This window comes from Geodermatophilus amargosae (genome assembly GCF_900116515.1).
Classification (GTDB): domain Bacteria; phylum Actinomycetota; class Actinomycetes; order Mycobacteriales; family Geodermatophilaceae; genus Geodermatophilus; species Geodermatophilus amargosae.
This window is the reverse complement of record NZ_FPBA01000003.1, coordinates 224,854-422,141: the sequence shown is the minus strand read 5'-3', so window position 1 is coordinate 422,141 and position 197,288 is coordinate 224,854. Positions and strand designations below refer to the sequence as shown.

The following is a 197,288-nucleotide window of genomic DNA, read 5'->3' as shown; positions in this document are numbered from 1 at the left end:
GCCAGTAGCTGTTCGTGCAGCGCCGGCCAGACACCGGCCTCGGTCCAGTCCCGCAGCCGCCGCCAGCAGGTCACCCCCGAGCAGCCGACCAGCGAGGTGGGCAGCTGGTTCCAGGTGATCCCGGTCTTGAGCACGAAGACGATGCCGGCCAACGCGGCGCGGTCATCGATCGGCCGGCGGCCGGGATGGCGATAGCGGCGTGGCCTTGGCGGTGGGAGCAGTGGTGCGATCCGCTTCCACAGCTCATCCGGCACGAGCTCCTCGATCACCCACCACAGCCTCGGCAGGTCGGGCAGATCACCGCGGGAGGCACGCCGAGCTCATCTTGAAACGATCTCTTAGGACCTGTCCTGGCGATCTTCATCGGTGTGGTCCAGGCTTGGTTGATGGTCGGCCGGCATGAGCTCACCGATGCGGCTTGGGCGCGGATCGAGCCGCTGCTGCCTGCAACGGGACGCCGGGGTGGGCGGTGGCGGGATACCGGCAGGTGATCAACGCGATCCTGTGGCAGGCCGAGACCGGCGTGCCGTGGCGGGATCTGCCCGAGCGCTACGGGCCGTGGAAGACCGCGCACGAGCGGCTGCGGAAGTGGACCGCCGATGGCACCTGGGACCGGATCCTGACCGAGGTCGTGGTCAAAGACGACGCGGTCGGCGCGGTGGAGTGGACCCTCAGCGTCGACTCCAGCTCCGTGCGGGCTCATCAGCACGCCGCCGGGGCGCGGAAAAGGGGGGCTGCGGTGGGCCGGTCGAGGACCTCGCCGTCGACGGTGAGGCGCTCGGCCGTTCCCGCGGGGGACTGACCACCCAGCTGCACCTGGCCGTGGACGGGCGCGGCCTGCCGATCGCGGTGCTGCTCACCGCGGGGCAGGCTGGGGACAACCCGCAACTGCTGCCCCTCCTCGATCAGGTGGCGGTGGCCCGCTCCAGGCCGCGCCGCCGACCGCAGCGGGTGATCGCCGACCGGGCCTACTCCCATCCCTGCACCCGGGTGGCGCTGCGCGCCCGACACATCCGGTTCACCTGCCCCGAGCGCATCGACCAGGTCGCTCGCCGCCGGGCCAAGGGCTCCGCCGGCGGCCGCCCACCCGCCTTCGACCACGAGGTCTACGCCCGGCGCAACGTCATCGAACGCTGCTTCGCCCGGCTCAAGCAGTTCCGCGCCCTGGCCACCCGCTACGCCAAACGAGCCGCCTACTACCGCTCCCTGCTCGTCCTCGCCGCCGTCGTCCTCTGGCTCCGCGAAGATCCGCAGGACAGGCCCTAGCCCGGAGGACGCATGGCTGACTACATCGCAACCGCGATCAGCGAAGGTGACCACTGGGTGATCGACGTCGACGGTGTCGGTACCGCCCAGGCCGACACCTTCGACGCCATCGAGGCGACTGCGGTGGATCTTGTCACCGCGGTAACCCACACCGCCCCGGCGGATGTGCACGTTCGAGTGCGCATCGTCTGAGAGCCGCGACAGGTCCACCGTCAGCTGATCTTCACCCCGCATGTGTTGTGGGCCGTGCCGCGGTGTCCTGACGCGGCCGGACGTCCCGGCGGCTCGAGCCTGGCCTCGCGACCGGTGGGCCAGTACCACCCCGGCGTCGATGTAGCCCTGAATGGGTTCCCTCCCTGAACGAGAACAGGAGAAGTTCTGGAGGCTGTCGAGCAGGCTCACCGACGCCTGCACCGGGCATCGACGTCGTCGCCGCCGTCCACAGGCCCGCCGACTGTTCACAGATTCCGGAACGACGCCTCGTGGCCAGTTCTCTCGTGCTAGACGGCTGGGTACCTGCTTTTCCGCAGGTCCAAGGCTGTCAGGGGAGGGGGATCGCGATGTCGGCCAAGCCACGACGGCGGCAGGCGGGGGAGGGCGGAATCAGCGAATACCTGACCCAGGCCGACCCGCGGTTCCTCATCAAGTACTCAGTTCTCCTCGAGGACGGCACCAGACGCGCCGTTCTCAAGCGTGGGTTCCGGAGCCGGCGTGACGCGGCCGCACGGCTCCGCATCGAGATCAACAAAGCCGAGACCGGCGCCTGGGTCGAGCCCTCGAAGCAGCGACTCGATGCCTACCTGACCGAGTGGGTCTTGGGGCAGCGACTGAGCGCCTCTACGCTCGCCTCCTACCGCAAGAACATCCGCCTGCACATCGACCCCTACCTCGGCGAGACCCCTCTGGCGCGGCTTACCGGTGCGGCGGTCGACGCTTGGATGCGCAAGCTCGAGACGTCGGGCCGCGCTACGTGTACACGATCCTGCGATCGGCGCTCAGCGACGCTGTCCGGCACGGTCGGTTGTCGGTGAACCCGACCGATCGGTCGACCCCGCCGAGCCCGTCGGAAGCCCGACCTCCGGAGATGCAGGCATGGACCGCTGCCGAGCTTCGTCGATTCCTGCGCTGGGCCGACGCGCGTGATCCGGACCTGGCGATGGGGTGGCGTCTGCTGGCCGCAACGGGGATGCGGCGGGGCGAGGCGCTGGCTCTCCGCTGGCGAGATGTGGACCTCGACGGGAGCCGGCTTCAGGTCCGGCGCAGCCTCGGTGTCGTCAAGGCCAAAGGAGCCGGCGAGCAGCTCGTTGAGGGCCCGACGAAAACCGGGCAGGCAGGCGGGGTGCACATCGACCCGGACACGGTCGCTGCCTTACGCACCTACCGGGCGACCCGGGGTTCGCTGTCTCCCGAACTCGTGCGCGACGCCGCGCTGGTCCTTGGCAACCTCGACGGCAGCCACCGGCACCCCGAGCGGTACTCCCGCCGCTTCCTGGAGCAGGTCGTGCAAGCAGGCAGAGCGCTCGGAGAGGACCAGCTGCCGAGGATCCGGCTGCACGACCTGCGCCACACCCACGCGACGCTGCTGCTGGCCGCCGGCGAGCCGGTGAAAGTCGTCTCGGAGCGGCTCGGCCACGCCAGCGCGACCATCACGCTCACCGTCTACCAGCACGTCCACCCCGGCATGGGTCGTCAGGCCGCCGACCGGTTCGCCGCGCTGCTGAGGGGCTAACCGCGGGCACCAAGTATCACCGCGGTATCACAGGGCTGTTCCGACCCCTGACACGAAACGCCCCAGGCTCCTGACCTGCAGAAACACCGGGACGGGGCTGTGTCCGAGGGGGGACTTGAACGACGATCTCGCGCGCGAGCTGCATCGGCCAGTCCCGGCCTGAGCGCACAGCGATCCGGACTGCTGCCTGGCGCTGTCCATGAGAGGTGCTTGACCACCGTTGTTCCCTCTGCGTGGCCGTCCGCTGCTGCGCGTGCTCGTCCCGTATGCCATTTGAGCTGCGCAGATGTACATACCCGAACTGTGGCGGACCCTCTGCGCAGGCCTGGGGACAAGCGCGGTGGCGGCAAGCACCAGCGGAGTCGCCTGCGACAGCGCCGAGGACTCGTTCAGGAGCCGGTGTCGGGCCTCTGAGGGACGCGGCTAGATGCGATGAAGGCATCCAAGGCCGACCGCTGTAGTCGGACGTGGCGACCGAGCTTGAGGTAGGGGATACGGCGCTCGGCGATCAGGCGGCGGATGAAGCGCTCGCTGGTGTGCAGGTAGTCGCCGGCTTGGCTGGCGGTCAACAGCTCGTCGGCGTCGCTGGGTGAGCCACCGGCGGGGACAGCCGGAGCCAGGGTGGGGGAGTTCATATGCAGAGGATGGGGAGGCTTCTCCAGCGCGCCTCCGGTCGGTTGAGTGGAGCTGTAGGTGTCGCGGTCGTCGACCTGACACCCCCGACAGTGCGCGCCGGAGGCGTACTGGAGGACTACTGCGGGTCGTGACCTGCCGGTCGCAGCGCTTCGAGCGCGGCGGCCGCTCCGGTGGAGGCCACCTGTCGGCCTAGGTAGACGTCTTGAGTCAGGCTCGGGTTCGCGTGGCCTAGTTGGTCGGCGATGGCGCGGGTGGACAGGCCGGCGTGGTCGAGCATCGTGGCCGTCGTCTTGCGGATCACGTGGCTGGTGATGTGGCCGAAGCCGGCATGGGTGAAGGCAGCCCGGAGGTCGGCCTGCGTGTTCGAGGGGTCCCGCCATCCGCCGTGGGGGGCCGGGAACACCGGCAGTTCCTGCCGTGCGGCCTTCTCCATCGAGCCGACGCGGGAGGTCCTGCCCCGCAGCATCTCCGTGCACCAGGACGGGAGGAGCAGGGTGCGAGCGCCCGAGGCTGTCTTGGTGCTCTTGCGAACCAGGCCGTGGCCCTTCACGCGGACGACCGTCGACCTGATCTCGACGGTGCCGGCCTGCAGGTCGAGGACGTCCCAGGTGACGGCGATGGCTTCGCCGATGCGACAGCCGGTGGCGAGCATGAAGGCCACGAGGTCGGGCACCTCGTTCCTCGTGGCTTGTTCATCGGCGTCCAGTGCGGTGAGGAGCCGCCGGGCTTGATCCGCGGTCAGCGCTGTGGGTGCCTTACGGGCTGCGGTCTCGATGCTGCCGGTGTCCCGCACGGGGTTGCGGTCGAGCGCGTCATGACGGGCCGCCAGACCGCAGATGCCGCTCAGGACGCTCTTGGTCATCTTGGCCATGGCGGGGCCGTGCTGGTCCGCGATGCGGCGGAGGTGTCGCTCGATCGTGCCGACGCTGAGCTCCCTGACCCGGAGGTTGCCCAGGCCCGGGAGGATTTGCTGGTCGACACGGTTGCGGTAGGCCTGCAGCGTGGTCGGGCTCAGGTTCTTCAGGCCGGTGAACCACGCCTCGGTCAGCACGCTCATGCGCGTGTCCGGGGTGATGTCGCCGCCGGTGTCGAAGCGGGCGCGGTCGCGCAGCGCGAGGCGCAGCGCCGCTTCGGCGGCAGCTTTGGTCTTGGCGCTGCGTTCGACCTGACGGCACCTGCCGTCGTAGTCCCGGTACCAGGCCACGGCGCGGTGCCCGGAGGGCGTGGCGTGGAAGCGGATCTTGCCTGCCGTCCCGAGTGCCAGTCCCGGCCTGCCCATGAATTACCCCTGAAATATGACGGATATCGGAGGGTGGTGACGGTACGGGTCGGGACGTCGGACCGACATATATTCGCAGCTCAATGGCTGTATAGGTGCGTGACGGACAACCTCGGTACGACGCGATAGGGAAATCGCAGGATAATGTGGTTTCTGCGCAATCGTGATGCCGCCCACCTCGGTCCGGCGTTGAGGCGGACCTCTGTTTATGGGCTCAAAGTCGGTCTCCCAGACCGAGACGCCGGTGGGCGTCGTGGGCGCGTTCGACCGCGGTCGAGGCGGCGTAGCGAGACAGCATGTCGTCGCTGCGCCAGCCGGCCAGCATCATCAGGTCGCGCTCCTGTCCTCCTCCAGCGAGCCACCGGTGGGCGAAGGTGTGCCGGAACCGGTGCGGATGGACGTCGGCGACGCCCGCCTGCGCGGCGCGGATGTGCAGCACGTCCCGGGCGCCGTCGGGCGTCATCGGGCCGCGTTGCCCGAGCAGCAGCCGCGGCGACCGGGCGTGGGGGTGCAGGGCGCGCACCCGCAGATAGCGATCCACCGCCTGGGCGGTCCTGGCGCCGAACGGCACCACCCGCGGGCGGGAGCCCTTGCCGGTGACGTAGGCTAGCTCGCGGTCCAGATCGACGTCAGTGATCTCCAGTCCGCACAGCTCCGACACCCGCACGCCGGTGTCGAGCAGCAGCCGCAGCACCACCTCGTCCCGGCGGCCCAGGAACACCGCGCGGTCGAAGACCCCGGGCCGGCCGCGGCCGATCGCGCACGCCTTGAGGAGCGCGGCGATCTCGGTGTCGGTGAGGATGGGGACCGGCTTGTCGGGTGGGCTGGGGATCTCGATGCCGTCGGTGGGGGCCTTCTCCAGTTCTCCTTCAGTGACCAGCCAGCGGCAGAACCGGCGCATCCCGCGCAGCCGGGTGCCGACCGTGGAGGGCTCGCACGTCTCGGCCAGCTCGGCCAGCCAGGCGCTGATCGCGTGCCGGGTCAGCTCGCCCAGCGTCGCCGGCCGGCCGCGGTCGGCCAGCCACCGGCTGAAGTACTCGACGCTTTGGCTGTACAGCTCGATCGTCCGGGGCGCCTTCGCCGCGGCCCGCAGGTGCCGCCGGAAGGACGCCAGCAGGTCCTCCAGCCGGATCGCCACGGCGGCAGGTTATCGGGCGAGTCAGCGCTGTGCTAGACCTTCGAGGACCTCAGGATGGCGCATCTTCGCTGGTCGGACGCCTGGCGCGGCTCGGCTGGACCCGCATCGGCTCGCCCGGCATCTTCGGGTAGTCCGGCGGATAGGGCAGGTCGCCGAGACCGTCGTCCTTGGCCTGGCGCTCGGCGAGCTCCAGCAGCGGCTCGATGCCGAAGGCGTGCCCTGCCAGTCCCGCGTGCTTGTCACCGACCGCCTTGAAGCGGGCCGGCATCGTCAGCACGTCGAAGTCGAACGGCGAGACGTCGGGCAGCTCGTCCCAGTCCAGCGGCGCGGAGACGGGGGCGTGGGCCTTGGGCCGGATGGAGTAGGCCGAGGCGATCGTGCGGTCCCGGGCCATCTGGTTGTAGTCGATGAAGATCTTCTCGCCGCGTTCCTCCTTCCACCACGACATCGTCACGCGGTCGGGGATCCGCCGTTCCAGCTCGCGGCCGAAGGCGATCACCGCCCGGCGCACCTCGGGGAAGGTCCACCGCGGCTGGATGGGCACGTAGACGTGCACGCCGCGTCCGCCGGAGGTCTTCGGCCAGCCCTCCATGCCGAGCTCGTGCAGCAGCTCGCGCACGTGCGGGGCCACCCAGACCGCGTCGGAGAAGTCGGTGCCCGGCTGCGGGTCGAGGTCGATGCGGATCTGGTCGGGCTGCTCGACGTCGCCCTTGGACACCGGCCACGGGTGGAAGGTGAGCGTGCCCAGGTTGGCGCACCACGCGACGACGGCGACGGAGTCCGGCGCGATCTCGTCGGCGGTCCGGCCGCTGGGGAAGGTGATGTGCGCCGTCTGCACCCAGTCGGGCGCGTTCTTGGGCACCCGCTTCTGGTAGAACGCGTCGCCGGTGTTGTCCATCCGGGTGGACAACCGGGCGCCCTCGAAGACCCCGCCGGGCCAGCGCTCCAGCGTCGTCGGCCGGTCGCGGAGGGCGAACAGGATCCCCTCGCCCACGGCGACGAAGTACTCGACGACGTCGATCTTGCGGATCCCCCGCTCGGCGAAGTACGGCTTCTCCGGGTTCGAGACGCGCACCTCGTGCCCGTCGACGGTCAGGACGACGGCGTCCTTGCTGCTGGCCACCCGTCAGCTCCCCGGGTCGGGGCGGCTCAGGCCGGGCACGTCAGCCCGTCCTGGGGCGCCGTGAGGTCGATGAGGTAGGCGTTGACCGCCGCGGTGACGCAGTCGGTCTTGGGGTACGAGGTGTGTCCCTGGCCCTGCCAGACGAGCAGCGTGCCGGCGGTGAGGTCCCCGGCCAGTTCCTCGGCACCGGGCAGCGGCGTCACCGGGTCCCCGGTGTTGCCGACGACGAGGATCGGTGCGCTGCCCTCGGCGTCGCGCTCGGGCAGCGGTGTGCGGGGGGCGTCCCACACCCCGCAGGTGTAGAGGCTGGAGGCGGCACCGGCGCCGAACAACGGGTAGCGCTGGTTCCAGTCCTGGGCCAGTTGCAGCACCTGCTCCTCCGAGTACGTCTGGTCCTCGGGGGTGTCGGCGCAGTTGATCGTGGTGTTGGCGTCGAGCTGGTTGGTGTACGTGCCGTCGTCGAGCCGGCCGGTGAAGGCGTCGGCGAGGGCGAACAGGCCCGCGGCATCACCGGTGCTCGCGGCGGCCAGCGACTGCGAGAGCCGTGGCCACGAGGACGTGTCGTACAGGGCCGCGGCGACGGCGGTGAGGATGACGCCCGGCGTCGCGGTGCGGGTCTCCCCGGGCGTGCTGCTGGCGATCGGCGCGGCGGAGGCCGCCCCCATGAGGTCCTGCACGAACCTCCGGGGGTCCCCGCCGATCGGGCAGCCCGACACCAGGCTCGTGCAGTTGGCGGCGAAGGCGTCGAAGCCGGCCTCCAGGCCCGCCGCCTGCGCCTCCGCGTCGGCCTGCCGGTCGGCGTCGGGGTCGACCGCCGCGTCGAGCACCATCGCGCGCACGTTCTCCGGGAACAGCTCGGCGTAGGTGGAGCCCAGCGTGGTGCCGTAGGAGTAGCCGAGGAAGCTGAGCTGCTCGTCGCCCAGGGACTCGCGCAGCAGGTCCATGTCCCGCGCGGTGTCGACGGTGTTGAAGGTGCCGAGCGCGTCGCCGTACTCCTCGGCGCAGGCCTCGGCGATCTCGTCGGTCAGCCCCAGGACCTCGTCCATCTGCTCCTGCGTGGTCGGCCGCGGCTCGGCGGCGACCAGGCGGTCCTTGAGGTCGGCGGGGACGCACTCGACCGGTGTCGACAGGCCCACACCGCGCGGGTCGAAGCCCACCAGGTCGAAGCGGCGCAGCACGTCCTCCGGCATCGAGAGCGCCAGGCTCAGCGCCATGTCGGCGCCCGAGTTGCCGGGACCTCCCGGGTTGACCAGCAGCGAGCCGATCCGGTCGGTCTGCCCGGCGAACTTCGCGCGGATGAGGAACAGCGGCAGCGTGGCGCCGTCGGTCTCGTCGTGGTCGATCGGCACCTCGGTGCGACCGCACTCGAAGGCGAGGTCGCGCTCGCTGCCGGGGGTGCCGGCGATGAGCTCGGTGATCTCCGCGTCGCAGTCGGTCCAGGTGATCGGGGCGGCCTCGGGCTGGACCGGCGTCGTGGTGGCGGCCGACGACGACGAGGAGTCCGCCGACGACGACCCGTCGGTGAACGAGCTACAGCCGGTGACCGCCAGGAGCAGTCCGGTCGAGGCGGCGAGCAGGCCGCGGCGCAGACGCATGATCACCACCGTAGGAGGCCGGTGCCACCGGTGCAGACGCTCACCCGGCGAGCACCTCGGCCAGGTCGTAGCGCACCGGGACCTCGAGCTGGTCGTAGGTGCAGCTCGTCGCCTCGCGGTCGGGCCGCCAGCGGAGGAACTGGCCGGTGTGCCGCAGCCGCCGGCCCTCGAGCTGGTCGTACTTGACCTCCACCACGAGCTCGGGCCGCAGCGGCACCCAGGACAGGTCCTTCTTGGCGTTCCACCGGCTCTGCGCACCCGGCATCCGGTGCTCGCCGTCCTCCTGCACCTGCGCGTTGGCCCAGTCCTGCCACGGGTGCCCGTCGAGGGCGTCGGCGCGGTAGGGCGCCAGCTCCTCGACCAGCTCCGCGCGCCGGGCCATCGGGAAGGACGCCGCGACGCCGATGTGCTGCAGGCCGCCGTCGTCGTAGAGGCCCAGCAGCAGCGACCCGACGATCGGCCCGCTCTTGTGCCAGCGGAACCCGGCGACCACGCAGTCGGCGGTGCGCACGTGCTTGACCTTGGTCATCAGCCGCTGGTCGGGGCCGTAGGGCAGGTCGGGCGCCTTGGCGACGACGCCGTCGAGCCCGGCGCCCTCGAACTCCTCGAACCAGCGCTGCGCGGTGCCGGCGTCCCGCGTGACCGCCGTGACGTGCACCCGATCGTGCCGGTGGCCCAGGGCCTCGCGCAGCCGCGCCCGGCGCTGCTCGAACGGCGTCTCCAGCAGCGACTCGTCGCCGAGGGCCAGCAGGTCGAACGCGACGAAGTGTGCCGGCGTCTGCTCGGCGAGCAGGTCCACGCGTGACTGCGCGGGGTGGATGCGCTGCAGCAGCGACTCGAAGTGCAGCCGGTCGCCCTGCGGGACCACGATCTCGCCGTCGACGACGCAGCGCTCCGGCAGCGCCTCCTTGACCGCGGCCACGACCTCGGGGAAGTAGCGGGTCAGCGGGCGCTCGTTGCGGCTGCCCAGCTCCACCTCGTCGCCGTCGCGGAAGACGATGCAGCGGAAGCCGTCCCACTTGGGCTCGTAGAACAGGCCGTCGCCGGTGGGCAGCTTCGTGGCGGCCTTGGCCAGCATCGGCTTGACCGGCGGGAGCACGGGCAGGTCCATGCTGGTCAGTCAAGCAGCCCCCGGCGGCACGCAACGGCCGAACCCGCCCCTGGCGCGACGCCCGCCCGGATCGGGTGACCGGATGCCGCGGTCGGAGCCGAGGGTGTGCGCTCCGGCCGCATCCCGAGGCCCGGGACGCGGCGCCGGCGCACACGCTCACCGCCGGCGATCTGTGTGCGTGCCGACCGGGTGGCGTGGTCGACTGCGGGATGGCCGGCGAACGCACCGTCCCCCTGCTGCCCTGCGGCGCGATCGACGAGGTCCAGGACTTCGCCGTCGCCCTCGGCTTCACCACCACGTACCGGCAGCGGCGGCCCAACCCGTACCTCGCCGTGCGCCGCGAGGACCTCGACCTGCACTGGTTCGAGCAGCCGGGTCACCGCCCCGAGGACTCCTACGGCAGCTGCCTGGTCGTGGTCGACGACCCCGCGGAGCTGTTCGAGGCCTTCGCCGCCGGCCTGCGTGCCCGCCACGGCCGGCTGCCGCTCACCGGCTTCCCGCGGATCACCCGGCCCCGGCCGCGCCGCAACGCCGACGGCCTGACCGGGTTCAGCCTCGTCGACCCGGGCGGCAACTGGATCCGCGTCGTCCGCGGAGGGGCGGCCGGGCCGGAGCCGTCGTCCCGGCTCGCCCGCAGCCTCGCCGACGCCGTGGTCGCGGCCGACTCGCGCGGCGACGTCGACCAGGCCGCGAGGCTGCTCGCCGGGGCGCTGCGCCGGGCTCCGGACGCCGACCCGGTCGAGCGGGTCGAGGCGCTGGCCTTCCTCGCCGAGCTGTCCGTGCGGCGCGGCGATCCCGGGGCGGCCCGCACCGCGCTGGCCGAGCTGGACGCCGTGCCCGGGGCGGAGGAGGCGGCCGCGGCCCGTCGGCAGGCCGCCGAGCTCGCCGCTCAGCTCGGCCCGACCGCGTAGCGGGTGAAGAGGACGCCGTCCTCCTCGAGCACCTGCAGCAGCCGCGGCCGGACGACGTCGCGCAGCCCCCGGTCCAGCAGCCGCGCCTGCCCGCCGACGAGGGCGGGGGAGACGGTGAGGTCGAGCTCGTCGACGACGCCCGCGTCCAGCGCCGCGCCCAGCAGCGACGGGCCGCCCTCGCAGAGCACCTGCTCGAGCCCGCGGCCGGCGAGGGCGTCCACCGCCGTCGGCAGGTCCACGTCGGCGTCCCCGCACACGAGCACGTCGACGCCCGCCTCGGCCAGCGCGGCACGGCGGCCGGGGTCGGCGGCGGCGCAGGTCACCAGCAGGGTCGGCGCCTGCGCCAGCCGGTCGCCCGGTGCCATCGAGGCCCGCCGCGACACCACCGCGACCGGCAGCTCCGCCGGCCGGCCCAGCGCCGCGCGCCGCCGCCCGACGGCGGAGGCAGCGGTCACCGGGCCGTAGCGCTCGCCGGCCGCCGTCCCGTGCCCGACCAGGACGACGTCGGCCAGCGCGCGCAGCGTCGAGAACACCCGCCGGTCACCCGGCGAGCCGAGCCCGGCGCTGGCGCCGTCCACCGTGACCGCGCCGTCGAGCGAGGCGACGAAGTCGACGCGGAACGAGCGGCCCGGCGGCAGCGCGTAGGCCGCCGCCAGGTCGTCGTCGGTCAGGTCGTCGTCGGTCGGTTCGTCGCCGGTCGGCCCGGTGGGGGAGGGGTGCAGGCGGCGCATCAGGTGGTGAGGACGGCCGCGCTCTCGGCCGGCACCGTCACCGACGTCCCGGACGACGCAGGCTCGTCCGCCGTCGCGAACAGCACCCCGGTGGCCGGCCGGTCCAGCTCGATCTCCTGCTCCTCGTCGGACAGGTTGGCCACCACCCGCAGCGAGCCGCGGTGCACCACGAGCACGCGGTCCTCGTCGTCCCAGCCGACCTCCATGGCGGCGAGGTCGGCGTCGACCAGCTCCGGGTGCTCCCGACGCAGCGCCAGCAGCCGCCGGTGGACGGCGAGCACGGTCGCGTGCGGCTCCCGGTCGAGCTCCGACCAGTCGAGCTTCGAGCGGGTGAAGGTCTCCGGGTCCTGCGGGTCGGGCACCTCGTCGGCGTCCCAGCCGTGCTCGGCGAACTCGGCCTTGCGGCCCACCGCCGTCGCGCGGCCGATCTCGGGGTCGGTGTGGCTGGTGAAGAACTGCCACGGCGTCGAGGCGCCCCACTCCTCGCCCATGAACAGCATCGGCGTGAACGGGCTGGTCAGCACGATCGTCGCGCCGACGGCGAGCAGGCCCGGGGACAGGGTCGCCGAGACGCGGTCACCGACCGCCCGGTTGCCGATCTGGTCGTGGTCCTGCAGGTAGCCGAGGAACTTCCAGCCCGGCAGCCGCGAGGTGTCGACGGGCCGCCCGTGGTGCCGGCGGCGGAAGCTCGACCACGACCCGTCGTGGAAGAAGGCCCCGGTGAGGGTCTTGGCCACGCCCGACAGCCCGGCCTCGGCGAAGTCGGCGTAGTAGCCCGAGGCCTCCCCGGTGAGCGTCGCGAAGACCGCGTGGTGGAAGTCGTCGCTCCACTGCGCGTGGATGCCCTTCCCGTTGGCCGCGCGGGGGGTCACCAGGTGCGGGTCGTTGAGGTCGCTCTCCGCGATCAGCGTCAGCGGCCGGCCCTCGGCGACCGACAGCCGGTCGACCTCCTGGGCCATCTCCTCGAGCACGTGCGTGGCCCGCTCGTCGACCAGCGCGTGCACGGCGTCCAGGCGCAGCCCGTCGACGTGCATGTCGCGCAGCCACATCAGCGCGTTGTCCAGGACGTAGCGGCGCACCTCGTCGGAGTCCGGCCCGGACAGGTTGACCGAGGAGCCCCACGGGTTGGGCCCGCCCTCGCTGAAGACCGGCATGAACAGCGGGAGGTAGTTCCCCGACGGGCCCAGGTGGTTGTAGACGACGTCCTGGATCACGCCGAGGCCACGCTGGTGGCAGGCGTCGACGAAGCGCTGGTAGGCGGCCGGCCCGCCGTAGCTCTCCTGGACGGCGTACCAGAGGACGCCGTCGTAGCCCCAGTTGTGCGTGCCGTCGAACCCGTTGACCGGCAGCAGCTCGACGAAGTCGACGCCGAGGTCGACGAGGTGGTCCAGCCGGTCGATCGCGGCGTCGAGGGTGCCCTCGGGGGTAAACGTGCCGACGTGCATCTCGTAGACGACGCCGCCGGCCAGCGGGCGCCCGGTCCACGCGCCGTCGCCCCAGGAGTGGGCCGCGGGGTCGAACCGGCGGGAGAGGCCGTGCACGCCGTCGGGCTGCCGCCGCGAGCGCGGGTCCGGCCGCGGGGTGTCGTCGTCGCCGAGCAGGAAGCCGTAGTCCGCCTCCGGGCCGGCCTCGACCTCGGCCCGCCACCAGCCGTCGTCGCCGCGGCGCATGTCGTGCACCGCGCCGTCGACCTGTAGGCGCACGCGCTCGGGCACGGGCGCCCAGACGGCGAACTCGACGGGTGCGGACATGCGGGGGCCTCCAGGGGTCGAGCGGGGTGACCCGACCGTCTTGCCCGCGGCGGGCCCGGTCAACCGCGACGGTCGTCCCGCGACGGTCGTGCCGCGGGGTCGACCGCGGCGGTGGCCGGGGAGCGCGTGCTCCCCGGCCACCGTGCGGGTCACGGCAGCTGCAGGACCTGACCGACGTGGATCCGGTTCGGGTTGCGGACCTCGTCGCGGTTGGCGGCCCAGAGCGCACGCCAGCCGCCCCGGACGCCCTCGGCCCGGGCGATCTTGCGGAGGGTCTCGCCGCGCCGGACCGTGTGGGTGTCACCGGAGGCCTCGGCAGCCGCCGGAGCGGCGGCCGGAGCGGCCGCAGGGGCCGGAGCCGGTGCGGGCGCCGGGGCCGGAGCCGGGGCGGGTGCCGGTGCGGGTGCCGCCGCGGCCGGGGAGCCGGCCTCCGGCGCGGACGGGTCGAGGGCCTTGCCGCACGACGGCCAGGCGCCCGGGCCCTGGACGTCGAGCGTGCGCTCGGCGACCGCGATCTGCTGCGCCTTGGTGGCGAGGTCGGCATGCGGGGCGTGGGCGAGCCCGCCGAAGGCCGCCCAGGTGCTCTGGCTGAACTGCAGGCCGCCGTAGTAGCCGTTGCCGGTGTTGATCGACCAGTTGCCGCTGGACTCGCACTGGGCGACGGCGTCCCAGTCGTTGGGTGCCGCGGCCGAGGCGGGTCCGGCCAGGACGCCGAGGGAGACGGCGGCCGCGCCGGCGGTGACGAGGGCCCGGCGGGCGAGCGAGGAGGACGTGCGCATGGGGATGCTCCGATCCGCCGCCTGCGGGGTGAGCTGTCGGGTTCGGAGCGATCGGTGCCCCGGCCGCACGTCGTGCGGCTTCACCCCGAGACGGTGCTGCGTGGCCCCCGTGCCACGGCTGCGCGCCGTCGAAGTGGTTCCCCCACCCCCGTCCTGGAGGTGCAGGAGGAACGGACGCCGACGGACGGGGTTGGGCGGATCGGCTCCGGCGCCCGGCTCTCGGTCGGCCGGCGCGCGGGGCAAAGGTAACGGCCGGGTCTCGGGACGTCGCATCGAGCCCCGGGAGTCGACTCCCGCCCCACCGGGCGCGCGGGACCGGTCCCGGAGGAACGCCTGGTCACATCGCCGCGGAGGAGCGCCCCCCGCGGCGATGTGACCCGCGCCTCACTCCTGGACGAGCAACGCCACGGGCAACCGGGACAGCAGCTCGCCCACGGTCACGCCCCCGGCATCGGAGACCACCCGGGTGCCGGTGAGCACGTCGCGCCAGGCGCCGGTGGACAGGGCGAGGGCGGTGTCGCCCCACCCGGCCGCGGCCAGCCCGACCGGCAACCGGGTCGCGACCGTCACCGCACCGCCCCGGTCGAAGGCGACGACGTGGTCGGCGGCCGACCCGGTGACCTCCACCGGCGCGTACCCGGTGAACAGCTCCGGGGAGTCCCGGCGCAGCCGCAGTGCCCGCGAGACCACGCGCAGCTTCGCCGCGCCGGTGTCGTCGACCCCGGGCACCTCGCCGCCGTCGAGGCGGGCCAGCAGCCGCCGGCGCTCGTCGTAGTCGACCGGACGGCGGTTGTCCGGGTCGACCAGCGAGCGGTCCTCCAGCTCGGTGCCCTGGTAGACGTCGGGGACGCCGGGCATCGTCAGCTGCACGAGCTTCTGCGCCAGCGCGTTGGACCGCCCGGCCGGGCCGATCCGCGCGACGAACTCCTCGATCTCGCCGTTCGTCGCCGGGTCGTCGTAGGCGGCGTCGACCATCGCGTGCAGGGAGGCCTCGAACGCCTCGTCGACGTCGGTCCACGTCGTCGACAGGCCGGCCTCGCGGGCGGCCTTCTCGGCGTAGGCGTGCGCCCGCTCGCGCGACAGCGGCCAGGCGCCCACCAGGTTCTGCCACACCAGGTGCGCCAGAGGCCGGTCGGACAGCGGGTGGCGCGATAGCCAGCGGCGGACCAGCTCGGCCCACTCGGTCGGCACCTCGGCGAGGACGGCCAGCCGCGCCCGGGTGTCCTCGCTGCGCTTGGTGTCGTGCGTGGTGAGCGTCGTCATCGACGCCGGCTTGCGCTCCAGCCGCCGCTCCTGCGCGGCGTGCCACTCCTCGACCGTGGAGCCGAACCGCGCCGGGTCGCCGCCGACCTCGTTGAGCACCACGAACCGCGCCCACCGGTAGTAGGCGCTGTCCTCGACGCCCTTGGCCATCACCGGGCCGCTGGTCTGCTCGAAGCGGGTGGCCGCCTCGGTGCCGGCCTGGGCGAGCACCGGGTGCAGCGCGTCGACGGCGGCGACCAGGTCGGGCCGGCGGTCGCGCACGGCCGACACCGCGGCGTCGAGGTGCTCGCGCCCGTCGGGCAGGTAGCTGCGGTAGACGTCGAAGGTGGCCAGCAGCTCGGCCAGCGCCTCGGTCTGCTGCTCGCGGTCGACGCCGGCCAGCTCGCCGACCACCCGCACCAGCCGGGCGACCTCCGAGCCGAGGCTCCCGTCGGTGACCTCGCGCTTGCAGTGGTGCACCAGCTGCGCGTAGTCGACCGGCCGCCCCGACAGCTCGGTGTCCAGCGCGGTCAGCGCCGCCTCACCGGCCGGGTCGACCAGGACGTCGTCGACCTCGGCCAGCGCGTCGTAACCGGTGGTGCCGGCGCAGCGCCAGCTGCCGGGCAGGTCCTCACCGGGCTCGAGGATCTTCTCGACGACGGTCCACCGGCCACCGGAGGCCTCCGCCAGCCGGTCCAGGTAGCCCTTCGGGTCGGCGAGGCCGTCGGGGTGGTCGATCCGCAGGCCGTCGACGGCGCCCTGCTCGACCAGTCGCAGCACCAGCTCGTGGGTGGCGTCGAAGACCTCGGGGTCCTCCACCCGCAGCCCGGCGAGGGTGTTGATCGCGAAGAACCGCCGGTAGTTCAGGTCGGAGTCCGCGCGCCGCCAGTCGACCAGCTCGTAGTGCTGCCGGTCGTGCACCTCCTGCGGCGTGCCCTCCCCGGTGCCGGGCGCGAGCGGGAAGCGGTTGTCGTAGTACCGCAGCTCGCCGTCCACGACCTCGAGCTCCTCGACGTCGTCGCCCGACCCCAGCACGGGGATGCGGATCCGCCCGTCGCCGAAGTCCCAGTCGACGTCGAACGCCGAGGCGTGCGCGCTGTCGCGGCCGTGCTGCAGCACGTCCCACCACCACGGCGCCTCGGCCGGGTCGGCCACGCCCATGTGGTTGGGCACCAGGTCGAGGACCAGGCCCAGCGCGTGCTCGTGCAGCCGGGCCACGAACCGGTCGAAGCCCTCCTGCCCGCCGCGCGACTCGTCGACGTGCGCGTGGTCGACGGTGTCGTAGCCGTGCGTGCTGCCCGCAGCGGAACGCAGCAGGGGAGAGGTGTACGCGTGGCTGACACCGAGGTCGGCGAGGTAGCCGGCCACGGCCGCGGCGTCGTCGAGGGTGAAGTCGGCCGTCACCTGCAGCCGGTAGGTGGCCGACGGCGTCGCCCGCCGCCGCTCCCGGCTGTCGCGGGGCCCGCTCACGACCGGCGGTGCGCGCTGAGCACGACCATCGAGCGGTCCTGCAGCGTCAGCGTCTCGCCGGGCTTGAGCTCCTGCGCCTCGACCTCGCCCATCTCCGCGGTGTCGAGGACGACGGTCCAGGCCCCGGCGTACTCCTCGGAGGGCAGGGTGAACTCCATCTTCTCGTGGGAGGCGTTGAACGCCAGGTAGAAGTGGTCGTCGACGACGTCCTCGCCGCGCTCGTCGGTGCTCCGGATGCCGTGGCCGTTGAGGTACATGGCCAGCGACTTGGCGAACCCGGCGTCCCAGTCGTCCTCGGTCATCAGGTCGCCGGCCGGCGTCAGCCAGGCGACGTCCTGCACCGGGTCGCCCTCGCCGCGGCGCACCGGGCGGCCGTGGAAGAACCGGCGACGGCGGAACGTCGGGTGCTCGGTGCGGAGCCGGGTGACCAGCTTGGTGAAGGCCAGCAGCCCCTCGTCCACCTGCTCCCAGTCGATCCAGGTCAGCGGCGAGTCCTGGCAGTAGCCGTTGTTGTTGCCGCCCTGCGTGCGGCCCAGCTCGTCGCCGTGCAGCAGCATCGGCACGCCCTGGGACAGCATCAGCGTGGCCAGGAAGTTGCGCCGCTGCCGGGCGCGCAGCGTGGTGACCCGCTTGTCCACGGTCGGGCCCTCGACGCCGCAGTTCCAGCTGCGGTTGTGGCTCTCGCCGTCGTTGTTGCCCTCGCCGTTGGCCTCGTTGTGCTTCTCGTTGTAGGAGACCAGGTCGTTGAGGGTGAACCCGTCGTGCGCGGTGACGAAGTTGATGCTCGCCACCGGTCGCCGGCCGGAGTGCTGGTAGAGGTCGGCCGAGCCGGTGAGCCGGCTGGCGAACTCGCCGATGGTGGAGGGCTCGCCGCGCCAGAAGTCGCGCACGGTGTCGCGGTACTTCCCGTTCCACTCGGTCCACAGGGCCGGGAAGTTGCCGACCTGGTAACCGCCCTCGCCGACGTCCCAGGGCTCGGCGATCAGCTTCACCTGGCTGACGATCGGGTCCTGGTGCACCAGGTCGAAGAACGCCGAGAGCCGGTCCACCTCGTGGAACTGACGGGCCAGGGTGGAGGCCAGGTCGAAGCGGAAGCCGTCGACGTGCATCTCGGTGATCCAGTAACGCAGCGAGTCCATGATCAGCTGCAGCGACTGCGGGTTGCGGACGTTGAGCGAGTTCCCGGTGCCCGTGGTGTCCATGTAGTACTGCTCGTCGCCCTCGACCAGCCGGTAGTACGCGCGGTTGTCGATGCCCTTGAACGACAGCGTGGGGCCGAGGTGGTTGCCCTCGGCGGTGTGGTTGTAGACCACGTCGAGGATGACCTCGATGCCCGCCTCGTGCAGCGTGCGGACCATGCCCTTGAACTCGGCGACCTGCATGCCGTTGCTGGTGTTGCTGGCGTACTCGTCGTGCGGCGCGAAGAAGCCGATGGTGTTGTAGCCCCAGTAGTTGCGCAGGCCCTTCTGCTGCAGGGTGTCGTCCTGCACGAACTGGTGCACCGGCATGAGCTCGATCGCGGTGACGCCGAGGTCGTGCAGGTAGGAGATGACGGCCGGGTGGGCGAGGCCGGCGTAGGTGCCGCGCAGGTCCTCCGGGACGTCGGGGTGGGTCATCGTCAGCCCCTTGACGTGGGCCTCGTAGATGACGGTCTTGTGATACGGCGTCCTCGGCGGGCGGTCCACGCCCCAGTCGAAGTAGGGGTTGACGACGACGGACTTCGGCATGTGCGGCGCCGAGTCCTCGTCGTTGCGCTCACCGCTGGTGAAGTCGTAGCCGAAGACCGACGGGTCCCAGTCGATCTGCCCGTCGAGGGCCTTGGCGTAGGGGTCGAGCAGCAGCTTGTTGGGGTTGCAGCGCAGGCCCTGGGACGGGTCGTAGGGGCCGTGCACGCGGTAGCCGTAGCGCTGTCCGGGCTGGATGCCGGGCAGGAAGGCGTGCCAGACGTAGCCGTCCATCTCGGGGAGCCGGATGCGCTCCTCGTTGCCCTGGTCGTCGAACAGGCAGAGCTCCACCTTCTCCGCGACCTCGCTGAACAGGGCGAAGTTCGTCCCGGTGCCGTCGTACGTGGCACCCAGGGGGTAGGCGGTTCCGGGCCACACCAGGGTCATTCGAGTCTTTCCTCCTGCAGTGGCGCCCCGGCGGGGTCGCGGGGCGCGTCGGCCCCCCGCCGCGGCCGTCGGCAGGGGGTCTGGGCACACGGTGCCCGCCGGTCCCTTGCCCGATCCGGGCGGCTCCACACCTGACGCGGCGCACGTCACGGGACCGCCTGCGGAGACGACGACGCCCTCCACGGCGGGGCCGGGAGGGCGTCGTGCGCAGGTCCGCTGCGGCCGGGCGCGGGCGCCGGTCACACCTGGTACCGAGTCGCGGGGCGCCGGGGTCCGACCTCGTCCGGGCATCCCGGGTGGCACTGGTCCCCGGCGCGGCACCGCGCCTGCGAGGGGCACGCTATCGGGTCGCGGGCGCACGCAGGAGCACGACGCCGGAGGCGACCGCAAGCGACCCGTCCCGTGCGTCCCTGGGTGCCCGCCCGTCACACGCGCCGTTCTGTCACCGGACGGTCGTACCGTCGACCCGTGCGCGCGACCACCGACATCCGGCCCACGCAGGGGCGCTTCCGCGTCGTCAGCGACTTCCAGCCCTCGGGCGACCAGCCGACGGCGATCAAGGCCCTCGCGGAGCGGGTGAACGCGGGGGAGACGGACTCGGTGCTCCTGGGCGCCACCGGCACCGGCAAGTCGGCCACCACCGCCTGGCTCATCGAGCAGGTGCAGCGGCCCACGCTGGTGATGGCGCCGAACAAGACGCTGGCCGCCCAGCTGGCCAACGAGTTCCGCGAGCTGCTGCCCGACAACGCCGTCGAGTACTTCGTCTCGTACTACGACTACTACCAGCCCGAGGCCTACGTCCCGCAGACCGACACCTACATCGAGAAGGACTCCTCGGTGAACGACGAGGTCGAGCGGCTGCGGCACTCGGCCACCCAGGCGCTGCTGACCCGGCGCGACGTCGTGGTGGTCGCCACCGTCTCCTGCATCTACGGCCTGGGCACCCCGCAGGAGTACGTCGACCGGGCGCTGAAGATCTCGGTGGGGGAGGAGCGCGACCGCGACGACCTGCTGCGGACCCTGGTCACCGAGCAGTACACCCGCAACGACCTGTCCTTCACCCGCGGCACGTTCCGGGTGCGGGGCGACACGATCGAGGTCTTCCCGGTCTACGAGGAGCTCGCCGTCCGGATCGAGATGTTCGGCGACGAGGTGGAGCGGCTGTACTACCTGCACCCGCTGACCGGTGAGGTGGTCCGCGAGGTCGAGGAGCTGTTCGTCTTCCCGGCCACCCACTACGTCGCCGGCCCGGAGCGGATGGAGCGGGCGATCGGCTCCATCGAGGCCGAACTCGAGCAGCGGCTGGCCGAGCTGGAGCGGCAGGGCAAGCTCCTGGAGGCCCAGCGGCTGCGCATGCGCACCACCTACGACATCGAGATGATGCGCCAGGTCGGCTTCTGCTCCGGCATCGAGAACTACTCGCGGCACATCGACGGCCGCGCCCCCGGCTCGGCCGGTGCATGTCTCATCGACTACTTCCCCGACGACTTCCTGCTCGTCATCGACGAGTCGCACGTGACCGTCCCGCAGGTCGGCGGCATGTACGAGGGCGACATGAGCCGCAAGCGGACGCTGGTCGAGCACGGCTTCCGGCTGCCGTCGGCGATGGACAACCGCCCGCTGAAGTGGGAGGAGTTCACCGACCGGATCGGCCAGACCGTCTACCTGTCCGCGACCCCGGGCCCCTACGAGCTGGGCCGGGTGCAGGGCGACGTCGTCGAGCAGGTCATCCGCCCCACGGGCCTGGTCGACCCGGAGGTCGTGGTCAAGCCGACCAAGGGCCAGATCGACGACCTGGTGCACGAGATCCGCGTCCGGGTCGAGAAGGACGAGCGGATCCTGGTCACCACGCTGACCAAGAAGATGGCCGAGGACCTCACCGACTACCTGCTCGAGCTCGGCATCAAGGTCCGCTACCTGCACTCCGAGGTCGACACCCTGCGCCGGGTGGAGCTGCTGCGCGAGCTGCGGCAGGGCGAGTACGACGTGCTGGTCGGCATCAACCTGCTGCGCGAGGGCCTCGACCTGCCCGAGGTGTCGCTCGTGGCGATCCTCGACGCCGACAAGGAGGGCTTCCTCCGCTCCGGCACCTCGCTGATCCAGACGATCGGCCGTGCGGCGCGCAACGTGTCGGGCCAGGTGCACATGTACGCCGACACGGTCACGCCCTCGATGGCGCACGCCATCGAGGAGACCAACCGGCGCCGCGAGAAGCAGGTCGCCTACAACCGCGAGCGCGGCATCGACCCGCAGCCGCTGCGCAAGAAGATCGTCGACATCCTCGACGGCATCTACCGCGAGGCGGAGGACACCGGGAGCGCCGAGCTGCTCGGCGGCTCGGGGCGGCAGCAGTCCCGCGGCAAGGCGCCGGTGCCAGGGCTGTCGTCGAAGAAGGCCGCGGGCACCAAGGGCAAGGCCGGCGCCATCGACGTGCAGGGCCTGCCGCGCGCGGAGCTCGCCGACCTCATCACGCAGATGAACGACCAGATGCTGGCCGCGGCCCGGGAGCTGCAGTTCGAGGTCGCCGCCCGGCTGCGCGACGAGCTCACCGAGCTCAAGAAGGAGCTGCGCCAGCTCGACGCCGCGCACGCCTGAGTTCCACGGCCGGGGACCCACCCCGGCCGTGTGACACACGTCGCACGAGCGTTACGTTCGAGACCTTCCCGTCCCGGACGAAGGAGTCCTGCGCGTGTCCTTCTTGCGCTTTCCCGGGCTGCGCCGCGGCCCGCTCGCCGTGACAGTGGTCGCGACGACGCTCGCCGCCCTGTCGCTCAGCACCGCGGGGCCGGCGCTCGCCACCCCCGGCGGCCACGGGCACCCCGCCCCGCTCGCCTCGGCGATCACCGCCGTCACCGCCACCAGCACCCCGATCACCGTCGGCGGCGAGTCCTGGACCCGCACCACCGGCAGCGTGTCCGGCGTCGTCGACCCGCGCGAGCAGGTCGCCGGGATCTCCGGGCTGGCGCGGGACGCCCGCGGCCTGGTGCCCTACAGCAGCGAGTTCGAGCTGATAGCGCCCGCCGACCCGCGCGGCAGCGACGTCGTCCTCGTCGAGGCGGAGAACCGCGGCCGCCCCGCGGTGCTGCCCTCGCTGCAGGGCTTCCTGACCACCGGTGACACCAGCCCCGCCGACGCGGTCTACCCGCCGGGCATCGGCAACGGCTGGCTCGCCGGGCAGGACCTGTCCTACGCACGCGTGCAGTGGGAGACCGGCATCTCGCCGGGGGTGCCGGCCGCGGCCCAGGGCATCGGCGAGGTCGTCGTCCGCGACTTCGGCCGGCTCCTCCGGGGCACCGCGCCGCGGCCGTCGGGTCCGGCCCTGCCGGTCTACCGGGCATCGGTGCTGGCCGGCATCAGCCAGAGTGCCTGGTTCGTGGACACCCTAGTCGCCGAGGGCTTCAACGTCGACGACCGCACCGGCCGCGGTGTCTTCGACGCCGCCATCGCGGTCTCCGGCGCCGGCAACTGGCTGGCGGTCAACCAGCTCGCCGGCGGTGCACCGCAGCGGCCCTACGTCCTCGAGGACGGCGTGCCGCTGACCTACGACCAGATCCTCACCCGCCGGAAGAGCGACCCGCTGTTCGTCGACGTCGCCACCTACACCGACTACCACCGGCTGCGGGCCAGCGTCACCGTCGAGGCGGACCGCCCGCGCGGCGTCGTCCGCTACGACTGGCCGGCCCCGCACGCCGGCATCGCCGCGTACCCGGACTCCGTCGTCTTCGGCCAGCTCCGGTGCAACGGCGGGATCGCGATCGCGCGGAACCCGATCTCCTACAACCCGTACCTGCGCACGCTGGTGTCCGACGTCGTCCGGGTGGTCCGGCACCCGGGCCTGGGCGACCGGCGGCAGCTCCCGCCGTCGGCGACCTTCGCCCTGCAGCCGGCCCCGGCCGGGGACCCGGCGTCGTTCAACGACCTGCCCGGCGTCGCGCTGCAGGTCCCGCGGACCGACCCGGTCACCCTGCAGCCGCTCGGCGGCGTGCGCTTCCCCGACGCCGTCGTCCCGCTCGGCCGGCCGGTGCCGGTGGCGCTCTCCCCGGTCGGCACGTCGTCGATCACCGACGTCTGCGGCAACTGGGGCGGCTGGCAGCCGTTCACCGCGGCGGAGCTGGCGGAGCGCTACGGCTCGGTCGACGGGTACCTCGCCCAGTACGCCGCCGCGGTCGACGCCCAGGTCCGGGACGGTCGTCTCGACGCGTCGGAGGCGCCGGGGATGCTGGCCGCCGCCCGCGCCGCCTACCTGGCCGCGGGGTAGCCGCCGCGGTCGTCGCGGCACACAGGAGGGGCGCCCGGGAACCCCGGGCGCCCCTCCGCCGTTGTGCCCTGTGACTCCGCCGGAACGGCTCTGCCGTGCCCGCGGAACCGTGGAGGGGAGTATCCCGCTAGCGGTGACGTCGTCAACACGGGTGGAGACACCCCGGCGTCATCGACCGGTCGCTGCAGCGACCGGTGGGAGAGACCTCCGGTGCTGACAGCTGCCAGTCGACCGGAGGTACTCGCATGGACGTCCCGATCTGGGTGTGGGCGATCACCGTCGCCGCGATCGTGGGGATGATCGTCTTCGACTTCGTCGGGCACGTTCGCACGCCGCACGCACCGACGCTGCGCGAGGCGGGGACCTGGTCGGCGGTCTACGTCGCCCTCGCCGTCCTCTTCGGCGTCGGCGTGTGGGTCTTCGCCGGTGGCCAGTACGGCGGGGAGTACTTCGCCGGCTACATCACCGAGAAGAGCCTGTCGGTCGACAACCTCTTCGTGTTCGTGCTGATCATGGCCAGCTTCGCCGTGCCGCGGGAGCTGCAGCAGAAGGTGCTGCTCTTCGGCATCGCCTTCGCGCTCGCCCTGCGGACGATCTTCATCTTCCTCGGCGCCGCGGCCATCGAGAACTTCAGCTGGGTCTTCTACCTCTTCGGCGCCTTCCTCATCTACACCGCGATCGCGCAGGCCCGCGCCGGTGGGGGTGAAGAGGAGGAGTTCACCGAGAACGGCTTCCTCCGGCTGACCCGCCGGATCATCCCGACGACCGACGAGTACCACGGCGACCGGATGACCACGAAGCTCGCCGGCAAGCGGTACATCACCCCGCTGGCCATCGCGCTGGTCGCGATCGGCAGCGCCGACCTCCTCTTCGCCGTCGACTCGATCCCGGCCATCTTCGGGCTGACCGAGGAGACCTTCCTCGTCTTCGCCGCCAACGCCTTCTCCCTGCTGGGCCTGCGTCAGCTGTTCTTCCTCATCGACGGCCTCCTCGACCGGCTGGTCTACCTGCACTACGGCCTCGCCGTGATCCTCGGCTTCATCGGCATCAAGCTGCTGATCCACGCGCTGCACGAGAACGAGCTGCCGTTCATCAACGGCGGCGAGCACGTCACCTTCATCCCGGAGATCCCGACCTGGCTGTCGCTGTCGGTCATCGTCGTCACCCTGTTCGTCACCACGGTGGCGAGCCTGGCCCGCAGCCGGCGCGACGCCCGCGAGGCGGCCGCGGCAGGTGCCGTCGGCGGTCCGGCCGGGCGGGGCGCGGCCGAGGTCGCCGGGGAGACCGGCGTGCCGACGGCCGGGCCGGCCGCCGAGGCCCAGCCGGACCGCGGCGCCCCCGCCGCGGCGCCGGCCGAGCGGCCCGACGGCGGCAATCGGTGACGCGCAGGTGACCAGCAGGCGGACGCCGGGCCTCTCGCGCCGGTCAGCCTGTTGCTCCCGGTGATCGTGCGGCACGATCCACGACACGTCCGCTCCGCGGGGTACCCGACGGGCACCCCGCGCAGCGGTGCCGGGGGAACCGCGCCGGGCGCTCGTGCCCGCGCCGTCCCCCGGGCGGCGCCGGCACCGTCCGGTGTCCAGCGCAGCGGCGACCGCCGCTGCGCCCACGACAGTGACATGGGAGTCCAACTGATGGGTGTCAGCCTCTCCAAGGGCGGGAACGTCTCGCTGACCAAGGAGGCGCCGGGCCTGACCGCGGTGAACGTCGGCCTCGGCTGGGACGTGAACACGTTCGCCGGCGGCGAGTTCGACCTCGACGCGTCGGCGATCATGCTCGGCGCCGACGGCCGGGTCACCCCCGACGACTCGGGCTTCATCTTCTTCAACAACCTGCGCAGCCCCGACGGCTCCGTGGTCCACGTCGGTGACAACCTCACCGGCGAGGGCGAGGGCGACGACGAGGTCGTCCAGGTGAACCTGGCCGGCGTCCCGCCGACCGTCGAGAAGATCGTCTTCCCGGTGTCGATCTACGACGCGGACAACCGCAAGCAGAACTTCGGCGCGGTGCGCAACGCGTTCATCCGCATCGTCAACCAGGCCAACGGCCAGGAGGTCGCCCGCTACGACCTCACCGAGGACGCCTCGGTCGAGACCGCCATGGTCTTCGGCGAGCTCTACCGCAACGGCGCGGACTGGAAGTTCCGTGCCGTCGGCCAGGGCTACGCCTCCGGCCTGCGCGGCATCGCCCAGGACTTCGGCGTCAACGTCGGCTGATCCCCGCCGGCCCGGACGCCTCGCCGCGTCCGGGCCCGGCACCCCGGCGGGCGGCCACCCCCGTCCGCCGGGTCCCGCCTGCCTGCACCAGCCCCCGAGACGCGGAGGTCCCGTCATGGTCGACTACACCCGCCCGAGTCCTCCGCCGTCCGGCGGCGGCCCGGTCGACATGAGCAAGGTGACGCTCACCAAGAGCGCGCCGTCGGTCTCGCTCACCAAGGGCCGCGGCGCCGGTGGGCAGATGCGGGTGAACCTCAACTGGGAGTCCGGCCGGCGCGGCCTGTTCTCCAAGGGCTCGGCCGTCGACCTGGACCTGGGCTGCCTGTGGGAGACCGCCGACGGCGCCAAGGGCGTCGTGCAGGCGCTCGGCAACGCCTTCGGTGCGCTGGACCGCCCGCCCTACGTGCTCCTCGACGGCGACGATCGCTCGGGCGCCAAGTCCGGCGGTGAGAACCTGGTGGTCAACCTCGACCACCTCGACCAGATCCGCCGGGTGCTGGTCTTCGCCTACATCTACGAGGGCGCGCCGAACTGGGCCGCGGCCAACGGCGTCGTGACCCTGTACCCGCAGGGTGCCGCGCCCATCGAGGTCCGCCTCGACGAGCACGCCCAGGGCGCCCGCTCCTGCGCCATCGCGCTGCTGACCAACCAGGGCGGTTCCCTGACCGTGCAGCGCGAGATCCGCTACCTCCCCGGCGTCCAGCGTGACCTCGACGGCGCGTACGGCTGGGGCCTCAACTGGACGAGCGGGCGCAAGTGACCGCCGCCGCGACCCCCGCCTGACCGGCGCCGCAGTGGTCCACGTCCTCACGCGGGGCGGCAACGTCGGCCTCGCGCAGGCCGGCCTGACCGGCCCCGTCGTCGTCACCCTCACCTGGACGCCGGCTCCCGGCGTCGACGCCGACCTGTCGGCGTTCCTCACCACCGCCGCGGGGAAGGTCCGCAGCGACGCCGACTTCGTCTTCTACAACCAGCCCAGCGGCGCCGGCGGCGCGGTGCGCCACCTCGGCAAGACCGCCCGCGGCAGCGCCACCGTCGACCAGGTCCGCATCGACCCCGCCGCGCTGCCCGCCGACGTCGAGAAGGTCGTCATCGGTGCCTCCCTCGACGGCGCCGGCTCCTTCGGCGCGCTGTCCGGGCTCGCCGTCGAGGTGGCCGCCGAGGGCGCCGCCGCCCCCGCCGTCCGCTGCGAGCTGGTCGCCGGGCCGGAGACCGCGCTGGTCTTCGCCGAGGTCTACCGCCGCGGTGCGGAGTGGAAGGTGCGCGCCGTCGGGCAGGGCTTCACCGACGGCCTGGCCGGCATGGCCACCGACGTCGGCGTCAGCGTCGACGACGAGCCCGCGCCCCAGCCCGTCGCCGCGCCGGCGCCGCCGGCTCCCGCGGCCGCGCCGGTCAGCATGGAGAAGCGCCGCCTCGTCGACCTCGAGAAGAAGCTCGCGACCACGGCGCCGCAGATGCTCAGCCTGGTCAAGACCGCCGGCGTCAGCCTGGAGAAGCGCGGCCTGGACGAGCACACCGCCCGCGTCGCGCTGGTCCTCGACATCTCCGGGTCGATGGCCGCGCTCTACCGCGCCGGCGCCGTGCAGCGGCTGGCCGAGCGCGTCCTCGCGCTGGGGCTGCGCTTCGACGACGACGGCGTCGTCGACGTGTTCCTCTTCGGCAAGGACGTGCACCGCCCCGAGCCGGGGCTGCGCCTGGAGGGCCACCAGCAGTACATCGCCGACCTGTCGCGGCGGTACCCGCTGGAGTACGACACCCGCTACGGCGCGGCGATGGCCGCCGTCCGGCAGGCGTACTTCGGCGACAGCCGCGAGCGGGTGGAGCCGCAGCCGGCGCAGGTGCCGGTCTACGTCATGTTCCTGACCGACGGCGCCCCGAGCGACAAGTCCGTGGCGACGAAGCAGATCAAGTCGGCGTCCTTCGAGCCGGTGTTCTGGCAGTTCATGGGCATCGGCCCGGAGCGGCAGTTCAGCTACCTGCAGCGGCTCGACGACCTCGAGGGCCGCTACACCGACAACGCCGACTTCTTCGCCGTCTCCCAGGACGACCTCATGGGTCGCCGGCCCATCAGCGACGACGCGCTGTTCGACCGGCTCATGACCGAGTACCCCGACTGGCTCCGGCGGGCGCGCGCCCAGGGCCTCCTCGTCCGGTGAGTCCCCAGCAGGAGGGAACGACCGTGCGCCACTTCTCGTACCTGACCGACGACGAGCGCGAACGGCTGTTCGCCGTCCCGCCGGGGGAGGTCGGGCCGGCGACGCCGCGCGGCATGCTGGCGCTGGCCCTCGGCGCGACGCTCTACAGCCCCGGTACCCGCCCGGCGCTGGACGCCGACGCCGCCCGGGCGGCCACCGTCGGGACCACCAGCGTGGTCTGGTGCCTCGAGGACGCCATCCCGCACGCCGCCGTGACCGACGCCGAGGTCAACGTCGTCACCGCGCTGCGGCGCATCGACCGCCGCGCGGCCGCCGGCGAGCAGCCGCCGCTGCCCCTGCTGTTCGTGCGGGTGCGCTCGGCCGAGCAGATCCGCTCGATCGCGCTGGCCGCCGGGCCGGCGCTGACCTGGCTCACCGGCTTCAGCCTGCCCAAGGCCACCGGCACCACGCTGGCGCCGATGCTGGCGGCGATCGCCGAGGTCGCGTCCGCGACCGGGCAGCCGCTGTACGGCATGCCGATCCTGGAGACGGCCGACCTCGCCTGGCGGGAGACCCGCGCCGACGCGCTGGCCGCCCTGTCCGCGGTGGTCGACGAGCACCGGGAGTCGGTGCTGTGCCTGCGGGTCGGCGGCACCGACCTGTCGGGGCTGTTCGGCCTGCGGCGGGACCGCGACACCACGATCTGGGACGTCGCCGTCGTGCGGGACTGCCTGGCCGACGTGGTCAACCGGTTCACCCGCGGCGGCGACCAGGTGGTCACCGGCGCCGTGTGGGAGCACATCCCCGGGCCCCGGCTGTTCAAGCCGCAGCTGCGCTCGACGCCGTTCAGCGACCAGCACGAGGGCGGGCTGCGCCAGCGGATGATCGCCGGCGACCTCGACGGGCTGATCCGCGAGGTGACGCTGGACAAGGCCAACGGCGTGCTGGGCAAGACCGTCATCCACCCGGCGCACGTCTCGGTGGTCAACGCGCTGCTCACCGTCTCGCGCTCGGAGTACGACGACGCCCTCGAGATCCTCACGGCCCGCGGCCGGGGCGGCATCGCGGTGTCCACGAACGGCCGGATGAACGAGATCGGGCCGCACGCGCTGTGGGCGGAGCTGATCAGCCGCCGCGCCGCCGTCTACGGCGTCGTCGCCGACGAGGCCGCGCTGGTCGACCTGCTCTCCACCGGGCAGCGCCGGCTGGCCGAGGTCTTCGCCGGCGGGCAGGCGCAGCGCGCGTGACCGCCACCCTCCGTGCCGCAGGACCCGGCGGGGACGTCCTCCGTGCCGCAGGACCCGGCGGGGACGTCCTCCGTGCCGCAGGACCCGGCGGGGACGTCCTCCGCGCCGCCGACCTCGGCGGCACCGTCTCCGGCCTGCTCGACGTCGACGTCGCATCGCGCGGCCGGTTCGCGCAGCTGTGCGGGCTCGGGCTGCGGGACAACCCGCGCCGCGCCCACCTCGTCGTCTCCCGCGTCCTGGGCAAGCACGTGCCGGTCGTGCCGGACGCCGTCCTCGGTGCCGGGGCGGCGGTGGGCGACGCCGTCGCCGCGGTCCTCGGCAACGAGGTGCCGGGCCTGGTCATCGGCTACTGCGAGACGGCGACCGGCCTCGGCCACGCCGCCGCCGACCGGCTCGGCGCCGCCTACCTGCACACCACCCGGCGGCTGCACCCCGGCGTGCCGGTGGCCGCGGCGTTCGAGGAGGAGCACTCGCACGCCGTCGCGCACGCGCTGCAGCCGGTCGGGCCGGTGGCGCTGGACGTGCCCGGAGCGCTGGTGCTGGTCGACGACGAGCTCACCAGCGGCCGCACCGCCCTCAACACGATCGCCGAGCTGGACCTCTGCTGGCCCCGGGAGCGCTACGTCGTCGCCACGCTGCTCGACGCGCGCACCCCTGCGGCCCGGGCGGCGTTCGCCGGGCGCGCGGAGGCGCTGGGCGTGCGGGTCGACGTCGCCGCCGTCCTCGCCACGGAGCTGACGCTGCCGGCCGACGTCCTCGGCCGGGCTGCGGCTGCCCGCGCCGCACTGCCCGCCGCGGCGCCGCCGCCGTCGGGCGCGCCGGGGTCCGTGGTCGTGCACGAGGGGCTGTGGCCTGCCGGCGTCCCCACCGGCGCCCGGCACGGCCTGACCCCCGCCGGCAGCGCACGCCTCGCCGACGCCGCCGACGCCGTCGCCGCCGCCCTCGTGCCCGTCCTCGCCGGCAGCCGCGGCGTCCTCGTCCTCGGCACCGAGGAGCTCATGCACGCGCCCACCGTGATCGGGGCGCGGCTGTCCGGGCGGCTGCCCGGCGTCCCCGTCACCACCCAGTCGACCACCCGGAGCCCCGTGCACGCCGCCGACGACCCCGGCTACGCCCTGCGCCGCAGCCTGGCCTTCCCCGCGCCCGACGACCCCGCCCGCGTCTCCCGCGTGCACAACCTCGCCGACCCGGCCGCGGTCCCCGCCGCCGGGCCGTGGTCGGACCAGCGCGCCGACGACGTCGTGGTGGTCGTGGACGCGCCCGCCGCCGACTGCGCGGCGATGGGCGAGGCGCTGCGGCCCTTCGCCGCCCGCGCCGTGCACCTGGTGACCGTGCCGATCGCGGAGCCCGGAGCGTGACGGCGCTCGGCGCCCGTCTCGCGCCCGCCGTCCCCGGCCGGTTCGGCTCGTACCCGCCGGAGGAGGTGACCTGGCTGCTCACCGACCTGTCGTCGGTCGCGCTCGAGCGCGGCACCGAGGACCGCGAGGAGGCCATCCAGTCGGGCACCCACTACTCGGAGATGCTGCCGGTCGAGTACCAGCCCGACGACGACTACCTGGCGCTGTTCACCGCCGCGCTCGAGCAGTCCGCCGGCCGGCTCGCCGACGCCGTCGCCCGGGTCGGCGAGCTCGTCTGGGACGCCGCGGCCGTGCACGGGCAGACGCCGGTGCTGGTGTCGCTGGCCCGCGCCGGGACGCCGATCGGCGTGCTGCTGCGCCGCTGGTACCGCGCCTCGCGCGGCGTGGACGTGCCGCACTACACGATCTCGATCATCCGCGGCCGCGGCATCGACGAGGTGGCGCTCGCGCACGTGCTGGCCCGGCACCCGGCTGCGGCGCTGCGCTTCGTGGACGGGTGGACCGGCAAGGGCGCCATCCAGCGACAGCTCACCGAGGCCGTCGCCGCCTGGACCGCCGCCCACCCCGGGGACGCCGCCCTCGACGACCGGCTGGCCGTCCTCGCCGACCCCGGCGTCTGCACCGACCTGTACGGCACCCGCGACGACTTCCTCGTCCCCAGCGCCTGCCTCAACAGCACGGTGTCGGGGCTGGTGAGCCGCACGGTCCTGCGTGAGGACCTCATCGGCCCGGGCATGTTCCACGGCGCGAAGTACTACGCCGAGCTCACCGGCGGCGACGTCTCCGCGCTGTTCGTCGACACCGTCGCCGCCGCGTTCCCCGCCGTCGCGCCGTCCGACGACGTCCCCGTCAGCGAGCGGCGCCCGACCTGGGAGGGCTGGGCGGCGGTCGAGCGGATCGCCGCGGAGTTCGGCATCGCCGACGTCAACCTGGTCAAGCCCGGTGTGGGGGAGACGACGCGGGTGCTGCTGCGCCGGGTGCCCTGGCAGGTGCTGGTGCGGCCCGACCGTGCCGAGGACCTGCGCCACGTCGCCGCGCTCGCCCGGTCCCGCGGCGTGCCGCTGGTCGAGGTCCCCGACCTGCCGTACTCCTGCGTCGGGCTGATCCGGCCGGTGGGCCGGTGACCGCGGTCCTGCCCCTGGCCGGTGGCCGGGGAACGACGCTGGCCGCCGTCGACCTCGACCGCACGCTCATCTACTCCGCCGCCGCGGCCGGGAGCGCCGAGGGCCTGACGGAGGGACTCGAGGTCGTCGAGCACCTCGACGGCGCGCCGCTGTCGCACGCCACCCCGGCGTCGTGGCGGCTGCTGACCGAGCTGGCCGGCCGGGCGCTGGTCGTGCCGGTGACCACCCGCACCGTGGCGCAGTACGAGCGGGTCCGGCTGCCCGTGGTCCCGCGGTACGCCCTGTGCGCCAACGGCGGCGTGCTGCTCGCCGACGGCGTCCGCGACCCGGCCTGGGACGACTGGGCGGCGGAGACGGCAGCGCAGGCCGCTCCGCTGCCGGAGCTGCTCGGGCTGCTCGAGGCGGTGGCGGGCGAGCCGTGGGTGCGCACCGTCCGCGCCGCCGAGGGGCTGTTCTGCTACCTCGTCGCGCACGCACGGGAGGACATCCCGGCCGGCTGGCTCGCCGACACCGGCGCCGCCGTCACCGCCGCCGGGGCGACGCTGTCGGTGCAGGGCCGCAAGGTCTACGTCGTCCCCGCCGGGCTGTCCAAGGCCGCGGGGCTGCTGCGGCTGCGCCGGCTGCTCGCGGGGGAGGGGACCGCGCCGCGGCTGCTGTGCGCCGGCGACAGCCTGCTCGACGCGCCGATGCTGCTCGCCGCCGACGCCGCCGTCCGCCCCGCGCACGGTGAGCTGCACGAGCAGGACTGGACCGGGGCGCGGGTCGCGGTCACCGCGGCCAGCGGCGCGGCCGCCGGGGAGGAGATCGTGCGCTGGCTGCTCGACCGCGTGACCTAGTCGGCCCGCGCGGTCCGCACGAGCCGGTCCAGCGCGTCCTCGATCGCCTGCGCCTCGCGCAGCACCGCTCCCCAGTCGGGGCGGCGGCCCCGCGCTGCCTCCTCCAGCGCGGGCAGCCGGCGGGCGAGGTCCTCGAACGTGCGGCGGAAACGGCGCGCCCGGTCCTCGGGCAGCCCGGCCAGGAACCGCCGGGCGTCCACGACGGCGCGCTGCACCTCGGTGAGCAGCGACCCGGGGTCCGCGGCGACGGCGTCGAGCCGCTGGAGCCGACCGGTCGTGGAGCGCACCTCGTCGTCGACCCGGCCGGCGGCCGCCCGCACCCGGGCCAGCAGCGCAGCGGCGGCGGGGACGTCGAGGACCGGCGCGTCCAACGCCGCCTGCAGCGCGCTCAGTGCCTCGTCGGCCTCGGCCAGCGCCGCGGACGCCCGCTGGGGCGCGCGCTCCACGTCGGCCCACGCCGACAGGGGGTAGCGGCGCCGCAACTCGCTCATCACCGGCGTCAGCCGCTCGTGCCGGGTGCCCAGGGCCTCCCGGCGGGTGCGCACCGAGGCCGCGCCCCGGCGCACCTCGGCGGCCCGCTCCGGCAGCGCCCGCGCCCGCTCGGCCGCCGCCTCCGCGGCGGAGCGAGCCTGCTCTGCGGCGGCCAGCGCGGGCGCGGCGCGGCGGGCGGCCAGTTCGGCGGCGGCGCCCGCGGCCAGGCGGTCGGCGTCGGCCAGGGCGGCGTCGAGCCCGGGGTCGGCCAGCCCGGCGGCCCCAGCGGCGTCCAGGGCGGCGCGGGCGGCGGCGGTCGTCTCCCGCGCGGCGGACACCGTGCGGGCCGCCGCGGCCCGTGCCCGCGCGGCGGCCGCGAGCACCTCGCCGTACTGCTCGCGGAAGCGCAGCACCTGGCCGTGCACCTCGCGCAGCGCGGCCGCGGCGGCGCCCAGCGCGGTGGCGGCCGTCCGCGCCCGGCCGGGGTCGGCGTCCGCGGCCGCGTCGTGGTCGGCGAGGGCCTGCAGGTAGTGTCCGATCACCGTGTCGGCGTGGGTCGAGAGGTCCCGCCAGTCACGGGCCAACGAGTCGGGAGCGGAGATGCGGTGATGAGCCCGTCGCCCGCGGTCCCGTCCGCCGGAGCTGCCGCCGGCCTCCTCGGCCGCGGCCACAGCGTCCGGCAGGTCGGCCAGCGCGGTGTCCAACTCCAGCATCGCCGCGGCCGCGGCCTCCCGGGCCGCGGTGGCCTCCCGCCGGGGCGCCTCACGGTCGCGGCGCCACCACGGGGTGCCGACCGGTCCGCTCACGGTCGCCTCCCGTCGCGGTGGCCCGCGTCCGGCGGGGCGGTCCGGTGCCCGCGCGGCCCGGCGGCCTGTGGATACCACGCCGCAGCCGCACACGCGGGAACGGGCGGCCGGCACCGCCCCGTCCGCTGAGCCCGCACCGCCCGTCGCCCGGCCGGGGCGCGGCGGGAACGTCTGCCCTCCCGGATCCGTTGGACGCTGGGCCCGCCTCCCGGCCGATCCGGCTCGGTCCTGTGTGCCGTATTCGTCGCCGCCTCGCCCGTCAGGCGTCGGAAAGGAAATGTTGATGCTCCGCTACTTCGGCTTCTCCGTCGGTCTGACGGTGGCCGCGCTCGTCACCGCCGTGTTCTTCGGCGGACCGGCGGCCCTGCTGGCCGTCGCCGTCCTCGGCGTGCTCGAGGTCTGCCTCTCGTTCGACAACGCCGTGGTCAACGCCAAGGTGCTGCGCCGGATGAGCCCGCTCTGGCGGAAGCTGTTCCTCTACGTCGGCATCTTCATCGCCGTGTTCGGCATGCGCCTGCTGCTGCCGATCGTGCTGGTGTCGGTGACCGCCTCGCTGTCGATCCCCGAGGTGTGGGACCTCGCCCTGACCGACCAGGAGGCCTACGGCGAGAACGTCGAGTCCGCGGCCGAGGCGATCTACACCTTCGGCGGCATCTTCCTGCTGATGATCTTCCTCAACTTCCTCTTCGACGAGGACCGGGAGATCCACTGGCTCTCCTGGATCGAGCGGCCGCTCGCCAAGGCCGGCAAGCTGCCCTACCTGGCGATCGTGATCGCCCTGGCGGTCATCTACGTCGGCTCGCAGATCGCCGACCCCGAGAAGTACTCCACGGTGCTCGTCTCGGGCCTGGCCGGTCTGTTCACCTACCTGCTCATCGGCGGTCTCAACGAGCTCATGGAGGCCCCGGAGACCGACGACGACGACGGCGACGACGTGAACGCGACCGGTCAGTCGACCTCGGGCGGCAACGCGGGCGGGACGGCGACCAAGGCCGTCGCCGGCGCCGGTGCGGCGGCGTTCCTCTACCTCGAGGTGCTCGACGCGTCGTTCTCCTTCGACGGCGTCATCGGCGCGTTCGCCATCAGCAGCGACATCTTCATCATCGCGCTGGGCCTGGGCATCGGCGCCTTCTGGGTGCGTTCGCTGACCATCTACATGGTCGACAAGGGCACGCTCGACGAGTACCGCTACCTGGAGCACGGCGCGATGTGGGCCATCGGCTTCCTGGCCGCGATCATGATCCTGGAGCTGCGCTTCCACATCAGCGAGTACGTCACCGGCCTCACCGGCCTGCTCTTCATCGTCGCCGCGGTGATCAGCAGCGTCCTCGCCACCCGGCGCGAGAAGTCGCACCAGCCGGCGCAGGTCGAGGACGAGCGCGACGAGGTCACCGCCGGCCGGCGCTGACCTCCACCCGGCACCAGCGGCCCCGGGGCACCCGCCCCGGGGCCGCTGGTGCGTCCGGGGGAGGCGACCGGGAAGCGACGGCGGGGGACCTACCGCGCGCACGGGCCGCCGGATACGGTCCGGCCGGTCCCGTCCCCTGCACCGAGAGGCATCCGTGGCACAGCTCACCGCCCAGAAACGCGTCCTGCACGCCGACCTGCACGGGGACCGCATCCGGGCCGCCAGCGGCTCGATGGTCGCCTACGAGGGCAACGTCGACTTCAAGAGCTCCGGGATGGGCGGGGGCGGCGGCATGCGGGCCGCCCTCAAGCGGGCCGTCGCCGGCGAGAGCATCTCGCTGATGGACTGCGCCGGGCACGGCCGCGTGTACCTGGCCAAGGACGCGATGGACGTCCTCGTCGTCGACCTCGGCGGGGACACCCTCACCGTGGAGAGCGAGCACATCCTCGCCCACACCGAGCACCTGCGCCTCGACGTCCAGTTCTCCGGGCTGCGCGGCGTCACCAGCGGTCAGGGGCTGGCCACCACCACCGTCACCGGCCAGGGCCAGGTCGCCCTCGTGTCCGAGGGGCCGGTCATGGCGTTGGAGGTCGCGCCGGGACAGGACCTGGTGGTCGACCCCGACGCCTACGTGGGGTCCCGCGGCCAGCTGTCGATGAACCTGGTCAGCGGCGTCTCCTGGAAGTCCCTCGTGGGCGAGGGCTCCGGCGAGCCCTTCTCCCTCCGCTTCACCGGGCACGGCCTGGTGCTCGTCCAGTCCTCGGAGCGCTGAGCGGTGTCGTTCGAGACGGTCAACAGCAAGGTCGTGCGCGCGCACGTCGGCCCGGCCAGCCCGGTGCTGGCCCGCCGCGGGGCGATGCTCGGCTACTCCGGCCAGGTCACCTTCCGCCCCGTGCACGGGCAGGGCCGCGGCGTCGGCGGGATGGTCGGCGCCGCGATGTCCGGCGAGTCCAACCCGATGATGGCCACCGAGGGCACCGGCGAGGTGCTCTACGGCTACAAGGGCCTGCACGTCACCGTCCTGGAGCTCGACGGGAACGCCCCGCTCGTCTGCGAGGCCGACCGGCTGCTGGTCCACGACGCGAACCTGCAGACCAGCGTGCAGTTCCTCGGCTCCGGCGGGGTCAAGTCGGCGATCTCCGGCGCCATGACCGGGCAGGGGTTGTTCACCACCAACGTGCACGGCCGCGGCTCGGTCGCGCTGCTCTCGCACGGCGGCGCCTTCCCGCTGCAGCTCAACGGCACGCAGATCGGCGTCGATCCGCAGGCCTACGTCGGGCACGTCGGCCAGCTCTCGGTCGACCTGGCGGCGAAGGTCGGCTTCCGTGACGTGGTCGGCCGGGGTTCCGGCGAGGCCTTCCAGTTGAAGATCAGCGGCTCCGGCACGGTGTACGTGCAGGCCAGCGAGCAGAAGTTCTGAGGACGGCGACGATGACGTACCCGCCCAGCAACCCCTACGGCGGCGGCAATCCCTACGGCGGGCAGCCCCAGCCCGGGTACGGCCAGCCGCAGCCGGGATACGGCCAGCCGCAGCCGGGATACGGCCAGCCCCAGCCGGGATACGGCCAGCCCCAGCCGGGGTACGGCCACCCGCAGCCGGGATACGGCCAGCCCCAGCCCGGCTACGGCGGCCAGCCCCCGTACGGCGGGCAGCCGCAGCCGCCCTACGGCGGCGCCCCGCAGCCGTCCGGCCCGCCGGCCGGCGTGCCGAAGACGCTGAACGTGCAGTCGCTGCCCGACGACGACAACGTCAACCCCTACGTCTTCTGCATCACGCTCAACGGCGAGTGGTTCATGAGCAAGGGCGCGATGCTCGCCTACTACGGCAACGTCCAGTTCGACGCCGTCACCGAGTACTCCTCGGTGCAGGGGTGGGTGGCCGCGAAGTTCTCCAGCCCCATCTACGTGCAGGACTGGGTGGTCGCCCAGGGGCACGGCAAGGTGCTCATCGGCGACCGCGGGTTCGACCTCAACGCCTACGACCTCGACGCCGGCAACCTGACGATCAAGGCGAGCAACCTCTGCGCGTTCTCCCCGGCGCTGGAGCTCAAGCAGTCGATCGTGCCCGGGTTCGTCACCCTCATCGGCACGGGCAAGTTCATCGCCTCGTCCAACGGGCCGGTGATCTTCGTCGAGCCGCCGTTCCGGGCCGACCCCGACGCGCTGCTCGGCTGGGCCGACTGCCCCTCGCCGTCGGTGCACCACGACGCGCAGTGGATGACGCAGAACATCCGCGGGATGATCTCCGGCGCGCTGGGCCGGGCCTCCGGCGAGGAGCGGCAGTACGACTTCACCGGTCAGGGCACGATCCTGCTGCAGTCCTCCGAGGTGGCCCGCGAGGACCCGGCGGTGCTGCGGCTGGTGGAGTCGCAGACGCAGCTGCTCACCAACGCCCAGGCCGGCAGCCTGGGCCAGCGGCTGGTCGCGCGGGCGCAGCAGCAGTGAGCGCCACACCCCGGCCGGGTCCGCAGGGGACCCGGCCGGGGTGACGACTGCACTACGCTCGGTGCGCCATGCGGCCCGCCGACCTCGCCCTGCTGCGCACGCCGGGGACGCCGACGGTCTCGCCGGACGGGCGGATGGCGGTGGTCGCCGTCGGCCGGCCCGACCTCGACGCCGACACCTACCGCGCGCAGCTGTGGGCCGTGCCCACCGACGGCTCGGCGCCGGCCCGCCCGCTGACCTCCGGCGCCCGCGACTCCGCGCCGGCGTTCTCTCCGGACGGCCGCTGGCTGGCCTACCTCTCGACCCCTGACCGCGGGCACCCGCAGGTGCACCTGCTGCCCACCGCGGGCGGCGCGCCGCGCCGGCTCACCGACGCCCCGCTGGGTGCCGGCGCGCCGGTGTGGTCACCGGACTCCCGCCGGCTGGCCTGGGTGGCCCGCGTCCCGGAGGCGGGCCGCTACGGCACGGCCGAGGACGTGCCGCCGGAGGCCGAGCCGCCGCGGCTGGTCACCCGGCTGCGGCACCGCGTCGACGATGTCGGGTACACCGCCGACCGGCCCAGCTGCGTGTTCGTGCTCGACCTGCCGGACGACCCGTTCGACGACACCGCCGAGCTCCCGGGGCCCCGGCAGGTCACCGACGGGCGCGGCGAGGACACCGACGTCGCCTGGTCGCCCGACGGCCGGACGCTGGCCTTCGTCTCCGCCCGGCACGCCCGCGCCGACCGCGACCTGGTGCGCGACGTGTGGCTGGTCCCGGTGACCGGCGGCGACCCCCGGCGGGTCACCCGCGGCCGGGGCGAGTGCCGGCTGCCGGCGTTCGACCCGACCGGCGCGTCGATCTACGTGACCGCCCGGCCCGACCTCGGCCCCGACGGCCTCGACGTCGCCGCGCGGGGCCTCACCCTCTGCCGGGTGCCGGCCGCCGGCGGCCCGCTCCGGCCGGTGCTCGACCCGCGGGACACCCACCGCGGCGACGACACCCCGGCGACGGTGCTGGCCGGGGGAGCGGCGCTGGTCGGGGTCGAGCGGCGCGGCTCGGTGGCGCTGCTGCGGGTGCCCCTCGACGGCGGGACGCCCGAGACGCTGGTCGACGGGCCGTTCACCGTGCGCGGGTTCGGCGCCGGCGGCGGGGTCGTCGTCGCCACCGTCGGGCACGACCGGTCGGCGGGGGAGCTGGTGGCCCTCACGCCCGGCCGCCGGCGGCTGCTCACCGGCTTCGGGTCCGCCCTCGGCGCCACCGGCCGGCTGCACCGGAGCACCGAGCGCACCGTGGTCACCGCCGACGGCACGCAGGTGCACGGCTGGGTCACCGTGCCCGAGGGCCCCGGCCCGCACCCGGTGCTGCTGACCGTGCACGGCGGGCCGTTCACCCAGTACGGCTGGTCGCTGCTGGACGAGACGCAGGTCTACGTGTCGGCCGGCTACGCGGTGGTGCAGTGCAACCCGCGCGGGTCGTCGGGCTACGGGGAGGAGCACGCGCGCGCCGTCGTCGGGGCGTGGGGGGACCGGGACGGCGACGACGTCCTGGCCTTCCTCGACGCCGCGCTCGCCGACCCCGCGCTCGACGCCGACCGGGTGGGCGTCCACGGCGGGTCCTACGGCGGCTTCCTCGCCGCGCTGCTGCTCACCCGCACCCACCGGTTCGCCGCCGCGGTCGTGGAGCGGGCGGTGACCGACCCCGTGTCGTTCGTCGGCTCCAGCGACATCGGCTGGTGGTACGCCGCCGCCTACATGGGGACCGACCCGGTGAGCCCCCTGGCGGAGGCGGCCTCGATCCGCACGCCCACCCTCGTCGTCCACTCCGAGCAGGACGAGCGCTGCCCCGTGGAGCAGGGCCGGCGGCTGTTCGTCGCGCTGCAGCAGCGGGGCGTGCCGAGCGCGCTGCTGCTGTTCCCCGGCGAGGGCCATGAGCTGTCCCGCTCCGGCCGCCCCCGGCACCGGCTGGCCCGCTTCGAGCACCTGCTCGCGTGGTGGGACCGCTGGCTGCCGGCAGCCGCCGGCGGAGCTCACGCCAGCCGCAGCCGCGCCTCCTCCGGCGCCTCGCCGGACACCACCAGCCGGCCGCCCACCCGGGTGCACGGGAAGACCGCCACGTGGCCGACGTCGCCGGCGGGGACCGGCAGGCCGCCGTCGATGTCGTAGCGGGAGTTGGTCACCTTGCGGCGGGTGGCGGCCGGGTCGTCGGGACCCTCGGGCGGGGCGTCGGGCCGCAGCAGGACGACCACCTCGGTGCAGCCCTCGGGCCAGTCCCAGCGCAGCCGGTCGCCGTCGAGGGCCGCGCCGGTCACCGGCGGGAGGGACACGTGGACGGCGCTCGCCCCGGCGACCGCGGACCCCCCGGCCCGCACCAGCACGACGTACCCGGTGACCGGCGCGGACGGCCGGGCGTCGACGGCGAGCCCCGGCCCCATCGCCGGCACCAGCGCGCCGAGGGCCTCGGGATCGGCCACCACGCTGCCCATCGGAGGCGGCGGGGTCCCGGCCGGCAGGCGGCGCACCTCCGCCGTCCCGGCGGCCGGGATCGGGTGCACCAGCCGCAGCCGCCGCCCGGAGAGGACGGCCGTGAGGGACCCGACCGCCTCCGGTGGTGCGGGTGCCACCGGGTCCCCGCTGCGGGCCTCGGGGGAGGCGAGGCCGCTGTGCGCCTCCGGCGCGGGGACGCCCAGTCGCGAGGCGACGACGACGTAGCCGGCGACCTGTCCGTAGCCGCCGTCCTCCAGCGCCGTCGTGGCGGTCGTCCCGACCACCTGGCGGGTGCCGTCCGGCCGCACCCGCAGCACCCGGTACTCCACCGGGCCGGCGGAGGCCGACGCCGTCCAGCGCACCTCGCGGGCGCCGCCGGGCGCCGGGACGGCGACGACGCCGGTGGCCGGTGCGACGCCCAGCGCCGCGAGCTCCCCGTGCGCCGCCGGGTGGTCGGCCACGGCGCCGAGGGCGGCGAGCAGCGCCACCTCCCGCTCGCGTCCGGACGCCGGCGCGGCGGCCAGGGCGGCGTCGGCGGCGGCCAGCGCGGCGCGGGAGGCCGCCAGCAGCTCGGCGGCGTCCTCCCCGGCCGGCCCGGGCACGTCCGCGGCCTCGGCGGCCAGCCGCTCCAGCGTGGCGGCGGCCGCGGCGTGCCGGCGCGCGGCCAGCGCGGTCCCGACGGTCCGCCAGGACCCCTCGGCGCGGACGACGGCCTCGGCGGCCTCGTCCTGCACGGCGCGGATCGGCGGGTGCATGCCCCCGGCCGCGGCGAGCGCGGCAGCGGCGTGCCGGGCGGCGGCGCGCGGCCGCCCGGCTCGCAGCGCGGCGCGGGCGGCGGACACCTCGGCGGACCAGTCCGGCGTCCTGCCCGGGCGCACGGCCGGCGGGGGAGGGGGCGGGGCGACCGGGGCGACCGGGGTGCCGGTCGCCCCGGCCAGCCCGGTGACGACGGCGGAGGCCCGCTGCGGGTCGAGGCCGGCCGCCATCGCCTCCTGCACGAGGACGGAGGCGTCGGCGGGGGTGAGCCGGTCCTCGACGAGCACCGCGGCGGCCACCCGCGGGCGCAGCGCCTCGCGGACGTCGTCGGCCAGCGCGTCGAGGTAGCGGCCGGGGTCGCCGTCGACCAGCAGCGCGCCGACGGCGGCCAGCAGGTCGTCGACCAGCGCCCGCCGCCGGTCGGGGCGCCGCTGCCGGTTGAGGACGAGCAGCGCGTCGCGCCGGCGGCGCACGGTCTGCGGGTCCGCCGTCGGCGGCAGCTCGAGGAAGGCGTGCAGGCTCGGCACGCGGACGCCCTCGATCCGGCCGAGCTCCTCGAGGCCGTCGCGGACCTGCCGCAGCACGGCGGCGTCGGTACCGGGTGCGTCGGTACCGGGTGCGCCGGTGCCGGGTGCGTCGTCGCCGAGGACGGGGTGCCGGCGCAGGCGGGCGCCGAACGCGTCGTCGTCGATGCCCGCGGCGGCGGCCAGGCCGCGCAGTCCCTCGACCTTGTCGGCCGGCACCCCGCCGAAGCGCTCGACCAGCCGCTCCAGCGCGGCGTCGAGCTCGGCGTACCGGGCGGCGTCCCGCCGAGCCCGCCCGGCGCGGGTCTGCTCGGCCAGCCGGGAGCGCCCGTCGGCGGTGCGCAGCTGGGCGGCCAGCGCGTCGTGCGTCTGCAGCAGCGCGGTCACCAGGCCGCGGTACTTGGGGTGGTCGCGCTGCTTCTGCCAGAACGCCCAGACGTCGTCGACGCGGCGGGCGACCTCGTCGTCGGAGAGCGTGCCCGCGGTCTCCACGGGGAGGTCGTAGACCTCGAACGGGTCGGACGCGTCGGGACCGCCGCGGGCCTCGACGGCGGCGAGGACCCGTTTGCGGTAGCCGTTGCCGTCGAACGGGAGGAGCACGGCTCAGTCCTGCCGGCGGCGGACGCGGCCGACCTGCGCGCGCTCCCGCGCGACGTCGGCCTGGCTGAGCGCCGCGCTGGTCTCGACGCGCACGGTGAGCGGCCGGTCGGCCAGCCCCTCGTGCAGCGCGGTGAGCTCGAGGATGCCGTCGAAGCCCATCCGCAGGACCACCTGGATCTCCGTCCCGGCGGGGTACCCCGGCGGGATGTCCTCGATGGAGGCCTCGGCGAGCAGCTTGGCGTCCTCGGGCCGGGTGGACTCCGTCCCGCCGCCCTGCTCGACGACGCGGATGGTCACCCGCTGCTGGTCGTCGTACACCGTGCCGAAGGAGCGGCGCACGGCCACCGGCAGCCGGTCGTTGCGGTGCACGAGGAAGACCGTGGCCGGCTCGCCGAACCGGTCCAGCGCCAGGACGCCGAAGCCGCGCGAGACCGTGTTGAGGACCTGGATCTCCACCGTCCGCCGGACCTGCGCGGCCGACAGCCCGAAGGCGTCGCCCAGGCGGGCGCAGGCGGTGTCGACGTCGACCGGGGCGGCGTACTCCAGCGGCAGGCCGGCGCGCAGCTGCCCGCGGGTGACCAGGTCGGCGGTGAGCAGCCGCTCGAGCTGCTTCTTGCGGCCGTAGACCGCGACACCCTTGGCGACGGCGAGGTCGGGGTCGTGCACCTCGGCGGGCACGCCCAGCTCGGCGGTCAGGCGCTGCGCGACGGCGGGCATGCGGGTCGAGCCGCCGACGAGCAGCACCCGGTCGATGCGGTCGACGCCGCGGGCGCGGGCCGCGGCCACCGCCGCCCGGGTCAGCGCCATCGTGCGGTCGAGCAGGCCCGCGGTGAGCCGCTCGAACTCCGCGCGGGTCACCGGCACGTCGACCCGGCGGCCGTCGTGCTCGACCGGCACGACCACGGACTCGCGGACGCTGAGCTCGCGCTTGGCCCGCTCGGCGGCGAGCACCAGGGCCTGGCCGCCGGCGCTGTCGTCGAGCGGGTCCTCGGCGTCGGGGTGGGCGGCGAGGAAGGCGCGCGAGAGGTGGACGGCCAGCTTCTCGTCCCAGTCGGCCCCGCCGAGCTCGTGGTCGCCGTCGGTGGCGACGACGGCCAGCCGCCGGTCGGCCAGCTCCACGACCGCGACGTCGACGGTGCCGCCGCCGAGGTCGTAGACCAGCGCGACCTCCTCGAGGTGGTCCGAGGGGCCGCCGCCGTCGAGGCGGGCGAAGCCGTAGGACAGCGCGGCCGCCGTCGGCTCGTTGATGACGTCGAGGACGGTGAGGCCGGCGTACTCGCCGGCCAGCCGGGTGGCCCGCCGCTCCTCGTCGCCGAAGTAGGCGGGCACCGTGATGACGACGTCCTGCACCGCGCTCGCGGTGGAGAAGCTCGTCTCGCTGACCAGCGCGCTGAGGACCAGGCTGCTCACCGCGGGCGCCGACCAGGACCGGCCGTGGCTGACGAACCGCCAGGTGCTGTCGCCCATGCGCCGCTTGACCAGCGTGCAGACGTCGTCGGGCTGCGCCCTGGCCAGGACGCGGGCGCGCTCGCCGGTGACGTAGTCGTCGGGGCCGACGAAGAGCACCACGCTCGGCAGCGTGGGTGCGCCGTCGAGGAGGGGGACGACCCGGGGGGTGCCGTCGTCGTCGACCTGCGCCAGGCAGCTGTAGGTGGTGCCGAGGTCGATCCCGTAGACGGTGGGGGAAGGCGAGGGGGCACCGGCCGGCATGGGCCGGAGATTAGCGGCGACCCCCTAGGGTCGGGGGGACGTGTCCGCCGCTCAGAGCGCAGGTCCGCCCACGCGGGTGACCTGCGGGGAGGCCCCCCTTGGTCGACTACACGAAGCGCCCGAAGTCCCCGCCGCCGCAGCCGGAGACCCCTCCGGCGCCGCCGCAGCCGCCGCCGTACCAGCCGCCGCCGCACCCGTCGCCACCGACGCAGCCGTACGGGCAGTCGCCGTACCCCCCGCCGGGCCAGTACCCGCCGCCCGGGCAGTACCCGCCGCCGGGCCAGCCCCCCTACCCGCCGCCGGGTCAGCCGTACGGCCAGCCGCCCCCGCCGCCGCAGGACCCCTACGGGCAGCAGCAGTACGGGCAGCAGCCCCCGCCTCCGCCCCAGCGGGGCGGCGTGAACATGGACAAGGTGTCGCTGACCAAGGCGGCGCCCTCGGTCTCGCTGACCAAGACGGCCGGCACCACCGGCGTCCTGCGGGTCAACCTCAACTGGAACGCGAGGCCCGGCGGCGGCGGGGGAGGCGGTGGCTTCCTCAAGCGGCTCGCCTCCGCCGCCGGCTCCGGTGCGATCGACCTGGACCTCGGCTGCCTCTACGAGTACGCCGACGGGTCGAAGGGCGTCATCCAGGCCCTGGGCAACGCCTTCCGCGGTCAGCACACGCTGGGCAACGGCCAGTCGATCGTGTGGCTGGACGGTGACGACCGGTCGGGCGCCAACAGCGGTGGCGAGAACCTCATGGTCGACCTGCAGCACACCGCGCTGATCCGCCGGATCCTCGTGTTCGCGCTCATCTATGAGGGCGTGCCGAACTGGGGGCAGGCCGACGCCGTCGTCACGATGTTCCCGGCGAACGGGCCGCAGATCGAGGTGCGCCTCGACGAGCACGACCCCCGGGCGCGCATCTGCGCGATCGCGATGATCGAGAACCAGGGCGGCCAGCTCCTCGTCAACCGCGAGGTGCGCTACGTGCACGGCGGCCAGGACGTCCTGGACCGCCAGTACGGCTGGGGCATGGACTGGACGCCCGGCCGCAAGTGAGCCGCTGACCCCGGTGTCGCGGCGGCTCCGCGGCACCGGGGTCCCACTGGCTGCGCCGGTACGGGGTGGCCAGCCGGCTGTTCTCCCGTGGCTGCGCCGTCGGTGGTCTGTTTCGCTGACCCCATGGCTGTCGTCGGGCGAAACGGTCGTTGGGGCACGGCGCCTCGTCGTGTCCCGTCCCGGATCACCCTCGATCACTGCCGGAGCGGGGGGCAGTGGGACCGGTTGATCGAGCGCACGGCAGGCTCGACCGCGTTCCACGCCTGGGACTGGCTGGAGCTCCAGGCCCAGGCGCACGGCTGGCGGTTCGAGCCGCTGCTGGCGAGCGTGGACGGGGAAGCGGTCGGGGTCGCGCCGCTCCTGCTGGGGCGGCGCCACCTGTCCATGGAGGCGCGCGTCCCCTTTCCCTACGTCGGACCAGTGGTCCCGCCGGAACACCTGACCGGAACGCTCCTCGCCCTGGATGGGTGGGCTCGGGAGAACCGGATCGTGTCTTCACGCGCGGAGTTCGCACCGGGGGTGAGCTACCCGGCGGAGGCAGCTCCGCGAGCCCGGTGGGACGTGCACGAGGACCTCACCTGGGTCGTCGACCTCTCCCACGGGTCGGTCGACCAGTTCTGGCGCGGCACCCGCCGATCCGTGCGGCGCACCCTCCGCAGCGCCGAGCAGCGCGGGGTCGTCGTCCGGCCCAGCACGAAGACGGAGGTCTGCCAGTGGCTCCCCCCCTTCTTCGACGAGGCGTACGGCGCACGGGGCCTGCCCTCCCCGTATCCCCGCGACGTCGGTGAGGCGATCTGGGAGCGGTACGGGGAGCGGGAAGGGGTCTGCATGCTCTCGGCGTGGGTCGGCGACCAGCCAGGCGGACTGTCCCTGGCCTTCGGGCACGGGGAGACGCTCTACTCCTGGGCGGGTGGCGGGTTCCGGTCGCGTCGGGGCGACAACACGGGGACAGCCCTCTACGTCCACGAGATCCTCTGGGCACTCGAGCACGGATTTCGCTTCCTGGACGAGGTCGGTGCCGTCGACGAGGGTGTCAGCCGGTTCAAGCGCGCGTTCGGAGCCCAGGAGGTGCCGTATCTCGTGGCCACGCGAACGCACTCGCCGGTCTGGCGCCAGGTCCGTCGGGCCTACCGACTCGCCAAGCGGGGGCGGGAGCGGCTGAGTGCGTCCCCCTACGACGCGGCAGGTCGGGCTGAGCACGCGCCGCCCCGCGGACGGTAGTGGCCGTCACTCCTGCCAGGCGTCACGCCTCCGCGCGCGGCAACTCCCGGGCCAGGACGGCCGACTCGCCGGGCAAGTTCACTCGGGAGGTACGTCGAGGGATGACACGCACCAGTCGGTAGCCCACCGAGCGCTGGAACTGACGGAGCCCTTCGGGAATCCCACCCGGGTGCCAGGTGTCGACGAGGTACCGGACCCCGTGTCCGGCCAGTGCCTCGACGAGAGCCACACACATCAGGTAGCGGCTGTCGCTGTACTCGGGGCCGTGACCGAGGGTGCGGAAGTAGCGGAGCAGCCCCCACTCCCCATCGGTCGGGGTCACCGAGAGCAGAAGTGGGCGGCCCTGTGGGGCGCAGGCCACCAGCCAGAGGCCGTGCTCCAACAGGTCGGTGTTGTCGGGACTGTCGATGCGGTAACGGGGATCGGGATGGGACTTCTCGGCCTCGTCGGCCAGTCGGACGAGTGCGCGTCGCTCGGCCGGATCATCGACAGGTCGGCAGGTGATCCCTCGTCGCTCCGCGGAACGGAACCTCCGACGGAGGGTCTGCCTGGCCCGCCCCTGCAAGTACTCCTGCGGGTCCGCGGGGACCGCGAGGACGGACACCCCGGTGACGCCGAGGCCGGCACCGAGGACGACCGGGCGGCACAGCGCCTCGTACAGGGCCGCGCCGCCAGGGCCGGCCGACAGACGGGCCTGGACGGACGGCAGCCGGGCCGTGGCGACGAGGGCCAGCAGGGTCGCCACCGGGTGCCGTACGGCGAAGGCCACGGAGGTCCGCCCGGAGCGCCGGAAGGCCGAGTAGTACCGGGAGAGGGCGGGCTCGTCCGTTCGGATCCACCAGCGGTGACCCAGCCCCCGCCAGACACTTCCAGGGGTCCACGTCATCCTGCCTGCCTCTGCCCGAGGGACGGCCGCGAGACGGCGCCGCGTCACTTCCCCTCCCAGCCCACGGACACGTGACCCAACGTGGTCGACTCCCGCGGTACTCGCGGGACCGCAGTCTCATCCTGGGTCATCAACTGGGGATACTCACCCCGGACCGTCGAGGCGGCCACTCGGACGCATGACGTGACGATGACGCGGTGTTACTCCGTCCGCGGGACGGAGACCGCGCGACGGGGGTCTCCGCGACGGCTCGCGGCGACATTCCCGGACTGGAGGGAGTGGGCCCGTGACAACGGTGCAGGGGGTGCTCGCCGCACTGAGGAAGACCCGGCTGGCGGTCGCTCGGAGGCGGCAGGGGACGGGTGCCGAGGGGTTCTTCCTCGCGCTCCAGGAGATGGGGGGTGCCGCCACGAGGAGGGCACGGATGTACGTGTCGGACCTCGTCCTCGACCTTCGCCTGGGGGTCCGCACCCGTGGCCTCGCCGACAACGAGGCGGCCCTGACGCCGCGGACGCTGGGAGGGGATCCCCACGCGTACGAGCCGGTGCACGCGGACTGGTGGCGTCGCGCCATGTCGGCGCTGCCGCCCGTCCCGCCCGACGCCGCCTTCGTGGACCTCGGCACCGGTCGTGGGAGACCGATGGTCCTGGCGGCGCAGATGGGGTTCCGCCGGATCGTCGGGGTGGAACTGGACCCCGCGCTCGTGGAGGCCGCGGAGCGGAACGTCCGGAGGTGGAGCCGCCGGAACTCCGGCGCGGTCATGACGGTGGTGCACGCGGACGCCGCCACCTATCCGCTCCCCGACGGCCCCCTGGTCGTCTTCCTGGCGAACCCCTTCGGCGCCGAGACGCTGCGCCGCGTCCTCGACCGGGTTGTCGCGCGCCGCGGGCAGGGAGACGTCGTCGTCGTGTACTTCAACCCCGTCCACGCCGACGTCTTCGACGACTATCCGGCGCTGCCGGTCCACGAGCGGGGGACCGACTGGGTGGTCTACCGGCTGGCTGCTCCGGAGGTCACGGCGTAGGCCCTGTACGGCCGGCCAGGCCTCCGGGATGTGTCCGACGCCTTGCTCGAGCACGGCGGCTGGCCCTCTCCGTCAAGACCGAGAGCACGCCCCAGACCTTGGCGAGGTCCTTCGCCACGATCACCGCCGGTGCGAGGACGGCGGTGACCAGTGGTCGTTCCTCGTGGCGAGCGCGGGCGAGGGGCACCCACACGTAGGCGACGCCCCCGACGGCGAGCGCGGCGCGCATCCGCGGACCGCCGGCGCCGAGCCCCACGATCCCGACGAGGTAGGCGACGGCCCTGCCGAGGTCCCGTGCCAGCGCCTGGCGGTCGGCGGCCTCGGCGTCGCCGCGTCCGTACCGGACGTACATCCGGGCAGTACCGCGCACACCCGCCTGGTCCCACACCAGGTCGGCGTCGGTCGTGAGCACGCACCGGAGTCCGCGCTCGGCGATCGACCGGCTCAGGTCCAGGTCCTCGTGCACGCGGATGTGCTCAGGCCAGCCACCGACGGCTTCGAGGGCGGAGCGCCGGACAGCGACGGACCGCCCGGCGGGACGCGTCGGGTCGAAGCGGCGTCCGAACAGGACCGACCAGGCGGTGGTCACCGGACCGGCCCGGCGGACCTCCGCGACGTCGGGGTAGCACCCCACGGCGGAGGCGGCCTCGAACACCGAGCGCCGGCTCACCCGGTAGGCACCTGCGACGAGGTCCGGCGGAAGGGCCTCGGCGAACGGCGTCCGCATCCCGTCCAGATAGCCCACGCCCCAGTGACAGCCTGCGTCGGTGAAGGCGATGTGGGCGTGGCGGGACACCGCCACACCGGCGTTGCGGGCCGCGCCCGCGCCGGCGTTCTGCGGGCGGCGCACCGCGCGGACACGGGGATCGCGTGCCGCCGCCTGCTCGGCCCGCTCGCCGGTGTCGTCGGGACTGCCGTCGTCGACGACGACCAGTTCGTCGTCCTCCCGCAACTGGGGCAGCAGGGCCTGGACGAGGTCGTCGACGAGCGCCCCCTCGCGGTAGACCGGGACGACGACGCTCATGGGAGGGGCGGTCGCCGGGTCGATGCCCGCCCCGGGCCGCCCGACCACCTCGGCCAGCACGCCCGCGAGACGGTGGGCGACCTCGTGCACCTGGGGTCCGGTGTCGCCCCTCGGGATCCGCAGCCGGTCCGAGTCGTCGTCGGACCCTGCCAGCGGGGATGACGTCAGCACGGCCGCGGCCCGACGGGAGAGCCGCGCCGGCAGGGCGGGATCGTCGGCATCGCGGACGACGACCACCCGGTGACCGGTGATGGTCCCCGCGCCGACGGCGACGGCGGCCGCTGTCGCGCCCTCGGCCAGCAGCACGTCCGGGTCGAGGGAGCGCAGCACGGACACCAGCCGTGCGGCGTCGGCCAGGCGCCGTCCCGGCCCGCCACGCAGCCGGTGCACGGAAGGCCGGAGCCGGTCGGTGACGGCGACCAGTCGGAGGACCCGGTCGGCCTCCGGCTCGGGGTGCCCGTCCACCGGCGCGGGGGAGGCCGGGATGACCAGCACTCGGAGCGGTGCGCCCGGCCGGGAACTCCCCGGCGCCGTCCGGGTTCGGAACGAGGACACGGATCTCATCTGTGGGAGCTTCCCGACACCCGGGCTCCTCCGCACGCCGGGACGGCCCGCCGCCCGGCGCTGCGGGACCACGGGCGAGCGGCCGGAGGCTCGAGGTCCGAGGATGGGAGGCGTCCGGCCCGGCCGACGCTCGCGGTCCGGACGGCCCCTCCAGCGTGGCCATGGCGGAGCGGACACGGGGGACCACGAGAGGAGTGGGCATGCCCGACGGGGGGACCTCGCGTGTCCTGCACGTGGCTCAGCCGACCACCGAGGGCGTCGCGCGCTGCGTCGTCGACCTGGTCCGCCACCAGGCGGCCCAGGGCTGGGACGTCACCGTGGCCTGCCCTCCGGACGGCGACCTGCCGGCGCAGGCCTCGGCGGCGGGAGCCGAGGTCCTGTCCTGGCCGGCTTCGCGTGCGCCGGGGCCCACGGTGCCGTCCGAGGCGGTCCGGCTCGGACGGCTGATCCGCACGGTGGATCCCGACCTCGTGCACCTGCACAGCGCCAAGGCCGGGCTGGCGGGGCGGCTGGCCCTTCGCGGCCGCGTCCCCACGGTGTACCAGCCGCACGCCTGGTCCTTCCTGGCCGTCCGGGGTCTGGTGCGGCGGGCCTCGCTGCAGTGGGAGCGCCGCGCGCTGCGCTGGACCGACCGCGTCGTCTGCGTCAGCCGGGCGGAGTGCGAGGACGGACTCCGTGCGGGGCTGCGACTGGAGGGCAGGACCGTCGTGGTCCCCAACGGCGTCGACACGGAGCGCTTCACGCCCGGGGATCGCGAGGCGGCGCGTGCCCGGCTGGGCGTCGGACCGGGCCCTCTCGCCGTCTGCGTCGGCCGGCTGAGCCGCCAGAAGGGCCAGGACGTCCTGCTCGAGGCGTGGCCGGACGTCCGGGACGCCGTTGCCGGGGTCACCCTGGCCCTCGTCGGTGACGGCCCCGACCGGGAGGAGCTGTCGGGGCGGGCCCCGGAGGACGTCCGGTTCGTCGGGCGGGCCGACCCGCTGGACTGGTACGTGGCCGCCGACGTCGTCGTGCTCCCCTCCCGGTGGGAGGGGATGGCGCTCGTCCCGCTGGAGGCGGCCGCCTGCGGCAGGAGCGTGGTCGTCACCGACGTCGCGGGGGCGCGGGAGACGATCCCCGACGACGCCGGCTCGGCCGTCGTCCCGCCCGAGGACGTGACGGCGCTCGCGGCCGCGCTCGTCCCCCGGCTCGCGAACCGGGAGGCGGCCGACCGCGAGGGGGAGCGCGCCCGGCAGCACGTGCTCCGGCAGCACGACGTCCGGCGGACCACGGGCTCGGTCCTGGACGTCTACCGGGACGTGCTCGGTGCCCGCTCCCGTCGCCGGGCGTCGCGGACCGGTGGTCGTGGCTCCGCCGGCTGACCACCCACCTGGCCCGGGCGGCCGCCCGCCGCGACGTCGTGCCCCATGGGTCCTCGTCGCAGTCGCCGCGGTCCTGCTCGCCGGTGCCCTGGTCCTCCGTCCGACCGAGGACCCGGAGGAGGACCCGGCTCCTGGGGGGCGGGTGTTGGAGACGGGGGTGGAGGTGTTCTCGTTGTGGCGGGACTGGCCGGTGAACGAGTTGGTGCTGGATCGGGTGGTGGAGTCGGGGTCGGGGTGGGTGCGGGTCGGGGTGGGGTGGTGTTCGTTGGAGGAGGCCGGGGCGGGGGTGGTGTCGGCGTGGTATCTGTCCCGGTTGGACGCGACGGTGGCCGCGGCCGGGGCGCGGGGGTTGCAGGTGCTGGCCACGGTGGGGTGCACGCCGGGGTGGCTGAGTGGGTCGCAGAGCTTGACGGTGTTGCCGCCGGCGGAGCGGGTGGGGGAGTTCGAGCGGGTGGTGGCGTGGCTGGCGGGGCGGTACGCGGGTCGGGTGGCGGCGTGGGAGATCTGGAACGAGCCGGACTGCTCGGCCGGCACGGGGTGTGGTGTGACCGAGCCGGCCGCCTACGTGCCGGTGCTGGCCGCCGGTTACCGGGGGGTGCGGGCCGGGGATCCGGGTGCGGTGGTGGTCTCGGGGGGGATCAGCGGGGTGAACACCGCCTGGATCGAGGGCCTGTACGCGGCCGGGGGTGGGGGGTGGTTCGACGCGTTGGGGGTGCATCCCTATCAGGGGCCGGCGGCCGAGCCGCCGGAGGCGCCGGCGGCCGAGCATCCCTACCGGATGCGCAACGTGGAGCGGTTGCGGGCGGTGATGGTGGCCGCCGGGGACGGGCAGGTGCCGGTGTGGTTCACCGAGTTCGGCTGGACGACCGGGGCGGGGGAGGGCTGGTCGGCCGGGGTGGATGAGGCGACGCAGGCCGATTACCTGGCGCGGGCGGTCGCGATGGTGCAGGCCGAGTACTCCTATGTCACGCACGCGTTCGTGTTCACCATCCGTGACCGGGATGACTGGAACGCGTATGAGAACAACTTCGGGTTGACCCGGCTGGACGGCACACCGAAACCGGCCCTGGCCGCTCTGCGCACCGCCAACGACCACCTCGCCGCGCTCCGGCGTTCCAGCACCAGGGTCGTCAGCCTGACCCCGGTTGCCGACGCCACGGTCTGGCAGGAGTCCGCCGGGAGGTCCGCGGGGACCTCCCCGACATTGGAGGTGGACAGCCGAACCGCCGGAGGCGCGTCACGGGCCACCTCCTACCTGCGCTTTGCCGTGCCGGCGCTGGCCCCCGGTGAGGTGGTCGTCTCGGCGGAACTGACAGTGCAGGTGGCCGACGGCACGCTCGACGGGCCGGTGATCTGGCCCACGGCGACGGAGTGGAGCGAGGGCACGCTGTCCTGGAAGCGGCAGCCGGCCCGCACGGCCACCGTCCCGCTCGGGGACCTCGGCGCGATGGGGCCTGGTCCGGTGACCGTCCCGCTGGCGGTGGCGGACCCGTCCCGTGAGCTCTCCGTACAGCTGTACGCCCAGACCGACGACGATCTCCGCCTGGCCTCCCGCGAGGATCCGGTGATCGACCGGCGTCCGCGGCTGACGCTCGTGATCACCTCCTGACCGCCGGAGCTGGGACGGCCGTCCCGGCTGCCGCGCGTGGGGCCCGGGCTACAGTAGGTTCGTTCCATCCCCGGTTCGAAGGGACCCCCGTGCTGTCTCCCTGCCCGGTGGCTCCCTGGCGTCCGTGGGCGCCCACGGCCGAGGCCGTCCGGTGCGAGGCCGTCCGGTGACGGCTCTCTCCGAGCGGCCGGCCGTCTCCGCCCGGCGGCTGTCGGGTGTGGTGGGCGCCTATGTCGCGCTGACCAAGCCCAAGCTCGTCGAGCTGCTGCTGGTGACGACGCTGCCGGCGATGATGATGGCCGCCGACGGGTGGCCCTCCTGGCGCCTCGTGGGCGCCACGATGGTCGGGGGGATGTTCGCCGCCGGTGCGGCCAACACCTTCAACTGCTGGTACGACCGGGACATCGACCGCCTGATGTCGCGCACGCGCAACCGGCCGATCCCGTCCGGGGCGGTGTCGCCGCGGGCGGCCCTGGTCTTCGGGGTGGTCCTCGCCGCGGCGTCGCTGACGCTCCTGTGGCTGGCCACCACGCCCCTGGCCACGGCGCTGGCCGCGGTCGCGATCCTGGCCTACTCCGTCGTCTACACGATGGTGCTCAAGCGCCGGACCCGGCACAACACGGTCTTCGGGGCCTTCCCCGGGGCGGCGCCGGTGCTCATCGGGTGGGCCGCGGTGACCGGCTCGCTCGACTGGCCGGCGGTCGCCTTCTTCGCCGTCGTCTTCTGCTGGCAGATGCCGCACTTCTGGGCCCTGGCCAGCCGGTACCGCGAGGACTACGCCCGCGCGGGCGTCCCCATGCTGTCCGTGGTCGCGGGCCCCGCCAGCGTCGGCCGGCAGTCCGTCGCGTGGGCGTGGGCCACGCTGGGCGCCACCCTGCTGATGGGATCGATCACCCCCGTCCTGGGCTGGGCCTTCGCCATCGGAGGGGGGCTCCTCGGCGCCTGGTACGTGGCCGAGTCCCACCAGTGGCTCGACCGCATCCGGAACGGCGTGCCCGACCGGCCGATGCGGCTCTTCTCGGTGTCCATCACGCACATGACCCTGCTGTCGATCGCGATCGCCATCGACGTCCTCGTCTGACCCCGCCGTCCCCGGGGCGGTGAGCGGGTCACCCGTCGTGGTCACCTGGCCCGCGACAGCACGGCAGCCGACCGGTCGGCGCGCACCGGTCGCGAGAGCGCCGGCTGTCGACCTGCGGTCGTGCCGACCTGCCCGGGACATCCGCAGGTCGACGACGGGCGTCCCACGGACGTCCCGGAGGTCAGCGGGTGGCGGGCACCTGGGTGGCGGGGGCGTCGAGGGGCTGCTCGGTCGCCGGGCCGCGGACCGACCACACCAGCCGCGCGGTGTAGACGGTCACCAGCACCGCGCCGAGCATGTGCAGCAGCACCAGCACGACCGGCAGGTGCGTGAAGTACTGCACGAAGCCGATCACGCCCTGCAGCAGCTGGACGACCAGCAGGTCGCGGGCGGCGCGGCGGACGCGGCCTGGGGCGTCGGTGGCATGGAGGGCCACGAGCAGCGCGACGGTGAGCCCGACGAGCAGGAAGACGACGTCGGCGTGCAGCTGGCTGACCGTCTCGGGGTCGAAGCCCATGCGCCCGCCGGAGGGCCGGCCGCTCTCGTCGAGGTCGCCGCTGTGCGGGCCGCTGCCGGTGACGACGGTGCCGAGCGCCAGCACCACCGCGGTCACCGCCGCAATCCCGCCCGTCAGCAGGACCAGCGGGCGCCGCAGCAGCGGCTGGCCGACGCCCGGCTCGCGCGAGCGCAGCCACAGCACGGTGGAGACGGCGACGAGGACGGTCGAGACGAGGAAGTGGACGGCGACCGTCCACGGGTTGAGCCCGGTGAGCACGGTGACGCCGCCGATCGCGGCCTGGACGGGGATGCCCAGGAAGGTCAGCACCGCCAGCGGCCGCAGGTCCCGCCGCGCCGAGCGCCAGACCGCCACCAGCACCGCGATGGCCACCGCGGTCAGCACGAAGGTCAGCAGCCGGTTGCCGAACTCGATGAGGCCGTGGCCGGCCATCTCCGGCGTGGTGACGAAGCTGTCGTCGGTGCACCGTGGCCAGGTGGGGCAGCCCAGGCCCGAGCCGGTCAGCCGGACGACGCCGCCGGTGACCACGATCGCGCCGTTGGCGACCACGTTGGCCAGCGCCAGGCGGGTGATGGCGGCGGGGGAGAACCTGGACAGGACCGGCACGTCCCGATGCTAGCCGCGGCCGGGGCCCTCCCCGGTTCGCTCAGGGCAGATCACAGCGCGGAAGGAGCCCGTGGCGTCCCGCGCTGTAGGGAGCGCAGGCGGCCGACGCGCCGTCCTGGTGCCGGGCGGCCCTCCGGGAGCCCCCGGCGCCCCGACTCCCCTGGATCGTGAGGAATGACGAGCCCCTTCTTCCCCGGCTCCCACGGGAGCCCCTTCGACGACTTCCTCGCCCGCTACCTGGCCGGCGAGCAGAGCGCGCCGCGGCAGCGCGTGGACATCACCCGGCTGCTGAGCCGGCCGGCCCGCGCGCTGGTCGACGCCGCGGCCGGGCAGGCCGTGGGCACCGGCAGGGCCGACCTCGACACCGGGCACCTGCTCTGGGCGATGACCGCCGACGAGAGCACCCGCACCCTGCTGTCGCGCGCCGGCACCGACCCCGACCGGCTGCGTTCGGCCCTCGAGGGCGGGTCGCGGCGAGGCGAGCCGTTCGACGAGGCGCCGTCGCTGACCCCGGACGCCACGCGGGCACTGCTCGACGCCCACCGGGTGTCGCGGGCCTCCGGCTCTGCTTCCATCGGCCCGGAGCACCTGCTGTTCGCGCTGGCGCTCGCCCCCGACTCACCCGGCGGCCGCGCCCTGCGTGCGCGGGGCGTCACCCCCGAGACCCTGCAGCAGGCGGCGGCCGGCGGCGGGGCGCCCGGTGGCGGCCGTCCCGGCGGCGCGGGCCGGCCGTCCGGCACCCCGATGCTCGACGAGTTCGGCCGGGACCTCACCGCGATGGCCCGCGAGGGCCGGATCGACCCGGTGATCGGGCGCGAGGAGGAGATCGAGCAGACCGTCGAGGTCCTCTCGCGCCGCCGGAAGAACAACCCGGTGCTCATCGGCGAGGCCGGCGTCGGCAAGACCGCGATCGTCGAGGGCATCGCCGCGCAGATCGTCGAGGGCGACGTCCCGGAGACGCTGCGTGGCCGGCGCCTGATCGAGCTCGACCTCACCGGCATGGTGGCCGGCACCCGCTACCGCGGTGACTTCGAGGAGCGGCTCACCAAGGTGATGGACGAGATCCGCGAGCACTCCGACGAGGTGATCGTCTTCATCGACGAGCTGCACACCGTCGTCGGCGCGGGCGCGTCCGAGGGCTCCGGCGGCGCGGGCAACATGCTCAAGCCAGCCCTGGCCCGCGGCGAGTTGCACGTCATCGGCGCGACGACGCTGGACGAGTACCGCCGCGACATCGAGAAGGACGCGGCGCTGGAGCGCCGGTTCCAGCCTGTCCTGGTGACCGAGCCCGGCGTCGAGGACGCCGTGCTCGTCCTCCACGGCCTGCGGGACCGCTACGAGGCCCACCACGGGGTGCGCTTCACCGACGACGCCCTCCGCGCCGCCGTCGAGCTGTCCGACCGCTACGTGACCGACCGGCACCTGCCGGACAAGGCCATCGACCTGATCGACCAGGCCGGTGCCCGCGTCCGCCGCCGGGTGGGGACCCCGCCGACCGACCTGCGCGGCCTGGAGGACGAGGTCGACCGGCTGCAGCGGGAGAAGGACGAGGCGGTCGCCGGCGAGCAGTACGAGCGCGCCTCCGAGCTGCGCGACCGGCTCGCCGCGGCGCAGCAGCGGCTCGAGGAGGCCCGCGGTGCAGGAGGCCGGCCCGGCGTCCCGGAGGTCGGCGTCGAGGACGTCGCCGAGGTGGTGTCCCGGCAGACTGGCGTCCCGGTGTCCCAGCTGACGCAGGAGGAGGTGCACCGGCTGCTACAGCTCGAGGAGCGCCTGCACCAGCGGGTGGTCGGGCAGGACGACGCCGTCCGCGTGGTCTCCGAGGCCGTCCGCCGGTCCCGCGTGGGCCTCGGCGACCCCGGCCGGCCGATCGGCAGCTTCCTGTTCCTCGGCCCCACCGGCGTCGGCAAGACCGAGCTGGCCCGCGCGCTGGCCGGGGCGCTCTTCGGCGACCCCGACCGGATGATCCGGCTGGACATGAGCGAGTTCCAGGAGCGGCACACCGTCAGCCGCCTGGTCGGCTCCCCGCCCGGGTACGTCGGCTACGAGGACGCCGGCCAGCTCACCGAGGCGGTCCGCCGCCGGCCCTACTCGGTCGTGCTGCTCGACGAGATCGAGAAGGCCCACCCCGACGTCTTCAACACGCTGCTGCAGGTGCTCGACGACGGCCGGCTCACCGACTCCCAGGGCCGCACGGTCGACTTCACCAACACTGTGCTGGTCATGACCAGCAACCTGGGGTCGGAGCTGATCCAGGGCCGCAACACCCCGCTCGGCTTCGGCACCGGGGACGGCGCCGCGGCCGACGCCGGCCTGCGCGACCGGCTCATGCGGCGGCTGCGCGACTCGTTCCGGCCGGAGTTCCTCAACCGGATCGACGAGATCGTGGTCTTCCGGCAGCTGGAGAGCGAGCAGTTGCAGCAGATCACCCGGCTGCTGCTCGACGAGACCCGCCGGCGGCTCGCGGCCCGGGACGTCGCCGTGACCTTCACCGACGACGCCGTCGCCTGGATCGCCGAGCGCGGGTTCGAGCCGCAGTTCGGCGCCCGCCCGCTGCGCCGGGCGATCCAGCGGGAGGTCGACAACCCGCTGGCCAGGCTGCTGCTCGACGGCCGCGTCGGGGCCGGCCGGCACGTCGTCGTCGACGTCCGGGACGGCGCGCTCGACCTCACCGTCGACGACGCCGCGGAGGCGCTGGCCGGACAGGCCTGACCTCCTCTCGTGATCCCCGTCACCCGGCCCCTGACCTGCGCGGTCGGGGGCCGGGTGACTTAGGGCGGCCTTGCTTGCAGGCCTCCCGAAATAGGACACAATCGTGTTGTGGAAAGCGGCGCAGGGCAGGTGGGAACGGTGCGGGCCGACGACGTCCGCACCCGTGACCGCGTGACCGCGCTGCTCCTCGAGCACGGCCCGCAGACCGCCAGCGAGCTCGCCGGCCGGCTGGGTGTCAGCCCGGCCGCCGTCCGCCGCCACCTCGACGCGCTCGAGGCGCAGGGGCGGGTCGAGGAGCGCACGGCCGCGGGCGCCCAGCGGGGGAGGGGCCGGCCCGCCCGGCACTTCCATCTCACCGACGCCGGCCGCTCCGGCTTCGCCCACGCCTACGACGACCTGGCGCTCACCGCGCTGCGGTACGTCGCGGCGTCCGGCGGTCCCGACGCCGTCCGCGCCGTCGCCCGGGCGCAGCTGGCCGGCCTCGAGCAGCGGGCGTCGGACGCGGTGGCCCGGACGTCCGGTGCGCCCGTCGAGCGGGCCCAGGCGCTGGCCGAGGCGCTGACGGCCGAGGGCTACGCTGCCTCGGCCTCCGCGATCGCCAGTGGCGGGCAGCTGTGCCAGCACCACTGCCCCGTCGCGCACGTGGCAGCGGAGTTCCCGCAGCTGTGCGAGGTCGAGACGGCGGTGATCGGTCGGCTGGTGGGTACGCACGTACAGCGCCTCGCCACGATCGCCCACGGCGACGGCGTCTGCACCACCCACATCCCCGGCCCCCGCGGGCCCGGGACGGCTCCGGCCGGAGGCGGCCGGGACCACATCCGTGCGGGGAACAGAAGCACCCCCGCACGCCCTGTACCAGGTGAGCGAGCAGCGCGGTTCCCGCGCCCCGCACCGTCCACCAGCACCACCCCCACGAACGACCGGGAGAGGACGCCCGCATGACCAGCACCCAGCAGCCGGTGACCGGCACGCCGCTGACGCAGGACGAGCAGATCGAGCAGCTCGGCCGCTACCAGTACGGCTGGGCCGACGCCGACGTGGCCGGGTCCTCCGCCCGCCGCGGTCTGTCCGAGGACGTCGTCCGCGACATCTCGGCGCGCAAGGACGAGCCCGAGTGGATGCTCGAGCGCCGTCTCAAGGCCCTCAAGCTCTTCGAGCGCAAGCCCATGCCCGACTGGGGCTCGGACCTCTCCGGCATCGACTTCCAGAACATCAAGTACTTCGTGCGGTCCACCGAGGCGCAGGCCGCCACGTGGGAGGACCTGCCCGACGACATCAAGAACACCTACGACAAGCTCGGGATCCCCGAGGCGGAGAAGCAGCGCCTCGTCTCCGGTGTTGCCGCGCAGTACGAGTCCGAGGTCGTCTACCACCAGATCCAGAAGGAGCTGGAGGACCAGGGCGTCGTCTTCCTCGACACCGACTCCGCCCTCAAGGAGCACCCGGACCTGTTCCGCGAGTACTTCGGGTCGGTCATCCCGTCCGGCGACAACAAGTTCGCCGCGCTGAACACCTCGGTGTGGTCGGGTGGCTCGTTCATCTATGTGCCGAAGGGCGTGCACGTCGACATCCCGCTGCAGGCCTACTTCCGGATCAACACCGAGAACATGGGCCAGTTCGAGCGGACGCTGATCATCGTCGACGAGGGCGCCTACGTGCACTACGTCGAGGGCTGCACCGCGCCGATCTACAAGTCGGACTCGCTGCACTCCGCGGTCGTCGAGATCATCGTCAAGAAGAACGCCCGCTGCCGGTACACGACCATTCAGAACTGGTCGAACAACGTCTACAACCTGGTCACCAAGCGGGCGATCGCCCACGAGGGCGCCACCATGGAGTGGGTCGACGGCAACCTCGGCTCCAAGGTCACCATGAAGTACCCGGCGGTCTGGATGACCGGCGAGCACGCCAAGGGTGAGGTCCTGTCCATCGCCTTCGCGGGCGAGGGCCAGCACCAGGACGCCGGCGCCAAGATGGTGCACGCGGCGCCCAACACCTCCTCGACGATCGTCTCGAAGTCGGTGGCGCGCGGCGGTGGCCGGACCTCCTACCGCGGCCTCGTGCAGATCGACGAGGGCGCGCACGGCTCGAAGTCGACGGTCAAGTGCGACGCCCTGCTGGTCGACGCGATCAGCCGGTCGGACACCTACCCCTACGTCGACGTCCGCGAGGACGACGTCGCCATGGGTCACGAGGCGACCGTCTCCCGGGTCAGCGAGGACCAGCTCTTCTACCTGATGAGCCGCGGCCTGTCCGAGGACGAGGCCATGGCCATGGTGGTCCGCGGGTTCGTCGAGCCGATCGCCCGCGAGCTGCCCATGGAGTACGCCCTCGAGCTCAACCGGCTCATCGAGCTGCAGATGGAAGGTGCCGTCGGCTGATGTCGGCAGAGAACACCCCCAGCACCACCGGTCTCACCACCGAGTCGGCCGTCCTCGCCGGCGAGCTGTTCGGCGAGGGCGTGGGCACCCAGGCCGGCCCGCCGTCGGTCCCCGCGGCCGGCACGGGCACGGCCGGGGAGGCCACCCCGGGTTCGCACTCGCACGGTGGCCCGACCCCGACCGGCTCGCCGGCCGAGCGGCTCACCTCGACCGACCCGGACGCCTTCGGCGTGCCCACCGGCCGCGAGGAGACCTGGCGCTTCACCCCGATGCGCCGGATCCGCCCGCTGCTCGACGGCGCGGCGCCCTCGGGGACAGGGTCCGACGCACACCTGGCGTGGACGACCGACCTGCCCGAGGGCGTCGAGCTCGTCTCCGTCGACGCCGACGACCCGCTGCTCAAGGGCCTGCCCGAGCCGGTCGACCGGCTGGCGGCCCTCGCGCGGCAGCGCAGCGGCGGTGCCGCCGTCGTCCGCGTCGCCCCCGAGGCGCAGCTCGACCGCCCGGTCACCCTGGGCCTGGCCGGCACCGGGTCCGAGGACGTCGTCTGGGGCCAGCTGGTCGTCGAGGTCGGGCAGTTCGCGAAGGCGACCGTCGTGCTCGACCACACCGGCCTGGCCCGCTACGCCGGGGGCGTCGCCGTCCTCGTGGGTGACGGCGCGCAGGTGACCGTCGTGTCCGTCCAGGACTGGGCGCCGGGCGCGGTGCACGGCGGCCAGTTCGACGCCGTCGTCGGCCGTGACGCGAGCTACAAGCAGGTCGTGGTCACCCTCGGCGGCGACCTCGTCCGCCTGGTGAGCAACGTGCAGTACGCCGGGCCCGGCGGGTCGGCGGAGCTGTTCGGCGTCTACTTCTCCGACGAGACGCAGCACCAGGAGCACCGCCTGTGGGTCGACCATGCGGTGCCCAACTGCTCCAGCAACGTGCTCTACAAGGGCGCGCTGCAGGGCGAGGGCGCGCGCACGGTGTGGATCGGCGACGTCCGCATCCGCCCGGAGGCCACCGGCACCGACACCTACGAGCTCAACCGCAACCTGGTGCTCACCGACGGCGCCCGCGCCGACTCGGTTCCCAACCTGGAGATCGAGACCGGCGAGATCGTCGGCGCCGGCCACGCCAGCGCCACCGGCCGGTTCGACGACGAGCAGCTGTTCTACCTCTGCTCGCGCGGCATCGACGCCGAGACCGCCCGCCGACTGGTGGTGCGCGGCTTCTTCGCCGACGTCGTCCAGCTCATCGGGATCGACGCGCTGCAGGACCGCCTGATGCACGCCATCGAGGTGCGGCTCGGCGCGCTGCCCGGTCTGGACGAGCAGCCGGTCGAGGCGTCGGCCGGGGGAGCCTGACCATGGCCTACGAGCGGGTCTGCGCCCTGTCCGAGGTCCCCGAGGGCGGCGCCCTGCGCGTCGAGCTCGCCGACGTCGACGTCGCCGTCATCCGCTACGAGGGTGAGGTCTACGCCCTCCAGGACCTCTGCTCGCACGCCGAGGTCCCGCTGTCGGAGGGCGACGTCGAGACCTTCGGCGGCGCCCCCACCATCGAGTGCTGGCTGCACGGGTCCTGCTTCGACCTGCGCACCGGCGAGCCCACCAACCTGCCGGCCACCGAGCCGGTCGACGTCTACCCCGTGCGCGTGGAGGGGGAGGCCGTGCTCGTCGACACCGAGTCCGACGGCCGCCTGCCCCTGGCGTCCGGCAACTGAGGAGCGAGAAGAGAAGTGTCCGTTCTGGAGATCCGCGACCTGCACGTCAGCGTGGGCGAGGGCGACGACGCCAAGGAGATCCTCCGCGGCGTCGACCTGACCGTCCGGTCGGGTGAGACGCACGCGATCATGGGGCCGAACGGGTCGGGCAAGTCCACCCTGGCCTACTCGATCGCCGGCCACCCGAAGTACACGATCACCGGCGGCACGGTGACCCTCGACGGCGAGGACGTCCTCGCGATGACCGTCGACGAGCGCGCCCGTGCCGGCCTGTTCCTGGCCATGCAGTACCCGGTCGAGGTCCCCGGCGTCTCGGTGTCGAACTTCCTGCGCACCGCGGCGACCGCGATCAAGGGCGAGGCCCCGAAGCTGCGCACCTGGGTCAAGGACGTCAAGATCGAGATGGCGGGCCTGGAGATGGACTCGGCGTTCGCCGAGCGCAACGTCAACGAGGGCTTCTCCGGCGGTGAGAAGAAGCGCCACGAGATCCTGCAGATGCGGCTGCTCAAGCCGAAGGTCGCGATCCTCGACGAGACCGACTCCGGCCTCGACGTCGACGCGCTGCGGGTCGTCTCCGAGGGCGTCAACCGCACGCGCGCGGAGGGTGACGTCGGCGTCCTGCTGATCACCCACTACACGCGGATCCTGCGCTACATCCAGCCGGACTTCGTGCACGTGTTCGTCGCCGGCCGGGTCGTCGACGAGGGCGGCCCGGAGCTCGCCGCCAAGCTCGAGGACGAGGGCTACGCCGCCTACGTCAAGGACTCCAACGAGCAGGCGAGCATCGAGAAGGCGGCCTCGGAGGTCGTTCAGGCATGACCCAGACCGTCTCGCGTCCCGCTGCCGGGGCGCAGAAGCCGCCCCTGCCGCTGGACGTCGAGGCGATCCGGGCGGACTTCCCGATCCTGACGCGCACCGTGCGTGACGGGAAGCGGCTGGTCTACCTCGACTCCGGCGCCACCTCGCAGAAGCCGCGCAGCGTCCTCGACGCCGAGCGCGACTTCTACGAGAACCACAACGCCGCTCCGCACCGTGGCGCCCACCAGCTGGCCGAGGAGGCCACCGGGCTCTACGAGGGTGCCCGTGCCCGCATCGCGGAGTTCATCAGCGCCGCCGTCGAGGAGGTGGTGTTCACCCGCAACACCACCGACGCGATCAACACCGTGGCCTACGCACTGTCCAACGCCGCGACGGCGAAGGAGCCGTCCTTCCGCCGGTACGCCGTCGGCCAGGGCGACGAGATCGTCGTGACCGAGATGGAGCACCACGCCAACCTGGTGCCCTGGCAGCAGCTGTGCGAGCGCACCGGCGCCACGCTGCGCTGGCTGGGCCTCACCGACGACGGCCGGCTGGACCTCTCCGACCTCGGCACCGTGGTCAACGAGCGGACCAGGCTGGTCGCGGTCACCCAGCAGTCGAACATCCTCGGCACGATCAACCCGCTGGAGCCGATCGTCGCGCGGGCGCGCGAGGTCGGTGCCCTGGTGCTGGTCGACGGCGCCCAGTCGGTGCCGCACCAGCCGGTCGACGTCGCCACCCTCGGCGCGGACTTCCTGGTGTTCTCCGGGCACAAGATGCTCGGGCCCACCGGCGTCGGCGTGCTCTGGGGCCGCTACGAGGTCCTCGACGCGCTGCCGCCGTTCATGACCGGCGGCTCGATGATCGAGGTCGTGCGGATGGAGGGCAGCACCTTCATGCCCCCGCCGCAGCGCTTCGAGGCCGGCGTGCCGATGACCGCCCAGGTGGTCGGGCTCGGTGCCGCCGTCGACTACCTGCAGGCCCTCGGCATGGACAGGGTGCAGGCGCACGAGGAGGCCCTCACCGGCTACGCCCTCGAGCAGCTGCAGGCGATCCCGGGGGTCACGGTGATCGGCCCGCCCGACACCGTCGCCCGCGGGGGAGCGATCAGCTTCACCGTCGAGGGCATCCACCCGCACGACGTCGGCCAGGTCCTCGACGACCTCGGCATCGCCGTGCGCGTGGGGCACCACTGCGCCTGGCCGGTGGTCCGGCGCTACGGCGTCCCGGCGACCACGCGGGCCACGTTCTACGTGCACACCGGCTACGACGACGTCGACACGCTGGTGGAAGGTGTGCGGGCCGCGCAGCGTTTCTTCGGAGTGACGCCGGAGGAGGCAACCGCCTGATGCAGCTGCAGTCGATGTACCAGGACATCATCCTGGACCACTACCGCAACCCCCACGGCCGCGGACTGCGCGACCCGTACGAGGCCGAGGTGCACCACGTGAACCCGACCTGCGGGGACGAGGTCACCCTGCGGGTGCACCTGGACGGCGACACGATCGCCGACGTGTCCTACGAGGGCATGGGCTGCTCGATCAGCCAGGCGTCGGTGTCGGCGATGTACGACCTCGTCATCGGCAGGTCGGTGACCGACGCGCTGGGCACCGGCGAGCACTTCGTGACGCTCATGCAGAGCAAGGGCGACGCGTCGGTGGCCGAGAAGCTCGAGGACGAACTGGAGGACGCCGTCGCCTTCGCCGGGGTGTCGAAGTACCCCGCCCGCATCAAGTGCGCGCTGATGAGCTGGATGGCACTCAAGGACGCCTCCGCCCGCGCCCTGGCAGCCACACCGACCGGAGGACAGGCATGAGCGAGACCACCGAGAACGCCACCCCCGAGCTCCCGGCCTACAAGTCGGCGCTGCTCGAGGACCTCGAGGAGGCCATGCGCGACGTCGTCGACCCCGAGCTCGGCGTCAACGTCGTCGACCTCGGCCTCGTCTACGGCATCGACGTCGACGAGCAGAACGTCGCCGTCCTGGACATGACGCTGACCTCGGCGGCCTGCCCGCTGACCGACGTCATCGAGGACCAGGCGCGCCAGGCGCTCACCGGCGGCCCCGGCCCGGGTCTGGTCGACGACATCCGGATCAACTGGGTCTGGATGCCGCCGTGGGGCCCGGACAAGATCACCGACGACGGGCGCGAGCAGCTGCGCGCGCTCGGCTTCCGCGTCTAGACCTCCGCCCTCTTCGGGAGAGGTCCCTCGACTGCCCGCGCCCTCCGGGGCGCGGGCAGTCGACGTCGGGGGCACCGCCCGGCCCGTCGTGCCGACGTCGACTGCGTCCCGGGTGGCGCGGAGGTCGTGCACGACCCGCTGGGGCCTCGCTGCGAGCGTTCCGACACCACCGACCGCCCGGTCCGTGCTCAGGTGCTGTCCGGGCCGTGACCGACGATCCGCGCTGCCGCCCGAGGAGCACGCATGAACGAGACCTTCCGCCTGGGCCGCATCGCCGGCATCCGGGTCGGCATCAACGCCAGTGTCCTGGTGATCGTGGTGATCATCGCCGCTGGTCTGGCGATGGGCAGGTTCCCGCTGGTCCTGCCCGGGCGCAGCGGCCTCGCCTACACGGCTGCCGCCCTGGTGGCCGCACTGGCCTTCCTCGCCTCGCTGCTGGCCCACGAGCTGGCCCACGCGCTGGTCGCCCGGCGCAACGGGGTCGAGGTGGAGGGCATCACCCTGTGGCTGCTCGGCGGGGTGGCCCGGCTGCGCGGCGGCGCGCGGACCCCCGGGGCGGAGTTCCGCATCGCCGGCGTCGGCCCCCTGACCAGCCTCGTCCTCGGCGGGCTGTCCATGGCCGCCGCCCTCCTGGCGCGGCTGGCCGGCGCCGACGGGCTGCCCGTGGCCGTCCTGGACTACCTCGCGGTCATCAACGTCTCGCTGGCGGTCTTCAACCTCGTCCCGGCGGCCCCGCTCGACGGCGGGCGGCTGCTGCGGGCGCTGCTGTGGTGGCGGCGCGGCGACCCGTGGTCCTCGGCGGTGACGGCATCCCGCGCCGGGCGGTTCTTCGGGTTCACGCTCATCGCCCTCGGCGCCCTGCAGCTGGTCACCGGCCGGGGGCTGAACGGGCTGTGGCTGGGCCTGGTCGGTCTGTTCCTGGTGAACGCCGCCACCGCCGAGGAACAGCAGGCCCACGTGTCCGCGCGGCTCGGCGGGCTGACGGTCGGCGGGGTGGTGGGCGGCCCGGTGCTCACCGCCGATCCCGACCAGCCGGTCGAGCGGTTCCTGCACGAGGTGGCCCTCGTGCACCGCTTCAGCACCTACCCGCTGGTCGACCACGGCGGCGCGCTGGTCGGCCTGGTCACCCTCAACCGGCTGCGCTCGGTGCCGGTGGACGCCCGGGCGACGACGCGGCTGCGCGACGTCGCGTGCCCGCTGCCGGAGATCCCGACCGCCCGCCCGGAGGAGCCGCTGCTCGACCTGCTGGGCCGGATGCAGGGCTGCACCGACGGGCGGGCGGTCGTCCTCGACGGCGGCCGCGTGGTGGGGGTGGTGTCCCCGAGCGACGTCACGCGGACCCTGCAGCTGGCCGACCTCGCCGCCGCCGGCCGGCACCCCTCCGCCGGTGGCGGCGCCGATGTCGCCCGGATGCACCACCCCGGGCCGCGCTGACCGTCCGCGTCGACGTCAGCGCCGACCGACCGCTCGCGAGCCGGCGGTCAGCGCATCTCGGCGAGGCGGGCACCGAACCCGGCGATCGGCCGCAGCTCGTGTCGGGCGCCGAGCGCCAGCAGGCCCGTGCCGACGACCAGCGCACCGGCCAGCGGCAGCGGCAGCGCCTCGACCACCAGCCCGGCCGTGAGCGTGACCGCGGTGACCGCGCCGGTGAGCAGCGGCGCCCGGACCGACGTGCGGGCGCCGAGCGCCATGACCGCGGCCGCGGCGAGCAGCACGAGCACCGGGCGCAGTGCACCCGGCTGCAGCACCGCGGCGACCGTCGACGGCGCCGCGGCAGCCACCAGGCCCGGGCCCCACGCCGGCCAGGACGGCCCGTCGAGCAGCCGCGGTCCGGCGGCGACCAGCAGCGCGGCGGCGGCCGGCAGGCTCCACGCCTCGACCAGCGTCGTCCCGGCCAGCGCGGCCGCCGTCCAGCCCGCCGCGCCGAGCTCCGCCGCGCCGGTGCGCCAGGCGGCAGCCGTCTCGGGGGAGTCGTCCCGGCCGCGGGCGAGCACCGCGCCCCAGCCGCAGGACAGCAGGCCCTGGACGGCGAGGTGCAGCGTCAGCTGACCCCAGGCGGCGTCCAGCGCCAGCACGACGAGGGCCGCGCCGGCGCACACGGCCCCGACCGTGCCGGTGGGGGCGCGGAGGTCGGCGGCCATCCCGCGGCGGGCGGCCAGCGTGACGGCGAACAGCCCGGTGAGCACCGCCGCGGACGCGCCGGGCGAGAGCAGCCCTGCCGGGACCGACAGCAGCGCCGCCGCGGCGAGACAGCCGCCCGCCGCGGGCACCGCGTCGGGCCGCTCGTCGCGCCGGACCGCCGCCACCCCGGCCGCGGGCAGCGCCGAGAGCACCAGCAGCGTCACCAGCGCCGGCCAGCGTGCCGCGGCGACCAGCTGGGCGACCGCCAGGACCACCAGGACGATCCCGGCGGCCGACGCGGCCGGCAGCAGCAGCCCCCGCCGCCAGCCGGTCAGCAGGGCCGCGGCGGTGCTCGCCAGCAGCACGCCGAGCCAGCCGGCGAGGGGCAGGGAGACCGGACCGCCGGTGGACAGCGCAGCACCGACCGCGCTCCCGGCGACGACACCGGCGACCACCGGAACCAGCCGCGGCGGCCCGAGCAGCGGCTCGACCGCGCGGTCCAGGCGCACCGGCAGCAGTGCCGCCGCGGTGGCGACGGTGAGCCCGGCCGACAGCCAGCGGGCCGGCCCCTCGGCGGTGGCGGCGGTCAGCAGCCCCCCGACGACGCCGGCCAGGAGCCAGGGCGCGGTGGTGAGCAGCACGACGCGGGCCAGCGCGCGGCGCGTGAGGAGGGTGACGGCCAGCCCGGTCAGCGCGACGGTGAGCAGCAGGACCGTGCGCGGTACCCCGGCCGACACCAGCTCCAGCGACCGGAGCGCGGCGACCTGCAGCGCTGCCCACGTTCCCAGCGGCCAGCTCAGCGGGCAGGGCAGGAGGACCCGGAGGCTGACCAGGACCCCGGCCAGCACCAGCGCCGGCAGCGGACCGCCGCCGAGCGGAGGGTCGCCGGTGGCGGCGCTGGTCAGCGCGAGCGCCGCGGCGGCCGCCGCGCACGCCTCCTCGGTGTCGCGCAGCCCCGCCCGCGCCGCCCACGCCGACGCGCACCCGGCGACTCCGGCGACCAGCAGCACGCCGATCCGGGCGACGTCCCCGGCCAGGGAGGGCCCGGCCAGCGCCACGGCGACGAGGAGCACGACCCCGACGGACAGCAGCACCTGTGGCGGCCGGATGCGCGCGGGCAGCGAGGGCAGCGGAGCCGGGTCGACGGCGGGGACCGCTGGGCCCGGGTAGGGGAGCGGGGGCACCGGCGCGCTCGTCATCGCCGTCCCCCTCCACCCGCCCGTCGGGGCCACGCTAGGGGCGGTCAGCGCATCTGCGCGACCCACGCGACGGCCTCCCGGGCCTGCTGGCGGCGGCGCTCGTAGGTGGCGCCGACGACGAGCAGCACCAGGCCGGCGGTGGCCAGCGTGACCCAGCGCGGGACCAGCGGTGCGTAGGGCGCCAGCCGGCCCAGCACGACCAGCAGCAGCGCGCCGGCCCCGACGACGAAGGGCGCCTGCCGGTGGGTCAGCGTGCCGGCCACGGTGAGGGCCACGGCCGCGGCGACCACGACGACCAGCCGCGCCGCCGTCGGCTCGGCGACCACGACGACGGCCGACGGCAGCAGCGCGACCGCCAGCCCGGGACCCTCCGCGGCCCAGGACGCGGCGCCCGCGCGCAGTGCCGGGACGGCCAGCAGGAGCAGCCCCGCGGCCGCCGGGAGCGTGTACACCTCCGGCGTGCGGATGTCCGCCCCCGCCGCCGCGATCCACCCGGCGAGCACGAGGTCGGCCACCGCGAGCACCGCGACCGGCCGCCGCCGGGCGACCAGGGCGTAGCAGCCGGCGGCGGCGCCGACGACCGCCAGGCCGATGGCCGTCTGACCCCACGCGCCGGCGTCCGCGGCGACACTGCCGGCGACGAGTCCGGCGAGCGTGCCGGGAGCCGCCGCGGCGAGCTCCTCCGGCGCCCCGGCGCGCAGCGCGGCCACCGCGAACGCCGCCGCGCCCGCGAGCGCGAGCAGCAGGGCGGCGGGCACCGGGTCGAGCAGCCGGCCCTCCAGCGCCACCAGCACCGCCAGACCGGGCGCGCACAGCGCGGCCGCCGTGGCGGCGGGGCGGACCTGCGGGCGCAGCACCGCGGCGAGGACCGCGGGAACGGCCGCGGCGACCACCAGCACCGCCAGCGGGCCGTTGCGCCCGGTGGTGTCGAGCACCGTCGCGCCCGCGCCGGCCAGGACGGCGCCGGCGGCGAGCACCGCGAACAGGGCCGGCCCGGTCACCCGGGGCGCCGCCGCCGCGGTCAGCAGCAGCAGGCCCAGCCCGGTCGCCCCGACCGTCCCCGCGACGCCGAGGTCCGCCATCGACCCGGCCAGTGCCAGGGCGACGACGCCCGCGACGACGGCCGAGGTGCTGCGTCGCTGCGGCAGGCGGGGTGCCAGCCGCGGCTCGCGCAGCAGCACCGCCGCGCCGGCCCCTGCCGCGGCGAGGACAGCGGTCGCGCCCCAGCTGTCGACCGCGCCGCCCAGCCAGGCCAGCGGCACGCCCAGCAGCACGCCGGCCGCCCCGGTCAGGCCGCCCAGCACGAGGGCCACCGGGTGCAGGGGCCGGCGCAGCGCGAGGAGGACGAGGACGTCGAGCAGGGCGGTGCCGAGGAGCACGGCGACACCGGTGACGCCGTCGGCCAGGCCGGCGGGCAGCAGCAGCCAGCCGGCGGGCTGGGCGGCGAGCAGGGCGACCAACGGCCAGGTGACCGTGCTGCGGGTGAGCCGTCCCAGCCCCAGCGCGGCGCCCACGGTGACCGCGCAGGACAGGCCGGCCCACAGCCGGCCGGGGACGGCGTCGGCGCCCCACAGGCCGAGCGCGTGGGCGGCGACGAGGTCGACGGCCAGCAGCGCGGCACCGGCGGCGGCCAGGGCCTCCTCGGTGGCCCGCAGGCCGCGCCGGGCGCTCCACGCGGAGGTGGCGCAGGCCGCGGCGGTGACGGTGGCCATGACCGCGGCCTGGAAGGTCACGCCCAGCCGGGTCCACGCGACCGCCACGAAGGCGACGGCCGCGGCGACGACGAGCAGCGCACCCAGGCCCAGGAGCACCTGCTGCGGGCTGAGCCGCCGGCGCGACGCGGGCGGGGCCGCCGGCGGAGCCGCAGGGGGTACCGCCGGGGGGAACGGCGTCGGGGACCACGCGGGCGCGGGCCGAGGCGGGGGAGCGGAGGCGGGAGCCGGGGGTCGAGCGAGAGCCGGGGCCGGGGCGGAGGCAGGAGCCGGTGCGGGACCCGTGGCCGCGGCACGCAGCGTGGCCACCAGGGCGTCCCGCTCGCGGGAGAACTCGTCGATCGTCGCCCCGATCCGGGCCACCACCGTGGCGGCCTGCGCGACGGCGGGCAGCCCGCAGGTGGCGCAGGGTGCGGGCGCCGGTGCGGCCGGCGTCCCGCAGACGGGGCAGGGCAGCCCCCAGGTCGGCGTGCTCATGGGCCGGATGGTGGCGTGCGGCGAGCGGCAGCGGAACGGATCTCGTCCGGACTGGGGATGCAGTGGGCTGCTGTGGACGTCACCCCTCGACCCACTCGGGTTCCGGCCGCCGAGCGCCTACCCTGGGATCAGTGATCACGACGACCGGCCTCGAGCTGCGCGCCGGCGCCCGCATCCTCCTCAGCGACGTCACCCTGCGCGTGCAGGCGGGCGACCGCATCGGTCTGGTCGGGCGCAACGGCGCCGGCAAGACCACCACGCTCACCACGCTCGCCGGTGAGCGCCTGCCACACGCGGGCAAGGTGGAGGTGACCGGGGAGATCGGCTACCTCCCGCAGGACCCGCGCAGCGGCGACCTCGACGTCTCCGCCAGCGACCGCGTGCTCTCCGGCCGCGGCCTCGACGTCCTCAAGGCCCAGCTGGTCAAGGCGCAGGTGGCCATGGCCGAGCCCGCCGACGACGCCGAGCGCGACCGCGCCGTCCGCCGCTACGGGCGGCTCGAGGACCAGTTCGCCGCGCTCGGCGGGTACGCCGCGGAGAGCGACGCCGCCCGCATCTGCACCGCCCTCGGCCTGCCCGACCGGGTCATGGGCCAGCCGCTGCGGACGCTGTCGGGTGGCCAGCGGCGCCGGGTCGAGCTCGCACGCATCCTGTTCTCCGACGCCGAGACGCTGCTGCTCGACGAGCCCACCAACCACCTCGACGCCGACTCGATCTCCTGGCTGAAGAGCTTCCTGGCCTCGCACAAGGGCGGCCTGATCGTCATCAGCCACGACGTCGAGCTGCTCGGCGCCGTCGTGAACAAGGTGTGGCACCTCGACGCCAACCGCGCCGTCGTCGACGTGTACAACCTCGGCTGGAAGGCCTACCTGCAGCAGCGCGAGACCGACGAGCGCCGCCGCCGGCAGGAGCGGGCCAACACCGAGCGCAAGATCGACGCGCTGACCTCGCAGGCGGACAAGATGCGCGCCAAGGCCACCAAGGCCAAGGCCGCGCAGAGCATGGACAAGCGCGCGGCGCGGCTGGCCGCCGGCCTGGACGACGTGCGCGTGCAGGACCGGGTCGCCAAGCTGCGGTTCCCCACGCCGGCGCCGTGCGGGCGGACCCCGCTCACCGCCGAGGGCCTGTCGAAGAGCTATGGCTCCCTCGAGGTGTTCACCGACGTCGACCTCGCCGTCGACCGGGGCGCGCGGGTCGTCGTCCTCGGTCTCAACGGGGCCGGGAAGACGACGCTGCTGCGGATGCTGGCCGGCACCGAGGTGCCCGACACCGGCGAGGTGCTGCCGGGCCACGGGCTGCGGATCGGCTACTACGCGCAGGAACACGAGACGCTCGACCACGACCGCTCGCTGCTGGAGAACATGCGGGCGGCCGCGCCGCAGAGCACCGACACCGAGCTGCGCCGCATCCTCGGCGCCTTCCTGTTCTCCGGCGACGCCACCGACCAGCGCGCCGGCACCCTCTCCGGCGGTGAGAAGACGCGGCTGGCGATGGCCACGCTGGTCGTCTCCGGCGCCAACGTGCTGCTGCTCGACGAGCCGACCAACAACCTCGACCCGGCCAGCCGCGAGCAGGTGCTCGACGCGCTGCGCACCTACGGCGGCGCCATCGTGCTGGTCACCCACGACGAGGGCGCCGTCCGCGCGCTCGACCCGGACAAGGTGATCCTGCTGCCCGACGGCACCGAGGACGCCTGGAGCGAGGACCTCGCCGACCTCGTCGAGCTGGCGTAGCGATGACATCGCGGTCCTCCCGGACCGCACCGCGGCCAGGTGCCGTCCCCCTGCTGCGCTGAGCCCGGCCACGTCGTCCCGGTCGGGAGCCTGCGGCCCCGGCGGCCGGTCCGCCGTCCCCGCGGGGCGGCTCCCGTCAGCACCGCGGCCGGGTGCCGTCCCCCTGCTGCGCTGAGCCCTGCCACGCCGTCCCGGTCGGGAGCCTGCGGCCCCGGCGACCGGTCCGCCGTCCCCGCAGGGCGGCTCACCTGGCATCTCTTCCTTCGCGTGGCCGGGTTGCCCGGGCTGGGTGATCATCGACGCGGGAGGCAGTCGTCACGGGGACGGCGGCACCACGCGAGCCAGCACCCGATGGGCCGGCGACCCTCGCCGGCGCCGAGGGCTGCGACGGAGGGGAGTCATGGCCGACTCGAGCACGGACCTCGGCAAGGGCAAGCGCATCACCGGAGGGGACCGCACGTCCCTGGCCGACGAGCTGAAGAAGCGCTACGACGGCGGGGAGAGCATCCGGTCGCTGGCCACCTCGACCAACCGCTCCTACGGGTTCGTCCACCGGCTCCTGTCGGAGTCCGGTGCCACGCTCCGCAGTCGTGGGGGCGCCAACCGGAACAGCAAGAAGAGCGCGTGACGGCGGTCGACACCGACGGCTGGGTCCGGACCAGCCGCGACGGCGCCGTCCTGACCGTCACGCTCGACCGTCCCGACCAGCTCAACGCGCAGACGCCGGCGACCTGGACGGCGCTGAAGGCGGTCGGCGACTCGCTCGACGACGACGTCCGCGTGGTCGTGGTGCGGGGCAACGGCCGCTCGTTCTCCGCGGGCCTGGACCGCAGCCTGTTCAGCGCCGACCCCTCGACGGCGGGCGGCCTCGGCCAGCTGGGGTCGATGCCGGCCGAGTCGGCCCAGGAGCGCATCCGCGAGTACCAGGCCGGGTTCCGCTGGCTGCGCTCGCCGGGGATCGTGTCGGTGGCCGCGGTGCAGGGCCACGCGATCGGCGCCGGCGCGCAGCTGGCGCTGGCCTGCGACCTGCGGGTGATGACCGAGGACGCCTCCCTGCGGCTGCCCGAGGCGACGCTCGGGCTCGTCCCCGACCTCACCGGCACGAGCAACCTGGCGGAGCTGGTCGGCTACGCGCGGGCGATGGAGGTCTGCGTGACCGGCCGTCCGGTGACCGCGGCGGAGGCCCTGACGTGGGGCGTGGCCAACGCCGTCGTCCCGGCCGGGGACCTTGACGGGGCGGTGGCCACGCTGGTCGCCGCCCTCACCGCCCCACCGGCCGGCGCGGTGCGGGAGACCGCGGCTCTGGTCCGCTCCGCCGTCCGCAACACCCCGGAGGCGCAGGACGCCGCGGAGCGGGCCGCGCAGGCCCGGCGGCTGGCCGAGCTGGCGGCCCGCTGAGGCGACCGGAACAGCGGGGGACCGGTGGCTGTTCTGGTTGCCGCCGGTCCCCGTCTCCGGTCGAGGAGGTCACCGCATGAGCAGTCCCATGACCTCCATGGCGGCGATGCGCTCGTTCCGCCGCGATCCGTCGGTCACCTCCCGTGAGCTGCCGAAGGGCACGGTGCGCCGGATCCTCGGCATCGCCCGGCCCTACCGCCGCGAGCTGACGTCGTTCCTGGCGCTGGTCGTCGCGTCCTCGGTCATCGGCGTGATCACCCCGCTGCTGGCCGGCGACATCATCAACCGGATCGCCCGCCTGGAGGGCACCGCCGGCGGCATCGTCCGGATCGCGCTGTTCATCGCCGGCCTCGCTGTCGTCGACGCCGGCATCTCGGTGGCCAACCGCTGGTACTCCGCGCGCATCGGCGAGGGCGTCATCTACGACCTCCGCGCCCGCGTGTTCGAGCACGTCCAGCGGATGCCGGTCGCCTTCTTCACCCGCACGCAGACCGGCGCGCTGGTCAGCCGCCTGAACAACGACGTCGTCGGCGCGCAGCAGGCGTTCACCTCGACCCTGTCCGGCGTCGTCTCCAACGTCATCGGCCTGGTGCTCACCGCCGGCGTCATGTTCTCGCTGTCGTGGCAGATCACCCTGCTCTCGCTGGTGATGGTGCCGCTGTTCGTGCTGCCCGCCCGCCGCATTGGCAAGCGGCTGCAGGAGATCACCCGGGAGTCCTACGGCCTCAACGCGTCGATGAACGCGACGATGACCGAGCGGTTCAACGTCGCCGGCGCGCTGCTGGTCAAGCTGTTCGGCCGCCCCGACGCCGAGGCCGAGAGCTTCCGCGGCCGTGCGGCGCGGGTCCGCGACATCGGCGTCCTGTCGGCCATGTACGGCCGCACCTTCTTCACCGCGCTCACGCTGGTGGCGGCGTTGGCCACCGCGCTGGTCTACGGCCTCGGCGGCTTCCTGGCCTTCGACGGGTCGCTGTCGCCCGGCGACGTCGTCGCGCTGGCCCTGCTCCTGTCGCGGCTGTACGGCCCCCTGACGGCGCTGTCCAACGTCCGGGTCGACGTCATGAGCGCCATGGTCAGCTTCGACCGGGTCTTCGAGGTGCTCGACCTGCCGCCGATGATCGCCGAGGCGCCCGACGCGGTGCCGCTCCCGGCCGACGACCGGTCCATCGAGTTCGATTCCGTCTCCTTCAGCTACCCGGCGGCCGCGGACGTCTCGGTCGCCTCGCTGGAGGACGTGTCGCTGCCCGAGCACGGCGGGCCGACCGCGGTGCTGCACGACGTGTCGTTCCGGGTCGAGCCCGGGCACCTCGTCGCGCTCGTCGGGCACTCCGGCGCCGGCAAGTCGACGATCGTCAACCTCGTGCCGCGGCTCTACGACGTGACCGCCGGAGCGGTGCGCATCGGCGGGGTCGACGTCCGGCAGGCGACGCTGGCCTCGCTGCGCGACACGATCGGCGTCGTCAGCCAGGACGCCCACATGTTCCACGACACCATCCGCGCCAACCTGCTCTACGCCCGCCCCGAGGCCACCGAGGAGCAGCTGTGGGCGGCACTGACCGGCGCGCGGATCGCAGCGCTCATCGCCTCCCTGCCCGACGGCCTCGACACCGTGGTCGGCGACCGCGGCTACCGGCTCTCCGGCGGGGAGAAGCAGCGGCTGGCCATCGCGCGGGTGCTGCTCAAGGCGCCGGGTGTCGTCATCCTCGACGAGGCGACCGCGCACCTCGACAGCGAGTCCGAGGTGGCCGTGCAGCACGCGCTGGACACCGCGCTCGCCGGGCGGACGTCGCTGGTCATCGCGCACCGGCTGTCCACGATCCGCGCCGCCGACCAGATCCTCGTCGTCGACGACGGTCGCATCGTGGAGTCGGGCACTCACGAGCAGTTGCTGGCGCTCGGGCGGCGCTACGCCGACCTCTACCGGACCCAGTTCGCCGACGGCGAGCGTCGGACGGTCGGTGCGGCGTAGCAACTAGCGTTCCTCCTGCCCCAGCAGCACCAGGAGGAGCTCCGTGACGTCCGCGCACCCGTACGACGCCCAGATCCGCGCTCTCTACGCCGCCTTCGTCGACGGCTGGAACCGGCGTAGCGGCGCAGCGGTGGCCGCGGTGTTCGCCGACGACGGCGACATGGTCGGCTACGACGGCACGACGGTGAGCGGCCGGCTGTCCATCGCCTCGGACCTGCGGCGGGTCTTCGGCAGCCACCCGACGGCGACCTACGTGGCCCTCGTCCGGTCCGTGCGGGCGATCAGCGACGGCGTGGCCGTGCTGCACGCGCACGCCGGGATGATCCCGCCGGGGGAGGACGACATCGACCCGGGGCTGCACAGCATCCACACGCTGGTCGCCGTCGACGAGGGCGGCGGGCGGTGGAAGACCACGCTGTTCCAGGCGACGCCGGCCGCGTGGCTGGGCCGCCGCGACTCCCGCGACGCGCTGACGAAGGAGCTGCGCGAGCTGCTCGCCACCACCCGGTGACGGTCCTCGTCAGCGCCGCGGAGCTGCTGACGGCGGCTCCCCGGCCGGTGCTGCTCGACGTCCGGTGGGCGCTCGGCGACCCGCACGGCCGCGAGCGGTACCTGGCCGGGCACCTGCCGGGGGCGGTGTTCGCCGACCTGGAGACCGAGCTCGCCGCGCCGCCGACACCCGCCGGCGGCCGGCACCCGCTGCCGCCGGTCGAGGGGCTGCAGGCCGCGGCCCGGCGGTGGGGGATCCGCGCGGACTCCGCGGTGGTCGCCTACGACGCCACCGGCGGGCTGGCCGCCGCGCGGGCGTGGTGGCTGCTGCGCTGGGGCGGGCTCACCGAGGTGCGCCTGCTCGACGGCGGCCTCGACGCCTGGGTCGCCGCGGGCGGCGACCTGGAGACCGGCGACGTCGTCCCGGAGCCCGGCGACGTGGTGCTGACCTGCGGGGGGATGCCCACGCTCACCGCCGACGAGGCCGCGGCGCTGCCCGCCAGCGGCGGCGTGCTGCTCGACGCGCGGGCCGGCGAGCGCTACCGCGGCGAGGTCGAGCCGGTCGACCCGCGGGCCGGCCACGTACCCGGCGCCGTCAGCGCGCCCACGACGGAGAACCTGACCGCCGGCGGGACGTTCCGCGACGACCTGGCCGACCGCTTCGCCGCGCTCGGCGTGCGGCCGGGGACGGCGGTCGGCGTCTACTGCGGCTCGGGCGTCACCGCGGCGCACGAGGTGGCCGCGCTCGCGCAGGCCGGCATCGAGGCGGCGCTGTGGCCCGGGTCGTGGTCGCAGTGGTCGGCCGACCCGTCCCGCCCGGCAGCGACGGGCCACTGAGCAGCCTTCGTAGCGCTATCGGCTGCTCAGGGCGGCGTCGTAGCGGTCGAGCAGGACGGCGGCGATCCGCTCGTCGGGCAGCAGGGGAGCGGTGACGACGTCGGCACCGGCCTCGGCCAGCTTGCCGTGGAAGTGTCCGGGCGCCAGCAGGTAGGACGCGACCACCACCCGCTCGGCGCCCCCGCGACGTGCCGCGGCGACGGCGTCGGCCACCGGGGGCTGCGCGGCCGAGCCGTAGCCGGTGGTCACCGGCCCGGCCCACGAGCGCTGCAGCAGGTCGGCGGTGTCCTCGACGTCGGCCACCGAACGGGGGTCGGAGGACCCCGCGGCGGCCAGCACGACGGCGGTGAGCGGGTCGCGCGGGTCGGCGCCGGCCCCGACCAACCGGTCGGACAGCACCGCGGCCAGCCGCGGGTCCGGGCCCAGCGGCCGGGCGGCGACGGCGGAGTCGTGGGCGGCCACGGCGCCGGCGATGTCGACGTGCACGTGGTAGCCGCCCGACAGCAGCAGCGGCACGACGACGGCCGGCTGCCCGTCGGTGGCGAGCCCCGCCACGACGTCGACCACCGTCGGGGGCTGCACGTCGACGAACGCCGCCGTCGTCACCAGGCCCGGGCGCAGCCGGCGAGCGGCCAGCGCGAGCTCGGCGACCAGCCGCCGTCCGGTGGGGTTGCGCGTGCCGTGGGCGCACGCGACGAGGACGGGAGCCGTCACGGGGTGCGCAGGACGCCGCCGTCGACGGCGACCATCGTGCCGGTGACGTAGGACGCGGCGGGGGAGAGCAGGAACGCGGCCACGCGGCCGAACTCGTCTGGCTCGCCGACGCGCCGCAGCGGGATGCCGGCCTCGGTGCGCGACCGCATGGCGGCCGGGTCGCCGGAGGCGGCCTCGATGTCGGTGATCCGGTCGGTGGCGATCGTGCCGGGCATCAGCCCGACCACCCGGATCCCCTGCGGGCCGAGCTCGTCGGCCAGCGCCTTGAGCGTCATGGCCAGACCGGGACGCAGCGCGTTGGAGATCGCCAGGTGCCCGATCGGCTGGCGCACCGACGTCGACAGCACCATGCCGATCGCCGCGCCCGCCGACAGGTGCGGCACCAGCGCCCGCAGCAGCCGCAGCGGGCCGAGCAGCACGCTGTCGACGGCGGCCCGCCAGTCGTCCTCCGCCGTCGCGAGCACCGAGCCCGGCGCCGGCCCGCCCACGGAGACGAGCACGCCGTCGACCCGGCCGAGCCGCTCGAGCGCCGCCGTCACCAGGGTGTCGGCGGCGCCGGGGTCGGCGAGGTCGGCCGCCACCCCGGACGCCCCCTCACCGAGCCCGGCGACCGCGCGGTCGACCGAGTCCGGCGAGCGGGAGCTGACGAGGACGCGCGCCCCGTCGGCGACGAGGGCCCGGGCGGTCGCGAGACCCAGCCCCCGGCTCGCACCGGTGAGCAGGTAGCCGCGACCACCCAGGCCCAGGTCCATCAGGCGGCCGTGCCCCGCAGCGAGCGGAGGACGTACTGCATGATCCCGCCGTTGCGGTAGTAGTTCGCCTCACCGGGGGTGTCGATCCGCACGCGGGCGTCAAACTCCACGTCCCCGGCCTTCACCTTCACCGTGCGCGGCGTCTCACCGTCGTTCAGCGCGGTGATCCCGGTGATCGTGAACTCCTCGTCGCCGGTCAGGCCGAGCGACTCCCGGTCCTGGCCCTCGGGGAACTGCAGCGGCAGCACGCCCATGCCGATGAGGTTGGAGCGGTGGATCCGCTCGTAGCTCTCGGCGATGACCGCCTTGACGCCCAGCAGCGCCGTCCCCTTGGCCGCCCAGTCGCGCGACGAGCCCGAGCCGTACTCCTTGCCGGCCAGCACGACCAGCGGGATGCCGGCGTCCTGGTAGGCGACCGAGGCGTCGTAGATCGTCGTCGTCTCGCCGGTCAGGTGGTTCTTGGTGACGCCACCCTCGGTGCCGGGCACCAGCTGGTTGCGCAGCCGGATGTTGGCGAAGGTGCCGCGGATCATGACCTCGTGGTTCCCGCGGCGCGAGCCGTAGGAGTTGAAGTCGCGGCGGTCCACACCGTGCTCGCGCAGGTACTTCCCGGCCGGGCTGTCGGCCTTGATCGAACCGGCGGGCGAGATGTGGTCGGTGGTCACCGAGTCCCCGAGCACCGCCAGCGTGCGGGCGCCGGTGATGTCCTGGACCGGGGCCGGCTCGGCCGGCATGCCCTCGAAGTACGGCGGACGGCGCACGTAGGTGCTCTGCGGGTCCCACTCGAAGGTGTCGCCGGTCGGCGTCGGCAGTGCCTGCCACTGCTCGGTGCCGGCGAAGACGTCGGCGTAGTCCTTGCTGAACATCTCCGCGGAGACGGCGTGGTCGATGACCCGCTGGACCTCCTGCGGGGACGGCCAGATGTCACGCAGGAAGACGTCGTTGCCGTCCTCGTCCTGGCCCAGCGGGTCGTCGTTCAGGTCGACGTCCATGGACCCCGCCAGCGCGTAGGCGATGACCAGCGGCGGGGAGGCCAGGTAGTTCATCTTGACGTCGGGGTTGATCCGGCCCTCGAAGTTGCGGTTGCCCGACAGCACCGAGACGACGGCGAGGTCGGCCTCGTTGACCGCCGCGCTCACCGGCTCGGGGAGCGGGCCGGAGTTGCCGATGCAGGTCGTGCAGCCGTAGCCGACCAGGTAGAAGCCGAGCTTCTCCAGGTACGGGGTGAGCTCGGCCTTCTCGTAGTAGTCCATGACGACCTTGGACCCGGGGGCCAGCGTCGTCTTCACCCAGGGCTTGCTGGAGAGGCCGCGCTCGACGGCGTTCTTGGCCAGCAGCGCCGCGCCGATCATCACCTGCGGGTTGGACGTGTTGGTGCACGAGGTGATCGCCGCGATCACGACCGATCCGTGGTCGACCGACGTCTCGGTGCCGTCCTCCATGACCACGCGGGTCCGCTTCGAGGGCCGCCCGGAGACCGCGTCGTCCTCGTAGTGGTGCGGCTGACCGGCCGTGCCGTTCCCGCCCTCGCTGCCCGGTGCGGAGCTGGCCGGGTCGGAGGCCGGGAAGGACTCGGCCGAGGCCTCGTCGACGGAGGACTCGACGCCGTAGGGCTGCTCGTCCTGCGGCACGCCCGGCTTGCGGTCGTCGCCGCCGACCTCGTCGTCCTGCACGTAGTCGGCCAGGGCGGCGCGGAAGGCGTGCTTGGCGTCGGTGATCGCCACGCGGTCCTGCGGCCGCTTCGGGCCGGCGATCGAGGGGACGACCGTGGACAGGTCGAGCTCGAGGTACTCGGAGAAGGCCGGCTCGCGCGACGGGTCGTGCCAGAGGCCCTGCTCCTTGGCGTAGGCCTCGACCAGCGCCACCTGCTCGGCCGAGCGGCCGGTGAGCTGCAGGTAGGTGATGGTCTCCTCGTCGATCGGGAACATGGCCGCCGTGGAGCCGAACTCCGGGCTCATGTTGCCGATCGTGGCGCGGTTGGCCAGCGGGACGGCGGAGACGCCGGCGCCGTAGAACTCGACGAACTTCCCGACCACGCCGTGCTGGCGCAGCATCTCGGTGATCGTGAGGACGAGGTCGGTCGCCGTCGCGCCGTCGGGCAGCTGGCCGGTGAGCTTGAAGCCGACCACGCGCGGGATGAGCATCGACACCGGCTGGCCGAGCATGGCGGCCTCGGCCTCGATGCCGCCGACGCCCCACCCGAGCACGCCCAGGCCGTTGACCATCGTGGTGTGCGAGTCGGTGCCGACGCAGGTGTCGGGGTAGGCGACGACGCGGTCGCCCTCCGGGCGCGGGAAGACCACGCGGGCCAGGTGCTCGATGTTGACCTGGTGGACGATGCCGGTGCCGGGCGGGACGACCTTGAAGTCGTCGAACGCGCCCTGGCCCCAGCGCAGGAACTGGTAGCGCTCGCCGTTGCGCTCGTACTCGATCTCGACGTTGCGCTCGAAGCTCTGCGGGGTGCCGAACACGTCGGCGATGACGGAGTGGTCGATGACCAGCTCGGCCGGCGCGAGCGGGTTGATCTTGTTCGGGTCGCCGCCGAGGTCGGCCATGGCCTCGCGCATGGTGGCCAGGTCGACGATGCAGGGGACGCCGGTGAAGTCCTGCATGACCACGCGGGCCGGGGTGAACTGGATCTCCTGGTCGGGCTCGGCCGCCGGGTCCCAGTTCGCGATCGCGCGGATGTGGTCGGCGGTGATGTCCGCGCCGTCCTCGGTGCGCAGCAGGTTCTCGAGCAGGACCTTCAGGCTGAAGGGGAGCTTGTCGGAGCCCTCGACCGCGTCGAGCCGGTAGATGTCGTAGTCGGTGCCGTCGACGCTGAGCGTCGACCGGGCTCCGAAGCTGTCCTTGCTGGCTGCCACTGCTTGCGCCTCACCCTCGAGTGTCCATCGGGCTTGAATGCCACCCCCCATCATCCCAGCCCGGAACCCGGAGGTCCTGGTGAGGCGACCCTTCCCTTGCTCCGTGGCCTCGGTCTCGGCGCGGGGCGGCGACCGGCGGGCCCCGTGCCTACGGTGGAGCGCGTGACCGGTGCCGTCCCCGACCCGCTGCCCGGCTGGCTTGCCGAGGCGCGGCGGATCACCGTCCTCAGCGGCGCCGGCGTCTCCACCGACAGCGGCATCCCGGACTACCGCGGCCCGAACGGCGTCTGGACCCGGGACCCCGACGCCGAGAAGCTCGTGACGCTGTCCTACTACGTGGCCGACCCGGAGATCCGGCGCAAGGCGTGGCGGATGCGCGCCGACCTGCGGGCCGGCGACGTCCGTCCCAACGCCGGGCACCGCGCGCTGGCCGACCTCGAGGCGCAGGGCCGGCTGCTCGCGCTGCTCACCCAGAACGTCGACGGGCTGCACCAGGCCGCGGGCTCCTCGCCGGAGCTGGTGCTGGAGCTGCACGGCACCGTGCACGCCGTCGAGTGCCTGTCCTGCGGCGACCGGACGTCGATGGACAGCGCCCTGGCCCGCCTCGACGCCGGCGAGGACGACCCGGCGTGCGCCGTCTGCGGCGGCATCCTCAAGTCGGCGACGGTGAGCTTCGGGCAGGCGCTCGACGAGCGGGTCCTCGTCGCGGCGGCCGAGGCGGCCGCCGACTGCGACGTCTTCCTCGCCGTCGGCACCTCGCTGGTCGTGTACCCGGTGGCCGGACTGGTCGAGATCGCCGCCGCGCACGGCGCCCGCGTCGTCATCGTCAACGCCGAGCCGACCCCGTACGACGGGCTGGCCGACCTCGTCGTCCGCGAGCCGATCTCGGCCGCGCTGCCGCGGTTGCTGGGGACGGCGTGACCCGCGCGGAGCCGGTGGGCGGGGCACGTCGGGAGGCCCTCCTCGGTCGCTACCGCGAGCTGGTGCTGCGCGAGCTGCCGCGGCGGGCGCGCGAAGGCCGCTGGGTGGTCACGAACGACCACTGCTTCGGCCGGATCGTGCTCGACCACGCCGTGGCGGGGCGCTGGTACGACGTCCTCGACCGCCGACGCTCCCCGGCCTTCGCCCAGCTGTCGGACGAGCAGCTGGCCGGTGCGGTCGCGCTGGCCGAGCGGGTGCTGGCCGAGGGCGACCCGCTGCTGCGCGAGCTGGACGCGCAGAGCCTCGCCTGGCGCGGCAAGCCGTCCAAGCCGGTGACGACGCAGCGGTGACGCTGCTCGTCGTCCACCTGGTGCTGACGGCGGCCTACGCCGGCTTCCAGTGGACCGTGCGGGGCGTCGTCTACCCGCAGTTCACCCAGGTGCCGGCCGCGGCGTTCCCCGCCTACGAGCGGGCGCACCAGCGGCGGATCACCCCCGTGGTCGGGCCGCTGTTCGCCGGGCAGGGCGTCACCACGCTGTGGCTGCTGGCCGCCCGGCCCGAAGGGGTCCCGCTTGTGCCGGTGCTCGTGGGCGGCGCGTGCCTGGCCGTCGTCCTCGGCCTCACCGGACTGCTGGCCGTGCCGCTGCACCGGCGCCTGGGGGAGGGGTTCGACGACGGCGCGTTCGCCCGGCTGCTGCGGGTGGACACCGTCCGCGCGCTCGCGGCGAGCGCCGGCACGGTCGCGGCCGCGTGGCTGCTGCTCGTCAGCGGCTAGCGTGACCCCGACCACGTCGAGCGGCTGACCGGGGCGCCGGCAGCCCTGCCACCGGGAGCCCGGCATGCGCGTGCCCTTGACCACCCGCGACTTCCTCGACCGCGCCGAGCTGGTCTACGGCGACCGGGTCGGCATCGTCGACGAACCCGCCCAGCCGGCGCCGTCGCTCGGCGAGGTGACCTACCGCGAGGTGGCCCGCCGCGGCCGCGCGCTGCAGGCCGGGCTCGACGCGCTCGGGGTGGGGGAGGGCGAGCGGATCGCGATCGTCAGCCACAACGCCGCGCGGCTGCTGGAGGTGCTGCTGGCCGTCCCGTCGTCGGGGCGGGTGGCGGTGCCGGTCAACTTCCGGCTCAACCCCGAGGAGGTCTCCTACATCGTCGGGCACTGCGGCGCGAAGGTGCTGCTGGTCGACCCGGAGCTGGAGACCTCGCTCAAGGGCGTGCGGGCCGAGCACCGGTTCGGCACCGGCGAGGAGTACGAGCAGCTGCTCGCCTTCGACGCCGAGCCGCGCGCGTGGAGCGAGCCCGACGAGGACGCCACCGCCACGATCAACTACACCAGCGGGACGACGGCGCGGCCCAAGGGCGTGCAGATGACCCACCGCAACATCTGGGTCAACGCGGTCACCTTCGGCATGCACATGCAGGTCAGCGACCGCGACGTCTACCTGCACACGCTGCCGATGTTCCACTGCAACGGCTGGGGCCTGCCGTACACGATGGCCGGTCTGGGCGCCCGCCAGGTGGTGCTGCGCAAGGTCGACGGCGCCGAGATCCTGCGCCGCGTCGAGCAGCACGGCGTCACGATGATGTCCGGGGCGCCGGCCGTCTGGAACGCCGTCCTCGAGGCCGCCGCCGACTGGGACGGCGAGGTCCCCGGCCGCGACCGGGTGCGCATCGTCGTCGCCGGGGCACCCCCGCCCTCGCGCACCATCGCCCGCGTCGAGGCCGAGCTGGGCTGGGAGTTCAACCAGATCTACGGCCTCACCGAGACCGCGCCGCTGCTCACGGTCAACCGCCCGCGCGCCGAGTTCGATGACCTCGACCCCGAGGAGCGGGCGAAGCGGCTCTCCCGCGCCGGTGTGCCGGCGCTGGGCACCCGCATCCGGGTCAGCGAGACCGGCGAGGTGCTCGCGCAGGGCAACACCGTGCTCGCCGGTTACTGGGAGAACCCCGACGCCTCGGCCGAGGCGCTCGAGGACGGCTGGTTCCACACCGGCGACGGCGGCAGCGTCGACGACGGCGGCTACCTGACCATCTCCGACCGCAAGAAGGACGTGATCATCACCGGCGGCGAGAACGTCTCCTCCATCGAGGTCGAGGACGCCGTGTTCAGCCACCCCGCCGTCGCCGAGGTCGCCGTCATCGGCATCCCCGACGAGAAGTGGGGCGAGCTGGTGACCGCGCTCGTGGTGCTCGCCGAGGGCGAGACCGCCACCGAGGAGGAGATCATCGCCCACTGCCGGTCGCGGCTGGCCGGCTACAAGGCGCCCAAGCGGGTCGAGTTCCGCGACGAGCTGGCCCGCACCGCCACCGGCAAGATCCAGAAGTTCAAGCTGCGCGAGTCGTTCTGGCAGCCCGGGGAGCGCCAGGTCCACTAGCAGTGAGCTGAGTCACCCGTCGACCCGCAGGGGTGGGGATCCCTCACCCCTGCGGGGGAGGGCCGTTCAAGGCCCTGCCCGACGGTCCCGATGCCCGGTCCGGATGGCGTCCGCACGGGCGCCCGAGGACGAGCGCCCGGCCTGTGCCGGCGCATCGGGAGGCATCGGCACGTGGGTACGGGAACGCGCACGCGACACCACCGCTGGGCGGTCCGGGCGGCCGGCACCGCGGTCGCCGGGCTGGTCGTCCTCGGGCTGACGGCGGGCACCGCCTCGGCAGCGCCCAGCGACGCCGAGATCGCCGCGGCGGAGGCCGCCCGCGACGAGGCCGCCGCCCAGGTGGGCGTGCTCAGCGCCCAGCTGGCCGAGGCGGAGGCCGCCGCCGCCGCGGCGCACCAGGGCGCGCAGATCGCCCTGCAGGACTACGAGCAGACCCAGGCCGCCTACGAGGCCGCCCGCGCCGCCGCCGACGCCGCCGTGGCCGCCGCCGCGCAGGCCGAGGCCGACGTAGCGGTGGGCGTCGCGCAGGTCGCCGGCTACGCCCGGACCACCTACATCCAGGGCAGCACCGCGCCCGCCGCCACGGCGCTGCTGTCCGCCGACGGCCCCGCGCAGCTGATCGAGCGCGCCGCGCTGCTCGAGGCGGCCGGGACCCACCGCGTCGACGTCGTCACCGAGCTGACCGTGCTGCAGGAGCAGGCCGAGCAGGCCGAGCAGCAGTCGCAGGCCGCGTCCGCCGAGGCCGAGGTGCTGCAGGAGCAGGCCGCCGTCGCGCTGGCCGACGCCCAGGCCCAGGAGAGCTCCGCCCGCGCGCAGACCGCCGCCCTCGCCGAGCAGCGCGACGCCGTCGCCGCGCAGGCCGAGGCCGCCGGCCAGGAGGTCGCCGGCATGCAGGCCGAGCAGGACGCCGCCGAGGCCGCCGCCGCCCAGGCCGCCGCCCGGGCCGCTGCCCGGGCCGCCGCGGCCGCGCAGACCGCCGCCCGGCCCGCCGCCCCCGCCCCGTCGACCGCCGCGGCTCCGTCGCGCAGCAGCTCGTCGAGCAGCTCCCCGTCGTCGTCCCCGTCCCCGTCCTCGTCGTCCCCGTCGTCCTCCGGTGGCTCGACGTCGTCGACCGGCGGGTCCTCGACCGGCAACCCGACGCCGCCGCCGACCACCACGGCCGGCGCTCCGTCGGCCTCGGCGGTGCAGACCGCGATCGCCGCGGCGCTCTCGCAGCGCGGCCTGCCCTACAGCTGGGGTGGCGGTGGCGCCAACGGCCCGAGCTACGGGATCGCTCCGGACACCCGCGTCTACGGCTTCGACTGCTCGGGTCTGATGGAGTACGCCTACGCGCAGGCCGGCATCCGGATCGGCGGCACCAGCCGCGACCAGTGGTGGAACAACCGCGACGCCACCGTCGCGCGGGGGGACCTGCGCCCCGGCGACCTGGTCTTCTGGGGCTCGGGCAGCTCGTACCTGTCGATCTACCACGTGGCGCTGTACCTGGGCGACGACAAGGTGGTCCAGGCGCCGCAGAGCGGGGACGTCGTCAGGGTGTCGACGATGTGGTTCGGCAGCGACTACTTCGGCGCCGTGCGGCCGACCGCTTGAGTCGGCAGCCGCACCGGGGAGTTGGGGCGTCGGGCAGCCACGGGGGGAGCTGCCCGACGCACCGACCACGCTAGCAGCCGCGCGCGCAGCGGTGCAGTGGATGCGCGCGCCACGTTCGCGCGTCCGCGGACGCCCGGCGCGTCGCCCGGCGCGTCGCGCCACCGGGCAGGGCCGGGGCCTCCGGCGTGCCCGCGCGCACGACGGACGGACTGCCAGCTCCGTGTAGGACACTGGCGGACGGGACGGGCGAGGAGCCCCGTCGCCGGCCCCCCGTGTCGCTGCCGTGACGCGGCCGGGGGCCGAGGACCGGCACGACAGGGAGCCCTGTGACCACCGCCGCCAGCACCCCGCTCGAGAAGCCCGCCGGCGCCAGCGCCGTGGGCGCCGGCGCGCCGGTCCCGCCCTCGGTGGACGCCGCGCGGCTGGAACGCGCACTGTTCGAGATCAAGCGGGTCATCGTCGGCCAGGACCGGCTCGTCGAGCGGATGCTGGTCGCCCTGCTGGCCCGCGGCCACGTCCTGCTCGAGGGCGTGCCCGGCGTCGCGAAGACGCTGGCGGTCGAGACCCTGGCCAGGGTCGTGGGCGGCAAGTTCGCCCGCCTGCAGTTCACCCCCGACCTCGTGCCCGCCGACATCCTCGGCACCCGCATCTACAAGGCCGGGCAGGACGCCTTCGACACCGAGCTCGGCCCGGTGTTCGCCAACTTCGTCCTCACCGACGAGATCAACCGCGCGCCGGCGAAGGTGCAGTCGGCGCTGCTGGAGGTCATGGCCGAGCGGCAGGTGTCGATCGGCGGCGTCACCCACAAGCTGCCCGACCCGTTCCTCGTGCTGGCCACGCAGAACCCGATCGAGTCCGAGGGCGTCTACCCGCTGCCGGAGGCCCAGCGCGACCGCTTCCTCATGAAGGTGCTCGTGGACTACCCGACGCCGGAGGAGGAGCGCGAGATCATCTACCGGATGGGCGCCAACCCCCCGGTGGCCGAGACGATCCTCGGGCCCGACGACCTGCGCCGCATGCAGCGCACCGCCTCGCAGGTGTTCGTGCACCACGCGCTCGTCGACTACGTGGTCCGGCTGGTCGTCGCCACCCGGCAGCCGCGCGAGCACGGCATGGACGACGTCGCCTCGTGGGTGTCCTACGGCGCGAGCCCCCGCGCCTCGCTCGGCCTCATCGCGGCCGGCCGTGCGCTGGCGCTGGTGCGCGGCCGCGACTACGTGCTGCCGCAGGACGTCCTCGACGTCACCACCGACGTCCTCCGGCACCGCCTCGTGCTCTCCTACGACGCGCTGGCCGACGGCGTGCCGGCCGACCACGTCGTCAAGCGGATCCTGCAGACCGTGCCGCTGCCCCAGGTCACCCCGCGGCAGCGCTCCGGCGGCTTCGGCCCGGCCGGCCCGGGCGGCCCGCAGGTCCCGCCGCCGGGGGTGCCGCAGTTCGGCCCGCCGCAGGGCGGCCCGCAGGGTCCCTACGGCCAGGGCTTCCCGCCCGTTCCGCAGCCTCCCGCCGGCCAGCCGGGCAACGGGCAGCTCCCCAACGGCCGGGCTCCCCACGGCCAGGCTCCCCACGGCCAGGCTCCCCACGGCCAGGCTCCCCACGGACAGGTCCCGAACGGACAGGTCCCGAACGGCCAGGTCCCCAGCGGCCAGGCTCCGCAGGGCCAGATCGGTCCCGGCGGCAACGGGCACGGCCCGGGGAACCCGCAGGCGTGATCCTGCGGCGCGGCCGGGCACGGGCGGGGGCGGACCCGGCCCCGCCCGCGGACGAGCCGGACGCCGGCGCACCGGCGGCTCCGGCACTCCCCACTCCGACGGTCGGGGACGCCGACGCGGATCCGCCGCACTTCGGCGAGGGGCCGGCCGACGTCCTGCTGCAGCGGCTCGAGCTCACCGTCCGGCGGCGGCTCGACGGGCTGCTGCAGGGCGACCACCTCGGCCTGGTGCCCGGCTCGGGCAGCGAGGCCGGCGACTCCCGGACCTACCACCCCGGCGACGACGTCCGGCGCATGGACTGGCCGGTGACCGCGCGCACCCAGGTGCCGCACGTCCGCGAGACGATCGCCGACCGCGAGCTGGAGACCTGGGCGGTGGTCGACCTGTCAGCGAGCCTCGACTTCGGCACCGGCCTGTGCGACAAGCGCGACCTCGCGATCGCCGGGCTGGCCGCCGTCAGCCACCTCACCGTGCGCGGCGGCAACCGGCTCGGCGCCGTCGTCACCACCGGCGAGCGTGTCGACCGCTACCCGGCGAAGCCCGGGCGGCTGGCCGCCGACCGGCTGCTGCGCGCCGTCGTCGCCACGCCGCGGGCCGCGACCGGGCGCCGCGGCGACCTCGCCGCCGCGCTGGAGACGCTGCGCCGCCCGCCGCGCCGCCGCGGGCTGGTCGTCGTCGTGTCGGACTTCCTCGGCGACACCGACTGGGAGCGGCCGCTGCGCGGCCTGGGCGCCCGCCACGAGCTGCTCGGCATCGAGGTGGTCGACCCGCGCGAGCTGGACCTGCCCGACGTCGGCCCGCTGACCGTCGTCGACCCGGAGTCGGGTCAGACCCTCGAGGTGCCCACCGGTGACCCGCGGTTCCGCGCCCGCTTCGCCGAGGCCGCGGCCGAGCAGCGGCAGGCCATCGCCGCCGGCCTGCGCCGCGCCGGCGCCGGGCACCTGCAGCTGCGCACCGACCGGGACTGGGTGATGGACGTCGTCCGGTTCGTCGCCGACCGCCGGCGCGCCGGCAGCGGCGGGGCGTCCCGGTGAGCACCCCCCGCAGTACGAGAGAGGCCCGCCCGTGAGTTTCCAGTCACCGCTGTGGCTGATCGCGCTCGTCCCCGTCGTCGCGCTGGCGGTCCTCTACGTGGTCCGCCAGATGCGCCGCCGGGTCTACGCGGCGCGGTTCTCCCAGACCGGGCTGGCGCAGAGCCTGCTGCCCAAGCGGGCCGGCTGGGTGCGGCACGTCGCGTTCGGCCTGACGCTGGCCGCGCTGCTGGGGCTGGTGCTGTCGCTGGCGCAGCCGAGCACGGAGGTCCGGGTGCCGCGGGAGACCGCCACCGTCGTCCTCGCGCTGGACGTCTCGCTGTCGATGCAGGCCGAGGACATCGAGCCCAGCCGGTTCGAGGCGATGAAGGACGCCGCCGCCGACTTCGTCGACATCCTCCCGGAGCGGATCAACCTGGGGCTGGTGTCGTTCTCGGGCACCGCCGCGACGCTCGTGGCACCGACCACCGACCGCGAGCAGGTGCGCGGCGCGATCCAGAACCTGGAGCTGTCGGAGGCGACAGCGATCGGCGAGGCGATCTTCACCTCGTTGACCACCATCACCACGTTCCAGTCCACGCTCGACGTGGAGGACGAGGAGCAGCTGCCGCCGGCGCGGATCCTGCTGCTCTCCGACGGCTACAACACCGTGGGCCGGGAGAACACCCAGGCCATCGCCGCGGCGCAGGGGGCCGGGGTGCCGGTGTCGACGATCGCGTTCGGCACCGACTACGGCTCGATCGAGATCGGCGGCGAGGTGACGCCGGTGCCGATCGACCGCGACGCGCTGCGGCAGATCGCCGACGAGACCGGCGGCCAGTACAACGAGGCCCGCACCCGCGCCGAGCTCGAGGCCGTCTACGACGACCTGGGCAGCCAGATCGGCTACACGACCGAGCCGCAGGACGTCTCCTACTGGTTCGTCCGGGTGGCCACGCTGCTGCTGGCGCTCGGGCTCGGACTCGCCGCCTGGCGACTGCAACGCCTGTTCTGAACGACGCGGTGGGCCCGGGACCGGCACGGTCCCGGGCCCACCGCGTCCGGCTCAGACCGTGAAGCCGCGCTGGCGGCGCACCAGCTTCTTCAGCATGAAGACCGTCTGCAGCACGGTGAGCAGGTAGAGCACCGGCCAGCCGATCGACAGGATGGCCGACTGGACGCCGATGCTCTGTTGGCTCCAGGCGAAGATCAGGACGACGAAGGTCGCCGCCGCGCACACCGCCGGCATCACGTACGCCGATCCGCGACCCCGCTCGGCCGCGGCCTGGGCCGCCCAGTTGTCCTTCTCGACACGGGCGAAGAACTGCACCCATGCGGTGACGAAGTGACCCATCCGGACCCACATGTAGAGCTCCGCCGGCGCCACGAGCGTGGCGTAGACGATGTCGACGGCGCTCTTGTCGTGCATCGACAGGGCGATGCGCAGGTTGAGCAGCGTGGCCACGGCCGGCGGGATGAGCCAGACCGGGTTGAACACGAACGCGTCGATCGACAGCGCCGCCGCGAGCAGCAGCAGGAAGCCCATGCGCGCGCCGATGTTGAAGACCATCGAGATGTTCTCGTACCAGCGCAGCCGCAGGTTCGGGTGCAGCGGCTGGCCCTTGCTGTCACCGCGCTGGCCCGGCCACAGCAGGTCGATGCCGCCGAAGTTCCACTTCACCTGCTGGCCGTGCAGCGCGCGCAGCGTGGTCATGGGGCCGACGAAGGCCCGGGCCCGTGCGCTGATCTTGGTGCTGAATCCGGCGTCCTTGATCTGCAGCGAGAGCTTGGAGTCCTCGACCTCCGAGTCGCGCACCCACGGCGCGGACTGGTGGTGGCGGTACATGACCGACTCGAGCGCGCGGACGCTGAACAGGCTGCACTGGCCGCCGAGCACGGCCATGTTCCGGCCGCGAACCAGGTTGTCCATGTTGAAGCCGGCGAACTGTGCACGCTGGCCGGCGACGAGGAACTTGGCCATGGCGCCGTGGACCTTCGACTTGTCGAACGTGTAGATCGCCGACAGCCCGCCGATGCGCGGGTCGGTGACCATCTCCTTCTCCAGCCACTCGACGCAGCGCCGGTCGAGGGTGGTGTCGCCGTCGACACCCAGGATGTAGTCGTGGCCGCGGCTGACGAAGTAGCCGTAGTTGAGCGCGCCGACCTTCTTGTCGGGGTTCTCGCCGATGTCGTGGACGTGGACGACGGTGCGGTACGTCTCGCCCTTGACGACACGGGTGTGCTCACCGACGAACTGCCCGGCGATCTCCGGGGTGTCGTCGTCGGTGTTGTTGATGACGACGTGCACGACGTCCGGGGGCCGGGTCTGCGAGAGCAGCGAGACGAGGACGTCGGCGATCGTCGACTCCTCGTTGTACGCCGGGATGACGCAGCTGATGGTGGCGTGACGCTGCTGCTCCTGCGCCTCCGTGCCGCCGAACTCGGCGGGCACCAGCGAGCTGATGTCGGGGACCTGCTGGCCACCGCGGGCCAACAGGTGCGCGCGGTCGGACGACCGTCGGTTGCCGTGCACGACGAGCTGGGTCATGAGGGGTCCTCCTGCAGGAGCGGCAGCTCGAGGGCGTCGAGCACGGTCTGGCGGAAGTAGCGCTCCGAGCCCGGCTCGGTCTCGACGAGCAGGTCGAACTGCACCGAGACGGTGAGCGACGTGGCCGTGGACGCCGTCCCCGGCAGACTGAGGGCGGTGGTGTAGCTGAACGGCGGGGTGAGCGCGAACTCCCCGCGGTCCTCGGCAGCGAGGGTGCGGGTGGTCCCGTCGTCGGTCGTGGCGGCGAACCGGGTGACCAGCACCTCGGTGTCGGCGTCGCCGCCCTCGACGTGTGCGGCGAGCTGGATCGTCTTGTCGTCGGCAGCGGTCCAGGCGGACGCCCGGTCGGCGGTCCAGTAGTCGATGACGACGGTGCGGTCGCCGGCCGCCAGGGTGCGGGTGAGCGAGCCGCTGTCCAGGTCGCCCGCCGGGCGGGTCGCCTCGGTCGTGGCCGCGGCAGCCTCCGTGGCCGTGCTCCCGTCGGTCGCGGTCTCGGCCGCCGGCGTCTCGTCGGTGACGGCGCTCTCGGCGGCGCTCTCCGCTGCTGCGGCGGACACGCCGGGGCTCATGCTCACGTCAGGCCAGTCGCAGCCGGTCAGGCCGGCGAGCAGCGCAGCGCCGACGGCGATCGTGGCCGCGCGGGATCGGGGTGTGGGTCGGGGCACGGTCCCCCCAGGGAGCGATCGGTGATCGCCGGGACCGGGCGCCGTTGCACACCCCCAGCAGTGGTCACGGATGACGCTACGAGCGGGGCGCGGGGAGCAGTAGGGGTCGTGACCCCTCGGGGGGACAGGCGCCACCGCCCGGAGAGAGCGAACCGTCCGGGCGGAGACGCCCGCTGACTAGCGGGTGGGATCGAGGACGAGCTTGCCGGTGGTGCGGCGGGACAGGATGTCCTGGTGCGCCTCGCGGACGGCGCTCAGCGGGTAGCGGCCGCCGCCGACCGGCTTCAGCGCGCCGTCGGCCACGAGCGGCAGCAGCTCGGTCATGGCGTCGTCCATCATCGACGGGCGGCCCATGCAGTGGGCCAGCCAGAACCCGATGACCGCGCGGCTGGTGCCCATGAGCGCCGGCGCCTGCACCGGCTTCGGCGGGCGGCGGCCGGCCATGCCGTAGGCCACCAGCCGGCCGAAGGGCGCCAGGGCGGAGAACGACCCGTCGAAGACGTTGCCGCCGGTCATCTCCAGGACGACGTCGACCCGCTTGCCGCCGTTGGCCTCCCGCAGCGCCGCGGCGAACGTCTTCGGGTCGTCGTCGGCCACAGCGGGGTCGACGGTGGCGTCGGCGCCGAGCTCCTCGGCCAGCGTCCGCTTCTCCGCGCTGGAGGCGGTGGCGATGACCCGCCCGGCGCCCCACCGCTTGGCCAGCTGGACGGCGAGCGAGCCGACCCCGCCGGCGCCGGCGATGACGACGACCGACTCGCCCGCGGCGAGGTGCGCGCTGGTGCGCAGCAGGTGCCAGGCGGTCGCCCCCTGCAGGACGACGGCGAGGGCCTGCTCGTCGGTGACGGCGTCGGGCACCGGCCAGGTCAGCCGCGGGTTGCCGGCGACCTTCTCGGCGTAGCCACCGCCCTCGACCAGGCCGACGACGCGCTCGCCACCGCCGGCGGGGCGACCGACGAACTCCGCGCCCGGGACCAGCGGCAGCTGCTGAGGCGCCAGGTAGCTGTCCTCGGTCTGGTGGGTGTCGGCGAAGTTGACGCCGGCAGCGCTCACCTCGTAGAGCTGCTGGCCGTCGCCGGGGACGGGGTCGGGGAGGTCGACGACGTCGAGGACCTCGGGGCCGCCGAAGCGGGTGATCTGCACGGCTCGCATGCCCGTCAGGCTAGGTCCCGGGGGAGGTGAGGACCCCGGCGGCGCCCGGCTTCGCCGTGCCGGCGACGTGCGCGGTGCGACGCACGTCGGTACGCCTTCATCCGGGTGACCGGCGCCGGCAGGCCGGAGCCCGTGTCGTGGCGAATGGTCACCGATCGGCGACGCGGACGTATCTGCGACCGCACGTCGAGCCTCCCTTGGGACGAAGGCCCGATCGTGCGCGGTCGTCGACCGTCGTCGGGACGAACACGGGCGGCTTCCGAGCGGTCGCCCGTGCTCAACGGGGTCATGACTGGAGCCTGATGGCGATGACGTCCTCGTCCGGAACAGGAACTCTCCCTCGTCGGGATCACCTCGTCGGCGCCGACCTGCACGTCCCGGTCGCCGGCGAGCCACGTCGCTACGTGGACCTCGACGCCGCGGCCACCACGTCGGCGTCGGAGGCGGTCGTCCGTGCCGTGGAGGAGTTCCTGCCGTGGTACTCCAGCGTCCACCGGGGAGCCGGGGCGAAGTCGCAGGTCTCCAGCGCCCGCTACGAGCAGGCTCGCGAGACCCTCGTCCGGTTCGTCGGAGCCGATCCTGCGACGCACGTCGCCCTGTTCCCGAGGAACACCACCGAAGGCCTCAACCTGATCGCCTTCCGGTTGGGTCTGACCCGGGACGACGTCGTCGTCACCACCGCGGTCGAGCACCATGCCAACCTGCTTCCCTGGCGGCGTCACGCACGGTTGCGGGTCGTCGACGTCGATCAGTCGGGGACCTTCGACGTCGCCGCGGTGGTCGCCGCCCTCGACGAGCGACCCACGCCACGCGTGTTGGCGGTGTCCGGGGCGTCCAACGTCACCGGCTGGCTGCCCGACCTCGCCGCACTCGCAGCGGCGGCCCGTGACCGCGGTGTGCTGGTGGTGGTCGACGGGGCGCAGCTGGTGCCGCACCGGCAGGTGGAGATGGCGGCGCTCGGGATCGACGTGCTCGCCTGGTCCGGTCACAAGATGTTCGCGCCCTTCGGCGCGGGAGGCCTGGTACTGGGACGACGGCTGCTCGCCGACGGTGAACCCTTCCTCGTCGGGGGTGGGTCGGTGAAGGCGGTCTCGTACGAGGAGGTCGTCTGGGCCGACACGCCCGACCGGGACGATGCGGGCTCGCCCAACGTCGTCGGCGTCGTGGCGCTCGCCGCGGCCGCCGAGGAGCTGCGCGCCGGTCGCGAGCGGAACCGGATCCAGGAGGAGGCACTCGTCCGTGCGTTGGACGACGAACTCGCCACCGTTCCCGGGCTGCGTCGCCTGGGGCCCACGTCCGGCGACCGGCTTCCCGTGGCCGCCTTCGTCATCGACGGTGTGCACCACGGGGAGGTCGCTGCCAGGTTGGCCCGGGAGCACGGCATCGGAGTACGCAGTGGGTGTTTCTGCGCGCACCCCTACATCGGCCGTCTGCTCGCACTCACCCGGAGCGAGGTGGAGCAGTTCCACGAGGACGCCCGGGCGGACCTCCACGACAGGCTCCCGGGAGCAGTGCGCGTCAGCTGCAGCTCGGCCACCCCGCTGGCCGACGTCGCCGTGCTCGGAGAAGCCCTGCGCGGCATCGCCGGTCCCCTGCCGGGACGACGCCCGAGCCCGGCGTGCTCCGATGACCGATCAGCGCCCGTCGTGACCTGACTGCGCGGACCGGCGGTGGTGCGTGTCGGGAGAGTCGACGCCGGCCGCGCTCACCTCGTGCAGCTGCTGGCCGTCACCCGGGACGGGATCGGGCAGGTCGACGACGTCGAGGACCTCGGGGGCCGCCGACGAGGGCGATCCGCACGGCTCGCACGCGCCCGAGGCTTGCGCGCCACCGGCACGCAAGGGCTCCACGGGCCGACAGCGGACGGCGCACGAGGCAGTCCTGTACGGGCAGGCCCCCGAGACCAGGTGGTGAGGGTCGCCGGAGGGCTCACTCCCGCCTCGAGCCGACGGTCCCCCCGAGCAGGGGAGGGCCGGCCCCGCCGGCGGGGTACTCCAGCAGCGGCACGGCGTCCTGCGCCCACGCCTGCAGGACCGGATCGACGATCCGCCAGGCCTGCTCGGCCTCCTCGCCGCTCACCGAGAGCCGGGTCCCGCCGGACAGGAGGTCGGTCAGGACCTGGCCGTAGGCGGTGCGCTCGCCCGGGGCTGCCACCTGCGCACCGGGCGGCCGGCCCTCCTCCGGCGCGTCCAGCTCGATCCACGACCGGTCGGCCGCTCCCCGCTCGGCGTCGCACGGGTCGCACGCCGGCGCGGCGGTGCGGAAGTGGAGGGCGATTCCCTTGCGGGGCGTTCCGAGTGCCTTCCCGGTGCGCAGCACGAACCGGGTGCCGGTCCACCGCGGGGTGTCCAGCTCCAGGAGCACCTCGGCGTAGGTCTCGGTGCCGCGAGCGGGGTCGACGCCGTCCTCGTCGGTGTACCCGGGCACGGTCCGACCGCCGGTGGCGCCCGTCCCGCTCAGCGTCCCGGCGGTGTAGCGCGCCCGTCGGCTCCGGGCGGGGATCTCCGCGGCGGAGAGCACGCGGACCGACCGCAACAGCTCCAGCTTGGCCGCGTGCAGGTCGCCCTCGGTCTGCCGAGCCGGCAGCTCCATCGCGACGAGGGTCAGGACCTGGAGCATGTGGTTCTGCATCACGTCCCTGACGGCACCGGTCCGGTCGTAGAAGTCCGCCCGGCCCTCGAGCCCCAGCGTCTCCTCCCACAGCACCTCGACCTCCGCGATGGCGGCGCTGTCCCAGACGGGTGCCAGTGGGCGGCCGGGCGCGCGCAGGTCCAGCAGCGCCTGCACCGTGGGCATCCCGAGGAAGTGGTCGACGCGGAACGCAGCCTCCTCGACGCCGCCGGTCACGCGGGTGAGCAGGCCGTTCAGGGCCGCCGCGCTAGCCAGGTCGGTGCCGAACGGCTTCTCCACCGCGATGCGGCTGCCGGCCGGCAGGTCCGCGTCGCCCAGAGCGCCCAGCATCGCGGGGAACACCGCCGGGGGCAGGGCCAGGTAGACGGCCACCGCCGCGCGGTCAGCGGCATCGTCGTCGTCGAATGCCCGTGCCGCGGCGGCGACGGTGCCGGCCGCTGCGGGGTCGACCGCCCGGTACCGCAGGCGGCCGACCAGGGCGTCCCGCACCGTGGCCGGAACGTCCCCGGCGTGCTCGCGCAACCGGGTGGCCACGTGCGAGCGGAACGTCCGGTCGTCCCAGTCCTGCGCGGCGCCGCCCACGACCTGCAGGCCGTCGGGCATCCGGCCGTCGGCCGACAGCCGGGCGAGCGCCGGCAGCAGGAACCGCCCGGCGAGGTCGCCCGTGGCACCGAGCAGGAGCAACCGGTCGATCACCGGTGCTCCCGGGGGACGGGAACGGCGGGGAGTCGGCTGCGTCCGGGCCACGGGTCCGGTCGCGGGGACGGCGGGGCGGTGACCATGGCCCGACCATCCTCCCCGAGCCCCGCGACGGGCGCCCACGCGGCAGGGGAGCCCTCTGCGCGGGGCGGCCGGAGCGCGGTGGACCGCCCGCCGGCGGCTGCCCCGTGTGGTTGGGACCGTTCCCGGCTGGGGAACGTGCCGGCAGACCGGGAGCGGTCGCGGTCGCCCGTGCGGGCCCCGGCAGCCCGGACAGGACCACCCTCGGAGAGGAACAGCATGCCCACCTGGCTCATCACCGGCTGCTCGACCGGGCTCGGTCGAGCCCTCGCCGAGGCGGTCATCGGGGCCGGCCACCACGCCGTGGTCACGGCGCGCGACGAAGGCACGGTCGCCGACCTCGTGGAGCTGGCGCCGGACCGCGTGCTGGGCGCGGCGCTGGACGTCACCGACCCGGCGCGGGCGGCAGCCGTCTCCCGACAGGCCGAGGAACGCTTCGACGCCGTCGACGTCCTGGTCAACAACGCGGGGTATGGCTACCGCGCCGCGGTCGAGGAAGGCGAGGACGCCGACGTCCGTGCGTTGTTCGAGACCCACTTCTCCGGGTCGGTGACCATGATCAAGGCGGTCCTGCCCGGGATGCGGGCGCGCCGGGCGGGGGCGATCGTCAACGTCTCGTCGATCGGGGCGCACGTCACCCCGCCGGGATCGGGCTACTACGCGGCGGCGAAGGCGGCACTCGAGGGGATGTCCGGCTCCCTGCGCAGCGAGCTGCGTCCGCTGGGCATCTCGGTGACGGTCGTCGTGCCCGGCGGGTTCCGCACGGACTTCTCCGGTCGCTCGCTGACCCAGTCCCGGAACGCGATCGACGACTACGCCGAGACGGCGGGCAGGCGCCGCAAGGAACACGACGCCACGCACGGGACCCAGCCGGGCGACCCGGCGCGGGCCGGCCGGGCCGTCCTCACCGCCGTGGAGTCCGCCGATCCGCCGGCGGTGCTGCTGCTGGGCAGCGACGCCCTGACCAGCTACCGGCAGGTGCTCCGCACGGCCCTCGCCGAGGCCGACGAGTGGGAACAGCTGAGCGTCAGCACCGACTTCCAGGACTGATCCCCGGGGCTCGAGCGTCTGGGCGTGGTCGCGGCGGCCCCTTGGCCGTGGCCGGAGACGTCGCCGGCGAGTGGTCGAGCGCCGGCCCTGCTCCCTCTGCCTACCTCCCCTCGGTACGGGTAGGTGTCCGGCGTGTCCGACTTCGAGATCACCGTCCTCGTCCTGGCCGAGCACGAGGTCTTCCGGCGGGAGTTCGCGGCGCTCGAGGACCTGTCCGGCCAGGAGCTCGCCGCTGCGTGGGAGGCGCTGCACGCCAGGCTGGAGGTGCACGCCGTCGCCGAGGAGCAGCTGTTCTACCCGCTGCTCGCCCAGGAGGCGGACGGCGAGGAGGAGACGGCGGAGGGCGTGCACGACCACAACGAGATCCGGCACGCCGCGGCCGCCGTCGAGGAGCACGAGGTCGGCAGCGAGGACTGGTGGGAGGCGGTGCGCACCGTGCGGCAGGTCAACGCCGACCACATGAGCGAGGAGGAGACGGACTTCTTCCCTCCGTTCAAGGAGGCCGTCGACGACGAGCAGCGCGAAGCCCTCGGGATGCGCTGGCTGGCGTTCCACGACGAGCACGAGCAGGCCGACGGGCTGTCCGGCGAGGACGCCGAGGTGGCCGAGGTGGTCGCGACCGAGGTGCCGGAGGGCGACCCGTCCCTGTGAGCTCGCCGCTCCTCTCCCAGGCGACCAGGTGTTCGGCCGGACACGTGGTCGTCAACGCTCAGGAGTTCGCGGTGGTGCGCCGGGGGTCCGGGCACGTCCCGGGCGACCGGCGCACGTGTCGCCGGGCGGACGCCGGGTAGTCGCCGGTGCCAGCGGCGGCAGGACGGGAGTCCTGGGGCCGGACGACAGTGACCCGGTGCTCGCGCCCGGTGCTCGGACCGTTCGAGGATACCGTGTGCCCCGTACCCGGCTCCGTGCGGTCGCGGCGGGGACGTCGTGAGCCTGCTGCCGCGCGCACCGTCCGAGATCGAGGTCGTGGCCCACCGCGGCGTCTCGGCGGAGGCCCCCGAGCACACTCTCGCGGCCTACCAGCAGGCGCTGACCCTGGGGGCGGACGCCGTGGAGTGCGACGTCCGCATGACCCGCGACGGCGTCCTCGTGTGCGTGCACGACCGCCGCATCAACCGGACGTCCACGGGCCGCGGTGTGGTGTCGGCGCTGGACCTCGCCGAGCTGGAGCAGCACCGCGTCGTCCGCCGGCGACCACGGGGCGCCGGGATCCGGGGTCGGCCGCCGCGACCCGCGGTCGAGGAGGACGACGACGAGCCCGACGAGGACGCCGGGCGGGTGCTCACCCTGGACCGGTTGCTGGAGTACGTGACGGCCTCGCCCGGGCGCGTGCGGCTGGCGATCGAGACCAAGCACCCGACCCGCCACGCCGGTCAGGTCGAGGCGGCCCTGATCACGAGCCTCAGGCGGTTCGGGCTGCTCGCCGGTGGGCGTCCGCTCGAGTGGTCCGGGCGTCCGGCGGTCCGGGTCATGAGCTTCTCCCCGACGGCACTGCGGCGGGTCCGAGTCCTGGCGCCGGATCTCCCCACGGTGCACCTCGTCCGCCAGATCCTGCCGCGGACGCGGACACGGACCGTCCCCCCGGCCGGCACCGCCGTCGGTCCGTCGCTCGCGTTGTTGCGCCAGGACCCGGGCCTGGTCGGACGGCTGCACCGGGCCGGCCTGCAGGTCCACGTGTGGGTGGTCAACCGCCCACGCGACATGCACTTCGCGCTGTCCCTGGGGGTCGACGCGATCATCACGGACGAGGCCGCGGTGCTGATGCACCTCCTGGGACGGGACGGACCGCGGCCCTCGACGCGCACGGGCTGACAGTCGTCGGCGACGGGTGCACGACGGCTGCAGGAGCCCGGCCGGGCCCGGGCACCACGAGAGGGGAACCCGGCCGGGTCGTGCCGTGTCCCTACCAGGGCACGATGCCGGCGTCCTCGAAGGACCCGCCCGTGGGTCCGCCGTCGGGCAGGGTGGCCAGGCGGATGGGGGTCGCAGCGCCCTCGGCCGGGGTGCGCACGCCGCGAAAGCCGTTCAGGTCGGTCGCGACGTAGCCCGGACAGGCGCAGTTGACAAGGACGCGGTCCCGGTGAGCAGGAACGGCTGCTGCGCACCGGCCGCGCCGACGTGGCGATCCTCCACCGGCCGTACGACGAGACGCGCGGACTCGACGTCGAGGAGCTCGTCACCGAGGGGCAGGTGGCGGTGCTGCCGGCCGGCCACCCGCTGGGCACCCGCGGGGAGCTGTCCGTGCACGACCTGGCCGACGTACCGGATCTGCCCGCACCCCGCTGGCCCGGCCCCGACGGCGCCTACCCGGCCGGCCCCGGCCCCGAGGTGCACAGCTCCACGCAGCTCCTGCAGCTGGTCTCCCTCGGCAGGACCATCATGGTGGCGCCCGACTCGGTCCGGGCGCAGCTGCACGACGACGTGGTCGCCGTCCCCGTCGCGGACGCGCCGCCGGTCACCACCGTGATCGCCTGGCCGCCGCACAGCCGTTCCCGGGCGGTCGCCGACCTCGTGCGGACGGCGCTCCGCCTCTGACCCCGTCCCGGACGATCAGGGCCGGTCGCCGCCGGCCGGCTCGGGCCAGCCGGCCAGGGAGCCGATCCAGGCGAGCGCGAGCCAGGCGCCGGTGAGCGACCCGGTGCCGGTGCCGTCGGTGACCTCCAGCTGCCACGGCGCAGCTGCCTGGCGCGGCCGCCGCGAGCCGGTGCCCGGCACGGCGCGGACCACCCGCCAGGACCGGACCGGCAGCGCCCGGGGCGGGCGTCCCGCCGCGACCGCCCAGACGCCCTCCCGTGAGGCCGCCACCACCTCGCCCGGGGCGGATGCCGGCCAGTGCAGCCGGACGACACCCAGGTCCAGGTAGGCGGCCGGGTCCGCGGGCACCGTCCAGCTCGGGCGGCGGGCACCACCGGCAGCGTCCGCGCCCAGGGTGACCACGGCGGAGACGGCGTGCAGCACGACGCCGAGCACCCGTCCCGCGCGGGCCCCGGACGTGGCGTCCTGCACGCGCCATCCGACCAGGCCGCGCAGCTCCGCCTCGCTCACCCGGCCAGCCTGCCGCACGACCTGCGACAGCACGCGCTGGACGACGGGAGGTCGAGACGCCGAGGACCTCCGGGCCGCCGGAGCGGGTGAGCTGTCGCGCGATCGTGGGGGCCGTCGACACGGAGCGGTCCCGGCTGACACGATCGTCCCGGAGCCCACCCCCGTGCCGCCGGCAGCGACCCCGAGTACCGGCGGCGCGAGCCGGTCCTCCCCGACGAGGTGGACCGACGAGGTGGACATGGCTGGCCCGCTGCTCGAGACCAAGTTCCACGTCCCCGCGGGACGACGCGGCCTCCTGCCCCGTCCGAGGCTGAGCGAACGCCTGAGTCGTGGAGCCGAGTCGGCGCTGACGCTGGTGTCGGCCCCGGCTGGGTTCGGGAAGACGACGCTGCTGGCGGAGTGGCTGTCCACCGTCCCGGCCGAGGGACGGTCGGTGGCGTGGCTCTCGGTCGACCGGCGCGACAGCGACCCGGCGCTGTTCTGGACGTACGTCGTGACCGCGCTGCAGGCCGCGGAGCCCGCGGTGGGGGCCGGCGCGCTGGCTCTCCTGCAGTCGGCGCAGTCGTCGACGGAAGCGGTCCTGTCCAGCCTGCTCAACGACCTCGCCGGCCTCGCGCACGACGTCGTCCTGGTGCTCGACGACTACCACCTCCTCGAGGCGCGCGACGTCCAGGACGGGATGGCGTTCCTGCTCGAGCACCTGCCCCCACGGGTCCACCTGGTGATCGCCACCAGGGCCGACCCCTCGCTCCCGCTGGCCCGGTTACGGGCCCGCGGGGACCTCGTCGAGGTGCGGGTCGCCGATCTGCGCTTCACCCGCGACGAGGTCGCGGCGTACCTGGAGCACGGGATGGGGCTGGAGCTGACGTCCGAGGACGTCGCCACGCTGGAGCAACGCACCGAGGGATGGATCGCGGCGCTCCAGCTGGCGGCTCTCTCCCTGCAGGGCCGGCACGACGCTGCCGGCTTCATCGAGGGCTTCGCCGGAGACGACCGCTACATCGTCGACTACCTGGCGGAGGAGGTCCTGCAGCGGCAGTCCGAGCAGGTCCGGACCTTCCTGCTGCGGACGTCCGTCCTGAGCCGACTCAGCGGCGGACTGTGCGAGGCCGTCACCGGCCAGGACGGCGGCAGGGCCACCCTCGAGGCCCTCGACCGGGCCAATCTCTTCCTCGTCCGGCTGGACGACCGCCGCCAGTGGTACCGCTACCACCACCTGTTCGCCGACGTGCTGCGTGCGCGCCTGGTGGACGAGGAACCCGAGCGCCTCCACGAGCTGCACCGCCGGGCGAGCGAGTGGTGGGAGCACAACAGCGAGCCCGCCGAGGCGGTCCAGCACGCGCTGGACGCCGAGGACTTCGAGCGGGCGGCTTCACTCGTCGAGCTCGCCCTCCCGGCCATGCGCCGAGCGCGACAGGAGGCCACGCTGCGGCGCTGGCTCGAGGCCCTGCCCGAGGAACTCCTCCGGTGCAGGCCGGTGCTCACCATCGGGTACGTCGGGTCCCTGATGGCCAGGGGTGAGCTCGAGGGCGTACAGCAGCGCCTGGACGCCGCGGAGCGGTGGCTGGACGCCGCCCGGGACGCCGGGGAACCGTCCGCCGACATGGTCGTCGTCGACCAGGCCGGCTACCGCGCGCTGCCGGGTTCGATCGCCGTGTACCGCGCCGGACGAGCCCTGGTCCTCGGCGACGTGGCCGCCACCATGACGCACGCCCGGCGGGCACTGGACCTCGCCGTCGAGGACGACCACCTCGCGCGAGGCGCGCCGGCGGCGCTCCTGGGACTGGCGTACTGGACCGGTGGTCACCTCGACACCGCACGCCGGTGGTACGCCGATGCCACGGCGAGTCTGGTGAAGGCCGGACACCACTCCGACGCGCTCGGGGGCGCCCTGGTGCTGGCCGACATCGCGATCGCACAGGGCCGTCTGCGAGCGGCCACGAGCGCTCTCGAGGAGGGACTGGAGCTCGCCGGGCGTGTCGATCCTCCGCTCAGGGGCGCGGCGGACATGCACGTGGGCCTGAGCGCGGTGCTGTACGAGAGGAACGACCTCGACGGCGCCCTCCGGCACCTCCTGGTCAGCCGGGAACTGGGCGAGCACGCCGGGCTGCCGCAGAACCGCTACCGCTGGCGGGTCGCGATGGCACGGATCCGCGCGGCCGAAGGCGATCGGGACGCGGCTGTCGGTCTGCTCGACGAGGCCGAGCGCCTGTACGTCGGGGACTTCTCCCCGGACGTCCGCCCGGTGGCGGCACTGCGGGCCCGCGTCCGGATCCGGCAGGGACGGTGGGCCGAAGCGCTCGGGTGGACCCGGGACCGAGGGCTCTCCTCCGACGACGAGCTCAGCTACCTGCACGAGTTCGAGCACCTCACCCTGGCTCGGGCGCTGGTGGGCAGGTACACGGACGAGCGGGACGAGCGCACGATCGACCAGGCGACCGGCCTCCTGGGGCGCCTCCTCGCAGCGGCGGACGACGGGTCGAGGACCGGCAGTCTCATCGACGGCCTGGCCGTCCAGGCACTGGCGTCGCAGGTCCGCGGCGACCTGCCCGCCGCGATCGCCTCGCTCCACCGCGCACTGGCGCTCGCCGAGCCCGAGGGCCACGTCCGGGTCTTCGTGGACGAGGGCCCACCCATGGCTGCCCTGCTGAGGGCGGCCCTGGAGCGGGGACCCGGTGGAGACCGTGTCCGGCGCCTGTTGGCCGCCTTCGACGGTGCCGACGGCCGTGTGCGCCTCCAGCGAGGCCTGGTCGACCCGCTGAGCACCCGCGAACTGGACGTCCTCCGGCTGCTCGCCACCGATCTGGCCGGGCCCGACATCGCCCGCGAGCTCGTGGTGTCGCTGAACACCGTGCGCACGCACACCAAGAACATCTACGCGAAGCTCGCCGTGAACAACCGGCGGGCAGCGGTGCGCCGAGCCGAGGAGCTCGACCTCACGTCCTCGGTCCGCGGCCGCGGGCACCGGGGCCGCGGCGTCCCCGAGCGCTAGGACCTCGCCCGGTCGCGCGCCGGGCCCGACCCCGTCGAGATCACCACGTCGCTCACCACACGTGGTGATCCGGGCTCACCACGTCCGCTCCTACGGTCGCTCGCATCAGCCGAGAGGGGCGCGAGCGACATGTCGACCGGCCAGGACCACGAGCCCGGGCTCTACGAGATCCGCGTCAGAGGACACCTCGAGTCCCGCTGGGCCGCCTGGTTCGACGGGATGACCCTGACGCACGGGAGCGACGGCACCACGGACATCCGGGGTCCGGTCGTCGACCAGACCGCGTTGCACGGCCTGCTGCACACGGTGCGGGACACGGGCCTGCCGCTGGTGTCGGTCACCCAGGTCGAGCGCCCTCGAGCCGCAGCCCCACCGAGCGAACCGCGATCCGCACGAGGAGAAGCCAGATGACGATGACCGACCGCACCCCGGCAACCGGGGGAGTGGCGATGGACCCGCTGCGGAGGACGGCGATGCTCGCGGGCGGGCTGTACCTGCTCACGTTCGCCTCCTCGATCCCTGCCCGGTTCTACTTCCTGGACCCCGTCCTGAGCGACCCCGGCTACGTCGTCGGCCCGGGCGCCGACACGCGCGTCCTTGTCGGCGGCCTGCTCGACGTGGTCAACGCCCTCGCCTGCATCGCCACCGCGGTCGTGCTGTTCCGGGTGGTGAAGCGGCAGAGCGAGACCCTGGCGCTCGGCTTCGTCACCTCCCGACTGCTGGAAGCCGCCATCATCTCCGTCGGCGTCGTGAGCCTCTTCGCGGTCGTGACCCTGCGACAGGACACGGCCCGAGCCGCCGGCGCGGACGAGGCCTCGCTGATCGCCGTCGGGTCGTCACTCGTCGCCGTCTACGAGTGGACGTTCGTCCTCGGCCCCAACGTCATGGCCGCCGTGAACGCGCTGTTGCTGGGCACCCTGCTGTACCGGTCCGGCCTGGTCGCACGTGCCATCCCGCTCACCGGGCTCGTCGCGGGCCCCCTCCTGCTGGCATCCGTGACCGGAGTGGTCTTCGGCACCCACGACCTCAGCTCCGGTGTCCACGTCATCGCCGCGCTCCCGATCGCTGCCTGGGAGTTGTCGCTCGGCGTCTACCTGGTGGTCCGGGGCTTCAGGCCCGCACCGATCACCGCCCACTGGACCGTCCCCACCCGCGGTGGCCTCGAGGGAGCAGCGCGATGAAGGCGATCGTCCAGGACCGGTTCGGCCCCCCGGACGTCCTGCAGTTCCTGGACGTCGACCGACCCCGCATCGGCCCCGACGACGTGCTGGTCCGCGTGCACGCCGCTGCGGTCAACCCGTACGACTGGCACGTGCTCCGCGGTGACCCGTACGTCGCGCGGCTGATGGGCGGAGTGGGCCTGACCAGGCCCAGGACACGGGTGGCCGGGGCCGACGGGGCCGGCGTCGTGGAGGCGGTCGGGGAGGGCGTCCGCGGCCTCCGGCCCGGCGACGAGGTGCTCGGCTGGTTCGAGGGTTCCTTCGCCGAGTACGCGCGAGCCACGGCGGACAGGGTGGTGCCCAAGCCGGCGCGCCTCACCTTCGAGCAGGCGGCCGCCGTCCCGATGGCGGGGGAGACCGCGCTGCGCGCCGTCCGCGACGTCGGCCGGGTCCGGGCCGGGCACCGGGTGCTGGTCAACGGGGCGGCGGGCGGCGTGGGCAGCTTCGCCGTCCAGATCGGGGCCGCCCTGGGCGCCGAGGTCACCGGGGTGTGCAGCACCCTCAACGTCGACCTGGTGCGGTCGCTCGGCGCGACGCACGTCGTCGACCACCGCACCGACGACTTCACCGATGCGGGGACGCGCTACGACGTCGTCCTGGACAACGTGGGCAACCAGCCGCTGCACCGGCTGCGTCGAGTGCTGACGCCGGTCGGGACGCTCGTCGCCAACGCCGGTGGCTCGCCCGGCCACCTGTTCGGTCCCATCGGGGCGATCCTGCGCGTCGTCGCCGTCAACGCCCTCGTCCGCCAGCGGCTCGTGCCGCTGCCGAGCACCTGGGAGAGGGACGACCTGCTCGCCGTCACGGAACTGATCGAGGCCGGGGAGGTCGCTCCGGTCATCGACCGGACCTTCCCGTTGGCCGACACCGCCGCTGCTCTGCGCCACGTCGAGGCCGGACACGCCCGCGGGAAGGTCGTGATCACCGTCGCGTGAGCCGTCCGCCCCTCCGCTCGACCCCAGCTACCGGCTCGGAGCCGCTCCGATGATCACGGTCACAGCACTCACCGAGCAGTACGGCGACCGCCTCGCCGTCGACGACATGAGCTTCGAGGTGGCCGCGGGCCGTGTCACGGGCTTCGTCGGTCCGGCGACGGAGACGCTCGCCCCGGCGACGGGACGGCAGCTCCGCTATGACGCGATCTCGAGCGAGGCGTTCACCGCCGGCATGTCCGCTGCCGGCCTGCCGGGGGCCCCGGTGGCGGTGCTGGACGAGGTGTTCGCCGAGCTCCGTGACGGCCGGGACGCCGGCCCGGCCGACGGTGTCCAACGGGCCCTGGGCCGGCCGCCCCGGGACTTCGTGGAGTTCGCGCGCACGACTGCGCGACCGGGGCTCGGAGTGACCTCCTGATCGGACCCGGCCCGGCCGGTCGGTGACGCGCCGGCCGGCTCGCCCCGCGTCGTCACCCGGTGGACGACGTCGATCCGGCTCGCACGACCCTGCCGGGTGTGGGATGACGCGATGACGCCCGAAGAGACCGTGCTGGCCTTCCACCGGGCCCTGGACCTGCGAGACGGCTCCGCCTTCGGTCTCGTCGCCGAGGACCTCGTCCAGCACGCCGCAGGGCCGCAGGGCCGCGAGGGCCTGCGAGACACGCTCGCGATGCTCGACCACGCCCTCGACTCCCCGACGGCGACGATCCACCGCGTGGTGGCCCAGGACGACCTCGTCGTCGTGCACCTCACGCTGCACGGGCGCCACGTGGCCTCCACGATGCCGCTGCTCGCCGGGCTGACCCCGACCGGGAACGACGTCGCGTGGGACTTCATCCACATCTGGCGGGTGGCGGACGGCGCGATCGTCGAGCACTGGGCCTGCCGCGACGACGTCGGACTCCTCGCGCAGGTCGGCGGCTGGCCGTCGTCCCGCTAGTCCGGGACCAGCGTGCCGCTCCGGTCGACGGCGATCAGTTCTCGCCGCGGCCCCGGTCTCCACCACGGGTACCGAGCGCTCCGGAGGAGGACGAGATGACCGCGACCTACACGTTCGACGTCTTCTCCAGCCTCGACGGCTACGGCGCCGCCAGCGCCGACTGGGCCGGCTACTGGGGCAAGCAGGGCCCCGAGCTGCTCGACCACCGTCTCGACCTGTTCGCCGGCGAGCAGCGGATGGTCTTCGGGGCCACCACGTTCCGGCAGTTCGTGCGGATGCTGTCCTCGAGCACCGAGGAGTCCGAGGTACGTGACCCGTGGGTCACCCGGATGACGCGCATGCCCGCGACGGTGGTGTCGACGACGCTGCACGAGCCGCTCGACTGGCCGGACGCGACCGTCGTGAGCGGCGACGCCGTCGACGTCGTCGCCCGGCTCAAGGAGGAGTCCGACGTTCCCCTGCGCTCGCACGGCAGCCTGTCGATGAACCGGGCGCTGATGGCCGCCGGCCTGGTCGACCGGGTCCAGGTGACGGTCTTCCCCGTCGTCACCGGCCGGACCGGCACGGACCCGGTCTTCGGCGGTGCGGCCGACTTCGACCTCGAGCTGCTCGAGAGCCGGACGCTCGACGGGCGCACCCTGGAGCTCGTCTACCGGCCCACCCTGCACTGACCCCCACGGATCCGGCTCGTCCGGGGCGATCAGGAGGAGTGGCGCCAGCGCCGGCCGTCGCGGGCGACCAGCGAGCCGGCCTCCGGCGGTCCCCACGTGGCTGCCTGGTACAGCGGGATGGGCCGTTCGTCGTCCGCCCAGTACCGCATCACCGGGTCGACGATGCGCCAGGACCGCCCGACCTCGTCGGCGCGGATGAACAGGGTGGGGTCGCCGATCAGGGCGTCGAGGATGACCCGCTCGTAGGCGTCGGGGGACTGCTCGTCGAAGCTCTCGTAGGAGAAGTCCATGGACGCCTTCTGCACGCGGAAGGCGTGCCCGGGCACCTTGGCGCCGAACCGCAGGCTCAGTCCCTCGTCGGGCTGCACGCGCACGATCAGGGCGTCGGGCTCCAGCCCCTGCTCCTGTCCGGGGAACAGCGGGAGCTGCGGAGGGCGGCGGAACTCCATGGCCACCTCGGTGAGCCGTGCGGGGAGCCGCTTGCCGGTGCGCACGTAGACCGGCACGCCGGTCCACCGCCAGTTCTGCACCTCCAGTCGCATCGCCACGAAGGTCTCGGTCGCGCTCAGGGGGTCGACCCCGGGCTCGTCGCGGTAGCCGGGCATCAGGTCCTCACGCGTGCCGCCACGGGTGTACTGCCCGCGCACGGCGTTCGCCGCGATCTCCGCCTCCTCGTCCAGCGGCTGGATCGCGCGCAACAGCTTCACCTTCTCGTCGCGGATCGCCTCGGGGTGGAAGGACGTGGGCGGCTCCATGAGGAAGAGGGAGAGGACCTGCAGGACGTGGTTCTGGACGATGTCCCGCATGGCGCCGGTGGTCTCGTAGAACCCACCCCGCTCGCCGACGCCGAGGGTCTCGGCCACGGTGATCTGCACGTTGTCGACCCAGGTGCGGTTCCAGATGGGCTCGAAGATCGAGTTGGCGAACCTCAGCGCGAGCAGGTTCTGCACGGTCTCCTTGGCCAGGTAGTGGTCGATCCGGAAGATCTGCTCCTCGGCGAACGCCGACGACAGTTCCGCGTAGAGCTCCCGGGCGCTGACCTCGTCCCAGCCGAACGGCTTCTCGACCACCGCGCGGACGAAGCCCTCGCCGGCGGGCACGGACAGTCCCGCCTTGCCGAGGCTGATCGCGATCGGCCCGAACAGGCGGGGCGGCGTGGCGAGGTAGTGGACGCGGTTGCCGGCGGTCCCGTGCCGGTGGTCGCACTCGGCCAGCACGTCGGCCAGGCGCTGGTAGGTGGCCGGGTCGTCGTAGTCGCCGTGGACGTAGCGGGCTGCCGCCGTGAGGTCCTTCCAGCGCGGGTGGCCCTCCCCGGACACGCTGCGACGGCAGAGGTCCCCGAACTCGGCGTCGGTCATGGGCGTGCGGGCGACGCCGACCAGCGCGACCTCGGCAGGCAGGGCCCCGTAGCCGGCCAGCCGCTCGAGTGCCGGCAGCAGCTTGCGGGCGGTGAGGTCACCGGAGGCGCCGAAGATCACCAGGACACACGGCGGGGAGCGGCGATCCGCATCGACGTTCATGCGCTGCGAGCATGCCCGGAGCGGACGGCCACCGACAGGCCCCCGACGCGGTGGCCCGAGCCGACGTCCGTCCGCGCGCATGCCGGGTTCGACGGGCGCTGCTCCGGCAGGTGCCACGGGTGAGGACCAGCTTGCCGGGCAGCTGCTGGTTTGGTACCTCGGCCGGCGCCGAGCGCGATGCCGCCCGGGCCCGAGCTCGGCAAGCGGCCCGGGGCGGAGCCGGCGCGCCCGGTCGCGACGGAGAGCGGACCGTGGCCCCCGCGTGGCGAGAGCGCGGTGGCTCCGTTCGACGTCTTGTCTCGCAGGCGAGGCGCGGGCACGCTGTCGGCCACCCCGACAGCAGCGGCGTCGGCCCGGGCGCCGCCCGGACCTCCGGAGCGCCCTGATGCTGTTCCACGTCAGCTTCCGCGTCGAGCACACCCGGCTCGACCGCGACGAGTTCTGGGACGAGTGGGAGCAGGAGACCGAGGCGGCGCTCGGCGCGCTCGAGACCGGGGTCATCAAGAGCCTCTACAAGGTCGCCGGACAACGCCGGGTCATCGGCATCGTGGAGGTCGAGTCGCACGATCAGCTCGACCAGATCGTCATGGGCGCCCTGCCGATGAGCCATCACCTGACCCTCGAGGAGGTCCTCCCGGTCCGGGAGTACACGGCCTTCGCCGAGGACGTGCGCAGGCGCTGGCAGCCCTGACCCCGGGACCCCCGGCCCGTCGGGTCCGGGCCTCCGCACCGACAGCTCCAGGCGACGACGCTGCTGGCGAAGGCGCGGGGGACGACCCCGCCGAAGCGACAGGTGACGCCAGGGGCGAACACCGAGGAGGTGCCGCCGCCGAGCAGCACCGGGTGCAGCCCGTCGCGACGTGCTCGGCCATCTCGTCCACGCGGTCGCTGGACTCGTCGACGCTGCGCTGGGGCCAGGCCCCGGCGGACCCCTGGTCGGTCAGGGGCCCACGACGAGCGCGCCGCTGGGTCCAGGACGAGCCCCCCGTCGTCGACGCGGCCGGAGGCGGACCGAGGCGCGTCGGCCGGTGTCCCAGCGGCGGTGTGCCCGCCTCAGGTGTGGCGGGAGAACACCCCCAGGGCGGTCCTCCAGGTCTGGTCGAGGTCGGCGCCCGGGGGAAAGCGGTGGGCGAGTTCCAGGTCGACCAGGCCGTGGGCCAGCGCCCACACGGCCCGGGCGAGGTGCTCGTCGCCGCCCGCGGCGGCCACGACCGGCGCGGCCGCGGCGGTCTCCACGCCCGGCTCCAACGCCTCGCGCCGCAGGGGACGCCGGGTGGCGAGCTCGTAGAGGCGCGGATGGGCCATCGCCCAGGCCCGGTACGCCGCGGCCAGCTCGAGCAGTCCGGTGCCGGCCGAGGCGAGCGCCTCGCCCATGGAGCGCAGCGCGCGCTCCTGCAGGCCGGCCTCGATGTCCTCCTTGCTGCGCACGTGCTTGTACAGCGACGGCGCCTGGATGCCCAGTTCGTCCGCCAGCCGGCGCATCGTCAGGCCCTCGGGCCCCTCGGCCTCGAGCACGGCCTCGGCGACGGCGAGGATCTCGTCGCGGCGGGTCACGGGCGCACGGACCCCGACCGGTCGCGCAGGCCGGAGCCACGCTGCAGGTCGCGGCCACCGCCGGCCCCCGGCGGGAGGTGGCGCGGGCGTACCCCGGCAGCCGTGGTCACCGCGTCGCGTCCACTCGCCCGTCCCGACCGGCGAGGCCCTCGGCCCGGTGCTTCAAGGCCTCGTTCATCGCCGCGAACCCGGCCTCCGTCCGGCGCAGCATGCTCGCTCCGAGGGGTACCAGGAGCCCCCGGAAGACCTCCCGCTGTGTCAGCTCGGTGCCCCCGTCCGTGCGTGGCGTCAGGGTGAACGAGTGGGTGCCGTCGAACAGGCCCGGCAGCCCCAGCCGGCCCAGCCAGGCCAGCTCCCGCGCCTCCTCGGCGGCGGTGACCGTGGGGCGGAAGGTCATCCCGCGGCTCCCGGGCGGGACGATGCGCACCTCCAGCCGCCGGCCCTCCCGCAGCTCGCCGGCCAGCACGGGCATGAACGGGTTCCAGGCTCCGTAGGCGGACGTGTCGGTCAGCACCTGCCACACCAGGGCGGGCGGCGCGTCGATGGTCGTGCTCACGCTGATCTCTCGCACGGTGCGCTCCAGGTGAGTCGTCGGCTAACGGCGTTAGCCATGATGGCTAACATCGTTAGCCGCGTCAAGACCGATGGAGGTGGCCGCCCGTCAGGTGTCCGCCAGCCACGACAGCAGACGGCCCCGCGACCAGCAGCGGCCGACCGCCTCCGCACTCGGAGCCGACCCGTCGAGGACCGCCAGGCCGACGATGCTGTGGCCGGAGGCGCGGCGGTCGCCGAGGGTCGGAACCGACGGCGCGACCCCCACCCCCTCGGCCGACACCCACGCCACCGTCCGGCCGTCCGCCGCCTCGACGAGGCGCTGCAGGAACCGCAGCCGGCTCCCGGGTGGGAACCGCGACAGCGCCCACGTCGTGGTGACGACGGGCAGGGCGTCCGCGGGCACCCGGTCGAGGGCGTCGGGCAGCAGGTCGACGGGGTCGCCCCGCAGCAGCAGCGGAGGGGCGGTCGCCACCAGCGCCATCTCCGCCTCGAGCCTCGCGAGCCGCTCCGGCCGGTCCGGCGCCAGGCAGGCGCGCAGCCACCGGGCGTCGTCCGGGTCGGTCACGTCGAGCGGATCGACGTCGACGCCGATCCGGGCGACGACCTCTGGCACCGCCCGTGTCGGGACCGGCCGGTCGCCCACGGTCGAGCACGACTGCTGCACGGGGGAGGACGGGTCGCCCAGCCGTCGCCCGTCGCCGTAGGTGATGCCCACGCGGTCGACGGTGAGGTTGAGCCCGGCCGAGCGGCCTACGTCGACCAGCCCGACCGCGTCCGCGCCTGCCCGTCGCGCCGCCTCGGCGACGGCCGGGTACAGCACGGCGCAGCGGCCGGTCTCGTCGGGGTGCGTCCGCCGGTGCACGGCGATCGCCACGACCGCGTCGGTCATCCGGACGAGTGCGTCGACCGCCGCGTCGGCGGCAGCCTCGCCGTCCCCCGCGGCGTAGGCCGCGGCGAGCGCCGGGGCGCGTCCGGCGAGGGCGAGGTCGTGCAGCGCGGCGAGGACCACGGTGGGGTGCCGCTTGCGCGCCGGTACCGCCTCGAGGGCGCGCAGGGCCTCGCCGGACCCGCTCAGGGCGACGGCGACGCGCTCGTACAGCGGCGAGGTCCCTGCGGCGTCGACCTCGCCGAAACGCCGGTACACCTCGGCGAGCGTGCGGGTCCTGCCTCCGGTCACGGCGCCTCCTGCTGTCGGTCCGGGCTCCCCGACGATGCCAACCGGGGCGGCTCACCCCTGCGGGACGGCCCGGAGCCCGAGCAGGTCCCGCGGGACCACCGGCATCCAGATCCCCGGGGCCCGAGCGGCGGTGCTACCGCAGGGCGGGCGTCCGGTTGGCCAGCTCGAGGAGCACGTCGGCGTGACACGGCTCGTCGACGGGGCACCAGCACGCCAGGTCGCGGCCGGCGAGCAGCTGCCGGGCCTGCTCGGCGTGGGCGCTGTCGGCCCACCGGCGGTACCACTCGACGGCGGTGGCCCGGTCGGGGCAGCGGACGACGCGGACGCCGTCCTCGTGGTCGCCCGGCTCGCGGTGGGTGGGGAGGGGCCAGCCGGTCCCGTCCTCCCCGGCCGGCCACATGTACGTCTCGCCGACCCGGAACGGGTTGCCCCAGCGGGACGGGCGGGCGACGACGACGGTGCCCGGCGGCTTGCGCCACCCGCGGGCCCGGGAGAGCTGCACGCGCCTCGGGGTCCTCATGCACCGATGCTGCTCCCGGGGTGTGACAGGACCCGCCGGCGCCCCCGTCACACTGGGGGCGCTCGGCCGGCGTGCGCCGGCGACGACCGAGGAGGCCCCCATCCCGACCGACCAGATCCTGGCCGAGGCGACGCAGGTCGCCGACCTGCTGCTCGAGGTCCAGACCCGGGTGAACGCGCAGATCGACGCCGCGCTGTCGGACCTGCTGCCCGGTGTCCGGCAGCAGCTCGGCGTCGCGCCGGACGGCGACGTCGACCTGTCCGGCCTGGTCAACGCCCGGATCACCGGCCTGAGCGTCGTCGTCACCCCGGCGGCGGTCGCGACGGTGGTGCCGCTGTCGGCGGAGTCGGCTGCCACGACCGGAGCCGCCCGCCGCGCCGTCACGCGCATCCTCACCGGCGACGACGACCGCCTCGCCGTCATCGCCGGCCCCTGCTCGATCCACGACCCGGCCGCCGCTATCGAGTACGCCGCCTTCCTCGCCCGCATGCGGGAGCGGCACGGTGCCGACCTCGAGATCCTCATGCGGACCTACACCGAGAAGCCGCGGACCGAGGTCGACTGGAAGGGGTTCGCCTACGACCCCTTCCTCGACGGGTCCAGCCGGATCAGCGTCGGGCTCGTGGCCACCCGCATCCTCATGGCCCGCATCACCGACCTGGGCGTGCCGGTGGCGGCCGAGCCGCTCAACGCGCTCACGCCGCAGTACGTCAACGGCCTGGTCACCTACAACGGCGTCGGCGCGCGCAACGTCACCGACCAGACGGCGCGGGAGCGGGTGTCGGGCTTCTCGTCCGTGGTCGGCTTCAAGAACTCGCCCGAGGGCAGCATCGACGCCGCGATCTCGGCCGTGCTGACCGCGCGGGCGCCGCACGAGTTCCTCGGCGTCGACGCCCACGGGGTGTCCGCCCAGCTGTCGACCACCGGCAACGACACCGGCCACGTCATCCTCCGCGGCGCCAAGGACGGCCCCAACCACTCCGCCGCGCACGTGGCGGAGACGAAGCGCAAGCTCGCGGTGCGCGGGCTGCCCGAGGTGGTCGTCGTCGACGCCTCGCACGGCAACAGCCTCAAGGACCACCGCCGCCAGCCCGGCGTCGTCCGGGACCTCGCCGGGCAGGTCGCCGGCGGGGAGCAGGCCATCCGCGGGGTGATGATCGAGAGCAACCTCGTCGCGGGCCGGCAGGACCTCGACCAGCGGCACCCCGAGCGGCTGGAGTACGGCCTGAGCGTCACCGACTCCTGCGTCGACCCGGCCACCACCGAGGAGATGCTGGCCGAACTGGCCGGGGCGGTGCGCGCCCGCCGCGGATAGGCCCTTGACGCCACGGATCGGACCGCTGTTCGCTCCGGGACGTGGGTCGCACCCCGGGCGCGACCGCGGCCGGCACGCACGAGCGGCTGCCGCGGGCGGCCCGCAGGAGGGGTGCGCCCGGGGAACGGAGAGCCGCCCGTGAGGATCTCGATCGACCCGTCGCTGTGCCAGGGGCACGGCCGCTGCTACGACCTCGCGCCGGACCTCTTCGGCGCCGACGACGAGGGCTACGCCACCCTCCTCGTCCCGGACGGCCGGGTCCCGGCCGACCTGGAGGACGGCGCGCGGCTCGCCGCCGCCAACTGCCCCGAGTCAGCCGTGCTCGTGCTCCGGGACGCCGTGACCGAGGAGGTGACGCGGTGAGCGTCGACGACCGTTTCACCTCCGACGCGAGCACGCTGCGGTCGGACCCGGCCCTGGGCACGTTCAGCGAGATCGTCAGCGGCCCGGTCCGCGACTGGGCCACCGACTTCTCGCACACCGGCGAGGAGTGGGCCCGGGGCGCGATCGGCATCTGGGACGACCTGCGGCAGCGCTGCCCGATCGCGCACACCGAGCGCTTCGGCGGGGCGTGGCTGCCCACCCGCTACGAGGACGTCGCCGCGGTCGCCTACGACACCGAGCACTTCTCCTCCCGCGGGATCATCGCGGGCAACTTCCGGCCTCCGCGTGCCCTGGCGCCGGTCGGCGGCACCCCGCCGATCTCCTCGGACCCGCCGTTCCACCACGACGCCCGCAAGCTGCTCCTGCCGGCGTTCACCAAGAACGCGGTCGGCCGGCAGGAGGAGAGCACGCGTGCGTTCTGCGCCTCCCTGGTCGACGGCCTCGCCGGTCGGGACGTCGTCGATGCCGCCGCCGACTACGCCCAGCACATCCCGGTGCGGGTGATCGCCGACATGCTCGGCTTCCCGCCCGAGGACGGGCCGCGGTTCCGGCGGTTCGTCGAGAACGCGCTCGAGGGCATCGACCTGCCGCCCGAGGAGCGCCTCGCGCGCAGCAGCCGCCTGTTCGAGTACCTGCTCGTCCAGATCCGCGACCACCTCGAGCACCCGCGCGAGGACCTGACCAGCTACCTGCTCGAGGCCGAGCTCCACGGCCGCAAGCTGGAGCCCGCGCACGTCGCCGGCACGATGGCGCTGCTGCTGATCGCCGGCATCGACACCACGTGGAGCGCCATCGGCGCCTCGCTGTGGCACCTCGCCGGCCACCCGGAGGACCGGCGCCGGCTGGTCGCCGAGCCCGGGCTCCGGCCGAGGGCGGTCGAGGAGTTCCTGCGCGCCTACGCCCCGGTGACCATGGCGCGGCTGGTGAAGGACGACGTCACCTGGCGCGGCGTGGAGATGAAGGCCGAGGACTGGGTGCTGCTGTCCTTCCCGGCGGCCAACCGGGACCCCGCGCAGTTCGAGCGGGCCGGCGAGGTGCTCATCGACCGGCAGGTGAACCGGCACGCCGCCTTCGGCCTGGGCATCCACCGCTGCGTCGGGTCGCACCTGGCGCGCATGGAGCTGCGGGTGGCGCTCGACGTCTGGCTCGACCGGGTGCCGGAGTTCTCCCTCGCCGACCCCGCGGCGGTGCGGTGGTCGACCGGCCAGATCCGCGGCCCCCGCGCGCTCCCGCTGCGCATCGGCTGAGGCGACGGGTCCCGTCCGGCGCGCCCGTCGTCGCTCAGCGGGACAGCAGTGACCGCAGCACCTCGACGACGACGTCGGGGCGCTCCTCGGCCATGGAGTGACCGGCGTCGACGGTGCGGTGGTCGAGGTCGGCGGCCCACGCCCCCCACAGCGCGGCGGCGTCGAAGCCGAGCGCGGCACCCCAGTCCTGCTGCAGCACGGTGACCGGCATGGGCAGCCGCCGGCCGGCCGCGCGGTCGGCGGCGTCGTGCTCGAGGTCGACGCCGGCACCGGCCCGGTAGTCGGCGACGATCGAGGGCACCCGCTCGCGGGAGGCCCGCAGGTACCCGGCGCGCACCTGGGCGGGGAACCGCCCCTCGCGGCCCCAGGCGTCGAGGAACGACCCGAAGAACTCGTCGGCGGTGGCCGCGACCATCGCCTCGGGCAGACCCGGCGGCTGGGCCATGAGGGACAGGTGCCAGGCCACCGCCGCCCGCACCCCGTGCAGATGTCCCAGGAGTCGAGGGTGGGCAGCACGTCCAGGGAGCACAGGTGGGTGACGACGTCGGGGGAGTACAGGCCGGCGCGGATCGCCACCAGGGCACCGCGGTCGTGGCCGGCCAGCGCGAACCGGTCGTGGCCGAGCGCCTGTGCCGCAGCGACGACGTCGGCGGCCATCGTGCGCTTGGGTAGGTGTCCGGGCCGGTCACGGCGGGGGCGTTGCTGGCGCCGTAGCCGCGCAGGTCGGGGCAGACGACGGTGTGGTCGGTGGCGAGCTGCGGCGCCACGTGCCGCCACATCAGCGACGTCTGCGGGAAGCCGTGCAGCAGGACGAGGGCGGGGCCGCTGCCGCCCACCGCGGCGGACAGCTGCACGCCGTCGACGCCGGGGAGCCGGACGCGGTCGAAGCCGGGGATGTCGGGGGTCATGCCGACCACCCTCGGCGCGGCCGATGAGCGCTCGATGAGCGTCTCGTTCGGGGTGCTCGGACCGGTGACGGCCTGGGACGCCGACGGGCGGCCGCTGCCACTGGGCGGCCCGCGGCACCGCGAGCTCCTGGCCCGGCTGCTCGTGGCCCGCGGCCGCGTCGTCCCGGTGCCGGTCCTGGTCGACGACCTGTGGGACGTCCCGGGCGGCGGCGCCGTCGCCGCCGTGCGGACCTTCGTCGCCGCGCTTCGCCGGGCACTCGAGCCGGACCGGCCGCCCCGGACCCCCGCCCGGCTGCTGGTCACCGAGGGGCCCGGCTACGCGCTGCGGCCCGGTGCGGACGCCGTGGACGCCTGGCGGGTGGAACACACGCTGGCGGTCCCCGCGGATCTGCCCGCGCTGGAGGAGGTGCTGGCCACCTGGCGCGGGCCGGCGCTGGCCGACGTCGGCGACCGGCCGTGGGCGGCGCCGGACCGGGCACGTTGGGCGGAGCTGCACGACACCGCGGTAGAGCAGGCGGCAGCGGCGCTGCTCGACCTCGACCGCCCCCGGGGACGCCGTCCCGCGGCTGGACGCGCACGTCACCGGGCACCCGTGGCGCGAGGAGGGCTGGCGGCTGCTCGCGCTGGCGCTCTACCGCAGCGGGCGGGCGCCGGACGCCCTGGCGGTGCTGCGGCGGGCGCGTGCCCGGCGGGCCGGAGACTGGGGCTGGACCCGGGGGAGCGGCTGGTCGAGCTGGAGGGGCAGGTGCTCCGCCGCGACCCGGCGCTCGACCGGCGCCGGCCCGCGGGTGCCGAGGCGGTGTGGGCGCGGGCGGCGGGGAGCTGGGAGCGCTCGGTCGGGACGCGGGCCCGGCTGGAGTCGTCGGTGACGCTGCTGGGGCGCACTGGCCGTCAGCGGCGCGGCCGGGCTCACCGCCGCCCGCGAGCAGCGCCTGGCCACGGTCGCCGCAGCCGAGGAGCTCGGCGACCCGCTGCTCACCGCCCGCGTCGTCGGCAGCTTCGACGTCACGTCGGTGTGGACCCGCTCCGACGACCCGGCGGGCTCCGCCGCGCTGGTGGCCGCGGCCGGACGGGCGCTCGATCGGCTCCCGCCGGACGCGCCCGTCCCGCTGCGCGCCCGGCTGCTCACCACCGTGGCGGTCGAGTCGCGCGGGCTGCCCGGCCTCCGCGGGCCGGCCGCGGCGCGGGCGGCCGAGGAGCTCGCCCGCGCGAGCGGCGACCCGGCCCTGCTCGCCTCCGCGCTCGGCGCCGTCTACCTGCACACCTGCGGCCGCACCGGGCTCGCCGCGGAACGCGACGCGATCGGCGCCGAGCTGGTGGAGCTGGCCGGCCGGGCGGGCCTGGACACGCACCTGGTGCTCGGGCACCTCGTTCGGCTGCAGGCCCGCAGCGCGCTGGGCGACCTCGCCGGCGCCGCCGGGCACGCCGACGTCCTCGACCGGCTCGCCGTCCGGTCCGAGCGGCCGCTGGCCACGGTGTTCACCACCGGCTGGCGGGCGCTGCGCCGCGTGCTGGAGGGCGCCCCCGACGCGGAGGACGTGCTGACCACGGCGCTGCGGCCCCTCGGCGACGCCGGCATGCCCGGCGTCGCCGAGGGCCCGCTGCCGCTGGCGCTCACCTGCCTGCGCGTGGAGCGCGGCCGGCCGGCCGGCCCGGTCGGCGACCCCGGCCCGTACGCCCCGTGGGTGCGTCCGCACCTGCTGCTCGTGCAGGACCGGGCCGCCGCGGCCGCCGCCCTGCGGGACCTGCCCGACCCGCCGCCCGGGCTGCTGCTGGAGGCGCTGTAGGTGCTGGCCGGCCGCGCCGCGCTGGCGGTGGGGGACCGGGAGCTGGTGCGCCGGGCGGCTGACGCCCTGCGGCCGGCCGCGGAGGAGGTCGCGGGCGCCGGCAGCGGCCTGCTCACCGCGGGCCCGGTGGCGGCGACCCTCGCCCTGCTGCGGGACTGAGCGTCAGACCTCGACGGCGGTGCCGCAGACGCCGCAGACCTCCAGCCGGTGCCGTCCCCACCGCGCGACCGGGACGAAGAACACCGTGAACTGGCGATACTGCCGCACCCGCGACCACCGGGTGGTGTTGCCGCACCGCGGGCAGGTGCGGACCTCCCCGGGGCCCAGGTCCTGCACCTTGGTGCCGAAGCCGAAGAGGAAGAACACCAGGCGAGCGTAGGCGCCGCATCCGGTTCGGGCCGGGCGTGGCAGGCTCGGGCCGTGGTCCGGGTGGGTCTGGTGCTGGGTGGGGGCGGCGTCGTCGGGCAGGCGTACCACGCCGGCGTCCTGGCGGTGCTGCAGCACGACACCGGCTTCGACGCCCGGTCCGCCGACGTCGTCGTCGGCACGTCGGCCGGGTCGATCACCGGCACCCTGCTGCGGGCCGGCGTCTCCCCGGAGGACCTGGCGGCCTGGACGGTCAAGGCGCCGCTGTCCGGCGAGGACGACGTGCTGCGGACCATGGCCGCCACCGACGTCCCCGAGCTCGCGCCGTTCAACCCGCTGTCGGTGTTCCGCCGGCCGATGCGGCTGCCCGGCCCGCCGCTGGTCGCCCGCGCGCTGGCCCGGCCGTGGCGGTTCCGCCCGCTGGCCGCCGGCATGACGCTGCTGGCCCCCGGCCGGCACGACATCGTGTCCCAGCTCGGCGCCCTCCGCGAGGTCGAGGGACCCACCTGGCCCGAGCGCGACCTGTGGATCACCGCCGTGCGCCGCCGCGACGGGCGCCGCGTCGTCTTCGGCCGCCCCGGCGCGCCGCCGGCCCCGGTCCACCTCGCCGTCGCCGCCTCGTGCGCGGTGCCGGGGTACTTCGCGCCGGTCCGCATCGGGAAGCACTCCTACGTGGACGGCGGCGTGCACTCGGCCACGAACGCCGCCGTGCTGCGCAGCGCGGGCGTCGGCCTCGCCGTCGTCGTCGCGCCGATGAGCGGGTCGCCGGGCTGGCGCCAGGACCTCACCGCGGCCATGCGCCGCTTCGCGCAGCGGCACCTGGACCGGGAGGTCCGCGCGCTGCGGGCGGCCGGGATCCGGACCGTCACCTTCACCCCCGGCGCCGCCGAGCAGCAGGTCATGGGCGCGGACATGATGTCGCGCGACCGCGTCGAGGAGGTCCTGCAGCAGTCGTTCCTGCAGGCCGGTGTCCACGCCGCGACCCCCGAGGTGGCCGCCGTGCTGCGGGAGGCGGCCGACCGCGGCCAGGTGTGACCGGCGTCCACCGACTAGGTTCGGTCCCTGACAACGTCGCCGGTGGCCAGGGGGTCGAGCGTGGGCAGGTCGGTGCTGGTGACCGGCGGCAACCGGGGGATCGGGCTGGCCATCGCCCGCTCCTTCGTCGAGCAGGGTGACTCGGTGGCCGTCACCCACCGTGGCAGCGGCGCCCCCGAGGGGTTGTTCGGCGTGCAGTGCGACGTCACCGACGCCGCGGCCGTCGACCGCGCGTTCACCGAGGTCGAGGAGCACCAGGGCCCGGTCGAGGTGCTGGTGAGCAACGCCGGCATCACCCGCGACGGGCTGCTCATGCGGATGAAGGAGGACGACTTCACCGACGTCCTCGACGCCAACCTCACCGCCGCCTACCGGGTGTCCAAGCGCGCCGCCGCGAAGATGGTCCGCGCGCGGACGGGCCGCATCGTCTTCGTCAGCTCGGTCGTCGGGCTGCTCGGCTCGGCCGGCCAGACCAACTACGCGGCCAGCAAGGCCGGCCTGGTCGGGCTCGCCCGCTCGATCGCCCGCGAACTCGGCAGCCGCAACGTCACCGCGAACGTCGTCGCGCCGGGGTTCGTGCGCACCGACATGACCGCGGAGCTGCCGGAGAAGCGGCAGCAGGAGATCCTCGGGCAGGTGCCGCTGGGCCGGTACGCCGAGGCAGACGAGATCGCCGCCGTCGTCCGCTTCCTGGCGAGCGACGCGGCCGGCTACGTCACCGGGGCGGTCGTCCCGGTCGACGGCGGACTGGGGATGGGGCACTGATGGGCATTCTCGAGGGCAAGAAGATCCTCGTCACCGGCGTGCTGACCGAGGCGTCGATCGCCTACGCCACCGCGCGGATCGCCCAGGAGCAGGGCGCCACGGTGGTCCTGTCCAACTTCGGCCGCGCGCTGTCGCTGTGCCAGCGGATCGCCAAGCGGCTGCCGCAGGAGGCGCCGGTCGTCGAGCTCGACGTGACGAACGCCGAGCACCTGGCCACCCTGGCCGACCGGCTGCGCGAGCACGTGGGCGACTCGATCGACGGCGTCGTCCACTCGATCGGCTTCGCCCCGCAGGAGGCGATGGGGGAGGGCTTCCCCGAGGTCGCCTGGGAGCACGCCGCCACGGCGTTCCAGGTGTCGTCCTGGTCCTACGCCTCGCTCGTGCAGGCCTGCCGGCCGCTGCTGGCCAACCCGTCCTCGGTCGTCGGGCTCACCTTCGACGCCACCGTGGCCTGGCCGGTCTACGGCTGGATGGGCGCGGCGAAGGCGGCGCTGGAGTCGGTCAGCCGCTACGTGGCCCGCGAGCTCGGGCCGCAGGGCGTGCGGTCCAACATCGTCGCCGCCGGCCCGCTGCGCAGCATGGCGATGAAGTCCATCCCGGGCAGCGCCCAGTTCGAGGAGGCTTGGGAGGGCCGCGCTCCGCTGGGCTGGTCGGTCACCGACACCGAGCCCGCCGGCAAGGCCGTCGTCGCGCTGCTGTCGGACTGGTTCCCCGCCACCACCGGGGAGATCGTCCACGTCGACGGGGGCTTCCACGCCGTCGGTGTGTAGAGCCGCCGGCGTGTGACCACCGCCACCCGCCGATCCGCATCCGCGCCTCCCGGCGCACAGGAAGAGAGCACGTGCCCCGCGCCACCGTCGACCTGAACCCCGGCCAGCGACCCGACGAGGACCCGTCGCTGGCCGTCCGCAACAACGGGGGGATGCCGCCGGCGGCGGCCCCCGCCCCGGCCGGCCGCCGCGAGGCGCTGTTGGTCCTCTCCTTCGGCGGCCCGCGAGGGCACGACGACGTCATGCCGTTCCTCGAGAACGTCACGCGCGGCCGCGGCGTCCCGCGCGAGCGGCTGCTCGACGTCGCCGAGCACTACCACCACTTCGGCGGCGTCAGCCCGATCAACGCGCAGAACCAGGCCCTGGTCGCCGCGATCGAGGCCGACCTCGCCGCAGCCGGCGTCGACCTGCCGGTCTACTGGGGCAACCGCAACTGGGACCCCTACGTCGAGGACGTCTGGCAGCAGATGACCGACGACGGCATCGAGCACGCCTACGTCCTGGCCACCTCCGCCTACGCCTCCTACTCCGGCTGCCGGCAGTACCACGAGGACGTCGCGCGGGCCCGGATCGCCACCGGCGGGGGCCCGACGGCGGAGAAGCTGCCGCACTACTTCGACACCCCCGGCTTCGTGCGGGCCAACGCCGACGCCCTGGCCGCCGCGCTCGCCCAGCTGCCCGAGGAGCACCGCGCCACCGCCCGCCTGGTGGCCACGGCGCACTCGATCCCCGACGCGATGGCCGCCGTCGCCGGGCCCGAGGGGCACGCCTACGAGAACGAGCTGACGGCCGCCGCGCGGGCCGTCGTCGACGCGGTCGACCCGGGGCGGGAGTTCGACCTGGTCTGGCAGAGCCGCAGCGGCCCGCCGTCGGTGCCGTGGCTGGAGCCCGACGTCAACGACCACCTGCGCGCCCTGCACGAGAACGGCGAGACGGCGGTCGTGGTGTTCCCCGTCGGCTTCGTCAGCGACCACCTCGAGGTGATCTGGGACCTCGACAACGAGGCCGAGGAGACCGCGGGGGAGCTCGGGCTGGTGTTCGTCCGCGCCGGGACGGCGGGCACCCACCCGGCGTTCGTGGCGATGGTCCGCGAGCTGCTGCAGGAGCGGCGCTCGGGCGCCGAGCCGCGCCTGGGCACCAACTGCCCGGCGGCCTGTTGCTTCGTCCAGCGCCCGGCATCCCGCCCGGCCGTTGACGGGGCCGCCGCGCGGGAGTAGACCGTCGGGCCATCGGGGGCCGGACGAGGACGGTGCACCGTGGGCGCTTCCCGGACTGTCGACGTCGATCCCGGCAACGCCGGGCAGCTGGGCGCCTGGGACGGCGCGCAGGGCGCCTTCTGGGCCGCGCAGGCCGACCGGTTCGACCGGGCGGTGGCCCGCTACGACGCCGCGTTCCTCGCCGCCGCGCGGCTGCGCCCGGGCGACCGGGTCCTCGACGTCGGCTGCGGCACCGGCGCCACCACCCGCGCGGCCGGCCGGGTCACCGGGTCGGCGCTCGGGGTGGACCTGTCCTCGGCGATGCTCGAGGTGGCCCGGCAGCGCGCCGCCGCGGAGGGCCTCGACGGCGTCCGCTTCGAGCAGGCCGACGCGCAGGTCGCGCCCTTCCCGGCGGAGGGGTTCGACGTCGCCGTCAGCCGCACCGGCGCGATGTTCTTCGCCGACCCCGTCGCCGCGCTGGCCAACGTCGGCCGCGCGCTGGTGCCCGGCGGCCGGCTGGTCCTGCTCGTGTGGCGGGCGCTGGAGGAGAACGAGTGGATGTCCGAGGTCCTCGGGGCCCTGTCCGCCGGGCGGCCGCTGCCCGTCCCGCCGCCCGGGGCACCCGGCCCGTTCTCCCTCGCCGACCCCGGCCGCGTGCGGGAGGTGCTGACCGCGGCAGGTCACCGTCAGGTGGAGGTCGAGGGTCTGGCCGAGCCGGAGTGGTTCGGCGCCGACCCCGACGACGCCCTGACCTTCGTGCTCGGCTTCGCCGGCTGGCTGCTCGACGGGCTCGACGACGACGCCCGGGCCTCCGCCGTGGCCGACCTGAGGCGGCGGATCGAGGCGCACGCCGGTCCCGGCGGCGTCGAGTTCGGCTCCGCCGCCTGGCTGGTCACCGCCCGCCGCTGATCCCGTCGGTCGAGCGCGTGCGCGCGACGCCGGGGCGCGACTACCGCGGGACGGCGTTGTACGCGGCGACGGTCGCCTCGCGGACGGCGGTGGCCAGTGGACGCAGCGCCTCGTCGCGGGCGGCGGCCTGGGAGTGGGTGACCGCACCGCCGGGGGCGTCGGTGAGCGCCAGGTCGAGGACCCTCGCCAGCCGCTGCGCCCGGGCCAGCACCGAGAGCGCCAGCGGTTCGGTGTCCGGCGGCAGGCCCGGTGCACGGGCGGTCCCGAGCCCGGCCAGCAACGCCGGCACCTCGGGGTTCCAGCGGGCCAGGTCCAGCGCCGCGAGCGTGCGCGCGGCGTCGCCGACGGCGAGGTCCAGCGCTCCGGACACCTGGCGCAGCGAGTCCTCGACCGGCGGCGGCGCCGGCGGCAGGCCGGTGAGGTCGACCGCCGTCCACGCGGTGACCTCGGGGCCGAGGTCCTCGGGCACCAGGGCGACGGCGTCGCCGACCGCGGCCTGGCCCGCCTCGAGCGCCAGCGCGGCCAGGCCCGGCGCGCGCGGCAGCCCCCGGACGTCGCCCGGCGCCGGCAGCACCAGCCGCAGCCGCTGCTCACCCAGGCCGCGCAGCGCGGTCAGCGCCCAGCCGAGCGGAACGGCGTCGGAGGTGCCGGGCAGGCCCGTGACGCGGTGCGCGCGGTCGTCGCTGAGCGCGTCGAGCGCGGCGTCGTAGGAGGTGCGGCCGGACAGCCACGCGGTGGCCCAGACGGCGAACCGGCCGGCGGGGAGGTCGTGGAGCACCCAGCGAGGCTACGTCGGCCCCCGCGGCGGCGCCGGTGTCTGGGAGACTGCGGGGCATGGCTGCGTGGGTGTTCTGGCTCGTCGCCTCCGGCCTCTTCGTCGCCGGTGAGATCGCCAGCCTCGACCTCGTCCTGCTGATGTTCGCCGGTGGTGCGCTGGGCGGGGCGGTGGTGGCGCTCGCCGGGGGCTCGTTCGCCTTCCAGATCGTGGCCTTCATCGCCGTCTCGGTGTTCCTCGTGGCCAGCGTCCGGCCGGCGGCGAAGGCGCACCTGGAGAACCGGACGCCGCGGCACCTCGACGGCGTCCAGGCGCTGATCGGCCGCACCGCCACCGTGACCCGCGAGGTCGGTCGTTCCAATGGCCGCATCCGGGTCGGCGCCGACGAGTGGAGCGCGCGCACCGAGTACGGCGACGACAGCTTCGCCGTCGGCAGCACCGTGCGCATCCTCCAGGTCGACGGCGCCACGGCCGTCGTCGGCGAGGCGCTCGAGCTCTGATCTCCCCGCGTCTCGGGGCGTGGCCCGGGGTGCCGTCCGGGTGGAAGATCACAGCGGGACCCGAGCCGAGGAGCACCACCGTGACACCTGCCCTGATCGCGCTGATCGTCGTCGCCCTGCTGGTGGTGGTCGTCGTCGCGAGGAGCGTGACGATCGTGCCGCAGGCCCAGGCCAAGGTGGTGGAGCGGCTCGGTCGTTACAGCCGCACACTCTCCCCGGGCCTGTCGCTGCTGGTGCCTTTCGTCGACCGGGTGCGGGCGACGGTCGACCTCCGCGAGCAGGTCATCTCGTTCCCGCCGCAGCCGGTGATCACCGCCGACAACCTGCAGGTCGGCATCGACACCGTGGTCTACTTCCAGGTCACCGACCCGCGGCTGGCGGTGTACGGCATCGCCAACTACATCACCGGCATGGAGCAGCTGACCACGACGACGCTGCGCAACGTCGTCGGCGGGCTCAACCTCGAGCAGTCGCTGACCGGCCGCGACGGCATCAACAGCCAACTGCGCGAGGTGCTCGACGGCACCACCGGGCCGTGGGGCCTGCGCGTGGCGCGGGTGGAGATCAAGGCGATCGAGCCGCCGCCGTCGATCCGCGACTCGATGGAGAAGCAGCTGCGCGCCGACCGCGACAAGCGCGCCACCATCCTCACCGCCGAGGGCCAGCGGCAGGCCGCGATCACCTCGGCGGAGGGCGAGAAGGCCTCGGCGATCCTGTCGGCGGAGGGCCGTAAGCAGGCGGCCATCCTCGAGGCGGAGGCCGAGCGGCAGAGCCGCATCCTGCGCGCCGAGGGTGAGCGGGCGGCGCTGTTCCTCCAGGCGCAGGGGCAGGCCAAGTCGATCGAGACGGTCTTCCAGGCCATCCACGACGGTCGGCCCGACCAGGGGCTGCTGGCCTACCAGTACCTGCAGACGCTGCCGAAGATCGCGCAGGGCGACGCCAACAAGATGTGGATCGTCCCGAGCGAGTTCAGCAAGGCCCTCGAGGGGCTCGGCCGGCTCGGCGGCGCCGACGGCGAGCGGTCCTTCCTCGACGTCCCGACGCCGGCCGACGGCGCTGCGCCGGCGCGGCCGATCGACACCAGCGACTGGTTCGAGTCGCAGCTGCCGCCGGCGGCCGCGCAGCCCGAGGCGAAGATCGAGCTGCGCAGCATCACCGACGACGAGCCGCCGCTGCCGATCGCCCCGCCCCTGTCCCAGGTGGCCGCCGAGCTGCAGCAGCAGAACGGGCTCACGCCATGACGTCGCGGTCCTACCGGACCGCACCGCGGCCAGGTGCCGTCCCCGGTCCGCGCTGAGCCGCTGCGTGCCCCGCGTCGGGAGGCCTCCGGCCCCCGCGCCGCGGACCACACCGGACCGCGTCAGACCCGCCCGCGGTGCCCGCCGGCAGTCCGACGGGATGCTCAGTCCTTGAGCAGGCCCTCGCGGAGCTTGGCCAGCGTCTGGCTGAGGAGCCGGGACACGTGCATCTGGGAGATGCCGATGTCGGCGGCGATCTGCGACTGGGTCATGTTCCCGAAGAACCGCAGGATGAGGATGCGGCGCTCGCGGGCCGGGATCGTGGCCAGCAGCGGCTGCAGCGACTCGCGGTACTCCACGCCCTCCAGCGCGGCGTCCTCCTCGCCGAGGGTGGCCGCCAGCGTGGGGGAGTCGTCCTCGCCGGAGAGCCGCTCGTCCAGCGAGCTGCTGCGGTAGGCGTTGGCCACCGCCAGGCCCTCGAGGACCTCCTCGCGCGGGATGCCCAGGTGCTCGGCCAGCTCCGACGGCGTCGGCGCGCGGCCGTTCTTCTGCGCCAGCTCGCCGACGGCAGAGTTCAGCGACAGGTGCAGCTCCTGCAGCCGCCGCGGCACCCGCACCGACCAGCCCTGGTCGCGGAAGTGCCGCTTGATCTCCCCGGTGATCGTGGGGACGGCGAAGGAGAGGAACTCGACGCCGCGGTTGGGGTCGAACCGGTCGATCGCGGCGATCAGCCCGAGCGTGCCGACCTGCAGCAGGTCGTCGAAGGGCTCACCGCGGTTGCTGAACCGGCGGGCGAAGTGCCGGACGAGGGGCAGGTGCTCCTCGACGAGGATCTCGCGCAGCCGCTCGCGCCGCGGGTCGTCCTTCTCCAGCGTCGCGAGCTCGGCGAACAGCGGAGCCGTCCGCTCGGCGCGGCGCCGGTTGTCCGAGATCGGCGGGCTGTCGGCCGCGGGGGCCGGGGTCTCCCCGACCTCGGACTCCGCGACCTCGGGCTCCGCGTCCTCCGACTCGGTGTCCTCGGCGGGGGTGTCCTCGGCCTCCTCGACGTCGGCGTCCACCGCGTCGTCGGCGCTCGCCTCGGCCGGGTCCGGGGTGGTGGGCGAGGGTTCGTCGTGCAGGGCGTCCTCCTCGACGGCCCGGGAGCCGGCTGCCGCCGGCGTCACTTGGCCACCGAGAGATCGCTGCCCGCCGAACCGACGAGCTGCTCCGGCCGCTGGCCGGGCAGGTACTTGTCCATGGAGATGACGGCGACCGCGCTGTCACCGCCGTCGCCGGCGGGGACGTCGCGCTGGGTGGCGGGCCGGCCGTCGACGTTGTCGGCGAGGGTCGCCAGCACCGCCCAGCCGAAGCCGTCGCGGGGGACCTCGGTGCCGTCGGCGGTGGGCACCCACGCGTCGATGTGCAGCCCCGTCCGGGTGGTCTCGAAGACGACGGTCAGCGGCGCGTCGCCGAGGGCGATCGCGGCGAGCGTCGCGCAGGCCTCGTCCACGGCCAGGCGCAGGTCCTCGACCGAGTCGAGGTCGTAGTCCATGCGGATGGCCAGGTCACCGGCCATGGCCCGCACCGCGGGGAGCTGGGTCGGCGTGGTGGGCACGCGCAGTTCCAGTCGTTCGGCGCGCCGCCCGTCCTGGGCGAGGGCACCCCTCGTGTCCGCCATCCGTCGTCCGCTCCTCATCCGTCCGGCCGCGGCGCGATCCCTTCGGGGACCGGACCGCAGCGCCCGACGACCCATCCTGCCCGTCGTCCGGCCCGCGCCGCGCGCGGGGGCGGGCGACGGGACGGGCGAGGGGGGCGAGCCGTGCACCAGCCCCCTCCGGTACCCGACCGGCCGGACTCGTCAAACACCAGGTCACCGTGGCGTTCCCCGCGGTTGCCGGGGTCCGGGCCCTGTGGTCTGTTGGTCCCGCATGAACGCCAGCCAGGGCAGCCTGCCGCCGGGGCCCCGTCCCGCCGAGGACGAGGGCCCGGCTGCGCTGGTCGCCGCCCTCGAGGACGCTCCGTCCGCCCTGTGGTTCGTCGCCGGTCCGGCCCCGCGCACCCTCTGGGCCAACGCCCGCGCCCGCGCGCTCGGTGCCACCCCGGACGACCTGCCCGTCGTCGGCGGCCGGTCGGTCGCCGACGTCGTCGCGGAGGTGCTGCGCACCGGCCGGCCGGAGGTCCTCTCCGGTGTCGTGACCGCGGACGGCCCGCCGGTCACCGTCGCCGTGCGGCCGCTGGCCGCCGGCAGCGCCCCGGGCGCCGTCCTGGTCCTCGAGAGCGGCGAGGACGACTACGCCGCGAGGGGGCCCGGCGGCGCCGGGGACCTCGTGGCGGAGGCGCAGCACTCGCTGCTGCCGCCGTCCCTGCCGCTGCTGCCCGACGTGCGGCTCTCGGGCAGCTACCACCCGGCCACCTCCGGCGACGCCGCCGGCGGTGACTGGTACGACGCCGTCCCGCTCGGGCACGGCCGGCTCGCGCTGGTGATCGCCGACGCCGTCGGCCACGGCGTGCCGGCCGCCGGGGCCATGAGCCGGCTGCGCGGGGCGATGCGCTCGAGCGCGCTGCGCGACCCCGCGCCCGCCGCGGTGATGGCCGCCCTGGACGACTTCGCCGTCCAGATGGAGGACGTCCAGGGCGCCTCCGTCTTCTACGCGGTCCTCGACGCGGCCACCGGCGGCCTGACGTACGCCGCGGCCGGGCACCCGCCGCCGCTGCTGGTGCAGGCCGACGGGGGGACGGCCTACCTCCCGGTCACCGCGCGGCCGCCGCTCGGGACGGTGCGCGGCGCGGCGACGCCGGTGGCCACCGCCCAGCTCGAGCCGGGCGCCACCCTGGTCCTGTTCTCCGACGGCGCGGTCACCGCCTCCGGCCCGCCGCCGTCGGCCGGCCTGAGCCGGCTCACCGCCGTCGCCCGCGCGGCCCTGGTCGACCTCGATGCGCTCGACGGCGAGGCCGCGGCCGGACTGGCCGCCCTGATCGCCGACGGCATGCTCACCGGCGGCGCCCGCCCCGACGACGTCGCCGTCCTCGTCGCGCACCGCCGCGCGCGGTCGGTGGAGCCGCTGCGGCTGGATCTGATCGCGGTGCCGTCCTCGCTGCCGGCGGTCCGCCGCAGGCTCAGCGCCTGGCTCACCGCGCTGGGGATGGGCGAGCAGGACCGCGTGGGCGTGGTGGTCGCGGTGGGGGAGGCGTGCGCGAACGCCGCGGAGCACGCCTACCGCGACACCGAGCCCGGGCCGATGCAGGTGGCCGCCGCGGTCGACGTCGACGGCGTCCTCACCGTCACCGTGCACGACGAGGGCACCTGGCGCCCGCCGGACCGTGACCCCGGCGACCGCGGCCGCGGGCTGCTGATCATGCGCCAGCTCGTCGACGGGATGGTCGTGCGCGGCGAGCACGGCACCACGGTCACGCTGCGCACGCGGCTGCGGCAGACCCCCGACGAGGAGCCCGCGCACCCGGTGGGCGGCTCCGGCGCGACCGTCGTCGTCGACCGCGAGGGCGGCAGCCCGGTGGTGCGCGCCGGCGGGGACGTCGACATGGTCAGCGCCGAGCAGCTGCGCATCCGCCTGCTCGAGGCCAGCCACGGCGGCACCGTCCGCGTGGAGCTCGACCTCACCGAGGTCACGCTGTTCAGCAGCGCGGCGGTCCGGGTCGTGCTGGCCGTCGCCGCGATCGCCGAGGCCGAGGGGTGGCGGCTGGTGGTGCACGCACCCGCCGGTGGCGTCACCCGGCACATCCTCGAGGTCAGCGGCCTGCAGCGGCTGGTCGAGCTGCGCTGAGCCCCGGCGTGCTGAGGAGCGGGGCACCCGCCCGGGCACTTTCCCCGCCGGTCGGGGGCGCCTCCGTTTACCGGACCCGTCCGGTGCACATCCACGGAGCGTGAGACTCCGGCGCAGCAACGTGCACGGGCCCGGCTGGACCCGGCGCCGGGTCGGTCGCGGCTTCTCCTACCGCGACGAGACCGGGCAGCTGATCAAGGACGCCGAGCGGCTGGACCGGATCCGGTCGATCGCGATCCCGCCGGCCTGGAAGGACGTCTGGATCTGCCCGTGGCCCAACGGCCACATCCAGGCCACCGGGCTCGACGCCGCCGGCCGCCGCCAGTACCGCTACCACGACGCCTGGCGTGCCCGGCGCGACGCGGAGAAGCACGAGCGGGTGCTCGCCATCGCCTCCGAGCTGCCCGACGTCCGCGACCAGGTGGCCGCGGCACTGCGCACCCGTGGGCCCAACCGCGAACGGGTGCTCGCCTGCGCTCTGCGGCTGCTGGACCTGGGCACCTTCCGGATCGGCAGCGAGGAGTACGCCGAGGAGAACGGCACCTACGGCCTGGCCACCCTGCGCCGGGAGCACGTCACGGTGCGCGGCGAGCGGACGTTCTTCCGGTACACCGCCAAGGGCGGCATCGAGCGGGAGGTGGAGATCACCGACCGGCCGACGGCGACCGTCGTCCGGCAGCTGCTCGAGCGGCCCGACGACGCCGGCGACGAGCTGCTGGCCTACCGGCTCGAGGACGGCACCTGGCACGACGTGACCAGCGACGAGATCAACGCCTACCTCAAGGAGGTCAGCGGCGCGGAGATCACCGCGAAGGACTTCCGGACCTGGAACGCCACCGTGATGATGGCCGCCACCCTCGCCGAGCAGCCGCCGCCGCGGAGCCGGACGGCGCGGAACAAGACGATCCGGGCGGCCTACGTGCGGGTGTCCGAGCAGCTCGGCAACACCCCGGCGGTCTGCAAGGCCAGCTACGTGGACCCGCGGGTGGTCGACCGCTACGAGCACGGCGAGACCGTCGCCGACGCGCTCGGCGAGGCGGCCGGCGCCGAGGACGACCGCGAGGCGCAGAAGGTGCTCGAGCAGGCGGTCTGCCGGCTACTGTCGGTCTAGCGCGATTCACCCGGTCCCGAGGGGCCGGGAGACGACGCCGAGAGACGACGCCGAGAGACGACGCCGAGAGACGACGCCGAGAGACGACGCCGAGAGACGACGCCGAGAGACGACGCCGAGAGACGACGCCGAAGAGACGCCGCCGAGAGACGACGCCGAAGAGACGCCGCCGAGAGACGACGAGGCCCCGCCGGAGCGGGGCCTCGTCTCGGTGGTGCAGGGGTCAGCGCGCGCTGCTGTCCACGATGGTGAACAGGTCGATCAGACCGGTGACCTCCAGCGGGCGGGTGACCGCCCGGGTGGTGGCGACCAGACGCAGCTCGACGTCGCGGGACTTCGCCGACTTCTGGGTCTCGACCAGCACGGCGAGGCCGGCGGAGCCGAGGAACTGGACGCCGGACAGGTCGATGACCAGCTCGCGGGGCTGCTGCTCGAGCTGGGTGTCCAGCGAGGAGCGCAGCACCGGGGCGGTGAAGGTGTCGACCTCGCCGACGACCGTCACCGTGACCACGCCGTCCTCACCGGTGGAGGTCGAGAGCGTGATCACGTCGTCGAAGGGTGCCTCCGTGCCCTCGGTGGACACGTCGTGCTGCCCCCCGGCGGGCAGGTCGGATGCGGTCACGGACGCAGCTCCTCTCAGTGGCCACGAGTGGTGCGGCCACCGGTCAATCTACCGCCGTGCGCGCCGGGGGTGTCTCGGCCCCCGGATGAGCCGGCTGTGCTGGGAGCACGCCGGAGGCGGTCAGCCGCCCGGCGCGCGCGGCTGCCTGCTCAACCGCATTTACAACGTAGACAACCCGGTCGCTGGACGCCAACCAGCCCGGTCGGTACTCGGCGGGCGGCCACCCGGGCGGGGGAGGTCAGGAGCTGCGGAGCGGCCCGGACCGGGTCAGGTCCCCTCGACGACGTGCATGGCGCTCTCCTCGGGCCCCTCACCGGCGACCGGGGCGTCGGCGAACGCCTCGACGTCGTCGCCGGTGCGGTTGGTGCCCGAGTCGCTGAGCAGGTCGGTGTCCTGGTCCTGGTCGAGCTGGGCGAACGCGCGCGACGGGTCCTCGGCGGGGCGCACGCCGGGGTCGTCGTCGGGGATCTCCTCCTCCAGGCGCTGCGTCAGCGACTCGCCCTCCTGCTGCTCGCGCGCCGTCGTCCCGAACGCGACGGTCTCGTGGGTCTCCCGGTCACCCGGCTCGGGGGCGAACTGCGGGTCCTCGGAGCGCTGCATGGTCGGGAAGTCGTCCTGCGAGGTGTCCGGGATGCCGTCGTCCTCGGGGAACACGTCGCGGGCGGTCTGGCCCTGCGAGCCCGGTGCCCCGCCCTCGCGGACGCCGGTCAGGCCGCGCTCGTCGTCGGGGAACTCGCTGTCGTTCTGCGCGGAGTGGATCGCCCCGCTGTCGTTCGGGCCCGGCTCGGTCATGGGGTTCCTCTCTCTCGGGCCACCGGGCGGGTGCCCCCGGCGGCGGACTGCTCCTCCGCCTACCCGGGCTCCGGCGTCCCATGCGGGAGCCCGGTGTGCCCGAAGGCGCACGGGTCGCGGCATGGCCGGACGTCCCGACGGGTAGCGCAGCGGCATGGCGATCGCAGACGAGGTGCAGCGGATCGGGGCTCCGGTCCGCCGATGGGCGCAGACCCAGCGACACGAGTACTCGCAGGGCGAGCCCCGTCCCCTCGCCGGTGACCTCGGTGCGATGGGCGTGTACCTCGGTCTGGTGTCGGCCGGCGCCGCGGCGGTGCGCGCATCGGGCCGGGAGCTGCCCGACCGGATCCCGGCCGGGGACGCCGTGCTGCTGGCCGTCGCCACCTTCCGGCTGGCCCGCCGGATCGCCAAGGACCCCGTCACCGCGCCGCTGCGCGCGCCCTTCACGGCCTTCCAGGGCCCCTCCGGGCACGCCGAGGTGGCCGAGGAGGTCCGCGAGCACGGCGGCGTCAAGCACGCGATCGGGGAGCTGCTGACCTGCCCGTTCTGTCTCGCCCAGTGGGTGGCCACCGGACTGGTCTTCGGCTACGCGACGGCGCCGCGGGCGACCCGGTTGGCCGCGTTCACGATGACGCTGGTCGCAGGCAGCGACGTGCTGCAGTTCGTCTACGACGCGATCCAGAACGGCGCGCTGGACCCGTCGCAGGCGGCGGGCGTGGACGCCGCCGGCGAGGACGACGACCAGTCCGGTCGGCACGCCGGGCAGGACTGACAGCAGGACGCCCGCTTCCCCCGGGCGGAGGAGACCGGCAGCCACCGTGCTGCTCAGGGGTCCGGCCCGCACCTATCCTGCGGGCCGGCCGCCCCACGGTCGCGGATCCCGGGGAAGGGGAGTGGACATGCGCTCGATCTGGCGCGGCGCGGTCTCGTTCGGCCTGGTCAGCATCGGGGTGAAGCTCCACACCGCGACCGAGGACAAAGACGTCCGCTTCCACCAGGTGCACGCCGTCGACGGCGGGCGGGTGAAGTACAAGCGGGTCTGCTCGATCGACGGCGAGGAGATCGAGTACGGCGACATCGCCAAGGGCTTCGAGCTGCCCGACGGCCAGCTGGTGATCCTCACCGACGACGACCTCGCCGAGCTGCCGCTGGCCACCCGGCGCGAGATCGAGGTCCTGCAGTTCGTCGACCAGGCCGACATCGACCCCATCCAGTTCGAGAAGACCTACTACCTGGAGCCCGACGGCCCGGCCACGCGCCCGTACGTGCTGCTGCGCGACGCGCTGGAGAACACCGGCCGGGTCGCGATCACCAAGATCGCGCTGCGGCAGCGGGAGTCGCTGGCCGCGATGCGCGTCCGCGACGGCGTCCTGGTGCTGCACACGATGCGCTGGCCCGACGAGATCCGCCGTCCCGACTTCGGCTTCCTCGACGAGGACGTGTCGGTGCGGCCGCAGGAGCTGCAGATGGCCGAGGCGCTGATCACCTCGATGGCCGCCGACTTCGACCCCTCGGAGTTCAGCGACGACTACCGCGAGGCGATGACCTCGCTGCTCGAGGCCAAGCAGACCGGCGGCGAGGTGCAGCCGGTGCCCGAGACCGCCGACCCGGGCGCGTCCGTGGTCGACCTGATGAGCGCGCTGCGGCGCAGCGTGGAGCGGGCCCGCGGCGGCGGCGCCGCACAGGACGACGCCGAGGACGACGCCGGAGAGGACGAGGCGCCCGCGCGCCGCGCGCCGGCGAAGAAGGCCGCCCCGGTCAAGAAGGCGGCTGCGAAGAAGCCGGCGAAGAAGGCCGCGGCCGCCGAGGAGGAGGTGCCGGCCCGCACCACCCGCGCGCGCAAGGTCACGGCGGCCCGGAAGGAGCCGGCCGAGAAGGAGCCGGCCAAGCGCACGTCCCGCCGCAGCGCCTGACCGGTGCCGCGCGCCTCGCTCCCCGAGCCGCCGGTGCCGGCGCCGATGCTCGCCGTCGCCGGCGAGCTGCCGACGGCCGAGGACGACGACACGTGGGGCTACGAGTTCAAGTGGGACGGCGTCCGCGCGCTCGCCGCGGTGCGGGACGGCCGGCTCGGGCTGTGGGCGCGCAGCGGCACCGACCTCACCGACCGTTATCCCGAACTCAACCGCCTGCCGGGGGTCCTGCAGCGTGCCGACGCCGTCCTCGACGGCGAGGTGGTCGCCCTCGACCGGCTGGGCCGTCCGGACTTCGGGCTGCTGCAGAACCGCATGCACCGCACCGGCGGCGCCGACGTGGCCCGGCTCGCGGCCGCCGCGCCGGTGACCTTCCTCGTCTTCGACCTGCTGGTCGACGGCGACCGGGGCCTGCTCGACCTGCCCTACGAGGAGCGGCGCGAGCGGCTCGACGCGCTCGGTCCGGAGGGGCACCGCTGGGTCGCCACCCCCTGGTTCCGCGGCGGCGGTGCCGGCGTCCACGCCGCCAGCCGGGTCAACGGGCTCGAGGGCGTCGTCGCCAAGCGGCTGGACTCGGCGTACCGGCCCGGCGTGCGCTCGCCGGAGTGGCGCAAGGTCAAGCACCTGCGGATGCAGAGCGTCGTCGTCGGCGGGTGGCGTCCGGGCAAGGGGCGGCGGGCCGGGGGAGTGGGTTCGCTGCTGGTCGGCGTCCACGACGACGACGGGCGGCTGGTCTACGCCGGGCACGTGGGCACCGGGTTCACCGACGCCGCGCTGCGCGAGCTCGGCGCCCTGCTCACGCCCCGCCGCGGGACGCCGTTCGCCGGCGACCTCCCGCGTGACGTCGCCCGGGACGCGCGGTGGGCCGAGCCGGACCTCGTCGGCGAGGTCGCCTTCGCCGCGTGGACGGCGGACGGGCGGATGCGCCACCCTGCGTGGCGGGGGCTGCGCGAGGACGTCGACGTCGACGACGTCGTCGTGGAGTGGTCCCCGTGAGGGGGGTGCTGTGAGGTGGGGGACGTGAGCCGCCAGCGCGTGCGCGTCGAGGGCCGGCAGCTGTCGGTGTCCAACCTCGAGAAGGTGCTCTTCCCCGAGGTCTCGTTCACCAAGGCCGCGGTCATCGACTACTACGTGCGGATCGCGCCGGTGCTCCTGCAGCACCTGTCGGGCCGGCCGGTCACCTTCACCCGCTGGCCCGACGGCGTCGAGGGGCAGGCGTTCTACGAGAAGAACAGCGCCCGCCACGCGCCGGACTGGGTGCGGAAGGTGACCGTGCCGAGCCCCGGCAGCTCCAAGGACCGCGAGGTGCTGGAGATGGTCATCCTGGAGACCGTCGCCGACCTCGCGTGGGCGGCCAACCTCGCCGCGCTGGAGCTGCACGTGCCGCAGTGGCAGGTGGGCAGCAAGCTGCAGCCGGCGCTGCCCGACCTGCTCGTCCTGGACCTCGACCCCGGTCCGGACGCCGGCATCCGCGAGTGCTGCGACGTCGCCGAGCGGCTGCGCGTGCGGCTGGCCGAGGACGGACTGGACCCGGTGGTGAAGACGTCGGGATCCAAGGGCATGCAGGTCTACGCGCCGATCCGGGTCACCGACCGCGAGCACCCCAGCCGCTACGCCAAGGTGCTGGCGCAGGAGCTGTCGGCCGAGACGCCCGACCGCGTCGTCTGGCGGATGGAGAAGGTGCTGCGGCCGGGCAAGGTGCTCATCGACTGGAGCCAGAACAACCCGGCCAAGACGACGGTCGCGCCGTACTCGCTGCGCGCCCGCCCCGACGCCCCGGTCTCGACGCCGATCGGGTGGGACGAGGTGGACGCCGTCCGTGGCGGAGCCGACCCGGGCGAGCTGCGCTTCCGCACCGAGGAGGTGCTGGCCCGGGTGGAGGAGTACGGCGACCTGTTCGACGTCGCCGACCGCACCCGCGCCCGCCTGCCCTCCCTCTGACTGGGGAGCCCCGGACGGCGGAGACGGCCGTCCCTGCCACCATGCGAGCGTGTCCGCCGCCCCGCTCGCGCACGACCCCGCCTCCTCCGACCTCGGGCGGCTGGTGGTCCGCTGCCCCGACCGGCCGGGGATCGTCGCGGTGCTCTCCCGGCTGCTGGCCGACGTCGGCGCGAACATCACCGAGTCCCAGCAGCACTCCTCGGACCCGACCGGCGGCGTCTTCACCCTCCGCCTGGAGTTCGTCCTGCCCGGCCTGGCCACCCGCCGCCGTCAGCTCGAGGGCGCGCTGGAGCTGCTCGCGACGCAGTGGGGCCTGACCTGGCGGCTCACCGAGGCCGCGCGCCGGCCCCGGCTGGCGGTGTTCGTGTCGAAGACCGACCACGTGCTGCAGGAGCTGCTCTACCGCGTGCGCGCCGGTGACCTGCGCGCCGACATCACCGCCGTCGTCTCCAACCACCCCGACCTCGAGCCGGTGGCCGCCGCCGCGGGCGTGCCGTTCCACCACGTGCCGGTGACGCCGGAGACCAAGGCGGAGGCCGAGGCGCGGGCCCTGGAGCTGGTCGGTGACGCCGACCTGGTGGTGCTCGCCCGGTACATGCAGATCGTGTCGGCGGACTTCTGCCGCCGCTTCCCCGAGCGGCTGATCAACATCCACCACAGCTTCCTGCCGGCCTTCGTCGGGGCCAACCCCTACCGGGCCGCGCACGACCGCGGCGTCAAGCTGATCGGGGCCACGGCGCACTACGTGACCGCCGACCTCGACGCCGGCCCGATCATCGAGCAGGAGGTGGCCCGGGTGGACCACCGCGCCACCGTGGAGGACATGCGCCGCATCGGCCGCTACGTCGAGCGGCAGGTGCTCGCCCAGGCCGTGACCTGGCACGTGGAGGAGCGGGTCGTCGTCGAGGGCGACCGCACGATCGTCTTCGCCTGACGGGCTCGCCCGGGAATCCGCCGTCTTGATTTGACTCAGTCAAGACAAGCGGGTTGAGTGGGAGCCGATGGAGACGACGTGGGCGCCGCGGCTGCGCGACGCCGGGCTGCGGGTCACGCGTCCCCGGCTCGCCGTCCTCGACGCCCTGGCCGACCATCCGCACGCCGACGCGGACACGCTGGTCATGGTGGCCCGTCAGGCGCACCCCACGATCTCGCCGCAGGCCGTCTACGGCGTGCTCAAGGCGCTGGTCGCCGTCGGCCTGGCCCGCAGGGTCGAGCCCGCCGGCGCACCGGCGCTCTACGAGGTCCGCGTGGGGGACAACCACCACCACCTGGTCTGCCGCTCGTGCGGTGTGGTCGCGGACGTCGACTGCACCGTCGGGGCGGCTCCGTGCCTGACCCCCTCCGACACGGCGGGTTTCGTCGTGGACGAGGCGGAGGTCGTCTTCTGGGGGCTGTGCCGCGAGTGTCGGGCACGGACGCCGGAGCGCGCCGCTCAGGTCCTTCAGCACCGCAATCGAGGAGGAGCACACGCATGACCGACGTCGCATCGCAGGGCCCGGCCGCCAGTGAGGCCGACCGCGCCGTCCTGACCAACCGTCAGGGCCACCCGGTCTACGACAACCAGAACCAGCGGACGGTGGGCGCACGCGGCCCGGCGACGCTGGAGAACTACCAGTTCCTCGAGAAGATCAGCCACTTCGACCGGGAGCGGATCCCCGAGCGCGTGGTCCACGCCCGCGGCGCCACCGCGTTCGGCGTCTTCGTGGCCGACGGCACCGTCGGCGACGAGCCGGTCGCCAAGTACACCCGCGCCAAGCTGTTCCAGGAGAAGGGCAAGGAGACCGAGGTCGCCGTCCGCTTCTCCACCGTCGCCGGCGGCCGGGACTCCTCCGAGGCGGCGCGCGACCCGCGCGGCTTCGCTGTGAAGTTCTACACCGAGGACGGCAACTGGGACCTCGTCGGCAACAACCTGGGCGTCTTCTTCATCCGCGACGCCATCAAGTTCCCCGACTTCATCCACTCGCAGAAGCCCGACCCGGTCACCTTCGAGCGGCAGGTCGCCAACCGGGTGTTCGACTTCGCGTCCCAGACGCCGGAGTCCATCCACATGTTCACGCTGGTCTTCAGCCCCCGCGGGCTGCCGGCGAACTACCGCACGCAGCAGGGCTTCGGCGTCAACACCTACAAGTGGGTCAACGCCGAGGGCGAGACCAAGCTGGTCAAGTACCACTGGCTTCCCCAGCAGGGCGTCAAGTCGATGACGGCGAAGGACGCCGCGGCGGTGCAGGCCAACGAGCTCGGTGCGCACACCAAGGACCTCTACGACGCCATCGGGCGCGGGGACTTCCCGTCCTGGGACCTGCACGTGCAGCTGATGGACGACCACGAGCACCCCGAGCTGGACTTCGACCCGCTCGACGACACCAAGGTGTGGCCGGAGAACGACTTCCCGCTGCGCAAGGTCGGCACCATGACGCTGAACCGGGCGCCGGAGAACTTCTTCCTGGAGAACGAGCAGATCGCCTTCGGCACCGGCGTGCTGGTCGACGGGCTGGACTTCTCCGACGACAAGATGCTGGTCGGCCGGACGTTCTCCTACTCCGACACCCAGCGCTACCGGGTCGGCCCGAACTACCTGCAGCTGCCGGTCAACCAGGCCAAGAACGCGCGGGTCTCCACCAACCAGCGGGACGGCCAGATGGCCTACGCGGTGGACCTGGGCCCGGGGCAGAACCCGCACGTCAACTACGAGCCGTCGATCCTCGGCGGCCTGCGTGAGGCGCAGTACCCCACGCACGACGACCAGGGCCCGGAGATCACCGGCCGGCTGACCCGCAAGCGGATCCCGCGGACCAACGACTACGCGCAGGCCGGCGAGCGCTACCTGCTGTCGGAGCAGTGGGAGAAGGACGACGTGGTCGCCAACTTCGTCGACGCGCTCTCCCAGTGCGACCGCCCGATCCAGGAGCGGATGGTCTGGCACCTGTTCATGGCCGAGGACGAGTTCGGCCAGCGGGTCGGCGAGGGTCTGGGCATCACCGCCGACGACGTCCGGCACCTGCAGCCGCTGCAGACCCAGACGCTCACCGAGGAGGAGCTGCAGCGCGCGGCCGACCTCGGCAAGAACGGCCCGCGGGACGTCACCGGCCTGGTGATGACGCACTGCGTGCCCAACGAGCACGTCGAGGTCACCCTCTGACCGGGGACTGACCTCCAGCACGACGCGGCGGGCCGCGACCGGGATCCCCGGTCGCGGCCCGTCGCCGTGTGCCGGGGTCGCCCCTTCCGCTGGTCGGGAGCCGAGTGGGCGACGGTGCCGGGTCCTCCTACCGTCGGACGACCCCGCACCTGCCTCACCGTGGAGGACCGCGATGAGCACCACGCCCGTGCGCCCCACCCCGTCCGGGACGGCGGCCCGCGCCGCCGGCTGGGTGGCCCCGCTCTGCTGGGTCGCCGTGCTGCTCGACGGCTTCGACCTCGTCGTCGTCGGCACCGTGGTGCCCACGCTGACCCAGCCGGAGGAGTTCGGGCTCACCGGCACCGGCGCCACCGCGGTCATCACCATCGGCCTGGTCGGGATGATGATCGGCGCGCTGACCATCGGCACGCTCACCGACGTCGTCGGCCGGCGCAAGGCGCTCATCGGCGCGGTGGTCTCGTTCTCGCTGTTCACCCTGCTGTGCGCGTTCGCGCCGAACGCGGTCGTCTTCGGCCTGCTGCGCTTCCTCGCCGGGCTGGGCCTCGGCGGCTGTCTGCCCACCGCGATCGCGATGGTCAACGAGTTCAGCCGGTCCGGGCGCAGCGGCCGCGCGACGACGACGATCATGACCGGCTACCACGTGGGCGCCGTGGCCACCGCGGCCCTCGCCATCGTCGTCATCCCGTCGCTGGGCTGGCGGTGGATGTTCGTCATCGGCGCCGCGCCTGCGCTCGTGCTCGTGCCGCTGATGGTCGCGAAGCTGCCGGAGTCGGCGTCCTACCTGCTGGCCGCCGGCCGCCGCGCGGAGGCGGAGGAGGTGGCCCGGCGGCACGGTCTCCAACTCGAGGACCCGGCCGCCCCCGGGACGCCGCAGGCCGCCGGGGCGGGAGCGGGCGCCGCGGCGACGGTGCGCTCGCTGTTCACCGGCGGGTACGCCCGCAACACCCTGGCCATCGGCGCCACGTCGTTCATGGGCCTGCTGCTGGTGTACGGCCTGAACAACTGGCTGCCGACGATCATGCGCGAGGCCGGGTACGACCTCGGGAACGCGCTGGCCTTCCTGCTGGTGCTCAACGTCGGCGCGATCGTCGGCCTGCTCGTCGCCGGCACCGTCGCCGACCGCGTCGGTGCCCGCACCGCGGGGATGATCTGGTTCGCCAGCGGAGCGGTGTTCCTGGCCCTGCTGTCCCTGCGGCTGCCCACCGCGGGCCTCTACGTCATGTGCTTCCTGACCGGCTGCTTCGTGTTCTCGGCGCAGGTGCTCGTCTACGCGTTCACCAGTGCCAACCACCCGCCGCAGGTGCGCGCGACGGCGCTCGGCTGGTCGGCCGGCGCCGGCCGGATCGGCGCCATCGTCGGGCCGGTCATCACCGGTGCCCTGGTGACGGCGGGCATCGCCTTCCCGTGGGGCTTCTACGTGTTCGCCGTCGTCGGTGCCTTGGGCGCGGTCGCCCTGAGCGTCACACGGGCCGTCCGCACCGTGCGGTGACAACGCGGTCTGCGACATCGCGGTCCTCCGGACCGCACCGCGGCCAGGTGCCGTCCCCCTGATCGCGGAGTCCGCGCCGTCGTCCCTGCGCGGACCCCTCCGGGGCAAGCCCGGGACGCCGTCACTCCCGGCGGCGGTCCTGCTCGGCGAGGAACCGCTCGAACTCCGCGCCGAGCTCGTCGCCGCTGGGGACCTCACCGACGTCGCCGAGCAGGTCGCTGCCCTCGCGCGCGGCGGTGAACTGGTCGTACTGCTGCTCCAGCGCGGCGACCACGGCGGTGTTGTCGGCGGACCGGGCGATCTGCTCGTCGACCTCGGTGCGGTGCTGCTGCGCGGCCTCCCGCAGCGTCTCGGTGGGCAGCAGCAGCCCGGTGAGCCGGCTGAGGTGCTCGAGCAGGGTGAGCGTCGCGGCCGGGTAGGTGGCCTGGCCCAGGTAGTGCGGCACGTGCGCGGCGACGCCGAGGGCGTCGACGCCGGCCTCGCCGAGCCGCAGCTCCAGCAGCGCCGGCGCGCTGCCCGGGATGCGCAGCTCGCCCCAGTACACGGGGTAGGACTCGATCAGCTGCCGGCGTGTGGCGTGCGCGGTGACGGTGACCGGCCGGGTGTGCGGCACCGGCATCGGGATGGCCTGCAGCGCCACGACCGAGGTCACGCCGAGCCGCTCGACCAGCCCGGCGACGGCGGCGACGAAGGCCTCCCACCGGTAGTCCGGCTCGGGGCCACTCAGCACCAGGAACGGCTCGCCGGCATCGTCCTCGAGCGCGGACAGCACGATCTCGGGCGCGGCGAAGTCCTCGTAGCGGTCGCCGTTGAACGACATCCGGGGACGGCGGGCGCGGTAGTCGACCAGCTGGTCGGCGTCGAAGCGGGCGACCGTGCGGTGCGGGAGCGAGGCCAGCAGGTGGGCGGCGCCCAGGGCGGCGGAGGAGGCGGCGTCGAAGTCACCCGAGAGGGCGTGCACGAGCACCAGGCCGCGCCGCTCGGCGCCTCCGGACACCGCCTGCTCGGCGGCGAGGAAGGGATCGGCCTCGGGGGTGAGCTCGACGAGCTCCTCCGGTCGCTGCGCCACGGTGGGCCTCCTGCTGCTCAGACGTCACCGTGAGCAGCGACGGGAGGCCCGCCGGCATTCCCGCCGGGTCAGCCGGGCGTGCCCGGTGCGCGGGTGAGGACGGCGCCCTCGTCGTCCCCGGTGACCTGGGTGTGCGTGCCGTCGCCGGCCACCTCGGGATGCCGGCCGTCGAAGACGTCGCGCCCGTACCGGTAGATGACGGCGATCAGGGCGGCGACGGGGACGCTGAGGAAGGCGCCGACGATCCCGGCCAGGCTGCTGCCCGCCGTGACGGCGAGGATGACCACCGCGGCGTGCAGGTTGAACCCGCGGCCCTGGATGATCGGCTGCAGGACGTTGCCCTCGATCTGCTGCACCAGCAGCACGATGCCGAAGATGATCAGCGCGACGGTGAAGCCCTCGTCGACCAGCGCGATCAGCACGGCGAAGGCGCCGGCCACGAACGCGCCGATGATCGGGATGAACGCGCCGAAGAAGGTCAGCACGGCCAGCGGGATGACCAGGGGAACGTCGAAGATCCACAGCCCGACGCCGATGAACAGGGCGTCGACGAAGCCGACCAGCGCCTGCTGCTTGATGAACTCCGACAGCGTGCTCCACGTCTTCTGCGACAGCGCGGCCACGTGCGGCGCGGCCTCCGGGCCGGTCTGCGCGGCCAGCCACGGCACCCAGCGGGGCCCGTCCTTGATGAAGAAGAAGGCCAGCAGCAGCGCCAGCACCAGGTTGAGCAGGCCGTTGCCGACGGCGGTGGCGCCGGTCGCGGCGTAGCTCGCGATGTTGGACGCGTTGGACTGCACCGAGTCGATGGCCTGGTCGACGTACTGGCCGATCTGCTCCTCGTCGATGTTGAACGGCGGGCCCTGCAGCCACTGCTGGACCTGCTCCAGACCGTCGGCAGCCTGGTCGGCCAGCTCGGTCACCTGGTCGGCCACCTGGGGTGCGATGACCGCGATCAGGCCGCCGATGAGGCCGAGGAACGCCAGCAGCACGACCGCGGCGGCCAGGGCCGGCGGCCAGCCGTGCCGGCGGAGGAACCGGGTCGGCGGCCACAGCACGGTGGCGAACAGCAGGCCGAGGATGACCGGCAGCAGGACGACCCAGAGCTTCCCGAACACCCAGCCGATCACGACCAGGGCAGCGCTGATGAGCAGCAGCTGGGCGGAGGCGATGGCCAGCGTGCGGGCGGCCGAGCGGGCCCGCTCGCCGCGCCGCCAGCCCGGGGCCGGGGCGACGGTGGCGTCGTGGTCGGCGGCGCGGGGGTCGCCGGCACCCCCCTCGCCGGTGAGCGTGGGAGCCGGTGCGCCGTCGGTGGCCGGCGGCGGTCCGGTGCCGGCGTGCGCCGCCGGGCGGGGGCCGGCCGCGGCGCTGCTGCCGGCCGGGACACGGGGGGCGGCGGGTGCGCCGCCGCCCGCCGGGACGTCGTCCCGGCGTCCGGGCAGGCGGAACCTCATGCCGCCATCGCACCACGGATCACGGCTCTCCACCGTCCGGAGGCGAGAACGTCCGGGTCAGACGCCCGTCGGCGGGGTAGGGCGCCGGAGCCGGGGACCCCGCCCCGGCCCGACCAGGAGGTCCCGACATGCCCGAGGTCCCGCAGCCGGTCACCGACAACAGCGTCAAGGTGCGTCAGCTGTCGCACTACCAGTTCAGCTGGGTCGCCGGCGAGCCCGGCAAGCCCGGCACGTACACCCTGCAGCTCGTGCTCGACCAGGGGGCGTGGGAGGAGGTCCTCACACTCGACCCGGACGACGCCGACAACCTGCAGGACCTGCTCACCAACACCGAGACGGTGCACTACGACGTCGAGCGCCGGGTGTTGATGTTCGGCGTGATGAAGACCGGCTCCTGACCGTCGGTACGGCCCCGGCGCCCGGTGCACGGGGGCGCCGCTAGCGTCGGGGCCGTGCCCAGGACCGCCAGAGCCGACCGGGTCGAGCGCGCCGAGCTGCTCGACTTCCTCCGCCCCCGTCACCGCGCGGTGCTGCTCACCCGCCGCCGCGAGGGCGGGGCACAGCTGTCGCCGGTGACCTACGGCGTCGACGCCGAGGGACGGGTCGTCGTCTCCACCTATCCGCAGCGCGCCAAGGTGCGCAACGCCCGCCGCGACCCCGCCGTCTCGCTGTGCGTCCTGTCCGACGAGTTCGACGACGCGTGGGTGCAGGTGGACGGCCGCGCCGAGGTGCTCGACCTCCCCGAGGCGCTGGAGCCGCTGGTGGAGTACTACCGGTCGATCAGCGGCGAGCACCCCGACTGGGACGAGTACCGCGCCGCGATGGCCCGGCAGGGCAAGTCGCTGCTGAGGATCACGATCGACGGCTGGGGCCCGGTGGCCACCGGCGGCTTCCCGCCGGAGCCGACACAGGCCTGAGCGGCACGCCGGGCAAGCCCAGGAGCTTGCACCCGGCCCGGCCGGCGGCCACGCTGCGCGCGTGTCCCTGGCCGTCGCCTGCGCTCCGCTGGCCGCGGGCGCACCCGCGGGAGGCCCGCCGGCGGCGCTCGGGTCCCTGGCGCGGCCGGTCGGAGAGGCCTGGGTGGCCGTCGTCGACGACGCGGCCGTGGACGCCGTCGTCGCGCTGGTGCGGGAGGGCGGCCGGCGGATCGGGGTGGGCGCGGCCCCGCCCGGTCCCGGCGACGGGCCGGTGACGCTGGCGGCGCGCCGTGCGCTGGAGGCCGCCCGGCGCCGTCCGGCCCGGCTGGCGGTGCGTGGGACCGACCCCGTGGCCGCCGCCGACGCCCAGGCCGTGCTCACCGCCCTCGCCCTCCTGCTCGCCCGGCGCAGCGCCGCGGCGTGGGCGGCCGTCGACCTGCTCGCCGGCGGCGCCACGCGGGCGGCTGCCGCGGCCGCGCTCGGCGTCTCGCGGCAGGCGGTCGCCCAGCGGCTGGCCGCGGCGTCCTGGGACCTCGAGTTCGAGCTGCGGCCCACGGCGGCCCGGCTGCTCGACCGCGCCGCCGGCCGGCCGCCCGGTTAGGGGACACCGCCGCGCGCCGTGATCACCTCGCGGGGGAGGATGCGGGGGTCCCGCTCCCCAGGAGGTCTCCTGTGTCCGAACCCGTGCAGCCGCAGCGCAACGCCGAGCTCCTCGGCGTCTACCTCAACGACCACCTGGCCTCGGCCACCGGGGGCATCGAGCTGGTCTGCAGGATGATCGGCGTGCACCGCGGCTCGCGCTGGGAGGGCCCGCTCCAGCAGTTGCTGGACGAGCTGCGCGACGAGAAGACCTCGTTGCTCGCGACGGCCCGGGCGCTGGGCGTCCCGGTGCGCCAGTACAAGCAGCTCGGCGTGTGGCTGGCCGAGAAGGTCACCCGGGTCAAGCTCAACGGGCGGCTGCTCTCGCGCTCGCCGCTGTCGGACCTCGTCGAGTTCGAGTTCCTGGCCTCCGGGGTGCGCGCCAAGCGCAGCGGGTTCGAGACGCTGAGGATCGTGGCGGAGGTCGACGACCGCCTGGACAAGGCCGAGCTGGACCGGCTCATCGACCAGGCGCACCGCCAGTACGAGTGGCTCACCGACGCGCGCCGCGACGTCGCCGCCGACGTCTTCGGCGGCCGTGCGCAGGCCGCGGAGCGCACCGGGGGTCACTGAGCAGCGCCGCGGGCGGACTGGTAGCACTGCCGGCATGTGTCACGACCCCGCCAGCCGCCCACCCGCCCCGCCGCGCACCGGCGCAGTGGGGGACACCGGGCAGACCGTCCTCACCGCCGACGGCACGCGGTTCTCCGCCGCCTACGCGCTGCCCGCCGACGTCGGGGCCGCGACCGCGGGGGTGGTCGTGCTGCCCGACATCCGCGGCCTGCACCCCTACTACGTCGCGCTGGCCGAGCGGTTCGCCGAGGCCGGCGTGCCCGCCGTCGCACTCGACTGGTTCGGGCGTACCGCCGGCACCGCCGAGGGCGGCACCCGCGACGCCGACTTCGACTGGCAGACCCACGTCCCGCAGACCACTCCCGAGGGCGTCGACGCCGACCTGGCCGCCGCCATCGCCGAGCTGCGCCGGCGCACCCGTCCGGGGCTGCCGGTGGTCACCGTCGGCTTCTGCTTCGGCGGCAGCCACTCCTGGCGGCAGTCCGGCGGCGACCTCGACGTGGCCGCCTGCGCCGGGTTCTACGGCCGGCCGGCGATGGTCGGCGACGCCGCGTCCCGCGCCTCCCGCCCGACGCTCCTGCTCGTCGCCGGTGCCGACGCCGCCACGCCCGTCGAGGACCAGCTCGCCCTCGCCGAGACCATGCGCGGCGCCGGGGCCGACGTCACCACCGCGGTCTACGACGGCGCACCGCACTCCTTCTTCGACCGGGCCGCCCCCGAGTGGGAGGACGCCTGCCAGGACGCGTGGCGGCGCCTGCTCGACCTGGTCGACCGGGCGGGCAGCGGGCCGTCGTCGTGAGCGAGCCGATCGAGCCCGGTGTCCTCGAGCTGGCCCGGCGGGTCTTCGGCCTGGCGCGCTCCGGCGCCACCGAGGAGCTCGCGGCCTACGTCGACGCCGGGGTGCCCGTCGACCTGACCAACGAGAAGGGCGACACGCTGCTCATCCTCGCCGCCTACCACGACCACCCGGAGACGGTCGCCGCGCTGCTCGCCCTCGGCGCCGACTCCGGGCGGGCCAACGACCGGGGGCAGACGGCGCTGGCCGCGGCGGTGTTCCGCCGGTCGGAGGCCGGGGTGCGGACGCTGCTGGACGCCGGTGCCGACCCCGACGCCGGCGGTCCCAGCGCCCGCGAGACCGCGGCCTTCTTCGACCTGCCGGAGATGACCGCGCTGCTCGACCGCCGCGTGGACTGAGGTCCACCCGACAGCAGTGCCGGCGTGACACATTGGTGTGCCGCGTCACCGAACCGGGGGGAGGGACGTTCATGGCCGCGCAGACACACCTGCCCGGCCCGGGTGCGGACAGGCCGCAGTCCGGAGCCACCCGGATGGTCCCGCCGCCGGAGGCCACCGACCTGCCTGCCGGCCTGCAGCTCGACGGCGTCGCCGGACCCCTCCGCTCCGGCGGCCAGGCGGGAGACGGCCAGGCGGTGGACGGCCAGGCGGTGGACGGGCAGGCGGTGAACGGGCAGGCGGTGGACGGGCAGGCGGTGGACGGCGGGGCGACGCCCGGGGACGCGGGGTCGGAACCGTCCGCCCTGGCCGGGAGCAGCGTGCTGCCGCGCTGGCTGCTGCTGCTCGTCGGCGCCGCGGCCGCGACGATCGCCGTCGCCGGGGTGCGCGAGATCGCCTGGCTGATCGCGCCGGTGATGCTGGCCCTCGTCGTCGTCGTGGCGCTCATGCCGGTGCAGCGCTGGCTGCTGCGCCACCACGTGCCGCGCTGGGCCGCGGCCACCGTCCTGCTGGTGCTCGTCTGGGGCGTGCTGCTCGGCCTGGGCTCGCTGCTGGTGATCGCGATCGCCCAGTTCGCCGTCCTGCTGCCCGACTACGCGCCGGAGTTCGCCGTGCTGCTCGACGACACGGTCCGGCGGCTCGACGAGGCGGGGCTGTCGTCGACGCAGGTCTCCGAGCTCGTCGACCGGTTCGACTACGGCCAGCTCGTCGGCGTGGCCACCGGCCTGCTCGCCCGGGTCACCGACACCGCGACCACGCTGGTGCTGCTGCTCTCGGCGATGGTCTTCCTCGCCATCGAGTCCGGCGGCTTCGGCAGGCGGCTGGCGCTCGTGGCCGAGGAGCGGCCGCACCTGCCGATCGCGCTGGGCCTGTTCGCCCGGGGCACTCGCAGCTACCTGCTGGTGAGCACGGTCTTCGGCGCGATCGTGGCGGTGGGGGACACCATCGCGCTGGCGTTCCTCGACGTGCCGATGCCGGTGCTGTGGGGGCTGCTGTCGTTCATCACCAACTACGTGCCGAACATCGGCTTCGTGCTCGGCGTCATCCCGCCGGCGCTGCTCGGCCTCCTCGGCGGTGGCTGGCCGGAGTTCTGGGCGATCCTCGTCGTCTACGCGCTGCTCAACTTCGTCGTCCAGACGCTCATCCAGCCGCGCTTCGTGGGCGACTCGGTGGGCCTGTCGATGACGGTCACCTTCCTCGCGCTGCTGTTCTGGGGCTGGGTCCTCGGCGCGCTCGGCGCACTGCTGGCCATCCCGCTCACACTGCTGGTCAAGGCCCTCCTGGTCGACGTCGACCCGCGCGGGCACTGGCTCGACGCCCTGCTGCGCGAGGAGCCGCGGCCCCCGCGGACCAGCCGCGCCCGCAAGCGCGCGCACGACCGACGGGCGGCGCTCGCCTCGGTGCGGTCCCTGCACCCGCACTGGCCCTCGCGGCGCGGATCCCCCGACTGACCTGCGCGGACGCGCTCGTGGCACGGAATGTCGGACCCCAGGAGGACGTTGTTCCGTAGTCGGGCAGCGTGCCCGGCAGCACTCCTGAGGAGGACCCGTGAAGGGCGATCGCATCGAGGTCGTGATCGACGCCGGCGGCACGACCCGCACGTACGAGATCGAGGCCACCCGGGCCGGGCGGCGCGTCGACGTGAACCACGGCCGCGGGGTCGTGGAGGTCGTCGAGAGCACGCGCGGCGGCACCCCCGTGCGCACCGCGCGGTTCATGTCCGGCCGCGTGCTCGCGCTGGTCGAGCACCCCGCGTCCCGCGTGACCATGGACGACGACGAGCCGGTGACGGCGCTGCGCCGCACGGCATGAGTGAGGACCTCCCTGCCCCCCGCCACGCGCACGCTCGCGGCGGGCCCCTGCAGGGAGGCCGAGACAGTCGGATCGAGGCGGCCGGCGCCCCCGAGCTGGTGGTCGTGGTCGGGTTGCAGGGCGCGGGCAAGTCGACGTGGGTGCAGCGGCACCTGGCCGCCACGCACGCCGTGGTGAGCAAGGACCACTGGCCCCGCGCCCGACGTCGGGAGGCCCGGCAGCAGCGGGTGGTCGCCGAGCTGCTCGCGGCCGGGCGCAGCGTCGTCGTCGACAACACCAACCCCTCGCCGGAGGAGCGCGCGCCCCTGGTGGCCGCGGCCCGCGCCGCCGGCCTGCCGGTGCGCGCCGTCTGGGTGGACACCCCGCTGGCGGAGTGCCTGGTCCGGGTGGAGGCCCGCAACGCCACACGCGAGGAGCGAGGCCGCGTGCCCCTGGTCGGCGTCCTGTCCGCGCGCCGGCGGTTCCGCCCGCCGTCGGAGGTCGAGGGGTTCGACCGGGTCGACGTCGTCCGCCCCGGGAGCTGACCGGCGGAGCGCCGTGTGCGGCCGGGTGGACCGGTGCGGTAGACCTTGCACGCCCGTCCGCCCCCGCCCCTCCCGGAGGTCCCCCCGTGCTGGCCAGCATCGGTTACGCCGTCGCCTACACCGCCGTCGGCCTCGTGCTGCTGGCCCTCGGCTACCTCGCCCTCGACCTGCTGACGCCCGGCCACCTGGGCCGGCACATCTACGAGGACCGGTCGGTGAGCGCGGCGATCGTGCTGTCGGCGGGGTTCCTCGCCCAGGGCGCGATCATCTTCACCACCATCTGGACCAACGCCACCGCCGGGTTCGGCCAGGCGCTGCTCTACACCGTGGTGTTCGGCGTGCTGGGCGTGCTCCTGCAGGCGGTCGCGTTCCTCGTGCTCGACCTGCTCACGCCGGGGAAGATGGGCTCCCTCGTCACCGAGGTCGCCTTCCACCCCGCGAGCCTGGTGAGTGCCGCGGCCCAGCTCTCGGTGGCCGCGATCATCGTCGCCTCGATCTGGCCCTGATCCCGCGCCGGCGGGCCCGCCGGAGGAACGCCCGGGGCCCGACGTAACGTGTCCGGCGCAGCGTGGGCTACCCGCCGGTAATTCCCGGCGGGCGACCCCGGACCGGACGGCTGGCGACGACGCCGCCCCCACCAGCGAGAGGAACTGCTAATGAGCGAGGCAACCCCCCGCGTCGCCATCGTGACCGGTGCCGCGCGCGGCATCGGCGCCGCGACGGCGCAGCGGCTGGCCGCCGATGGTCACGCCGTGGCGGTGCTCGACCTCGACGAGGCGAACACCAAGGAGACCGTGCAGGCCATCGAGGCCGCCGGCGGCACGGCGCTCGGCGTGGGTGCCGACGTCAGCGACGCCGAGCAGGTGCAGGCCGCCGTCGACCGGGTCGCCGCCGAGCTCGGCCCGCCCGTCGTACTGATCAACAACGCGGGCGTCACCCGCGACAACATGCTGTTCAAGATGACCGAGGTCGACTGGGACGTCGTCATGAACGTGCACCTGCGCGGTGCCTTCCTCATGGCGCGGGCCTGCCAGAAGTACATGGTCGACGCCACGTTCGGCCGGATCGTCAACCTGTCGAGCGTCTCGGCGCTCGGTAACCGGGGCCAGGCCAACTACTCGACGGCCAAGGCCGGGCTGCAGGGCTTCACCAAGACCCTCGCCATCGAGCTGGGCAAGTTCGGCGTCACCGCCAACGCCATCGCCCCGGGCTTCATCCAGACCGAGATGACCAAGGCCACCGCCGAGCGCCTGGGCATCGCCTTCGACGACTTCATCAAGGGCGCCGCGTCGCAGATCCCGGTGGCCCGCGTCGGCCAGCCCGAGGACATCGCCCACCTGGTGTCGTTCTTCGTCAGCGAGGGCGCCGGCTTCGTCTCCGGCCAGGTCGTCTACGCCGCGGGCGGCCCCCGCGCCTGACGCGCACAGCGCCTGAGACGTACGGAACGCCGGCCGGCGGGCACAGCGCCCCGCCGGCCGGCGTTGCACCAGCCGTGAGCGAACCGTTCCGCCTCGTCGTCCTCGGTGACTCGATCGCGTACGGCACCGGCGCCACGCGGGTCGAGGACGGCCTCGGCCCGCGGCTGGCGCAGGTCCTGCGCAGCGAGGGCATCGACACCGATCTCACCGTGCTGGCCGTGCCCGGCGCGGTCTCCCGCGACCTCGGCGCCCAGGTGCGCCGGGCCGCGCCGCTGGACGCCGACCTCGCCGTCGTGGTGATCGGCGCCAACGACCTGGCCCGCTCGGCCATGGCCTTGCTGCAGGGGCCCGTCGCGAGCGCGCGAGCGACGGGGGGCAACGAGATCCTCACTGCCGCCACCGCCGCGCTCGGCGCCGCCGTCAGCGGCCTGCGCGCCGCCGGCACCGACGTCGTCGTGGTCCCCGCGCCGGACATGTCCAGCGTGCCGTTCGTGCCGCCGGCGCTGCGGCCGGTCGTGCGCGGCGCGTGCGCGGTGCTGCAGCAGCGCCAGGCCGAGGTCGCGTGGGCGCACGGTGCGACCGTCGCCGCGGTGTCGGCCGAGCTGGGCGGCGCGTTCGGCAGCGACCCGTCGCTGTTCTCCGCCGACCGCTTCCACCCCTCGTCGGCCGGCTACGCGCGGATCGCCGCCGCGCTGGCCCCGACGGTGCTCACCGCGGCCCGCGATCGCCGGGACCGCCGGGCCGCCTGAGCGCCCCGGCGGCCCCGTCGCTCACACGTCGCGGTAGCGCTTCGCCGCGGCCACGGCCTCGCTCAGCCGGCCGGCGTCGAGGTCGGGGCCGTAGCCGGGGGTGTCGCGCTGGATGCGCCACCCCTCGGCGAGCGGACCGAGGTCGACGACGTCGAAGCCGATCTCGTCGATGAACGAGGCCACCGTCTCCTTGGCCGAGGCGTCGTCGCCGGCGATCGCCAGCGCCCGCCGGTTCGGCGTCCCCGGCGGCGTCCGGCGGGCGGTGATGTCGGCGGCGTAGATGTGGTTGAACGCCTTGACCACGCGCGAGCGCGGCAGGTGCTCCTGCAGCAGCTCCGAGGTGGTCGTCGTCTCCTCGTCCAGCGCCGCGACGTGCCCGTCGCGCTCCGGGTAGTAGTTGTTCGTGTCGATCACGACCTTGCCGGCCAGCGGCTCGACGGGGACGTCCTCGACCGCCTTCAGCGGCACGGTGACGACGACCAGGTCGCCCGCGGCCCCGGTCTCGGCCGGGGTGGCCGCGCGGACGGTGCCCTTCCGTGAGGGTCGGTCGCCGAGGGCGTCGACGAGGCCGGCGAGCGTCTCGGGGCCGCGGGAGTTGGAGAGCACGACGTCGTAGCCGATGTCGGTGGCTGCCTGCGCGAGCGCCGTGCCGATGTGGCCGGCGCCGATGATGCCGAGGGTGGTCATGCCTCGCGCCAACGCGCAGGTCGGCGGCTCATTCCCCGTGGGGCACAGGAAGCTCTCCGCACGTCTCGGGCCCCGATGCGTGCGGAGAGCTTCCTATGCCCCCTCCCGGTCCAGCGCGTCCCGGTCCAGCGCGTCGGCCAGGAGTTCGGCGAGGTGCCGGCCGGACCGGTCGGACAGCTGGTCGAGCTGCGTGCGGCAGGAGAACCCGTCGGCCAGGACCACGGCGTCCGGGCCGGCCTCGCGGACGGCGGGCAGCAGCTGCTGCTCGGCGATCGTCACCGACACGTCGTGGTGGCCGCGCTCGACGCCCCAGTTGCCCGCCAGCCCGCAGCAGCCGCCGAGCCGGGTGACCGTCGCGCCGGCGCTGCGCAGCAGCCGCTCGTCGGCCGCCCAGCCCATCACCGCGTGGTGGTGGCAGTGCGGCTGCGCGACCACCTCGACGCCGGCCAGCGACGGCGGCGTCCACCCCTCGGTGGCGGTGAGCAGCTCGGCCAGCGTCCGGGTGCCCGCGGCGACCCGCGCGGCCGTGTCCCGCCCGCCCGCCTCGTCCAGCAGCTCGACGGCGTCGCTGCGCAGCGACGCGGTGCACGAGGGCTCCACGCCCACGATCGGGACCCCGGCGTCGGCCAGCGGCGCGAGCTTGCGCACGGTGTCGCCGAGGATGCGCCGCGCGGTGTCGAGCTGGCCGGTGGTGGTCCACGTCAGGCCGCAGCAGGTGTCGTCGCCGGGCACCTGCACGGAGTAGCCCGCCGCCTCGAGCACCCGAGCCGCGGCCAGGGCGACCTCCGGGGCGAAGTGGTCGGTGAACGAGTCGACCCACAGTGCCACCGGGGCGCCGTCGCCGGCGCGCGGCGTCCACTGCTGCCGGAAGGTGCGCGGGGCGAAGGACGGCAGGTCGCGCCGCCGGTCCACACCGGCGCCCCACTTCGCCAGCCGGCCGCCGAGCCGCGAGCGCATGACCGCGTTGACCAGCCGCGGCGCGCGGGCGGCCAGGTCCGACCACATCGGCAGCTTGCCCAGCGTGTAGTGCGACAGCGGGCGGATCCGGCGGCGGTAGCTCTGGTGCAGCACCTCGGACTTGTAGCTGGCCATGTCCACGCCGGTCGGGCAGTCGCGCGAGCAGCCCTTGCACGACAGGCACAGGTCCAGCGCGTCGTGCACCTCCGGCGAGCGCCAGTCCCGCACGGGGCCGCCGGGCGCGAGCATCTCCTGCAGCACCCGGGCCCGGCCGCGGGTGGAGTCCTTCTCCTCGCGGGTGGCGGGATAGGACGGGCACATCACCGCGACGCCCGACGGCTCGGCCCGGCACTTGCCGACGCCGGTGCAGCGGTGCACCGCGTTGGAGAAGTCGCCCTCGTCGTGCCGGTAGGCCAGGGCGAGCCCGGTGCGCAGCCGCGGCGCAGCGGCCACCCGGACGTCGTCGTCTAGGCGGGCCGGGCGCACCAGCACGCCGGGGTTGAGCACGTCGTCGGGGTCGAACAGGCCCTTGACCCGCGCGAAGAGGTCGAGCGTGGCGGGGGAGTACATGGTGCCGAGCAGCTCGCTGCGGGCGCGGCCGTCGCCGTGCTCGCCCGACACCGACCCGCCGTAGCGGGCCACGAGCCGGGCGGCGTCCTCCACGAAGGCGCGGTAGGCGGCCCGGCCGCGGTCGGGCTCGCGGCCGAACGGGAAGTCGATGCGCACGTGCACGCAGCCGTCGCCGAAGTGCCCGTACGGCACGCCCTGCAGCCCGTGCCCGTCGAGCAGCGCGTCGAACTCGCGCAGGTAGGCGCCCAGCGAGGTCACCGGGACCGCGGCGTCCTCCCAGCCGGCGTGCGCGGGACGGCCGTCGGACGTGCGCGCGGCCAGCCCGGCGCCGTCCTCGCGGATCCGCCAGATCGCCGCGGCGTGCGCGACGTCGGTGACCACCAGGCTGTCCAGCGCCCCGCCGTCGGCCACCACGGCCGCGCCCTTGGCCTGGACCTCGGCGACGGTGTCGCCGGTCAGTTCGACGATCAGCCAGCCGGCGCCCTTCGGCAGGTCCGGGACGACGGCGGCCGGCACGTCGCGCAGCCGCTGCACGATCCGCTCGTCGAGGCCCTCGACCGCGGTCGGCCCGTGGCGCAGCAGCCCCGGCGTGGCGTCGGCGGCGTCGGCCATCGAGGGGTAGCCGAGCACGACCAGGCCGCGGTACGGCGCGTCGGCGACCAGCCGCACGGTGGCGCCGAGGACGACCGCCAGCGTCCCCTCGCTGCCCACCAGCGCGCGGGCGACGTCGAAGCCGTGCTCGGGCAGCAGGTGCTCCAGGGAGTAGCCCGACACCTGCCGGCCGAAGGTGCCGAGCTCGGTCCGGATGGTGGCCAGCTCACCGGCCACCAGGGTGCGCAGGTCCTCGAGCCCGGGGGTGGCCGACCCGGACGCCAGCCGCAGCCGCTGCCCGGAGCCGGTGACCACGTCGAGGCCCACGACGTTGTCCGAGGTGCGGCCGTAGCCCAGCGCCCGCGAGCCGCAGGCGTTGTTGCCGATCATCCCGCCGATCGTGCAGCGGTTGGACGTGCTCGGGTCGGGCCCGAAGCGCAGCCCGGCGGGACGGGCCGCGGTCTGCAGCGCCGCCTGCACCACGCCGGGGTCGACGACGGCGGTGCGCGACTCGGCGTCGACCGCGTGCACCCGGTGGAGGTACCGGCTGGTGTCGACGACGACGCCGGTGCCCACGGCGTTCCCGGCGATCGAGGTGCCCGCGCCGCGCATGGTCAGCGGCACGCCGAGCTCCCGGCAGACCTCCAGGGCGGCCACCACCTCGTCGGCGGCCCGCGGCCGGACGACGGCGCGCGGCAGCACCCGGTAGAGCGAGCCGTCGGAGGAGTACAGCGCGCGGGCGAGGCCCGAGTCGTCGACGTCACCGATCCCGGCCCGGCGCAGGGCGGCGGTGACCTCGGTCGTGGCGGCGTCGGGACCGGCGGCGGTGGTGCTCACCGGTCCAGTGTCCCCGGTGCCGTCCCCCTGGGCGGACGGCACCGGGTGGACGGCACCGGGGGAGGGGTCAGCTCTCGGTGGGCGGCTCGTCCTTCCCGGACTCCTCCGCCTCGTCGGCCTCCTCCTTGGTGTGGTGCACCGCGCCGTCGGCGTGCTCCGGCGGGCCGTAGACCGTGTAGAGGACCAGCGGGTTCGGCCCGGTGTTGAGGAAGTTGTGCTTCGTCCCGGCCGGGACGACGACCAGGTCGCCCTGGGCGACCTTCTTCGTGGCCCCGCCGACCTTCGCCTCACCGACGCCGCTGACGAAGGTGAGGATCTGGTCGATGTCCTCGTGGACCTCCTCGCCGATCTCGCCACCCGCCGGGATGGTCATGACGACGAGCTGGGTGTTCTTGCCGGTCCACAGGACGCGGCGGAAGTCGGGGCTCTCCTCGGCGACGGTCGCGATGGTGAAGTGGATCACGGACGCCATGGGCGGCGCTCCTCCCTGTCTCGTGGCACCTGGACGGTGCTCCTCGGACGGGCCTTGCCCCCGAGCCGCGCCGACCATGCCTGCCGCCCCGTCGGGGTGGTGCGCCGGCACCCGGTCCTGCTAACGTCGGCCCACCTCGGTTGGACTGTCCAACTGACCTGCTGCTGGGGGCGCGGATGTCCCGCTCGGTCCGGTCCGGTCCCGACGCCGCCGACGCCGTGGGCGGCCCGCCCGTCGCCGTCCTGCAGCGGCGGACGCTCGCCGTGGTCGCGGCCAGCACGCTCGTCGTCCTCGCCGCGTTCGTCACCCCGCTGGCCACCACGGTGGCCACCGCCGCCGACCTGGGCGCCGGCGCCGGCGGGCAGGCGTGGCTGCTTTCGGCGATGAGCCTCGGCCTGGCCGCGGCGCTGCTGGTCACCGGCGCGGCCGCCGACGACCTCGGCCGCCGCCGGGTGTTCACCGCGGGCCTGGTCCTGCTGGCCGCCGGCGCTGCGGTGACGGCCACCGCGGGCGCCACCGGGGTCTTCGTCGCCGGCCGGGTGGTCGAGGGCGTCGGCGGTGCGGCCGTCCTCGCCTGCTCGCTGGGCCTCGTCGCGCAGGTCTTCCCGCTCGGGCCCGCGCGCGCCCGGGCGGCGGCGGTCTGGGGCGCCAGCCTCGGGGCGGGGACCGGCGTCGGCGGGCTGGCCGCGGTGCTGCTCGACGGCGAGACCGGCTGGCGGGCCACGCACGCCGCGGCCGCCGTCGTCGCGCTGCTGCTGGCGGTCGCCGCGCGGCTGCTGCTGCCGGAGGCCGCACCCGGCCGCCGCCCGCGGGTCGACGTCCCCGGGCCGGTGCTGCTCGTGGCCGCGGTGTGCTGCCTGCTCGTCGGCCTCGTGGCCACCCGCACCGGCGCGGGGACCGGCGCCGTGGTCGCGCTCATCGCCGGCGGTGCGGTGCTGGCCGTCGCGTTTGTCCTCGCCGAGAACCGCGTGCGCACGCCGATGGTCGACCTCGGGCTGTTCCGCGTCCGCGGGTTCGTGGCGGCGACGCTCGGCGCGCTGGTCACCGGCGTGGCCACCGTCGGGCTGATGTCGTTCCTGGTCACCGTGCTGCAGCGCGCCCTGGGCGAGAGCCTGCTGGCGACCACGCTGCTCGTGCTCGTCTGGTCGGCGGTGGCGACGGCGACGTCGTGGGGGCTGCGCTGGCTGCCCGGGGTCGACGGGCGGGTGCTGCTGGCCGGCGGGCTCGCGGTGTCGGCGGCGGGGCTGGCCGCGCTCGCCGTGCTGGACACCGGCAGCCGGGCCGTCGCGCTGCTGCCGGGCCTGGTCGTCCTCGGTGTCGGCTACGGCGCGGCCAACGCGGCACTCGGCCGGGAGGCGGTGGCGCACGTGCCGCCGGAGCGGGCCGGCATGGGCAGCGGGGCGAACAACACCGCCCGCTACCTCGGCGCGGCCGTCGGCGTCACGCTCGTCGTCCTGCTGGTGACCGCGGGCGCGCCCGCCGGCACCGCGGCCGGGCTGCTCGCCGGGTGGGACGCCGCCGCGCTGGCCGGTGCCGGGCTCAGCGCGGCCGGGGCGCTGGCGGTGCTGGCACTGCGACCGGCCCGCCGCTGACCGTCGCAGCACCCAGCCGGTGACAGCAGCCCGGCCGCGACGGCGGGCCCGCCGACGACCGCGGGCGCGGCCGTGCGGGTGCGGCCGTGCGGGTGCGGCCGTGCGGGTGCGCAGCGCGCGGAGGTGGCCGGTGAGCGGTGCGCTCGGCCCGGGACGCGGACCTCGCTCTAGTACACGGCCGAGCCTGCCGATGACGACGTGGACGCGCACCCCCGCGACCACGCCGACACGAACGAGGCCGACCAGTGATCACCACCGCTCTCACCGCCGCGGCCATCACCCTCGCCGTCCTCGCCCCGCTCGCGATCCTCGCCAGCGTCGCCGTCCTCACCGTCTCCGCCGGCCGCGGTCTCAGCCACCGCGCCGGCACCCGTCGCTCCGGCCGCGACGCTGCCCCCGTCGTCCAGGACGGCCGCAGCCACCTCAGGCTGCTGGACGGGGGCCATCCGGTGACCGCGCCGCGGCCGGGGGCGCGGCGGACTCAGGGGCGGCGGGCGACCAGCTGGACGAGCACCTCGGTGGCCACGTCGGTGTCCTCGTCGAGGGCCGTGGCCTCGCCGCGCTCGACGCGGGCCAGCATCAGCTCGTTGAGCCCGCCGACGGCGGCGAGCACCAGGGCACGGTCCACCGGGCGCACCTCGCCGGGGTGCTGCTCGGCCAGGTCGGAGGCGACGCCGCAGATCAGCTCGACGTAGCGGTCGATCACCTGGCGGCGCAGCGCGAGGGCGGGCCGGCCGGCCGCCTGCTCCTCCACCAGCGCGGCCCAGGCCACGTCGGGGTCGGCGGCGAGCACCTCGAGGTGGGCGCGCACGGCGGTGCGCAGCCGGTGCGGCCAGGACAGACCCTCCGCGGCCGCCCGCTGCTGGGCGGCGTGCACGGTCTCCAGCATCTTGTCGGTGGCGCGGGTGTAGAGCTCGAGGAGGCAGTGCTCCGTGTCGCGGAAGTGCGCGTAGACGACGGTCTTGGACACCCGGCCCTCGCGGGCGGTGTCGGAGGCGGTGGTCGCGCGGTAGCCCTTGGTGGCCATGCAGGTGGCCAGCGCGAGGAGGATGCGCACGCGGCGGTGGGCGTCCTCCTCGGTCAGGTCGTCGGGTGAGACCATTGCTGCGACCACGGGCCGATCGTAGGGCCGGGGATCCCGGGGGAACGGAACGACCTGCTCCCGTACGGACGGGCGCGTGAGGCGGCTCACCCGGGCAGCGGGAACAACCGGCGGACGGTTGCTGTCGTCCACCAGGTGACGCCTCCGACCGACGCCCGCACGCCGCTGCGCGCCTACGCCGTCTGGCTCACCGCACTCGCCGCCTACGTCGTCGCCGTCTTCCACCGGGCCTCGCTCGGCGTGGCCGGGGTGGAGGCCCAGGAGCGCTTCTCCGCCGGGGCCTCGGCGGTCTCGCTGTTCCTCGTGCTGCAGCTGGCCGTCTACGCCGGCCTGCAGGTCCCCGTCGGCGTGATGCTGGACCGCTTCGGGTCCCGGCGGCTCGTCCTCGCCGGCGGTCTCACCATGGCGGCCGGCCAGCTGGTCCTCGCGCTGGCCACCGACGTGCCCACCGCCGTGGCCGCCCGCGTGCTCGTGGGCGCCGGCGACGCGATGACCTTCATCAGCGTCCTGCGGGTCGTCGCCTTCTGGTTCCCCGGCCGCACCGTCCCGCTCGTCACCCAGCTCACCGGCATCCTCGGCCAGGTCGGGCAGATCCTGGCGGCCTATCCGCTCGTCGCGCTGCTGCACGCCGCCGGCTGGCGGAACACGTTCCTCGGCGCCGCCGCGGTGGGCGTGCTCGTCGTCGTCCTCGTGATCACCACGCTGCGCGACGCCCCGCCCGGTGTGCCCACCGCTCCCCCCGCGGGGATGGCCGAGGTCCGTCGCAACCTGCTGCTGACCTGGCGGGAGTCCGGCACCCGGATCGGCCTCTACACGCACCTGGTCACCCAGTTCTCCGGCACGGTGTTCGCGCTGCTGTGGGGTTATCCCTTCCTCGTCGTCGGCCAGGGCCTGTCCCCGGCGACGGCGGCCGGGTTGCTCAGCCTGCTGGTGGTCGTCGGGATGGGCGTCGGGCCGGCGCTGGGCCGGCTGTGCGGGCGCTGGCCGCTGCGCCGCTCGGTGCTGGTCCTGTCGATCCTGGCGCTCACCGCGGGCACCTGGACCGTCGTCCTGCTGTGGCCCGGGCGGGCGCCGCTGTGGCTGCTCGTGTGGCTGGTGGTCGTCCTCGGCACCAACGGGCCGGGCTCGATGATCGGCTTCGACTACGCCCGCACGTGGAACCCCGCCGAGCGGCAGGGCAGTGCCAGCGGCCTGGTCAACGTCGGCGGGTTCGTCGCCTCGCTGCTGACCATCCTCGCGATCGGCGCGGTGCTCGACGTCCTCACGCCGGGCGCCTCGACCGCCTACGACCTGGGCGCCTTCCGCGTCGCGTTCGCCGTCCAGTACGTGTTCTGGGCGATCGGCCTGGTCGGCGTGCTGCGGCACCGCCGGGCGCTGCGCGAGCGGCTGGCCGGTGACGGCGTCGTCCTCGCCCCGCTGTACGCCGCGGTCAGCGCCCGGCTGCGCGGCGGCAGTGCTTACCGCTAGGCGCGGGGCCGTCGCCCACCGCTGACCCCTCGCGCCGGTCTCCCCGCTACCGGCAAGATCGCCGCCATGGACGTCGTGGTCGGGCTGGACAGCGGGACGACGGCGACCAAGGCGGTCACCGCCGGCACCGACGGGCGGGTCCGCGACCTGGTCAGCGTCGGCTACCCGCTGTCGGTGCCGGCCCCGGGACGCGCGGAGCTCGACGCGCAGCGCCTGGCCGACGCCGCCGTGGAGGCCCTGGCCGCGGTCGCCACGGCCGCCCGCGAGCGCGGCGACCGGGTCGTCGGCGTCTGCCTGTCGGCCGCCATGCACGGCCTGGTCCCCATGGACGACGACGGCCGGCCGCTGGGCCCGGTGGTGACCTGGGCCGACGACCGCGCCGCGGGCTTCGCCGAGGCCCTGCGCGCCGACGGCCGGGCCGGGGGCCTGCACACCCGCACCGGGACGCCGGTGCACCCGATGTCGCCGCTGCTCAAGCTCGCCGCGCTGCGCGCCGAGGACCCCGACCGGCTGGCGGCGGTGCCGCGCTGGGGCGGCGTCAAGGAGCTCGTGGTGTCCGCCCTGCGCGCCGGGCCTCAGGTGCTCGACCGCTCCTGCGCCTCGGCCACCGGCCTGTACGGCATCCGCACCGGGGCCTGGGACGCCGAGGCGCTGCACCTGGCCGGCGTCCGCCCGGAGCAGCTGGGGGAGGTCCTGCCGACGACGACGGTGCTCGAGGGCCTGCGCCCCGACGTCGCCGCGGCCACCGGGCTGCCCGCGGACACCCCGCTCGTCCTCGGTGCCTCCGACGGCGTGCTGGCCAACCTCGGCATCGGCGCGGTCCGTCCCGAGGTCGCCGCGGTGTCGCTGGGCACCAGCGGCGCCATGCGGGTCGTCGTCCCGGCGCCGACCGTCGACCCCGCGAACCGGCTGTTCTGCTACGCCCTCACCGACGACCACTGGGTGGTCGGCGGCGCGGTCAACAACGGCGGCTCGGTGGTGCGGTGGGCCGCGCAGGCCCTCGCCGGCGGGGAGGGACTGACGGGCGAGGACGCCGACGACCTCGACGCCCGGCTGCTCGAGGAGGCCGCGGGCGTGCCCGCCGGGAGCGCGGGGCTGCTCTGCCTGCCCTACCTGCTGGGGGAGCGGGCGCCGTGGTGGCGCTCCGGGCTGCGGGGCGCCTACGTCGGGCTGCGCCGCGAGCACCGCCGCGGACACCTGGTGCGCGCCGCCGTCGAGGGCGTCTGCCAGCAGCTGGCGCTGGTCCGCGACGCGTTCTCCGCCACCGGGCTGCCCGTGCGCGAGGTCCGGGCCACCGGCGGTGCGGTCGCCTCCTCGCTGTGGGTGCAGACGCTGGCCGCGGCGCTGGATCTGCCCGTGCGGGTGGCCGACTCGCCGGAGGGCACCGGCCTCGGCGCCTGCCTGCTCGGCCTGCACGCCCTCGGCGCGCTGCCCGACCTCGACGCGGCCACCGCGCTGGTCGGCGTCTCCGATCCGGTCGAGCCCGACCCCGCCACCGCCGACCTCTACCGCCGCACGCGCCCGCTGGTCGAGAAGTCGACCCGCGCGCTGGCCGACGTCCTCGCCACGCTCGACGCACTCGACGACACCCCGTCGCAGAACCCCGCCTGAACCGAGGAGGAACCGCCGTGCCCGAGGTCGAGCCCGCGCTGGGCGCCGGACCGCTGCTGCTCATCGCCGCCGCCGCGGTGGGCGTCCTGCTGTTCCTCATCATGAAGCTGAAGCTGCACGCGTTCCTGGCGCTGATCCTGGTCAGCCTGCTGGTGGCGCTGGCCACGCAGATCCCGCTCGAGGACGTGGTCACCACCCTCACCGGCGGGTTCGGCAGCACCCTCGCCAACGTCGCGCTGCTGGTCGGCCTCGGGGCGATGCTGGGCCGGCTGCTCGAGCACAGCGGCGGGGCGCAGGTGCTGGCCGACAGCCTCATCGGCCGGTTCGGGGAGAAGCGGGCGCCGCTGGCGCTGGGCGTGGCCGCGCTGCTGTTCGGCTTCCCGATCTTCTTCGACGCCGGCCTCGTCGTCTTCCTGCCCATCGTGTTCACCATCGCCCGCCGGCTGGGCGGTTCGCTGCTCACCTACGGCCTGCCCACCGCCGGCGCCTTCGCCGTGATGCACGCCTTCGTGCCGCCGCACCCCGGACCGGTCGCGGCCGCCGAGCTCGTCGGTGCCGACATCGGCCTGGTCCTCGTCTTCGGCCTGCTCATCGGCCTGCCCACCTGGTACCTGGGCGGCTACCTCTTCGGCCTGTGGGCCGGCCGCCGCTACGACGTCGCGGTCCCGCCCTCGGAGGAGGACGGGACGCCGCCCGTCCCGGAGGCGCCGGAGGGCACCGTGGCCGGCACGGCACCGGGGACGGCGGGGGCCTCCGGAGGCCGCCGCACCGGGACGGTCACCCGGCCGGCGCCCCCGCGCTTCGGCACCGTGCTCGGCATCCTGCTGCTGCCCCTGGTGCTGATCTTCCTCAACACCGGGCTGACCACGCTGGCCACCGCCGGCGCGGTGGAGGAGTCCTCGTTCGTGGTGCGGGTCGGCCAGCTGCTCGGCGCCACCCCGGTGGCGCTGCTGATCACCGTGCTCGTGGCGATGGTCGTGCTCGGCCGCCGCCGCGGGGAGAGCGGCGCGGAGGTCGAGTCCATCGTCAACAGCGCCCTGGGCCCGGTCTGCGCGATCATCCTGATCACCGGGGCCGGCGGCATGTTCGGCGGCGTGCTGCGCGCCAGCGGCATCGGCGAGGCGCTGGCCGACGTCCTCGGCGACATCGGCCTGCCGGTCATCGTCGCCGCGTTCGTCGTCTCCGTGCTGCTGCGCGTCGCCCAGGGCTCGGCGACGGTCGCCCTCACCACCACCGCCGGGCTCATGGCACCGGTCGTGGAGGCCTCCGACGGGCTGTCCTCGATCGACCTGGCGCTGATCGTCATCGCGATCGCCGGCGGCGCCACCGTGCTGTCCCACGTCAACGACTCCGGCTTCTGGCTGGTCAGCCGGTTCTTCCAGATGGACGAGAAGACGACGCTGAAGACCTGGACGGTCATGGAGACGCTGCTCGGGACGATCGGGTTCGCGCTGGCCTTCGTGCTCAGCCTCTTCCTGTAGCCGTAGGGGACGCGGCCGGGGCCGTTCCGCGCCAGGATGGCCACCCGGGGATCACCCGGACCGCAACGGAGCGGGGAGGGGTCGTCATGAGGGGTGTGTCACGGGCCGCGGTGGCCGGGCTGGGTGCGGTGGCCGCGGTGGCCGTCCGGGACATCGTGCAGCGGGAGCACACCCTGCTGCGCAACTTCCCGGTGCTGGGCCACGCCCGCTACCTGCTGGAGTCGATCGGCCCGGAGCTGCGGCAGTACCTGGTCGCCGGCGACAACGAGGAGCGGCCCTTCACGCGCGACCAGCGCCGGTGGGTCTACGCCTCGGCCAAGGGCGAGAACAACTACTTCGGGTTCGGTACCGACAACGACCTCGAGTACACCGCCGGCTACGCGGTCATCAACCACCGCACCTTCGGCCGTGCCGTCCCGCCGTCGCACCCCGCCTCGGCCGCCGACGTCTCCTTGCCCGCGGCCAAGGTGCTCGGCGGCCCGCGCGGGCGGGCGCAGGCGTTCCGGCCGGCGTCGGTGGTCAACGTGTCGGCGATGAGCTTCGGGTCGCTGTCGGGGGCGGCGGTCGAGGCGCTCAACCGCGGCGTGGCGCTGGCCGGGTGCCTGCACAACACCGGGGAGGGCGGCCTGTCGGTGCACCACCGGCACGGCGGCGAGCTGGTGTTCCAGCTGGGCACCGCCTACTTCGGCTGCCGCGACGAGCAGGGCCGGTTCGACCTGGACCGGCTCAAGGACCTCGTCGCCGGCGCGCCGGTGCGGGCGCTGGAGATCAAGCTCAGCCAGGGCGCCAAGCCCGGGCTCGGCGGAGTGCTGCCGGCGGCCAAGGTGTCCGCGGAGATCGCCGCGGCCCGCGGGGTGCCCGAGGGCGTGGACTGCGTCAGCCCGTCGCGGCACGCGGAGTTCAGCGACGTCGACAGCCTGCTCGACTGGGTGGAGCTGCTCGCCGCCGAGACCGGGCTGCCGGTGGGCATCAAGTCCGCCGTCGGCGACCTGGCGTTCTGGGACGAGCTCACCGAGCGGATGGCCACCACCGGCCGGGGTGTGGACTTCGTGACCGTCGACGGCGGGGAGGGCGGCACGGGCGCCGCGCCGCTGATCTTCACCGACTCGGTGTCGCTGCCCTTCCAGCTCGGCTTCGCCCGGGTGTACTCCGCCTTCGCCCGCCGCGGCCTGGCCGAGCAGGTCACCTTCATCGGCGGCGGCAAGCTCGGCCTGCCCGACAACGCGGTCGTGGCCTTCGCGCTCGGCTGCGACATGGTCAACATCGCCCGCGAGGCGATGCTCGCCATCGGCTGCATCCAGGCGCAGAAGTGCCACACCGACACCTGCCCGACCGGCGTCGCCACGCAGAACGCCTGGCTGGCGCACGGCCTGGACCCGGCGCTGAAGTCCGTCCGGCTGGCCAACTACGTCGCCACGCTGCGCCGCGACCTGCTCAAGGTGTCCGAGGCGTGCGGCGTCGAGCACCCGGGGCTCATCGACACCGGTTCGGTCGAGGTGCTCACCGGCCGGACGGCGTCGACCCCGCTCGGGGAGGTCTACGGCTACGAGCCGGGCTGGGGACTGCCCTCGGCCGCCGACCGGGCGGAGATCGCCCGCATCATGACCGCCGACGCGCCCCAGGGCGGGACGGCACCCCCGTCGGAGGACGCCGTCGGCTGACCCGGTCGGGCGGGTCACCCGGGGTGACCCCTCCGGCGCAGGCCCGCCCCTAGCGTCGCCGGTCTCTGGACGTCCCGACGACGGCGGAGGCCTCGATGGCGGCCTACCTGTACCGGTGCACGACCTGCGGCCCGTGGGAGGTCCAGCGCCCCATGGGCACCGCCGGGACCACCGACCGGTGTCCCGCCTGCGGGGTTCCCGGCCGCCGGGTCTGGACCGCGCCGCTGCTGGCCCGCACCCCCGCGCCCGTGGCCGCGGTGCGGTTGCGCGAGGAGGCCAGCGCCGACCGGCCCGCCGTGACGACGGCGGTACCGCCCGCGGCCCGCCGCCCGGCGCCGCGCGACCCACGGTGGAGCGCGCTGCCCCGTCCCTGACCAGCCCGCGTGGTGGTCCCCCGGACGGGGCCGCCGTCGTCCTCGCCGGCTCCGACACCGAGCCGCCACGAACGGCCCGTCCCCGCGGGCCGGCTCCTCCCGTCAACGCAGATCGGAGTGTGGGGGACATGCCAGACGTCGTCTTCACCGTCGACCAGGCCAAGTCCATGCGGGACCAGGCCGTGCCGGGCCACAACCGGTGGCACCCGGACGTGCCCGTCGCCACCACGGTGCGCCCCGGGCAGAGCATCCGGGTCGAGTGCCGGGAGTGGACCGACGGCCAGATCGGCAACAACGACTCCGCCAACGACGTCCGGGACGTCGACCTGACCCACGCGCACATGCTCAGCGGCCCGATCGGTGTGGAGGGCGCCGAGCCCGGCGACCTGCTCGTCGTCGACATCCTCGACCTCGGCCCGGTGCAGGCGCCGCAGGAGCACGGCGAGGCGCCCGGCCAGGGCTGGGGTTACACGGGCATCTTCGCCAAGGCCAACGGCGGCGGCTTCCTGACCGACTACTTCCCCGACGCCTACAAGGCGATCTGGGACTTCCAGGGCCAGGTGGCGACCTCCCGGCACATACCGGGCGTCCGCTACACCGGCCTGACCCACCCCGGCCTGTTCGGCACCGCCCCGTCGGCCGACCTGCTGGCCCGGTGGAACGCCCGCGAGCGGGCACTGATCGCCACCGACCCCGACCGCGTACCGCCCCTGGCACTGCCGCCCCTGGCGGAGAACACGCTGGCCGGGACGGCCGACGGCGGCGTGGCCGACGGCATCGCGCGGGACGGCGCCCGGACCGTGCCGGCCCGGGAGAACGGCGGGAACCACGACATCAAGAACTTCTCCCGCGGGTCCCGGGTCTTCTACCCGGTGCACGTCCCCGGGGCGAAGCTGTCCGGAGGCGACCTGCACTCAGCCAGGGCGACGGCGAGATCACCTTCTGCGGCGCCATCGAGATGGGCGGGTTCATCGACTTCCACATCGACCTGATCAAGGGCGGCATGGAGACCTACGGCGTGAGCACCAACCCGGTGTTCATGCCGGGCAACGTCGAGCCGCGGTACTCCGAGTTCCTGACGTTCATCGGGATCTCGGTCGACCACGACACCGACACGAACGCCTACCTCGACGCGACGCTGGCCTACAAGCGGGCCTGCCTGAACGCCGTCCGGTACCTGGAGAAGTTCGGGTACTCCGGCGAGCAGGCGTACCTGCTGCTGGGCTCGGCACCGATCGAGGGACGGGTCAGCGGGGTCGTCGACATCCCGAACGCCTGCTGCTCGCTGTACCTGCCGACGGCGATCTTCGACTTCGACATCACGCCGTCGGCAGCGGGGCCGGTGCGTGCCGACCGCGGGCAGTGCGCCGTGACGTCGTGAGCGCCTGCCCGGTCCGCGCGCCGGACGGGTGAGCGCGCTCCCGGCCGGGCGCCGTCCTGGGTGCGCGCGCTCAGGCGGCGTCCGGTTCGGGGACGTGACCGCCGACAGCCCAGCGGACGGTGGGCCGGGCGGTCACGACCACCGGCCCACCGCAGTTCCAGCAGGTCGGGTCGTCGTTCCCGCCCCCCAGCGCGTCCTGACCGCCGACCTCGCACGGCCCGCACGTCCAGGCGACCTCGACACGGTGCTCCACGGACGGCCCCTCCTCGTTCCCGCCGCGTCCCCCGGTTGCCCGAGGCCGCCGTGACCGATACCCCGCGCGCCGTCCCCGAACCGGGGGCCGGCGTCACCGACCGTGCCGGAGGGGAGGAGAGATGACCGAGGAGCTCCCGCGGATCGAGCGCCACGAGGCCGCCGACCGCGCCGGCAAGGCCGCCCTGCGGGCCGCGCACGACCTGACCGGGGCCCTGTCCGAGGACGGGGACGACGTGCCCGAGCCGGTGGTCCTCCGCCGGGGCGGCCCGCACCGCAGCCTCGAGGGCCTGTCCGCACTGATCGACGAGGCGCTGGCGGAGAACGAGGCGCTGGCGGAGGACGCGACCCCGCGCGAGGACGAGGCCCTGCGGGAGAACGAGGCCCTGCGGGAGAACGAGGCCCTGCGGGAGGACGAGGCCCTGCGGGAGAACGAGGCCCTGCGGGAGAACGAGGCCCTGCGGGAGAACGAGGCCCTGCGGGAGAGCGCGGCCCTCGAGGAGAACGGGGGCACCGCCGGCGGGAGCGTCGCCGGCACCTGACACGGGGGACGTCCGCACCGTCGCGGGACCCGAGGAGATGAACGCACATGGGAGCCGTCGGACTGCTGTACGTGGGAGCCGTCCTCGTGGTGAACGGCCTGATGCTGCTGGGGCGGGTGGACGCGCGGGCCGCCGCCCCGCTCAACCTGTTCGTCGGTGCGCTGCAGGTGGTGACGCCGACCTACCTGATCATCGCCTCCGACGGGGACCCCGCCACGATCCTGGCGGCCTCGGGTCTCTACCTCTTCGGCTTCACGTACCTGTACGTGGGGATCAACCTGCTCGGGAACCTCGACGGCACGGGGCTCGGCTGGTTCTCGGCGTTCGTGGCGGCCTGCGCGCTGGTCTACGCCGGGCTGCAGTTCTTCTACGTCGAGCCGCGGGACCCGGGGTTCGGCGTGATCTGGCTGTACTGGGCCGTGCTCTGGGGGCTGTTCTTCCTGGTGCTGGGCCTCCGGCGCGACGAGCTCACCCGGTTCACCGGACTGGTCGCCGTCGTCGCGGGGCTGGTCACCGCCGCCGCCCCCGCGTTCCTGCTGCTGACCGGCGTCTGGGCCGAGTACACCGGCGTGTCGGCGGTCGTCCTCGCCGTGGTCCTGACCGCCAGCCTGGTGCTGCCCTACCCCCGTCTGCGGGGTCGTCCCGCGCCGGCCGTGCCCCCGGCGGCACCGGTGCCCGACAGCGCGCCGGAGGCGCCGCAGGGGGTGCCGGTCGCCCGGGAGTCCTCCGAGCACGAGACCGTGCGGCGCACCGACACGCGCAACAGCGGATGACCACGCCCGCACCGCCGTGCCCACGCAGCGGCGGGTACGGCGGTGCGGGCCGGGGCTGCTACGCCTCGCCGCGGAGGAGCTGCTCGAAGGAGGGGACGTCGGCGAACGGGTCGGCCGGGCGGGCCGATGCCGGCCGGCCGGTGACCACGTCGGCCAGCTCGCCGGCGGCGCGGGTGATCCGGCGGCTCAGCTCCGCGCTCGTGCCGTCGCCGCCGGCCCAGTCCTCGCTCGCCGCGAAGACGGCCGTCGGCACGGTCACCGCGCGCAGGTGGGCGAACAGCGGACGCATGGCGTGCTCCAGCACCAGCGAGTGCCGGGCGGTGCCCGCGGTCGCGGCGAGCAGCACCGGCGTGCCGGTCAGCGCGTCCTCCTCCAGCACGTCGACGAAGGACTTGAACAGCCCGCTGTAGGACGCGGTGAACACCGGCGTGACGGCGATGACCGCGTCCGCGCCGGTCACCGTCTCCACCGCCGCGCGCAGCGCCGCGTCGGGGAAGCCGGTGACGAAGGCGTCGGCGACGTCGCGCGCGTGCTCGCGCAGCTCGACGACCTCGACGGTGGCGTCCTCGCCCCGCTCGCGCAGCGCGGCGACGGTCGCCGTCGTCAGCCGGTCGGCCAGCAGCCGGGTCGACGACGGGACCGACAGGCCCGCGCTGACGACGGCCAGGGTGCGGGTGCTCATGCCGAGACCTCCTCCGGGGTGTGCTGCGCCTGGGACTGCCGGCGGGCGGCGACGCGCGAGGCGTGGGTGGGGGCGTCGGGGACGTGCGCCGGCTTCAGCGCGGCGAACTCCTTCCGCAGCACCGGCACGACCTCCTCGCCGAGGACGTCCAGCTGCTCGAGCACGGTCTTGAGCGGCAGGCCGGCGTGGTCGACGAGGAACAGCTGCCGCTGGTAGTCGCCGACGTAGTCGCGGAAGCCGAGCGTGCGCTCGATGACCTGCTGCGGGCTGCCGACGGTCAGCGGCGTCTCGCGGGAGAAGTCCTCCAGCGAGGGCCCGTGTCCGTACACCGGCGCCTCGTCGAAGTAGGGCCGGAACTCCTCGACGGCGTCCTGGCTGTTCTTCCGCACGAACACCTGCCCGCCCAGGCCGACGATCGCCTGGTCGGCGCTGCCGTGGCCGTGGTGCTCGAAGCGCGAGCGGTAGAACTCGACCATCCGCTGGGTGTGCTCCTTCGGCCAGAAGATGTGGTTGGAGAAGAAGCCGTCGCCGTAGTAGGCGGCCTGCTCGGCGATCTGCGGCGAGCGGATCGAGCCGTGCCACACGAACGGCGCGACGCCGTCCAGCGGCCGCGGCGTCGAGGTGAAGCCCTGCAGCGGCGTGCGGTACCGGCCGGACCAGTCGACGACCTCCTCGTCCCACAGCCGGCGCAGCAGCGCGTAGTTCTCCACCGCCAGCGGGATCCCGTTGCGGATGTCCTGGCCGAACCACGGGTAGACCGGGCCGGTGTTGCCGCGGCCCAGCATCAGGTCGACGCGCCCGCCGGCCAGGTGCTGCAGCATCGCGTAGTCCTCGGCGATCTTCACCGGGTCGTTGGTGGTGATCAGCGTCGTCGACGTCGACAGCTGCAGCCTCGAGGTCCGCGCCGCGACGTATGCCAGCGTGGTGGTGGGGGAGGACGAGAAGAACGGCGGGTTGTGGTGCTCGCCCAGGGCGAAGACGTCGAGCCCGACCTCCTCGGCCTTCTCGGCGATGGTGAGGACGGCCTGGATCCGCTCCGCCTCGCTCGGCGTGCGGCCGGTCGTCGGGTCGGTCGTGATGTCGCTGACCGTGAAGATCCCGAACTGCATCTCGTCTCCAAGTGGTTGAGAGCGCAACTACTGTCCGGCTCAACTCCTCGGGTCCGCGTCTTGTTCCCCGCCCGTCGTGACCTCCCCGAGACCGGGCGACTGCGTTCGGTAGCCGGACCTGCACGGCCGGGTCGTCCCACTCCGGACGCGCCGCGGCGCGCCGTCGCAGCGGGGCGGAGCAGGGGGGCGGGTGGGAGATTGTGATCACTCCCGCCGGCCCGGACCGGGCCGGCGGGGGTCCGGATCGGACGGCGCACCGAGGGGGAACCGGGATGTCGCAGCGAGCAGGAGTCCCGACGGGGGACGACGGGACGGCGGGGACGGGCTCTGCGCCCGCGCCGAACCGTCCGAGCGGGCTCGACGGCCTGCTGGGCACCGGGCCGGTGTTCAGCGGCGCCGTCCGGGGCTACGACCGGACGCAGGTCGACGACTACGTGTCCTGGGCCGAGACCGAGGTGCTCGTCCTCCGCCGCGAGAACGACCACCTGCTCAGCCGCTACGCGGCCTGCTCGGCCGAGCTGCAGAACGCCCGCCGCCGGCTGGCCCAGCTGGTCCGTGAGCGGCAGTCCCTGCCGGGCCCGGAGGATGCGCTCGCCATGGTGCGCCGGGCGGAGGAGGAGGCCACCGCGATCACCGCCGCGGCCGAGGAGGAGGCCGAGCGCGTGCGCGCCGACGCCCTCACGGAGGCCGCGGCCCGGCTGTCGGGGGTGGCCGAGATGCGCGAGGCGGTCACCGCGCTCCGCGACCAGACCCGCAGCGAGGCGGCCGCGGTGCTCGAGGCGGCCCGCCGCGAGGCCGCGGAGCTGGGTCGCGCGGCCGCCGCGGAGCGCGAGCGGCTGGACCGGGAGGCCGCCGAGGCGCGCGCCCGGGCCGACGCGGAGGCGCTGGAGCGCCGGCGCGCCGCGGAGGCCGAGCTCCAGCCGCTGCGCGACGAGCGCGACGAGGCGCGCGACTGGCTGCGCCGGCTGACCGGGCAGCTCGACGAGGCGCTCGCGGTGGTCGCGGGGGTGCTGCCCGACGACGTCTCCGTCCTGGCCGACAAGCGCGGGGCCGTCTGCGCCGAGGAGGGGGCCGCCGGCGCGTCCCGGGGCGGCGACGTGTCCGAGGTGACACCGCTGCACGGGGCCGGCCGGCCCGAGGTGGCCGCGGCGTCCTGAGCAGTGCCGACGGCGGCCGGGCATCCGGCCGGAGCGGGTCCGCACCCGCCGTCCCCGGGGTCCCGCAGGCCCCGGGAGTTGTCACGAACCGGTAACGCCCGTACGGTGACCGGCGTCCGGCTGGTCGTCTCGTCCCCGTCCCGGGGAGCCCGGCCGGACGCCGCCGAGTCGTGTCCGCACCCACGGGCGCGAGCCGGGGACCCACCGCAGTCCTGGGGTGAATCGCGCCCGCCGAGCCCGCTCGGTACCGCGTAGGGCTTCTTCCCGCCCGAACCCGTCAGCTAACTCGGTAGGCGGCCGACGGAAGAACGGAGAGCCTCCGCATGCCCCGCCTCCGGGCCTCAGCGGCCCGCAGGTGCAGCCGCTCGCGCGCACAGCGCACCTCTGCGTCCTCCTGACGCCGGCTCCACCCTGCCCGCCGCCTCCTGCGCCGCCGAACGCACCGCCGATCGCGCCGCCGGGGACCCGTAGACCGCGACACCCGTAGACCGCGCCACGTGCGCACGCCCGGACCCGGGCTGCCGCCGAGCGAACTCTCCCACGGAGCACCCACCCCCTCATGTCCCGCCGCACTGCCAGCGCGCCCGCGACCACCGAGCTCGCCGCCACCCCCGACACCGCCACTGCCGACACCGCCACCGCCGAGACCCGCGAGCTGCCTGCCGTGGACGCCACCACCGGCACCGCCGAGGTCCCCGCGCCGCGCGCCCGCCGCCGGCTGCGCCGCGGCACCTCGCCGCTCGGCCCGCGCCGCCCGGCCCTGCTGCTCGGTGCCGCCGCCGCCGGCGCCCTGATCGTGGGCGTCGTCTCGACCACCGGCCCGGCCGCCTCCGCCGGCACCGACACCGTCAGCGCCTCGGTCGGCGTCGCCGAGCAGCTCGGCATCCCGCAGCAGCCGGCCGCCGAGCAGACCCCGCAGCCGGCCGACCTCGCGCCGCTGGAGGACCTGGCCGCCTCCCGCAGCGAGCGCAGCGCCGAGGAGGCCAGCGCCGCCTCGGCCCAGGCCGCCGCCGACCAGGCCGAGCTCGATCGCCGGGCCGCCGAGGAGGCCGCCCGCGTCGCCGCCGAGCAGGAGGCCGCCCGGGTCGCCGCCGAGCAGGAGGCCGCCCGGGTGGCCGCCGAGCAGGAGGCCGCGCGCCAGGCCGCCGAGGCCGAGGCCGCGGCCGCCGCCGAGGCCGCGGCCGCCGAGCGGGCCGCGAGCCAGGCCGCGGCGCCGCCCGCCGCCAGCAGCTCCACGAGCTCCGGTTCCGCCTCCCGCGGCTCGTTCAAGGACTACGCGATGAGCAAGGTCGGGAGCGCCGCGCAGTTCACCTGCCTGGAGAACCTGTGGGGCAAGGAGAGCGGCTGGAACCCCAACGCGCAGAACCCGACGAGCACCGCGTACGGCATCGCGCAGTTCCTCGACTCCACCTGGGCCGGCACCGGGATCGCCAAGACCTCCGACGGCTACCGCCAGATCGACGCCGGCCTGATCTACATCGAGGAGCGCTACGGCTCGCCGTGCGACGCCTGGGCGCACTCGCAGGCCAACAACTGGTACTGATCGACCCGTGATCCACGGAGGGCCGGCCACCCGGGTGGTGCCCGCGGGCTTCGTCCGCGCGTACACCCAGGTGCGCCGGCCCTCGCTCGTCCCCGAGGTCCGGCTGCACGTGGCCGACGACGTCGTCGGCCTGTGGGAGGCGATGGAGACCGCGGCCGGCGGAGCGGGGGAGGAGCCGCCGTTCTGGGCGGCCGCCTGGCCCGGCGGGCAGGCCCTGGCCCGCTGCCTGCTCGACGGGCCCGCCACGGTCGTCGACCGCACCGTGCTCGACCTCGGCTCGGGCAGCGGCCTGGTGGCGATCGCCGCCGTCCTCGCCGGTGCGCGCCGGGTGCTGGCCAGCGACGTCGACCCCTTCTCGCGGACGGCGGTGGGCGTCAACGCCGGCCTCAACGGCGTCCGGGGCATCAGCGTCACCGGCGACGTGCTCGACCGCGAGCCGCCCGCCGTCGACCTCGTCGTCGCCGGGGACGTCTGCTACGACCGCGAGATGACCGGGCGGGTGCTGCCCTTCCTCGACCGGGCCCGGGCGCGCGGGTGCGAGGTGCTGATCGGCGACCCCGGCCGCCCCTACCTGCCGCACGAGCGCCTGGGGGCGGCGGCCGTGTACGAGGTGCCGGAGACCGAGGGGCCGGGCGTGCGCCGCACCACGGTGTGGCGGATGCCCTGATCCGGGGCGGACCTGCTGGGTAGGGTCGCCGCCGTGGCCGCACCGCTCCCTGCTGCCCCCGGCGGCAGCCGCGGGCGCCGACCGCGCCGGCCCTCGGGCGACGACCGCGAGCGCGCGATCCTGACCACCGCCGAGGACCTGCTCGGGCGGCGGCCGCTGGCCGACATCTCCGTCGACGACCTCGCCCGCGGTGCCGGCATCTCCCGGCCCACCTTCTACTTCTACTTCCCGTCCAAGGACGCCGTCGTTCTGGCGCTGCTCGACCGGGTGGTCGGCGAGGCGCGCGAGTCGCGCTCGGCGGCGCTGCGCCGGGCCGGCGACGACGTCCGCGCGAGCTGGCGGGGCGCCCTCGAGGCGGTCCGCAGCACCTTCGCCGCGCACCGGGCCCTGACCTCGGCAGCCGCCTCGCTGCTGGCCACCAGCGCCGAGGTGCGGGCGCTGTGGGCGGCGATCATGGACGGGTTCGTCGAGGAGACCGCGGCGGCCATCGAGGCCGAGCGCGCCCGCGGTGCCGCACCGGCCGGGCCGCCCGCCCGCGACCTCGCCGTCGCGCTCAACTGGATGAACGAGCGGGTCATCCACGTCACCTACGCCGGGCAGACGCCGGCGCTCGCCGAGGACGACCTGATCGACGTCCTGCTCACCGTCTGGCTGCGCACCGTCTACGGGAGTGACATCCCGGGCACCGCACCCGCTTGATCGACTGGTCGTCGAGCGACTCGACACGGTGTCGATTAGTCTCGTGGGGTCACCCCGGCCGCGACAGGGAGAACCATGACGCAGTCCGTCCCCACGGAGACCACCACCCGGCACGTCGACGTGCTGATCGTCGGTGCGGGCCTGTCCGGGATCGGCGCCGCCTGCCACCTGCAGCGCGAGCTGCCGGGCAGGACCTACGCCGTCCTCGAGGCCCGCGAGGCCATCGGTGGCACCTGGGACCTGTTCCGCTACCCGGGCGTGCGCTCGGACTCGGACATGTTCACCCTCGGCTACTCCTTCCGGCCGTGGTCGGAGCCGCAGGCCATCGCCGACGGCGCCTCGATCCGTGAGTACGTCCGCGACACCGCGCGCGAGTACGGCGTCGAGGAGCACATCCGCTTCTCCACCCGCGTGGTCTCCGCCGAGTGGTCCACCGCTGACTCTCTGTGGACGGTCACCGCCGAGCGCACGGGCACCGGCGAGACCGAGACGTGGACCTGCTTGTGGCTGTCGGTCTGCTCCGGCTACTACCGCTACGACCAGGGACACCGCCCCGACTTCCCGGGCGAGGAGCGCTTCGGCGGGCAGGTCGTGCACCCGCAGCACTGGCCCGAGGACCTCGACTACGCCGGCAGGCGCGTCGTCGTCATCGGCAGCGGCGCCACCGCGGTCACGCTGGTGCCGAGCATGGCCGGGCAGGCCGCGCACGTGACCATGCTGCAGCGCACGCCCACCTACGTCGTCAGCCTGCCCGGCCGCGACGCGCTGGCCGAGAAGCTGCGCCGCCGGCTGCCCGACCGGCTCGTCTACCCGGTCGTGCGGTGGAAGAACGTGCTGGTGTCGATGGCCTCCTACCAGCTCAGCCGCCGCAGGCCGGAGGTCATGAAGCGCGTCCTCGCCAAGGCCACGGCCAAGCAGGTGCCCGCCGACGTCGACGTCGCCACCCACTTCGCGCCGCCCTACGACCCGTGGGACCAGCGGCTGTGCGTCGTCCCCGACGGCGACCTGTTCCGCGAGCTGCGCCGGGGGACGGCGTCGATCGTCACCGACCGGATCGCGACCTTCGACGAGACCGGCATCCTGCTCGAGTCCGGCCGGCACCTCGACGCCGACGTGATCGTCACCGCCACCGGGCTCGAACTGCTGCCGATCGGCGGGATGACGCTGACCGTCGACGGCGAGGCCGTGGACCTGTCGAAGACGGTCTCCTACAAGGGCTTCATGGTCTCCGGCGTGCCGAACTTCGCGATGACCATCGGGTACACCAACGCCTCCTGGACGCTGAAGGCCGACCTGGTCGCCCGCTACGTCTGCCGGCTGCTGGCCCACCTGGACCGCAACGGCTACGCGGCGGCCACCCCGCTCGCCCCGGCCGACGGCGGGGTCGAGCCGTTCATCGGGCTGTCGGCGGGTTACGTGCAGCGCAGCCTGACCGCGCTGCCGCAGCAGGGCGCGCGGGCGCCGTGGAAGCTGTACCAGAACTACATCCGCGACGTGCTGCTCATGCGGCGCGGCCCGGTCGAGGACGAGGGCATCCGGTTCACGCGCCCGGTCCGCGAGCGCGCCACGGCGAGCGCCGGGGAGAGGGCGGCCTGATGCGGCCGTTCGACTTCACCGGCACCGCCGTCGTCACCGGGGCGGCCAGCGGCATCGGCGCCGCGCTGGCCCCGTTGCTGGCCGCGCGCGGGACGGACCTGGTGCTGCTCGACCGCGACGCCGAGCGGCTCGACGGCGTCGCCGCGTCCGTGCGCTCGGCCTCCCCGGGCCGGTCGGTGGACACCGTCCTCGCCGACCTCGCCGACGCCGGGCAGCTGCGCGAGGCGGCCGACCGGATCGTCGTCGACCACCCCGGGACGACGCTGCTGGTGAACAACGCCGGCGTGGCGCTCGGCGGGCGGTTCGACCAGGTGACCCTCGAGGAGTTCGAGTGGGTCATGGACGTCAACTTCCGCGCCGCCGTCCGGCTCACCCACGCCGTGCTGCCCGTGCTCAAGGCGCACCCCGGCGCGCACCTGGTCAACGTCTCGAGCCTGTTCGGGCTCATGGCGCCGGCCGGGCAGGCGGCCTACTCGTCGAGCAAGTTCGCCATCCGCGGGTTCACCGAGGCGCTGCGGCACGAGCTGGCCGAGGACGGCATCGGCGTGACCAGCGTGCACCCCGGCGGCATCGCCACCCGGATCGCCGAGACCGCCCGCGTGGCCAGCGGGGTCGACGCCGCGGGGGCCGAGCAGGGCAAGCGGGAGTTCGCCCGGCTGCTGCGCTACCCGGCCGACCGCGCCGCGCAGCGGATCGTCGCGGCGGTCGAGCGGCGCCGGCCGCGGCTGCTCATCGGCGCCAGCGCCGTCGTCCCGGACGTCCTCGTGCGCCTGGCGCCCGGCTCGTACGGGACGGTGCTCGCCGCCGCCACCCGGCTCGCCGGCCTGCGCCGCGGGGCCTGACCCCAGGGGGGCGACCGTGGCCGTCCACGTCGGCACGTCCGGCTGGAGCTACGACCACTGGGACGGCGTCCTCTACCCACCGGGGACACCGTCCCGGGACCGGCTGGCGCACTACGTGCGCCGGTTCGGCACCGTGGAGCTCAACGCGAGCTTCTACCGCTGGCCGCGCACCGCGACCTTCGCCGGGTGGCGGCAGCGCCTGCCCGAGGGGTTCCAGCTCTCGGTCAAGGCCCCGCGCGGCCTGACCCACGCCAAGCGGCTGTACGCGCCCGAGGCCTGGGTCGAGCGGATCGCCGCCGCCTGGCACGAGCTCGGGCCGAAGCGGGCGGTGCTGCTCGTGCAGCTGCACCCGGCCGCCGCCCGCGACGACGCCCGGCTGGACCACTTCCTCACCGTCCTGCCCGACTGGGTGCGGGTGGCCGTCGAGTTCCGCCATCCCAGCTGGCACGACGAGGCGGTCTTCGCCCTGCTGGAGCGGCACGGCGCCGCCTACTGCGTCATGAGCGGCGCCGGCCTGCCGTGCGTGCTGCGCGCGACGGCACCGTTCGTCTACGTCCGGCTGCACGGGCCCGACCCCACGCACCTGTACGCCGGCTCCTACGCGGACGCCGACCTGCGCTGGTGGGCCGACCGGATCGCGGAGTGGACGGCGCAGGGGCGCGACGTCCACGCGTACTTCAACAACGACGGCCACGGCCACGCCGTCCGGAACGCCGAGACCCTCCGGAGCCTGGTCGGCGGCTGAGCGCGGGCGGCCCGGGAACGCCAGACTGGGCCGGAGCCCGCCGACCGCGGCGGGGAGATGCCGGGGGAGGCGCGCGTGAGCGAGTCGGAGGACAGGCCCCGCGACGGCGGGCTGGTCGCACGGTCGGTCGAGGAGTTCGTCGCGCAGCTGCGCGGGTTCACCGACCGGGCCACCCGGCTGGCCGCCGGCGCCGTTCCGTCGGGGCTGTCGCTGCCGCGCCTGCCGTCCCCGCCGGGCGCGATGTCGGCGGCGCAGGTCCGCTCGATCGCCGCGTCGGTGAAGGCCCAGCGGCAGCTCATCGAGGGCCTGGTCGGCCAGCTGCAGGCCTTCGACGAGCAGCTCGCCGTCTTCGAGCGGATCCTCGACCCGCTGGTCGAGTGGAGCTCGACCTGGGCGCGGCTCGAGGAGTCCTTCGCCGACGTCGTGCGCCGCGCCCCGACCGACCCGCCGCCTCAGCCTGAGTAGCAGGCGGTCAGCGCGGCCACCATCAGCGGGACGTCGAGCGCCGAGGCGAGCTCCCGGCAGGAGTGCATCGCGAGCATCGGCGCGCCGACGTCGACGGTCGCCAGCCCGAGCCGGGTGGCGGTCAGCGGGCCGATCGTCGAGCCGCAGGGCAGGTCGGCGCGGGAGACGAAGTACTGGAACGGCACCCCGGCCTCGGCGCACCGCTCGGTGAACCAGCCGCCGCTGGCCGCGTCGGTGGCGTAGGCCTGGTTGGCGTTCACCTTCACCACCGGGCCGCCGCCGAGCTGCGGGGCGTGGGCGGGCTCGTGCCGGTCGTAGCGGGTCGGGTGGACGGCGTGCGCCATGTCCACCGACACCAGCCGGGACCGCGCGATCGTCCGGGACAGCGCCTGCGGGTCGTCCGGGTCGGTGACCGCGACCAGCCGGCGGACGACGTCCTCGAGGAAGCTGCCCCGCGCCCCCGACATGGAGCCGCTGCCCACCTCCTCGTGGTCGTTGGCGACCAGCACCTGCGTGCGCTCGCCGGGCGCCGCGCCGGTCAGCGCGGTCACCCCGGCGTGGCAGCCGGCCAGGTCGTCCAGCCGTGGCGCGGCGATCCACGTGCCGTCGGCGCCGGTGGCGCCCGCCGGCTGGGTGTCGGCCAGCACCAGGTCGGCACCGACCACCTCGTCGGCCCGCACCCCGGCGGCATCGGCCAGCGCCTCGGTCAGCCCGGGCTCGGTGTCCAGGTCCCGCGACCACACCGGGACCAGGTGCCGCTGCGGGTCGAGGGTCAGCCCCTCGCGCACGCCGCGGTCGAGGTGGATCGCCAGCGACGGCAGCCGCAGCGGGGCGCCGTCGAGGCGCACCAGCGCGGTGCGGCCGCCGCGCAGCACCACCCGCCCGGCCACGGTCAGCTCCCGGTCCAGCCAGGTGTGCCACAGCCCGCCGCCGTAGGGCTCGACGCCGACCAGTCGGTAGCCGGCCTGCCGGACGTCCGACCGCGGCCGGACCCGGAAGGTGGGGGAGTCGGTGTGCGCGCCCACCAGCCGCATCCCGGCCTCGGCGAGCGGGGCGCTGCCCAGCCGGAACGCGAGCAGGCTGCCGTGCCGCACGACGAAGTGCGCCGCGCCGGGGGAGAGCGACCAGGCATCGGCCTCGGCCAGTTCGGTGAAGCCGGCGGCGGTCAGCCGGCGGGCGAGCTCCGCCACGGCGTGGGACGGCGAGGGTGAGGCGTCGACGAACGCGCGCAGGTCGGCACCGGGTGGGAGGCCGGGGGAGAGGTCGGGCACCGGCCGATCCTCCCCCGGAGGCGCCACTGGTCCGCGGACCCCACCGGTGAATGGTCATGCGTTGTCGTGCATAATCTCTCTCGTGTCCAAGGTGCTCACGTCCCTGCCCGCCGGCGAACGCGTCGGGATCGCCTTCTCCGGTGGTCTCGACACCTCCGTGGCGGTCGCCTGGATGCGCGACAAGGGCGCGGTGCCCTGCACCTACACGGCCGACATCGGCCAGTACGACGAGCCCGACATCGACTCGGTGCCCGGCCGGGCCGCCGCCTACGGCGCCGAGATCGCCCGGCTGGTCGACTGCCGGGAGGCCTTGGTCGAGGAGGGCCTGGCGGCCCTGACCTGCGGCGCCTTCCACATCCGCTCCGGCGGACGCAGCTACTTCAACACGACGCCGCTGGGCCGTGCGGTCACCGGCACGCTGCTGGTGCGCGCGATGCTCGAGGACGACGTCCAGATCTGGGGCGACGGCTCGACGTTCAAGGGCAACGACATCGAACGCTTCTACCGGTACGGCCTGCTGGCCAACCCGTCGCTGCGGATCTACAAGCCGTGGCTGGACGCGCAGTTCGTCGAGGAGCTCGGCGGACGCCGGGAGATGTCGGAGTGGCTGACCGCCCACGGCCTGCCCTACCGGGACAGCGCGGAGAAGGCCTACTCCACCGACGCCAACATCTGGGGCGCCACCCACGAGGCCAAGCGCCTGGAGCACCTCGACGCGAGCATCGAGATCGTCGAGCCGATCATGGGCGTCCGGTTCTGGGACCCCGCCGTCGAGATCGAGACCGAGGACGTGACCATCGGCTTCGCCAACGGGCGGCCGGTATCGGTGAACGGCAAGGAGTACGCCTCCGCCGTCGACCTGGTGCTCGAGGTGAACGCCATCGGCGGCCGCCACGGCCTGGGCATGTCCGACCAGATCGAGAACCGGGTCATCGAGGCCAAGAGCCGCGGCATCTACGAGGCGCCGGGCATGGCCCTGCTGCACGCGGCCTACGAGCGGCTGGTCAACGCCATCCACAACGAGGACACCCTCGCGACCTACCACGCCGAGGGCCGGCGGCTGGGCCGCCTCATGTACGAGGGCCGGTGGCTGGACCCCCAGGCGCTGATGCTGCGGGAGTCCCTGCAGCGGTGGGTCGGCATGGCGGTCACCGGCGAGGTCACGCTGCGGCTGCGCCGCGGCGAGGACTGGTCGCTGCTCGACACCACCGGCCCGGCCTTCAGCTACCACCCGGACAAGCTGTCGATGGAGCGCACCGACGACCCCGCCTTCGGTCCCACGGACCGGATCGGCCAGCTGACCATGCGCAACCTCGACATCGCCGACTCCCGCGCCAAGCTCGAGCAGTACGCCGCACTCGGCATGGTCGGCGGCGGGGGCGAGGTCGCGGTGATCGGCGCCGCGCAGGCCGCGGCCACCGGGCTGATCGACGGGATGACCGAGGGCGGCGCCGAGGCGATCGCCGGCCGCGCCACCGCGGGCGTCGACGACGAGGCGCTGGACCGCGCCGCCATGGAGTCCGGCAACGACTAGCGGCCGGCCTGCGGGTCGTGCGCGGCGCCACTGCCGACGGTGTCCCTGAGCGGCCTCCCTCAGGGACACCGTCCCGCCGTCGGGCCGGAGTGCGGTCCCCGCACCCCCGTCCTGTCAGCGGCGCGGCAGCCCGACCAGGAGTTCGTCCTCCTCGTCCGACCCGCGGGCCGGGTCGGGGCCCACGCCACCGACCTGCCGCACCGTCCGCCACTGGCCCGGTGCCCAGGCGCGCGTCAGCAGGCCGTCCTCCGTCAGTGCGACCAGGGCTCCGCTCTCCGTCGCGAGCAGTCCGGCCTCGATCTCCTCGTCCCCGCCATCGGTGACCTGCACCGTCCAGATCGGCATCCCGCGCTCCCCCTCTCCGGGCGCCGCTCCTCGGTGCCCGATCCGGGAAGACAACGGGGCCCGGCGGGCGGTGGCAAGGGTGCCTGGGCGCGCCATCGCTGAGCGTCAGCGGAACGACATGGGGCGGAATTTTGCGGGTGGGCTCCCGGCGGGGTCGTGGGAGACCGGCGTCGCCGACCCCAGCGGCGCCGCGGCGGCCGCCCGGCGGGCGATCCGCAGCCCCTCCGCGGCGGTGAGGTCGTCAGCCGGGCGGGCGCAGGTCGGTGCGCAGCGGGTGGCCGGCGGGGACCTCGACGAGCACGATCGGGAGGCCGTCGGGGTCCTCGACCGTGGCCTCCAGCAGCCCCCACGGCTGCAGCACCGGCGCCGCGACGACGGGAACGCCGGCGTCGGCGAGCCGGGCGACCTCCGCGGCGACGTCGCGCACCTGCACCCACAGCGCCAGGCCGTGCGGGGGCCGGTCGGCGTGGCCGGAGACCTCGAGCAGGCCGTTGCCGAGGAAGAACACCACGCCGCGGTGCTCCGGCGGCCCGAACTCCCGGTACACGGCCAGCCCGAGCGCGTCGCGGTAGAAGGCCTGGGAGCGGTCGGGATCGGCCGGCCGCAGCAGGAGCCGGCTGCTCAGGACGTCCACGCCGCCCACATACCCTCGATCGGTGACCCCTCCCGTCCCGGCGGCGGTCCCCGCCGACCGGCGACGGGACCTGGCCGCCGACTGCTCGTCGTGCGCCGGCCTGTGCTGCGTGCTGCCGGCGTTCTCCGCGTCGGCCGACTTCGCCATCGACAAGCCCGCGGGGCGGGCCTGCGTGCACCTGACCGGGGACGCCCGCTGCGGCATCCACGCCGACCTGCGGCAGCGCGGGTTCCCCGGGTGCACGGTGTTCGACTGCTTCGGCGCCGGCCAGCGGCTGGTGGCGGTCGCGGCGGTCGAGCGGCCGGCCGCCGACCCCGGCGTCGCCGCGGCCTTCCCCGTCCTGCGGCAGTTGCACGAGCTGCTCTGGTACCTCACCGAGGCCGCCGCCCTGCCGCTGCCCGCGGGGCTGCGGGGCGAGGTCGCCGCGGCGCTGGACCGCACGGAGCGGCTGGCCGCCGGGTCGCCGGCCGACCTGGCCGCCGTCGACGCCGCCGCCGTCCGGGCGGCGGCGGGGGAGTTGCTGGGCCGGGTCAGCGAGACCGCCCGCCGGGGCCGGCGCGGCCGCGGGCGGGACCGCCGTGGAGCCGACCTGGTGGGCGCGGACCTGCGCCGGGCCGACCTGCGCGGGGTGAGCCTGCGCGGCGCCTACCTGATCGGCGCTGACCTGCGCGGCGCCGACCTCACCGCCACCGACCTGCTCGGCGCGGACCTGCGCGCGGCCGACCTGCGCGGCGCCGACCTCACCGGCGCGCTGTTCCTCACCCGCCCGCAGGTGGCCGCGGCCCGCGGCGACGGCGGCACCCGGCTGCCCGCCGCGCTCGAACGCCCGGCGCACTGGCCGGCCGGTGCGCCGGTCAGTACAGGTCGTCCCCGTCCTCGGGGCGGCCGCGGCGGCGCAGCAGGCCGGTGACCCCGGCGACCCGCGACTGCGCCTGACGGATCGTCGCGATCATCGGCATGAGGTCCTCGTTGATGGTGCGCAGCGTGTCGGGGATGGTGTCCACCGCGGGGTCGTCGAGCACCCGGCCCATCCGCTCCAGCCCCGGCTTGAGCGCCCGCACCGGCTCCTCCAGCTCGCCGACCAGGTCCTCCAGCCGCTCGGCGGTCCGCTGCGCCGACGCGATGGCCGACGTCGCCGTCGACGTCGCCGCGATCAGCTCCCGGACGGCGGAGTTGAGCTCGGTCAGCGTGCGGGGCAGCTGGGCCAGCGCCTCGGTCTGCGCCTGCAGGGTGGTCAGCAGCTCGGTGAGGCCGGGGATGCGGGGCATGCCGAGCCGGAAGGGGTCCACGACCGCAACCGTCGCTCCCCGGCCGTCCCGACCGCAACCGCAGCCATCCGGACGGTTCAGCCGGGGAGCACCTCGCGCCACCGCTTGCCGGCCGCCCGCCCGCTGCGGACGTCGGCGAGCCCGCGCAGCGCGTCCATGTCCTGCCAGGTGCCGCTGAGCAGCCCGAAGACGCCCACGCCGGTGGCCAGCATCGACGGGTGCGGCGCCGGCATCCCGTTCGGCCGGACGAAGGTCACCCTCCACCGCTGCCCGGCCGCGGTCAGCTTCAGGCCGCCCCCGAACCACCACCACGGCCACGAGACGTCGGTGACCTGCGCCAGCGGGACGTCGAACACCGGGGTGTCGCTGACAAAGGTCAGCCCGCCCTGCGCGGTGGCCAGGTAGCCCGGCACGTTGCGCAGCCCGCCGATCAGCCAGGCCGGGCTGACCAGGGCGTCGCCGCCGTTCACGGTGCCCCTCTCACAGTGCCTCTCTCACCGTGCCCCTCTCACAGTGCCCGCAGGATGTCCTCGACCCGCTCGCGCGCGTCGCCGAAGAGCATCCGGGTGTTGTCGCGGAAGAACAGCGGGTTCTGCACGCCGGCGTAGCCGGTGCTCATCGACCGCTTGAAGACGACGACGTGCTCGGCGTCCCACACGTGCAGCACCGGCATCCCGGCGATGGGCGAGCCCGGGTCCTCCATGGCGGCCGGGTTGACCGTGTCGTTGGCGCCGATGACCAGCACGACCGACGTCTTGGCGAAGTCGTCGTTGATCTCGTCCATCTCCAGGACGACGTCGTAGGGCACCTTCGCCTCGGCCAGCAGCACGTTCATGTGCCCGGGCAGCCGGCCGGCCACCGGGTGGATGCCGAAGCGCACCTCGACGCCCTTGTCGGTGAGCGTGCGGGTGAGGTCGGCGACGGCGGACTGCGCGTGCGCCACCGCCATGCCGTAGCCGGGGGTGATGACGACGCTGTCGGCGTCGCGCAGCAGCTGCGCGACCTCCTCGGCGGTGATCTCGGTGTGCTCGCCCTCGACGGCGGCCGACGCGGTGCTGCCCTCGTTGCCGAACCCGCCGGCGATCACCGAGACGAACGAGCGGTTCATCGCCTGGCACATGATGTAGCTGAGGTAGGCACCCGAGGAGCCGACCAGCGCACCGGTGATGATCAGCAGGTCGTTGTCGAGCAGGAAGCCCGACGCCGCGGCCGCCCAGCCCGAGTAGCTGTTGAGCATCGAGACGACGACGGGCATGTCGCCGCCGCCGATCGAGGCGACCAGGTGCCAGCCCAGTGCCAGCGCCAGCACCGTCAGCCCGGAGAGCACCGCGAGGCCCGGCGAGACGACGAAGACGACGGTCAGCACGGCGAACGCCGCGAGCGCGCCGAGGTTGAACGCGTTCTTGCCCGGCAGCACCAGCGGGTTGCTCCTGATCCGCCCGGACAGCTTGAGGAAGGCGACGATCGAGCCGGTGAAGGTGACCGCGCCGATGAAGACGCCGATCGCGACCTCGGCGGAGTGGATGCCCACCGGGAGGCCCAGCTGCTCGGCCTCCCCGGCGGGGGCGCCCTCCACCGACAGGTAGCCGTTCCAGCCGACCAGCACCGCGGCCAGGCCGACGAAGCTGTGCAGCAGCGCGATGAGCTCGGGCATGCCGGTCATCTCGACGATGCGCGCCCGCCAGAGGCCGATGGCGGCACCGAGCACCATCGCGACGACGATCAGCCCGACCGACAGCGGGTCGCCGTTGCGCCAGGCCAGCCCGATGGTGGCGACCAGCGCGACGGCCATGCCGGCCATGCCGTACGCGTTCCCGGTCTTGGCGGTCTCGTGCCTCGACAGCCCGGCCAGGCTCAGGACGAACAGCAGGCCGGCGACGATGTAGGCCGCGGATGCGGCGGTGGTGGCGGTCATGGCTCAGGCCCTCCGGAACATGCCGAGCATGCGGCGGGTCACGGCGAAGCCGCCGAAGACGTTGATGCTGGCCAGCAGCACGGCGAGGAACGCGAGCACCGTCACGACCGTGCTCACGTGCCCGAGCTGCAGCAGCGCGCCGACCACGATGATCCCCGAGATCGCGTTGGTGACGCTCATCAGCGGGGTGTGCAGCGCGTGGTGCACGTGCCCGATGACGTAGAAGCCGACGACGACGGCCAGGGCGAACACCGTCAGGTTGCCGATGAGCTGGTCGGGCGAGAACGCCGCCAGCAGGAACAGCACGGCGGCGGCGAGGCCGACCAGCGCGGCCCGCCGTCCGGGCGCCGGCGCCTTCTTCGCAGGAGGTGGCAGCGGCGCCGGCGGGGGAGCGGCGGCCACCGGGGCGGCCGAGACGGCCACCGGCGGCGGGGGCCACAGCACCTCGCCGTCGCGGGTGACGGTCATCGCCCGCTGGACGACGTCGTCCATGTCGAGGACCAGCCGGCCGTCCTTGCCCGGGGTGAGCAGCTTGAGCAGGTTCACCAGGTTGGTGGCGAACAGCTGCGAGGCCTGCGCCGGCAGCCGGGCGGGCAGATCGGTGTAGCCGATGATCGTGACGCCGTTCGGGGTCACCACCACCTCGTCGGCCACCGAGCCCGCGACGTTGCCGCCCTGCGCGGCGGCCATGTCCACGACCACCGAGCCCGGCGACATGCTCGCCACCATCTCCTCGGTAAGCAGCCGCGGCGCCGGGCGGCCGGGGATGAGCGCGGTGGTGACGACGACGTCGACGTCGCGGGCCTGCTCGGCGTACATGACCGCGGCGCGGGCGTTGAAGTCCTCGCTGGTCACCGAGGCGTAGCCGGTGCCGCTGCTCGCGGCCTCGGCCTCGTCGGCCGGGACGCCGACGTACTCCCCGCCCAGCGAGCGGACCTGCTCGGCGACCTCGGGCCGGACGTCGGTGGCGCGCACGATCGCGCCGAGGCTGCTGGCGGCGCCGATGGCGGCGAGCCCCGCCACGCCGGCGCCGGCGACGAAGACCTTGGCCGGCGGCACCTTGCCGGCGGCGGTGACCTGCCCGGTGAAGAACCGGCCGAAGGCGTGCGCCGCCTCCACGATCGCCCGGTAGCCGGCGATGTTGGCCATCGACGACAGCACGTCCAGCGACTGCGCGCGGGAGATGCGGGGGACGGCGTCCATGGCCAGCGCGGTCACGCCGCGGGCGGCCAGCGCCTGCACCAGGTCCGGCGAGAGCGCCGGCGCCAGCAGGCTCACCAGGACCGCCCCGGGGCGCAGGCGGCCGATCTCGTCGCCGGTCGGGGCGTTGACGTGCAGGACGACGTCGGCGCCCCAGGCGTCGGCCGCCGACCCCATCCGGGCGCCCGCGGCGACGTAGGCCTCGTCAGGGAAGCTGGCCGCCTCCCCGGCGCCGGACTGGACGAGGACCTCGTGGCCGAGGGCGCACACCGCGCCGACGCTCGTGGGGGTCGCGGCGACCCGCGTCTCGTTCCGCCGGGTCTCTGCGGGCACACCGATGAGCACGCGCACTCCAAGGACAGCTCGGGCCGGCGACGTTGCCGGCGGGGCCTGGGTGGTGCAGCGGGGACGCGGGCGGCGCCACCCCGGGGCTGCATCGTGACAGGCGCACCGGCATCCCTCGCCTCCCGGGACCCGATCGTGACGCGGATCGCACGGTGATCGCACGAGGAGTGCACGGGAAGTGCACGGTGCCGACCCCACCCGGGCGGGTGAGCGCCGGGCGCCGTCGTCGAGTGACCGGACACGACAGCGGCCAGCGCCCCCGGATCGGGGACGCCGGCCGCTGTCGTGGTGCCGGGGACTCAGGCGCCGGTGTAGGGGGCGCCCAGCGGGTCGACCGTCGGGTAGCTGTCGACCGTGGCCGCGAGCCGGTCGGCGGCCCAGTCGCCGTCGCCGAGCAGGTGGTCGATCGCGGTCAGCCGGCTGGTGTAGTGGCCGACCGAGTACTCCGCGGTGACGCCGATGCCACCGTGCAGCTGGATCGCCTCCTTGCCGATGTGCCGGCCGGCGCGGCTGGTCTGCAGCCGGGCGCGGACGGCGGCGGCGACCACGTCGCCACCGGCGTCGGCGACCATGCTCGCCCACAGCGCGGTGCTGCGGGCCAGCTCCAGGGACACGTACATGTCCGCCGCGCGGAAGGTCAGCGCCTGGAAGCGGTTCAGCGTGACGCCGAACTGCTTGCGGGTCTTCAGGTACTCCGCGGTGGTCTTGAGCGCGGTGTCCATCGCCCCGATGGCCTCGGCGCTGTAGGCGATGCGGGCGAGGGCCTGGGCCCGCTCGACGTCGGCGCTGCGGTCCGCGGTGCCCTCGCCGAGCAGCTCGGCGGGAGTGCCGTCGAGTGTCACGTTCGCCGCCCGGCCGCCGTCGTGGGTGCGGTAGCCGGTGCGGGCCAGGCCCTCGGCGTCGCCCCGGACGAGGAACAGCGCGGTGCCGCCGTCGGTGACCGCGCTGACCACGAGGACGTCGGCGCGGGCGCCGTTCGGCACCGGCTCCTTGACGCCCGTCAGCCGCCAGGCGCCGCCGTCCTGCGTGGCGGTGACGGCGGCCGCCGAGGGGCTCCACCGGGTGGCCGGCTCCGCGTGCGCCAAGGCGAGGACGCTGCTGCCCTCGGCCAGCGGCCCGAGGACCGCCGCCCGCTGCGCGGCGGTGCCCACCGCGGCGACGAGGCCGCCGGCGAGGACCACGGCCTCGACGAACGGCTCGGGCGCGAGGACCCGGCCGATCTCCTCGGCGACGACGGCCACCTCGATCGGGCCGGCGCCCATGCCGCCGTCCTCCTCGGGGAAGGGCAGGCCGAGCACACCCATCTCGGCCAGCCGGGCCCAGGTCTTCTCGTCGAAGCCGGGGTCGGTGGCGGTGACCCGGCGGCGCTGCTCGCTGTCGGAGTAGGCGCGGCCCAGGAGACCGGCGACGGCCTCGCGCAGGTCGTTCTGCTCGCTGTCGTAGGTGAAGTCCACTGCTAGCTCACAGCCCCAGGATCGTGCCGGCGATGATGGTCCGCTGGACCTCGTTGCTGCCCCCGTAGATGGAGACCTTGCGGTAGTTCAGGTACTGCGGCGTGGCCACCCGGGCCCAGTCGGGCACCTGCGAGCCGCCGTCGGCGAAGGACGCCACCGACAGCGGGCCGGCGATGTCGACCAGCAGCTCCGTGGCGGCCTGCTGCAGCTCCGAGCCGCGCAGCTTGAGCACCGACGAGGCCGGGTGCGGCTTGCCGTCGGCGGAGTTGGCGACCACGCGCAGCGCGGTCAGCTCCAGCGCCAGCAGCTCGTTCTCCAGCTCGGCGATCCGCGCGGTCAGGCGGGGGTCCTCCGACAGCGGGCGGCCGCCGACGACGACCTCGCGGGCGTGCGCCTTGGCCTGGGAGATCAGCTTCTTGGTGGCGCCCACGCGGGCGATGCCCACGCGCTCGTTGCCGAGGAGGAACTTGGCGTAGTCCCAGCCGCGGTTCTCCTCGCCGATCAGGTTGTCGGCCGGGACGCGGACGTCCTCGAAGAAGACCTCGTTGACCTCGTGGCCGCCGTCGATCAGCTCGATCGGCCGCAGCGTGACGCCCGGGGTGTCCATCGGGAAGACCAGCATCGAGATGCCGCGCTGCTTCTTCTCGGCGGTCGGGTCGGTGCGGACCAGGCAGAAGATCCAGTCGGCGTACTGGCCGAGGGTGGTCCACGTCTTCTGGCCGTTGACCACCCAGTCGTCGCCGTCGCGGACGGCGGTGGTGCGCAGCGAGGCGAGGTCGGAGCCGGCGTCGGGTTCGGAGAAGCCCTGGCACCACCAGATGTCGAGGTTCGCCGTCTTGGCCAGGAAGCGCTCCTTCTGCTCCTGGTTGCCGAAGGCCGCGATGACCGGGCCGATCATGCTGGCGTTGAAGGCCAGCGGCTCGGGCACGCTGGCCAGCTGCATCTCCTCGCGCCAGATGTGGCGCTGCAGCGGCGTCCAGTCCTTGCCACCCCACTCGACCGGCCAGTGCGGCACGGCCAGCCCGGCGGCGTTGAGCACCTGCTGGGCCTGCGCGTACTGCTCGCGGGTCAGGTGCCGGTGGGCCGCGACCTTGTCGCGGATCTCCTGCGGCACCTGGGTGGTGAAGAAGGTGCGCATCTCATCCCGGAAGGCCTCCATCTCCGGGGAAAGCTGCAACCGCATGGGACCTCTCTCCTGACGGCGGTGTGACGCCGTCTCGACGTGTTCCCCGACGATCCCACATCTGTTACCGGGCAGTAGATCCGGCACGTGCAACAGGCAGGGCGGACGTGCCCGGACCCCGGGCGGCGGCACGAGGTCGTGCCGCCGCCCGGGGCCCGGGGTGCTGCTCAGGCGGCCGGGAAGGTGTCCCAGAACGCGCAGTTGGCCTCCGCGGCGACGTCGACCGGCCCGATCCCGCCGGCCGAGGCGACGTCCAGGCCCTGGACGTCCGACGGGTCGGAGTAGCGGTGCCAGGCCGGCACCCCGCGCCCGTTCGGGTTGCCGGTGGCGGCGAAGGTGGTCCAGTACCGCACCATCGTCGTCGCCAGTGCCTGCTGCTCGGCGTCCAGCCCGTTGCCGAACAGGCCGGGGAACAGGTAGGGCAGCTCGCCGGCGTGCTGGGCGCCCTCCTCGTACAGGCCCGCCGGGAAGGAGAACGGCGGCCGCGAGAAGTCCAGCAGCGGGTCGGCCCCCTGGTCGCGGAACTGGTAGGCCCAGACCCCGTCGCGGCGGGGCCGCTGGTCGAGCGCCTCGTAGGCGTCCACGTGTTCGCAGGTCGACAGCGCGCTGCCGGTGTCGCTGGCGATGGCGGCCAGCACCCGCAGCGGCGAGCCGTACTCCGCCAGCGGGTACAGCGCCGCGACCTCACCGGCCCGGGCCCCGAACCGCTGGGCGAGGACCGCGTGGTAGTTCGCCGGGTCCAGCAGCGTCGGCAGCTGGGCGGCCGGGAGGCTCAGCGGGGTGAACAGCGTGTTCTCGTCCTGCAGGTTGCCGTGGACCACCGGCACGCGGTTCCAGTTGCCTGACGCGATCGCGTCGGCCGGCTGGACCGGCAGGGACGAGCCGCCGACGACGAACGAGCCCCCGCCGGCCGGCCATGCGGCCAGCAGGTCCGCGACGGGCCTGGCCTGCAGGCACTCGACGACGGCCGGGCCGTCGCCGGTGCACCCCACCGTGGTCGCCACGGTCTCGCCGACCGCCTCGGCCTCGTCGAGCGTCGCGTACTCGGTCGTGCAGCTGTAGCTCTGGGCGATGGCCTTGTCGAACAGGCCGCGTGCGGTGGGGGAGGCCAGCTGCGCGCACACCGAGGACGCGCCGGCGGACTCACCGAAGATCGTCACGTTGCGCTCGTCGCCGCCGAAGGCCTCGATGTTGCGCTCCACCCAGCGCAGTGCGGCCTGCTGGTCGAGCAGACCCGCGCTGCCGGACCCCTCGGGGCCGACGGCGGCCGAGAGGTCGTCCTGGGCGAGGAAGCCGAACGGGCCGAGGCGGTAGTTGATCGTCACGACGACGACGTCGCCCTCGAGTGCCAGCTTGCTGGCGTCGTAGCGGTCACCGCTGCCGGTCCGCCAGGAGCCGCCGTGGATCCACACCATGACCGGCAGGTCCCGGCGGTGGGTGTCCAGCCCCGCGGGGGTCGTGACGTTGAGGTACAGGCAGTCCTCGTCGGTCGAGGAGGTCGGGTTGGTCAGGCTCGACGCCTGCGGGCAGGGGCTGCCCGGCTCGGTCGCGTCGAGCGTGCCGGGCCAGCTCGGTGCGGGCTGGGGCGGGCGGAAGCGCAGGTCGCCGACCGGCGCGGCGGCGAACGGGATGCCCTGGAAGAGGCGGTGGTCGCCGGGCCTCGAGCCCTGCACGGCGCCGCCGTCGGTCTGGACGACCAGCGGCGCGCGGTCGCGCGGGCCGCCGCCGGAGCCGGGGTGGGCCGCGGCCGGCGCGGCCGTGGCGAGGGCGCCCGCGGTGAGCGCGACGCCGGTGAGGACGGCGAGCAGTGACCTGCGCAGCCGCCGGGGGACGGAGTGGGGCACGAGACCTCCAGGTTTCCGGCCCGGCACGACGGTGTGACCCGGGCCACGGACGGCTGGGACAGTAACCCGTCGTGTTTCACGATCGCCAACCGCCCTCCGGCCCCGCGGTGGGGCGGCAGCGCAGGGGCGGAGCAGGATGTGCCCGTGCCGGCCGCGATGCCCGGTGGCCGGCTGCTGCTGGCCGCCGTCCTGCTGACCGCGCTCAACCTCCGCGCCGCGATCGCCGCCGTCGGCCCCGTGCTCGACGACGTCCGGGCCGACCTGGGTCTCTCGGCGGCCGCCGCCGGGCTGCTGACCACCCTGCCGGTGCTGTGCTTCGCGCTGCTCGCGCCGGCCAGCGCCGCCCTCGGCCGCCGGATCGGTCCCGGGGCCGCCGTCCTCGGGTCGATGGTCCTGCTCGCGGGGGCACAGGGGCTGCGGGTCCTCGGCGGCTCCCCGGTGCTGCTGGCCGGCACCTTCCTCGTCGGTGCCGCGATGACGGTGGGCAACGTGCTGCTGCCGGCCGTCGCCAAGGGGTTCGGGCACCGGGCGGGCACGGTGACCGGCCTCTACACCGCCGCGCTGGTGGCCGGTGCCGCCGCCGGCGCCGCGTTCACCGCGCCGCTGGCGGCCGTGCTCGGCTGGCGGGGCGCGCTCGCCGCGGAGGGGCTGCTGGCCCTCGTCGCCGCGGTCGTGTGGGCGGGGGCCGCGCGGGGTGCCGCCGCTGCGGGCCCCGCCCCGGCGACCGCGCCGTCCGACGGCTCGCTGTGGCGGTCGCCGGTCGCCTGGGCCGTGACCGCGGTGCAGGCGCTGCAGTCGACGCTGTACTTCACGCTCACGGCGTGGTTGCCCACGCTGCTGGCCGACCGCGCCGGCACCGACGCGGCCACCGGCTCGCTGGCCGCGTCGGTGTTCCAGGTGTTCGGCATCGCCGGGAGCCTGCTGGTGCCCGCCGTCCTCGCCCGCCGGCGGGGGCAGGCCGGGCTGGCGCTCGGCGTCGCGGCGCTGTGGTCCGTGCCGGTCGCCGGGCTGCTCGTGCTGCCCGGCTCGTGGCCGGCCTGGGCGGCCGTCGGCGGGCTGGCGCAGGGCGCGGGGATCGCGTTCGCGGTCACCCTCGTGGTGCTGCGCGCCGCCGACGGGGCGGTGGCCGCCCGGCTCTCGGGCATGAGCCAACTGGTGGGCTACGGCGTCGGCGCCCTCGGCCCGGTCGTCGTCGGCGCGCTGTCGGAGGTCACCGGCGGCTGGACGGCGCCGCTGCTGCTCCTGCTGGCCCTCGGCCTCGGCCTGGCGGCGGCCGGGCTGGTCGCCGCCCGGCCGGTCGAGGTGCGCTGAGTCAGGGCAGCCGGACGACGTCGGCGAGCACGCCGCCGTCGTCGGTGAGCCGCTCGGGTGCCGGGCTGTCGTAGACGACCATCAGCCGGCCGTCCTCCGCCGGGCCGAGCAGGCCGATGCCCTCGGCGTGGTCGTCGCCGTCGCCGAAGGGCAGGGACAGCTCGCGGGTGAGCAGGTCGCCGCGGACGACGGTCGGCTCCTCCGCTCCGCACGCACCGTGCCAGCGGTAGACGTACACCGGCCCGTCGAGGTCCATCGTCGGCCCGGCGAGCACGAGCAGGTCCTCGCCCTGCGGGCACAGGTCGCGGACGCCGAGGCCGGCCAGCCGCAGCACGTGCTTGCGGTAGCGGCGGCCGTCGGGGAACCTCCTCAGTCGCAGCCGCGCGGGGTCGTGCCGGTCGACCTCGGGCCGGAGCTCCAGCACCACGGCCCAGCCACGCAGCACCGGCCCGCGCAGGCCGAGGTAGACGCGTTCCCCGGAGACGGCGATGCCCTCGACGTCGAGGCCGTTGTCCTTGCCGGGGATCGGCAGGAACGGCGCCAGGTGCTCGTCGTCGGCCAGCAGGTCACGCAGGTCCTTGCCGCGGGCGCCGAAGACGGCGGCGCAGCGGGTGCCGTCGTCCTTCACCAGGGTGGGCAGCCCGTCGACGTCGACGACCGGGATGCGCACCAGCACCTGCCGGCGCGGCTGGCCGGTCACCTTCGCCAGGCGGCGCAACGCCCGGTCCCCGTCGTGCTCGTCGCGGATGCGACGCCGCCGCAGGCTGTGCGACCCGACCGCCCACAGCGCGTGGCCGGTGCGGGCGAGGCCCTCGATGTCGGCCTCCTCCTCGACCCCCGGGCCGCTGCCGCCGGGCAGGGGCACCAGGTCGGCGAGGGAGAAGCTGGTCTGGTCGCCGTAGCAGGTGGGGTCGGCGGGGTCGTCGGCCACCAGCCGCTCGATGGTCGCGGTCTCGTCGCCGGCGACCCAGAGCACCGGCCCGTCACTGCGGATCGCGGAGAGGTTGGTGTGGGTGGCGCTCTCCCGGGCGGCCGTGCCGAACCGGAGGATCACCGTGCGCTCTGTCGTCACGGGCGCGCACCTTGGCACGCGATCGCGGTCTCCGGGTGGATCCGGAGCGTCGTACCGTGCGGCATGGATCTCGTCTGTCCCAAGTGCCAGGGCGCGATGCGCACCTACGAGCGCAACGGCGTCCACGTCGACCAGTGCACCGAGTGCCGGGGGATCTTCCTCGACCGCGGGGAGCTCGAGCGGCTGATCGACGCCGAGAACTCCTGGCACGGCGCCCCGGCAGCCGCGCACTCCGGTGGCCAGTACGCCGGTGGCCAGCACTCCGGGGACCAGCACGCCCAGCAGCCGGCACAGCAGTACGGCGCACCGCAGCAGCACGGGGCCCAGTACCCGGCCGCCGGCGGTGCGGGACTGGGCGCCGTCGTCAACGAGGTGCTCGGCGCGGTGCGCGGCTCGTCGCACTCGTCGTCGTCCCACGGGTCGTACGGCTCGCACGGCAAGAAGCGCAAGGAGTCCTTCCTGTCTGACCTCTTCGGCTGAGCGGCCTCGCGTCCTGCCGGCGCTCGTGCTCTGCCCACGGGTGTGGGCAGAGCACGAGCGCTCGCGGAGGGACCCGGGCGCCGCGCCGGTAGCGTCGCCGGTGTGGCGGCGCGGGAGCTGGTCGTGCTCGGCACCGCCAGCCAGGCGCCCACCCGCACCCGCAACCACAACGGCTACCTGCTGCGGTGGGACGGCCGCGGCTTCCTGTTCGACCCCGGCGAGGGCACCCAGCGGCAGATGCTGCTGGCCGGTGTCCCGAGCAGCGCCGTGCACCGGGTCCTGCTCAGCCACTTCCACGGCGACCACTGCCTGGGACTGCCCGGGGTGGTGCAGCGGATGTCGCTCGACGGCGTCGCGCACCCGGTGGCGGCGCACTACCCGGCGTCGGGGCAGGTCTTCTTCGACCGGCTGCGGCACGCCACGCCGTTCGCCGACCTCGCCGAGATTCGCGAGGAGCCGGTGACCGGCCCGGGTCGGCTGGCCGAGGACCCGGCCGGGGTCCTGGAGGTGCGTCGGCTCGAGCACCCGATCGAGACCTACGGCTACCGGCTCGTTGAGCCCGACGGCCGGCGGATGCTGCCCGACCGGCTCGCCGCGGCCGGGGTCACCGGGCCCGACGTCGGCCGGTTGCAGCGCGAGGGCGCGCTGCGCGTCGGGGAGACGACGGTGCGCCTCGACGACGTCAGTGAGCACCGCCGCGGGCAGCGGTTCGCCTTCGTCATGGACACCCGCATGTGCGACGGCGTCGCGGCGCTCGCCGACGGCGCCGACCTGCTGGTCATCGAGTCGACCTTCCTCGCCGAGGACGCGGTGCTGGCGCACCGGTACGGCCACCTGACCGCGCGCCAGGCGGCGCGGGTGGCCGCGCAGGCGGGGGTGCGCCGGCTGGTGCTCACCCACTTCTCGCAGCGGTACCCCGACCCCCGCGCCTTCGAGGAGGAGGCGCGGGCGGAGTTCGACGGCGACCTCGTCGTCGCCGCCGACCTGCAGCGGGTCCCGGTGCCCCCGCGGGCGGACGCCCCCGGCGGGTGACCGCGGCCGGGACGGGTAGCCCCGGGGACCGCACCCGAGGAGGACCGCCGATGCCCCGGCTCGACGCGACGACGCTGCCCACGCTGGGCCCGTCGGTGTGGACGCCGCGCTACGACCGGTCGGCGGTGGGCGTCGGCATCGTGCACCTGGGTGTCGGGGGCTTCCACCGGTCGCACGAGGCGATGTACGTCGACCGGCTGCTGGAGTCGGGGCAGGCGCAGGACTGGGGCATCTGCGGCGTCGGCGTGCTGCCCTCGGACCGCCGGATGGCGGAGGTCATGGCGGCGCAGGACTGCCTGTACACCCTCGTCGTCAAGCACGCCGACGGGTTCCTCGACGCCCGCGTGGTCGGCTCGGTGGTGGAGTACCTCCTCGCGCCCGACGACCCCGAGGCGGTGGTCGAGAAGATGGCCGCGCCGGGCACCCGCATCGTCTCGCTGACGGTGACCGAGGGCGGCTACAACACCTCACCCGACACCGGCGCCTTCGACACCGCCGCACCCGATGTCGTCGCCGACCTGCAGCCCGGCGCCCTCCCGCGGACGACGTTCGGGCTGGTCACCGAGGCCCTCGTCCGGCGGCGCGAGCGCGGGCTGGCGCCCTTCGCCGTCGTCTCCTGCGACAACATCCCCGGCAACGGCCACCTCGCCCGGGCCGCGTTCGGCGCGTTCGCCACGCTGCGCGACCCGGAGCTGGGGGAGTGGGTGGCGGCCGAGGTGCCCTTCCCGAACTCCATGGTCGACCGGATCACCCCCGTCACCACCGACGACGACCGCGCCGACCTGGCCCGCCGCTTCGGCGTCGAGGACGCGTGGCCGGTGGTCTGCGAGCCGTACACGCAGTGGGTGCTCGAGGACGCGTTCCCCGGCGGCCGGCCGCCGCTGGAGGACGTCGGCGTGCAGCTCGTCGACGACGTCGCGCCCTACGAGCTGATGAAGCTGCGGCTGCTCAACGCCGGCCACCAGGTGCTCGGCCACCTCGGCCGGCTGGCCGGCCACGCGTACGTGCACGAGGCCAGCCAGGACCCGCTGTTCCGCGAGTTCCTCCTCGGCTACCTCGACGAGGAGGCGACGCCGACCCTCCCGCCGGTGCCCGGCATCGACCTGCGCCGCTACCGCGCAGACCTGGTGGGCCGGTTCGCCAACCCCGCCGTCCGCGACACCCTGGCCCGGTTGTGTGAGAACGCCTCCGACCGCATCCCGCAGTTCCTGCTGCCCGTGCTGCGCGCCGACCTCGCCGCCGGGCGCGAGATCCGCCGGTCGGTCGCCGTCCTCGCCGGGTGGGCGCGCACCGCCGAGGGCACCGACGACACCGGGCGCCCGGTCGAGCTCTCCGACCCCCGGCGCGACGCGCTGCTCGCCCGGGCCCGGGACGCCGACCCGTTGGCCTTCCTCCGGGAGCGCGACGTCTTCGGCGACCTGGCCGAGGACCCCCGGGTGGCCGCCGCCTTCACCGAGACGCTGACCTCCCTGCGCCGGCGGGGGACCCGGGCCACCGTCGAGGACCTCGTCCGCGGCCGGCGGGTGCGCTGAGGACGGTCCGTGCTGAGGGCGGTGCGCGCCGGGTAGAACGGTTGCCGTGTTCGGAGGCACGGGGTTCGGGAGCACGGGCTTCGAGGCCGACTGGTTCGGTCTGCTGGGCCGTGAGCTGCTGCGCGAGCGCCGCGCGGCGCTGATCGCCGAGGCCTGCGCGTGGAGCGTGGGCCTGTCCGACCGGCCGCACCACCTGCGGCTGCGCGGCCGGCTGGTGTCCACCGGCTCCACGATGGGGGACCGCGCCGCCACCGGGCAGGCCCTGTCGGGCGAGGAGGACGGCCGCATCGAGCTCGGTGACGCCAGCCCGGGCAGCTTCCAGGACGCGCTCAACGCCGTCGACGCCGACGGCACCGTCTTCGCCGACCGGTTCGACCGCGAGGTCGTCGAGCCGTTCGTCCACGAGACCTGCCTGCTGGCCGCCGACCGCGCCCGCCGCACCCGCCCCGGGCAGTGGGCCGAGCTGCTCGACGACCTGGGCGAGGACCCCGTCGACGCCGAGCCGGCCGACGTCGTCCGCGCCGGCGAGTGGGAGGAGCCGCTGCGCCTGGAGGCCGAGCACCTCGTGCTCGCGGCGCTGGGGCGCACCCCGCTGCTGGAGGTCGAGTCCGAGGGGCTGCCGCTGTCGCTGGTCCGCGCCGCCGAGGCCGCCACCCGCGCCGCCGCCGCACCGGCGCCCGTGCAGCCCGAGTCGGACGAGGGGCTGGCCGGCGCGCTGTTCCTCGCGCTGGCCGCCGTCCGGGAGGCCGGCCTGCCCTCCCCGGTGCCGCCGGCCGACGCCCGGGCGCTGGTGGCCGCCCTGCTCGGTCAGGGCCTGGAGCCCGAGGAGGTGGGCGGCGTGCTGCCGCACCTGCCCCTGGCGCCCGGCACCGCCGACCGGGTGGCCGCCCTGCTCACGTGAACGGCAGGGCTCGGTTGAACGGCAGGGCTCGGCTGACCGGCAGGGCTCAGCCGAACGGCAGGCCGGTGTAGTTCTCCGCCAGCTCGCGGGCGGCGGCCTCGGAGCTGCACACCCGGCGCAGCTGCGACAGCTGCAGCTCGGCGTCGAAGGGGTCGCCGGTGGTGTGCAGCATCGAGGTCATCCACCAGGAGAAGTGGGTGGCCCGCCAGACCCGCTGCAGCGCCGTGTCGGAGTAGGCGTCGACGAGGTCGGTCTCCTTCTCCTGCAGCAGCCGCACCAGCGCCCGGGAGAGCAGGACGACGTCGGCGACGGCGAGGTTGAGGCCCTTGGCGCCGGTGGGCGGCACGATGTGCGCGGCGTCGCCGGCGAGGAACAGCCGGCCGCGGCGCATCGGGGCGCTGACGAACGACCGCATCGGCAGGACCGACTTCTCGATCACCGGGCCGGTGCTGATCTCCCACCCCTCGTGCGCGAACCGGGTGGCCAGGCCCTCCCAGATGCGGTCGTCGGACCAGTCCTCGATCTTCTCCGCCGGGTCGACCTGCAGGTAGAGCCGCGACACGCTCGGCGAGCGCATCGAGTAGAGCGCGAAGCCGTCGGGGTGCCAGGCGTAGATGAGCTCGTCGGTGGCCGGAGCGGCCTCGGCGAGGATGCCGAGCCACGCGTAGGGGTAGGTGCGCTCCCACAGCTGCTGGTGGGTGCCCTCGGCGACGACGGCCCGCGACGGGCCGTGGAAGCCGTCGGTGCCGGCCACGACGTCGCACTCGAGCACCTGCGGCGTGCCCAGGGCGTCGGTGAACCGGATGCGCGGGCTGTCGGTGTCGACGTCCTCGATCGCGACGTCGGAGACGTCGAAGTGCAGCGGCGGGCCGCCGGCCAGCTGCGCGGCGACGAGGTCCTTGACCACCTCGGTCTGGCCGTACACCCACACCCGGCGGCCGCACAGCTCGGGGAAGTCCAGCTGGTGGCGCACGCCCGGGTACTGCAGGTACACGCCGCGGTGCTCCAGGCCCTCGCGGTGCAGCCGCTCGCCCATGCCGGCCTCGGTGAGCACGTCGACGGTGCCCTGCTCGAGGATGCCGGCGCGGATGCGTGCCTCGACGTACTCCCGCGAGCGGTTCTCCACCACCACCGAGTCGATGCCCTGCAGGGCCAGCAGCCGTGACAGCAGCAGGCCGGCCGGGCCGGCGCCGATGATCCCCACCTGGGTGCGCATGCGGCCGAGTGTGACCCCGGCTACGCGCCCGGCGACACCGCGGCCTCCCGCTCAGCGGAAGTGCGCCGCGCGCGCCAGCGCCCGCCCGATCCCGCGGGCGGCGACCTCCAGGACCGGCACGAGGCGGGGGAGGTCGCGCCGGTGGCTGGGGACGACGATCCCCAGCGCCGCGGCGACGACGACGCCGCTGCCGCGCTCCACCCGCACCGGGACCGCGACCGACAGCGTGCCCAGCGACATCTCCTCCGCGGTGCGCGCCCAGCCGCGGCGGTGCACCTCGGACAGCTCGCGGCGCAACCGGGCGGGGTCGACGACGGTGTGCCGCGTGGCGCGGGCGGGCGCGGCGAGGGCCTCGGCGACGACGTCGTCGGGCGCCGCGGCCAGCAGTACCTTGCCGACGCCGGTGGCGTGCAGCGGCAGCCGGCTGCCGACCTGGCTGACCACCGCCACCGACTCGCGGCCGGAGATGCGCTCGACGTAGAGCGCCGACAGGCCGTCGCGGACGGCGAGGTGGACGGTGTCGCGCGTGGCCGTGTGCACGTCGAGCAGGAACGGCGCGGCCACCTGGCGCAGCTCCAGCGAGACGGGGGCCAGCAGGCCGAGGTCCCAGAGCCGGCGGCCGATCTCGTAGCGGCCGTCGGCACGGCGGGCCAGCGCTCCCCAGTCGGTGAGCTCGGCCAGCAGCCGGTGGGCGGTGGTGAGCGGCGTGCCCGACCGCTCGGCGATCTCGGTGAGGGTCAGCCGGGGCGTGCTCGCGTCGAAGGCGTCGAGGACGGCGAGCGCGCGCGAGG

The 197,288-nt window shown here is 74.7% G+C and carries 180 protein-coding genes, 6 pseudogenes and 2 riboswitches (1 of these 188 running past the window's edge); of the genes and pseudogenes, 124 read left to right on the top strand and 62 right to left on the bottom strand.

The annotated features are described in order from the left end of the window. A partial coding sequence (locus BM414_RS07205; RefSeq protein ID WP_139245732.1) for a transposase occupies positions 1–269 on the bottom strand: 269 nt, incomplete at its 3' end. Positions 270–386: 117 nt separating this feature from the next. Between BM414_RS07205 and BM414_RS07200 the strand changes: the two are divergent. From BM414_RS07200 to BM414_RS07185, 4 genes and pseudogenes are all read left to right on the top strand, one after another. Continuing rightward, a pseudogene (locus tag BM414_RS07200) lies at positions 387–1,266 on the top strand (IS5 family transposase). Between the two features lie 12 nt (positions 1,267–1,278). Beyond that, positions 1,279–1,458 carry a hypothetical protein gene (locus BM414_RS07195; protein WP_093578720.1) on the top strand — a complete coding sequence of 60 codons (180 nt, stop codon included), beginning with the start codon at positions 1,279–1,281 and terminating at the stop codon, positions 1,456–1,458. Between the two features lie 368 nt (positions 1,459–1,826). Next, entirely contained in the window at positions 1,827–2,297 is a 471-nt protein-coding gene (locus tag BM414_RS07190; RefSeq protein ID WP_093578719.1) for a tyrosine-type recombinase/integrase, read from the top strand. Beyond that, positions 2,237–2,995, top strand: a complete 759-nt coding sequence (locus tag BM414_RS07185; protein WP_175551465.1) for a tyrosine-type recombinase/integrase — start codon at positions 2,237–2,239, stop codon at positions 2,993–2,995. Before BM414_RS07190 ends, BM414_RS07185 begins: the two co-directional genes overlap by 61 nt. 389 nt (positions 2,996–3,384) lie before the next feature. Here BM414_RS07185 and BM414_RS07180 read toward each other — a convergent pair whose 3' ends face one another. The 6 genes from BM414_RS07180 to BM414_RS07155 all read right to left on the bottom strand — a co-directional run bounded on the left by BM414_RS07180 (position 3,385) and on the right by BM414_RS07155 (position 9,877). Then, positions 3,385–3,630, bottom strand: a complete 246-nt coding sequence (locus tag BM414_RS07180; protein WP_093578717.1) for a helix-turn-helix domain-containing protein — start codon at positions 3,628–3,630, stop codon at positions 3,385–3,387. 116 nt (positions 3,631–3,746) lie between these two features. Continuing rightward, positions 3,747–4,835, bottom strand: coding sequence for a site-specific integrase (locus BM414_RS07175; protein WP_245784544.1), 1,089 nt, complete (start codon positions 4,833–4,835; stop codon positions 3,747–3,749). A 289-nt stretch (positions 4,836–5,124) separates the two neighbouring features. After that, positions 5,125–6,048: a tyrosine-type recombinase/integrase gene (locus tag BM414_RS07170; protein WP_093578715.1), complete on the bottom strand. Its 924-nt coding sequence runs from the start codon at positions 6,046–6,048 to the stop codon at positions 5,125–5,127. A gap of 49 nt (positions 6,049–6,097) precedes the next feature. Then, positions 6,098–7,171 (bottom strand): non-homologous end-joining DNA ligase, encoded by a 1,074-nt coding sequence (gene ligD, locus BM414_RS07165; protein ID WP_093578714.1) that lies wholly within the window; start codon positions 7,169–7,171, stop codon positions 6,098–6,100. A 26-nt stretch (positions 7,172–7,197) separates the two neighbouring features. Then, positions 7,198–8,766, bottom strand: coding sequence for an alpha/beta hydrolase (locus BM414_RS07160; protein WP_093578787.1), 1,569 nt, complete (start codon positions 8,764–8,766; stop codon positions 7,198–7,200). 40 nt (positions 8,767–8,806) lie between these two features. Continuing rightward, on the bottom strand, positions 8,807–9,877 hold the full coding sequence (locus BM414_RS07155) for an ATP-dependent DNA ligase (RefSeq protein ID WP_093578713.1): 1,071 nt from the start codon (positions 9,875–9,877) through the stop codon (positions 8,807–8,809). A gap of 209 nt (positions 9,878–10,086) precedes the next feature. On the opposite strand from BM414_RS07155, the gene BM414_RS07150 reads away from it, so the two are divergent. Next, the gene (locus BM414_RS07150; protein ID WP_093578786.1) at positions 10,087–10,788 is read left to right on the top strand and encodes a VOC family protein; all 702 of its coding nucleotides are present in this window, start codon (positions 10,087–10,089) and stop codon (positions 10,786–10,788) included. Here BM414_RS07150 and BM414_RS07145 read toward each other — a convergent pair. The 5 genes from BM414_RS07145 to glgX form a co-directional block, all read right to left on the bottom strand. After that, positions 10,767–11,519: a dihydrofolate reductase family protein gene (locus BM414_RS07145; protein ID WP_093578712.1), complete on the bottom strand. Its 753-nt coding sequence runs from the start codon at positions 11,517–11,519 to the stop codon at positions 10,767–10,769. The genes BM414_RS07150 and BM414_RS07145 overlap by 22 nt on opposite strands. Beyond that, complete coding sequence (treZ, locus tag BM414_RS07140) at positions 11,519–13,270, bottom strand: malto-oligosyltrehalose trehalohydrolase (protein ID WP_093578711.1); 1,752 nt, start codon at positions 13,268–13,270, stop codon at positions 11,519–11,521. Before treZ ends, BM414_RS07145 begins: the two co-directional genes overlap by 1 nt. A 149-nt stretch (positions 13,271–13,419) precedes the next feature. After that, the gene (locus tag BM414_RS31305; protein ID WP_093578710.1) at positions 13,420–14,049 is read right to left on the bottom strand and encodes a LysM peptidoglycan-binding domain-containing protein; all 630 of its coding nucleotides are present in this window, start codon (positions 14,047–14,049) and stop codon (positions 13,420–13,422) included. Positions 14,050–14,052: 3 nt separating this feature from the next. Next, a riboswitch (cyclic di-AMP (ydaO/yuaA leader) is annotated at positions 14,053–14,221 on the bottom strand. Between the two features lie 212 nt (positions 14,222–14,433). Continuing rightward, positions 14,434–16,761, bottom strand: coding sequence for a malto-oligosyltrehalose synthase (gene treY / locus BM414_RS07130; protein WP_093578709.1), 2,328 nt, complete (start codon positions 16,759–16,761; stop codon positions 14,434–14,436). Continuing rightward, on the bottom strand, positions 16,758–18,872 hold the full coding sequence (gene glgX, locus BM414_RS07125; protein ID WP_093578708.1) for a glycogen debranching protein GlgX: 2,115 nt from the start codon (positions 18,870–18,872) through the stop codon (positions 16,758–16,760). Before glgX ends, treY begins: the two co-directional genes overlap by 4 nt. Positions 18,873–19,340: 468 nt before the next feature. On the opposite strand from glgX, the gene uvrB reads away from it, so the two are divergent. The 10 genes from uvrB (at position 19,341) to BM414_RS07075 (ending at position 32,046) form a co-directional block, all read left to right on the top strand. Continuing rightward, the gene (uvrB, locus tag BM414_RS07120; RefSeq protein WP_093578707.1) at positions 19,341–21,467 is read left to right on the top strand and encodes an excinuclease ABC subunit UvrB; all 2,127 of its coding nucleotides are present in this window, start codon (positions 19,341–19,343) and stop codon (positions 21,465–21,467) included. A gap of 94 nt (positions 21,468–21,561) precedes the next feature. Next, the gene (locus tag BM414_RS07115; RefSeq protein WP_093578706.1) at positions 21,562–23,130 is read left to right on the top strand and encodes an alpha/beta hydrolase domain-containing protein; all 1,569 of its coding nucleotides are present in this window, start codon (positions 21,562–21,564) and stop codon (positions 23,128–23,130) included. A gap of 245 nt (positions 23,131–23,375) precedes the next feature. Then, a complete protein-coding gene (locus BM414_RS07110) occupies positions 23,376–24,512 on the top strand; it encodes a TerC family protein (protein ID WP_093578705.1) in 1,137 nt (378 codons plus the stop codon). A 237-nt stretch (positions 24,513–24,749) separates the two neighbouring features. Next, positions 24,750–25,346: a TerD family protein gene (locus BM414_RS07105; protein ID WP_281246715.1), complete on the top strand. Its 597-nt coding sequence runs from the start codon at positions 24,750–24,752 to the stop codon at positions 25,344–25,346. Positions 25,347–25,461: 115 nt separating this feature from the next. Continuing rightward, positions 25,462–26,106 carry a TerD family protein gene (locus BM414_RS07100; RefSeq protein ID WP_093578703.1) on the top strand — a complete coding sequence of 215 codons (645 nt, stop codon included), beginning with the start codon at positions 25,462–25,464 and terminating at the stop codon, positions 26,104–26,106. 34 nt (positions 26,107–26,140) lie between these two features. Beyond that, positions 26,141–27,502 (top strand): VWA domain-containing protein, encoded by a 1,362-nt coding sequence (locus BM414_RS07095; protein ID WP_175551464.1) that lies wholly within the window; start codon positions 26,141–26,143, stop codon positions 27,500–27,502. Between the two features lie 23 nt (positions 27,503–27,525). Then, on the top strand, positions 27,526–28,728 hold the full coding sequence (locus BM414_RS07090; protein ID WP_093578701.1) for an HpcH/HpaI aldolase/citrate lyase family protein: 1,203 nt from the start codon (positions 27,526–27,528) through the stop codon (positions 28,726–28,728). Beyond that, the gene (locus BM414_RS30080; RefSeq protein WP_093578700.1) at positions 28,725–30,086 is read left to right on the top strand and encodes a phosphoribosyltransferase domain-containing protein; all 1,362 of its coding nucleotides are present in this window, start codon (positions 28,725–28,727) and stop codon (positions 30,084–30,086) included. The genes BM414_RS07090 and BM414_RS30080 overlap by 4 nt, the downstream gene beginning before the upstream one ends. Continuing rightward, complete coding sequence (locus BM414_RS30075) at positions 30,083–31,210, top strand: cysteine protease StiP family protein (RefSeq protein ID WP_093578699.1); 1,128 nt, start codon at positions 30,083–30,085, stop codon at positions 31,208–31,210. Before BM414_RS30080 ends, BM414_RS30075 begins: the two co-directional genes overlap by 4 nt. Beyond that, a complete protein-coding gene (locus tag BM414_RS07075; protein ID WP_217644585.1) occupies positions 31,207–32,046 on the top strand; it encodes an HAD family hydrolase in 840 nt (279 codons plus the stop codon). The genes BM414_RS30075 and BM414_RS07075 overlap by 4 nt, the downstream gene beginning before the upstream one ends. Here the strand turns inward: BM414_RS07075 and BM414_RS07070 are convergent. Then, a complete protein-coding gene (locus BM414_RS07070; protein ID WP_093578698.1) occupies positions 32,043–33,323 on the bottom strand; it encodes a hypothetical protein in 1,281 nt (426 codons plus the stop codon). The genes BM414_RS07075 and BM414_RS07070 overlap by 4 nt on opposite strands. A 283-nt stretch (positions 33,324–33,606) precedes the next feature. Here BM414_RS07070 and BM414_RS07065 point away from each other — a divergent pair, with 283 nt between their 5' ends. The 5 genes from BM414_RS07065 to BM414_RS07045 all read left to right on the top strand — a co-directional run bounded on the left by BM414_RS07065 (position 33,607) and on the right by BM414_RS07045 (position 39,320). Continuing rightward, on the top strand, positions 33,607–34,731 hold the full coding sequence (locus tag BM414_RS07065) for a DUF475 domain-containing protein (protein ID WP_217644584.1): 1,125 nt from the start codon (positions 33,607–33,609) through the stop codon (positions 34,729–34,731). A 154-nt stretch (positions 34,732–34,885) separates the two neighbouring features. Continuing rightward, entirely contained in the window at positions 34,886–35,503 is a 618-nt protein-coding gene (locus BM414_RS07060) for an AIM24 family protein (protein WP_093578697.1), read from the top strand. Between the two features lie 3 nt (positions 35,504–35,506). After that, positions 35,507–36,151 (top strand): AIM24 family protein, encoded by a 645-nt coding sequence (locus BM414_RS07055; RefSeq protein ID WP_093578696.1) that lies wholly within the window; start codon positions 35,507–35,509, stop codon positions 36,149–36,151. Positions 36,152–36,162: 11 nt separating this feature from the next. Next, the gene (locus BM414_RS30070) at positions 36,163–37,176 is read left to right on the top strand and encodes an AIM24 family protein (protein ID WP_217644583.1); all 1,014 of its coding nucleotides are present in this window, start codon (positions 36,163–36,165) and stop codon (positions 37,174–37,176) included. A 68-nt stretch (positions 37,177–37,244) separates the two neighbouring features. After that, on the top strand, positions 37,245–39,320 hold the full coding sequence (locus BM414_RS07045) for a S9 family peptidase (RefSeq protein ID WP_093578695.1): 2,076 nt from the start codon (positions 37,245–37,247) through the stop codon (positions 39,318–39,320). Positions 39,321–41,524: 2,204 nt separating this feature from the next. Here the strand turns inward: BM414_RS07045 and BM414_RS07040 are convergent. Beyond that, positions 41,525–43,231, bottom strand: a complete 1,707-nt coding sequence (locus tag BM414_RS07040) for an Hsp70 family protein (protein WP_093578694.1) — start codon at positions 43,229–43,231, stop codon at positions 41,525–41,527. 98 nt (positions 43,232–43,329) lie between these two features. Between BM414_RS07040 and BM414_RS07035 the strand changes: the two genes are divergently transcribed. Next, on the top strand, positions 43,330–44,274 hold the full coding sequence (locus BM414_RS07035) for a TerD family protein (protein WP_175551463.1): 945 nt from the start codon (positions 43,330–43,332) through the stop codon (positions 44,272–44,274). A 225-nt stretch (positions 44,275–44,499) separates the two neighbouring features. Next, positions 44,500–45,495, top strand: coding sequence for a GNAT family N-acetyltransferase (locus BM414_RS07030; protein ID WP_175551462.1), 996 nt, complete (start codon positions 44,500–44,502; stop codon positions 45,493–45,495). A 22-nt stretch (positions 45,496–45,517) separates the two neighbouring features. On the opposite strand, the gene BM414_RS07025 is transcribed toward BM414_RS07030, so the two are convergent. Beyond that, positions 45,518–46,264: a hypothetical protein gene (locus tag BM414_RS07025; RefSeq protein WP_093578692.1), complete on the bottom strand. Its 747-nt coding sequence runs from the start codon at positions 46,262–46,264 to the stop codon at positions 45,518–45,520. 403 nt (positions 46,265–46,667) lie between these two features. On the opposite strand from BM414_RS07025, the gene BM414_RS07020 reads away from it, so the two are divergent. After that, positions 46,668–47,405, top strand: coding sequence for a methyltransferase domain-containing protein (locus BM414_RS07020; RefSeq protein ID WP_139245729.1), 738 nt, complete (start codon positions 46,668–46,670; stop codon positions 47,403–47,405). On the opposite strand, the gene BM414_RS07015 is transcribed toward BM414_RS07020, so the two are convergent. Continuing rightward, positions 47,395–48,984, bottom strand: a complete 1,590-nt coding sequence (locus BM414_RS07015) for a glycosyltransferase family 2 protein (RefSeq protein WP_175551460.1) — start codon at positions 48,982–48,984, stop codon at positions 47,395–47,397. The genes BM414_RS07020 and BM414_RS07015 overlap by 11 nt on opposite strands. Positions 48,985–49,193: 209 nt before the next feature. Between BM414_RS07015 and BM414_RS07010 the strand changes: the two genes are divergently transcribed. The 3 genes from BM414_RS07010 (at position 49,194) to BM414_RS07000 (ending at position 53,041) form a co-directional block, all read left to right on the top strand. Continuing rightward, positions 49,194–50,351 carry a glycosyltransferase gene (locus BM414_RS07010; RefSeq protein WP_093578689.1) on the top strand — a complete coding sequence of 386 codons (1,158 nt, stop codon included), beginning with the start codon at positions 49,194–49,196 and terminating at the stop codon, positions 50,349–50,351. A gap of 157 nt (positions 50,352–50,508) precedes the next feature. Then, positions 50,509–51,960 carry a DNRLRE domain-containing protein gene (locus BM414_RS07005; protein ID WP_175551459.1) on the top strand — a complete coding sequence of 484 codons (1,452 nt, stop codon included), beginning with the start codon at positions 50,509–50,511 and terminating at the stop codon, positions 51,958–51,960. A 166-nt stretch (positions 51,961–52,126) separates the two neighbouring features. Then, the gene (locus BM414_RS07000) at positions 52,127–53,041 is read left to right on the top strand and encodes a heme o synthase (RefSeq protein WP_093578687.1); all 915 of its coding nucleotides are present in this window, start codon (positions 52,127–52,129) and stop codon (positions 53,039–53,041) included. Positions 53,042–53,222: 181 nt separating this feature from the next. Here the strand turns inward: BM414_RS07000 and BM414_RS06995 are convergent, their stop codons facing one another. After that, a complete protein-coding gene (locus BM414_RS06995) occupies positions 53,223–54,164 on the bottom strand; it encodes a COX15/CtaA family protein (RefSeq protein ID WP_175551458.1) in 942 nt (313 codons plus the stop codon). Between the two features lie 174 nt (positions 54,165–54,338). Between BM414_RS06995 and BM414_RS06990 the strand changes: the two genes are divergently transcribed. The 10 genes from BM414_RS06990 to BM414_RS06945 all read left to right on the top strand — a co-directional run bounded on the left by BM414_RS06990 (position 54,339) and on the right by BM414_RS06945 (position 65,372). Next, positions 54,339–56,873: an ATP-dependent Clp protease ATP-binding subunit gene (locus BM414_RS06990; protein ID WP_093578686.1), complete on the top strand. Its 2,535-nt coding sequence runs from the start codon at positions 54,339–54,341 to the stop codon at positions 56,871–56,873. Positions 56,874–56,981: 108 nt separating this feature from the next. Beyond that, positions 56,982–57,815 (top strand): helix-turn-helix transcriptional regulator, encoded by an 834-nt coding sequence (locus BM414_RS06985; RefSeq protein WP_175551457.1) that lies wholly within the window; start codon positions 56,982–56,984, stop codon positions 57,813–57,815. Further along, positions 57,812–59,254 (top strand): Fe-S cluster assembly protein SufB, encoded by a 1,443-nt coding sequence (gene sufB / locus BM414_RS06980; protein WP_093578684.1) that lies wholly within the window; start codon positions 57,812–57,814, stop codon positions 59,252–59,254. Before BM414_RS06985 ends, sufB begins: the two co-directional genes overlap by 4 nt. Beyond that, positions 59,254–60,600 (top strand): Fe-S cluster assembly protein SufD, encoded by a 1,347-nt coding sequence (gene sufD, locus BM414_RS06975; protein WP_093578683.1) that lies wholly within the window; start codon positions 59,254–59,256, stop codon positions 60,598–60,600. The genes sufB and sufD overlap by 1 nt, the downstream gene beginning before the upstream one ends. A 2-nt stretch (positions 60,601–60,602) precedes the next feature. Then, positions 60,603–60,956: a non-heme iron oxygenase ferredoxin subunit gene (locus BM414_RS06970; RefSeq protein WP_093578682.1), complete on the top strand. Its 354-nt coding sequence runs from the start codon at positions 60,603–60,605 to the stop codon at positions 60,954–60,956. Between the two features lie 15 nt (positions 60,957–60,971). Next, complete coding sequence (sufC, locus tag BM414_RS06965; protein ID WP_093578681.1) at positions 60,972–61,775, top strand: Fe-S cluster assembly ATPase SufC; 804 nt, start codon at positions 60,972–60,974, stop codon at positions 61,773–61,775. Further along, a complete protein-coding gene (locus tag BM414_RS06960; protein ID WP_093578680.1) occupies positions 61,772–63,103 on the top strand; it encodes a cysteine desulfurase in 1,332 nt (443 codons plus the stop codon). The genes sufC and BM414_RS06960 overlap by 4 nt, the downstream gene beginning before the upstream one ends. Beyond that, on the top strand, positions 63,103–63,570 hold the full coding sequence (gene sufU, locus BM414_RS06955) for a Fe-S cluster assembly sulfur transfer protein SufU (RefSeq protein WP_093578679.1): 468 nt from the start codon (positions 63,103–63,105) through the stop codon (positions 63,568–63,570). Before BM414_RS06960 ends, sufU begins: the two co-directional genes overlap by 1 nt. Next, positions 63,567–63,938, top strand: a complete 372-nt coding sequence (locus tag BM414_RS06950; RefSeq protein ID WP_093578678.1) for a metal-sulfur cluster assembly factor — start codon at positions 63,567–63,569, stop codon at positions 63,936–63,938. The genes sufU and BM414_RS06950 overlap by 4 nt, the downstream gene beginning before the upstream one ends. Positions 63,939–64,181: 243 nt before the next feature. Further along, on the top strand, positions 64,182–65,372 hold the full coding sequence (locus tag BM414_RS06945) for a site-2 protease family protein (protein WP_093578677.1): 1,191 nt from the start codon (positions 64,182–64,184) through the stop codon (positions 65,370–65,372). 47 nt (positions 65,373–65,419) lie between these two features. On the opposite strand, the gene BM414_RS06940 is transcribed toward BM414_RS06945, so the two are convergent. Together BM414_RS06940 and BM414_RS06935 are read right to left on the bottom strand one after the other, a co-directional pair. Next, positions 65,420–67,258, bottom strand: coding sequence for an SCO7613 C-terminal domain-containing membrane protein (locus BM414_RS06940; protein ID WP_093578676.1), 1,839 nt, complete (start codon positions 67,256–67,258; stop codon positions 65,420–65,422). Between the two features lie 44 nt (positions 67,259–67,302). Next, a complete protein-coding gene (locus BM414_RS06935; RefSeq protein WP_245784548.1) occupies positions 67,303–69,447 on the bottom strand; it encodes an SCO7613 C-terminal domain-containing membrane protein in 2,145 nt (714 codons plus the stop codon). Between the two features lie 131 nt (positions 69,448–69,578). Here BM414_RS06935 and BM414_RS06930 point away from each other — a divergent pair, with 131 nt between their 5' ends. The 6 genes from BM414_RS06930 to BM414_RS06905 all read left to right on the top strand — a co-directional run bounded on the left by BM414_RS06930 (position 69,579) and on the right by BM414_RS06905 (position 75,873). After that, positions 69,579–71,180, top strand: a complete 1,602-nt coding sequence (locus tag BM414_RS06930; RefSeq protein WP_093578675.1) for an ABC-F family ATP-binding cassette domain-containing protein — start codon at positions 69,579–69,581, stop codon at positions 71,178–71,180. 400 nt (positions 71,181–71,580) lie between these two features. Further along, a complete protein-coding gene (locus BM414_RS06925) occupies positions 71,581–71,808 on the top strand; it encodes a helix-turn-helix domain-containing protein (protein WP_093578674.1) in 228 nt (75 codons plus the stop codon). After that, positions 71,805–72,578 carry an enoyl-CoA hydratase/isomerase family protein gene (locus BM414_RS06920; RefSeq protein WP_093578673.1) on the top strand — a complete coding sequence of 258 codons (774 nt, stop codon included), beginning with the start codon at positions 71,805–71,807 and terminating at the stop codon, positions 72,576–72,578. Before BM414_RS06925 ends, BM414_RS06920 begins: the two co-directional genes overlap by 4 nt. Positions 72,579–72,654: 76 nt before the next feature. Then, a complete protein-coding gene (locus tag BM414_RS06915; RefSeq protein WP_093578672.1) occupies positions 72,655–74,547 on the top strand; it encodes an ABC transporter ATP-binding protein in 1,893 nt (630 codons plus the stop codon). Between the two features lie 43 nt (positions 74,548–74,590). After that, positions 74,591–75,058 carry an SgcJ/EcaC family oxidoreductase gene (locus BM414_RS06910; RefSeq protein ID WP_093578671.1) on the top strand — a complete coding sequence of 156 codons (468 nt, stop codon included), beginning with the start codon at positions 74,591–74,593 and terminating at the stop codon, positions 75,056–75,058. Next, complete coding sequence (locus BM414_RS06905; protein ID WP_093578670.1) at positions 75,055–75,873, top strand: sulfurtransferase; 819 nt, start codon at positions 75,055–75,057, stop codon at positions 75,871–75,873. Before BM414_RS06910 ends, BM414_RS06905 begins: the two co-directional genes overlap by 4 nt. A 15-nt stretch (positions 75,874–75,888) precedes the next feature. On the opposite strand, the gene BM414_RS06900 is transcribed toward BM414_RS06905, so the two are convergent. From BM414_RS06900 to BM414_RS06890, 3 genes are read right to left on the bottom strand one after another with little or no spacing between them, the layout of a single operon-like run. Beyond that, positions 75,889–76,587: a sirohydrochlorin chelatase gene (locus BM414_RS06900; RefSeq protein WP_093578669.1), complete on the bottom strand. Its 699-nt coding sequence runs from the start codon at positions 76,585–76,587 to the stop codon at positions 75,889–75,891. Next, complete coding sequence (locus BM414_RS06895; protein WP_093578668.1) at positions 76,584–77,339, bottom strand: SDR family oxidoreductase; 756 nt, start codon at positions 77,337–77,339, stop codon at positions 76,584–76,586. Before BM414_RS06895 ends, BM414_RS06900 begins: the two co-directional genes overlap by 4 nt. Further along, a complete protein-coding gene (locus BM414_RS06890) occupies positions 77,339–80,203 on the bottom strand; it encodes an aconitate hydratase (RefSeq protein ID WP_217644582.1) in 2,865 nt (954 codons plus the stop codon). Before BM414_RS06890 ends, BM414_RS06895 begins: the two co-directional genes overlap by 1 nt. 162 nt (positions 80,204–80,365) lie before the next feature. Here BM414_RS06890 and BM414_RS06885 point away from each other — a divergent pair, with 162 nt between their 5' ends. From BM414_RS06885 to BM414_RS06850, 8 genes are all read left to right on the top strand, one after another. Continuing rightward, on the top strand, positions 80,366–81,124 hold the full coding sequence (locus BM414_RS06885) for an SIR2 family NAD-dependent protein deacylase (RefSeq protein ID WP_093578667.1): 759 nt from the start codon (positions 80,366–80,368) through the stop codon (positions 81,122–81,124). Further along, positions 81,121–81,474 (top strand): hypothetical protein, encoded by a 354-nt coding sequence (locus tag BM414_RS06880; RefSeq protein WP_245784542.1) that lies wholly within the window; start codon positions 81,121–81,123, stop codon positions 81,472–81,474. The genes BM414_RS06885 and BM414_RS06880 overlap by 4 nt, the downstream gene beginning before the upstream one ends. Next, the gene (locus BM414_RS06875) at positions 81,471–81,899 is read left to right on the top strand and encodes a DUF1772 domain-containing protein (protein ID WP_093578666.1); all 429 of its coding nucleotides are present in this window, start codon (positions 81,471–81,473) and stop codon (positions 81,897–81,899) included. The genes BM414_RS06880 and BM414_RS06875 overlap by 4 nt, the downstream gene beginning before the upstream one ends. Positions 81,900–81,963: 64 nt before the next feature. Beyond that, complete coding sequence (locus tag BM414_RS06870) at positions 81,964–83,499, top strand: AMP-binding protein (protein WP_093578665.1); 1,536 nt, start codon at positions 81,964–81,966, stop codon at positions 83,497–83,499. A gap of 171 nt (positions 83,500–83,670) precedes the next feature. Continuing rightward, positions 83,671–85,089, top strand: a complete 1,419-nt coding sequence (locus tag BM414_RS06865) for a C40 family peptidase (protein ID WP_245784541.1) — start codon at positions 83,671–83,673, stop codon at positions 85,087–85,089. A gap of 326 nt (positions 85,090–85,415) precedes the next feature. Then, positions 85,416–86,801, top strand: a complete 1,386-nt coding sequence (locus BM414_RS06860) for an AAA family ATPase (RefSeq protein WP_245784540.1) — start codon at positions 85,416–85,418, stop codon at positions 86,799–86,801. Next, on the top strand, positions 86,798–87,835 hold the full coding sequence (locus BM414_RS06855; protein WP_245784539.1) for a DUF58 domain-containing protein: 1,038 nt from the start codon (positions 86,798–86,800) through the stop codon (positions 87,833–87,835). The genes BM414_RS06860 and BM414_RS06855 overlap by 4 nt, the downstream gene beginning before the upstream one ends. A gap of 31 nt (positions 87,836–87,866) precedes the next feature. Beyond that, positions 87,867–88,826, top strand: coding sequence for a VWA domain-containing protein (locus BM414_RS06850; RefSeq protein WP_139245728.1), 960 nt, complete (start codon positions 87,867–87,869; stop codon positions 88,824–88,826). Between the two features lie 51 nt (positions 88,827–88,877). Here BM414_RS06850 and BM414_RS06845 read toward each other — a convergent pair whose 3' ends face one another. From BM414_RS06845 to BM414_RS06835, 3 genes are all read right to left on the bottom strand, one after another. Next, positions 88,878–90,359 (bottom strand): glycosyltransferase family 2 protein, encoded by a 1,482-nt coding sequence (locus BM414_RS06845; RefSeq protein ID WP_093578663.1) that lies wholly within the window; start codon positions 90,357–90,359, stop codon positions 88,878–88,880. Further along, positions 90,356–91,024 (bottom strand): hypothetical protein, encoded by a 669-nt coding sequence (locus BM414_RS06840; RefSeq protein ID WP_093578662.1) that lies wholly within the window; start codon positions 91,022–91,024, stop codon positions 90,356–90,358. The genes BM414_RS06845 and BM414_RS06840 overlap by 4 nt, the downstream gene beginning before the upstream one ends. A 177-nt stretch (positions 91,025–91,201) precedes the next feature. Then, a complete protein-coding gene (locus tag BM414_RS06835; RefSeq protein ID WP_093578661.1) occupies positions 91,202–92,173 on the bottom strand; it encodes a quinone oxidoreductase family protein in 972 nt (323 codons plus the stop codon). Positions 92,174–92,481: 308 nt separating this feature from the next. On the opposite strand from BM414_RS06835, the gene BM414_RS06830 reads away from it, so the two are divergent. Further along, positions 92,482–93,828 (top strand): aminotransferase class V-fold PLP-dependent enzyme, encoded by a 1,347-nt coding sequence (locus BM414_RS06830; RefSeq protein ID WP_175551456.1) that lies wholly within the window; start codon positions 92,482–92,484, stop codon positions 93,826–93,828. A gap of 274 nt (positions 93,829–94,102) precedes the next feature. Here the strand turns inward: BM414_RS06830 and BM414_RS06820 are convergent, their stop codons facing one another. Then, the gene (locus BM414_RS06820; RefSeq protein ID WP_093578659.1) at positions 94,103–95,500 is read right to left on the bottom strand and encodes a glucose-6-phosphate dehydrogenase; all 1,398 of its coding nucleotides are present in this window, start codon (positions 95,498–95,500) and stop codon (positions 94,103–94,105) included. A 303-nt stretch (positions 95,501–95,803) separates the two neighbouring features. Between BM414_RS06820 and BM414_RS06815 the strand changes: the two genes are divergently transcribed. From BM414_RS06815 to BM414_RS06795, 4 genes and pseudogenes are all read left to right on the top strand, one after another. After that, the gene (locus BM414_RS06815; protein ID WP_093578658.1) at positions 95,804–96,634 is read left to right on the top strand and encodes an oxidoreductase; all 831 of its coding nucleotides are present in this window, start codon (positions 95,804–95,806) and stop codon (positions 96,632–96,634) included. Between the two features lie 132 nt (positions 96,635–96,766). Beyond that, positions 96,767–97,285 (top strand): hemerythrin domain-containing protein, encoded by a 519-nt coding sequence (locus tag BM414_RS06810; protein ID WP_175551455.1) that lies wholly within the window; start codon positions 96,767–96,769, stop codon positions 97,283–97,285. Positions 97,286–97,561: 276 nt separating this feature from the next. Then, positions 97,562–98,446, top strand: coding sequence for a glycerophosphodiester phosphodiesterase (locus BM414_RS06805; RefSeq protein WP_217644581.1), 885 nt, complete (start codon positions 97,562–97,564; stop codon positions 98,444–98,446). Between the two features lie 279 nt (positions 98,447–98,725). Next, positions 98,726–99,169, top strand: a pseudogene (locus BM414_RS06795) (LysR substrate-binding domain-containing protein); the annotation flags it as partial. A gap of 15 nt (positions 99,170–99,184) precedes the next feature. On the opposite strand, the gene BM414_RS06790 reads toward BM414_RS06795, so the two are convergent. Next, positions 99,185–99,679, bottom strand: coding sequence for a hypothetical protein (locus BM414_RS06790; RefSeq protein WP_139245727.1), 495 nt, complete (start codon positions 99,677–99,679; stop codon positions 99,185–99,187). Between the two features lie 238 nt (positions 99,680–99,917). Here BM414_RS06790 and BM414_RS06785 point away from each other — a divergent pair, with 238 nt between their 5' ends. The 7 genes from BM414_RS06785 to BM414_RS06755 all read left to right on the top strand — a co-directional run bounded on the left by BM414_RS06785 (position 99,918) and on the right by BM414_RS06755 (position 106,434). Continuing rightward, positions 99,918–102,671, top strand: coding sequence for a winged helix-turn-helix domain-containing protein (locus BM414_RS06785; protein WP_093578775.1), 2,754 nt, complete (start codon positions 99,918–99,920; stop codon positions 102,669–102,671). A gap of 129 nt (positions 102,672–102,800) precedes the next feature. Continuing rightward, a complete protein-coding gene (locus BM414_RS06780) occupies positions 102,801–103,082 on the top strand; it encodes a hypothetical protein (protein ID WP_093578654.1) in 282 nt (93 codons plus the stop codon). Then, positions 103,079–103,852: a DUF4386 domain-containing protein gene (locus BM414_RS06775; protein WP_245784537.1), complete on the top strand. Its 774-nt coding sequence runs from the start codon at positions 103,079–103,081 to the stop codon at positions 103,850–103,852. The genes BM414_RS06780 and BM414_RS06775 overlap by 4 nt, the downstream gene beginning before the upstream one ends. Next, on the top strand, positions 103,849–104,826 hold the full coding sequence (locus BM414_RS06770; protein ID WP_093578653.1) for an NAD(P)-dependent alcohol dehydrogenase: 978 nt from the start codon (positions 103,849–103,851) through the stop codon (positions 104,824–104,826). The genes BM414_RS06775 and BM414_RS06770 overlap by 4 nt, the downstream gene beginning before the upstream one ends. Positions 104,827–104,875: 49 nt before the next feature. After that, the gene (locus tag BM414_RS30655; RefSeq protein ID WP_093578652.1) at positions 104,876–105,241 is read left to right on the top strand and encodes a Rossmann-fold NAD(P)-binding domain-containing protein; all 366 of its coding nucleotides are present in this window, start codon (positions 104,876–104,878) and stop codon (positions 105,239–105,241) included. A 111-nt stretch (positions 105,242–105,352) separates the two neighbouring features. Next, on the top strand, positions 105,353–105,763 hold the full coding sequence (locus tag BM414_RS06760) for an ester cyclase (RefSeq protein WP_093578651.1): 411 nt from the start codon (positions 105,353–105,355) through the stop codon (positions 105,761–105,763). Positions 105,764–105,858: 95 nt separating this feature from the next. Further along, the gene (locus BM414_RS06755) at positions 105,859–106,434 is read left to right on the top strand and encodes a dihydrofolate reductase family protein (RefSeq protein ID WP_093578650.1); all 576 of its coding nucleotides are present in this window, start codon (positions 105,859–105,861) and stop codon (positions 106,432–106,434) included. 29 nt (positions 106,435–106,463) lie between these two features. On the opposite strand, the gene zwf is transcribed toward BM414_RS06755, so the two are convergent. Further along, entirely contained in the window at positions 106,464–107,954 is a 1,491-nt protein-coding gene (zwf, locus tag BM414_RS06750; protein ID WP_093578649.1) for a glucose-6-phosphate dehydrogenase, read from the bottom strand. A gap of 385 nt (positions 107,955–108,339) precedes the next feature. Between zwf and BM414_RS06745 the strand changes: the two genes are divergently transcribed. After that, complete coding sequence (locus BM414_RS06745; protein WP_093578648.1) at positions 108,340–108,645, top strand: muconolactone Delta-isomerase family protein; 306 nt, start codon at positions 108,340–108,342, stop codon at positions 108,643–108,645. Between the two features lie 362 nt (positions 108,646–109,007). Here the strand turns inward: BM414_RS06745 and BM414_RS06740 are convergent, their stop codons facing one another. The 4 genes from BM414_RS06740 to BM414_RS06725 form a co-directional block, all read right to left on the bottom strand. Further along, a complete protein-coding gene (locus BM414_RS06740; protein WP_093578647.1) occupies positions 109,008–109,508 on the bottom strand; it encodes a TetR/AcrR family transcriptional regulator in 501 nt (166 codons plus the stop codon). A 106-nt stretch (positions 109,509–109,614) separates the two neighbouring features. Beyond that, positions 109,615–110,064 carry an SRPBCC domain-containing protein gene (locus BM414_RS06735; protein ID WP_245784536.1) on the bottom strand — a complete coding sequence of 150 codons (450 nt, stop codon included), beginning with the start codon at positions 110,062–110,064 and terminating at the stop codon, positions 109,615–109,617. Positions 110,065–110,169: 105 nt separating this feature from the next. Next, entirely contained in the window at positions 110,170–111,240 is a 1,071-nt protein-coding gene (locus BM414_RS06730) for a DUF2332 domain-containing protein (RefSeq protein ID WP_175551454.1), read from the bottom strand. A gap of 133 nt (positions 111,241–111,373) precedes the next feature. Continuing rightward, positions 111,374–111,760, bottom strand: a complete 387-nt coding sequence (locus tag BM414_RS06725; RefSeq protein ID WP_093578644.1) for a DUF4326 domain-containing protein — start codon at positions 111,758–111,760, stop codon at positions 111,374–111,376. A gap of 22 nt (positions 111,761–111,782) precedes the next feature. Here BM414_RS06725 and BM414_RS06720 point away from each other — a divergent pair, with 22 nt between their 5' ends. The 3 genes from BM414_RS06720 (at position 111,783) to BM414_RS06710 (ending at position 114,706) form a co-directional block, all read left to right on the top strand. Beyond that, a complete protein-coding gene (locus BM414_RS06720) occupies positions 111,783–113,075 on the top strand; it encodes a 3-deoxy-7-phosphoheptulonate synthase (RefSeq protein ID WP_245784535.1) in 1,293 nt (430 codons plus the stop codon). Between the two features lie 138 nt (positions 113,076–113,213). Next, positions 113,214–113,438 (top strand): ferredoxin, encoded by a 225-nt coding sequence (locus BM414_RS06715; RefSeq protein WP_093578643.1) that lies wholly within the window; start codon positions 113,214–113,216, stop codon positions 113,436–113,438. Then, complete coding sequence (locus tag BM414_RS06710) at positions 113,435–114,706, top strand: cytochrome P450 (RefSeq protein WP_093578642.1); 1,272 nt, start codon at positions 113,435–113,437, stop codon at positions 114,704–114,706. The genes BM414_RS06715 and BM414_RS06710 overlap by 4 nt, the downstream gene beginning before the upstream one ends. A gap of 34 nt (positions 114,707–114,740) precedes the next feature. Here BM414_RS06710 and BM414_RS30060 read toward each other — a convergent pair whose 3' ends face one another. Continuing rightward, positions 114,741–115,172 (bottom strand): hypothetical protein, encoded by a 432-nt coding sequence (locus BM414_RS30060; RefSeq protein ID WP_217644580.1) that lies wholly within the window; start codon positions 115,170–115,172, stop codon positions 114,741–114,743. A gap of 65 nt (positions 115,173–115,237) precedes the next feature. Between BM414_RS30060 and BM414_RS30055 the strand changes: the two genes are divergently transcribed. Beyond that, complete coding sequence (locus BM414_RS30055) at positions 115,238–115,378, top strand: hypothetical protein (protein ID WP_217644579.1); 141 nt, start codon at positions 115,238–115,240, stop codon at positions 115,376–115,378. 29 nt (positions 115,379–115,407) lie between these two features. Here the strand turns inward: BM414_RS30055 and BM414_RS31995 are convergent. Continuing rightward, positions 115,408–115,614 (bottom strand): annotated as a pseudogene (locus tag BM414_RS31995) (alpha/beta fold hydrolase); the annotation flags it as partial. Here BM414_RS31995 and BM414_RS31745 point away from each other — a divergent pair. The 4 genes and pseudogenes from BM414_RS31745 to BM414_RS30030 form a co-directional block, all read left to right on the top strand. Then, positions 115,601–116,149: pseudogene (locus BM414_RS31745) on the top strand (AfsR/SARP family transcriptional regulator); the annotation flags it as partial. The pseudogenes BM414_RS31995 and BM414_RS31745 overlap by 14 nt on opposite strands. 28 nt (positions 116,150–116,177) lie before the next feature. Next, positions 116,178–116,483, top strand: a pseudogene (locus tag BM414_RS31740) (BTAD domain-containing putative transcriptional regulator); the annotation flags it as partial. Between the two features lie 144 nt (positions 116,484–116,627). Next, on the top strand, positions 116,628–117,401 hold the full coding sequence (locus tag BM414_RS30035; RefSeq protein ID WP_217644578.1) for a hypothetical protein: 774 nt from the start codon (positions 116,628–116,630) through the stop codon (positions 117,399–117,401). Continuing rightward, positions 117,402–117,560 carry a hypothetical protein gene (locus BM414_RS30030; RefSeq protein WP_217644577.1) on the top strand — a complete coding sequence of 53 codons (159 nt, stop codon included), beginning with the start codon at positions 117,402–117,404 and terminating at the stop codon, positions 117,558–117,560. Between the two features lie 3 nt (positions 117,561–117,563). On the opposite strand, the gene BM414_RS06695 is transcribed toward BM414_RS30030, so the two are convergent. Further along, positions 117,564–117,767, bottom strand: a complete 204-nt coding sequence (locus BM414_RS06695) for a zinc-ribbon domain-containing protein (protein WP_093578641.1) — start codon at positions 117,765–117,767, stop codon at positions 117,564–117,566. Between the two features lie 54 nt (positions 117,768–117,821). Here BM414_RS06695 and BM414_RS06690 point away from each other — a divergent pair, with 54 nt between their 5' ends. The 5 genes from BM414_RS06690 (at position 117,822) to BM414_RS06670 (ending at position 122,442) form a co-directional block, all read left to right on the top strand. Beyond that, positions 117,822–118,802: a patatin-like phospholipase family protein gene (locus BM414_RS06690; protein WP_093578640.1), complete on the top strand. Its 981-nt coding sequence runs from the start codon at positions 117,822–117,824 to the stop codon at positions 118,800–118,802. Positions 118,803–118,862: 60 nt separating this feature from the next. After that, positions 118,863–119,567, top strand: a complete 705-nt coding sequence (fabG, locus tag BM414_RS06685) for a 3-oxoacyl-[acyl-carrier-protein] reductase (RefSeq protein ID WP_093578639.1) — start codon at positions 118,863–118,865, stop codon at positions 119,565–119,567. Next, positions 119,567–120,337, top strand: a complete 771-nt coding sequence (gene fabI / locus BM414_RS06680; RefSeq protein WP_093578638.1) for an enoyl-ACP reductase FabI — start codon at positions 119,567–119,569, stop codon at positions 120,335–120,337. Before fabG (BM414_RS06685) ends, fabI begins: the two co-directional genes overlap by 1 nt. Before the next feature lie 71 nt (positions 120,338–120,408). Next, entirely contained in the window at positions 120,409–121,554 is a 1,146-nt protein-coding gene (locus BM414_RS06675) for a ferrochelatase (protein WP_217644576.1), read from the top strand. A gap of 39 nt (positions 121,555–121,593) precedes the next feature. Next, positions 121,594–122,442: a class I SAM-dependent methyltransferase gene (locus BM414_RS06670; RefSeq protein WP_093578637.1), complete on the top strand. Its 849-nt coding sequence runs from the start codon at positions 121,594–121,596 to the stop codon at positions 122,440–122,442. A gap of 40 nt (positions 122,443–122,482) precedes the next feature. Here BM414_RS06670 and BM414_RS06665 read toward each other — a convergent pair whose 3' ends face one another. Then, entirely contained in the window at positions 122,483–123,220 is a 738-nt protein-coding gene (locus BM414_RS06665) for a hypothetical protein (protein WP_093578636.1), read from the bottom strand. A gap of 56 nt (positions 123,221–123,276) precedes the next feature. Here BM414_RS06665 and BM414_RS06660 point away from each other — a divergent pair, with 56 nt between their 5' ends. Both BM414_RS06660 and BM414_RS06655 read left to right on the top strand, forming a co-directional pair. Then, the gene (locus tag BM414_RS06660) at positions 123,277–123,717 is read left to right on the top strand and encodes an NfeD family protein (RefSeq protein WP_093578635.1); all 441 of its coding nucleotides are present in this window, start codon (positions 123,277–123,279) and stop codon (positions 123,715–123,717) included. An 80-nt stretch (positions 123,718–123,797) separates the two neighbouring features. Continuing rightward, positions 123,798–124,958 (top strand): SPFH domain-containing protein, encoded by a 1,161-nt coding sequence (locus tag BM414_RS06655; protein WP_093578634.1) that lies wholly within the window; start codon positions 123,798–123,800, stop codon positions 124,956–124,958. Between the two features lie 161 nt (positions 124,959–125,119). Here the strand turns inward: BM414_RS06655 and BM414_RS06650 are convergent, their stop codons facing one another. Both BM414_RS06650 and BM414_RS06645 read right to left on the bottom strand, forming a co-directional pair. Then, a complete protein-coding gene (locus tag BM414_RS06650; protein WP_093578633.1) occupies positions 125,120–126,118 on the bottom strand; it encodes an RNA polymerase sigma factor SigF in 999 nt (332 codons plus the stop codon). Next, positions 126,115–126,612, bottom strand: a complete 498-nt coding sequence (locus BM414_RS06645) for an ATP-binding protein (protein ID WP_093578632.1) — start codon at positions 126,610–126,612, stop codon at positions 126,115–126,117. The genes BM414_RS06650 and BM414_RS06645 overlap by 4 nt, the downstream gene beginning before the upstream one ends. Positions 126,613–126,862: 250 nt before the next feature. On the opposite strand from BM414_RS06645, the gene BM414_RS06640 reads away from it, so the two are divergent. Next, on the top strand, positions 126,863–128,716 hold the full coding sequence (locus tag BM414_RS06640) for a SpoIIE family protein phosphatase (protein ID WP_093578631.1): 1,854 nt from the start codon (positions 126,863–126,865) through the stop codon (positions 128,714–128,716). A gap of 100 nt (positions 128,717–128,816) precedes the next feature. Beyond that, entirely contained in the window at positions 128,817–129,827 is a 1,011-nt protein-coding gene (locus tag BM414_RS06635; RefSeq protein WP_245784534.1) for a DNA topoisomerase IB, read from the top strand. Between the two features lie 223 nt (positions 129,828–130,050). Here BM414_RS06635 and BM414_RS06630 read toward each other — a convergent pair whose 3' ends face one another. Beyond that, complete coding sequence (locus tag BM414_RS06630; protein WP_093578629.1) at positions 130,051–130,449, bottom strand: STAS domain-containing protein; 399 nt, start codon at positions 130,447–130,449, stop codon at positions 130,051–130,053. Positions 130,450–130,716: 267 nt separating this feature from the next. Then, a complete protein-coding gene (locus tag BM414_RS06625; protein WP_093578628.1) occupies positions 130,717–131,241 on the bottom strand; it encodes a hypothetical protein in 525 nt (174 codons plus the stop codon). Positions 131,242–131,395: 154 nt separating this feature from the next. Here BM414_RS06625 and BM414_RS06620 point away from each other — a divergent pair, with 154 nt between their 5' ends. The 8 genes from BM414_RS06620 (at position 131,396) to BM414_RS06585 (ending at position 139,720) form a co-directional block, all read left to right on the top strand. Next, positions 131,396–132,013, top strand: a complete 618-nt coding sequence (locus BM414_RS06620; protein ID WP_093578627.1) for a DUF1360 domain-containing protein — start codon at positions 131,396–131,398, stop codon at positions 132,011–132,013. A gap of 127 nt (positions 132,014–132,140) precedes the next feature. Beyond that, entirely contained in the window at positions 132,141–133,154 is a 1,014-nt protein-coding gene (gene ku, locus BM414_RS06615; RefSeq protein ID WP_093578626.1) for a non-homologous end joining protein Ku, read from the top strand. Between the two features lie 3 nt (positions 133,155–133,157). Continuing rightward, positions 133,158–134,147 carry a non-homologous end-joining DNA ligase gene (gene ligD, locus BM414_RS06610; protein WP_245784533.1) on the top strand — a complete coding sequence of 330 codons (990 nt, stop codon included), beginning with the start codon at positions 133,158–133,160 and terminating at the stop codon, positions 134,145–134,147. 24 nt (positions 134,148–134,171) lie between these two features. Beyond that, entirely contained in the window at positions 134,172–135,092 is a 921-nt protein-coding gene (gene ligD / locus BM414_RS06605) for a non-homologous end-joining DNA ligase (protein ID WP_175551453.1), read from the top strand. A 49-nt stretch (positions 135,093–135,141) separates the two neighbouring features. Beyond that, entirely contained in the window at positions 135,142–136,026 is an 885-nt protein-coding gene (gene purU, locus BM414_RS06600) for a formyltetrahydrofolate deformylase (RefSeq protein WP_093578625.1), read from the top strand. Positions 136,027–136,093: 67 nt separating this feature from the next. After that, entirely contained in the window at positions 136,094–136,567 is a 474-nt protein-coding gene (locus BM414_RS06595) for a Fur family transcriptional regulator (protein ID WP_093578624.1), read from the top strand. Beyond that, positions 136,564–138,231: a catalase gene (locus BM414_RS06590; protein ID WP_093578623.1), complete on the top strand. Its 1,668-nt coding sequence runs from the start codon at positions 136,564–136,566 to the stop codon at positions 138,229–138,231. The genes BM414_RS06595 and BM414_RS06590 overlap by 4 nt, the downstream gene beginning before the upstream one ends. 172 nt (positions 138,232–138,403) lie before the next feature. After that, positions 138,404–139,720, top strand: a complete 1,317-nt coding sequence (locus BM414_RS06585) for an MFS transporter (RefSeq protein WP_093578622.1) — start codon at positions 138,404–138,406, stop codon at positions 139,718–139,720. A gap of 121 nt (positions 139,721–139,841) precedes the next feature. Here BM414_RS06585 and BM414_RS06580 read toward each other — a convergent pair whose 3' ends face one another. Together BM414_RS06580 and BM414_RS06575 are read right to left on the bottom strand one after the other, a co-directional pair. Further along, positions 139,842–140,789, bottom strand: coding sequence for a proteasome assembly chaperone family protein (locus BM414_RS06580; protein ID WP_093578621.1), 948 nt, complete (start codon positions 140,787–140,789; stop codon positions 139,842–139,844). A 68-nt stretch (positions 140,790–140,857) separates the two neighbouring features. Beyond that, entirely contained in the window at positions 140,858–142,240 is a 1,383-nt protein-coding gene (locus tag BM414_RS06575; RefSeq protein WP_217644575.1) for an AI-2E family transporter, read from the bottom strand. 128 nt (positions 142,241–142,368) lie between these two features. Here BM414_RS06575 and BM414_RS06570 point away from each other — a divergent pair, with 128 nt between their 5' ends. From BM414_RS06570 to BM414_RS06515, 12 genes are all read left to right on the top strand, one after another. After that, positions 142,369–142,638, top strand: a complete 270-nt coding sequence (locus BM414_RS06570; protein WP_093578620.1) for a hypothetical protein — start codon at positions 142,369–142,371, stop codon at positions 142,636–142,638. A gap of 54 nt (positions 142,639–142,692) precedes the next feature. Further along, positions 142,693–143,157, top strand: coding sequence for a PPOX class F420-dependent oxidoreductase (locus BM414_RS06565; protein ID WP_093578619.1), 465 nt, complete (start codon positions 142,693–142,695; stop codon positions 143,155–143,157). 61 nt (positions 143,158–143,218) lie between these two features. After that, on the top strand, positions 143,219–143,758 hold the full coding sequence (locus BM414_RS06560; RefSeq protein ID WP_093578618.1) for a hypothetical protein: 540 nt from the start codon (positions 143,219–143,221) through the stop codon (positions 143,756–143,758). 71 nt (positions 143,759–143,829) lie between these two features. Next, positions 143,830–144,369: a hypothetical protein gene (locus BM414_RS06555; protein WP_093578617.1), complete on the top strand. Its 540-nt coding sequence runs from the start codon at positions 143,830–143,832 to the stop codon at positions 144,367–144,369. 34 nt (positions 144,370–144,403) lie between these two features. Further along, on the top strand, positions 144,404–145,168 hold the full coding sequence (locus tag BM414_RS06550; protein WP_093578616.1) for a dienelactone hydrolase family protein: 765 nt from the start codon (positions 144,404–144,406) through the stop codon (positions 145,166–145,168). Then, positions 145,165–145,563 (top strand): ankyrin repeat domain-containing protein, encoded by a 399-nt coding sequence (locus BM414_RS06545; protein WP_093578615.1) that lies wholly within the window; start codon positions 145,165–145,167, stop codon positions 145,561–145,563. The genes BM414_RS06550 and BM414_RS06545 overlap by 4 nt, the downstream gene beginning before the upstream one ends. 71 nt (positions 145,564–145,634) lie before the next feature. Beyond that, complete coding sequence (locus BM414_RS06540) at positions 145,635–147,053, top strand: AI-2E family transporter (protein WP_245784532.1); 1,419 nt, start codon at positions 145,635–145,637, stop codon at positions 147,051–147,053. A 97-nt stretch (positions 147,054–147,150) separates the two neighbouring features. Further along, positions 147,151–147,414, top strand: a complete 264-nt coding sequence (locus tag BM414_RS06535; protein WP_093578614.1) for a hypothetical protein — start codon at positions 147,151–147,153, stop codon at positions 147,412–147,414. A gap of 104 nt (positions 147,415–147,518) precedes the next feature. Beyond that, the gene (locus tag BM414_RS06530) at positions 147,519–147,938 is read left to right on the top strand and encodes an ATP-binding protein (protein WP_217644574.1); all 420 of its coding nucleotides are present in this window, start codon (positions 147,519–147,521) and stop codon (positions 147,936–147,938) included. An 86-nt stretch (positions 147,939–148,024) separates the two neighbouring features. Beyond that, entirely contained in the window at positions 148,025–148,444 is a 420-nt protein-coding gene (locus tag BM414_RS06525; RefSeq protein ID WP_093578612.1) for a DUF350 domain-containing protein, read from the top strand. 150 nt (positions 148,445–148,594) lie between these two features. Further along, entirely contained in the window at positions 148,595–149,356 is a 762-nt protein-coding gene (gene fabG, locus BM414_RS06520) for a 3-oxoacyl-ACP reductase FabG (protein WP_093578611.1), read from the top strand. Between the two features lie 74 nt (positions 149,357–149,430). Then, entirely contained in the window at positions 149,431–150,105 is a 675-nt protein-coding gene (locus BM414_RS06515) for a GDSL-type esterase/lipase family protein (protein ID WP_093578610.1), read from the top strand. Between the two features lie 21 nt (positions 150,106–150,126). Here the strand turns inward: BM414_RS06515 and BM414_RS06510 are convergent, their stop codons facing one another. The 3 genes from BM414_RS06510 to BM414_RS06500 form a co-directional block, all read right to left on the bottom strand. Beyond that, positions 150,127–150,792, bottom strand: coding sequence for an NADPH-dependent F420 reductase (locus tag BM414_RS06510; protein WP_093578609.1), 666 nt, complete (start codon positions 150,790–150,792; stop codon positions 150,127–150,129). A gap of 93 nt (positions 150,793–150,885) precedes the next feature. Next, entirely contained in the window at positions 150,886–153,747 is a 2,862-nt protein-coding gene (locus tag BM414_RS06505) for an FAD-binding and (Fe-S)-binding domain-containing protein (protein ID WP_093578608.1), read from the bottom strand. A 67-nt stretch (positions 153,748–153,814) separates the two neighbouring features. Further along, complete coding sequence (locus BM414_RS06500; RefSeq protein ID WP_217644573.1) at positions 153,815–154,219, bottom strand: cupin domain-containing protein; 405 nt, start codon at positions 154,217–154,219, stop codon at positions 153,815–153,817. Between the two features lie 176 nt (positions 154,220–154,395). Here BM414_RS06500 and BM414_RS06495 point away from each other — a divergent pair, with 176 nt between their 5' ends. Further along, positions 154,396–155,811 carry an MFS transporter gene (locus BM414_RS06495; RefSeq protein WP_093578607.1) on the top strand — a complete coding sequence of 472 codons (1,416 nt, stop codon included), beginning with the start codon at positions 154,396–154,398 and terminating at the stop codon, positions 155,809–155,811. 481 nt (positions 155,812–156,292) lie between these two features. Here the strand turns inward: BM414_RS06495 and BM414_RS06485 are convergent, their stop codons facing one another. Next, positions 156,293–156,925, bottom strand: coding sequence for a TetR/AcrR family transcriptional regulator (locus tag BM414_RS06485; protein WP_139245726.1), 633 nt, complete (start codon positions 156,923–156,925; stop codon positions 156,293–156,295). A gap of 123 nt (positions 156,926–157,048) precedes the next feature. On the opposite strand from BM414_RS06485, the gene BM414_RS06480 reads away from it, so the two are divergent. From BM414_RS06480 to fmdA, 6 genes and pseudogenes are all read left to right on the top strand, one after another. After that, a complete protein-coding gene (locus tag BM414_RS06480; RefSeq protein ID WP_093578604.1) occupies positions 157,049–158,380 on the top strand; it encodes an MFS transporter in 1,332 nt (443 codons plus the stop codon). A 66-nt stretch (positions 158,381–158,446) separates the two neighbouring features. Further along, positions 158,447–159,991, top strand: a complete 1,545-nt coding sequence (locus BM414_RS06475) for a gluconokinase (protein WP_093578603.1) — start codon at positions 158,447–158,449, stop codon at positions 159,989–159,991. A gap of 17 nt (positions 159,992–160,008) precedes the next feature. Further along, complete coding sequence (locus BM414_RS06470; protein ID WP_093578602.1) at positions 160,009–161,472, top strand: GntP family permease; 1,464 nt, start codon at positions 160,009–160,011, stop codon at positions 161,470–161,472. Positions 161,473–161,558: 86 nt separating this feature from the next. Then, positions 161,559–163,133: an FMN-binding glutamate synthase family protein gene (locus BM414_RS06465; RefSeq protein ID WP_093578601.1), complete on the top strand. Its 1,575-nt coding sequence runs from the start codon at positions 161,559–161,561 to the stop codon at positions 163,131–163,133. A 95-nt stretch (positions 163,134–163,228) separates the two neighbouring features. Further along, a complete protein-coding gene (locus BM414_RS06460; protein WP_093578600.1) occupies positions 163,229–163,507 on the top strand; it encodes an FmdB family zinc ribbon protein in 279 nt (92 codons plus the stop codon). 128 nt (positions 163,508–163,635) lie between these two features. After that, a pseudogene (fmdA, locus tag BM414_RS06455) lies at positions 163,636–164,888 on the top strand (formamidase). Positions 164,889–164,958: 70 nt separating this feature from the next. On the opposite strand, the gene BM414_RS06450 reads toward fmdA, so the two are convergent. Beyond that, entirely contained in the window at positions 164,959–165,141 is a 183-nt protein-coding gene (locus BM414_RS06450) for a hypothetical protein (protein WP_093578599.1), read from the bottom strand. A 121-nt stretch (positions 165,142–165,262) separates the two neighbouring features. On the opposite strand from BM414_RS06450, the gene BM414_RS06445 reads away from it, so the two are divergent. Both BM414_RS06445 and BM414_RS06440 read left to right on the top strand, forming a co-directional pair. Then, a complete protein-coding gene (locus tag BM414_RS06445; RefSeq protein WP_093578598.1) occupies positions 165,263–165,682 on the top strand; it encodes a hypothetical protein in 420 nt (139 codons plus the stop codon). Positions 165,683–165,729: 47 nt separating this feature from the next. Next, positions 165,730–166,455, top strand: a complete 726-nt coding sequence (locus BM414_RS06440) for an AmiS/UreI family transporter (protein WP_093578597.1) — start codon at positions 165,730–165,732, stop codon at positions 166,453–166,455. A gap of 58 nt (positions 166,456–166,513) precedes the next feature. Here BM414_RS06440 and BM414_RS06435 read toward each other — a convergent pair whose 3' ends face one another. Then, positions 166,514–167,137: an FMN reductase gene (locus BM414_RS06435; RefSeq protein ID WP_093578596.1), complete on the bottom strand. Its 624-nt coding sequence runs from the start codon at positions 167,135–167,137 to the stop codon at positions 166,514–166,516. Next, a complete protein-coding gene (locus BM414_RS06430; RefSeq protein ID WP_093578595.1) occupies positions 167,134–168,246 on the bottom strand; it encodes an LLM class flavin-dependent oxidoreductase in 1,113 nt (370 codons plus the stop codon). The genes BM414_RS06435 and BM414_RS06430 overlap by 4 nt, the downstream gene beginning before the upstream one ends. A gap of 272 nt (positions 168,247–168,518) precedes the next feature. Between BM414_RS06430 and BM414_RS06425 the strand changes: the two genes are divergently transcribed. The 8 genes from BM414_RS06425 (at position 168,519) to BM414_RS06390 (ending at position 175,960) form a co-directional block, all read left to right on the top strand. Continuing rightward, positions 168,519–169,403 (top strand): DivIVA domain-containing protein, encoded by an 885-nt coding sequence (locus BM414_RS06425; RefSeq protein ID WP_093578594.1) that lies wholly within the window; start codon positions 168,519–168,521, stop codon positions 169,401–169,403. Between the two features lie 151 nt (positions 169,404–169,554). Then, a riboswitch (cyclic di-AMP (ydaO/yuaA leader) is annotated at positions 169,555–169,714 on the top strand. 248 nt (positions 169,715–169,962) lie between these two features. Continuing rightward, entirely contained in the window at positions 169,963–170,946 is a 984-nt protein-coding gene (locus tag BM414_RS31300) for an aggregation-promoting factor C-terminal-like domain-containing protein (protein ID WP_139245725.1), read from the top strand. A gap of 7 nt (positions 170,947–170,953) precedes the next feature. After that, positions 170,954–171,613 (top strand): class I SAM-dependent methyltransferase, encoded by a 660-nt coding sequence (locus BM414_RS06415; protein ID WP_245784529.1) that lies wholly within the window; start codon positions 170,954–170,956, stop codon positions 171,611–171,613. Between the two features lie 33 nt (positions 171,614–171,646). Beyond that, a complete protein-coding gene (locus BM414_RS06410; protein WP_093578593.1) occupies positions 171,647–172,312 on the top strand; it encodes a TetR/AcrR family transcriptional regulator in 666 nt (221 codons plus the stop codon). Positions 172,313–172,387: 75 nt separating this feature from the next. Next, positions 172,388–173,908 carry a flavin-containing monooxygenase gene (locus BM414_RS06405; RefSeq protein WP_093578592.1) on the top strand — a complete coding sequence of 507 codons (1,521 nt, stop codon included), beginning with the start codon at positions 172,388–172,390 and terminating at the stop codon, positions 173,906–173,908. After that, positions 173,908–174,750 (top strand): SDR family NAD(P)-dependent oxidoreductase, encoded by an 843-nt coding sequence (locus tag BM414_RS06400; protein WP_093578591.1) that lies wholly within the window; start codon positions 173,908–173,910, stop codon positions 174,748–174,750. Before BM414_RS06405 ends, BM414_RS06400 begins: the two co-directional genes overlap by 1 nt. 16 nt (positions 174,751–174,766) lie before the next feature. Then, a complete protein-coding gene (locus BM414_RS06395; RefSeq protein ID WP_093578590.1) occupies positions 174,767–175,495 on the top strand; it encodes a DUF72 domain-containing protein in 729 nt (242 codons plus the stop codon). A gap of 75 nt (positions 175,496–175,570) precedes the next feature. Next, a complete protein-coding gene (locus BM414_RS06390; protein WP_245784528.1) occupies positions 175,571–175,960 on the top strand; it encodes a hypothetical protein in 390 nt (129 codons plus the stop codon). On the opposite strand, the gene BM414_RS06385 is transcribed toward BM414_RS06390, so the two are convergent. Beyond that, positions 175,948–177,231 (bottom strand): M18 family aminopeptidase, encoded by a 1,284-nt coding sequence (locus BM414_RS06385; RefSeq protein WP_093578588.1) that lies wholly within the window; start codon positions 177,229–177,231, stop codon positions 175,948–175,950. The two genes, BM414_RS06390 and BM414_RS06385, sit on opposite strands and share 13 nt — an antisense overlap. 82 nt (positions 177,232–177,313) lie before the next feature. Between BM414_RS06385 and argG the strand changes: the two genes are divergently transcribed. Beyond that, positions 177,314–178,765: an argininosuccinate synthase gene (gene argG / locus BM414_RS06380; protein ID WP_093578587.1), complete on the top strand. Its 1,452-nt coding sequence runs from the start codon at positions 177,314–177,316 to the stop codon at positions 178,763–178,765. Positions 178,766–178,879: 114 nt separating this feature from the next. On the opposite strand, the gene BM414_RS06375 is transcribed toward argG, so the two are convergent. Together BM414_RS06375 and BM414_RS06370 are read right to left on the bottom strand one after the other, a co-directional pair. Then, the gene (locus BM414_RS06375) at positions 178,880–179,110 is read right to left on the bottom strand and encodes a hypothetical protein (RefSeq protein WP_093578586.1); all 231 of its coding nucleotides are present in this window, start codon (positions 179,108–179,110) and stop codon (positions 178,880–178,882) included. A 241-nt stretch (positions 179,111–179,351) separates the two neighbouring features. Next, positions 179,352–179,744: a VOC family protein gene (locus tag BM414_RS06370; protein WP_175551452.1), complete on the bottom strand. Its 393-nt coding sequence runs from the start codon at positions 179,742–179,744 to the stop codon at positions 179,352–179,354. 22 nt (positions 179,745–179,766) lie between these two features. On the opposite strand from BM414_RS06370, the gene BM414_RS06365 reads away from it, so the two are divergent. Next, positions 179,767–180,654, top strand: coding sequence for a pentapeptide repeat-containing protein (locus BM414_RS06365; protein WP_093578585.1), 888 nt, complete (start codon positions 179,767–179,769; stop codon positions 180,652–180,654). Here the strand turns inward: BM414_RS06365 and BM414_RS06360 are convergent. The 7 genes from BM414_RS06360 to BM414_RS06330 all read right to left on the bottom strand — a co-directional run bounded on the left by BM414_RS06360 (position 180,599) and on the right by BM414_RS06330 (position 188,953). Continuing rightward, positions 180,599–181,033, bottom strand: coding sequence for a hypothetical protein (locus tag BM414_RS06360; RefSeq protein WP_093578584.1), 435 nt, complete (start codon positions 181,031–181,033; stop codon positions 180,599–180,601). The two genes, BM414_RS06365 and BM414_RS06360, sit on opposite strands and share 56 nt — an antisense overlap. A 56-nt stretch (positions 181,034–181,089) precedes the next feature. Beyond that, positions 181,090–181,482 carry a hypothetical protein gene (locus BM414_RS06355; protein WP_093578583.1) on the bottom strand — a complete coding sequence of 131 codons (393 nt, stop codon included), beginning with the start codon at positions 181,480–181,482 and terminating at the stop codon, positions 181,090–181,092. A 38-nt stretch (positions 181,483–181,520) separates the two neighbouring features. Further along, positions 181,521–182,927 carry a Re/Si-specific NAD(P)(+) transhydrogenase subunit beta gene (gene pntB, locus BM414_RS06350; RefSeq protein ID WP_093578582.1) on the bottom strand — a complete coding sequence of 469 codons (1,407 nt, stop codon included), beginning with the start codon at positions 182,925–182,927 and terminating at the stop codon, positions 181,521–181,523. A 3-nt stretch (positions 182,928–182,930) separates the two neighbouring features. Further along, positions 182,931–184,472: a Re/Si-specific NAD(P)(+) transhydrogenase subunit alpha gene (locus BM414_RS06345; RefSeq protein WP_093578763.1), complete on the bottom strand. Its 1,542-nt coding sequence runs from the start codon at positions 184,470–184,472 to the stop codon at positions 182,931–182,933. Positions 184,473–184,771: 299 nt separating this feature from the next. Then, a complete protein-coding gene (locus BM414_RS06340; protein ID WP_093578581.1) occupies positions 184,772–185,926 on the bottom strand; it encodes an acyl-CoA dehydrogenase family protein in 1,155 nt (384 codons plus the stop codon). Positions 185,927–185,933: 7 nt separating this feature from the next. Next, positions 185,934–187,109: an acyl-CoA dehydrogenase family protein gene (locus tag BM414_RS06335; RefSeq protein ID WP_093578580.1), complete on the bottom strand. Its 1,176-nt coding sequence runs from the start codon at positions 187,107–187,109 to the stop codon at positions 185,934–185,936. Between the two features lie 167 nt (positions 187,110–187,276). Continuing rightward, positions 187,277–188,953, bottom strand: coding sequence for a carboxylesterase/lipase family protein (locus BM414_RS06330; RefSeq protein WP_093578579.1), 1,677 nt, complete (start codon positions 188,951–188,953; stop codon positions 187,277–187,279). 144 nt (positions 188,954–189,097) lie between these two features. Here BM414_RS06330 and BM414_RS06325 point away from each other — a divergent pair, with 144 nt between their 5' ends. Further along, on the top strand, positions 189,098–190,264 hold the full coding sequence (locus tag BM414_RS06325) for an MFS transporter (RefSeq protein ID WP_093578578.1): 1,167 nt from the start codon (positions 189,098–189,100) through the stop codon (positions 190,262–190,264). Position 190,265: 1 nt separating this feature from the next. On the opposite strand, the gene BM414_RS06320 is transcribed toward BM414_RS06325, so the two are convergent. Then, the gene (locus tag BM414_RS06320) at positions 190,266–191,336 is read right to left on the bottom strand and encodes a DUF3616 domain-containing protein (RefSeq protein WP_093578577.1); all 1,071 of its coding nucleotides are present in this window, start codon (positions 191,334–191,336) and stop codon (positions 190,266–190,268) included. Between the two features lie 63 nt (positions 191,337–191,399). Here BM414_RS06320 and BM414_RS06315 point away from each other — a divergent pair, with 63 nt between their 5' ends. From BM414_RS06315 to BM414_RS06300, 4 genes are all read left to right on the top strand, one after another. Beyond that, entirely contained in the window at positions 191,400–191,816 is a 417-nt protein-coding gene (locus tag BM414_RS06315) for a TFIIB-type zinc ribbon-containing protein (RefSeq protein WP_093578576.1), read from the top strand. Positions 191,817–191,918: 102 nt separating this feature from the next. Next, positions 191,919–192,848 carry a ribonuclease Z gene (locus BM414_RS06310; protein WP_093578575.1) on the top strand — a complete coding sequence of 310 codons (930 nt, stop codon included), beginning with the start codon at positions 191,919–191,921 and terminating at the stop codon, positions 192,846–192,848. A gap of 50 nt (positions 192,849–192,898) precedes the next feature. Continuing rightward, a complete protein-coding gene (locus tag BM414_RS06305; protein WP_093578574.1) occupies positions 192,899–194,380 on the top strand; it encodes a mannitol dehydrogenase family protein in 1,482 nt (493 codons plus the stop codon). A 46-nt stretch (positions 194,381–194,426) separates the two neighbouring features. Continuing rightward, positions 194,427–195,281 carry a hypothetical protein gene (locus tag BM414_RS06300; protein WP_093578573.1) on the top strand — a complete coding sequence of 285 codons (855 nt, stop codon included), beginning with the start codon at positions 194,427–194,429 and terminating at the stop codon, positions 195,279–195,281. A 46-nt stretch (positions 195,282–195,327) separates the two neighbouring features. Here BM414_RS06300 and BM414_RS06295 read toward each other — a convergent pair whose 3' ends face one another. Both BM414_RS06295 and BM414_RS06290 read right to left on the bottom strand, forming a co-directional pair. Then, positions 195,328–196,497: a 4-hydroxybenzoate 3-monooxygenase gene (locus BM414_RS06295; protein WP_093578572.1), complete on the bottom strand. Its 1,170-nt coding sequence runs from the start codon at positions 196,495–196,497 to the stop codon at positions 195,328–195,330. A 51-nt stretch (positions 196,498–196,548) separates the two neighbouring features. Further along, a protein-coding gene (locus tag BM414_RS06290; protein ID WP_245784527.1) for an IclR family transcriptional regulator crosses the window boundary here: on the bottom strand, positions 196,549–197,288 show its 3' portion. The gene runs 4 nt beyond the window's last position; the window shows 740 of its 744 coding nt (coding positions 5–744); the start codon falls outside the window, past its right edge; it ends in the stop codon at positions 196,549–196,551.

Coding starts and splice junctions, on each gene's coding strand:
- BM414_RS06640 (WP_093578631.1), top strand. CDS start 126,863: ATGAACGCCAGCCAGGGCAGCCTGCCGCCGGGGCCCCGTCCCGCCGAG.
- BM414_RS06550 (WP_093578616.1), top strand. CDS start 144,404: ATGTGTCACGACCCCGCCAGCCGCCCACCCGCCCCGCCGCGCACCGGC.
- BM414_RS06960 (WP_093578680.1), top strand. CDS start 61,772: ATGACCCAGACCGTCTCGCGTCCCGCTGCCGGGGCGCAGAAGCCGCCC.
- BM414_RS06440 (WP_093578597.1), top strand. CDS start 165,730: ATGGGAGCCGTCGGACTGCTGTACGTGGGAGCCGTCCTCGTGGTGAAC.
- BM414_RS07190 (WP_093578719.1), top strand. CDS start 1,827: ATGTCGGCCAAGCCACGACGGCGGCAGGCGGGGGAGGGCGGAATCAGC.
- BM414_RS06430 (WP_093578595.1), bottom strand. CDS start 168,246: ATGCAGTTCGGGATCTTCACGGTCAGCGACATCACGACCGACCCGACG.
- BM414_RS06950 (WP_093578678.1), top strand. CDS start 63,567: ATGAGCGAGACCACCGAGAACGCCACCCCCGAGCTCCCGGCCTACAAG.
- BM414_RS06435 (WP_093578596.1), bottom strand. CDS start 167,137: ATGAGCACCCGCACCCTGGCCGTCGTCAGCGCGGGCCTGTCGGTCCCG.
- BM414_RS06990 (WP_093578686.1), top strand. CDS start 54,339: ATGACGAGCCCCTTCTTCCCCGGCTCCCACGGGAGCCCCTTCGACGAC.
- glgX (WP_093578708.1), bottom strand. CDS start 18,872: ATGACCCTGGTGTGGCCCGGAACCGCCTACCCCCTGGGTGCCACGTAC.
- BM414_RS06405 (WP_093578592.1), top strand. CDS start 172,388: ATGACGCAGTCCGTCCCCACGGAGACCACCACCCGGCACGTCGACGTG.
- BM414_RS06575 (WP_217644575.1), bottom strand. CDS start 142,240: ATGAGGTTCCGCCTGCCCGGACGCCGGGACGACGTCCCGGCGGGCGGC.
- BM414_RS06400 (WP_093578591.1), top strand. CDS start 173,908: ATGCGGCCGTTCGACTTCACCGGCACCGCCGTCGTCACCGGGGCGGCC.
- BM414_RS06375 (WP_093578586.1), bottom strand. CDS start 179,110: ATGCCGATCTGGACGGTGCAGGTCACCGATGGCGGGGACGAGGAGATC.
- BM414_RS06500 (WP_217644573.1), bottom strand. CDS start 154,219: ATGGCGTCCGTGATCCACTTCACCATCGCGACCGTCGCCGAGGAGAGC.
- BM414_RS06945 (WP_093578677.1), top strand. CDS start 64,182: ATGAACGAGACCTTCCGCCTGGGCCGCATCGCCGGCATCCGGGTCGGC.
- BM414_RS06495 (WP_093578607.1), top strand. CDS start 154,396: ATGTCCCGCTCGGTCCGGTCCGGTCCCGACGCCGCCGACGCCGTGGGC.
- BM414_RS06815 (WP_093578658.1), top strand. CDS start 95,804: ATGCCCACCTGGCTCATCACCGGCTGCTCGACCGGGCTCGGTCGAGCC.
- BM414_RS06645 (WP_093578632.1), bottom strand. CDS start 126,612: ATGGCGGACACGAGGGGTGCCCTCGCCCAGGACGGGCGGCGCGCCGAA.
- BM414_RS06785 (WP_093578775.1), top strand. CDS start 99,918: ATGGCTGGCCCGCTGCTCGAGACCAAGTTCCACGTCCCCGCGGGACGA.
- zwf (WP_093578649.1), bottom strand. CDS start 107,954: ATGAACGTCGATGCGGATCGCCGCTCCCCGCCGTGTGTCCTGGTGATC.
- pntB (WP_093578582.1), bottom strand. CDS start 182,927: ATGACCGCCACCACCGCCGCATCCGCGGCCTACATCGTCGCCGGCCTG.
- BM414_RS30070 (WP_217644583.1), top strand. CDS start 36,163: ATGACGTACCCGCCCAGCAACCCCTACGGCGGCGGCAATCCCTACGGC.
- BM414_RS06775 (WP_245784537.1), top strand. CDS start 103,079: ATGACGATGACCGACCGCACCCCGGCAACCGGGGGAGTGGCGATGGAC.
- BM414_RS06895 (WP_093578668.1), bottom strand. CDS start 77,339: ATGGACCTGGGCCTGGGTGGTCGCGGCTACCTGCTCACCGGTGCGAGC.
- sufU (WP_093578679.1), top strand. CDS start 63,103: ATGCAGCTGCAGTCGATGTACCAGGACATCATCCTGGACCACTACCGC.
- BM414_RS07155 (WP_093578713.1), bottom strand. CDS start 9,877: ATGGACCTGCCCGTGCTCCCGCCGGTCAAGCCGATGCTGGCCAAGGCC.
- sufB (WP_093578684.1), top strand. CDS start 57,812: ATGACCAGCACCCAGCAGCCGGTGACCGGCACGCCGCTGACGCAGGAC.
- treZ (WP_093578711.1), bottom strand. CDS start 13,270: ATGTCCGCACCCGTCGAGTTCGCCGTCTGGGCGCCCGTGCCCGAGCGC.
- BM414_RS06925 (WP_093578674.1), top strand. CDS start 71,581: ATGGCCGACTCGAGCACGGACCTCGGCAAGGGCAAGCGCATCACCGGA.
- BM414_RS06940 (WP_093578676.1), bottom strand. CDS start 67,258: ATGACGAGCGCGCCGGTGCCCCCGCTCCCCTACCCGGGCCCAGCGGTC.
- BM414_RS07045 (WP_093578695.1), top strand. CDS start 37,245: ATGCGGCCCGCCGACCTCGCCCTGCTGCGCACGCCGGGGACGCCGACG.
- BM414_RS06590 (WP_093578623.1), top strand. CDS start 136,564: ATGACCGACGTCGCATCGCAGGGCCCGGCCGCCAGTGAGGCCGACCGC.
- BM414_RS06425 (WP_093578594.1), top strand. CDS start 168,519: ATGTCGCAGCGAGCAGGAGTCCCGACGGGGGACGACGGGACGGCGGGG.
- BM414_RS07160 (WP_093578787.1), bottom strand. CDS start 8,766: ATGCGTCTGCGCCGCGGCCTGCTCGCCGCCTCGACCGGACTGCTCCTG.
- BM414_RS07195 (WP_093578720.1), top strand. CDS start 1,279: ATGGCTGACTACATCGCAACCGCGATCAGCGAAGGTGACCACTGGGTG.
- BM414_RS07010 (WP_093578689.1), top strand. CDS start 49,194: ATGCCCGACGGGGGGACCTCGCGTGTCCTGCACGTGGCTCAGCCGACC.
- BM414_RS06585 (WP_093578622.1), top strand. CDS start 138,404: ATGAGCACCACGCCCGTGCGCCCCACCCCGTCCGGGACGGCGGCCCGC.
- BM414_RS07105 (WP_281246715.1), top strand. CDS start 24,750: ATGGGAGTCCAACTGATGGGTGTCAGCCTCTCCAAGGGCGGGAACGTC.
- BM414_RS07065 (WP_217644584.1), top strand. CDS start 33,607: ATGCTCCGCTACTTCGGCTTCTCCGTCGGTCTGACGGTGGCCGCGCTC.
- BM414_RS06510 (WP_093578609.1), bottom strand. CDS start 150,792: ATGACCACCCTCGGCATCATCGGCGCCGGCCACATCGGCACGGCGCTC.
- BM414_RS06460 (WP_093578600.1), top strand. CDS start 163,229: ATGGCGGCCTACCTGTACCGGTGCACGACCTGCGGCCCGTGGGAGGTC.
- BM414_RS06620 (WP_093578627.1), top strand. CDS start 131,396: ATGGCGATCGCAGACGAGGTGCAGCGGATCGGGGCTCCGGTCCGCCGA.
- BM414_RS07110 (WP_093578705.1), top strand. CDS start 23,376: ATGGACGTCCCGATCTGGGTGTGGGCGATCACCGTCGCCGCGATCGTG.
- BM414_RS06870 (WP_093578665.1), top strand. CDS start 81,964: ATGCGCGTGCCCTTGACCACCCGCGACTTCCTCGACCGCGCCGAGCTG.
- BM414_RS07150 (WP_093578786.1), top strand. CDS start 10,087: ATGGCCGGCGAACGCACCGTCCCCCTGCTGCCCTGCGGCGCGATCGAC.
- BM414_RS06625 (WP_093578628.1), bottom strand. CDS start 131,241: ATGACCGAGCCGGGCCCGAACGACAGCGGGGCGATCCACTCCGCGCAG.
- BM414_RS07100 (WP_093578703.1), top strand. CDS start 25,462: ATGGTCGACTACACCCGCCCGAGTCCTCCGCCGTCCGGCGGCGGCCCG.
- BM414_RS06970 (WP_093578682.1), top strand. CDS start 60,603: ATGGCCTACGAGCGGGTCTGCGCCCTGTCCGAGGTCCCCGAGGGCGGC.
- fabG (WP_093578611.1), top strand. CDS start 148,595: ATGAGCGAGGCAACCCCCCGCGTCGCCATCGTGACCGGTGCCGCGCGC.
- sufD (WP_093578683.1), top strand. CDS start 59,254: ATGTCGGCAGAGAACACCCCCAGCACCACCGGTCTCACCACCGAGTCG.
- BM414_RS30655 (WP_093578652.1), top strand. CDS start 104,876: ATGATCACGGTCACAGCACTCACCGAGCAGTACGGCGACCGCCTCGCC.
- BM414_RS31305 (WP_093578710.1), bottom strand. CDS start 14,049: ATGCGCACGTCCTCCTCGCTCGCCCGCCGGGCCCTCGTCACCGCCGGC.
- BM414_RS07040 (WP_093578694.1), bottom strand. CDS start 43,231: ATGCCGGCCGGTGCCCCCTCGCCTTCCCCCACCGTCTACGGGATCGAC.
- BM414_RS31300 (WP_139245725.1), top strand. CDS start 169,963: ATGTCCCGCCGCACTGCCAGCGCGCCCGCGACCACCGAGCTCGCCGCC.
- BM414_RS06760 (WP_093578651.1), top strand. CDS start 105,353: ATGACGCCCGAAGAGACCGTGCTGGCCTTCCACCGGGCCCTGGACCTG.
- BM414_RS06835 (WP_093578661.1), bottom strand. CDS start 92,173: ATGCGAGCCGTGCAGATCACCCGCTTCGGCGGCCCCGAGGTCCTCGAC.
- BM414_RS06780 (WP_093578654.1), top strand. CDS start 102,801: ATGTCGACCGGCCAGGACCACGAGCCCGGGCTCTACGAGATCCGCGTC.
- BM414_RS06595 (WP_093578624.1), top strand. CDS start 136,094: ATGGAGACGACGTGGGCGCCGCGGCTGCGCGACGCCGGGCTGCGGGTC.
- BM414_RS06725 (WP_093578644.1), bottom strand. CDS start 111,760: ATGAGGACCCCGAGGCGCGTGCAGCTCTCCCGGGCCCGCGGGTGGCGC.
- BM414_RS06305 (WP_093578574.1), top strand. CDS start 192,899: ATGCCCCGGCTCGACGCGACGACGCTGCCCACGCTGGGCCCGTCGGTG.
- ku (WP_093578626.1), top strand. CDS start 132,141: ATGCGCTCGATCTGGCGCGGCGCGGTCTCGTTCGGCCTGGTCAGCATC.
- BM414_RS07180 (WP_093578717.1), bottom strand. CDS start 3,630: ATGAACTCCCCCACCCTGGCTCCGGCTGTCCCCGCCGGTGGCTCACCC.
- BM414_RS06445 (WP_093578598.1), top strand. CDS start 165,263: ATGACCGAGGAGCTCCCGCGGATCGAGCGCCACGAGGCCGCCGACCGC.
- BM414_RS06315 (WP_093578576.1), top strand. CDS start 191,400: ATGGATCTCGTCTGTCCCAAGTGCCAGGGCGCGATGCGCACCTACGAG.
- BM414_RS06335 (WP_093578580.1), bottom strand. CDS start 187,109: ATGCGGTTGCAGCTTTCCCCGGAGATGGAGGCCTTCCGGGATGAGATG.
- BM414_RS06755 (WP_093578650.1), top strand. CDS start 105,859: ATGACCGCGACCTACACGTTCGACGTCTTCTCCAGCCTCGACGGCTAC.
- BM414_RS06660 (WP_093578635.1), top strand. CDS start 123,277: ATGGCTGCGTGGGTGTTCTGGCTCGTCGCCTCCGGCCTCTTCGTCGCC.
- BM414_RS06295 (WP_093578572.1), bottom strand. CDS start 196,497: ATGCGCACCCAGGTGGGGATCATCGGCGCCGGCCCGGCCGGCCTGCTG.
- BM414_RS06830 (WP_175551456.1), top strand. CDS start 92,482: ATGACGTCCTCGTCCGGAACAGGAACTCTCCCTCGTCGGGATCACCTC.
- BM414_RS06745 (WP_093578648.1), top strand. CDS start 108,340: ATGCTGTTCCACGTCAGCTTCCGCGTCGAGCACACCCGGCTCGACCGC.
- BM414_RS06540 (WP_245784532.1), top strand. CDS start 145,635: ATGGCCGCGCAGACACACCTGCCCGGCCCGGGTGCGGACAGGCCGCAG.
- BM414_RS06465 (WP_093578601.1), top strand. CDS start 161,559: ATGAGGGGTGTGTCACGGGCCGCGGTGGCCGGGCTGGGTGCGGTGGCC.
- BM414_RS06475 (WP_093578603.1), top strand. CDS start 158,447: ATGGACGTCGTGGTCGGGCTGGACAGCGGGACGACGGCGACCAAGGCG.
- BM414_RS06845 (WP_093578663.1), bottom strand. CDS start 90,359: ATGACCCAGCTCGTCGTGCACGGCAACCGACGGTCGTCCGACCGCGCG.
- BM414_RS07145 (WP_093578712.1), bottom strand. CDS start 11,519: ATGCGCCGCCTGCACCCCTCCCCCACCGGGCCGACCGGCGACGAACCG.
- BM414_RS06570 (WP_093578620.1), top strand. CDS start 142,369: ATGCCCGAGGTCCCGCAGCCGGTCACCGACAACAGCGTCAAGGTGCGT.
- fabI (WP_093578638.1), top strand. CDS start 119,567: ATGGGCATTCTCGAGGGCAAGAAGATCCTCGTCACCGGCGTGCTGACC.
- BM414_RS06935 (WP_245784548.1), bottom strand. CDS start 69,447: ATGAGCACGCCGACCTGGGGGCTGCCCTGCCCCGTCTGCGGGACGCCG.
- BM414_RS06915 (WP_093578672.1), top strand. CDS start 72,655: ATGAGCAGTCCCATGACCTCCATGGCGGCGATGCGCTCGTTCCGCCGC.
- BM414_RS06770 (WP_093578653.1), top strand. CDS start 103,849: ATGAAGGCGATCGTCCAGGACCGGTTCGGCCCCCCGGACGTCCTGCAG.